At 74.5% G+C, this 225,696-nt stretch carries 223 protein-coding genes and 2 tRNA genes (1 of these 225 only partly in view); 121 read left to right on the forward strand and 104 right to left on the reverse strand.

Translation table 11 applies throughout. The features are described 5' to 3' along the window. Positions 1-241: 241 nt before the first annotated feature. The gene (locus HLA93_RS13005; protein ID WP_222194838.1) at positions 242-418 is read right to left on the reverse strand and encodes a hypothetical protein; all 177 of its coding nucleotides are present in this window, start codon (positions 416-418) and stop codon (positions 242-244) included. A 1,094-nt stretch (positions 419-1,512) separates the two neighbouring features. On the opposite strand from HLA93_RS13005, the gene HLA93_RS13010 reads away from it, so the two are divergent. Both HLA93_RS13010 and HLA93_RS13015 read left to right on the forward strand, forming a co-directional pair. After that, positions 1,513-2,481 carry a hypothetical protein gene (locus HLA93_RS13010; protein WP_222194839.1) on the forward strand — a complete coding sequence of 323 codons (969 nt, stop codon included), beginning with the start codon at positions 1,513-1,515 and terminating at the stop codon, positions 2,479-2,481. Positions 2,482-2,566: 85 nt separating this feature from the next. After that, positions 2,567-2,926 (forward strand): single-stranded DNA-binding protein, encoded by a 360-nt coding sequence (locus tag HLA93_RS13015; RefSeq protein WP_222194840.1) that lies wholly within the window; start codon positions 2,567-2,569, stop codon positions 2,924-2,926. Between the two features lie 37 nt (positions 2,927-2,963). On the opposite strand, the gene HLA93_RS13020 is transcribed toward HLA93_RS13015, so the two are convergent. Beyond that, positions 2,964-4,271, reverse strand: a complete 1,308-nt coding sequence (locus HLA93_RS13020) for a DUF1015 domain-containing protein (RefSeq protein ID WP_222194841.1) — start codon at positions 4,269-4,271, stop codon at positions 2,964-2,966. A 97-nt stretch (positions 4,272-4,368) separates the two neighbouring features. Between HLA93_RS13020 and HLA93_RS13025 the strand changes: the two genes are divergently transcribed. Both HLA93_RS13025 and HLA93_RS13030 read left to right on the forward strand, forming a co-directional pair. Further along, positions 4,369-4,791, forward strand: coding sequence for a tetratricopeptide repeat protein (locus HLA93_RS13025; RefSeq protein WP_222194842.1), 423 nt, complete (start codon positions 4,369-4,371; stop codon positions 4,789-4,791). Positions 4,792-4,897: 106 nt separating this feature from the next. Further along, positions 4,898-5,971, forward strand: a complete 1,074-nt coding sequence (locus HLA93_RS13030) for an HAD-IIA family hydrolase (RefSeq protein WP_222194843.1) — start codon at positions 4,898-4,900, stop codon at positions 5,969-5,971. Positions 5,972-6,160: 189 nt separating this feature from the next. Here the strand turns inward: HLA93_RS13030 and HLA93_RS13035 are convergent, their stop codons facing one another. Continuing rightward, on the reverse strand, positions 6,161-6,499 hold the full coding sequence (locus HLA93_RS13035; RefSeq protein ID WP_222194844.1) for an SCP2 sterol-binding domain-containing protein: 339 nt from the start codon (positions 6,497-6,499) through the stop codon (positions 6,161-6,163). A 252-nt stretch (positions 6,500-6,751) separates the two neighbouring features. Between HLA93_RS13035 and HLA93_RS13040 the strand changes: the two genes are divergently transcribed. From HLA93_RS13040 to recN, 4 genes are all read left to right on the forward strand, one after another. Then, positions 6,752-6,994, forward strand: a complete 243-nt coding sequence (locus tag HLA93_RS13040) for a hypothetical protein (protein WP_222194845.1) — start codon at positions 6,752-6,754, stop codon at positions 6,992-6,994. Then, positions 6,994-7,791 (forward strand): TlyA family RNA methyltransferase, encoded by a 798-nt coding sequence (locus HLA93_RS13045; RefSeq protein WP_222194846.1) that lies wholly within the window; start codon positions 6,994-6,996, stop codon positions 7,789-7,791. Before HLA93_RS13040 ends, HLA93_RS13045 begins: the two co-directional genes overlap by 1 nt. A gap of 73 nt (positions 7,792-7,864) precedes the next feature. Then, positions 7,865-8,923, forward strand: coding sequence for an NAD kinase (locus HLA93_RS13050; protein WP_222194847.1), 1,059 nt, complete (start codon positions 7,865-7,867; stop codon positions 8,921-8,923). Then, complete coding sequence (gene recN, locus HLA93_RS13055) at positions 8,898-10,691, forward strand: DNA repair protein RecN (RefSeq protein ID WP_308128105.1); 1,794 nt, start codon at positions 8,898-8,900, stop codon at positions 10,689-10,691. The genes HLA93_RS13050 and recN overlap by 26 nt, the downstream gene beginning before the upstream one ends. 41 nt (positions 10,692-10,732) lie before the next feature. On the opposite strand, the gene HLA93_RS13060 is transcribed toward recN, so the two are convergent. Next, entirely contained in the window at positions 10,733-11,725 is a 993-nt protein-coding gene (locus tag HLA93_RS13060; protein WP_222194848.1) for a TetR family transcriptional regulator, read from the reverse strand. Between the two features lie 162 nt (positions 11,726-11,887). On the opposite strand from HLA93_RS13060, the gene steA reads away from it, so the two are divergent. From steA to HLA93_RS13105, 9 genes are all read left to right on the forward strand, one after another. Then, positions 11,888-13,072: a putative cytokinetic ring protein SteA gene (gene steA, locus HLA93_RS13065; protein ID WP_222194849.1), complete on the forward strand. Its 1,185-nt coding sequence runs from the start codon at positions 11,888-11,890 to the stop codon at positions 13,070-13,072. Then, positions 13,069-14,016 carry a copper transporter gene (locus HLA93_RS13070; protein ID WP_222194850.1) on the forward strand — a complete coding sequence of 316 codons (948 nt, stop codon included), beginning with the start codon at positions 13,069-13,071 and terminating at the stop codon, positions 14,014-14,016. Before steA ends, HLA93_RS13070 begins: the two co-directional genes overlap by 4 nt. Positions 14,017-14,039: 23 nt before the next feature. Further along, a complete protein-coding gene (locus tag HLA93_RS13075; protein ID WP_222194851.1) occupies positions 14,040-14,873 on the forward strand; it encodes a hypothetical protein in 834 nt (277 codons plus the stop codon). 28 nt (positions 14,874-14,901) lie between these two features. Beyond that, positions 14,902-16,536, forward strand: a complete 1,635-nt coding sequence (murJ, locus tag HLA93_RS13080; protein WP_222194852.1) for a murein biosynthesis integral membrane protein MurJ — start codon at positions 14,902-14,904, stop codon at positions 16,534-16,536. After that, complete coding sequence (locus HLA93_RS13085; protein WP_222194853.1) at positions 16,529-17,671, forward strand: glycosyltransferase family 4 protein; 1,143 nt, start codon at positions 16,529-16,531, stop codon at positions 17,669-17,671. Before murJ ends, HLA93_RS13085 begins: the two co-directional genes overlap by 8 nt. Then, positions 17,668-20,085, forward strand: a complete 2,418-nt coding sequence (locus HLA93_RS13090) for a hypothetical protein (protein WP_222194854.1) — start codon at positions 17,668-17,670, stop codon at positions 20,083-20,085. Before HLA93_RS13085 ends, HLA93_RS13090 begins: the two co-directional genes overlap by 4 nt. Then, complete coding sequence (locus tag HLA93_RS13095; RefSeq protein WP_308128106.1) at positions 20,060-21,781, forward strand: CTP synthase; 1,722 nt, start codon at positions 20,060-20,062, stop codon at positions 21,779-21,781. Before HLA93_RS13090 ends, HLA93_RS13095 begins: the two co-directional genes overlap by 26 nt. 82 nt (positions 21,782-21,863) lie before the next feature. Next, positions 21,864-22,448, forward strand: coding sequence for an NUDIX domain-containing protein (locus HLA93_RS13100; protein WP_222194855.1), 585 nt, complete (start codon positions 21,864-21,866; stop codon positions 22,446-22,448). A 95-nt stretch (positions 22,449-22,543) separates the two neighbouring features. Then, positions 22,544-22,957: a GlcG/HbpS family heme-binding protein gene (locus tag HLA93_RS13105; RefSeq protein ID WP_222194856.1), complete on the forward strand. Its 414-nt coding sequence runs from the start codon at positions 22,544-22,546 to the stop codon at positions 22,955-22,957. Here the strand turns inward: HLA93_RS13105 and HLA93_RS13110 are convergent. Then, complete coding sequence (locus HLA93_RS13110; protein WP_246626634.1) at positions 22,942-23,505, reverse strand: hypothetical protein; 564 nt, start codon at positions 23,503-23,505, stop codon at positions 22,942-22,944. The two genes, HLA93_RS13105 and HLA93_RS13110, sit on opposite strands and share 16 nt — an antisense overlap. Before the next feature lie 200 nt (positions 23,506-23,705). Here HLA93_RS13110 and HLA93_RS13115 point away from each other — a divergent pair, with 200 nt between their 5' ends. Both HLA93_RS13115 and HLA93_RS13120 read left to right on the forward strand, forming a co-directional pair. Then, positions 23,706-24,638 (forward strand): helix-turn-helix domain-containing protein, encoded by a 933-nt coding sequence (locus HLA93_RS13115; protein ID WP_308128107.1) that lies wholly within the window; start codon positions 23,706-23,708, stop codon positions 24,636-24,638. Continuing rightward, the gene (locus tag HLA93_RS13120) at positions 24,635-25,174 is read left to right on the forward strand and encodes a dihydrofolate reductase family protein (RefSeq protein WP_222194857.1); all 540 of its coding nucleotides are present in this window, start codon (positions 24,635-24,637) and stop codon (positions 25,172-25,174) included. Before HLA93_RS13115 ends, HLA93_RS13120 begins: the two co-directional genes overlap by 4 nt. Positions 25,175-25,206: 32 nt before the next feature. Here the strand turns inward: HLA93_RS13120 and HLA93_RS13125 are convergent, their stop codons facing one another. Continuing rightward, complete coding sequence (locus HLA93_RS13125) at positions 25,207-26,079, reverse strand: oxidoreductase (RefSeq protein WP_222194858.1); 873 nt, start codon at positions 26,077-26,079, stop codon at positions 25,207-25,209. Positions 26,080-26,205: 126 nt separating this feature from the next. Between HLA93_RS13125 and HLA93_RS13130 the strand changes: the two genes are divergently transcribed. The 3 genes from HLA93_RS13130 (at position 26,206) to xerD (ending at position 28,872) form a co-directional block, all read left to right on the forward strand. Further along, positions 26,206-26,649, forward strand: coding sequence for a winged helix-turn-helix transcriptional regulator (locus HLA93_RS13130; protein ID WP_222194859.1), 444 nt, complete (start codon positions 26,206-26,208; stop codon positions 26,647-26,649). A gap of 151 nt (positions 26,650-26,800) precedes the next feature. Next, positions 26,801-27,916 (forward strand): alanine dehydrogenase, encoded by a 1,116-nt coding sequence (gene ald, locus HLA93_RS13135; protein WP_222194860.1) that lies wholly within the window; start codon positions 26,801-26,803, stop codon positions 27,914-27,916. Continuing rightward, on the forward strand, positions 27,913-28,872 hold the full coding sequence (xerD, locus tag HLA93_RS13140) for a site-specific tyrosine recombinase XerD (RefSeq protein ID WP_222195201.1): 960 nt from the start codon (positions 27,913-27,915) through the stop codon (positions 28,870-28,872). The genes ald and xerD overlap by 4 nt, the downstream gene beginning before the upstream one ends. Positions 28,873-28,879: 7 nt before the next feature. On the opposite strand, the gene HLA93_RS13145 is transcribed toward xerD, so the two are convergent. After that, complete coding sequence (locus tag HLA93_RS13145; protein WP_222194861.1) at positions 28,880-29,617, reverse strand: arginase family protein; 738 nt, start codon at positions 29,615-29,617, stop codon at positions 28,880-28,882. Between the two features lie 162 nt (positions 29,618-29,779). Between HLA93_RS13145 and HLA93_RS13150 the strand changes: the two genes are divergently transcribed. From HLA93_RS13150 to HLA93_RS13175, 6 genes are all read left to right on the forward strand, one after another. After that, complete coding sequence (locus HLA93_RS13150; RefSeq protein ID WP_246626635.1) at positions 29,780-30,700, forward strand: ParA family protein; 921 nt, start codon at positions 29,780-29,782, stop codon at positions 30,698-30,700. A 58-nt stretch (positions 30,701-30,758) separates the two neighbouring features. Beyond that, the gene (locus HLA93_RS13155; RefSeq protein ID WP_222194862.1) at positions 30,759-31,280 is read left to right on the forward strand and encodes a hypothetical protein; all 522 of its coding nucleotides are present in this window, start codon (positions 30,759-30,761) and stop codon (positions 31,278-31,280) included. A 74-nt stretch (positions 31,281-31,354) separates the two neighbouring features. Beyond that, positions 31,355-31,681 carry a hypothetical protein gene (locus HLA93_RS13160; protein ID WP_222194863.1) on the forward strand — a complete coding sequence of 109 codons (327 nt, stop codon included), beginning with the start codon at positions 31,355-31,357 and terminating at the stop codon, positions 31,679-31,681. A 43-nt stretch (positions 31,682-31,724) separates the two neighbouring features. Continuing rightward, a complete protein-coding gene (locus tag HLA93_RS13165) occupies positions 31,725-32,564 on the forward strand; it encodes a segregation and condensation protein A (protein WP_308128108.1) in 840 nt (279 codons plus the stop codon). Next, the gene (scpB, locus tag HLA93_RS13170) at positions 32,561-33,466 is read left to right on the forward strand and encodes an SMC-Scp complex subunit ScpB (protein ID WP_222194864.1); all 906 of its coding nucleotides are present in this window, start codon (positions 32,561-32,563) and stop codon (positions 33,464-33,466) included. The genes HLA93_RS13165 and scpB overlap by 4 nt, the downstream gene beginning before the upstream one ends. Before the next feature lie 145 nt (positions 33,467-33,611). Beyond that, positions 33,612-34,451: a pseudouridine synthase gene (locus tag HLA93_RS13175; RefSeq protein ID WP_222194865.1), complete on the forward strand. Its 840-nt coding sequence runs from the start codon at positions 33,612-33,614 to the stop codon at positions 34,449-34,451. 77 nt (positions 34,452-34,528) lie between these two features. On the opposite strand, the gene HLA93_RS13180 is transcribed toward HLA93_RS13175, so the two are convergent. Continuing rightward, positions 34,529-36,913, reverse strand: coding sequence for a glycoside hydrolase family 3 N-terminal domain-containing protein (locus HLA93_RS13180; RefSeq protein WP_308128109.1), 2,385 nt, complete (start codon positions 36,911-36,913; stop codon positions 34,529-34,531). A gap of 103 nt (positions 36,914-37,016) precedes the next feature. Then, positions 37,017-38,015 carry a LacI family DNA-binding transcriptional regulator gene (locus HLA93_RS13185; RefSeq protein WP_222194866.1) on the reverse strand — a complete coding sequence of 333 codons (999 nt, stop codon included), beginning with the start codon at positions 38,013-38,015 and terminating at the stop codon, positions 37,017-37,019. A gap of 298 nt (positions 38,016-38,313) precedes the next feature. On the opposite strand from HLA93_RS13185, the gene HLA93_RS13190 reads away from it, so the two are divergent. The 22 genes from HLA93_RS13190 (at position 38,314) to gcvP (ending at position 59,277) form a co-directional block, all read left to right on the forward strand. After that, positions 38,314-39,624, forward strand: coding sequence for an ABC transporter substrate-binding protein (locus HLA93_RS13190; RefSeq protein WP_246626636.1), 1,311 nt, complete (start codon positions 38,314-38,316; stop codon positions 39,622-39,624). 24 nt (positions 39,625-39,648) lie between these two features. Further along, positions 39,649-40,545, forward strand: coding sequence for a carbohydrate ABC transporter permease (locus HLA93_RS13195; protein WP_222194867.1), 897 nt, complete (start codon positions 39,649-39,651; stop codon positions 40,543-40,545). 2 nt (positions 40,546-40,547) lie between these two features. Then, positions 40,548-41,453: a carbohydrate ABC transporter permease gene (locus HLA93_RS22055; RefSeq protein ID WP_308128110.1), complete on the forward strand. Its 906-nt coding sequence runs from the start codon at positions 40,548-40,550 to the stop codon at positions 41,451-41,453. 48 nt (positions 41,454-41,501) lie between these two features. Beyond that, entirely contained in the window at positions 41,502-42,692 is a 1,191-nt protein-coding gene (xylA, locus tag HLA93_RS13205; RefSeq protein ID WP_222194868.1) for a xylose isomerase, read from the forward strand. 18 nt (positions 42,693-42,710) lie between these two features. Next, entirely contained in the window at positions 42,711-44,129 is a 1,419-nt protein-coding gene (xylB, locus tag HLA93_RS13210; RefSeq protein ID WP_222194869.1) for a xylulokinase, read from the forward strand. Between the two features lie 115 nt (positions 44,130-44,244). Continuing rightward, on the forward strand, positions 44,245-45,318 hold the full coding sequence (locus HLA93_RS13215; protein ID WP_222194870.1) for an ABC transporter ATP-binding protein: 1,074 nt from the start codon (positions 44,245-44,247) through the stop codon (positions 45,316-45,318). Continuing rightward, positions 45,315-46,232, forward strand: coding sequence for an aldose 1-epimerase family protein (locus tag HLA93_RS13220; RefSeq protein ID WP_222194871.1), 918 nt, complete (start codon positions 45,315-45,317; stop codon positions 46,230-46,232). The genes HLA93_RS13215 and HLA93_RS13220 overlap by 4 nt, the downstream gene beginning before the upstream one ends. Positions 46,233-46,344: 112 nt before the next feature. Further along, complete coding sequence (aroH, locus tag HLA93_RS13225) at positions 46,345-46,707, forward strand: chorismate mutase (RefSeq protein ID WP_222194872.1); 363 nt, start codon at positions 46,345-46,347, stop codon at positions 46,705-46,707. Positions 46,708-46,739: 32 nt separating this feature from the next. Continuing rightward, on the forward strand, positions 46,740-47,432 hold the full coding sequence (cmk, locus tag HLA93_RS13230) for a (d)CMP kinase (RefSeq protein WP_222194873.1): 693 nt from the start codon (positions 46,740-46,742) through the stop codon (positions 47,430-47,432). Then, positions 47,429-48,793, forward strand: coding sequence for a ribosome biogenesis GTPase Der (der, locus tag HLA93_RS13235; RefSeq protein WP_222194874.1), 1,365 nt, complete (start codon positions 47,429-47,431; stop codon positions 48,791-48,793). The genes cmk and der overlap by 4 nt, the downstream gene beginning before the upstream one ends. A 113-nt stretch (positions 48,794-48,906) precedes the next feature. Then, positions 48,907-48,980 (forward strand) — tRNA-Pro (locus tag HLA93_RS13240). A gap of 412 nt (positions 48,981-49,392) precedes the next feature. Beyond that, positions 49,393-49,608 (forward strand): hypothetical protein, encoded by a 216-nt coding sequence (locus tag HLA93_RS13245; RefSeq protein WP_222195252.1) that lies wholly within the window; start codon positions 49,393-49,395, stop codon positions 49,606-49,608. 139 nt (positions 49,609-49,747) lie between these two features. Continuing rightward, the gene (locus tag HLA93_RS13250; RefSeq protein ID WP_222194875.1) at positions 49,748-50,416 is read left to right on the forward strand and encodes a CDP-alcohol phosphatidyltransferase family protein; all 669 of its coding nucleotides are present in this window, start codon (positions 49,748-49,750) and stop codon (positions 50,414-50,416) included. Beyond that, a complete protein-coding gene (locus HLA93_RS13255; RefSeq protein ID WP_222194876.1) occupies positions 50,413-51,348 on the forward strand; it encodes a DUF881 domain-containing protein in 936 nt (311 codons plus the stop codon). Before HLA93_RS13250 ends, HLA93_RS13255 begins: the two co-directional genes overlap by 4 nt. Before the next feature lie 3 nt (positions 51,349-51,351). After that, the gene (locus tag HLA93_RS13260; RefSeq protein WP_222194877.1) at positions 51,352-51,684 is read left to right on the forward strand and encodes a small basic family protein; all 333 of its coding nucleotides are present in this window, start codon (positions 51,352-51,354) and stop codon (positions 51,682-51,684) included. Then, positions 51,681-52,655: a DUF881 domain-containing protein gene (locus HLA93_RS13265; RefSeq protein WP_222194878.1), complete on the forward strand. Its 975-nt coding sequence runs from the start codon at positions 51,681-51,683 to the stop codon at positions 52,653-52,655. The genes HLA93_RS13260 and HLA93_RS13265 overlap by 4 nt, the downstream gene beginning before the upstream one ends. Before the next feature lie 100 nt (positions 52,656-52,755). Next, positions 52,756-53,157, forward strand: coding sequence for a glycine cleavage system protein GcvH (gene gcvH, locus HLA93_RS13270; protein ID WP_222194879.1), 402 nt, complete (start codon positions 52,756-52,758; stop codon positions 53,155-53,157). A 295-nt stretch (positions 53,158-53,452) separates the two neighbouring features. Continuing rightward, positions 53,453-53,998: an oxoglutarate dehydrogenase inhibitor Odhl gene (odhI, locus tag HLA93_RS13275; protein ID WP_164702279.1), complete on the forward strand. Its 546-nt coding sequence runs from the start codon at positions 53,453-53,455 to the stop codon at positions 53,996-53,998. Further along, the gene (gene ftsR, locus HLA93_RS13280; RefSeq protein WP_222194880.1) at positions 53,995-54,717 is read left to right on the forward strand and encodes a transcriptional regulator FtsR; all 723 of its coding nucleotides are present in this window, start codon (positions 53,995-53,997) and stop codon (positions 54,715-54,717) included. Before odhI ends, ftsR begins: the two co-directional genes overlap by 4 nt. Before the next feature lie 106 nt (positions 54,718-54,823). Beyond that, on the forward strand, positions 54,824-55,315 hold the full coding sequence (locus tag HLA93_RS13285) for a bifunctional nuclease family protein (RefSeq protein ID WP_222194881.1): 492 nt from the start codon (positions 54,824-54,826) through the stop codon (positions 55,313-55,315). 254 nt (positions 55,316-55,569) lie between these two features. Beyond that, complete coding sequence (locus HLA93_RS13290; RefSeq protein WP_222194882.1) at positions 55,570-56,142, forward strand: MerR family transcriptional regulator; 573 nt, start codon at positions 55,570-55,572, stop codon at positions 56,140-56,142. A gap of 126 nt (positions 56,143-56,268) precedes the next feature. Continuing rightward, positions 56,269-59,277 (forward strand): aminomethyl-transferring glycine dehydrogenase, encoded by a 3,009-nt coding sequence (gene gcvP, locus HLA93_RS13295; RefSeq protein WP_308128111.1) that lies wholly within the window; start codon positions 56,269-56,271, stop codon positions 59,275-59,277. 18 nt (positions 59,278-59,295) lie between these two features. On the opposite strand, the gene HLA93_RS13300 is transcribed toward gcvP, so the two are convergent. From HLA93_RS13300 to coaA, 3 genes are all read right to left on the reverse strand, one after another. Beyond that, positions 59,296-60,228, reverse strand: a complete 933-nt coding sequence (locus HLA93_RS13300) for a serine hydrolase (RefSeq protein WP_222194883.1) — start codon at positions 60,226-60,228, stop codon at positions 59,296-59,298. 95 nt (positions 60,229-60,323) lie between these two features. Beyond that, positions 60,324-60,518: a DUF5999 family protein gene (locus tag HLA93_RS13305; RefSeq protein ID WP_222194884.1), complete on the reverse strand. Its 195-nt coding sequence runs from the start codon at positions 60,516-60,518 to the stop codon at positions 60,324-60,326. Positions 60,519-60,655: 137 nt separating this feature from the next. Then, on the reverse strand, positions 60,656-61,618 hold the full coding sequence (gene coaA, locus HLA93_RS13310) for a type I pantothenate kinase (protein ID WP_222194885.1): 963 nt from the start codon (positions 61,616-61,618) through the stop codon (positions 60,656-60,658). A 91-nt stretch (positions 61,619-61,709) separates the two neighbouring features. On the opposite strand from coaA, the gene HLA93_RS13315 reads away from it, so the two are divergent. Beyond that, complete coding sequence (locus HLA93_RS13315; protein ID WP_222194886.1) at positions 61,710-62,540, forward strand: GNAT family N-acetyltransferase; 831 nt, start codon at positions 61,710-61,712, stop codon at positions 62,538-62,540. A gap of 86 nt (positions 62,541-62,626) precedes the next feature. Here the strand turns inward: HLA93_RS13315 and HLA93_RS13320 are convergent, their stop codons facing one another. Beyond that, complete coding sequence (locus HLA93_RS13320; RefSeq protein ID WP_222194887.1) at positions 62,627-63,166, reverse strand: YbhB/YbcL family Raf kinase inhibitor-like protein; 540 nt, start codon at positions 63,164-63,166, stop codon at positions 62,627-62,629. A 320-nt stretch (positions 63,167-63,486) separates the two neighbouring features. On the opposite strand from HLA93_RS13320, the gene HLA93_RS13325 reads away from it, so the two are divergent. After that, a complete protein-coding gene (locus HLA93_RS13325) occupies positions 63,487-64,218 on the forward strand; it encodes an HAD family hydrolase (protein ID WP_222194888.1) in 732 nt (243 codons plus the stop codon). After that, complete coding sequence (locus HLA93_RS13330) at positions 64,215-66,587, forward strand: glycoside hydrolase family 65 protein (protein ID WP_222194889.1); 2,373 nt, start codon at positions 64,215-64,217, stop codon at positions 66,585-66,587. Before HLA93_RS13325 ends, HLA93_RS13330 begins: the two co-directional genes overlap by 4 nt. 115 nt (positions 66,588-66,702) lie before the next feature. Here the strand turns inward: HLA93_RS13330 and HLA93_RS13335 are convergent, their stop codons facing one another. Further along, on the reverse strand, positions 66,703-67,425 hold the full coding sequence (locus HLA93_RS13335) for a M50 family metallopeptidase (protein WP_222194890.1): 723 nt from the start codon (positions 67,423-67,425) through the stop codon (positions 66,703-66,705). A gap of 108 nt (positions 67,426-67,533) precedes the next feature. On the opposite strand from HLA93_RS13335, the gene HLA93_RS13340 reads away from it, so the two are divergent. Continuing rightward, a complete protein-coding gene (locus HLA93_RS13340; RefSeq protein ID WP_222194891.1) occupies positions 67,534-68,151 on the forward strand; it encodes an antibiotic biosynthesis monooxygenase in 618 nt (205 codons plus the stop codon). Between the two features lie 113 nt (positions 68,152-68,264). Here the strand turns inward: HLA93_RS13340 and HLA93_RS13345 are convergent, their stop codons facing one another. Both HLA93_RS13345 and HLA93_RS13350 read right to left on the reverse strand, forming a co-directional pair. Continuing rightward, positions 68,265-68,936, reverse strand: a complete 672-nt coding sequence (locus HLA93_RS13345) for a response regulator (RefSeq protein WP_222194892.1) — start codon at positions 68,934-68,936, stop codon at positions 68,265-68,267. Further along, complete coding sequence (locus HLA93_RS13350; protein WP_308128112.1) at positions 68,933-70,258, reverse strand: sensor histidine kinase; 1,326 nt, start codon at positions 70,256-70,258, stop codon at positions 68,933-68,935. Before HLA93_RS13350 ends, HLA93_RS13345 begins: the two co-directional genes overlap by 4 nt. A gap of 140 nt (positions 70,259-70,398) precedes the next feature. Here HLA93_RS13350 and HLA93_RS13355 point away from each other — a divergent pair, with 140 nt between their 5' ends. Both HLA93_RS13355 and HLA93_RS13360 read left to right on the forward strand, forming a co-directional pair. Further along, a complete protein-coding gene (locus tag HLA93_RS13355) occupies positions 70,399-71,310 on the forward strand; it encodes an ABC transporter ATP-binding protein (RefSeq protein ID WP_222194893.1) in 912 nt (303 codons plus the stop codon). Beyond that, positions 71,307-72,092 (forward strand): hypothetical protein, encoded by a 786-nt coding sequence (locus HLA93_RS13360; RefSeq protein ID WP_222194894.1) that lies wholly within the window; start codon positions 71,307-71,309, stop codon positions 72,090-72,092. The genes HLA93_RS13355 and HLA93_RS13360 overlap by 4 nt, the downstream gene beginning before the upstream one ends. Before the next feature lie 86 nt (positions 72,093-72,178). Here HLA93_RS13360 and HLA93_RS13365 read toward each other — a convergent pair whose 3' ends face one another. After that, a complete protein-coding gene (locus HLA93_RS13365; protein ID WP_222194895.1) occupies positions 72,179-72,937 on the reverse strand; it encodes an SDR family NAD(P)-dependent oxidoreductase in 759 nt (252 codons plus the stop codon). A 170-nt stretch (positions 72,938-73,107) separates the two neighbouring features. On the opposite strand from HLA93_RS13365, the gene HLA93_RS13370 reads away from it, so the two are divergent. Next, a complete protein-coding gene (locus HLA93_RS13370; RefSeq protein WP_222194896.1) occupies positions 73,108-73,998 on the forward strand; it encodes an AraC family transcriptional regulator in 891 nt (296 codons plus the stop codon). Between the two features lie 40 nt (positions 73,999-74,038). Here the strand turns inward: HLA93_RS13370 and HLA93_RS13375 are convergent, their stop codons facing one another. The 6 genes from HLA93_RS13375 to HLA93_RS13400 all read right to left on the reverse strand — a co-directional run bounded on the left by HLA93_RS13375 (position 74,039) and on the right by HLA93_RS13400 (position 81,160). Further along, positions 74,039-75,829, reverse strand: coding sequence for a glycoside hydrolase family 15 protein (locus HLA93_RS13375; RefSeq protein ID WP_222194897.1), 1,791 nt, complete (start codon positions 75,827-75,829; stop codon positions 74,039-74,041). 143 nt (positions 75,830-75,972) lie between these two features. Then, positions 75,973-76,695 (reverse strand): ABC transporter ATP-binding protein, encoded by a 723-nt coding sequence (locus HLA93_RS13380; RefSeq protein ID WP_222194898.1) that lies wholly within the window; start codon positions 76,693-76,695, stop codon positions 75,973-75,975. Continuing rightward, positions 76,689-77,672, reverse strand: a complete 984-nt coding sequence (locus HLA93_RS13385) for an ABC transporter ATP-binding protein (RefSeq protein ID WP_222194899.1) — start codon at positions 77,670-77,672, stop codon at positions 76,689-76,691. The genes HLA93_RS13380 and HLA93_RS13385 overlap by 7 nt, the downstream gene beginning before the upstream one ends. Continuing rightward, positions 77,669-78,490, reverse strand: a complete 822-nt coding sequence (locus HLA93_RS13390; RefSeq protein WP_222194900.1) for an ABC transporter permease — start codon at positions 78,488-78,490, stop codon at positions 77,669-77,671. The genes HLA93_RS13385 and HLA93_RS13390 overlap by 4 nt, the downstream gene beginning before the upstream one ends. Next, the gene (locus tag HLA93_RS13395) at positions 78,483-79,436 is read right to left on the reverse strand and encodes an ABC transporter permease (protein WP_222194901.1); all 954 of its coding nucleotides are present in this window, start codon (positions 79,434-79,436) and stop codon (positions 78,483-78,485) included. The genes HLA93_RS13390 and HLA93_RS13395 overlap by 8 nt, the downstream gene beginning before the upstream one ends. A gap of 98 nt (positions 79,437-79,534) precedes the next feature. Then, on the reverse strand, positions 79,535-81,160 hold the full coding sequence (locus tag HLA93_RS13400; RefSeq protein ID WP_222194902.1) for an ABC transporter substrate-binding protein: 1,626 nt from the start codon (positions 81,158-81,160) through the stop codon (positions 79,535-79,537). Positions 81,161-81,394: 234 nt separating this feature from the next. On the opposite strand from HLA93_RS13400, the gene HLA93_RS13405 reads away from it, so the two are divergent. From HLA93_RS13405 to HLA93_RS13415, 3 genes are all read left to right on the forward strand, one after another. Continuing rightward, complete coding sequence (locus HLA93_RS13405; protein WP_308128113.1) at positions 81,395-81,793, forward strand: type II toxin-antitoxin system prevent-host-death family antitoxin; 399 nt, start codon at positions 81,395-81,397, stop codon at positions 81,791-81,793. Between the two features lie 83 nt (positions 81,794-81,876). Further along, positions 81,877-82,431: an isochorismatase family protein gene (locus tag HLA93_RS13410; RefSeq protein ID WP_222194904.1), complete on the forward strand. Its 555-nt coding sequence runs from the start codon at positions 81,877-81,879 to the stop codon at positions 82,429-82,431. A 567-nt stretch (positions 82,432-82,998) separates the two neighbouring features. Then, on the forward strand, positions 82,999-83,247 hold the full coding sequence (locus HLA93_RS13415; protein ID WP_222194905.1) for a hypothetical protein: 249 nt from the start codon (positions 82,999-83,001) through the stop codon (positions 83,245-83,247). Between the two features lie 107 nt (positions 83,248-83,354). Here HLA93_RS13415 and HLA93_RS13420 read toward each other — a convergent pair whose 3' ends face one another. Then, positions 83,355-83,753, reverse strand: coding sequence for a hypothetical protein (locus HLA93_RS13420; protein WP_246626637.1), 399 nt, complete (start codon positions 83,751-83,753; stop codon positions 83,355-83,357). A gap of 118 nt (positions 83,754-83,871) precedes the next feature. Here HLA93_RS13420 and HLA93_RS13425 point away from each other — a divergent pair, with 118 nt between their 5' ends. From HLA93_RS13425 to HLA93_RS13440, 4 genes are all read left to right on the forward strand, one after another. Continuing rightward, complete coding sequence (locus HLA93_RS13425) at positions 83,872-84,648, forward strand: glycerophosphodiester phosphodiesterase (protein WP_222194906.1); 777 nt, start codon at positions 83,872-83,874, stop codon at positions 84,646-84,648. A gap of 147 nt (positions 84,649-84,795) precedes the next feature. Beyond that, entirely contained in the window at positions 84,796-86,217 is a 1,422-nt protein-coding gene (locus HLA93_RS13430; RefSeq protein WP_308128114.1) for an MFS transporter, read from the forward strand. Continuing rightward, entirely contained in the window at positions 86,214-86,990 is a 777-nt protein-coding gene (locus HLA93_RS13435) for a thymidine kinase (protein WP_222194907.1), read from the forward strand. The genes HLA93_RS13430 and HLA93_RS13435 overlap by 4 nt, the downstream gene beginning before the upstream one ends. A 194-nt stretch (positions 86,991-87,184) precedes the next feature. Further along, a complete protein-coding gene (locus HLA93_RS13440) occupies positions 87,185-87,529 on the forward strand; it encodes an RNA polymerase-binding protein RbpA (protein ID WP_222194908.1) in 345 nt (114 codons plus the stop codon). Positions 87,530-87,614: 85 nt separating this feature from the next. On the opposite strand, the gene HLA93_RS13445 is transcribed toward HLA93_RS13440, so the two are convergent. The 8 genes from HLA93_RS13445 to HLA93_RS13480 all read right to left on the reverse strand — a co-directional run bounded on the left by HLA93_RS13445 (position 87,615) and on the right by HLA93_RS13480 (position 96,239). Continuing rightward, positions 87,615-88,214, reverse strand: a complete 600-nt coding sequence (locus HLA93_RS13445) for an FxsA family protein (protein WP_246626638.1) — start codon at positions 88,212-88,214, stop codon at positions 87,615-87,617. 37 nt (positions 88,215-88,251) lie between these two features. After that, positions 88,252-89,058 carry a polyprenol monophosphomannose synthase gene (locus HLA93_RS13450; protein WP_222194909.1) on the reverse strand — a complete coding sequence of 269 codons (807 nt, stop codon included), beginning with the start codon at positions 89,056-89,058 and terminating at the stop codon, positions 88,252-88,254. Then, positions 89,055-90,650 carry an apolipoprotein N-acyltransferase gene (lnt, locus tag HLA93_RS13455; RefSeq protein ID WP_222194910.1) on the reverse strand — a complete coding sequence of 532 codons (1,596 nt, stop codon included), beginning with the start codon at positions 90,648-90,650 and terminating at the stop codon, positions 89,055-89,057. Before lnt ends, HLA93_RS13450 begins: the two co-directional genes overlap by 4 nt. Before the next feature lie 183 nt (positions 90,651-90,833). Continuing rightward, positions 90,834-91,229: a hotdog fold domain-containing protein gene (locus tag HLA93_RS13460; protein ID WP_222194911.1), complete on the reverse strand. Its 396-nt coding sequence runs from the start codon at positions 91,227-91,229 to the stop codon at positions 90,834-90,836. Beyond that, positions 91,226-92,002, reverse strand: a complete 777-nt coding sequence (locus HLA93_RS13465) for an OAM dimerization domain-containing protein (RefSeq protein WP_308128115.1) — start codon at positions 92,000-92,002, stop codon at positions 91,226-91,228. Before HLA93_RS13465 ends, HLA93_RS13460 begins: the two co-directional genes overlap by 4 nt. Continuing rightward, the gene (locus HLA93_RS13470; RefSeq protein ID WP_222194912.1) at positions 91,995-93,572 is read right to left on the reverse strand and encodes a lysine 5,6-aminomutase subunit alpha; all 1,578 of its coding nucleotides are present in this window, start codon (positions 93,570-93,572) and stop codon (positions 91,995-91,997) included. Before HLA93_RS13470 ends, HLA93_RS13465 begins: the two co-directional genes overlap by 8 nt. A gap of 115 nt (positions 93,573-93,687) precedes the next feature. After that, positions 93,688-95,205, reverse strand: a complete 1,518-nt coding sequence (locus HLA93_RS13475) for an amidohydrolase (protein ID WP_222194913.1) — start codon at positions 95,203-95,205, stop codon at positions 93,688-93,690. After that, on the reverse strand, positions 95,202-96,239 hold the full coding sequence (locus tag HLA93_RS13480; RefSeq protein WP_222194914.1) for an L-erythro-3,5-diaminohexanoate dehydrogenase: 1,038 nt from the start codon (positions 96,237-96,239) through the stop codon (positions 95,202-95,204). Before HLA93_RS13480 ends, HLA93_RS13475 begins: the two co-directional genes overlap by 4 nt. Positions 96,240-96,364: 125 nt before the next feature. Between HLA93_RS13480 and HLA93_RS13485 the strand changes: the two genes are divergently transcribed. The 3 genes from HLA93_RS13485 to HLA93_RS13495 are packed head-to-tail and all read left to right on the forward strand — an operon-like array spanning position 96,365 to position 99,736. After that, positions 96,365-97,729: a KamA family radical SAM protein gene (locus HLA93_RS13485; protein WP_222194915.1), complete on the forward strand. Its 1,365-nt coding sequence runs from the start codon at positions 96,365-96,367 to the stop codon at positions 97,727-97,729. Positions 97,730-97,777: 48 nt separating this feature from the next. Continuing rightward, positions 97,778-98,290, forward strand: coding sequence for a GNAT family N-acetyltransferase (locus HLA93_RS13490; RefSeq protein ID WP_222194916.1), 513 nt, complete (start codon positions 97,778-97,780; stop codon positions 98,288-98,290). A 12-nt stretch (positions 98,291-98,302) separates the two neighbouring features. Beyond that, positions 98,303-99,736, forward strand: coding sequence for a lipase maturation factor family protein (locus HLA93_RS13495; RefSeq protein ID WP_222194917.1), 1,434 nt, complete (start codon positions 98,303-98,305; stop codon positions 99,734-99,736). A 4-nt stretch (positions 99,737-99,740) separates the two neighbouring features. Here the strand turns inward: HLA93_RS13495 and HLA93_RS13500 are convergent, their stop codons facing one another. Both HLA93_RS13500 and HLA93_RS13505 read right to left on the reverse strand, forming a co-directional pair. Beyond that, positions 99,741-100,607, reverse strand: coding sequence for a lysophospholipid acyltransferase family protein (locus tag HLA93_RS13500; protein WP_222194918.1), 867 nt, complete (start codon positions 100,605-100,607; stop codon positions 99,741-99,743). A 50-nt stretch (positions 100,608-100,657) separates the two neighbouring features. Next, positions 100,658-101,821, reverse strand: coding sequence for a carboxylate-amine ligase (locus HLA93_RS13505; RefSeq protein ID WP_222194919.1), 1,164 nt, complete (start codon positions 101,819-101,821; stop codon positions 100,658-100,660). A 212-nt stretch (positions 101,822-102,033) separates the two neighbouring features. On the opposite strand from HLA93_RS13505, the gene HLA93_RS13510 reads away from it, so the two are divergent. After that, positions 102,034-102,879 carry a hypothetical protein gene (locus HLA93_RS13510; protein ID WP_222194920.1) on the forward strand — a complete coding sequence of 282 codons (846 nt, stop codon included), beginning with the start codon at positions 102,034-102,036 and terminating at the stop codon, positions 102,877-102,879. 6 nt (positions 102,880-102,885) lie between these two features. Here HLA93_RS13510 and HLA93_RS13515 read toward each other — a convergent pair whose 3' ends face one another. The 3 genes from HLA93_RS13515 to HLA93_RS13525 all read right to left on the reverse strand — a co-directional run bounded on the left by HLA93_RS13515 (position 102,886) and on the right by HLA93_RS13525 (position 105,697). Further along, positions 102,886-103,998, reverse strand: coding sequence for an Rv2578c family radical SAM protein (locus HLA93_RS13515; RefSeq protein ID WP_222194921.1), 1,113 nt, complete (start codon positions 103,996-103,998; stop codon positions 102,886-102,888). 96 nt (positions 103,999-104,094) lie between these two features. After that, positions 104,095-104,574, reverse strand: a complete 480-nt coding sequence (locus tag HLA93_RS21815) for an Lrp/AsnC family transcriptional regulator (RefSeq protein WP_222194922.1) — start codon at positions 104,572-104,574, stop codon at positions 104,095-104,097. Continuing rightward, the gene (locus HLA93_RS13525) at positions 104,549-105,697 is read right to left on the reverse strand and encodes a M24 family metallopeptidase (RefSeq protein ID WP_308128116.1); all 1,149 of its coding nucleotides are present in this window, start codon (positions 105,695-105,697) and stop codon (positions 104,549-104,551) included. The genes HLA93_RS21815 and HLA93_RS13525 overlap by 26 nt, the downstream gene beginning before the upstream one ends. Before the next feature lie 75 nt (positions 105,698-105,772). Between HLA93_RS13525 and HLA93_RS13530 the strand changes: the two genes are divergently transcribed. Next, positions 105,773-106,690, forward strand: coding sequence for a 5'-3' exonuclease (locus tag HLA93_RS13530; protein WP_222195214.1), 918 nt, complete (start codon positions 105,773-105,775; stop codon positions 106,688-106,690). A gap of 10 nt (positions 106,691-106,700) precedes the next feature. Here HLA93_RS13530 and HLA93_RS13535 read toward each other — a convergent pair whose 3' ends face one another. The 7 genes from HLA93_RS13535 to HLA93_RS13565 all read right to left on the reverse strand — a co-directional run bounded on the left by HLA93_RS13535 (position 106,701) and on the right by HLA93_RS13565 (position 114,262). Next, the gene (locus HLA93_RS13535) at positions 106,701-107,567 is read right to left on the reverse strand and encodes a DUF4333 domain-containing protein (protein ID WP_222194923.1); all 867 of its coding nucleotides are present in this window, start codon (positions 107,565-107,567) and stop codon (positions 106,701-106,703) included. A 70-nt stretch (positions 107,568-107,637) separates the two neighbouring features. After that, the gene (locus tag HLA93_RS13540; protein ID WP_222194924.1) at positions 107,638-110,490 is read right to left on the reverse strand and encodes a DEAD/DEAH box helicase; all 2,853 of its coding nucleotides are present in this window, start codon (positions 110,488-110,490) and stop codon (positions 107,638-107,640) included. A gap of 179 nt (positions 110,491-110,669) precedes the next feature. After that, positions 110,670-111,602 carry a twin-arginine translocase subunit TatC gene (tatC, locus tag HLA93_RS13545; protein ID WP_308128117.1) on the reverse strand — a complete coding sequence of 311 codons (933 nt, stop codon included), beginning with the start codon at positions 111,600-111,602 and terminating at the stop codon, positions 110,670-110,672. Positions 111,603-111,645: 43 nt separating this feature from the next. Continuing rightward, a complete protein-coding gene (tatA, locus tag HLA93_RS13550) occupies positions 111,646-111,972 on the reverse strand; it encodes a Sec-independent protein translocase subunit TatA (RefSeq protein ID WP_222194925.1) in 327 nt (108 codons plus the stop codon). A gap of 104 nt (positions 111,973-112,076) precedes the next feature. Beyond that, complete coding sequence (locus HLA93_RS13555; RefSeq protein WP_222194926.1) at positions 112,077-112,283, reverse strand: hypothetical protein; 207 nt, start codon at positions 112,281-112,283, stop codon at positions 112,077-112,079. Positions 112,284-112,322: 39 nt separating this feature from the next. Then, positions 112,323-113,288, reverse strand: coding sequence for a helix-turn-helix transcriptional regulator (locus HLA93_RS13560; protein ID WP_222194927.1), 966 nt, complete (start codon positions 113,286-113,288; stop codon positions 112,323-112,325). After that, positions 113,285-114,262, reverse strand: coding sequence for a helix-turn-helix transcriptional regulator (locus tag HLA93_RS13565; RefSeq protein ID WP_222194928.1), 978 nt, complete (start codon positions 114,260-114,262; stop codon positions 113,285-113,287). The genes HLA93_RS13560 and HLA93_RS13565 overlap by 4 nt, the downstream gene beginning before the upstream one ends. 52 nt (positions 114,263-114,314) lie before the next feature. Here HLA93_RS13565 and HLA93_RS13570 point away from each other — a divergent pair, with 52 nt between their 5' ends. Next, the gene (locus HLA93_RS13570; RefSeq protein WP_308128118.1) at positions 114,315-115,433 is read left to right on the forward strand and encodes a DUF3866 family protein; all 1,119 of its coding nucleotides are present in this window, start codon (positions 114,315-114,317) and stop codon (positions 115,431-115,433) included. Between the two features lie 13 nt (positions 115,434-115,446). Here the strand turns inward: HLA93_RS13570 and HLA93_RS13575 are convergent, their stop codons facing one another. The 7 genes from HLA93_RS13575 to HLA93_RS13605 all read right to left on the reverse strand — a co-directional run bounded on the left by HLA93_RS13575 (position 115,447) and on the right by HLA93_RS13605 (position 121,015). Next, on the reverse strand, positions 115,447-116,190 hold the full coding sequence (locus HLA93_RS13575) for an SDR family oxidoreductase (RefSeq protein ID WP_222194929.1): 744 nt from the start codon (positions 116,188-116,190) through the stop codon (positions 115,447-115,449). Positions 116,191-116,240: 50 nt separating this feature from the next. Then, the gene (locus HLA93_RS13580; protein WP_222194930.1) at positions 116,241-116,849 is read right to left on the reverse strand and encodes a GNAT family N-acetyltransferase; all 609 of its coding nucleotides are present in this window, start codon (positions 116,847-116,849) and stop codon (positions 116,241-116,243) included. Positions 116,850-116,871: 22 nt separating this feature from the next. Then, complete coding sequence (pafA, locus tag HLA93_RS13585) at positions 116,872-118,230, reverse strand: Pup--protein ligase (protein WP_222194931.1); 1,359 nt, start codon at positions 118,228-118,230, stop codon at positions 116,872-116,874. 59 nt (positions 118,231-118,289) lie between these two features. Then, positions 118,290-119,204, reverse strand: a complete 915-nt coding sequence (prcA, locus tag HLA93_RS13590; protein WP_222194932.1) for a proteasome subunit alpha — start codon at positions 119,202-119,204, stop codon at positions 118,290-118,292. Between the two features lie 3 nt (positions 119,205-119,207). Then, entirely contained in the window at positions 119,208-120,050 is an 843-nt protein-coding gene (gene prcB, locus HLA93_RS13595; protein WP_222194933.1) for a proteasome subunit beta, read from the reverse strand. A 98-nt stretch (positions 120,051-120,148) separates the two neighbouring features. After that, positions 120,149-120,550 carry an endonuclease VII domain-containing protein gene (locus tag HLA93_RS22060; protein WP_308128119.1) on the reverse strand — a complete coding sequence of 134 codons (402 nt, stop codon included), beginning with the start codon at positions 120,548-120,550 and terminating at the stop codon, positions 120,149-120,151. 255 nt (positions 120,551-120,805) lie between these two features. Further along, on the reverse strand, positions 120,806-121,015 hold the full coding sequence (locus HLA93_RS13605) for a ubiquitin-like protein Pup (protein WP_222194935.1): 210 nt from the start codon (positions 121,013-121,015) through the stop codon (positions 120,806-120,808). 171 nt (positions 121,016-121,186) lie between these two features. Between HLA93_RS13605 and HLA93_RS13610 the strand changes: the two genes are divergently transcribed. Continuing rightward, positions 121,187-121,411: a hypothetical protein gene (locus tag HLA93_RS13610; protein ID WP_222194936.1), complete on the forward strand. Its 225-nt coding sequence runs from the start codon at positions 121,187-121,189 to the stop codon at positions 121,409-121,411. A 6-nt stretch (positions 121,412-121,417) separates the two neighbouring features. On the opposite strand, the gene dop is transcribed toward HLA93_RS13610, so the two are convergent. Further along, positions 121,418-122,923, reverse strand: a complete 1,506-nt coding sequence (gene dop / locus HLA93_RS13615) for a depupylase/deamidase Dop (RefSeq protein ID WP_222194937.1) — start codon at positions 122,921-122,923, stop codon at positions 121,418-121,420. Positions 122,924-122,966: 43 nt separating this feature from the next. Here dop and HLA93_RS13620 point away from each other — a divergent pair, with 43 nt between their 5' ends. Further along, positions 122,967-123,815 carry a hypothetical protein gene (locus HLA93_RS13620; protein ID WP_222194938.1) on the forward strand — a complete coding sequence of 283 codons (849 nt, stop codon included), beginning with the start codon at positions 122,967-122,969 and terminating at the stop codon, positions 123,813-123,815. A 48-nt stretch (positions 123,816-123,863) separates the two neighbouring features. Here the strand turns inward: HLA93_RS13620 and arc are convergent, their stop codons facing one another. Together arc and HLA93_RS13630 are read right to left on the reverse strand one after the other, a co-directional pair. Further along, positions 123,864-125,585, reverse strand: a complete 1,722-nt coding sequence (gene arc, locus HLA93_RS13625; RefSeq protein ID WP_308128120.1) for a proteasome ATPase — start codon at positions 125,583-125,585, stop codon at positions 123,864-123,866. Positions 125,586-125,775: 190 nt separating this feature from the next. Beyond that, entirely contained in the window at positions 125,776-126,756 is a 981-nt protein-coding gene (locus tag HLA93_RS13630) for a tRNA (adenine-N1)-methyltransferase (RefSeq protein ID WP_439957982.1), read from the reverse strand. A gap of 98 nt (positions 126,757-126,854) precedes the next feature. Between HLA93_RS13630 and HLA93_RS13635 the strand changes: the two genes are divergently transcribed. Then, positions 126,855-127,844: a RecB family exonuclease gene (locus tag HLA93_RS13635; protein WP_222194940.1), complete on the forward strand. Its 990-nt coding sequence runs from the start codon at positions 126,855-126,857 to the stop codon at positions 127,842-127,844. Positions 127,845-127,900: 56 nt separating this feature from the next. On the opposite strand, the gene HLA93_RS13640 is transcribed toward HLA93_RS13635, so the two are convergent. The 4 genes from HLA93_RS13640 to HLA93_RS13655 form a co-directional block, all read right to left on the reverse strand. After that, on the reverse strand, positions 127,901-128,665 hold the full coding sequence (locus HLA93_RS13640) for an SAM-dependent methyltransferase (RefSeq protein ID WP_222194941.1): 765 nt from the start codon (positions 128,663-128,665) through the stop codon (positions 127,901-127,903). A 149-nt stretch (positions 128,666-128,814) separates the two neighbouring features. Beyond that, positions 128,815-129,552: an HAD family hydrolase gene (locus HLA93_RS13645; protein ID WP_308128121.1), complete on the reverse strand. Its 738-nt coding sequence runs from the start codon at positions 129,550-129,552 to the stop codon at positions 128,815-128,817. Positions 129,553-129,587: 35 nt separating this feature from the next. Further along, positions 129,588-130,286 (reverse strand): class F sortase, encoded by a 699-nt coding sequence (locus HLA93_RS21605; RefSeq protein WP_222194942.1) that lies wholly within the window; start codon positions 130,284-130,286, stop codon positions 129,588-129,590. 76 nt (positions 130,287-130,362) lie between these two features. Beyond that, the gene (locus tag HLA93_RS13655; RefSeq protein WP_222194943.1) at positions 130,363-131,136 is read right to left on the reverse strand and encodes a hypothetical protein; all 774 of its coding nucleotides are present in this window, start codon (positions 131,134-131,136) and stop codon (positions 130,363-130,365) included. Between the two features lie 345 nt (positions 131,137-131,481). On the opposite strand from HLA93_RS13655, the gene HLA93_RS13660 reads away from it, so the two are divergent. Beyond that, a complete protein-coding gene (locus HLA93_RS13660) occupies positions 131,482-132,135 on the forward strand; it encodes a copper resistance CopC family protein (protein WP_222194944.1) in 654 nt (217 codons plus the stop codon). Then, positions 132,132-133,514, forward strand: a complete 1,383-nt coding sequence (locus HLA93_RS13665; RefSeq protein WP_222194945.1) for a CopD family protein — start codon at positions 132,132-132,134, stop codon at positions 133,512-133,514. The genes HLA93_RS13660 and HLA93_RS13665 overlap by 4 nt, the downstream gene beginning before the upstream one ends. Before the next feature lie 93 nt (positions 133,515-133,607). Here the strand turns inward: HLA93_RS13665 and metH are convergent, their stop codons facing one another. Beyond that, complete coding sequence (gene metH / locus HLA93_RS13670; RefSeq protein WP_222194946.1) at positions 133,608-137,402, reverse strand: methionine synthase; 3,795 nt, start codon at positions 137,400-137,402, stop codon at positions 133,608-133,610. Positions 137,403-137,650: 248 nt separating this feature from the next. On the opposite strand from metH, the gene HLA93_RS13675 reads away from it, so the two are divergent. Continuing rightward, positions 137,651-138,511 (forward strand): PAC2 family protein, encoded by an 861-nt coding sequence (locus HLA93_RS13675; RefSeq protein ID WP_222194947.1) that lies wholly within the window; start codon positions 137,651-137,653, stop codon positions 138,509-138,511. A 105-nt stretch (positions 138,512-138,616) separates the two neighbouring features. Here the strand turns inward: HLA93_RS13675 and HLA93_RS13680 are convergent, their stop codons facing one another. Then, on the reverse strand, positions 138,617-139,357 hold the full coding sequence (locus tag HLA93_RS13680; RefSeq protein WP_222194948.1) for an SDR family oxidoreductase: 741 nt from the start codon (positions 139,355-139,357) through the stop codon (positions 138,617-138,619). Positions 139,358-139,501: 144 nt separating this feature from the next. Here HLA93_RS13680 and HLA93_RS13685 point away from each other — a divergent pair, with 144 nt between their 5' ends. Further along, positions 139,502-140,359, forward strand: coding sequence for a helix-turn-helix domain-containing protein (locus tag HLA93_RS13685; RefSeq protein ID WP_222194949.1), 858 nt, complete (start codon positions 139,502-139,504; stop codon positions 140,357-140,359). Positions 140,360-140,378: 19 nt separating this feature from the next. On the opposite strand, the gene HLA93_RS13690 is transcribed toward HLA93_RS13685, so the two are convergent. The 7 genes from HLA93_RS13690 to HLA93_RS13720 form a co-directional block, all read right to left on the reverse strand. Then, the gene (locus tag HLA93_RS13690; protein WP_308128122.1) at positions 140,379-141,488 is read right to left on the reverse strand and encodes an HD domain-containing protein; all 1,110 of its coding nucleotides are present in this window, start codon (positions 141,486-141,488) and stop codon (positions 140,379-140,381) included. Beyond that, positions 141,485-142,768 (reverse strand): cysteine--1-D-myo-inosityl 2-amino-2-deoxy-alpha-D-glucopyranoside ligase, encoded by a 1,284-nt coding sequence (gene mshC / locus HLA93_RS13695; protein WP_222194950.1) that lies wholly within the window; start codon positions 142,766-142,768, stop codon positions 141,485-141,487. Before mshC ends, HLA93_RS13690 begins: the two co-directional genes overlap by 4 nt. 72 nt (positions 142,769-142,840) lie before the next feature. Beyond that, entirely contained in the window at positions 142,841-143,227 is a 387-nt protein-coding gene (locus tag HLA93_RS13700; protein WP_222194951.1) for a VOC family protein, read from the reverse strand. A gap of 235 nt (positions 143,228-143,462) precedes the next feature. Continuing rightward, positions 143,463-144,317: an SCO1664 family protein gene (locus HLA93_RS13705; protein ID WP_222194952.1), complete on the reverse strand. Its 855-nt coding sequence runs from the start codon at positions 144,315-144,317 to the stop codon at positions 143,463-143,465. 16 nt (positions 144,318-144,333) lie between these two features. Then, positions 144,334-144,885: a DUF3090 family protein gene (locus tag HLA93_RS13710; protein ID WP_222194953.1), complete on the reverse strand. Its 552-nt coding sequence runs from the start codon at positions 144,883-144,885 to the stop codon at positions 144,334-144,336. 10 nt (positions 144,886-144,895) lie between these two features. Next, on the reverse strand, positions 144,896-145,612 hold the full coding sequence (locus tag HLA93_RS13715) for a histidine phosphatase family protein (protein ID WP_222194954.1): 717 nt from the start codon (positions 145,610-145,612) through the stop codon (positions 144,896-144,898). 93 nt (positions 145,613-145,705) lie between these two features. Next, on the reverse strand, positions 145,706-146,539 hold the full coding sequence (locus tag HLA93_RS13720; RefSeq protein ID WP_222194955.1) for an undecaprenyl-diphosphate phosphatase: 834 nt from the start codon (positions 146,537-146,539) through the stop codon (positions 145,706-145,708). Between the two features lie 161 nt (positions 146,540-146,700). Between HLA93_RS13720 and HLA93_RS13725 the strand changes: the two genes are divergently transcribed. Genes HLA93_RS13725 through HLA93_RS13735 form a run of 3 tightly spaced genes read left to right on the forward strand, consistent with a single transcriptional unit; the run spans position 146,701 to position 149,975 of the window. Further along, positions 146,701-147,681, forward strand: coding sequence for an aldo/keto reductase (locus HLA93_RS13725; RefSeq protein ID WP_222194956.1), 981 nt, complete (start codon positions 146,701-146,703; stop codon positions 147,679-147,681). Between the two features lie 17 nt (positions 147,682-147,698). Beyond that, entirely contained in the window at positions 147,699-149,645 is a 1,947-nt protein-coding gene (locus HLA93_RS13730) for an AAA family ATPase (protein ID WP_222194957.1), read from the forward strand. Between the two features lie 57 nt (positions 149,646-149,702). Continuing rightward, positions 149,703-149,975 (forward strand): GlsB/YeaQ/YmgE family stress response membrane protein, encoded by a 273-nt coding sequence (locus HLA93_RS13735; protein ID WP_222194958.1) that lies wholly within the window; start codon positions 149,703-149,705, stop codon positions 149,973-149,975. Positions 149,976-150,068: 93 nt separating this feature from the next. Here the strand turns inward: HLA93_RS13735 and HLA93_RS13740 are convergent, their stop codons facing one another. Continuing rightward, a complete protein-coding gene (locus tag HLA93_RS13740; protein ID WP_222194959.1) occupies positions 150,069-150,869 on the reverse strand; it encodes a DUF2470 domain-containing protein in 801 nt (266 codons plus the stop codon). A gap of 68 nt (positions 150,870-150,937) precedes the next feature. Here HLA93_RS13740 and rpsD point away from each other — a divergent pair, with 68 nt between their 5' ends. Next, positions 150,938-151,543: a 30S ribosomal protein S4 gene (gene rpsD, locus HLA93_RS13745; RefSeq protein WP_222194960.1), complete on the forward strand. Its 606-nt coding sequence runs from the start codon at positions 150,938-150,940 to the stop codon at positions 151,541-151,543. Here the strand turns inward: rpsD and HLA93_RS13750 are convergent. The 3 genes from HLA93_RS13750 to HLA93_RS13760 all read right to left on the reverse strand — a co-directional run bounded on the left by HLA93_RS13750 (position 151,531) and on the right by HLA93_RS13760 (position 152,916). After that, positions 151,531-152,031, reverse strand: coding sequence for a hypothetical protein (locus HLA93_RS13750; protein WP_222194961.1), 501 nt, complete (start codon positions 152,029-152,031; stop codon positions 151,531-151,533). The two genes, rpsD and HLA93_RS13750, sit on opposite strands and share 13 nt — an antisense overlap. Next, entirely contained in the window at positions 152,028-152,516 is a 489-nt protein-coding gene (locus HLA93_RS13755; protein WP_222194962.1) for a hypothetical protein, read from the reverse strand. Before HLA93_RS13755 ends, HLA93_RS13750 begins: the two co-directional genes overlap by 4 nt. Positions 152,517-152,706: 190 nt before the next feature. Then, a complete protein-coding gene (locus HLA93_RS13760; protein ID WP_222194963.1) occupies positions 152,707-152,916 on the reverse strand; it encodes a hypothetical protein in 210 nt (69 codons plus the stop codon). 34 nt (positions 152,917-152,950) lie between these two features. On the opposite strand from HLA93_RS13760, the gene HLA93_RS13765 reads away from it, so the two are divergent. Both HLA93_RS13765 and HLA93_RS13770 read left to right on the forward strand, forming a co-directional pair. Next, on the forward strand, positions 152,951-153,577 hold the full coding sequence (locus HLA93_RS13765; RefSeq protein ID WP_222194964.1) for a YncE family protein: 627 nt from the start codon (positions 152,951-152,953) through the stop codon (positions 153,575-153,577). Positions 153,578-153,657: 80 nt separating this feature from the next. After that, positions 153,658-153,861, forward strand: a complete 204-nt coding sequence (locus tag HLA93_RS13770; protein WP_222194965.1) for a DUF5703 family protein — start codon at positions 153,658-153,660, stop codon at positions 153,859-153,861. Positions 153,862-153,901: 40 nt separating this feature from the next. On the opposite strand, the gene HLA93_RS13775 is transcribed toward HLA93_RS13770, so the two are convergent. Then, positions 153,902-154,858 (reverse strand): NADPH:quinone oxidoreductase family protein, encoded by a 957-nt coding sequence (locus HLA93_RS13775; RefSeq protein WP_222194966.1) that lies wholly within the window; start codon positions 154,856-154,858, stop codon positions 153,902-153,904. Positions 154,859-155,005: 147 nt separating this feature from the next. On the opposite strand from HLA93_RS13775, the gene HLA93_RS13780 reads away from it, so the two are divergent. Then, positions 155,006-156,085, forward strand: coding sequence for a PP2C family protein-serine/threonine phosphatase (locus HLA93_RS13780; protein WP_308128123.1), 1,080 nt, complete (start codon positions 155,006-155,008; stop codon positions 156,083-156,085). A 4-nt stretch (positions 156,086-156,089) separates the two neighbouring features. Here HLA93_RS13780 and HLA93_RS13785 read toward each other — a convergent pair whose 3' ends face one another. Together HLA93_RS13785 and HLA93_RS13790 are read right to left on the reverse strand one after the other, a co-directional pair. After that, complete coding sequence (locus HLA93_RS13785; protein ID WP_222194967.1) at positions 156,090-156,905, reverse strand: SDR family oxidoreductase; 816 nt, start codon at positions 156,903-156,905, stop codon at positions 156,090-156,092. A gap of 12 nt (positions 156,906-156,917) precedes the next feature. Next, positions 156,918-158,246, reverse strand: coding sequence for a M20/M25/M40 family metallo-hydrolase (locus tag HLA93_RS13790; protein WP_222194968.1), 1,329 nt, complete (start codon positions 158,244-158,246; stop codon positions 156,918-156,920). A gap of 86 nt (positions 158,247-158,332) precedes the next feature. Between HLA93_RS13790 and HLA93_RS13795 the strand changes: the two genes are divergently transcribed. Next, a tRNA-Leu gene (locus tag HLA93_RS13795) sits at positions 158,333-158,420 on the forward strand. A gap of 103 nt (positions 158,421-158,523) precedes the next feature. On the opposite strand, the gene HLA93_RS13800 is transcribed toward HLA93_RS13795, so the two are convergent. The 3 genes from HLA93_RS13800 to HLA93_RS13810 form a co-directional block, all read right to left on the reverse strand. Beyond that, entirely contained in the window at positions 158,524-159,021 is a 498-nt protein-coding gene (locus HLA93_RS13800) for a WapI family immunity protein (RefSeq protein WP_222194969.1), read from the reverse strand. 353 nt (positions 159,022-159,374) lie between these two features. Then, on the reverse strand, positions 159,375-159,938 hold the full coding sequence (locus HLA93_RS13805; RefSeq protein WP_222194970.1) for a dihydrofolate reductase family protein: 564 nt from the start codon (positions 159,936-159,938) through the stop codon (positions 159,375-159,377). A gap of 375 nt (positions 159,939-160,313) precedes the next feature. Continuing rightward, the gene (locus tag HLA93_RS13810) at positions 160,314-160,718 is read right to left on the reverse strand and encodes a DUF1428 domain-containing protein (protein ID WP_222194971.1); all 405 of its coding nucleotides are present in this window, start codon (positions 160,716-160,718) and stop codon (positions 160,314-160,316) included. Between the two features lie 317 nt (positions 160,719-161,035). Between HLA93_RS13810 and HLA93_RS13815 the strand changes: the two genes are divergently transcribed. The 3 genes from HLA93_RS13815 to HLA93_RS13825 all read left to right on the forward strand — a co-directional run bounded on the left by HLA93_RS13815 (position 161,036) and on the right by HLA93_RS13825 (position 163,173). Beyond that, on the forward strand, positions 161,036-162,325 hold the full coding sequence (locus HLA93_RS13815) for a glycerophosphodiester phosphodiesterase (RefSeq protein WP_222194972.1): 1,290 nt from the start codon (positions 161,036-161,038) through the stop codon (positions 162,323-162,325). Continuing rightward, positions 162,322-162,495, forward strand: a complete 174-nt coding sequence (locus tag HLA93_RS13820) for a hypothetical protein (protein WP_222194973.1) — start codon at positions 162,322-162,324, stop codon at positions 162,493-162,495. Before HLA93_RS13815 ends, HLA93_RS13820 begins: the two co-directional genes overlap by 4 nt. Positions 162,496-162,675: 180 nt before the next feature. Next, positions 162,676-163,173 (forward strand): hypothetical protein, encoded by a 498-nt coding sequence (locus HLA93_RS13825; RefSeq protein ID WP_222194974.1) that lies wholly within the window; start codon positions 162,676-162,678, stop codon positions 163,171-163,173. 190 nt (positions 163,174-163,363) lie between these two features. Here the strand turns inward: HLA93_RS13825 and HLA93_RS13830 are convergent, their stop codons facing one another. The 6 genes from HLA93_RS13830 to HLA93_RS13855 form a co-directional block, all read right to left on the reverse strand. Then, a complete protein-coding gene (locus HLA93_RS13830; protein WP_222194975.1) occupies positions 163,364-163,666 on the reverse strand; it encodes an MGMT family protein in 303 nt (100 codons plus the stop codon). 115 nt (positions 163,667-163,781) lie between these two features. Beyond that, the gene (locus tag HLA93_RS13835; protein ID WP_222194976.1) at positions 163,782-164,924 is read right to left on the reverse strand and encodes a hypothetical protein; all 1,143 of its coding nucleotides are present in this window, start codon (positions 164,922-164,924) and stop codon (positions 163,782-163,784) included. A 47-nt stretch (positions 164,925-164,971) separates the two neighbouring features. Further along, the gene (locus tag HLA93_RS13840; protein ID WP_222194977.1) at positions 164,972-165,781 is read right to left on the reverse strand and encodes an SDR family oxidoreductase; all 810 of its coding nucleotides are present in this window, start codon (positions 165,779-165,781) and stop codon (positions 164,972-164,974) included. Positions 165,782-165,790: 9 nt separating this feature from the next. Continuing rightward, a complete protein-coding gene (locus tag HLA93_RS13845) occupies positions 165,791-166,765 on the reverse strand; it encodes an NAD(P)/FAD-dependent oxidoreductase (protein ID WP_246626641.1) in 975 nt (324 codons plus the stop codon). Between the two features lie 37 nt (positions 166,766-166,802). Then, a complete protein-coding gene (locus HLA93_RS13850) occupies positions 166,803-167,438 on the reverse strand; it encodes a trimeric intracellular cation channel family protein (protein WP_222194978.1) in 636 nt (211 codons plus the stop codon). A 105-nt stretch (positions 167,439-167,543) separates the two neighbouring features. Continuing rightward, positions 167,544-168,293, reverse strand: coding sequence for an alpha/beta fold hydrolase (locus HLA93_RS13855; RefSeq protein WP_222194979.1), 750 nt, complete (start codon positions 168,291-168,293; stop codon positions 167,544-167,546). 214 nt (positions 168,294-168,507) lie between these two features. Between HLA93_RS13855 and HLA93_RS13860 the strand changes: the two genes are divergently transcribed. Then, the gene (locus HLA93_RS13860; RefSeq protein ID WP_308128124.1) at positions 168,508-169,188 is read left to right on the forward strand and encodes a GntR family transcriptional regulator; all 681 of its coding nucleotides are present in this window, start codon (positions 168,508-168,510) and stop codon (positions 169,186-169,188) included. A 232-nt stretch (positions 169,189-169,420) separates the two neighbouring features. On the opposite strand, the gene HLA93_RS13865 is transcribed toward HLA93_RS13860, so the two are convergent. Together HLA93_RS13865 and HLA93_RS13870 are read right to left on the reverse strand one after the other, a co-directional pair. Further along, positions 169,421-172,162 (reverse strand): ATP-binding protein, encoded by a 2,742-nt coding sequence (locus HLA93_RS13865; RefSeq protein WP_222194980.1) that lies wholly within the window; start codon positions 172,160-172,162, stop codon positions 169,421-169,423. 254 nt (positions 172,163-172,416) lie between these two features. Further along, a complete protein-coding gene (locus HLA93_RS13870; RefSeq protein WP_222194981.1) occupies positions 172,417-172,605 on the reverse strand; it encodes a hypothetical protein in 189 nt (62 codons plus the stop codon). A 351-nt stretch (positions 172,606-172,956) separates the two neighbouring features. Between HLA93_RS13870 and HLA93_RS13875 the strand changes: the two genes are divergently transcribed. Next, complete coding sequence (locus tag HLA93_RS13875; RefSeq protein ID WP_222194982.1) at positions 172,957-174,054, forward strand: alkene reductase; 1,098 nt, start codon at positions 172,957-172,959, stop codon at positions 174,052-174,054. 270 nt (positions 174,055-174,324) lie between these two features. On the opposite strand, the gene HLA93_RS13880 is transcribed toward HLA93_RS13875, so the two are convergent. The 5 genes from HLA93_RS13880 to HLA93_RS13900 all read right to left on the reverse strand — a co-directional run bounded on the left by HLA93_RS13880 (position 174,325) and on the right by HLA93_RS13900 (position 179,445). Further along, positions 174,325-174,678, reverse strand: a complete 354-nt coding sequence (locus tag HLA93_RS13880) for a nuclear transport factor 2 family protein (RefSeq protein ID WP_222194983.1) — start codon at positions 174,676-174,678, stop codon at positions 174,325-174,327. A gap of 160 nt (positions 174,679-174,838) precedes the next feature. After that, the gene (locus HLA93_RS13885) at positions 174,839-175,357 is read right to left on the reverse strand and encodes an ATP-binding protein (RefSeq protein WP_222194984.1); all 519 of its coding nucleotides are present in this window, start codon (positions 175,355-175,357) and stop codon (positions 174,839-174,841) included. Beyond that, on the reverse strand, positions 175,354-177,450 hold the full coding sequence (locus HLA93_RS13890; protein ID WP_222194985.1) for a SpoIIE family protein phosphatase: 2,097 nt from the start codon (positions 177,448-177,450) through the stop codon (positions 175,354-175,356). Before HLA93_RS13890 ends, HLA93_RS13885 begins: the two co-directional genes overlap by 4 nt. After that, positions 177,447-178,577: an acyl-CoA dehydrogenase family protein gene (locus HLA93_RS13895; RefSeq protein WP_308128125.1), complete on the reverse strand. Its 1,131-nt coding sequence runs from the start codon at positions 178,575-178,577 to the stop codon at positions 177,447-177,449. The genes HLA93_RS13890 and HLA93_RS13895 overlap by 4 nt, the downstream gene beginning before the upstream one ends. 136 nt (positions 178,578-178,713) lie before the next feature. Further along, positions 178,714-179,445 (reverse strand): M15 family metallopeptidase, encoded by a 732-nt coding sequence (locus HLA93_RS13900; RefSeq protein WP_222194987.1) that lies wholly within the window; start codon positions 179,443-179,445, stop codon positions 178,714-178,716. A gap of 86 nt (positions 179,446-179,531) precedes the next feature. On the opposite strand from HLA93_RS13900, the gene HLA93_RS13905 reads away from it, so the two are divergent. Then, a complete protein-coding gene (locus HLA93_RS13905; RefSeq protein WP_222194988.1) occupies positions 179,532-180,206 on the forward strand; it encodes a response regulator transcription factor in 675 nt (224 codons plus the stop codon). Continuing rightward, entirely contained in the window at positions 180,199-181,329 is a 1,131-nt protein-coding gene (locus HLA93_RS13910) for a sensor histidine kinase (RefSeq protein WP_308128126.1), read from the forward strand. The genes HLA93_RS13905 and HLA93_RS13910 overlap by 8 nt, the downstream gene beginning before the upstream one ends. Positions 181,330-181,363: 34 nt before the next feature. Here HLA93_RS13910 and HLA93_RS13915 read toward each other — a convergent pair whose 3' ends face one another. After that, positions 181,364-181,783, reverse strand: coding sequence for a MarR family winged helix-turn-helix transcriptional regulator (locus HLA93_RS13915; RefSeq protein ID WP_222194989.1), 420 nt, complete (start codon positions 181,781-181,783; stop codon positions 181,364-181,366). An 85-nt stretch (positions 181,784-181,868) separates the two neighbouring features. Here HLA93_RS13915 and HLA93_RS13920 point away from each other — a divergent pair, with 85 nt between their 5' ends. Continuing rightward, positions 181,869-182,738, forward strand: a complete 870-nt coding sequence (locus HLA93_RS13920) for an NAD(P)H-binding protein (protein ID WP_308128127.1) — start codon at positions 181,869-181,871, stop codon at positions 182,736-182,738. Between the two features lie 12 nt (positions 182,739-182,750). Here HLA93_RS13920 and HLA93_RS13925 read toward each other — a convergent pair whose 3' ends face one another. After that, positions 182,751-183,335, reverse strand: coding sequence for a helix-turn-helix domain-containing protein (locus HLA93_RS13925; RefSeq protein WP_222194991.1), 585 nt, complete (start codon positions 183,333-183,335; stop codon positions 182,751-182,753). Positions 183,336-183,423: 88 nt separating this feature from the next. On the opposite strand from HLA93_RS13925, the gene HLA93_RS13930 reads away from it, so the two are divergent. From HLA93_RS13930 to HLA93_RS13995, 14 genes are all read left to right on the forward strand, one after another. After that, positions 183,424-184,119 (forward strand): class I SAM-dependent methyltransferase, encoded by a 696-nt coding sequence (locus HLA93_RS13930; RefSeq protein ID WP_222194992.1) that lies wholly within the window; start codon positions 183,424-183,426, stop codon positions 184,117-184,119. Positions 184,120-184,429: 310 nt separating this feature from the next. Further along, complete coding sequence (locus tag HLA93_RS13935; RefSeq protein ID WP_222194993.1) at positions 184,430-185,500, forward strand: acetamidase/formamidase family protein; 1,071 nt, start codon at positions 184,430-184,432, stop codon at positions 185,498-185,500. Then, entirely contained in the window at positions 185,497-187,041 is a 1,545-nt protein-coding gene (locus HLA93_RS13940; RefSeq protein WP_308128128.1) for an AtzH-like domain-containing protein, read from the forward strand. The genes HLA93_RS13935 and HLA93_RS13940 overlap by 4 nt, the downstream gene beginning before the upstream one ends. A gap of 209 nt (positions 187,042-187,250) precedes the next feature. Beyond that, positions 187,251-187,748 (forward strand): 2-oxo-4-hydroxy-4-carboxy-5-ureidoimidazoline decarboxylase, encoded by a 498-nt coding sequence (gene uraD / locus HLA93_RS13945; protein WP_222194994.1) that lies wholly within the window; start codon positions 187,251-187,253, stop codon positions 187,746-187,748. Beyond that, a complete protein-coding gene (gene uraH, locus HLA93_RS13950) occupies positions 187,745-188,059 on the forward strand; it encodes a hydroxyisourate hydrolase (RefSeq protein ID WP_222194995.1) in 315 nt (104 codons plus the stop codon). Before uraD ends, uraH begins: the two co-directional genes overlap by 4 nt. Next, positions 188,059-188,955 carry a factor-independent urate hydroxylase gene (gene pucL, locus HLA93_RS13955; protein ID WP_222194996.1) on the forward strand — a complete coding sequence of 299 codons (897 nt, stop codon included), beginning with the start codon at positions 188,059-188,061 and terminating at the stop codon, positions 188,953-188,955. The genes uraH and pucL overlap by 1 nt, the downstream gene beginning before the upstream one ends. Then, entirely contained in the window at positions 188,952-190,298 is a 1,347-nt protein-coding gene (gene allB / locus HLA93_RS13960) for an allantoinase AllB (protein ID WP_308128129.1), read from the forward strand. The genes pucL and allB overlap by 4 nt, the downstream gene beginning before the upstream one ends. After that, entirely contained in the window at positions 190,298-191,518 is a 1,221-nt protein-coding gene (locus HLA93_RS13965; RefSeq protein ID WP_222194997.1) for a pyridoxal-phosphate-dependent aminotransferase family protein, read from the forward strand. Before allB ends, HLA93_RS13965 begins: the two co-directional genes overlap by 1 nt. Continuing rightward, positions 191,515-192,768, forward strand: coding sequence for an allantoate amidohydrolase (locus HLA93_RS13970; protein WP_222194998.1), 1,254 nt, complete (start codon positions 191,515-191,517; stop codon positions 192,766-192,768). The genes HLA93_RS13965 and HLA93_RS13970 overlap by 4 nt, the downstream gene beginning before the upstream one ends. Next, the gene (locus HLA93_RS13975; RefSeq protein ID WP_222194999.1) at positions 192,765-193,580 is read left to right on the forward strand and encodes a MurR/RpiR family transcriptional regulator; all 816 of its coding nucleotides are present in this window, start codon (positions 192,765-192,767) and stop codon (positions 193,578-193,580) included. The genes HLA93_RS13970 and HLA93_RS13975 overlap by 4 nt, the downstream gene beginning before the upstream one ends. Beyond that, on the forward strand, positions 193,580-194,389 hold the full coding sequence (locus tag HLA93_RS13980) for an FAD binding domain-containing protein (protein WP_222195000.1): 810 nt from the start codon (positions 193,580-193,582) through the stop codon (positions 194,387-194,389). Before HLA93_RS13975 ends, HLA93_RS13980 begins: the two co-directional genes overlap by 1 nt. Further along, a complete protein-coding gene (locus tag HLA93_RS13985) occupies positions 194,386-197,049 on the forward strand; it encodes a molybdopterin-dependent oxidoreductase (protein WP_222195001.1) in 2,664 nt (887 codons plus the stop codon). Before HLA93_RS13980 ends, HLA93_RS13985 begins: the two co-directional genes overlap by 4 nt. Continuing rightward, complete coding sequence (locus HLA93_RS13990) at positions 197,046-198,095, forward strand: isopenicillin N synthase family dioxygenase (protein ID WP_222195002.1); 1,050 nt, start codon at positions 197,046-197,048, stop codon at positions 198,093-198,095. The genes HLA93_RS13985 and HLA93_RS13990 overlap by 4 nt, the downstream gene beginning before the upstream one ends. 141 nt (positions 198,096-198,236) lie before the next feature. Continuing rightward, entirely contained in the window at positions 198,237-199,631 is a 1,395-nt protein-coding gene (locus tag HLA93_RS13995) for an FAD-binding oxidoreductase (RefSeq protein ID WP_222195003.1), read from the forward strand. Between the two features lie 232 nt (positions 199,632-199,863). On the opposite strand, the gene HLA93_RS14000 is transcribed toward HLA93_RS13995, so the two are convergent. Further along, entirely contained in the window at positions 199,864-200,643 is a 780-nt protein-coding gene (locus HLA93_RS14000) for a creatininase family protein (RefSeq protein ID WP_222195004.1), read from the reverse strand. Between the two features lie 93 nt (positions 200,644-200,736). On the opposite strand from HLA93_RS14000, the gene HLA93_RS14005 reads away from it, so the two are divergent. Genes HLA93_RS14005 through HLA93_RS14015 form a run of 3 tightly spaced genes read left to right on the forward strand, consistent with a single transcriptional unit; the run spans position 200,737 to position 203,889 of the window. Then, positions 200,737-202,065 (forward strand): amidohydrolase family protein, encoded by a 1,329-nt coding sequence (locus tag HLA93_RS14005; RefSeq protein ID WP_222195005.1) that lies wholly within the window; start codon positions 200,737-200,739, stop codon positions 202,063-202,065. Next, on the forward strand, positions 202,062-202,469 hold the full coding sequence (locus HLA93_RS14010; protein WP_222195006.1) for a VOC family protein: 408 nt from the start codon (positions 202,062-202,064) through the stop codon (positions 202,467-202,469). Before HLA93_RS14005 ends, HLA93_RS14010 begins: the two co-directional genes overlap by 4 nt. A gap of 40 nt (positions 202,470-202,509) precedes the next feature. After that, a complete protein-coding gene (locus tag HLA93_RS14015) occupies positions 202,510-203,889 on the forward strand; it encodes an amidohydrolase family protein (RefSeq protein WP_222195007.1) in 1,380 nt (459 codons plus the stop codon). A gap of 56 nt (positions 203,890-203,945) precedes the next feature. On the opposite strand, the gene HLA93_RS14020 is transcribed toward HLA93_RS14015, so the two are convergent. The 5 genes from HLA93_RS14020 to HLA93_RS14040 form a co-directional block, all read right to left on the reverse strand. Further along, complete coding sequence (locus HLA93_RS14020) at positions 203,946-205,112, reverse strand: ABC transporter substrate-binding protein (RefSeq protein ID WP_222195008.1); 1,167 nt, start codon at positions 205,110-205,112, stop codon at positions 203,946-203,948. 118 nt (positions 205,113-205,230) lie between these two features. After that, positions 205,231-206,154, reverse strand: a complete 924-nt coding sequence (locus HLA93_RS21020) for an ABC transporter permease (protein WP_308128130.1) — start codon at positions 206,152-206,154, stop codon at positions 205,231-205,233. Further along, entirely contained in the window at positions 206,151-206,957 is an 807-nt protein-coding gene (locus HLA93_RS14030) for an ABC transporter ATP-binding protein (protein ID WP_308128131.1), read from the reverse strand. The genes HLA93_RS21020 and HLA93_RS14030 overlap by 4 nt, the downstream gene beginning before the upstream one ends. Positions 206,958-207,075: 118 nt before the next feature. Beyond that, positions 207,076-208,320, reverse strand: coding sequence for an amidohydrolase family protein (locus HLA93_RS14035; protein WP_222195009.1), 1,245 nt, complete (start codon positions 208,318-208,320; stop codon positions 207,076-207,078). A gap of 60 nt (positions 208,321-208,380) precedes the next feature. After that, positions 208,381-209,346 (reverse strand): PDR/VanB family oxidoreductase, encoded by a 966-nt coding sequence (locus tag HLA93_RS14040; protein ID WP_222195010.1) that lies wholly within the window; start codon positions 209,344-209,346, stop codon positions 208,381-208,383. A gap of 110 nt (positions 209,347-209,456) precedes the next feature. Between HLA93_RS14040 and HLA93_RS14045 the strand changes: the two genes are divergently transcribed. The 3 genes from HLA93_RS14045 (at position 209,457) to HLA93_RS14055 (ending at position 212,692) form a co-directional block, all read left to right on the forward strand. Continuing rightward, positions 209,457-210,797, forward strand: a complete 1,341-nt coding sequence (locus tag HLA93_RS14045; protein ID WP_222195011.1) for an FAD-binding oxidoreductase — start codon at positions 209,457-209,459, stop codon at positions 210,795-210,797. Beyond that, positions 210,794-211,417, forward strand: coding sequence for a pyridoxamine 5'-phosphate oxidase family protein (locus tag HLA93_RS14050; RefSeq protein WP_222195012.1), 624 nt, complete (start codon positions 210,794-210,796; stop codon positions 211,415-211,417). The genes HLA93_RS14045 and HLA93_RS14050 overlap by 4 nt, the downstream gene beginning before the upstream one ends. Before the next feature lie 102 nt (positions 211,418-211,519). After that, positions 211,520-212,692, forward strand: a complete 1,173-nt coding sequence (locus HLA93_RS14055) for an MFS transporter (protein ID WP_222195013.1) — start codon at positions 211,520-211,522, stop codon at positions 212,690-212,692. 10 nt (positions 212,693-212,702) lie between these two features. Here HLA93_RS14055 and HLA93_RS14060 read toward each other — a convergent pair whose 3' ends face one another. The 5 genes from HLA93_RS14060 to HLA93_RS14080 form a co-directional block, all read right to left on the reverse strand. Next, positions 212,703-213,512, reverse strand: a complete 810-nt coding sequence (locus HLA93_RS14060) for a TSUP family transporter (protein WP_222195014.1) — start codon at positions 213,510-213,512, stop codon at positions 212,703-212,705. Positions 213,513-213,600: 88 nt separating this feature from the next. Next, on the reverse strand, positions 213,601-214,725 hold the full coding sequence (locus HLA93_RS14065) for an NAD(P)/FAD-dependent oxidoreductase (RefSeq protein ID WP_222195015.1): 1,125 nt from the start codon (positions 214,723-214,725) through the stop codon (positions 213,601-213,603). Next, on the reverse strand, positions 214,722-214,973 hold the full coding sequence (locus tag HLA93_RS14070; protein ID WP_222195016.1) for a helix-turn-helix domain-containing protein: 252 nt from the start codon (positions 214,971-214,973) through the stop codon (positions 214,722-214,724). Before HLA93_RS14070 ends, HLA93_RS14065 begins: the two co-directional genes overlap by 4 nt. Next, on the reverse strand, positions 214,973-215,452 hold the full coding sequence (locus HLA93_RS14075) for a DUF2975 domain-containing protein (protein ID WP_222195017.1): 480 nt from the start codon (positions 215,450-215,452) through the stop codon (positions 214,973-214,975). The genes HLA93_RS14070 and HLA93_RS14075 overlap by 1 nt, the downstream gene beginning before the upstream one ends. A 359-nt stretch (positions 215,453-215,811) precedes the next feature. After that, on the reverse strand, positions 215,812-216,708 hold the full coding sequence (locus HLA93_RS14080) for a hypothetical protein (protein ID WP_222195018.1): 897 nt from the start codon (positions 216,706-216,708) through the stop codon (positions 215,812-215,814). A gap of 445 nt (positions 216,709-217,153) precedes the next feature. Between HLA93_RS14080 and HLA93_RS14085 the strand changes: the two genes are divergently transcribed. After that, on the forward strand, positions 217,154-217,741 hold the full coding sequence (locus HLA93_RS14085; RefSeq protein ID WP_222195019.1) for an O-methyltransferase: 588 nt from the start codon (positions 217,154-217,156) through the stop codon (positions 217,739-217,741). 12 nt (positions 217,742-217,753) lie between these two features. Here the strand turns inward: HLA93_RS14085 and HLA93_RS14090 are convergent, their stop codons facing one another. Beyond that, positions 217,754-218,587, reverse strand: coding sequence for an alpha/beta fold hydrolase (locus HLA93_RS14090; RefSeq protein WP_222195020.1), 834 nt, complete (start codon positions 218,585-218,587; stop codon positions 217,754-217,756). 160 nt (positions 218,588-218,747) lie between these two features. Between HLA93_RS14090 and HLA93_RS14095 the strand changes: the two genes are divergently transcribed. From HLA93_RS14095 to HLA93_RS14125, 7 genes are all read left to right on the forward strand, one after another. Then, positions 218,748-219,953, forward strand: a complete 1,206-nt coding sequence (locus tag HLA93_RS14095; protein ID WP_222195021.1) for a cation:proton antiporter domain-containing protein — start codon at positions 218,748-218,750, stop codon at positions 219,951-219,953. A 191-nt stretch (positions 219,954-220,144) separates the two neighbouring features. Then, entirely contained in the window at positions 220,145-221,092 is a 948-nt protein-coding gene (locus HLA93_RS14100) for a YhjD/YihY/BrkB family envelope integrity protein (RefSeq protein WP_222195022.1), read from the forward strand. Then, positions 221,089-221,967: an alpha/beta fold hydrolase gene (locus HLA93_RS14105; protein WP_222195023.1), complete on the forward strand. Its 879-nt coding sequence runs from the start codon at positions 221,089-221,091 to the stop codon at positions 221,965-221,967. Before HLA93_RS14100 ends, HLA93_RS14105 begins: the two co-directional genes overlap by 4 nt. 73 nt (positions 221,968-222,040) lie before the next feature. Beyond that, entirely contained in the window at positions 222,041-222,718 is a 678-nt protein-coding gene (locus tag HLA93_RS14110; RefSeq protein WP_308128132.1) for a response regulator transcription factor, read from the forward strand. Beyond that, positions 222,715-224,157, forward strand: a complete 1,443-nt coding sequence (locus HLA93_RS22070) for a HAMP domain-containing sensor histidine kinase (protein WP_222195025.1) — start codon at positions 222,715-222,717, stop codon at positions 224,155-224,157. The genes HLA93_RS14110 and HLA93_RS22070 overlap by 4 nt, the downstream gene beginning before the upstream one ends. Then, on the forward strand, positions 224,154-224,726 hold the full coding sequence (locus HLA93_RS22075; RefSeq protein WP_222195026.1) for a GerMN domain-containing protein: 573 nt from the start codon (positions 224,154-224,156) through the stop codon (positions 224,724-224,726). The genes HLA93_RS22070 and HLA93_RS22075 overlap by 4 nt, the downstream gene beginning before the upstream one ends. Before the next feature lie 183 nt (positions 224,727-224,909). Continuing rightward, positions 224,910-225,696 carry the 5' portion of a metallophosphoesterase gene (locus HLA93_RS14125; protein ID WP_222195027.1) on the forward strand. 95 nt of this gene lie beyond the right edge of the window, so only the first 787 of its 882 coding nucleotides appear in the window; it begins with the start codon at positions 224,910-224,912; its stop codon lies beyond the right edge, outside the window.

Here is a 225,696-nt window from a genome sequence, read left to right on the forward strand (position 1 = left end):
TAAGCCTTTCAGCGCCGATGGTACTGCCCGGGGGACCGGGTGGGAGAGTAGGACGCCGCCGGACATAACTCAACGAAACGGGGGTCGGAGCTTCGCGCTCCGGCCCCCGTTTTGTGTGTTTGTCCGTTCTTCGTCGACCTGCCGGACGTCGCCGCCAGCGCGGGGCGTCGCTGGTGCGACGCCGTTACAGGTGCCCCCTCGGGCGTGCGCCGTTCATCAGTGAGGTACGCACACACCATGACTACTCCGCGACGCGGGTCCGACGGATCCGATCGACGCAGCGGCAGCGGCGGCGCCCGAGGTGGTGCCGGCGGTTCCCGGCAGGGCGCGAGCGGGCGGCCGGCTCGGCCGGCGGGGCACCGTGGGTCTCGTCCAGCTGAGGGAGGTCGCGGGGCGGCCGGCGGTTCGGGGTCGTCACGTGACGATGCGTACCGGGCCAGGGGCGGAGCCGCTGGTGGCGAGTGGGGACGCCCCGCGTCCGGTGGAAGAGCCTCGGGTGACCGCCCGGGGTGGCAGGACCGTCGTCCGTCGGGTGACCGGTCGCAGGGGGGCCGGCCCCAAGGTGGTCGCCCGTCGGGTGACCGTCCGCAGGGTGGTCGTCCCTCCGGTGAGCGGGACGAAGGCGGTCGTCCCTCTGGCGACCGTCCGGCGTGGCAGGATCGTCGGCCCTCTGGTGACCGTCCGCAGGGTGGTCGTCCCTCCGGTGCGCGAGGCCAGGGCGGTCGTCCCTCGGGAGATCGGCCGGCGTGGCAAGACCGTCGTCCCTCCGGTGACCGTCCGCAGGGTGGTCGCCCGTCGGCTGATCGTCCGGCGTGGCAGGACCGTCGCCCGTCTGGTGATCGGCCGCAGGGTGGTCGCCCGTCGGCTGATCGTCCGGCGTGGCAGGACCGTCGCCCGTCTGGTGATCGGCCGCAGGGTGGTCGCCCGTCGGCTGATCGTCCGGCGTGGCAGGACCGTCGCCCGTCTGGTGATCGGCCGCAGGGTGGTCGCCCGTCGGGTGATCGTGGCCAGGGTGGGCGTTCCTCTGGCGACCGTCCGGCGTGGCAGGACCGTCGACCGTCTGGTGACCGTCCGCAGGGTGGTCGCCCGTCGGGTGACCGTCCTCAGGGTGGGCGTTCCTCTGGCGACCGTCCGGCGTGGCAGGACCGTCGTCCCTCTGGTGACCGTCCGCAGGGTGGTCGACCGTCTGGTGACCGTCCTCAGGGTGGGCGTTCCTCTGGCGACCGTCCGGCGTGGCAGGACCGTCGTCCCTCTGGTGACCGTCCGCAGGGTGGTCGACCGTCTGGTGACCGTCCTCAGGGTGGGCGTTCCTCTGGCGACCGTCCGGCGTGGCAGGACCGTCGTCCCTCTGGTGATCGGCCGCAGGGTGGTCGCCCGTCGGGTGATCGTGGCCAGGGTGGTCGTCCCTCGGGGGATCGGCCGGCGTGGCAGGACCGGCGGCCGAGCAGCGCTCGGGGTGACGGTGACGACATGGGACTACGCCGTCCCGCTGGCCCGGAGGTGCCGGAGTGGGTGGACCCTCGAGATCTCGACCAGTCGGTGCGGTCGGCCCTCCGTGGGCTGGACCCGCGCAACGCCGACACCGTCGCCCGCCACTTGGTCGCTGCCGGCGGGCTGCTCGACGAGGAGCCGGAGCTCGCGCTCGAGCACGCCCGGGCGGCGCGCGACCGGGCGTCCCGGATCGCAGCGGTCCGTGAAGCGGTCGGCGTCGCGGCCTACCTCGCGGGCGACTTCGCGGAGGCAGCCCGTGAGCTGCGCGCCTATGCCCGGATAAGCGGCGACGAGAGCTACCGGGCGGTGCTGGCCGACTGTGAGCGTGGGCTCGGCCGACCGGAGAACGCGATCAGGTTGGTCAACGAGGCGCTCGCGGCGGGACCGGAGGAGGAAGAGCTCGTCGAGCTGCGTCTGGTCGAGGCCGGCGCGCGCCAGGACCTCGGCGAGCTGCCGGCGGCCGCTCTGGTGCTGGAGGCCGCCCTCGGTGGCCGTCCGACGCCCGCTGGCCTGGGCCACCCGGACCTGGGGCAGCTGCGCCTGGCGATGGCCTACGCCGACCTGCTGGCCGATCGTGGCGAGGAGGAGTTGGCGATGGAGTGGTACGTGGCCATCGCAGCCGCCGACCCGGACGACCTGACCGGCGTCTCCGAGGTCTTCAGCGAGGACGAGGACCTGGGCGACGACCTGGTCGAGGAAGACCTCGCGGCCGCCGAGCTCGCCGACGAGGAGCCGGTCGGGGACGACCCCGAGTCGCAGCAGCCGGGCACCAGTGCCGCCGCGGGCACGGCCGTCTCTGACTCCGACGAATCCGACGACGACTTCGCCGACGTCACCGACGAGCAGCTCGGGGACGTCACCGACGACGACATCGAGGCAGAGGTCGCCGAACTGCTGGGGGAGACCCCACCGCCGGTCGAGCGGGACCATGCCCGGCTGTTCCAGGAGGCAACCGACGCGACGCCGGAGCAGCAGCCACCGACGCACTGACCTGCTCCGTCCACACCGGCCGGGGTCGTCCACAACAGCTGGACGGCCCTGGCCGGTGGCCCCTCCGGCCCAGCAGGCTCTCCGCATGAGCCTCGCCGTCATCGACCGGAACGACGTCGTCCTGCGGGGGCGGCTGTCCGCACCTCCGGAGTTCCGCCCACTGCCCAGCGGAGACACGCTGCTGGTGTTCAAGCTGATCGTGCGCCGGGAGCACCCGCGACCCCGCGGCCCACGGTCGGACGTCCTGACCTGCGTGAGCTACCTGCCGGCGCTGCACCGGTACGCCGCCGCCTGGACCCCGGAGGACGTGGTCGAGGTGGAGGGAACGCTGCAGCGCCGGTTCTGGCGCACCCCCACCGGCACCGCGGTCGCCTGTGAGGTGGTGTGCCGGCGGGGCCGAAAGGTCACCCGGGCGTCTCCCCGCACTGCGTCTGCGTCGGTCTGAGCGGTGCTGCAGCCGTCGGCCGATGACTGTCCGGTGGTCACTCCTGGTGCGGCCGGAGGACCAGCCCGGTCCGCGGCTTGGGCACGAAGAGGGTCGACTTGCGGGGCATCCGCGCGCCGGCGCGGGCCACGGCCGCCACGTCGGCCGGCGACGGGGAGCGCAGCAGCAACGCCACACCGGTCCGGTCCTCGGCCAGTGCTAGGGCCTCGGTGACGTCATGGGCCACCAGCACCGACGCAGGGTCGTCGGGTCGCTGCCACAGTCGGCCGAGCAGAGCGGCGTGGGCCAGCACCACGTCCAGCCGCCGCCATGCCGCCGGCGCCTCGTGGGGGACGGCCGTGAGCATCGCGGGGGAGGGAGCGGAGAGCTCGACCACCCGTTCGCCGTCGCTGAGCAGGAAGGTCTCCGGTCCGTCCTGCAGCGTCCAGCGCCGCACGGTCCCGTCGACGTCGCCGTCCTGCGGAGTCAGCTCGCTCGTCCGGAACCCGCCGGCCGCAGCCTGCACCGCGGCGTCCAGGGGCAGGTCCGGGACCACCCGGTGGATGGCGCGCACCCGGAGACCCCCGGCGCCCATCGGGGTGAGCAGGGCGAGCACGGTGCCGTGCGCACCCCCTCCGGCCTGGTGGTCGCAGGCGGCGGCGAAACGGTGGTGACCATCGGCGATGACGGCACGGGTACGCGCCAGGGCGCGGGCCAACCGGGCCAGTGTCCCCGGGTCGGTCACCCGCCACAGCCGGTGCACGACCCCGTCCGGGTCGGCCACCTCCAGTGTCGGTGGCCCTCCGGCAGTCGTCCGGGTGAGCTCGGCGACCTCCGGGTCGGGGTCGTGGGCCAGGACGATCGGCTCGAGGTCGGTGTCGGTCGCGGCCAGCAGGGCGGTCCGCCCGGCGACGGCCGGGGCGAAGGTGTCCTCGTGCGGGAGGACCGCCGACGAGCCGGCCGCGGGCAGCGCCACGGCGCCCAGCCAGCCCGTCGTCGCCTCCGCACCGGGGCCGGCCATCTCGTAGCGCCACATCGCCGGCATGTCGTCGCGGACCAGCACCCCGGCGAGCGACCACGCGTGCAGCGTCGCAGCGGCGGCAGATGCCGAGCGTCGGTCCCGGGCTGCCCGGCTGTCGTCCTGGCCCTCGACCGGGTCGACGTGGGGCAGGATCAGGCGGACGATGTTGTACGGATCGGCCGCGGCCAGACGGTCGCGGCCCGCGGCGTTCACCAGGTCGTAGGCCGGCGAGGTCACCCTCGCCAGGTGCGCTGCGTCGTGGTCGCGGTAGGTCAGGGCACGGAACGGCCGGACGTCGAGGCCCGTCACGTCAGGAGGCGGGGCGTCCGCCGACGTCGAGGGCACGGAGTCGATCGTAGGAGCGCGCCGCCTGGGGCCGGGAGCGGCGTCCGCGGGCCCGGGCACCACGCGGTGCCGAGGGCGGTGCGCGAGAGGAGCTGCGGTGGGGGAACAAGGACCAGGACAGCCCGACGGCGGGGTGTACGAGTGGTACCAGCGCGGCCTGCAGCTGCTCGGGGACGGCAACCCTGCTGCCGCCGCGATGCTGCTGGAGCGAGTCGTCGCCGCGGAGCCGGCCTCGCGGAGTGTGCGCGAGGCGCTGGCCCGGGCGCAGTACGACGCCGGGCGCTACCGTGCGGCCATCGACAGCTTCCAAGCGCTGATCGAGGTCAACCCGACCGACGACTATGCCCAGTTCGGGCTGGGGCTGGCGGCCAGCCGCGCCGGCGAGCTGGAGCTCGCCGCCGAACACCTGGCGCTGGCCGTGGCCATGCGCCCCGACCAGACCCACTACGCCCGCGCGCTGCGCGGGGTGCGCGCCCGACGGGGCACCGTCGGGGACCTGCCTGCCGAGGAGCTGCCATGAGCACCGCCCCACGCCGCCGGCCGCCGGCCGGCCGGTCGAGCGCCGACCGGCACGAGCACCTGCCCGTCGTCCGTTCGATCGGCCGGCACGACACCGGCGACGCCGCGTGACCGCGCCCGGGCCGTCCCTGGCCCACGGAGCGGACACCCCGCCGAGCCACACCCACGACGTCGCCCTGCTCGACCTCGACGGCGTGGTCTACGTGGGCCAGGCCGCAGTGCCCGGCGTGCCGGCGGCGCTCGCGTCCGCCCGGGCCGAGGGGATGCAGTTGGGCTTCGTCACCAACAACGCGGCCCGGACCCCCGAGCAGGTCGCCGCGCACCTGACCGAGCTCGACGTGCCGGCCGCCCCCGACGACGTCATCACCAGCTCCCAGGCGGCCGCCTCCGTCGTCGCCCACCTGGTCGGCGACGGTGCCCGGGTGCTGGCCGTCGGCGGGCCCGGTGTCGCCGCGGCGCTGACCGCGGCCGGGCTCACCGTCGTCGAGACCGCCGAGGAGGGGCCTGCCGCCGTCGTCCAGGGGTACGGGCCGGCGGTGGGGTGGGCACAGCTGGCGGAGGCGGTGGTCGCCGTCCGTGGCGGTGCCCGGCACGTGGCCACCAACACCGACGCCACCATCCCCTCACCGCGCGGTGTGCTGCCCGGCAACGGGGCGCTGGTCGGCGTGGTCAGCGCGGTGACCGGGCAGCAGCCGCTCGTGACCGGCAAGCCGGACCCCGCGATGCACGCCGAGTGCGTCCGTCGCACCGGTGCCCGCCAGCCGCTCGTGGTCGGCGACCGGCTCGACACCGACATCGAGGGCGCCCGGCGCGCCGGTTCGGCGAGCCTGCTGGTGTTCTCCGGGGTCGCCACCCCGGCCGACCTGCTGGCCGCCGGGCCGCTGCACCGGCCGGACCTGATCGCGCCGGACGCCGGTGGCCTGCTCGTCCGGCACCCAGGGGTCACCGCGGTCGAGAGAGCCTGGCGGTGCGGGGGCTGGCAGGCAGACTGGGCCGATGGGGTGCTGACCCTGCGCCTGTCCGGGCCGAATCGCCAGGACGGCGACGGGCTGGACGGTCTGCGGGTGCTCGCCGTGGCGCACTGGGCCGGCCAGCCCGACGACGGGCACCCGGCGACCGTCCGCCCCGGAGACGACGACGCTGCCGCGGTTCTGCGCAGCTGGGGCCTGCTGCCGGGGTGACGCCTGGCAGTCCCGCCCCCGGCAGCGCATCGGGCACACCCGGTCCGCCGCCCGCGTCCGGCCCGGGTGAGCGGGTCGCCGGGCCAGGTGCTCGGGGCGAGCTGCCTGGGGCCGGGCCGAGGGCCAGGTGTCCGATCGTCCGGGTGTCCACGGGCCAGTGCCGCACGCCTGGCGCCCGGCGTCCGGGTCCTAGAGCAGGGAGCGGAGCCGGAGCATGTCGCGCAGCCCGGCCTCCAGCTTGACCCTGCCGCTGGCCCAGGCCGGGCCGAAGGACAGCTCGCCGGCAGTCAGCGCCAGCAGGTCGTCGCTGCTCATGGTCAGCCGGATGTCGGCCTTGGGCACCGTCGGGCCGTCGGGCAGCGCGGTCACGTCCCGCACCGAGCCGCGGGCCAGCCGCCCCTGCACCACCTGCTGCAGGTCGGTCAGCCGGCAGGAGACGCTCCGGTCCAGGTCCCGGGCGGCATCGGCGGCGGCCAGCCGGCCGACGAAGCCGTCCAGGGCGGTCATGCACTGCTCGAGCGTCGCCATGTGGCGGGTGCCTCCTCCGACGGGGACCGGGATCGTCCCGGCCGGGCGGTCCGCCGGGACGCTACCGGCGGTTCGTCGGGGCGGTCGCGGCGGTCCCGGCCGACCCGCGACGGGCCGCGGACTCCGTCCACCGTCGGGTCCGCTGCCCGTCGCCGGTCACACCGGGCCGGTAACCTCCGACCTGGACGTCCCGACCGGTGGCGATCCCGGTACGGCCGGCTGCCCAGGGAGCCCCAGCGTGGAGGAGGACCAGTGAGCGAGCAGCACCAGCCACGCCCGGTCCCCGGCCCGCCGCGTGCCCCGGCCGGAGCGGACCGGCCGGTCCCTGCGGCGGGGACCTCCACCGGACGTGTCGACGCGCCGGGGACGACCGCGGTCGACGGGGCGTCCCCGTTCGCCGACCTGGCCGCCCGGCCGGTGGCCGAGCACGTCGCGGTGTTCGAGGCCGAGCACGACCGGCTGCAGCGCGAACTGTCCACCGTCGACCAGCTCTGATGGCCCGTCGCAGCCGGCTCGACGCCGAGCTCGTGCGCCGCGGGCTCGCCCGCTCCCGCGAGCACGCCGTCACCCTGATCTCCGAGGGGCGGGTCACCGTCGGCGGGCAGGCCGCCACCAAGGCCGCCACCGGCGTGGAGGCCGGCGCCCCCCTCGTCGTCCGCACCGACCCGGACGAGCCCAGCTGGGTCTCCCGGGGCGCGCACAAGCTGCTCGGTGCGCTGACCGCCTTCCCCGTGGACGTCGAGGGTCGTCGTGCCCTGGACGCCGGGGCCTCCACCGGCGGCTTCACCGAGGTGCTGCTCGGTCGCGGCGCCCGTGAGGTCGTCGCCGTGGACGTCGGCTACGGCGAGCTGGCCTGGTCCCTGCGCACCGACGACCGGGTCGCGGTGCACGAGCGGACCAACGTCCGGGAGCTGACGCCGGAGGCCATCGGTGGACAGGTCGACCTGGTGGTGGCCGACCTGTCCTTCATCTCGCTGCGGCTGGTGCTGCCCGCGCTGACCCGCTGCGCGCAGCCCGGCGCCGACCTGCTGCCGATGGTCAAGCCGCAGTTCGAGGTGGGGCGGGAGCGGCTGGGGGCCGGCGGCGTCGTGCGGGACCTGGCCCACCGGGCCGACGCGGTGCACACCGTCGCGCTGGCCGCGGCCGAGCTGGGCTGGGGCACCGCGGGCGTGGTGGCCAGCCCGCTGCCCGGGCCCGCGGGCAACGTGGAGTTCTTCCTCTGGCTGCGCCGGGACGCACCACCCCCGGACGCCGCCGACATCGACCGAGCAGTGCAGGAAGGACCCCAGTGACCGAGCGTGCGAGGTCGCCGCGAGCGACCGTGCCGGACACCGCCGGACCCATGACCTCCACCGAGGGAGACCAGTGAGCCAGCCAGGCACCGCGACCACCGCCGCGGGGACCGACCGGACCCGCCGGGCCCTGCTGGCCGTGCACACCGGGCGGGCCGACATCGTGCAGCTGGCCCGCTCGGCCGCGGCACGGCTGACCGAGGCCGGGATCGTCGTCCGCCTGCTCGAGGACGAGGCCGAGGACATGGCCGTGCCGGGTGCGGAGGTCTGCCCGTTCGGGCCGGGCGCAGCCGACGACGTGGAGATCGTGCTGGTCTTCGGCGGCGACGGCACCTTCCTGCGGGCCGCCGAGCTCGCCCGCAGCACCGACGCCGCCATCACCGGGGTCAACCTCGGGCGGGTCGGCTTCCTCGCCGAGACCGAGCCCGAGGCCGTGGTGGAGATGCTCACGGCGGTGGAGCACCGCCAGTACCAGGTGGAGGAACGGCTCACCCTGGACGCCACGGTCCTCGACGCGGAGGGCCGGCCCACCGGTGAGAGCACCTGGGCGCTCAACGAGGTGTCGGTGGAGAAGGTCGAGCGGTCGCGGGTGCTCGACGTCGTGCTGGAGGTCGACGGCCGCCCGCTGACCAGCTTCGGCTGCGACGGCATCCTGTGCGCCACGCCGACGGGCTCCACCGCCTACGCGTTCTCCGCCGGCGGTCCGGTGGTCTGGCCCGACGTCGAGGCGCTGCTGCTGGTGCCGACCAACGCGCACGCGCTGTTCGCCCGGCCGCTGGTCACCTCGCCCAGCTCGGTGCTCACCGTCGCGGTTCCGCCCGACGGCACCCGGGCCCGGATCTCCGCCGACGGCCGGCGGATCGTCGAGGTGCCCGACGGCGGCCGGGTCGAGGTGCGGCGGTCGGACCGCCCGGTGCGCATCGCCCGGGTCAACCCGACGTCCTTCGGTGACCGGCTGGTCGCCAAGTTCGGGCTGCCGGTGCGCGGCTTCCGCGACGCCCGCTCGCACGGCCCCGGGTTGGAGGCCCCGATCGGGCGGACCAACGTGCTCACCGGCGACGTCAACACCAGCGACGGCGTGCTGCGGACACCGGGGGAGGTGAGCGGTGGCCACCCGGACGGCGCGGCGTGAGCAGCCCCCGGCCCCGGTGACCCCCGCGCGCCCGCACGGCGGGGCGCTGTCGGAGCTGCACCTGCACGGACTCGGCTCGATCGACGACGTCACCCTGGAGCTGGGTCCCGGGCTGACCGTGGTCACCGGGGAGACCGGTGCCGGCAAGACCATGGTGGTGACCGGACTGACCCTGCTCTTCGGGGGACGCGCGGACCAGGGCCGGGTGCGGGCCGGCGCGCGCGCCGGCGTCGAGGGCCGGCTGGTGCTGCCGCCGGAGTCCCCGGTGTGGGCCCGGGCCGCCGACGCGGGAGCCGAGCCGGACGAGGACGGCAGCCTGATCCTGGCCCGGACGTTCAGCGCGGAGGGGCGGTCCCGCGCGCACCTGGGCGGTCGCAGCGTCCCGGTCGGCGTCGTCGCCGAGCTGGCCGAGGACCTGCTGGCGGTGCACGGGCAGACCGACCAGCTGCGGCTGACCCGCCCGGCCGAGCAGCGCCGCGCCCTGGACCGGTACGCCGGCCCGGCCCACCTGGCGCTGGTCGAGGAGCACCGCGCGGCGTACGCCGCGTGGCGGGAGCTGGCCGAGGACCTGGACCGCCGGCGGGGCCAGGCCCGGGAGCTGGCGCAGACCGCCGACGTGCTGCGGCACGGTCTGGAGGAGATCGCCGCGGTCGCCCCCGAGCCGGGGGAGGACGAGGAGCTCGACACCTTGGCCAAGCGGCTGGGTGACGCCGACGCGCTGCGTTCGGTGGCCGACACCGCCCGGCTCGCCCTGGTGGGCGACGTGACCGGCGACCTCGGCGGTGAGGGCGGGCTGCCGCAGGACGCCACCAGTGCGCTGGCCACCGCCGAGCGGGCGCTGGCCGGATCCGACGACCCCACCCTCGTGCTGCTGGCCCAGGACCTCGCCGACGCCGTCGCGGTGGTCTCCGACGTCGGAGTGCAGCTGGCCGGCTACGTCGCCGACCTGGACGCCGACCCGGCCCGGCTGGCCGAGGTGCTCGACCGGCGGGCGGCGATCACCGCGCTGGTGCGCAAGTACGCCGACGTGGGTGACGGGCTGGCCGGGGTGCTGGCCTGGGCCGCGGACGCGGAGTCCCGGCTGGCGCAGCTGGACGTCTCCGACGAGGCGCTCGAGGCGCTCGAGGCTGCCCGCGACGCGGCGCGCGCCGAGCTGGCCGCGCTGTCGGCGCGGGTCACCGAGGGGCGCCGGGCCGCCGCCGAGGGCTTCGCCGCCGCGGTGGGCGAGGAGCTCGCCGGGCTGGCGATGAAGAACGCGCAGGTGGCCTTCCGGATCGACAGCGACCCCGACGAGCCCGGCCCGGACGGCGTCGACGAGGTCGTGCTGCTGCTCACCCCGCACCCCGGCGCCCCGGCCCGCCCGGTGCACAAGGGTGCCTCCGGCGGTGAGCTGTCCCGGGTGATGCTGGCCATCGAGGTGGTCTTCGCCGGCGCGGATCCGGTGCCGGTGATGGTGTTCGACGAGGTGGACGCCGGTGTCGGCGGTCAGGCAGCGGGGGAGATCGGGCGGCGGCTGGCCCGGCTGGCCCGGGAGCACCAGGTCGTCGTGGTCACCCACCTGGCCCAGGTCGCGGCCTTCGCCGACACCCACCTGGTGGTGGACAAGTCACCGGACTCGGCGGCGGGCGTGACAGCCACCGACATCCGCGCGGTCGCCGGGGAGGACCGGGTGCGCGAGCTGGCCCGGATGCTGTCCGGCCTGGCCGACAGCGACACCGGCCAGGCCCACGCCCGTGAGCTGCTCGCCGTGGCCGCCGAGCGCCAGTAGGCGAAGGCCGCCACCCCTCGCGGGCTCGGGGAGGTGGCCGTTCAGCGGCGCTTGGCGTACCCGGCGAGCCCGAACTGCATCAGGGCCAGCCCGCGCCGGCCGCGGGTGCGGAGCTCCTCGACCAGCTCGGGGCCGGACGCGCCCTCGAGCACCCGGTCGCGCGCCAGCTCCAGCAGCGCGGAGTACAGGCCCAGCACCGCGTTGGCCGCGAGCCAGGGCTCCAGCTCGTCGGGCCCGGCGTGGGTCTCCAGCACGATCTGCTCGGCGAGGGTGTCGGCGAGGGTGCCGAGGATCTCCCGCTCCCGCACCTGCAGCGTGCGGCTGCCCCGGATGACCCGGGCCATCTCCGCCACGCCCTCGGCGGCGGCCGGGGAGCCCAGCTGGCTGATCGCGGCGACCACGAAACCGCCGGCCGCGGCCGCGACCGACTCACCGGCCGGGCGTCGCCGGACGGCGTCGAGCAGGGCCGCCCGGATCGGCGGGTCGGCCTCGAAGACCAGGCCCTCCTTGACCGGGAAGTGGTTGAAGACCGTCTTCTCGACGACGCCGGCCCGCTGGGCGATCTCCATGACGCTGACGTGGTCGAAGCCGCGCTCGACGAACAGCTCGGCCGCCGCGTCGACGATCGCCTCGCGGGTCCGCTGACGGCGCTGCTCCCGCAGGTTCGGCCCACGCCGTTCACGGCGGCGTGCACGGCGCCCCGGGCCGGGGGCGTCGGCCGGCTCGTCGGCCGTCGAGCCGCCCGTGCCCGCGTCGGCGGTCACCGAGGCGGCGTCGTCCGGGGTCTGCGCCGGTGGGGTGGTCGAGGTGCCGGGGCGCTCGGCCGGGGTGGGCACCGGCGGCCGCATGGGCAGGGCCACCACCGAGGCGGTGACCTCGGGGGCGGTGGCCTCGCGGGCGGTGCCCGGGTCCTCGGCGGCTGCGGTGGGGCCCTCGGCGGACCCGGGTGACGACGCGTCGACGGTGGCGTCCTCGGCCGTGTCGTCGAGCAGGACGGTCGCTGTGCTCCGGCGAGCGGAGGCCCCTGCAGTCACACCAGTCACGGTAGTGACGGGCCGGTCCCGTCCCCGGGGAGCGACACCCCCTGCGTTCCTCGGCGTGTCCGGTCCAACCCGGTGTCGCTCACGGACTGTGACTGATCGGTCGCTGTCGCGCGTCGGATAGGGCCGGTCGGCGCATCGTGGGAGCATCGCGGGATGCGCATCGGCACCCTGCGGCGCGGACGAGCGTCCGAGACGGCACCCGGCGTGACCGCCACGGCGCGCCTGGACCGTCGGACCAAGAACCTGACCAAGCGGCTGCGGCCCGGCGAGATCGCCGTGATCGACCACGTGGACATCGACCGGGTGAGCGCCGACTCCCTGGTGGCTGGCAAGGTCGGTGCCGTCGTCAACGCGGCGCCCAGCACCTCGGGCCGGTACCCGAACCTCGGCCCCGGCATCCTGGTCGAGGCCGGGATCCCGCTGGTCGACGGCGTCGGCAAGGAGGTGTTCACCAAGCTCAAGGAGGGGGTCACCCTCCGGGTCGAGGGCAACAAGGTGTACGCCGGCGACGAGGTGGTCGCCGAGGGCGTCGAGCAGACGGCGGAGACGGTCGCCGAGGCGATGGCCGAGGCGCGCGCCGGGCTCTCCACCCAGTTGGAGGCCTTCGCCGCCAACACCATGGAGTACATGAAGCGCGAGCGGGCGCTGCTCCTCGACGGCGTGGGCGTGCCCGACGTCGCCACCCGGATCGAGGGCCGGCACGTGCTGGTCGTCGTCCGCGGGTACGACTACAAGGAGGACCTCCAGGCGCTGCGTCCCTACATCCGGGACTACCGCCCGGTGCTCATCGGCGTCGACGGCGGCGCGGATGCGCTGATCGAGGCCGGCTACCAGCCGGACATGATCATCGGCGACATGGACTCGGTGAGCGACAGCGTGCTCAAGTGCGGCGCCGAGGTGGTCGTGCACGCCTACGCCGACGGCCGGGCCCCGGGCCTGCAGCGCGTCCAGGACCTCGGCGTCGACGCGATCACCTTCCCGGCCTCGGCCACCAGCGAGGACATCGCGATGCTGCTGGCCGACGAGAAGGGCGCCTCGCTGATCGTCGCCGTCGGCACCCACGCCACCCTGATCGAGTTCCTCGACAAGGGCCGCGGCGGCATGGCCTCCACCTTCCTGACCCGGCTGCGGCTGGGCGGCAAGCTGGTCGACGCCAAGGGCGTGAGCCGGCTCTACCGCAGCCGCATCTCCACCCTGGCGCTGGTCCTGCTGGTGCTGGCCGCGCTGGTCGCGATCACCGCGGCGCTGGCGGTGTCCACCGCCGGCCACATCTACCTCGACCTGCTGGTCGACCAATGGGACAGCTTCGTGTTCTGGCTGGAGAACCTCTTCTCGTGATCGACTTCCGTTACCACCTCGTCTCGCTGATCGCCGTCTTCCTGGCCGTCGCGCTCGGGATCATCATCGGCACGACTCAGCTCAACGGGCCGCTGACGGACAACCTGCAGAACCAGGTCAGTGCCCTGCAGACCGACAAGCGCGAGCTGGAGGACCAGACCCAGCAGCTGCAGGCCCAGCTCGACGACGTGGGCAGCTTCGAGGAGGCCGTCGGCCCGACCCTGGTCGAGGACGCCCTCACCGACCGCAGCGTCGTGCTGGTCCTCGACGGCACCGACGTCGCCCCGGAGGTGGTCGAGGGGGTCACCGCGCTGCTCGGCAGCGCCGGGGCCACGGTCACCGGCACCGTCCGGCTGACCGACGCCTTCGGCACCGCGGACGCCGAGAGCAGCCTGTCCAGCTACCTCAGCGGACCGGGGCTGCCGGCCAGCTGGACGCCGCCGGAGACCGACGACACCGGCGAGCAGGCCGCCTCGCTGCTCGCGCAGGTGCTGATGGTCCCGCCGGCCACCGCGGAGGGCCCGGGGGTCGTCCCGGACGCAGCCGCCACCTCGACCGTGCTGGCCGGGCTCGAGCAGCTCGAGGTGCTGAGCCGGGACACCTCCTCGGTCAGCCCGGCGGACTTCGCCGTCGTGCTGACCACCGGCGAGGCGGAGGGCGAGGACGCCGCCGAGCGGCAGGAGGCGCTGGTGCAGCTGGTCGGCGCGCTCGACGCGCAGGGCGCCGGCGCGGTCGTCGCCGGCGACCAGGACGCCGCCCGAGAGGGTGGCCTGGTCGCCGCCGTCCGCACCGACCCCACGGTCGCCGTCTCCACGGTCGACAACGTCGCCACCGCGGCCGGGCGGATCAGCACGGTCCTCGCGCTGGCCGCCGAGGGCCGCGGCACGACCGGCGCCTACGGGACCGGCGAGGACACCCAGCCGGTCCCGCCCGCGGCCCCGTGACCGGCACGGGGACGACCGGTCCGGTGACCGGCCGGCGGACGGCGCTGGCGGTCACCGGTGCCCTCGCGGCCCGCGCCGGCCTGGCCGGTGCCGCTGCACTGACCGCGCGCCCGGCCGGTGCGCCGTGGCGCCGGACCAACTACGCCGGCCGGCCGGTGAGCCTGCTCGGTGGCCCCGCCCTGGCCGTGGCGGCCACCGCGTCGGCCGCGCTGGGCGCCCCGGCCGGGCAGCGGGCCGCCGCGGCCGTGGTCGGCACGGTGGCCGGCGTGGTCGGCGGCTACGACGACCTGGCCGGCGCGCGACCGGAGCAGGCCCGGGACAAGGGACTGGCCGGGCACCTGGCGGCCCTCCGGGCCGGGCGGGTCTCCGCCGGTGCGGTCAAGGTCGCCGGCATCGGCGCCGCCGCGGCCGTGGCCGCGGTGCTCACCCGCCGGGGCGGCGGCCGGACCGCCCTCGTCGACGGCGTGCTGACCACCGGCCTGGTGGCCGGCACGGCCAACCTGGTCAACCTGCTCGACCTGCGTCCGGGACGGGCCGGCAAGGTCGCGGCGCTGGTCGCGGCCGGCACGCTCGGCGGCCCCGGCGGTGGCCTGGTCGCCGGCCCGCTGGGCGCGACCCTCGGTGTGCTCCCGGCCGACCTGGGAGAGCGGGTCATGCTCGGTGACTGCGGGGCGAACGCCGTCGGCGCACTGCTGGGGCTGCGGCTGGCCGGGATCGAGGCCCGCGGGACGCGCGCGGCCCTGCTCGGCACGGTCACCGCGCTGACCCTGGCCAGCGAGAAGGTCAGCTTCACCCGGGTCATCGAGTCGACGCCGGGCCTGCGCGAGCTCGACCGGCTCGGCCGCCGCGGCGCGTGAGCGCACCGCAGCACCGGCGGGCACGGCGGTGACCGCCGGCACCCGCCGCCGGGTCGTCCAGGGCGTGGCCGGGGCGGCCGCGCTCATCTCGGCGCTGACACTGCTGTCCCGGCTGGCCGGCTTCGGCCGCACCGTCGTCTTCACCAACGCGGTGGGCGCCGACAGCACCGCCGACACCTACGTGGCGGCCAACAGCGTGCCCAACATCGTCTTCGAGGTGGTCGCCGGCGGTGCGCTGGCCAGCCTCGTCGTCCCGATGCTCGCCGGTGGCATCGCCGCCGGCGACCGGGAGCAGGTGCGCCGCACCGCCGGCGCGCTGCTGGGCTGGTCGCTGCTGGTCCTGGTGCCGCTGGCCGCGCTGCTGGCGCTGCTGGCCCGGCCGATCGCCGGTGCGCTGCTCGGCGACGATCCCGCCCAGGTCGACCTGGCCGCCCGCTTCCTGCTCGTCTTCGCCCCCCAGGTGGTGCTGTACGGGATCGCGGTGGTGCTCACCGGCGTCCTGCAGGCGCACCGGCGGTTCGCCGGGCCGGCGCTGGCGCCGCTGCTGTCCACCCTGGTGGTCGCCTCCGCCTACCTCCTCTTCGCCGGCCTGGACGGCGACCGGGACGTCACCGGGCTGTCCACCACCGCCGAGCTGGTGCTCGGCGTGGGGACGACGCTGGGCGTGCTGGCGCTGGCGGCGTCCCTGCTGGTGCCGCTGCGCGGCCTGCGGCTGGGGCTGCGGCCCACGCTGCGCTTCCCGGTGGGTGCGGCACCGCGGGTGCGCCGGCTGGCCCTGGCCGGGGTGCTCACCCTCGCCGGGCAGCAGCTGGTGGCCGTGGTGGCGATCCGGCTGGCCAACGCCGGCGCGCCCGACGGCACCCAGGTCGCCTACCTCGCCGGGATGACGGTCTTCCTGTTGCCGTGGGCCGCGCTGGCCGTCCCGCTGGCCACCTCGGTGTACCCGGGGCTCACCGAGCGGGCCGCGGTCGGCGACGAGGACGGGTACCGGCGGACGCTGGCCCCGGCCGTCGTCCTCACCCTGGTGGCCAGCGCGGTGGCCGCCGCCGGTCTGGTCGCGGTCTCCGGGCCGATGGCGCGGGTGTTCCTCACCGCACCGGACGACGCCGACGCCGCGGTCGCGCTGCAGGCGACGATCGCGGCCTTCGCGCCCGGCCTGCTGGGCTACGGACTGGTCGCGCTGCTGACCCGGGCGCTGTACGCCCGTGGCCTGTGGCGGGAGCCCACCGCCTGCGTGGTGGCGGGGTGGCTGGTCGCCGTCGTCGCCGACCTGGTGCTGGCCGCCACGTTGCCGGCGGAGGACCGGGCGCTGGCGCTCGGCGCCGGGCACAGCGCCGGGGTCACCGTCGCCGGGCTGGCGCTGCTGGTCGTGCTGCGCCGGGTCGCCGGCGGCGGGGCGCTGACCGGGGTGGCGCGCACCGGCGGGCCGGCGGTGCTGGCCGGGCTGGCCGGCGGCGCGGGCGGGTGGCTGACCGCCCGGGCGCTGGGCGCCGACCCGGTGCCCGACGGCGGGCTGCCGGCCGCGATCGGCACCGGCGTGGTGGCCGGTGGGGTGGTGCTGGTGATCGCCGCGGCGGTCATGATGGGGACCGCCCGGCGGCCGCTGCTCGCGGCCGTGCACGGACTGCGGAGCCGGGGCGCTGAGGAGGTGTCGGATGACTGAGCAGCGTCCGCTGGCCGACCGCCGGATCGCCGAGGTGCTGGCCACCAGCACCGGGGGGGTCGGCACCCACCTGCGGTCGGTGCTGCCCGCCCTGGGCCGGGCCGGAGCCGCGGTGCGGGTGTGCGGCCCGCAGGCCACCGAGGAGCTGTTCGGGTTCACCGCCACCGGCGCCGACTTCCGGGCGGTGGGCATCTCCGCCGGGCTCGCCCCCGCCGCCGACCTGCGCGCGGTGCTCGCGCTGCGCCGGGCCACCCGCGGCGCCGACCTGGTGCACGCCCACGGCCTGCGCGCCGGACTGGTCGCCGCCATGGCCCGCCGGCTGGCCGGGCAGCGCCGCCGTCCGCTGGTGCTGACCCTGCACAACGCGCTGCCCGAGGGCGGCGGGCTGCGCCGCCGGGTGCTGCAGGCGGCCGAGCGGGCCACGATCCGCGGCGCGGACGTGGTGCTGGCCGCCTCCGGTGACCTGGCCGGCAACGCCCGCCGGCTGGGCGCCTCCGACGTGCGGGTCGCCCCCGTCTCCGCCCCGCCACTGCGCCCGGCCGAGCGGGCCCGCCCCGACGTCCGCCGCGAGATCGGCCTCGACGACGACGTCCGGCCGCTGGTGGTGGCCGTCGGCCGGCTGCACCCGCAGAAGGGCTACTCCCTGCTGCTGGACGCCGTCTCCCGCTGGGCCGACGACCCGCGGCTGCGCCCCACCCCGCTGGTGGCCATCGCCGGGGACGGTCCGTTGCACGACGAGCTCGCCGGCCGGATCGCCGCCGAGCGGCTGCCCGTCGTCCTGCTCGGGCGGCGCACCGACGTCGCCGACCTGCTGGGCGCGGCGGACGTGTGCGTGCTGCCCTCGGTCTGGGAGGCGCGGTCGCTGACCGCGCAGGAGGCGCTGCGCGCCGGGGTGCCGCTGGTCGCCACCGCCGTCGGCGGGATCCCCGAGCTGGTCGGGGACGCCGCCGAGCTCGTCCCGTACGGGGACGCCGCGGCGCTGGCCGACGCCGTCGCCGACGTGCTCACCGACCCCGCGCGGATCGCCCGGCTCGGTGCGGCCGGCCCCCGCCGGGCGGCCACCTGGCCCGACGAGGCGGCCACCGCCGCCCAGCTGGTCGAGCTGTACCGGGAGCTGCTCGGGCCGCGGCGATGAGGCCGTTCCGCCCGCTGCTGGTAGTGCTGTTGACCCTGGTCACCCTGCTGGCCGGCGGTGCCGGCGCGGCGGCCGCGGCCGACGCGGCGGACCGGTGGCGGGCCGACCGGGTGCTGACGATCGGCGTGCCCGGGCTGACCTGGGCCGACCTGGACCCCGAGCGCACGCCCCAGCTGTGGTCGCTGGCCGAGGAGTCCGCGATCGGCGCGCTGTCGGTCCGGGCCGCCCGGCCGACCACCTGCCTGCTCGACGGCTGGGCGACCCTGGGTGCGGGCAACCGCGCGCGGTTCCCCGGGCCGGTCGAGCCCATCCCGCCGGTGCCGCTGCCCAGCGCACCGCTGCCGGAGGACCAGCTGGACGACGGGTCCACGGCCGAGGAGGGCGTGACCCCGCCGGTCAACGGCGTCGAGCAGCCTCCGACGCCGCCGGTGGACGCGCGGCTGTCCTACTGCGGCCTGGAGGAGCAGGTCGCCGAGGTCGGGCTGGCCGAGCCGCAGCGCACGGTCGCCCGGATCGCCGGAGACGAGGCCACCGCCCGGTTCGGTGCGCAGCCGGGTGCGCTGGGCGAGGCGGTGACCTGCAGCACCGCGGTCGGGCGGGCGGCGTCGCTGGCGGTGGCGGGGGAGACCGCCCGGTTCAGCGTCCAGGACACGGTGCCCGTCGGGCAGCCGGCGCTCGTCGAGCTGATGGCGGAGTGCCCGCTGACGCTGGTCTCCCTGGACCACCTCACCGACGCCGGCATCCCGCTGCCCGACGAGACCGACACCGGCACCCAGCCCTCCGCCCGCGAGGCCGCGCTGGCCCGGATCGACGACGTCGTCGGCCGGCTGCGGACGGCGGCCGACGAGCTGCCGGGGGAGACCCTGCTGCTCCTGCAGGGCATCTCCGAGGTCAACGGGGGCCGCCCGCAGCTGCACGTCGGGCTGGCCAACGGGCCCGGCGTGACGCCGGGCTGGCTCAGCTCGGCCAGCACCGGCCGGGCGCCGTACGTCCAGCTGATCGACGTGGCGCCGACCGTGCTGCGCGCGCTGGGCCTGGACCGCCCGGCGACGGTGAACGGCCAGCCGTTCACCGTCGCCGCCGACCGCCCCGACCTCCCGACGGCGCTCGACGAGCTGGCGCGGGCCAACACCGGCGCGGTCGTGCACTACCGGAGCACGGCCACCACGTTCTGGTCGCTGGTGGTCCTGGGAGCGGTGGTCGTGGCACTGGGCGTGCTCGGCCTCGGTGGCTGGGACCGCGGCCGGCTGCCGGGCCGGCGGGGCGGGCAGGGCCGGGTGCAGGCCTGGCTGCGCACGCGTCCCCGGGGGCTGCGGACCGCGGCCGTGGTGCGGGTGCTCGCCCTGGCCGTGGCCGGTCTGCCGGTCGCCACCTACCTGGCGAACCTGGTGCCCTGGGAGCTGGCGGACCGGCCCCGGGTGGCGCTGGCCGGGTCGGTGGTCGCCGCCGACCTGCTGCTGACCGCCGTCGCGGTGCTCGGCCCGTGGCGCCGCCGCCGGCTGGGCCCGGGCGTCGTGGTGCTCGTGGTCACCTTCGCCACCCTGGCCGGGGACGTGCTCACCGGCTCGCACCTGGAGCTCAACGGGCTGCTGGGCTACGACGCCATCGTGGCCGGGCGGTTCACCGGGTACGGCAACCTGACCTTCGGGCTGCTGTCGGTCAGCGCGCTGCTGCTCACCGCGGCCGCCGCCGCCGCGATCGCCCGCCGCGGCCCAACGCCGGGCCGCCGGCACTGGCTGCTGCCGGTGCTGGGCGCCGGGGCGGTGTGCGTGGTGCTGATCGGCGCGCCGTCGCTGGGGCGGGACTTCGGTGGCGTGCTGGCCGCCGTCCCGGGCTTCCTGGTGCTCGGCATGCTGCTGGCCAGGATCCGGGTGACGGTGACCCGGCTGGTGGTCGTGCTGGCCGTCGCCGTGCTGGCCGTCGGCACGGTCGCGGTGCTGGACTGGCTCGGCCCGGCCGACGACCGCAGCCACCTGGGCCGCTTCGTCGGGCAGGTGATCGACGGGCAGGCGTGGACCGTCGTGAGCCGCAAGGCGCAGGCCAACCTCTCGATCCTGCTCGGCAGCCCGCTGGCCTGGATGCTGCTGGTCGCCCTGGTGGCTGCGCTGTGGCTGCTGCGGCCCGGCGGGCTGTTGCGCAGCACCCCCGGCCGGCTCGCGGCGGGGCTGCCGGCGGCCGACGTCCGGGTGCTGCGCGCCGGGCTGACCGCCGTCGCGCTGAGCCTCACCGTCGGGGCCGCGGTGAACGACAGCGGCGTGGCGCTGCCGGCGACGGCCGCGACGCTGCTGGTGCCGCTGCTGGTGTGGCTGGTGGCCTCGGCGCCGGCCCCGCCGCCGGACGAGGAACCGACCGCGGGGGAGCCGGTGGACCGTGTTAGCGTGGTCGTCCGTGGGTCGACTGGCAGAACCTCGTGACCGCGGACCTCTTCTCCCCAACTCCCAGCCGACGAAGTTCGTCTTCGTCACCGGCGGCGTCGTGTCGTCACTGGGCAAGGGCCTGACCGCAAGTTCCCTGGGGGCGTTGCTCTCCAGCAGGGGCCTGCGGGTCACCATGCAGAAGCTGGACCCCTACCTCAACGTGGACCCGGGGACGATGAACCCCTTCCAGCACGGGGAGGTGTTCGTCACCGAGGACGGCGCCGAGACCGACCTGGACATCGGGCACTACGAGCGGTTCCTGGACACCGACCTCACCGGCCGGGCCAACGTGACCACCGGCCAGGTGTACTCCGACGTGATCGCCAAGGAGCGGCGCGGGGAGTACCTGGGCGACACGGTGCAGGTGATCCCGCACATCACCAACGAGATCAAGGCCCGGATCCTGGCCGGGGCCGACTCCGCCGAGCGGGTGGACGTGGTGATCACCGAGATCGGCGGCACCGTCGGTGACATCGAGTCGCTGCCCTTCCTCGAGGCGGCCCGCCAGGTGCGCCACGAGATCGGCCGGGACAACTGCTTCTTCCTGCACATCTCGCTGATCCCCTACATCGCCCCCTCCGGTGAGCTGAAGACCAAGCCCACCCAGCACTCGGTGGCGCAGCTGCGCAGCATCGGCATCCAGCCCGACGCGCTGGTCTGCCGGTCGGACCGGGAGATCTCCGAGGGCATCAAGCGCAAGATCGGCCTGATGTGCGACGTGGACGCCGAGGGGGTCACCTCCTGCCCGGACGCCCCGTCGATCTACGACATCCCCAAGGTGCTGCACCGCGAGGGCCTGGACGCCTACGTCGTCCGCCGGCTCGGGCTGCCGTTCCGGGACGTCGACTGGACCGTGTGGGGCGACCTGCTGGACCGGGTGCACGACCCGAAGCAGACGGTGACCGTGGCCCTGGTCGGCAAGTACATCGACCTGCCCGACGCCTACCTGTCGGTCACCGAGGCGCTGCGGGCCGGCGGCTTCGCGCACCGCTCCCGGGTGCAGATCCGCTGGGTGCCCTCCGACGACTGCGAGACCCCCGAGGGCGCGGCGGCGGCGCTGGCCGGCGTCGACGGCGTCTGCGTCCCCGGCGGGTTCGGCGTCCGCGGGATCGAGGGCAAGCTCGGGGCGATCAGGCACTCCCGGGAGAACGGCATCCCGACGCTCGGCCTGTGCCTGGGCCTGCAGTGCATGGTGATCGAGGTGGCCCGCGACCTGGCCGGCATCACCGGCGCCAACTCCACCGAGTTCGACCCGGAGACCCCCGACCCGGTCATCTCCACGATGGCCACCCAGCTCGACGTGGTGGCCGGCCGCGGCGACATGGGCGGCACGATGCGGCTGGGCAGCTACCCCGCGGCGCTGCAGCCGGGCTCGGTGGTGGCCGGCGCCTACGGGTCCACCGAGATCACCGAGCGCCACCGGCACCGCTACGAGGTGGCCAACGCCTACCGCGACCGGCTGACCGAGGCCGGCCTGGTCTTCTCCGGCACCTCGCCCGACGGCACGCTGGTGGAGTTCGCCGAGCTGCCCGCCGACGTCCACCCGTTCTTCGTCGGCACCCAGGCCCACCCGGAGCTCAAGAGCCGGCCCACCCGGCCGCACCCGCTGTTCGCCGCCTTCGTGGCCGCCGCGGCCACCTTCCAGGACGCCGCCCGGCTGCCGGTGCCCACCGACGAGCCGATCGGCATCTGATGAGCGACGCGAGGACGACGGGCGAGCGAGCACCGCAGGGAGCGCCGGTGACCGAGGAGCGGGACGAGTCCGGAGTCGAGCAGTGAGTCACGCCTACGAGGTGCTGGCCTCCGAGGAGGTCTACGCCGGCCGGGTCATCTCGCTGCGCAAGGACACCGTGGCCATGCCCGGTGGCGGGGACAGCGTGCGCGAGGTCGTGCACCACGGCGGTGCCGTCGGCATCGTCGCCCTCGACGACGAGGACCGCGTGGTCATGCTCCGGCAGTACCGCCACCCGATCGGGGAGCACCTGTGGGAGGTGCCGGCCGGGCTGCTCGACGTCGAGGGCGAGGCGCCGGTGGACGCCGCCCGGCGCGAGCTGGCCGAGGAGGTGCAGCTGCACGCCGACCGGTGGTCGCTGCTGACCACCCACCACCCCTCGCCGGGCTTCTGCGACGAGAAGGTGCTGCTCTACCTGGCCGAGGGGCTCAGCGAGGTCGCCCGCCCCGAGGGCTTCGTGGTGGAGCACGAGGAGCTGGACATGACCGTGCAGCGGGTGCCGCTGGCCGAGGCCGTGCAGTGGGTCTTCGACGGCACGATCCGCAACTCGCTGGCCGCGATCGGGGTGCTCGCCGCCGCGCAGGTGCGCGCCACGGCGCCGCAGCTGCGCCCGCTCGACGCGGTCTGAGCGCGGAGACCCCTCCGCCGCACGCCACCGCAGGCCCGGCGGCCGGGTGGCGTTCCGGCTTGCCCCCGGTGCGCCCCGCGGGCGAAGGTGGCCCGGTGCTGACACATGACCAGGCCCTGTCCCTGCTGCAGTCCGCCCGCGAGGAGTCGACGAAGCTCGGCGTCCCGATGTCCTTCGCCGTGATGGACCCCAGCGGCCACCTCGTCGCCTTCGTCCGGATGGACGGCGCCCCGTGGATCTCCGCCGAGGTCGCCCAGGGCAAGGCGTGGACGGCGGCTGCCTACGGGGCACCCAGCGCGGCGCAGAAGGCGAAGATGGAACCGATGCCGAACTTCGCCTCGGCGATCACCGCGATGACCCACGGGAAGTTCACCCCGCAGACCGGGGCGGTGCCGGTGTACTCCGACGGCACGCTGGTCGGGGCGCTGGGTGGCAGCGGCGGCACCGGTCAGCAGGACGAGGACGTCTGCGCCGCGGCCGTCACCGCCTGCGGCTACAGCACCGCCTGACCCGGGCCCGGCCGGCCGGGTGACCGCAGCCCGAGCCGGTCGAGCTCCAGTGCGGCGAGCGCACGCAGCGCGGCCGGGTCGCCCGCCCGCCACCCGGCCCCGGTGCCGGCGGGCAGGCGGGCCAGCTGGGGGAGGGGGGCGGTCGCCATCGCCCTCGCGGCCAGCAGCTCCAGGTCCGTGACCCCGTCCGCGCCCCGGCCGGTGAGCCGGTCGGCGGCGGCGGCCTCCCGCAGCCAGCGCAGCCGCCAGGGGAGCCAGCGCAGCAGCAGCCAGCCCACCGGGAGGACCACCAGGACGACGGCGAGCACGGCGGCCAGCGTCCGGGCGGCGTCCTCGGCGTCCTGACCGGCCCCGGTGACCGCGCCGCCTGCCTCGCCGAGGGCGTCGAACGGTGCGGCCAGCTCGTCGCCGACCAGCGGACGCCGTCGGCCGCGCCGGCCGCCGAGCCCATCGTGTCCGAGATCGACCGGCCGAGGTCGGCCAGCGACCGGCCCGGCTCGGCGAGCACGAGCACCGCGCCGTGCACCGCCCGGGCGGCCAGCACCCACAGCACCGCCCACACCAGCAGCCCCAGGTCGGCGGCGAGCTGGCGGGTGCGGCGGTCGGGACGGTCCGCGTAGAGGCGCATCGGTCGGCTCCGTGGGTGGGGGACGGTCGGTCCCCGGCATGCTCCGGCACCGGACCGGGGACGGCGATCCGAGCAAGAACGGTCGGGCGCCGTGGCCCCGCCGGACGACAGACTCCCCGTGTGACCGAGCACCAGTCGACCGCCGGGCGAGACCGGCTGCGGGAACTGCTGGACGCCGTCCTGGCCGAGGACAACCGCACGCTCACCGCGATGGCCGGGGACGCGTACGCCTCGCCCTGGCACTTCACCCGCCAGGTGAGCCGGGGCGCCGGGGAGTCACCGGTGGCGCTGCGCCGCCGGGTGGAGCTGGAGCGCGCGGCCTGGCAGCTGCGCCAGGGGGCCGGCGTCACCGACGTCGCCTTCGCCGCCGGCTACGAGTCGGTGGAGGGCTTCAGCCGCGCGTTCACCCGGGCCTTCGGTCGCACCCCGGGCCGGCCGGCCCCGGCACGGTCCCGCACCGACCACTGGCTGCCCGCGCCGAACGGCATCCACTTCCACCCGCCCACCTCGCTGTGGGTCGCCGACCCACCGCAGGGCCGGGGCGGTGACGAGGTGACGGCGCTGCTGGTGCACCACGACCTCGAGGACACCCGCGCGCTGCTGGTCACCGCCGCGGAGCTGCCCGAGGAGGAGTACCGGCGGGTGCGCGACCGCGAGCTGCAGGTGCTGCCCTGGGACGGGCCGGAGGGGACGCTGGCCACGCTGCTGGAGCACCAGGTCTGGACCACCGAGGTGTGGCTGGCCTCGGTGGAGGGCGCCGACCACCCGCACCGTGGCGCCGACGACCCGGCGGCGCTGCTGGCCCGGCACGACGAGGCGGCGCCCCGCTGGCTGGCGTTCGTGCGCGACGTGTCCCGCCGCGGCGCGTGGGGTGACCGGCTGGTCGACGCGCTGTGCGACCCGCCGGAGAGCTTCGTGCTCAGCAGCGTCGTCGCCCACGTGCTGACCTACGGCGCGCACCGGCGGCAGCTGGCCCGGCACTGGCTCCGCACCACCGGCGTCGCCGTCGACGCCGGTGACCCGATCGAGTGGCTGAGCAGGAGGAACCCGTGACCCGCACCGTCTACTACACCGCCACCTCGCTGGACGGCTTCATCGCCACCGCCGAGCACTCGCTGGACTGGCTGCTGAGCCGGGAGAACGACCCCGGCGGGCCGATGGGGTACGACGGCTTCATCACCGGGATCGGTGCCGCGGCCATGGGGGCGACGACCTACCTGTGGGTCCGCGAGCACGACCCCGACTGGCTGCCGGACCGGCCCACCTGGGTGTTCACCCACCGCGACCTCACGCCACCGCCGGGGGCCGACGTCCGGTTCACCGCCGACGACCCGGCCCGGGTGCACGCGGCGATGGTCGAGGCCGCGGCGGGCAAGGACGTCTGGGTGATGGGCGGCGGTGACCTGGCCGGCCAGTTCGCCGACCGCGGGCTGCTGGACGAGGTGGTGGTCGCCATCGCCCCGGTGACCCTGGGCGGTGGCGCGCCGCTGCTGCCCCGCCACGTCGAGCTGGAGGTCCGGGAGACCGCGCGCAACGGCGAGTTCGTCTGCGTGCGCCTCGCCGTCCGGCGGACGCCGGCCGCGGCCTGACGCCGGGTGGGCCCACCGCACGGCGACCGGGGTCAGCGGCCGATCCGGTCGAGCTCGGCGAGGTCGTCGTCGGACAGCTGGAGCCCCGCGCCGGCCACGTTCTCCCGCAGGTGCGCCACCGACGAGGTGCCGGGGATCAGCAGCACGTTCGGCGACCGCTGCAGCAGCCAGGCGAGGGCGACCGACATCGGCGACGAGCCGGTCCGGTCGGCGACCGCGGAGAGCGCCGCGGACTGCAGGGGGCTGAACCCGCCGAGCGGGAAGAACGGCACGTAGGCGATGCCGGCGGCCGCGAGGTCGTCGATCAGCTCGTCATCGGTGCGGTGGGCGAGGTTGTACACGTTCTGCACGGCGACGACGGGCGCGATGGACCGGGCCTCGGCGACCTGCTCGGCCGTCGCGTTGCTCACGCCGAGGTGCCGGACCAGGCCCTGTCGCTGCAGCTCGACCAGCGTCTCGAACGGCTCGGCGAGCGAGCCAGGCTGGGGTCCGGAGGCATCGCCCAGCCTCAGGTACACCAGGTCGAGCACCTCCAGCCCGAGCGTGTCCAGGTCGTCCTGCACCTGACGCCGGACGTCGGCGGGCCGCCTGGCGACGGGCCAGCCACCGGCGGCGTCCCGGGTCGCACCGACCTTGGTCCCGATGTGCAGCTGCCCGGGGTACGGGTGCAGGGCCTCGCGGATCAGCTCGTTGGTGACCTTCGGCCCGTAGGCGCCACTGGTGTCGATGTGGGTGATGCCGAGGTCGACCGCCTCGCGGAGGACGGCGAGCGCGCCGTCGCGGTCGGCCGGCGGGCCCATGACGCCGGGGCCGGCGAGCTGCATGACGCCGAAGCCGAACCGGGTGAGGACCAGGTCGCCCATGGTCCAGCTGCCGCCGGGGAGGGACGTGGAGAGCGTGGTCATGTCCTGCCTTCTCGGGTGAGGTGGTGGTGCCGGGTGACTCCCAGGGAGAGAGTGGTGGCCGGACTCCCCATCAGGAAGCAGGCACCTGGAAGTGCGTAGGTCACCCAGGAGGAAGAGGGGCGCGGGATGGCCACGATGACGGCGGCCCAGCAGCGGGCGCAGAGCAAGGCGGAGTACGACGCGTTCCTCGCGGGGTGTCCGAGCCGCCAGCTGCTCGACCGGATCTCCGACAAGTGGGTCACCCTGGTCCTGGCCGCGCTCGGCACCGGCGGCCCACACTCCGACGGCGGCCCGTGCAGCGGTGAGCCCCGGGCGATGCGGTACTCCGAGCTCTCCCGCCAGCTGGCCGGCGTGAGCCAGAAGATGCTCACCCAGACGCTCCGCTCGCTGGAACGGGACGGCCTGCTCACCCGCACCGTGACGCCGACCGTGCCGGTCACCGTCTCCTACGAGCTCACCGACCTGGGGCTGTCGCTGTACGAGACGATCCGCGGGGTCAAGGCCTGGGCGCAGTTGCACATGGACGAGGTGCTCGCCCGGCGGGCGGAGTACGACGACCGGCTCGCCTGACGCCGGCGACCGGCCGGACGTGGCCGTTGACACACCCCGGACGCCGTCCGTGCCTAGACTCCGCCCGAGGCTGGCCCTGACCGGGCCGCCCAGACGCGGTGGCGCCACCGACACCCCGGTGGGTGCCCGCCGAGACCGGGGGTCGGTGGAGATGCGGGTCGGAGTCGCCCGAGAGGTCAAGAACCGGGAGTACCGGGTCGCGCTCACCCCGTCCGGGGTGACCGAGCTGGTCGCCGCCGGGCACGAGGTGCTCGTCGAGCACGACGCGGGCGTCGGGTCGTCCATCCCGGACGCCGACTTCACCGCCGCCGGGGCGCGGATCGTGCCCACCGCCGACGACGTCTGGGGCGAGGCGGACCTGCTGCTGAAGGTCAAGGAGCCGATCGCCGAGGAGTTCGGCCGCATGCGGGCCGGGCAGACGCTCTTCACCTACCTGCACCTGGCCGCGTCCCGGGAGTGCACCGACGCCCTCCTCGCCTCGGGCACCACCGCGATCGCCTACGAGACGGTGCAGCTGGACAACGGGGCGCTGCCGCTGCTGGCCCCGATGAGCGAGGTCGCCGGCCGGATGGCGCCGCAGGTCGGCGCGCACACCCTGGAGCGGGCCTCCGGCGGCCGCGGGGTGCTGCTCGGTGGGGTCTCCGGCGTGCACGCGGCGAAGGTCGTCGTCCTGGGCGCCGGGGTGTCGGGGATGAACGCGGCCACCATCGCCCTGGGCATGCAGGCCCAGGTCACCGTGCTGGACCGGGACCTGGAGAAGCTGCGTGCCGCCGACCGGCTCTACCGCGGGCACCTGCAGACCGTGGCCTCCAACGCGCTGGAGGTGGAGCGGGCGGTGCTGGACGCCGACCTGGTCATCGGCGCCGTCCTGGTGCCCGGAGCGAAGGCCCCGACGCTGGTGAGCAACGAGCTGGTGTCGCGGATGAAGCCGGGCTCGGTGCTCGTCGACATCGCCGTCGACCAGGGCGGCTGCTTCGAGGCAACCCGGCCCACCACCCACGACGACCCGACGTTCGGCGTGCACGAGTCGGTCTTCTACTGCGTGGCCAACATGCCCGGCGCCGTGCCGCACACCTCGACCTACGCCCTCACCAACGTCACGCTGCCCTACGTGCTGGCGCTGGCCAACTCGGGGACGGCGGCCGCGCTGACCGCCGACCCGGCGCTGGCCCGGGGGGCGAACGTGGCCGGCGGGCAGCTGGTGCACGCCGGCGTCGCCGACGCGCACGCGCTGCCGTCGGTGCCCTGGCAGGAGGTGCTCTCCTGACGGCCGCGACGACCAGTGCCGGGCCCGACGTCGAGCGCACCGTCACCGGCTACCTGGACCACCTGACCGTCGAGCGCGGGCTGGCAGCCAACACCATCGCCTCCTACCGCCGTGACCTGCGCCGGTACGCCGAGTTCCTCGCCGCCGGCGGGGTGCGCGGGCTGGGCGAGGTGGGGGAGTCCGACGTCGCGGCGTTCCTGACCGCGCTCCGGTCCGGCGACGAGGACCACCCACCGCTGTCGGCCACCTCGGCCGCGCGTGCCGTGGTCGCCGTCCGTGGCCTGCACCGGTTCGCCCTGCTCGACGGGCTGGTGACCGACGACGTGGCGGCCGAGGTGCGGCCACCGGCCCCGGCGCGGCGGCTGCCCAAGGCCATCCCGGTCGCCGACATCGAGGCGCTGCTGTCCGCCGCCGGCTCGGTCGAGGGGCCCCGCGGGCTGCGCGACCGCGCGCTGCTGGAGCTGCTCTACGGCACCGGCGCGCGGATCTCCGAGGCGGTCGGGCTGGCCGTCGACGACCTGGACCTCGGCTCGGCGGCCGTACGGCTGGCCGGCAAGGGCGGCAAGGAGCGCGTCGTCCCGGTCGGCAGCTACGCGGTCAAGGCCGTCGAGGACTACCTCGTGCGGGCCCGCCCGGCGCTGGCCGCGGCCTCCCCGCGCGGCGGCCGGAGCGGGGGAGCGCTGTTCCTCAACACCCGCGGCGGGCCGCTGTCCCGGCAGAGCGCCTGGTCGATCCTGCGCTCGGCCGCCGAGCGGGCCGGCATCTCCGCCGAGCTGTCGCCGCACACGCTGCGGCACTCCTTCGCCACCCACCTGCTCGACGGCGGCGCCGACGTCCGGGTCGTGCAGGAGCTGCTCGGCCACGCCTCGGTGACCACGACGCAGGTCTACACGCTGGTCACCGTGGAGCGGCTGCGCGAGGTCTACGCCACCAGCCACCCCCGCGCGCTGCGCTGAGCTCGGCTCAGCCCGCGAGGACGGCGAGCAGGTCGCGCACCAGGTCCCGGTGCGCCGGGGCGGCGGCCGCCCGGTGGTGCCAGGTCGCGGCCAGCCCGACGGCGGCGACCCGGCCGGTGTCCACCAGCGCGCGCACCGCGGCCAGCACCTCGTCGACGGTCACCCCACCGGGAGCCGGGTACAGCAGGTCCGGCAGTCCGGCAGGGTCGACCACGTCGACGTCCAGGTGCACGTAGAGGTCTCCGTCCGGGACGACGCCGGGCAGGTCGGCGACGGTGCTGCGGGTGACGGCCGAGCCGGCGAGGAGCAGCTGCTCCCCGGGGTCGGTGTCCCGCGCGTCGACCAGCACCACGCGCGACTCCGGTACCGGCCGCAGCCCCAGCGCCCGGGGCAGCGTCAGGTCGCCGCGGCCGACCGCCAGGGCCAGCGGCATCCCGCCCAGGTAGCCGGAGGTGGTGGTGGCGTCGGTGTGGAAGTCCGCGTGCGCGTCGAACCAGACGACGCCGACGTCCCTTCCGGCGCGCTGCAGCCCGGCCAGCACCCCCAGGCTGGTGGTGCAGTCGCCGGAGGCGACCACGGCCGGCCCGTCGCCGACCGCCGCCGCCACCTGCTCGTAGAGCACCGCCATCCGCGTCCACGGGCTGCCCGGTGGGAGGTCGGCGGTGACCTGTGCGTCGGCCGGCACCCCGAGCTCGAAGGGGTGCAGCCGCTCGTCGAGGTGGAACGGGACGCTCAGCAGGAACATGTCGACATGGTGACCCGAGGTGGTCACGGTCGCGCCGGGCGCTGCCGAGAGAGGGAGCGGGAGAACGGACCAGCGGCTTCCCCCCGCCGGGCCGGCACGTCCTCCCGCCGTCGTCACCGGCCGGTGACCACGGTCCGGCGACCCAGGGAAGAGGCAGAAGCGATGTCGACACGAGCCGAGGCGGCGGGATCCGCCGTCGGGCTCCCGTACGTCGGGGACCCGGCCGGAGGCGCCGAGATGGGTGCCCCGGCGAGCCGGGTCGACCCTGCCCGTGCGCGGCAACGCCGACTGCCCGACCCGAAGCCGATCAGCTCGCACGGCCCGGCCCAGGTCATCGCCATGTGCAACCAGAAGGGCGGCGTCGGCAAGACGACGTCCACGATCAACCTGGGTGCCGCACTGGTCGAGCAGGGCCGCAAGGTGCTGCTGGTCGACCTCGACCCCCAGGGCGCGCTCTCGGTCGGCCTCGGCGTCCCCTCGCAGGGCCTGGACCGCACCATCTACAACGCGCTGATGGAGCCGGCCACCTCGCTGGCCGACGTCCGTGTCGCCACCGGCATCCCCGGCCTGGACCTGGTGCCCAGCAACATCGACCTGTCCGCCGCCGAGGTGCAGCTGGTCAGCGAGGTCGCCCGCGAGCAGACGCTGCTGCGCGTGCTGGCCCCCATCCGGGCCGACTACGACTACGTGCTGATCGACTGCCAGCCCTCCCTCGGGCTGCTCACGGTCAACGCGCTCACCGCCGCCCAGGGCGTGATCATCCCGCTGGAGTGCGAGTTCTTCTCCCTCCGCGGCGTCGCCCTGCTGGTGGACACGATCGACAAGGTCAAGGAGCGGCTCAACCCGTCCCTGGAGATCTCCGGGATCCTGGCCACCATGTACGACACGCGGACCGTGCACTGCCGCGAGGTGTTCAGCCGGGTCGTCGAGGCCTTCGGCGACACCGTGTTCCAGACCGTCATCACCCGCACGGTGCGCTTCCCGGAGACCACCGTCGCCGGGCAGCCGATCACCCAGTGGGCCCCGTCGTCGACGGGCGCCGCGGCGTACCGCGACCTGGCCAAGGAGGTCCTCGCTCTGTGACCGCGTCCCCGAGGTCACCCCTCACCGCACGCTCGACGACCGTCGCCGAGGTGACCGCGTGACCCGCCGCCCCGTGCTGCCCGGTGCCGCCGAGCTGTTCCGCCGCACCGACACCCCGGCGACCCCGCCGGCGGCGCCGGTCACCGAGCTGCCGACGCTGGCCGCCGCCCAGGCCTCACCCGCGCTGCGCACCAGCCGGGACGCCGACACCGCGCCGACCGCCGGTGGCACCCCCGCCCCGGCCGCGCCGCTGGCGCTGGTGCCCGACGTGGACGGCGGCGCGCCGCGGATCGTCGTCGACGAGCTGGCCGCGCACCGCGCCACCCTGCCGGCCGCCGCCCCCAAGGCGCCCCGGCAGCGCGCGGAGAAGAGCCGCACCCGGCACGAGGAGAAGATCACCGTCTACTGCTCCGCCGAGGAGCTGCTGGCCCTGGAGACCGCCCGGCTGACCCTGCGCGGCCAGCACGGCGTGGCCGCCGACCGGGGCCGGATCGTCCGCGAGGCGATCGCCGTGCTGCTGGCCGACCTCGAGGTGCACGGCGAGGACTCGGTGCTCGTCCGCCGGCTGCGCAAGAACTGAGCCGCGGCCGGCCGCGGGTCGGGGGGCCCGTCGCCGGAGATCAACGGGACAGCCTCCGCGGCTAGGCTCGCGGCGTGCTGCCGTTCGTCGAGGAGCTGGTGCGCCGGCTCCGGATGGACGGGTCCGCGGTCGACGTCCGGTACGGCGGCAACCGTTCGGTGCAGATCCGCCTCGGCGCCCCGCGGGTCGACCACGACGTGACGCTGTGGACCCGGGAGCCCGACCTCGAGGCGGCGGTGACCGCCCTGGGCGAGGACTGCCGGGACGTGCTGTGGCCGGACCACACGGTCGAGTCGGCCGGCTTCAACCTGTTGCTGGTGCACCTGGACGAGGTGATCGCCACCTGCGGCACGACCGCTCCGCTGCGCATCACGGCCGCGGGGCTGCAGTGGCCGGAGTGATCAGCAGGCTGACCAGCGCTGCGTGCCCGTCTAGGGTCGGAGCGTGACGACGGCGCAGGCGGTGGAGGCCCCGCCGTCCGACGGGCGGTTCACCGTCCGGCTGACCAACTTCGAGGGACCGTTCGACCTGCTGCTGCAGCTGATCGGCAAGCACAAGCTCGACGTCACCGAGATCGCGCTCTCGGTGGTCACCGACGAGTTCATCGCCCACCTGCGGGCCCTCGGCGACCAGCTGGACCTCGACCAGGCCAGCGAGTTCCTGGTGGTCGCCTCCACGCTGCTGGACCTCAAGGCCGCCCGGCTGCTGCCCGCGGCCGAGGTGGAGGACGAGGAGGACCTCGCCGTCCTGGAGGCCCGCGACCTGCTGTTCGCCCGGCTGCTGCAGTACCGGGCCTACAAGCAGGCCGCGGAGTTCCTGCGCCGCCGGGAGGCCGAGGCGTCCCGGCGCTTCCCGCGGTCGGTCGGCCTCGAGCAGCGGTTCGCCGACCTGCTGCCCGAGGTGCTGCTCGGGGTCACCCCCGAGCAGTTCGCCGCCATGGCACACCAGGCGCTGGTGCCCAAGCCGCCGCCCACGGTCAGCGTCACCCACCTGCACGCCCCCGCGGTCAGCGTCACCGAGCAGCTGCTGCTGGTCCGCGCCCGGATCGCCACCGCCGGGACGGCGACGTTCCGGGCGCTGAGCGGCGACTGCGCGCACACCCTGGAGGTCGTCGCCCGGTTCCTCGCGCTGCTGGAGCTCTACCGCCAGCAGCTGGTGACCTTCGACCAGGTGTCGCCGCTGGGTGAGCTGCACGTGCGCTGGACCGGCCCCGAGCTGGTGGGCGGCCGGCTGCCCGACGAGGTCGACGACGAGGCAGCCGAGCACCTGGAGGAGTACACGTGAGCGACCGGCCGGACGAGCCGCGTCCCTTCTCCTGGGACGCCGTCGCCGCCGAGGTGGCCGCCGGGCTGGAGGAGGACGACACCCCAGCGGAGGACTGGGGCGCGGTCGCCGCCCGGCTGGCGGCCGACCTCGGCACGTCCGGCCCGGAGCCGGTGGGCACGGCCGACCGGGAGCCGCCGGGCATCGCCGACCCGGCCGCGGCGGAGGAGGCGGCGACCGTCGAGGAGGCCCCGGCGCCCCCGCGGCCCCGGGCCCCCGCCGCGCCGCCGGTGGAGCTGGTCGTCGTCCCCGAGCCCGAGGCCCGCGTGGAGGAGGCCGCCGCGCCGGACCCCGAGCAGGACGACCCGGAGCTGGACCCGCGGGCGCTGCGCGGCGGGCTGGAGGCGCTGCTGTTCGTCGCCGACACCCCGATCGACGAGGCGTCCCTGGCCGCGGCGCTGCGCTGCCCGGTGCCCCGGCTGCGGCGCGAGCTCGCCGCGCTGGCCGCCGACTACGACGCGCGCCGGGCGGGGATCACGCTGCGCCGGGTGGGGGAGGGGTGGCGGCTCTACACCCGGGAGGAGCACGCCGCCGTCGTCGAGCGGCACCTGCTGGAGGGCCAGCGCAGCCGGCTCACCCAGGCGGCGCTGGAGACCCTCGCGGTCATCGCCTACCGGCAGCCGGTCACCCGGGCCCGGGTGTCGGCGATCCGCGGGGTGGGCGTGGACGCCGTCGTCCGGACGCTGGTCTCCCGAGGGCTGGTCCGCGAGGCCGGCTCGGACCCCGACACCGGCGGCGGGCTGTACGTGACCACCCCGCTGTTCCTGGAGCGGCTGGGCCTCACCGGCCTGGACGAGCTGCCCGAGCTCGCGCCGCTGCTCCCCGACACCGGCACGGTGCTCGACGAGCACCCCGACGCCTGACCCCTCGCGGCCATGTTGGCCAACATGGCCGCCCTCCCCGGCCATGTTGGCCAACATGGCCGCGGGACGGCGGGGTGGGCGGTGCCCACCCAGGACGGGCGAGCGCTGGTCGAGGGGAGCGCGCCGGGGTGGGAGACTGGGGGCGATGAACACCGCACCTGACGACGAGTCGACGACCTCCGGCGGCGAGGGCTGGTCCGAGGACATGGAGCTCGCCCCGGTCCACCCCGGCGACACCGAGGACACCGCGGCCGAGGCCGGTGAGGGCGAGCGGCTGCAGAAGGTGCTGGCCCGCGCCGGCGTCGGGTCCCGCCGGGTGTGCGAGGACATGATCGACCAGGGACGCATCTCGGTGGACGGTCAGGTCGTCCGCGTCCAGGGCATGCGGGTCGACCCCGACACGGCGGTGATCGCGGTCGACGGCCGGCGGATCGACATCCGCAACGACAAGGTCAGCTACGCGATGAACAAGCCGTTCGGCGTGATCACCTCGATGAGCGACGACCGCGGCCGGCCCACCGTCGGGGAGATGATGGGCGACCTGGCCGCCGGCCTGGTGCACGTCGGCCGGCTGGACCAGGACACCGAGGGCCTGCTGCTGCTCACCACCGACGGCGAGCTGGCCCACCGGCTGGCCCACCCCTCCTACGAGGTGAAGAAGACCTACCTGGCCCAGGTCAGCGGCTCGGTGCCGCGGGACATGGCCAAGCGGCTGCGCAAGGGGATCGAGCTGGAGGACGGCCCGGTCAAGGTCGACTCCTTCCAGGTCATGGACACCCACGCCGGCCAGTCGGTGGTCGAGGTCGTGCTGCACGAGGGCCGCAAGCACATCGTCCGGCGGCTGCTGGCCGAGGTCGGCCTGCCGGTCAACCGGCTCACCCGCACCGCGGTCGGCCCGATCGAGCTGGCCCGGATGCGCAGCGGCACGATCCGCAAGCTCACCCGCACCGAGGTCGGCGCCTTGCACGAGCTCGTCGGGCTGTGACGCCGAGGACCTCCTGACACGACACACGACAGCGGCCGCCGACCCGATGGGTCGGCGGCCGCTGTCGTGTCCAGGCCCTAGAGCGCGGTGATCTCGACCGGGGTGCTGAGCACCCGGTCGGCGCCGACCACGCGGTCGGGCCCGGTGAGCCGCAGCGGCGCGGTCAGCCGCAGGTCCTCGCTGGAGGCGCCCAGCGCCAGGACGACGTCCCCGGACTCCACGACGCGGCGCAGGTCCCGCCCGGTGAACGAGGTGCGGTCGGCGTGCAGCGTGAACGACACCCGCGCGGCGGCGCCCGCGGCCAGCTCGACCCGGGCGAACCCGACCAGCTGACGCACCGGGCGCACGACGCTGGCCACCGGGTCGGACAGGTACAGCTGGACGACGTCGGCGCCGGCCCGCCCGCCGGTGTTGCGCACCGTGCAGGAGACGGTGACCGCCCCGTCGGTGGCCCAGGCGCCGTCCGGTGCGCCGTCGACCTGCAGGTCTTCCCAGGCGAACGTCGTGTAGGACAGCCCGTGCCCGAACGGGAACAGCGGCGTCGGGTCCGCGGCGCTGATCCCGCTCTTGGCGCCCAGCGCCCCGTGCAGGTACGTCGCCGGGGAGCCACCCGGCGTCCGGGCCACCTGGACCGGCAGCCGGCCGGAGGGGTTGACCCGGCCGCTGAGCACGCCGGCGACAGCGCCGGCGCCCTCCTCGCCCGGGAAGAACGCCTGCACGATCGCGGCCGCCCGGTCGACGAAGGCACCCAGGGCGTAGGGGCGGCCGGTCAGCAGCACGACGACGACCGGCTTGCCGGTGTCCAGCAGCGCGTCGAGCAGCTCGGCCTGGGCCCCGGGCAGCTGCAGGTCGTCGGCGTCGCAGCCCTCGCCGGAGGTGCCCCGGCCGAACAGGCCGGCGACGTCGCCGAGGACGGCCAGGACCACGTCGGCCCCGGCGGCGGTGCGCACCGCCTCGGGGATGCCGCTGCGGTCCACCTCCTGCACGGGGACGCCGCGGGCGGAGCTGACCTGCGCGCCCGGGAACTCGCTGCGGACGGCGTCGAGCAGCGTCGGCAGCTCGATGCCCAGGTCCATGTCGGGGTGGGCGACACCGACGTGGTTGGGGAAGGCGTAACAGCCCATCAGCGAGAGCACCTCGTCGGCGGCGGGGCCGACGACGGCGACCTTCCCGGGCTCCTGCAGCGGCAGCACGCGCGCCCGGTCGGCGAGCAGCACCACCGAGCGCTCGGCGATGGTGCGGGCCAGCGCGCGCATGTGCGGCGGGTCGAAGTCCAGCTCGGCGCCGTTCCGCAGCGCCGCGGGCTCGGGGTCCCAGCCGGCGTCCAGCAGGCCCAGCTCGCCCTTCTGCAGCAGCACCCGCTCCAGCGCACGGTCGACCAGCTCCAGGGGCACCGCGCCGGTGCGCAGCAGCTCCAGCAGCGGCTCGCCGTAGCAGCGGACCGTGGGCAGCTCGACGTCGATGCCGGCGGCCAGCGCCAGCGCCGCTGCCTCGCCCGGGTCCCCGGCCACGCCCTGCGTGGTCTCCAGGAAGGAGACGGCGAAGTAGTCGGCGACCACGGTGCCGTCGAAGCCGAGCTCGCCGCGCAGCAGGTCGGTCATCAGCGCCGGGTCGGCGGCCGGCGGCACGCCGTCGACGGCGGCGTAGCTGTTCATCACCGAGCGGGCCCCGCCCTCGCGCAGCGCCGTCTCGAACGGCGGCAGGACGACGTCGCGGAACTCCCGCTGGCCCATCCGCACCGGGGCGTGGTTGCGCCCGGCGCCGGAGCCGGAGTAGCCGGCGAAGTGTTTGAGGGTGGCGACGATCCCGGCGCTCTCCAGGCCGCGGACGTAGGCGCTGCCCAGGGCGGCGACCAGGTACGGGTCCTCGCCGATGGTCTCCTCGGTACGGCCCCAGCGGTGGTCGAAGCTGACGTCGAGCACGGGGGAGAGCCCCTGGTGCACGCCGACCGAGCGCATCAGCTCGCCGATCCCGCGGGCCATCGTCTCCACCGACTCCGGGTCGAACGCGGCGCCCCACGCCAGCGGGGTGGGGAAGACGGTCGCCTGCCAGGCGGTGAACCCGGTCAGGCACTCCTCGTGGGCGATCGCCGGGATGCCCAGCCGGGAACCGGAGACGATGCCCCGCTGGGTCTGGGCGAGCACCCGGGCGCCGGTCCCCGGCTCGACCGGTCCGGTGCCGAAGACGCGGGTCAGCTGGCCCAGCCCCGGCTTCGTCAGCTCCTCCCACGGCGGCAGCGGCTCGGCGAACTCGTGCTGGTTCGGGGAGACCTCCTCGCCCTCGGAGATGGCGGTCCAGACCCCGTAGAGCTGGGCGACCTTCTCCTCGAGGGTCATCGCCTCCATGAGCAGGCGGACCCGCTCGGGCAGCGGGCGGGAGGGGTCCCGCCAGGCGTCCTGCTGCTGGGCGTCCATGGCCTGCTGCTGGGCTTCGAGGTCGGGCAGGGACTGGGGCTCGGTCACGAGACGGGCTCCTGGTTCGGTTCGGGCGCCGGCGGAGGGCGGCGGCGGAGGGCGGTGGGCCGTCCGCCGGGGAGGTCGGGTGGAGGTCAGCGCCAGGGCGGGGTCAACGTCGTGGTGCGGCCGTGGACGCGCGGGGGACGAGGTGGGTGGCCAGCTCCACCCGCTGGCTGGCGAGCGCACCGCCGTCGATCAGCTCGTGCAGCATCCGGCCGGCCATCCGGCCCATGTCGGCCAGCGGCTGGCACACGGTGGTCAGCGGCGGGGAGGACCAGCGGGCCATCGGCAGGTCGTCGAAGCCGACGACGCTCAGGTCGCAGGGGACCGACAGGCCCGCCTGGCGGGCGGCCTCCATGACCCCGAAGGCCTGCTCGTCGCTGCCGGCGAAGATCGCGGTGGGCGGGTCGGGCAGCTCGAGCAGGGCCTGCGCCTGGTCGTAGCCGCCCTGGTGGCGGAAGGTGCCGTGCCGCAGCAGCTGGGGGTCGACGGTGATGCCGGCCCGCTCCAGCGCGGCGCGGTAGCCGTCGATGCGCGCGCGGCTGCACAGGTAGTCCTGCGGCCCGCCGATCACCGCGATCCGGCGGTGCCCGAGGTCGACGAGGTGCTCGGTGGCGGCCAGCCCACCGGCCCAGTTGGTGGCGCCGACGCTGGGCACGTCCTGCCCAGGCATGTCCACCGGGTCGATGACGACCACCGGCAGCTTGGACCGGCCCAGCCGGCGCTGGTCGGCGGCGGTCAGCCGGGAGGTGACGACCAGCGCGCCCCGGCGGCCGCCGTTGATCAGCGCCTGGACCCAGTCGGTGTCGGCGGTGCGGTCCTGGGAGGAGACGACGACCTCCAGCCCGCTCTCGGTGACCCCGCGCAGGATCTCCACGGCCCAGGGGCTGTCCAGGGCGGTGAAGACGACGTCGACCAGCAGGTCCTCCGGTGCCCGCCGGGTGACCGGCACGTACTTGTGCAGGTCCAGCAGCTGCTGGACGTGGGCGCGGGTGGCCGGGGCGACGTCCTGCTTGCCGTTGACGACCTTCGACACGGTGGGCAGCGAGACACCGGCCGCCGCGGCGATGCTCGCCAGCGTCGGTCGGCCCAGCTCGTTCGGTGGCACTTCCGGCCCTCCCGGTCCTCGATCGGTGCCGGTGCAGCTCCGCGGGGAGCCTGGCCACCTCGACGGGCGCGGTCAGGCCGGCGTCGCTGTCGGCGTGCCCGGAACGTTATCGAAACTTTCGGTCGCTGCATAGTCAGCAGGCCAGCCGCGCGTCGTTCCGGAGCCGGCGCGGGGTGCGCACGTGACACGCCGGGACACGGCGGACCAGCGGCGTTGACACCCGGCGGTGACGTGGCTTACGTTCTCGCAACTGCCCGAAACTTTCGGTTTTCAACGACGAAACAGGAAGGTGCGTGGGATGACATCCCGGCGTCTGACCCGTGTGGCCGTCTCGGCCACGTCCCTCGTCCTCATCGGCTCCATGGCCGCCTGCGGGTCCTCCGGCCCCGCGGGCGGTGGCGGTGGCGGTGGCGGCGACACCGCCCAGGTCTGGGCCCTCCAGGACGCGGCCCTCGCGCCGATCCTCGAGGGCTCCATCGAGCGCTTCAACGAGCAGTCGGAGGCCGGCGACGCCGAGCTCACGACGTTCGGCAACGACCCCTACAAGCAGCGGCTCCGCATCGCGATCGGCACCCCGACCGCGCCGGACCTGTTCTTCAACTGGGGTGGCGGCAACCTCAAGGAGTACGTCGACGCCGGTGAGGTCGAGGACCTGACCGGGATGCTCGACGAGAACCCCGAGCTGCGCGAGGCCTTCCTGCCGAGCGTCCTCGCGGGCGCCGAGCTGGACGGCGCGAACTACGGCCTGCCGATGCGCGGCATGCAGCCGGTCGTCCTGTACTACAACCAGGCGGTCCTCGACGAGGCCGGCGCCACCGTCCCGACCACCTGGGCCGAGATGCTGACCGCCGTCGACCAGCTGAAGGCCGCGGGCAAGACCCCGGTGGCCCTGGCCGGCAACCAGCCGTGGACCGAGCTGATGTGGGCCGAGTACCTGCTCGACCGCGTCGGCGGCCCGCAGGTGTTCCAGAACATCCGGGACGGCGTCGAGGGTGGCTGGCAGCAGCCGGAGGTCCTCGAGGCGATGACGCTGCTGCAGGAGTTCATCGAGCGGGGTGCCTTCGGCAGCGACTTCGCCTCCGTCGGCTATGACGTCGGCGGTGCCTCCACGATCCTGGCGCAGGGTGACGCGGGGTTCCACCTGATGGGCTCGTGGGAGTACACCAACCAGCTGGACCAGAGCCCGGACTTCGTCGCCGCCGGTGACCTCGGCTGGACGGAGTTCCCGGCGGTCGAGGGTGGCGCGGGCGACCCGTCGAACCTGGTCGGCAACGTGTCGAACTTCTACTCGCTGACCGCCGACTCCGGCAACAAGGACGCGGCCCGTGAGTACCTGGAGACGCAGCTCACCAGCGACGAGTACATCACCGACCTGATCGAGGCCGGGGACGTGCCGCCGGTCGAGGGCATCCGCGACCAGCTCGCGGCCACCGACAACGGCGACCACGCGACCTTCGTGTACGACTCGGCCGTGGCCGCCGACAACTTCCAGCTGTCCTGGGACCAGGACCTGACCTCGGACGAGGCCAACGAGATGCTGGAGCAGCTGTCGCGCTTCTTCCTCGGCGAGATCGACGCCCAGGGCTTCGTCGACGCGCTGGCCGGCTGAGAGATCGAACGAGAACGGTAGATCATGAGTTCACGAGGGTCCTCGGTGCAGACGGGTCTGCAGCGGCCGTCTGCCTGGTACGCCACACCGGCACTGCTCTTCTTCGGGCTGTTCGCGCTGGTGCCCATGGTGCTGGTCGTGTACCTCAGCTTCACCGACTGGAGGGGCTTCGGTTTCCCGGGCCTGTCCGGGACGGAGAACTGGACGCGGCTGGTCCAGGACGGCGAGGCACTCGACTCGCTGGGGCTGACCCTCTTGTTCATGGTCTTGTCCTGGCTCGTCCAGACCCCGATCGCGATCATGATCGGGGTCTGGGCGGCCGGCAAGCAGCGGAACCGCGCCGTGCTCAGCACGCTGTTCTTCCTCCCGCTGCTGCTGTCCACCGCCGCCATCGCCCTGCTGTGGCGCTCGGTGCTCGACACCAACTTCGGCGTCACCCAGGCGCTGCCGGTCCTGGACCGCTTCAACTTCCTCGGTGACACCTCGATCGTCGTCTACACCGTCGTCTTCGTGGTGAGCTGGCAGTACATCCCGTTCCACACGCTGCTCTACCAAGCGGCGACCCGCGGGATCCCGGCCAGCCTGTACGAGGCGGCGACCATCGACGGCGCCGGGCGGTTCAAGCAGTTCTTCCAGATCACCCTGCCGCTGCTGCGCTACACGATCGTCACCTCGAGCGTGCTGATGCTGGTGGGCTCGTTCACCACCTTCGACACGATCCTGATCCTCACCGGCGGCGGACCGGGCACGGCGACCCGCGTGGCGCCGCTGTACATGTACATCACCGGCTTCAGCGCCTACGAGCTCGGTTACGCGAGCGCCATCGCGGTGCTGCTGCTCCTGCTCGGTGGCGTGCTGTCCCTGGTCGTGACCAGGGCGACCGGGTTCCGCAACATGCAGAGCGAGCAGGAAGGGGTCTGACCGTGACCCAGACCGCCATCCACCCGGAGACCATCAAGGCGGGCTCGACGTCCTCCCGGCCGCCCCGCCGCCGCGGCAGCGCCGGCGGCCGTCGGGAGAAGCCCAACCACCTGGCCGGCGTGCTCGCCACCGTCTGGCTGCTGATCGTCGCCGTCCCGCTGTACTACCTCGTGGCGGCGAGCTTCCGGACCCGGCAGGACTACCTGTCGACCAACCCGCTGAACCCCCCGGCGGACCCGACCGCCGAGAACTACGGGACGGTCTTCGAGGGCGGCTTCCCCACCTACCTGGTCAACACCGCCGTCGTCACGGTGGCCACGGTCGCGATCGTGGTGGGGCTGTGCGTCCCGGCGGCCTACGCCATCGCCCGGAACACCGGCCGGCTGGTGCAGCGGGGCTTCTCGATCATGCTGATCGGCCTGGCCATCCCGGCCCAGGCGACGATCATCCCGGTGTACCTGCTCATCACCCAGATGCGGCTCTACGACACCCTGCTGGCCATCATCCTGCCGACGGCTGCCTACGCCATGCCGGTGGCCCTGCTGGTGATGACCAACAGCCTGCGGGACATCCCCAAGGAGCTCTACGAGGCCCAGACCCTCGACGGGGCGGGGCCGTTCGCGGTGCTGCGCAGCCTGGTGCTGCCGCTGGCCAAGCCGGCGATCACCACCATCTCGGTGTTCACCGCGCTGAACGCCTGGAACGGCTTCCTCTTCCCCCTGGTCCTCACCCAGTCCAAGGACACCCGCGTGCTCACCCTGGGCCTGTGGGACTTCCAGGGGCAGTTCGGCACCAACGTGCCGGGCCTGCTGGCAGCCGTCACGCTGTCGGTCGTCCCGATCTTCCTGCTGTACCTGTTCGGTCGGCGCTACCTGCTGGGTGGCCTGACGGCCGGCTTCGGCAAGTGACCGCCCGGTCGACCTCCTGATCCACCTGCACTCGAGAGGAACCAACTGATGACCGACCTGAAGCCCACGCGCGAGGACAAGTTCACCTTCGGTCTCTGGACCGTGGGCTGGCCGGCCGCCGACCCGTTCGGCACCGCGACCCGCGAGCCGGTGGACGTGGTCGAGTCGGTGCACCGGCTCGCCGAGATGGGCGCCTACGGCGTCACCTTCCACGACGACGACGTGATCCCGTTCGGCAGTGACACCAGCGCCCGGGACGCGCACATCAAGCGCTTCCGCGCCGCGATCGACGAGACCGGCCTGGTCGTGCCGATGGTGACCACCAACCTGTTCACCCACCCGGTGTTCAAGGAGGGCGGCCTGACCGCCAACGACCGCGAGGTGCGTCGCTACGCGATGCGCAAGGTCATGCGGAACATGGACCTGGCCGCCGAGCTGGGCGCGCAGACCTACGTGCTGTGGGGCGGCCGCGAGGGCGCGGAGGTCGACATGGCCAAGGACCTCATCGCCGCCCTCGACCGCTACGCCGAGGCGATCGACACCCTGGCCGCCTACTCCGAGGCCCGCGGCTACGGCCTGCGCTTCGCGCTGGAGCCGAAGCCCAACGAGCCCCGCGGCGACATCTTCCTGCCCACCATCGGGCACGCGCTGGGCTTCATCGCCAAGCTCGAGCACTCGCACCTGGTCGGCCTCAACCCCGAGACCGGCCACGAGCAGATGGCGAACCTGAACTTCACCCACGGCATCGCCGAGGCGCTGTGGGCGGGCAAGCTCTTCCACATCGACCTCAACGGCCAGCACGGCCCGAAGTTCGACCAGGACCTGGTCTTCGGCCACGGCGACCTGCTGCAGGCCTTCTCCACCGTCGACCTGCTGGAGAACGGCGGCGTCGACGGCGCCCCGGCCTACGACGGCCCGCGGCACTTCGACTACAAGCCGCTGCGCACCGAGGACATGGACGGCGTGTGGCGCTCGGCCGCGGCCAACATGCGCACCTACCTGCTGCTCAAGGAGCGGGCCGCGGCGTTCCGCGCCGACCCGGAGGTGCAGGAGGCGCTCGCCGCCGCCCGCGTGCCCGAGCTGCGCCAGCCCACCCTCGGTGCGGGGGAGTCCTTCGAGGACCTGCTCGCCGACCGGTCCTCCTTCGAGGAGTTCGACGCCGAGGCCGTGGCCAAGCGTGGCGCCGGTGTCGTCCGGGTCGACCAGCTGATGATCGAGCACCTGCTCGGCGCCCGCTGACCTGGGCCGGTTCCTGACATGACACTGGTGGCGGGGGTCGACTCGTCGACCCAGTCCTGCAAGGTCGTGGTGCGCGACGCCGGGAGCGGCGCCCTGGTCCGGGAGGGCCGGGCGTCGCACCCCGACGGCACCGAGGTCGACCCCGCCGCCTGGGCCGCGGCGCTGCGGACGGCGATCGAGCAGGCCGGTGGCCTGGCCGACGTCGCCGCGGTGGCCGTCGGCGGGCAGCAGCACGGGATGGTCTGCCTGGACGACGCGGGTCAGGTCGTCCGTCCCGCCCTGCTGTGGAACGACACCCGGTCGGCTCAGGCGGCCACCGACCTGACCGCCGAGCTGGGCGGTGGGCAGGCCTGGGCCGACGCGGTGGGCCTGGTGCCGGTGGCGTCGTTCACCGTCACCAAGTTGCGCTGGCTGGCCGAGCACGAGCCGGAGAACGCGGCCCGGACGGCGGCGGTCTGCCTGCCGCACGACTGGCTGACCTGGCAGCTGGCCGGGACCCCGTCGCTGGAGGCCCTGGTCACCGACCGGGGCGATGCCAGCGGCACCGGCTACTGGTCGCCGTTCACCGGGGAGTACCGGACCGACCTGCTGGAGCGCGCGTTCGGTCGCACCCCGGTGCTGCCGCGGGTGCTCGGGCCGGCCGAGCGGGCCGGGCAGGTGGCCGCCGGGACGCTGGCCGCCGACGGTGGCGCGGTGCTCGGTCCGGGCACCGGCGACAACGCCGCGGCCGCGCTGGGCATCAACGCCGAGCCCGGTGACGTGGTGCTGTCGATCGGCACCTCCGGCGTGGTCTCCACCGTCTCCACCACGCCCTCGGCCGACCCCAGCGGCACCGTGGCCGGGTTCGCCGACGCCACGGGCAACTACCTGCCGCTGGTCGTGACGCTGAACGCCGCCCGGGTGCTGGACGCCACCGCCCGGCTGCTCGGGGTGGACCACGAGGAGCTCTCCCGGTTGGCGCTGACGGCGCCGGCCGGCTCCGGCGGGCTGGTCATGGTGCCCTACCTGGAGGGGGAGCGGACGCCGGACCGGCCCCGTTCCACCGGGGCGCTGCACGGTCTCACGCTGGCCACGAGCGACCCGGCGCACCTGGCCCGGGCCGCGGTCGAGGGGCTGCTGTGCGGCCTGGCCGACGGCCTGGAGGCGATCTCCGCCCTGGGCAACCCGGTCCGCCGGGTGCTCCTGGTCGGCGGCGGTGCCCGCTCGGAGGCGGTGCGCCGGCTGGCCCCCGCCGTCCTGGGGGTGCCGGTGCTCGTCCCGCCGCCGGGGGAGTACGTCGCCGACGGCGCCGCCCGGCAGGCTGCCTGGGTGCTCGCCGGCGGAAACACCCCGCCGGTCTGGCCGGCCACCAGCACCGAGACCTACGAGGCCGACCCGGTCCCGCACGTGCGGGAGCGGTACGCCGAGGTCCGCGAGCTGACGGCCGACCGCAACTGATCCACTACGGTGCCGTCGTCTCCGCGACCGCACCGCCGCACGCACCCGACCCGCGCCAGCGGGCGGCCATCACCTCCCCGCGGAGCGGCGGAGGAGGAGCACGAGAGGGAACACCATGGCGTCTGTCACCTACGACTCCGCGACCCGCCTGTACGCCGGGGCCCAGCGCCCCGCGGTGGACGCGCTGGACCTCGAGATCGAGGACGGCGAGTTCCTCGTGCTGGTCGGTCCGTCCGGCTGCGGCAAGTCGACCTCGCTGCGGATGCTCGCCGGTCTGGAGGACATCGACGGCGGGCGCATCCTGATCGGCGGCAAGGACGTCACCGACACGGCGGCCAAGGACCGGGACATCGCGATGGTGTTCCAGAACTACGCCCTCTACCCGCACATGACGGTGGCGGACAACATGGGCTTCGCGCTCAAGATGGCCGGCATCGGCAAGGAGGAGCGCCGCTCCCGGGTGGAGGAGGCGGCCAAGCTGCTCGACCTGGAGCCCTACCTGGACCGCAAGCCCAAGGCCCTGTCCGGTGGTCAGCGCCAGCGCGTGGCGATGGGGCGGGCGATCGTCCGCTCTCCGCAGGTGTTCCTGATGGACGAGCCGCTGTCCAACCTGGACGCCAAGCTGCGCGTGCAGACCCGCACCCAGATCGCCTCGCTGCAGCGCCGGCTGGGCGTCACCACGGTCTACGTCACCCACGACCAGACCGAGGCGATGACCATGGGCGACCGCGTCGCGGTGCTCAAGGACGGTCTGCTCATGCAGGTCGGCCGGCCCCGGGACCTGTACGACAACCCGGCCAACGTGTTCGTCGCCGGCTTCATCGGCTCCCCGGCGATGAACCTGTTCGAGCTGCCGCACACCGACGGCGGGGTCGCCTTCGGGAACACCGTCCACCCGGTCGCCCGGGACGTGCTGGGTCGGGCCGCCGGCAGCACGGTGACCGTCGGCATCCGCCCGGAGGACCTCGAGCTCGCCGACTCCGGGCTGACCGTGGAGGTCGACGTCGTCGAGGAGCTCGGCGCCGACGCCTACGTCTACGGCCGCACCACGGTCGGCGACGGCGAGCACGAGATCATCGCCCGCGTCGACGGCCGGACGCCGCCGCGCAAGGGCGAGGTGCTGCACGTGCTGCCGCGCGGCGGGCACGTCCACCTGTTCGACACCGCCAGCGGCGAGCGCCTCGGATGACGGTCCTCCCCACCGGAGAGCAGTACCGCCTCACCTCCGCCGGGGCGGAGGCCGTCGTCGTCCAGGTCGGCGGTGGCCTGCGCGCCTACCGGGACGGCGGTCGCGACCTGGTCGACGGCTTCGGCGAGCGGGAGATGGCCGGCAACGCCCGGGGTCACGTGCTGGCCCCGTGGCCGAACCGGCTGGACGGGGGGCGCTACACCTGGGACGGCGCCGAGCACGTCACCCCGCTGTCGGAGGCCGAGACCGGCAACGCGATCCACGGGCTGGTCCGCTTCGCCGCCTGGCAGCTGGTCGACCGGTCCAGCGACGCGGTCACGCTGGAGCACCTGCTGCACCCGCAGCCGGGCTACCCGTTCACCCTGCTGCTGCGGATCCGCTACGAGCTGTCCGCCTCGGGGCTGCGGGTGGAGACCACCGCGACCAACTGCGGGGACGTCCCGCTGCCCTACGGCGAGGGTCACCACCCCTACCTGGCCGCCGGCGCCGGGCTGCACGTCGACGACTGCACGCTGACCGCGCCGGGGGCCACCCGGCTGGAGACCGACCAGCGTGCCCTGCCCGTCGGCGCGGTCCCGGTCGCCGGCACGCCCTACGACCTGCGCGACGGCCGGGTGATCGGGGACCTGCTGATCGACCACTGCTTCACCGACCTGGCCCGGGACGACGACGGGCTGGCCCGGGTGCACCTCGCCGGCCCGGACGGCCGGGGGGCCACCGTCTGGATGGACGGCGCCTACGAGTACCTGCAGCTGTTCACCGGCGACGTGGTGCCCGAGCCGCGGCGCCGCCGTGGCCTGGCGGTCGAGCCGATGACCTGCCCGCCGAACGCGCTGGCCTCCGGCGAGGGCGTCCGCCGGCTGGAGCCGGGGGAGTCGACCACCGCCGTCTGGGGCATCGCCCCGCTCGGCTGAGCTGCCGCTCCGCCCTGCCGTCCTGCGGTGGGGCGGAGCGGGTGGCGCGGCCTCCGTAGACTCGACCGAGGTGCCTGGCGACCCGGGTGCTGCATCGATCGAGGAGAGTGCCGTGGCCGTCCGAGCCATCCGGGGTGCGACGCAGGTGGCCGCCGACGACCGGGACGAGGTCCTCGAGGCCACCCGCGAGCTGGTCAGCACCGTGCTGGCGCGCAACGAGCTGGACCCCGCCGACCTGATCAGCATCCTGTTCACCGCGACCCCCGACCTGGTGTCTGAGTTCCCGGCGCTGGCGGCGCGGGAGCTGGGCCTGGGTGACGTGCCGCTGATGTGCGCCACCGAGATCGCCGTCCCGCACGCCCTGCCGAGGGTGCTGCGGTTGATGGCGCACGTGGAGACCGACCGCACCCGCGCCGAGGTGCAGCACGTCTACCTGCGGGGCGCGGTCGCCCTCCGCCGGGACATCGCGCAGTGAGTGCGGCGAACGCAGTGAGTGGAGAGAACGTCGTGAGTGCAGAGCAGTTCCGCGGGCAGGTCACCCTGGACGGGCCCTCGGGCACGGGGAAGTCCAGCGTCGCCCGTGACGTCGCCACCCGGCTGGGCGCGGCCTACCTGGACACCGGCGCGATGTACCGGGCGGCCACCGTCGCCGTGCTGGACGCCGGGGTCGACCTGACCGACGCCGAGGCGGTCGCCCGCGCGGTCTCCGCCGCCGTCATCCAGGTCGGGACGACGGCCGACGCCGAGCTCGTGCGGGTCGACGGGGTGGACGTGGCCGAGCGGATCCGCGGCGCCGAGGTCACCCGCACGGTGTCGCCGGTCTCCGCCGTCCCGGCCGTGCGCCGGTTGCTGGTCGACCGGCAGCGGGCGCTGGTCGCCGAGGCGACGGCGGTCGTCGTCGAGGGCCGGGACATCGGCACCGTCGTGCTGCCGGAGGCGACGCTGAAGGTCTACCTGACCGCCGCGCCCGAGGCGCGCGCGCAGCGGCGGGCCGGGCAGCTGGGTGTGACCGACCCCGCGCGGATCGCGGAGATCGCGGCGGACCTGCGCCGCCGCGACGAGTACGACAGCAGCCGGGCCGACAGCCCGCTGCGCCCCGCTGCCGACGCGATCGTCGTCGACAGCACCGGGCTGGACCGCGAGGCCGTCGTCGAGCGCGTGCTCGACCTGGCCCGCACTGCAGTAGGAGAGCCCGCATGAGCACCGACACCGACGTCCCCGGCGGTGACCAGCCCACCGGACCGCTGCCGGTGGTGGCCATCGTGGGACGCCCCAACGTCGGCAAGTCCACCCTGGTGAACCGGTTCCTGGGCCGCCGGGCCGCGGTGGTGCAGGACGTCCCCGGGGTGACCCGGGACCGCATCCCGTACCAGGCGCTGTGGAACGGCAAGAACTTCACCGTCGTCGACACCGGCGGCTGGGAGCCGAAGGCGACCGGCATGGCCGCCTCGATCGCCCGCCAGGCCGAGTACGCGATGAAGACCGCCGACGTGATCGTGCTGGTCGTCGACGCCTCGGTCGGGGTCACCGAGACCGACCTGGCCGCCGCCCGGGTGCTGCGCCGCAGCGACCGCCCGGTGATCCTGGTGGCCAACAAGGTCGACGACGAGCGGGGCGAGTCGAACGCCGCCGAGCTGTGGTCGCTGGGCCTGGGGGAGCCGTACTCGGTCAGCGCGCTGCACGGGCGCGGCAGCGGCGACCTGCTGGACCTGGTGCTCGACGCGCTGCCGGAGGCGCCGCGGGAGACCGAGGAGGTCGGTGGCCCGCGCCGGGTGGCGCTGGTCGGGCGGCCCAACGTGGGCAAGTCCAGCCTGATCAACCGGCTGTCCAAGGAGGAGCGCTCGGTCGTCGACTCGGTCGCGGGCACCACCGTCGACCCGGTCGACTCGTTGGTGACCCTGGGCGGGGAGCAGTGGCGCTTCGTCGACACCGCCGGGCTGCGCCGCAAGGTGAACACCGCCAGCGGCACGGAGTACTACGCCAGCCTGCGCACCGAGGCCGCGATCGAGGCCGCCGAGGTGGCCGTGGTGCTGCTCGCCGCCGACGAGGTGATCAGCGAGCAGGACCAGCGGGTGATCACCCAGGTGATCGAGGCCGGGCGTGCCCTGGTCATCGCCTTCAACAAGTGGGACGCCGTCGACGAGGACCGGCACGCCCAGCTGGAGAAGGAGATCGACCGCGACCTGGCCCGGATCAAGTGGGCCAGCCGGGTGAACATCTCGGCGAGCACCGGTCGCGGGGTGAACAAGCTGGCCGGCCACCTGAAGATGGCGCTGGCCGGCTGGGAGACCCGGGTGCCGACGGCGGAGCTGAACACCTTCATCCGGGCGCTGGTCCAGGAGACCCCGCCGCCGGCCCGCGGCGGTCGCGCCCCGAAGATCAAGTACGTCACCCAGGCCGACATCCGGCCGCCCCGGTTCGTGGTCTTCTCCACCGGCTTCCTGGAGGCCGGCTACCGCCGGTTCCTGGAGCGCAAGCTGCGCGAGCAGTTCGGCTTCCACGGCACCCCGATCGACGTCTCGGTCAAGGTGCGCGACGCCCGGGCGGACAAGAAGAAGTAGCCGCCGGCGACCGGGGTGGGTGCAGGCCCCGGTCGCAGGGGCGGTGCGGCCGGTGGGGTAACCTGCTCCGGCAGCGATCGAGTGCCCGGCGGGTCCGCCGGAGGCTCGGAGCTCGGGCTGTAGCGCAGCTTGGTAGCGCACTTGACTGGGGGTCAAGGGGTCGCAGGTTCAAATCCTGTCAGCCCGACAGAGCAGTTCAGAGGCCCGGACGCCACGGCGTCCGGGCCTCTGTCGTTCCCGAGCCACGTCGTCACCAGCGTCCCTTCCCGCCGGCCGTCGTGACTCCCGGCCCGTGCGGACCCCTGTTCCCCGGGTCCGCTGCTCCCCGGGTCCGCTGCTCCCCGGGGCCCCAGCTCTCGTGGTCCGCGGCCGGGGTGGAGGCCGGTGCTGTCGTGCACGGTCGGCGCGGTGGCCGGTACCGGGGAGCTGCCGCTCCCGCGAACCGCCCGGCAGAGCCGCGCGTGGGACGCGGGCCTACGGTGCCGGTGACACGGTGGTCCGACCCGGGTGCCGTCCGCGCGGACGGGCGGTCCGGGCCGGCCCGTCGACGAGGGTCCCGGCCACGTCGTGGTCCGGTGCCGGACGGAGAGGACAGTGCGATGCCCGAGGTGACCACCCGGCTGCTCCAGCCGGGAGTCGAGCCCGACCCGCAGTACCCCCCGCTCGACCCGACCGAGCCCGCGCCGGCCGACCCCGGGCCGCTCCTGCCGGACACGCCCGAGGACCTGCCCCCGGCCCCGGCCGAGCCGGCGCTGCCGCCGGCGCCGATCGTGCCCCCGGACGACCCCGAGGACCCACAGCCGGTCCCGGCCTGACCGGGCGGCCGGTCCGTGCGCGGCTGACCGCGGTCCGTGCCGACCGGGGGAGAACCGGTGGTCGGCGGGCCGGTCGCGGGCCGGGTGGTGGACACCGGGCACTAACCTGGCCCGCGGTGGACAGCGAGGTGGAGCGGCGATGACGACGGCGGACGATCGGGCGACCGACGTCCCGGCGGACGGACCCCGGGTTCGCCGGGACCCCGTCCTCCCGGCGAACCGGGACGACCTGGGTGACCAGGTGCTGACCGTGCCCAACCTGCTGTCGGTGGTGCGGCTGCTCGGCGTCCCGCTGTTCCTCTGGCTGCTGCTGGGGCCGCACGCGGACGGCTGGGCGATCGTCGTGCTGGCCCTGTCCGGCGTCACCGACTGGGCCGACGGCAAGCTCGCCCGTGCGCTGGGGCAGTCCAGCCGGCTGGGTGCGCTGCTGGACCCGGCGGCCGACCGGCTCTACATCGTGGCGACGCTGGTCGCCTTCGTCATCCGCGACGTGGTGCCGCTGTGGGTGGTCGCGGTGCTGCTCGGGCGGGAGTTGGTGCTGGGGGTGACCCTGCTGGTGCTGCGCCGCGCCGGCTGGCCGCCGCTGCAGGTGCACTACCTGGGCAAGGCGGCGACCTTCCTGCTGCTGTACGCCTTCCCGCTGCTGCTGCTGGCCGACGGTGACGGCACCGCTGCGGCCATCGCCGCGCCGATCGCCTACGCGCTGACCGTGTGGGGCGCCGCGCTGTACGTGCTCGCGGGGGCCTTCTACGTGGTCCAGGCGGCCCGGCTGCTGGCCGGCGGCGACCGGGTCGGGGCCGGCCGGTGAGCGGCCCGCCGCCGGGTCGGCAGCGCTCGCTGGGCGCGTCGCTGCTGGACCAGGTGCTCGCCGAGACCGTCGACCCGGCCTACCGCCAGGCGACGGAGGCCCGGGCGGCCCGCCGAGCGCACGCCGCGGCCTCGGGCGAGCCGCCTGCCCCGCGCCCCTGGCTGCGCCGGAACCGTGGCCAGCTGCTGGTCGCGTTCACGCTGCTGCTCACCGGCCTCCTCGCGGCGATCACCTACCGCGAGGCCGCCGCCGGGGCCCAGGGGCGGGAGGAGGCACGTCAGGCGCTCCGCGAGGACGTCGTGGAGGAGACCGAGGCCAACGCGGAGCTGGTCGCCCAGCTAGAGGACCTCACCGCCCGGGTGGCCAGCACCCGGCAGGACGCGCTGGCCCGCAGCGTCGTCGGCCAGCGCGCGCTCGAGCAGCTGGCCGCCGCCGAGCAGGGGGCCGCCGTGCAGCCCGTCTCCGGACCCGGCGTCCGCGTCACCCTGGGCAACGCGCCCCCGGCAGCCGACAGCGACCCGGTCGGCGGGTCCGACCAGGTCGCCCTCGCCGGGATCGTCCAGGACGGCGACCTGCAGCTCGCGGTCAACGCGCTGTGGGCGGCCGGGGCCGAGGCGATCAGCATCGACGGCCAGCGGATCGGTGCCACCACCGCGATCCGCCAGGCCGGTGACGCGATCCTGGTCGACTTCCGGCCGGTGCTCAGCCCGTACGAGATCGAGGCGATCGGTGACTCCGAGGACCTGGCTCGGCGCTTCGTGACCAGCCCGGAGTCGACCACCCTGGGCGGGCTGACCAAGAACTTCGGCGTCGTGTTCGACTACGCCCGGGTCGACGACCTCGACCTGCCGGCCGGCACCAGCGCGGAGCTGGGCCATGCCGAGCCGCTGGCCGAGGACCCCACCACCGACCCGCCCACCGACGGAGGCTGACGCGTGATCCCGATCCTCGGACTCGCGGTCGGTGTGGTGCTGGGGCTCCTGCTCGACCCCAGCGTGCCGCTCTGGCTGCAGCCGTACCTGCCGATCGCGGTGGTCGCCGCCCTCGACGCGGTCTTCGGTGGTGTGCGTGCCCGGTTCGACGGCATCTTCGACGCCAAGGTCTTCGTCGTGTCCTTCGTGTCGAACGTCGTGGTCGCCGGGCTCATCGTGTTCCTCGGCGACCAGCTCGGCGTCGGTGCCCAGCTGTCCACCGCGGTCGTCGTCGTCCTCGGGATCCGGATCTTCGGCAACGCCGCCGCGATCCGCCGGCACCTGTTCCGCGCATGAGCAGCGGGCAGCAGCCCGGCCGCTGGGCCGGCCAGGGCCCGGGCCGCCGGCCGGGACGGGCCGACGACGCAGGCACGCCCGGTCCGGCTGCCGACCAGCCGGCGGGGACAGAGCCCGTCCTCGATCAGCCGGACGCTGACCGACCGGCCGCCCACGAGCCGGACGGCGATGCGCCGGTCGCCGGGTGGTGGGCGCCCGACGGAGCGGCGGAGGAGCGGTCGGCCGGCAGCGAACCCCCGGACGAGCCGTCCGGGTCCGACGGCACCGCCACCGCACCGCGCCGCCGGCGGGACCCACTGGCGGCCCTGCTCATCGGCGTCCTCACCCTCCTGCTGGGCTTCGCCTTCGCGGTGCAGGTGCGCAACACCGACACCGACCAGGCCCTGGTGGGTGCCCGCGAGGAGGACCTGGTCCGCATCCTGGACGACCTGACCGCGCAGCAGGACCGGCTCCGCCAGGAGATCTTCGACCAGCGGACGGCGCTGGAGCAGCTCGGCAACTCCGACAGCGCCGCCGCGGCGGCGCTGGCCGAGGCCCAGCAGCGAGCGGAGACGCTGGGCATCCTCAACGGCACGGTCCCGGCGCAGGGGGAGGGGCTGATCATGACCATCCGCGACCCTCAGGACGCGGTCACCGTCGCCGACGTGCTCAACGCCATCCAGGAGCTCCGTGGGGCCGGCGCGGAGACGATGCAGATCAATGACGTCCGGATCGGGGTCAGCAGCGCGGTCACCGGCAAGCCCGGCGACCTGGCCATCGACGGCATCCCGATCGAGTCGCCCTACGTCTTCGAGGTCATCGGCTCACCGCAGGACATGGCCACCGCGATGAACATCCCCGGCGGGGTCTCCTCGTCAGTCGTCAACCGGCGCCAGGGGAGCGTCGACATCGTCCAGTCCGAGCAGGTCGTGGTGGACGCGTTGCGGCCGCTGGACGAGCCTCAATACGCTGAGCCCCGCGCCGGGGACTGATGAAGGACCTCGGTGCCCCCCACCTCTCGCTCCGCTCGATGCGGGCCCCTGCACCGAGGCCGACACACCCCTCTGCACACCGAACACTGGAGATGCCCGCATGGCCACGCCCGATGACCGCCGTTACACCGACCAGCACGAGTGGGCGCTGGTCCAGGGCACCGAGGGTGCCGACACGGTGGTCCGGGTCGGGATCACCGACCACGCCCAGGACGCGCTGGGCGACATCGTGTTCGTGCAGCTGCCCGAGGTCGGCGCCGAGGTCGCGCCGGGCGCGGCGATCGGCGAGGTCGAGTCGACCAAGTCGGTCTCCGACGTCTATTCCCCGGTGACCGGTGTGGTGACCGCGGTCAACGACGTGCTCACCGACGCCCCGGAGACCGTCAACAGCGACCCCTACGGCGCCGGCTGGCTGGTCGAGGTCCGGGTGAGCGGGTCCGAGGACCCCACGGCCGACCTGCTCGACGCGGCGGCGTACGAGGCCGTCGTCGCCGGCTCCTGACCCCCTCGCCGGTGCCGGTCCCGCGTCGCAGCGCCCGGCGCCCCGGCGTGCGGACGGTCGGACACCCCGCCGGTCGGGCGGCTGCAGCGGCGATCACTATCATCACCGCAGACGGTCGAGCCGTGAGTCCAGCGGCAGCACCCGACCCTCACCCTGTACGTGCGGTTGACCCTCGGGTCGGCCGCTGGTTCCATGATCCCCGGCCCGCCCGCGACCATGCGGCGGCCGACCTGCGGCGGGCCGACCGGCTCGTCGTCCGCCGGCCGACCGCGGCCGTACCACCAGGCCCGCGGCGGTGCCCCCTGCACCGGAGGAGACCGACGTGCTCTGCACTCGATGTGGCCACCAGAACCCCGAGGGCAGCCGCTTCTGCGCGCAGTGCGGCGCCGCGCTGAGCCCCGAGCGGGTCGGTGAGTCGACCAGCATCATCCCCAAGGTCGGCGGTGAGGACTCCGGCGAGCAGGCCGAGGTCGCCGAGTCGACCGCGGACGCGCACGCTGGCGCCGTCGAGTCCCTGCCGGCCGGGTCCGCCCTGCTGGTGGTCAAGCGTGGCCCGAACGCCGGCAGCCGCTTCCTCCTCGACCAGGAGGTGACCACCGCCGGTCGGCACCCCGACAGCGACATCTTCCTGGACGACGTGACGGTCAGCCGCCGGCACGTGGAGTTCCACCGCGAGGGCGGCGGCTTCACCGTGCACGACGTCGGCAGCCTCAACGGCACCTACGTCAACCGCGAGCCGGTCGACGTGGCCTCCCTCGCCGGCGGCGACGAGGTGCAGATCGGCAAGTTCCGCCTGGTCTACCTGACCGGGCCGCGGACGGGCGAGCCGGCCGGCGCATGACCGCGGTGCCCCAGCCCAGCGGCAGCGCTGACCGGGACACCGACGACACGACGCCCCGGTTCACCATCGGCGAGGTCCTCTCGCTGCTGCGTGCGGACTTCCCCGAGGTGACGATCAGCAAGATTCGTTACCTGGAGTCCGAGGAGCTGGTCCACCCCCAGCGGACCCCGTCGGGCTACCGGAAGTTCTCCGGTGCCGACGTCGGCCGGCTGCGGTACGTGCTGGCCGCCCAGCGGGACCAGTACCTGCCGCTGCGGGTGATCAAAGAGCAGCTGGACGCGCTGGACCGAGGCGAGTCCGTGTCTGCCGCCGGCGACGGCCCGGGTGGTGCCGGCGAGGTCGTCGGCGCCGCCCCCGTCCCGGCGGCCGAGTTCGCCCGGGCTGCCGGCCTGACGGATGAGCAGCTGGCCGACTGCGTGCAGTTCGGGCTGGTCAACCAGGACGCCCAGGGTCGGCTGCGCACCGGTGACCTGCCGGTGGCCCGAGCCGCGGCGGGCCTGGCCCGGCACGGCATCGAACCGCGCCACCTGCGGGTCTACCGCACCGCCGTGGAGCGGGAGGCGGCGCTGCTGGAGCAGCTGGTCGCCCCGGTGCTGCGGGCACGGTCGGAGGAGGCGCACTCCCGCGCGGGGGAGCAGCTGCAGGAGCTCGCCGGGCTCTCCGCCCAGCTGCACTCGGCTCTGCTGGCCGCCCGGCTCCGCGAGGTCCTCGGCGGCTGATCACTGGCGTACCGTTGGTGTGGCAGGGGCACGCTCCGACGCAGACCGGCCGGCGCCGGGAGCGGACGTGCGGCCGACGGGGGAAGTCAGCGGAGGGGAGTCAGCCGTGCAGGAGCTCAGGGTCGTCGGCGTCCGGGTCGAGCTGCCGGGCAACCAGCCCATCCTGCTGCTCAAGGAGACGCAGGGGGAGCGCTACCTCCCGATCTGGATCGGTGCGGTCGAGGCGGCGGCGATCGCCTTCGAGCAGCAGGGCGTCCGCCCGGCCAGGCCGATGACGCACGACCTGCTGCGCGAGGTGGTCACCGCGCTGGGCGCCAGCCTCGAGGCCGTGCACATCACCGAGATGCGCGACGGGATCTACCTCGCCGAGCTGCTGTTCGGCGACGAGCGGACCGTCAGCGCCCGTCCGTCCGACGCGGTCGCGCTCGCCGTCCGCACCGGCGCCCCGATCTACGGGGCGGAGTCGCTGCTCGACGAGGTGGGGATCGAGATCCCCGACGAGCAGGAGGACGAGGTGGAGAAGTTCCGCGAGTTCCTCGACAACATCAGCCCCGAGGACTTCGGCGCCGGCTCCGGGTCCGGCGGCGGCCCGGCCTGAGGAAGGACCCCGCTGCCCCCACCGCTCGCAGGCTCGCGGCGGGCTCCTGCAGCGGGGCCGATGGATCGCGAACTGTCACCCCTCGGGGGTGACCACGGCGACACGCCGCCGCCTTCGGTTGACCGGTCATCCGAGCGCGCCTACGGTCAGCGAATCACGTGTGTGGAACTCCCTGAGCCCCGCCTCGTGACCGTCCCGGCGACAGCGCGGGCGCGGCCCAGGTGCTGGGTGCAGAACTCGAGGAGGCGCTGCCCATGAGCGATCAGGACAACGGATCGCAGGGTCAGCTGTTCAGCGACGCGGCCGTGGGTGCTCCCTCCTACGACGAGGTCGACACCGACGTCGTCGGCTATCGGGGCCCGACGGCCTGCGCCGCCGCCGGCATCACGTACCGGCAGCTGGACTACTGGGCCCGCACCGGTCTGGTCGCCCCCTCGGTGCGCACCGCCACCGGTTCGGGCACCCAGCGGCTCTACTCCTTCCGCGACATCCTGGTGCTCAAGGTCGTCAAGCGACTGCTGGACACCGGCGTCTCGCTGCAGAACATCCGCAAGGCCGTCGACCACCTGCGCACCCGCGGGGTCAAGGACCTGGCCAACATCACCCTGCTGTCCGACGGCGCCACGGTCTACGAGTGCACCTCCGCGGAGGAGGTCGTCGACCTGCTCGCCGGGGGCCAGGGCGTCTTCGGCATTGCGGTCTCCGGCGCGCTCCGCGAGCTGTCCGGTGAGCTGGCCGAGCTGCCCGCCGAGCGGCTGGACGGCAGTGGTCCGGCCGCCGACGACGAGCTGTCCGCCCGGCGCCGTCGCCGCGCCGCCAGCGCCTGACGAAGGAACTCCTCACCCCACCGCTCGACGCCCGCGGTGGGCCCCTGAGCGGGGGCCGGTCCGCATCACCGTCGGGCCTCGGCGGACGCGCCGGTGGGGCGCTGCGCCGCTGGTAGCGTCGTTGCAGTGGGTGACCTGAACTCTGGCTCTGACGGACTCCGCACCGGGGCGCTGCCCTCGCTCGCCGAGCTGACCACGCAGGGGTCGTTCGCGGCCCGGCACATCGGTCCGCGACCGGACGACACGGCGGCGATGCTCGAGGTCGTCGGCCACGACTCGCTCGCCGCGCTGGCCGACGCCTGCGTCCCCGAGGGGGTCCGCGACCGGACGCCGCTGGACCTGCCGGCCGCGGCCGACGAGGCCACCGTGCTGGCCGAGCTGCGGGAGCGGGCCGCGGCGAACGAGGTGTTCACCTCGATGATCGGCCTGGGGTACAGCGGCACGATCACCCCGACGGTCATCCAGCGGAACATCCTGGAGAACCCGGCCTGGTACACCGCCTACACGCCGTACCAGCCCGAGATCAGCCAGGGCCGCCTCGAGGCACTGATCAACTTCCAGACGATGGTCGCCGACCTCACCGGCCTGCCGGTCGCCGGGGCCTCGATGCTCGACGAGGCGACCGCCGCGGCCGAGGCGATGACCCTGGTGCGCCGGGCCGGCCGGGCGAAGGCCGACGCGGTGTTCGTCGTCGACGCCGACACGCTGCCGCAGACCCTCGCCGTGCTCCGCACCCGGGCCGAGCCGCTGGGCATCGGTCTGCACGTCACCGACCTGTCCGGTGGCTGGCCCACCGACCTGCCCGAGGCCGGTGCCTTCGGCGTCCTGCTGGCCCACCCCGGCGCCAGCGGTGCGGTCCGGGACCACCGGGCGCTGGCCGAGGCCGCGCACCAGGCCGGTGCCGCCGTCGTCGTCGCCGCAGACCTGCTCGCCCTCACGCTGCTCGAGGCGCCGGGGGAGTGGGGCGCCGACGTCGCCTGTGGCACCACCCAGCGCTTCGGCGTCCCGATGGGCTACGGCGGCCCGCACGCCGGTTACCTGGCGGTCCGGGAGGGCCTGGCCCGCCAGCTGCCCGGCCGGCTGGTCGGGGTGTCGGTGGACGCAGACGGCGACGTCGCCTACCGGCTCGCGCTGCAGACCCGTGAGCAGCACATCCGCCGGGAGAAGGCGACCAGCAACATCTGCACCGCGCAGGTGCTGCTGGCCATCATGGCCGGCGCCTACGCCGTCTACCACGGTCCCGAGGGGCTCACCGCGATCGCGGCCCGTGTGCACCGGACCGCCTTGGCGCTGGCCACCTGGCTGCGCGCCGGCGGGCTGTCGCTGGTGCACGAGGAGTTCTTCGACACCCTCAGCGTCTCCGTGCCCGGCCGGGCCGACGAGGTCATCGCCGCGGCGGCCGCGCGCCGGGTCAACCTGCGCCGGGTGGACGCCGACACCGTCGCGGTCGCCGTCGACGAGACCACCACGCTGCCGACGCTGGAGCTGGTGGCCGAGGCGTTCGGGGTGACCCCGGACCACGCGGTGGCCGACGACGGCGGCGCCGACGCCCTGCCGGCCGCGCTGCGCCGCCGCACCCCGTTCCTGACCCACCCGGTGTTCAGCGAGCACCGGTCGGAGACGGCGATGCTGCGCTACCTGCGCCGGCTGTCGGACAAGGACCTGGCGCTGGACCGCACGATGATCCCGCTGGGCTCGTGCACGATGAAGCTCAACGCCGCCACCGAGATGGCCGCGATCACCTGGCCGGAGTTCGCCGGGCTGCACCCGTTCGCCCCGGTCGAGCAGGCGCGTGGCTACGCCCAGCTGATCGGTGAGCTCTGCGACGGGCTGGCCGAGGTCACCGGGTACGCCGCCGTCAGCGTGCAGCCCAACGCCGGCTCGCAGGGCGAGTTCGCCGGCCTGATGGCCATCCGCGCCTACCACCACAGCCGCGGGGACGCGCACCGCGACGTCTGCCTCATCCCGTCCTCGGCGCACGGCACGAACGCGGCCAGCGCGGTCATGGCCGGCATGCGGGTCGTCGTCGTCGCCTGCGACGAGGCCGGCAACGTCGACCTCGCCGACCTGCGGGGCAAGGTCGACGCCCACGCCGAGCGGCTGGCCGCGATCATGATCACCTACCCGTCGACGCACGGGGTGTTCGAGACCGAGGTGCAGCAGATCTGCGCCGCGGTGCACGACGCCGGCGGGCAGGTCTACGTCGACGGCGCCAACCTCAACGCCCTGGTCGGGCTGGCCAAGCCGGGCCGGTTCGGCTCCGACGTGAGCCACCTGAACCTGCACAAGACCTTCTGCATCCCGCACGGCGGCGGCGGCCCCGGCGTCGGGCCGATCGGCGTCCGGGAGCACCTGGTGCCCTTCCTGCCCGGCCACCCGCTGGTGGAGACCGGCGGCACCGGCGCCCCGATCTCGGGTGCGCCCTGGGGGTCGGCGGGGATCCTGCCGATCTCCTGGGCCTACCTGCGGCTGATGGGCCCCGACGGGCTGCTCAAGGCCACCGAGCACGCGATCCTCGCCGCCAACTACGTCGCCGAGCGGCTGCGGCCGCACTACCCGGTGCTCTACACCGGGGCCACCGGCCTGGTGGCGCACGAGTGCATCCTGGACATCCGGCCGCTGACCAAGGCCACCGGCGTCACCAACGACGACATCGCCAAGCGGCTGATCGACTTCGGTTTCCACGCGCCGACGATGAGCTTCCCGGTGGCCGGGACGCTGATGGTCGAGCCGACCGAGAGCGAGGACAAGGCCGAGCTCGACCGGTTCGTCGAGGCGATGGTGCACATCCGCGGGGAGATCGAGAAGGTCGCGACCGGGGAGTACGACCGCACCGACAACCCGCTGCGCAACGCCCCGCACACGCTGAAGATGCTCGCGGGGGAGTGGGAGCGGCCGTACCCGCGCGAGGTGGCCGTGTACCCGGTGCGGCAGCTGGTGGGCCGCGGCTACCTGTCGCCGGTGCGCCGGATCGACGGTGCCTACGGTGACCGCAACCTGGTGTGCTCCTGCCCGGCACCGGAGGCGTTCGAGGAGCCGCACGAGGCGCACCCGCCGGTGGCCAGCGAGCCCTCCCGCGCGCAGGGCGCCCCGGACGACCTGGGTACCACGCTGGACGTCGTCGGCCAGCGCTGAGCCCGGCGCGGGCCGGGGTCAGGTGCCGCTGACCACCGCGGTGGCAGCGGCGTCGAGCGCCTCGCGCGCGGCTGCCCAGGTGGTGCTGGTCGGGAAGTCACCGAGCAGCACCACCACGCGGCCGTCGGCCAGGACGGCGGCCGAGTGCAGCTGCCGGTGGCCGTCCACGCAGCACATCCAGCCCTGCTTGGCGGCGACCGCGCCGGTGGCCCGGGCGTCGGTGGAGAGCAACCCGAACTGCTGGTCGAAGCCGTCGGCGGCGGTGGCCGTGGTGGCCTGCATCCATCCGATGAGCGTGGCCAGGTCCGCAGGCGACAGCGCGTCCTGCAGGCCGGCCAGGAAGGTCGCGTAGTCGGCCGCCGTGGTCGTCGACTCGCCCCACTGCCCGGCCGTCTCCGGCGGGGCGGTGCCGGTCAGGCCGAACTCCGCCGCGGCGGCGGTGACCAGGTCCGCGCCGTCGAACCGGGTCCACAGCGTGCTCATCGCGTCGTCGTCGGAGGCGGTGACCGCGCGGCGCATCAGCGCAAGGTCGTCGTCGTCCAGGCTCAGCTCACCGGCCTCGTCCCGGGCCAGCAGCTGCTGCACGACCAGCAGCTTGACCAGCGAGGCGGTCGGCAGGGGGTCGTCGGCCCCGCTGCCGGCCACCAGCTCGGCGCCGTCGCCGTCCAGCACGACCACCGCGATCGACCCGCCGGCGGCCGAGGCCGCGGCGTCCACTGCCCCCAGGACGGCCGAGACGTCCACCGCCACCGGGTCGGCCGCGGCCGGCACGGTGGCCGACGCCGTGGCTGGCGCGGTGTCCGGCTGCGGGCTCGCCGCGCTCGCCACCGCGGCGACCGGCGGGTCACTCGCGGTCAGCGCGAGCACCCCGCCGGCGGCCAGCGCCGGCGTGAGCAGCGCCGCGGCCAGCCAGTGCCGGACTCGGCGGCGGGGCACCCGGTGGTGGACCATGCCCGGCAGCCTCGGCGGCCGGGCTGTGCCGGTGCTGTGGTCGCTCCCAGGGGAGCCCCAGCGTCTGCAGCCCGGGGGTCAGCAGGACCCGGAGGTCAGGAGACCGCGGACAGCGTCCACCGGCGGTCGAGCACGACCCGGCCGTCGGGGAGCAGCTCGCCGTCGTCGTCGAAGAGCACCACCCCGTTGCACAGCAGGGTCCAGCCCTGCTCGGGGTGCCGGCTCACCGGGACGGCGAGGACGCGGTCGTCGGCGGTGGGGGCAGGGCAGCGGGCGGCGTGGGTGCACATGCGGGTGTCCAGTCCTGGAGCTGCGGAGGCGGTGGCGCCGCGACGCCGCGGCGGACCGAGTGTGCGCGTGGTCACGGTGGCCCGGGGCGGGCGACACCTGACCAGGTCGCCGGCCGGCCTCGTCAACTCCCGGCGGCTCAGAGCTTGCGCAGCAGCACCCGGCGCACCGAGTGGTCGGCCGCCTTCTGCAGCACGAGCCGGGCACGGGAGCGGGTGGGGGCGATGTTCAGCCGCAGGTTCGGCTCGTTGACCGCTGTCCAGATGCCGCGCGCGGTGGTGGTCGCCTCCTCGTCGGTCAGGTCGGCGAAGCGGTGGAAGTAGGCGCTGGTGTCCTGGAACGCGGTGCGGCGCAGGGCCAGGAAGCGCTCGACGTACCACTGGGAGATGTCGTGCTCGGTGGCGTCGACGTAGACCGAGAAGTCGAAGAAGTCGGAGAGGAAGACCTCCGGTACCCGCCCGTCGGCGCGCCCGCCGGCCTGCAGCACGTTGAGCCCCTCGAGGACCAGGACGTCGGGGGAGTCGACCACCTGCCGCTCCCCGGGCAGGACGTCGTAGGAGGAGTGCGAGTACAGCGGGGCGCTGACCGCCGGCTTGCCGGACTTCACGTCGGCCATGAACCGCAGCAGGGCCCGCCGGTCGTAGCTCTCCGGGAACCCCTTGCGGCCCAGCAGCCCACGGGACTCCAGGACGGCGTTGGGCAGCAGGAAGCCGTCGGTGGTGACCAGGTCGACCCGCGGGGTGTCGGGAGCCGCGGCGAGCAGCGCCTGCAGCAGCCGGGCGGTGGTGCTCTTGCCGACGGCGACGCTGCCGGCGACGGCGATCACGAAGGGGACCTTCTCGGTGCGCGCCCCCAGGAACTGGGTCTGCGCCGCCCACAGGCGCCGGCTCGCGGTGACGTGCAGGTGCAGCAGCCGGGCCAGCGGCAGGTAGACGGTGGCGACCTCGTCCAGGTCGATGCGGTCGCCGAGCGTGGCCAGCGCGCGCACGTCGGCGTCGTCCAGCGGCAGCTCGCCGCCCGCCGCCAGCGCCCGCCACGACGCGCGGTCGAAGGCGGTGAAGGGCGAGACCTGGGCTCGCGTTCCGGCCGTCACGGCGCCCATGGTGCCGCCTGCCCGCCCGGAGCCCCCCGACCGGGTGGTCAGGGGCCGGTGGGTGGGCGGTCCGGCGCGTCAGGGCGTCTAGGGTCTGAGCGTGTCGTCGACCGGCTTGCTGGACCGGATCGAGCGCTACTTCGCGCTCGCTCCGCTGTCGGACGCCCAGGTGCACACCATCGGTGCGCTCCAGGTGCCGATCGGGTCGCCGGAGTGGCCCTACCCGGCCCGGCCGGAGCCGGGCCACGAGGCCGAGGTCACCGAGGCGGACGTGCGGGCCGCCGTTGAGCTGCAGGAGCGGTCCGGGCTGCCGGCGTCGCTGGAGTGGCTGGGCGACCGCTGCCGCGGCCTGGCCTCGGTGGCGCGCGCGGCCGGTCTCCGGGTCGACGAGCTGCCCCTGCTGGTGGCCGCCGACCCGGTGTCGGTGCTGCTGCCCAGTGAGGTGCGGCTCTTCTTGGTCGGCGCCGACGACCCCCGGCTGGGCCTCTACCAGCGCCTGATCGCGCTGGCGTTCGCCGCCACTCCCGGCCAGCCGACCGAGCCGGTGCGCGACGGTGTCCCCGAGGTCGCGCAGCACGACCCGGGCCCGGCCGAGGTGCCGCCCACGGAGGTGCTCCGGGAGCGGGTGGCGTCGGGACGCACGGTGATGATGGTCGCCGTCGACGACGGCCAGCCGGTGGCGATCGGCTCGCACCAGCCGGTGGACGTCGACGGCACCGAGGTCAGCGAGGTGGTCGGTGTGGTCACCCTGCCGCGCTACCGGGGGCGGGGGCTGGGCGCGGGGCTCACCTCCGCGCTGGTCGAGCACGCGCAGCAGACCGCGGACCTGGTGTTCCTCTCCGCCGGGGACGACGACGTCGCCCGGGTGTACGAACGGGCGGGGTTCGCCCGGATCGCCACCAGCTGCGTCGCGGAGCGCCCCACCGACTGAACCCGTCCGGGCGAGCGGCTCCGAGCCGGGCCGGCCGGGCTCGAGGTCGGCCGGGACGGAGCGCTGCCCGTCCCGGCCGTTCGGGCTCACTCGATGTCGAACGTGGCCACGATCGTGCCGCGGGCCAGGGTGTGGCTGAACAGGTTGAAGCCCAGGTACGCCGGGGTGGCCTCGGCCGGCACCCCGAGGTCCGCGGTGTCCAGCGCGTGCACCACGACGTGGTAGTGGTGCGTGCCGTGGCCGGCCGGGGGAGCGGCGCCGACGAAGCCGGCGAACCCGGCGTCGTTGCGCAGCTGTACCGCTCCCGCGGGGAGGCCGCCATCGGCAGCGCCGCGGGGCAGCTCGGTCACCGAGGCAGGGATCCCGGCCACCGCCCAGTGCCAGAAGCCGCTGGCGGTGGGGGCGTCCGGGTCGTAGACGGTGACCGCGAAGCCCTGCGTCTGCTCGGGGAAGCCGGACCAGCTCAGCTGGGGGGAGACGTCCTCGCCACCGGGCACGCCCATCTTGCCGCTGGCGTGCGGTGCGGGGAGGCGTTCGCCGTGGCTGATGTCGGTGCTGGTCACGGTGAAGCTCGGGACCTGGGGGAGGAAGTCGTACGGGTTGGGCGGGGTCGGTCGACCGGCCATGCCGGGGTCCTCCTCGGGAACGGGGTGGGCTGGCCCGCGGGCCAGGGCGGCAGGGCGCCGCGCTCGCTCCCGACCCTAGGCAGCACCGCCGCGACGTGCCCGGTCACCGTCCCGAGGCCACGACCTCGCATCTGGTTCGACCGTTATCCCCAACAACGCGTCGAAATCGAGACCCGCCGTCCCCGAACGGGAGCAGCACCTCGCCGCCCACGGGAGGGACGCCCTACGGGCGGGCACCGACGGCGACGGGACCCCGGCCGGGACGGCGGGAGCGGGGGCTCGACGGGTCGAGGCGACCGCGCCGCCGTAGCGTGTCGGGCGTGCTGGGACTACCCGAAGACATCCGGGCCTGCTTGTTCGACCTCGACGGGGTCCTGACCCAGACGGCGAAGGTGCACCAGGCTGCCTGGAAACGCACCTTCGACGAGTTCCTCCGGGCGCAGGACCCGTCGGCGGCCGAGTTCAGCGCCGAGGACTACAACCGCTTCGTCGACGGCAAGCCCCGCAAGGACGGCGTCCGCGACTTCCTCGCCAGCCGCGGCATCACCCTGCCCGAGGGCAGCGACGACGACCCGGCCGACGCCGCCACGGTCGCCGGTGTGGCCACCCGCAAGAACCAGCTGATCCTCGCCGAGCTCGACGAGCACGGCGTCCAGGTCTACGAGGGCTCGATGCGCTACCTCCGCGCCGCCCGGGCAGCGGGGCTGGCCACGGCCGTGGTCACCGCCTCGGCCAACGGCGAGAGCGTGGTCGCCGCCGGTGGCTTCGCCGACCTGATCGACACCCGGGTGGACGGCGTCGTCGCAGCCGAGCAGGGGCTGCGCGGCAAGCCGTCCCCGGACACCTTCCTCGCCGCAGCGCGCGCCCTGGGCGTCGAGCCGGCGCAGGCCGCCGTGTTCGAGGACGCCCTCTCCGGGGTGGCCGCCGGCCGGGCCGGGGAGTTCGGCTTCGTCGTCGGCGTGGACCGGGTCGGGCAGGCCGCGGGGCTGCGCGAGCAGGGCGCCGACGTCGTCGTCGCCGACCTCGACGAGCTGCTGACGGACCTCGCGTGACCGAGGGGCGCGCGCACTTCGTCGTCGAGCCCTGGTCGCTCACCGAGGTGGGGCTCGACCTGGCCTCGCTGGGTGTGAACGAGTCGGTGTTCGCACTGGCCAACGGGCACATCGGGATGCGGGGGACGCTGGACGAGGGGGAGCCGACCGTCGTCCCGGGCACGTACCTCAACGGCTTCTTCGAGGAGCGGCCGCTGCCCTACGCCGAGGCCGGCTACGGCTTCCCCGAGCAGGGGCAGACCGTCGTCAACGTGACCGACGGCAAGCTGATCCGGCTGCTGGTCGGGGACACCCCGCTGGACCTGCAGTACGGCGACGTGGTCGAGCACCGGCGGACGCTGGACCTGCGCAACGGGGTGCTCCGCCGGGTGACCGAGTGGCGCGGGCCCAGCGGCCGCCAGGTGCGGGTGACGAGCACCCGCCTGGTGTCGCTGACCCGCCGGTCGATCGCCGCGATCGAGTACGAGGTCGAGTGCACCGACGACCAGGGCGACCTCTACATCGCGCTGCAGTCGGACCTGCTGGCCAACGAGCAGGTCACCACCACCGAGTCCGACGACCCGCGGGCCGCCGCGGCGATGACCCGCCCGCTGCAGTCCGAGCTGCACGTGGGCCGCGGCCGGCACGCCGTCCTGGTGCACCGGACCCGGCGCAGCAAGCTGCGCATGGCCGCCGGCATGGACCACGAGGTCGACGTCCCCGACTCGGCCACCGAGGAGCTGGAGACCTCACCGGACCTGGCGCGCTACACCCTCGCCGCCCGGCTGCCGGCCGGCTCCAAGCTGCGGCTGGTCAAGTACCTGGCCTACGGCTGGTCCAGCCGCCGGTCGTCGGCCGCCGTCCGGGACCAGGTGGAGGGGGCGCTGGCCACCGCGAAGCTCGCCGGCTGGGACCGGCTGGTGCGCGAGCAGCGCGAGCTGCTCGACCGGCACTGGGACGAGGCCGACGTCGAGATCGAGGGCGACGACGAGCTGCAGCAGGCGGTGCGGGTCGGCATGTTCCACGTCCTGCAGGCCGGGCTGCGCGCCGAGCGTCAGCCCATCCCGGCGAAGGGGCTCACCGGCGACGGCTACGACGGGCACACCTTCTGGGACACCGAGACCTACGTGCTACCGGTGCTCACCTACACCGCGCCCGGCGCCGTCCGGGACGCCCTGCTGTGGCGGCACTCGATCCTGGACGCTGCCCGTGAGCGCGCCCGGCAGCTGGGCCACGACGGAGCCGCCTTCCCGTGGCGGACCATCCGCGGGGAGGAGACGTCGGGCTACTGGCCGGCCGGGACGGCGGCGTTCCACATCAACGCCGACATCGCCGACGCCGTCGCCCGGTACACCGCGGCCACCCAGGACTGGGTGTTCGACCGCGACTACGGCACCGAGCTGCTGGTGGAGACCGCCCGGCTGTGGGCCTCGCTCGGCCACTTCGACGACGGGCGCGGTTTCCGGATCGACGGGGTGACCGGCCCGGACGAGTACACCGCGGTGGTGGACAACAACGTCTACACGAACCTGATGGCGCAGCGGAACCTGCGCGAGGCCGTGGCCGCCGTGGCCCGCCAGCCGGACACCGCCGCCCGGCTGCAGGTGGGGGAGGACGAGGTCGCGCTGTGGACCCGGGCCGCGGACGCGATGCGGGTGCCCTACAACGAGGCGCTCGGGGTGCACGAGCAGTCCGAGGGGTTCACCCACCACCAGGAGTGGGACTTCGAGGGCACGCTGCCCGACCAGTACCCGCTGCTCCTGCACTTCCCCTACTTCGACATCTACCGCAAGCAGGTCGTCAAGCAGGCCGACCTGGTCATGGCGCTGCACCTGCGCGGGGACGCGTTCACCCTCGAGGAGAAGACCGCCGACTTCGCCTACTACGAGGCGCGGACGGTGCGCGACTCCTCGCTCTCCGCCGCGGTGCAGGCGGTGATCGCCGCGGAGACCGGCCACCTCTCGCTGGCCTACGACTACTGGGGCGAGGCGGCGCTGACCGACCTGCAGAACCTGCACGGCAACAGTGGCCACGGCCTGCACATCGCCTCGCTGGCCGGGGGCTGGATGGTCGCCGTCGGCGGCTTCGGCGGGATGCGCGACCACGGTGGCCGGCTGACCTTCGCCCCCCGGCTGCCGCCGCGGCTGAGCCGGCTGCGGTTCCGGGTGGCGTTCCAGGGGCGCTGCGTCTCGGTGACGATCACCCCGGAGAAGGCCACCTACCGGCTGGTGCACGGCGACGAGCCGCTGGAGATCGCCCACCACGGGGAGCCGTTCCTGGTCACCGCCGAGGGCCAGGAGCGGGAGGTCCCACCGGCACCGGAGGTCGCCCCGGTGCACCAGCCGCCGCACGCCGCCCCTCGCCGTCGGCACCGCCCCACCAGCGACTGAAGAAGTCGAAGGACTCCGTCGCCCCCCACGCCTCGCAAGCTCGGCGCGGGGCCCTGCGACGGTGCCGGAACAGCACGTGCCCCGGCACCGCAATGACCAGCGTGCGGGAGAGAGGTCAGCTCAGGACGGCGGAGGCGTGGAGGAGCCACCAGGCGCCCAGGAGGAGGGCACCGACGTCGACCAGCAGGAAGACGCCCACCCAGGCCAGGCCCGGCAGGCCGGTCAGGCGGGCCAGCTGGTCGGCGTCGGAGTCGCGGGCCGACCCCGAGCGGCGCTTGGCCTGCAGCTCCAGCACCGTCTTGGGTGCCGCCAGCAGCAGGAACCAGGTGACGACGTGCGCGAAGGCCGCCTGGCCCGTGGCGGGCAACCACCAGGTCGCGGCGAAGACCAGGGCGCCGGTGACCAGCACCGACCACAGGCCGTACCAGTTGCGGATCTGCACCAGCAACAGCGCGAGCAGCGCCAGCAGCGCCCACAGGAGGCCGATGGCGTGGCCGGCCGCCAGCAGCGCCGCGGCGCCCAGCCCGAACAGCCCGGGCCCGGTGTAGCCCGCGGCCGCGGTCAGCACCATGCCCGGCCCGGTCGGGCGCCCGGCCGAGACGGTGACGCCGGAGGTGTCCGAGTGCAGCCGGATGCCGGCCAGCCGCCGACCGGTGACCAGCGCGGCCAGGCCGTGCGCGCCCTCGTGGGCGATGGTCACCGAGTGCCGGGCCCGCGACCACAGCGCCCGCGAGGTCACCAGGACGGCGGCCAGCGCCGCGGTGAGCGCGAGCAGCCAGCCCGGCAGCGGGGGAGAGGACGCGGTGACCTGGTCCCAGAACGAGCTGACGGCGTCCATCCGTTGATCGTGACCAGCGCAGCTGTGCACCCGCCCAGCGCCACGCCGCAGCGCGGGTGGTGAGGGACCCGACATCCAGCCGTCATCCGGGGCAGCGATCCTGATGGCATGGAGAGCACTGCCCCGGCACCGGCGCGCGCGGAGACCCCGCAGCTGCCGGTGACCGTCTCGTTCACCCGGCGGGCCGACCCGGCCCACACGGTGGAGATGACCGCCTGGATCCAGGCGGGACTGACGATGGCCGAGGACTTCCCCGGGTTCCTCGGCGGTGGCTGGGTCCGCCCACGCCACGACGCCGACGAGTGGCACATGCTGTGCCGCTTCGACTCCCCGGCCAGCCTGGCCGCCTGGGAGGCCAGCCCGCAACGCCGCTGGTGGCTCGGCTCGGCCCAGGGGCTGGCCGAGATGACCCGCACCGAGCGGCGCACCGGCATCGAGGGCTGGTTCGACCCGCCGGTGGACGCGGCCACCGAGCTGGCGCCGGCGGTGAGCCCGCCGGCCGCCCCGCCACGCTGGAAGCAGGCCACGACGATCTGGCTGGTCTTCTTCCCGCTGAACCTGCTGGCCACGGTGACCCTCGGCGCGCTGCTGGCCGACCTGCACGTCGTGCTGCGGGTCGCGGCGATGACGCTGACGCTCACCCCGGTGATGACCTACCTGCTGCTGCCGTGGGTGACCCGGCGGCTGGAGTGGTGGCTGCACGGACGGCGCTGGCGCGACCGCTGAGACCCGGCCTGGGCGTCACTCGTCCCCGGACGGGCGCTGCCACCAGGTCCCGACGACGAGGACGCGGACGCCCAGGGCGTGGGACCAGCCGAACGTGCCGCCGGCCGCCAGCATCAGATCAGGTCCGCGTCGTGGGTGAGCAGGGCTATCTGCACCCGGTTGGTCAGCTCCAGCTTCACCAGCAGCCGGGAGACGTGCGCCTTGACGGTGGCGACGCTGAGGTACAGCTCGCTGCCGATCTGGGCGTTGGACAGCCCCCGGCCGATGGCGAGGGCGACCTCCCGCTCGCGTTCGCTGAGCAGGTCCAGCCGGGTACGGGCCAGGGTCCGCCGGTCGCTGTCCGCGGTGGCCGGCTCGGCCGTGGCCACGTGCGCCATCAGCCGGCGGGTGACGGTGGGGGAGAGCATCGGCTCGCCGGCGGCGACCCGGCGGACGGCGTCGACGATCGCGGCCGGCGGGGTGTCCTTGAGCAGGAACCCGCTGGCCCCGGCCCGCAGGGCGCGCAGCACCTGGTCGTCGGCGTCGAAGGTGGTCAGCACGATCACCTCCGGCGCGCCCCGCTGCTGCTTCAGCTGCTCGGTGGCGGTGAGCCCGTCGGTGCGCGGCATCCGGATGTCCATCAGGACGACGTCGGGGGACGTGCGGGCCACGGCTGCCGGGACCTCCGCCCCGTCGGCGGCCTCACCGACCAGCGTCAGGTCGTCGGCGCCGCCGAGCACCATCGCCAGCGCCGCGCGGACGAGCGGGTCGTCGTCCACGACGAGCACCCGGACGGGGTCGGTCACGCCGGCTGCCCGGCCGGCCAGGGCAGCTCGGCGCGCAGCCGGAACTCCCCGTCGGGGGTCCAGCCGTGCGCCAGGTGCCCGCCGGCCAGGCTGACCCGCTCCAGCAGCCCGACCAGGCCCGTGCCACCCCCGGGCAGTGGGGCGGCGTTCTCCCCGCCGGCGGGCGCCGGATTGCGCAGCTCCACGACCAGGCCGGCGCCCGGGCCGCCCTCGACCAGCACCGTCGCCACCGTGCCCGGCGCGTGCTTGCGCACGTTGGTCAGCCCCTCCTGCAGGACCCGGTAGGCGCTGCGCCCCACCCCGCAGGGGACGGTGGCGAGCTCGGGCACCCGGTACTCCGCCCGCACCCGGACCCCGGCCCGGCGGCTCTCCTCGACCAGCACCGGCACATCGGCGAGCGTGGGCTGCGGCCGGGTGCCCGGGTCGCCGTCCCCGCCGCTGCGGAGCACGCCGATCACCTCGCGCAGGTCCTCCAGGGCATGCCGGGCGCTGGCCCGCACCACGCCGGCGGCCTGCGCGACCTCCGCCGCCGGGGCGTCGGGGCGGAACTCCAGCGCGCCGGCGTGCATGCTCAGCAACGAGAGCCGGTGGGCCAGCACGTCGTGCATCTCGCGGGCGATCCGGGTGCGCTCGGTGTCGCGGGCCTGCTCCACCCGCAGCTGCTGCTCGTTCTCGGCGCGCACCGCGCGCTCCTGCAGCGAGAGCACGAGCTGGCGACTGGCCCGGACGAACATCCCCCAGGCGACGACGGCGGCGGTCACCACCAGCCCGAACCCGGCCACCACCGGCACCGGGACGTCGTCGACGGGACGCAGCGCGCAGTACACCGCGAATCCGGCGAGCTGCACCGCAGCGACGACGAGCACCGTCGGCAGCCGCCGGTGCACGGCGACGGTGAACAGCGCGATCATCACCGCGACGCTGCCCATGTCGGAGAAGCAGCCGATCGCGGCCAGCAGGAGGGCCACCGCGACCGGCCACCGGCGCCGCCACCACAGCAGCAGGCAGCCCACGGACCCCGCGGCGACGTCGGCGAACACCAGCAGGTCAGAGGGCGGGGAGGCCTCCTCGAGCGCGACGCCCACGAACACCAGCCCGCCGGCGACCGACAGGAGGAAGCACGCCAGGTCGACGGCCCAGTCTCGCAGCGAGCGGCGGATCCGGCGCCGGCCGGCCGTGGCGGTCGCGGAGTCCGGGCCGCGTTCGGGCTCGCCGCGGTGCCCGAGCAGCTGCCCCGGCACCAGCGCCGGGTGATCGACACCGGCACCGACGTCCGGCCCGGATCGTCCGGCGTCCGGTCCTGGCCGGATGGCGACGCTCACCCGGATGAGGCTACGGACGGGAGTCGTCCTCCGGAACCGACCAAGGTCTCTCCTCCGGCGGTCCGTCACCCGGGCCGGTGCGGAGATCAGCGACCAAAGGCGGATGCGCCGGGCCGGGGGAGTGGAGCAGGGTCTGCGCCATGATCACGATCGAGCACCTGACGAAGAGGTACGGCGCGCAGGTCGCCGTCTCCGACGTCTCCTTCACCTGTCAGCCGGGCACGGTCACCGGCTTCCTCGGACCCAACGGCGCGGGCAAGTCCACCACGATGCGGGCGCTGGTCGGCCTGGCCGACCCGACGAGCGGTACCGCGACGTTCAACGGCAAGCACTACCGCGAGCTGCCCAACGCCGGGCGGCAGGTCGGGGTCCTGCTCGACGCGGGCGCCCAGCACGCCGGCCGCACCGGGCGAGAGGTGCTCACCCTGTCGGCGATGGTCCTGGGCGTCGGCAGGGAGCGGGTCGACGAGGTGCTCGGCCGGGTGGGCCTGGCCGGCCGCCCGGCGGGCAAGCGGCTCGGCAACTACTCCCTCGGCATGCGCCAGCGGCTCGGCCTGGCGACGGCGCTGCTGGGCGACCCCCAGGTGCTGGTGCTCGACGAGCCGGCCAACGGGCTGGACCCCGAGGGCATCTTCTGGATGCGCGGCCTGCTGCGCGGCTTCGCCGACCGCGGCGGCACGGTGCTGCTCTCCTCCCACCTGCTGCACGAGGTGGAGGCGGTCGCCGACCAGCTGGTGGTCATCGCCGGCGGGCGGATCGTCGCCCAGGGCAGCAAGACCGAGCTGCTCGCCGGCACCGGCGGCACCCTGGTCCGCGGACCCGACCGGGCCCTGCTGGCAAAGGCACTGGAGGCGGCCGGCATCGGCGTCTCACCCGGCCCGGACGACGCGCTGGTGGCCGCGGCCGAGGCCCTGGCCGTCGGCCAGGCAGTGGCGGCGGCCGGCGTCGTCCTCACCGAGCTGCGGCCCGCCGGGGGAGGCGGGCTGGAGGACCTCTTCCGCTCCCTCACCGGTTCCGGCGGCGGCCAGCAGGTGCAGGAGGTGCTGGCATGAGCACCGCGACCCTGGAGGCCGACCGTCCCCGTACCGGCGCCGCGCCGAGCGGGCCGTCCATGCTCACGCTCACCCGGGTGGAGCTGCGCAAGTCCCACGACACCCGGGCCGGGCGCTGGCTGCTGATCGTGATCGCTCTGGCCGTGCTCGCCGTCGTGGCGATCTCCCTCTTCGTCGAGGACGCGCCGAAGAGGTTCACCGACCACTTCGGGATCACCCAGCTGCCGATCAGCATCCTGCTGCCGGTGCTGGGCATCCTGCTGGTGACCAGCGAGTGGTCGCAGCGCACCGCGATGACGACGTTCACCCTGGTGCCCCGTAGATCCCGGGTGCTCGTTGCCAAGGTGCTGGCCGCCACGGTGCTCGCCGTGCTCGGCGTGGCCGTCGCGGCGCTGGCCGCGGTGGTCGCGACGGGGCTCACCCCGGTCTTCTCCGACTCGGAGCGGGACTGGGGCATCAGCGCCGCGCTGGTGGGTCAGGTGCTCGTCGTCCAGGTGGTGAGCGTGCTGGCCGGGGTCGCGTTCGGCATGCTGCTGCTCAGCTCGCCGCTGGCGATCGTCCTATACTTCGTGCTGCCGACGGTGTTCACCATCCTGGTCAGCCTGGTCTCGGCCCTGGACTGGGTGCGCGACTGGCTGGACCTGTCGACCACCTCGATGCCGCTGTTCGAGGACGGTCTCGACGGGCAGGGCTGGCTGCAGTTCGGCACCTCGGTGGCGCTGTGGGTCCTGCTGCCGATGGTGCTCGGCTGGCTGCGGATCCACCGATCCGAGATCGCCTGATCCCTGCCACGGTGACCCGCCGCCCGCGTCAGCGGGCGGCGGGTCACCGCTGCTGGGCCGGGCCCGTGGTCAGGGGCAGACGGCGGTCAGAGGCCGAACCCGCCGGACGCTGTGACGTCCTGCCCGGTGATCCAGCCGCCGCCCTCGGACAGCAGGAAGGCGATGACCCGGCCGACGTCGGCGCCCTCGCCGATCCGGCCCAGCGCGGTGTTCGCCGCCAGCGGTGCGATGAGCTCCGGGTACCGGGCGAAGCCGTCGTCCCCGAGCCGGGTGCGGGTGGGGCCGGGGGCGACCGAGTTGACCCGGATCCCGCGCGGGCCGAGCTCCTTGGCCAGGTAGCGGGTCCACACCTCGACCGCACCCTTGACCGAGCCGTAGGCCGAGAAGCCGGGGGAGATGCCGCCGGGGTGGGCGGCGGTGCTGCCGACGTTGACGATCGCCCCTCCGTCGGTCAGCCGGGGGAGCAGTGCCTGGGTCAGGAAGTACGGGCCCTTGAAGAGCGCGTCGAGCAGCTCGTCGAACACCGCCTCGGTGGTCTCGGTGACCGGTGCGCTGCGGGAGAGGCCGGCGTTGTTGACCAGGCCGTTGAGGCGGTCGGTCTGCCAGGTGTCCCGCAGCACCCGGTCGACCTGGTCGACGAAGGCCGGGAACGCCTCCAGCCGGCCGGTGTCCAGGGGGAGGGCGACCGCGGTGCCGCCGAGCGCCTCGACCTGCGCGACGGTCTCCTCCGCCCCCTCCGGGTTGCCGCGGTAGGTCAGCAGCACCCCCGTGCCCTGGCGGGCGACCTCGACGGCGGTGCTCTGGCCGATGCCGGAACTGGCGCCGGTGATCAGGACGACGGACATGGGGTGCTCCTCTGGTGGGCGGTGGTGGCGGCTGCCCATCCCGGGCGGCGCACGACCAGTCCACTCGCCGGACGCCCGCCGTCCTAGGCCAGAGCTGTCCGATGAGTGCACGATCCTGCTCGACATCGCGACCTCGCCCCCGGACGGTGCGAGCTGGTTGACTCCCCGGCATGACGCTCGGCGAGCTCCGGCAGCTGGTCACCCGGCACGCCGACCGGGGCACGACGGACCTGTTCGACGGCGTCCAGGTCGCCCGCGTCACGACGCCGGGGTCACCGGACGCCACGATGACCGGGGTGGTGTTCGCGCTCATCGCCGCCGGTGAGAAGACACTCGTGCTCGGGGACCGGGAGCTGCGCTACGGAGCGGGGCAGTACCTGCTGGCCTCGCTGGACCTGCCGGTCACCGGCCGGTTCACCCGGGCGAGCAGGGCCGAGCCAGCCCTCGGGTTCGGGCTGCACCTGCGGTCCTCGGTGGTGGCCGAGCTGCTGCTGCACCCAGCAGCGGCGGCGTTCCCCCGGCACCGGCGCGGTGTCTCAGCGCCCTCTGCGCTGGCGGTGAGCGACGCCTCGCCCGAGCTGGTCGACGCCGTCGTCCGGATGGTGCGACTGGCCGACCGGCCGCGTGACCAGGCGGTCCTCCAGCCGATGCTGGAGCGGGAGGTGCTCTGGCTGCTGATGACCGGACCGCAGGGCGAGACCGTCCGCCAGCTCGGACTCTCGGACAGCAGCCTGTCCAGCGTCGGGCGGGCGGTCCGCTGGCTCAGGGAGCACTACGCGCAGCCGCTGCGCGTCGACGACCTCGCCCAGATCGCCGCGATGAGCCCCTCGGCGTTCCACCGCAGTTTCGCCGCGGTCACCGCGATGAGCCCGATCCAGTTCCAGAAACGGATCAGGCTGCAGGAGGCGCGGTTGCGGCTGCTCACCGGTCCCGGTGACGTAGCCGGGATCGGCCACGCCGTCGGGTACGGGAGCGCCTCCCAGTTCAGCCGCGACTACCGGCGGCAGTTCGGCCTGCCGCCGGGCCGCGACGCACTGCGGATGCGCGCCGCGGCCGGCTGAGCCCGGGACGACGCGTCGACCGGGCGGGCTGCCGATCGGCTCAGGCGTGCTCGCCGGGCATCCGCGCCCCGCCGCTGAGGTGCCGGGCGGTGTTCACCAGGCCGACGTGGCTGAAGGCCTGCGGGGTGTTGCCCAGGTGCCGGCCGGTCCGCGGGTCGTACTCCTCGCTCATCAGCCCCAGGTCGTTGCCCAGCCCCAGCAGCCGCTCGAACAGCTCGCGGGCCTCGGCAGTGCGGCCGATGCCGTTGAGCGCGTCGGCCAGCCAGAAGCTGCACAGCAGGAACGGCGCCTCCTCACCGGGCAGTCCGTCGACCCGGCCGTCGGCGTGGGTGTGGTACCTCAGCAGGAAGCCGTCGGAGGTCAGCTCGCGCTGTACCGCCTCCACGGTGCCGATGACCCGCTCGTCGTCCCAGGGCAGGAAGCCGACCTGGGGGATGAGCAGCAGCGCGGCGTCCAGCCCCTCCGAGCCGTAGAACTGGGTGAAGGTCCGGCGCTCGGCGTCGTAGCCCTTGGCACAGACGTCGTCGTGGATGCGCTGGCGCAGCTCCCGCCAGCGGTCGACCGGCCCGTCCAGGCCGTGCCGCTCCACCGCCTCGATCGCGCCGTTCACCCCGGCCCACGCCAGCACCTTGGAGTGCACGAAGTGGCGGGGCTCGCCGCGGACCTCCCACAGACTGCTGTCCGGGGTGTCCCACACGCCCTCCAGGAAGTCCAGCAGCTCCTTCTGCACCGCCCAGGCGTCGGCGGTGGGGGAGAGGCCGGACTCCCGGGCCAGGTGCAGCCCGTCGAGCAGCTCGCCCCAGACGTCGAGCTGGAACTGCCCGGCGGCGGCGTTGCCCACCCGAACGGGCGCCGAGCCCTCGTAGCCGGGCAGCCACGGCAGCTCGTACTCCGGGATCCGCCGGGAGCCGTCGAGTGCGTACATGATCCGCAGGTCGGCGGGGTCGCCGGCGACGGCGCGCAGCAGCCACTCCCGCCAGGCCCGCGCCTCCTCCAGGTAGCCGGTGCCCAGCAGCGCCTGCAGGGTGAACGCGGCGTCGCGCAGCCAGCAGTACCGGTAGTCCCAGTTGCGGCTGCCGCCCAGCTCCTCGGGCAGGGAAGTGGTCGCGGCGGCGACGATCCCGCCGGTGGGGCGGTAGGTCAGGGCCTTGAGGGTGATCAGCGAGCGGCGGACCGCCGGCCCCCACTCGCCGTCGTAGGTGCACTGGCCGATCCACTCGGCCCAGAACGTCTCGGTGCCGGCCAGCGCCTCCTCGGCGTCCACCGGCTCGGGCCGCGGCAGGTGCGAGGCGTGGTGGGTGAGCACGAACGGGATGCGCTGCCCGGCGGCGACCTCGAACTCGGCGGTGGTGGTGTGGTCCTGCCCGTGCAGCTCCACCGGCGTGGCCAGCGAGACCGCGTCCGGGCCGGCGACGGCGACCAGGTCGCCGTCCACCGTGCGCACCCAGGGCACCAGGTGGCCGTAGTCGAAGCGGAGGACGAGGTCCAGCCGCATCGGCACCCGGCCCGAGACGCCCTCCACGATCCGGACGACGTCGGGGCTCTCCCCGCGCGGCGGCATCAGGTCGATCACCCGCACCGTGCCGGTCGGGGTCTCCCACTCGGTCTCCAGGACCAGCGAGTCGCCCCGGTACCGCCGCGAGGTGCAGGGGCCGCCACCGGCCGGGGCGAGCAGCCAGCGCCCGTTGCGCTCGTCGCCCAGCAGAGCGGCGAAGCAGGCCGCCGAGTCGAAGGAGGGCAGGCACAGCCAGTCGATCGAGCCGTCCTTGCCGACCAGCGCCGCGGTCTGCAGGTCCCCGATCAGTCCGTAGTCCTCGATCCGGCTGGGCATGGGGCAGGTCCTCTCGGTCGGGGATGGCGCGGAGTCGGTGCGGCGTCGTCCCGGCGCCTGCTGGCGGCGGCACCCGTGGGTGCCGCCCGGCACGGCGGGGAGGTGGCCCGGCGGCGCAGGGCCACCGGGCGTGCCGTCCCTGACTACCAGTGCTCGGGGGCGAGCGCACCCGCGGCGCGGTGGGCGGCACCGCCGGCCGCCGCCGTCAGCCGCACGGTGCGGTCGGCCCAGGCGGCCAGCAGGTCCTCGTCGTGGCTGATCGCCAGCACGCCGAGCCGCCCGGTCGCGACGTCGTCCCGCAGGGCCGCGACCAGCCCGGCGGCGCTGGAGGCGTCCAGCATCGCGGTCATCTCGTCGCAGACCAGGTAGCGCGGCTGCTGGGCCAGCGCACGGGCCAGGCAGGCACGCTGCAGCTGCCCGTCGCTGACCTCGTGCGGACGGCGGGGGAGCAGGTCGGCGGTGAGGCCCACCCGCTCGGCCAGCTCGGCCACCCGCCGGTCCCGGAGCGCGGCGCCCCGCCGGCCGGCGGTCGGCGTCCCGGGGACCCGCAGCGGCTCGGCGATCACCGCCGCCAGCGGCAGCCGGGGGTCGACCGAGAGGCGCGGTGACTGGAACACCATGCCGACGGTGCCGCGCAGCTCCCGGGGCACCCGGTACCGCACGCCGGTGACCGGCACCCCGTCCACGGCCACCTCCCCGGACCACGGGGCCAGCAGCATGCCCAGCACCCGGGCCATCGTCGACTTGCCGCTCCCGCTGGGCCCGGCCAGCCCGACCACCTCGCCAGGGGACACCGACAGGTCCGCCCCGTCGAGCACCGGCACGCCCGGGCGGTGGCCGACGACGATCCCGCGGCCGGTCAGCACAGTGCCACCGCCAGCGGGCGGCAGCGGGCCGAGCGGACGCCCCCGGTGTGCAGAGCCGCGGTGTGCAGGGCTCCGCCGTCGCAGCGGCCCGCGTCCGGCCGGCGGGCGTGGTAGGCGCAGCCGGCGGGGAGGTCGGTCAGCTCCGGTGGGTGGCCCGGGATCGGCACCAGACCGCCGGCGGGCAGTGCGCCGAGCAGGTCGCGGGTGTAGTCGTGCGCCGGTGCGGCCAGCACCGCGGCGGCCGGACCGGTCTCCATCAGGCGGCTGGCGTACATCACCGCCAGGTCGTCGGCGACCTCCGGCGCGCGCAGCAGCCCGCCGAGGTCGTGGGTGATCAGCAGCACCGCGCACCCTGCGTCGGCCACCTCGCGCAGCAGCTGCAGCGTGCGGTTGGCCAGCGGGCGGTCCAGCCCGGCGGTCGGCTCGTCGGCGAGCACCACCGCGGGACCACCGGCCAGTGCAAGGGCCACCACCACCCGCTGGGCCATCCCCCCGGACAGCTCGTGCGGGAAGAGGTCCAGGTCGCGCGGGGCCAGCCCCACGCGTTCGGCCAGCTCGTCGGCGCGGGCGCGCGGATCGGTGCCGGGGGCGAGCTCGCACACCGCCTCCTCCAGCTGGCTGCGGGCGGTCCGCACCGGGGTGAGCGAGGTGGCCGCCGACTGCGGCACCAGGGCCAGCCGGCGGCCGCGCACCTGCCGGCCGACGACCCGCTCGTCCGCGGTCAGGACGTCGACCGGCGGGCTGCCGGCCAGCACCGCGGAACCGGTGACGACCGCGTTGCCGGGCAGCAGCCGGAGCAGGGCCGAGGCCAGCACCGACTTGCCGCAGCCGCTCTCGCCGACCAGCGCCAGCACCCGGCCGGCGTGCAGGTCGAAGGAGACGTCGGTGGCCGCGTGCACCACCCGGCGGGGTGCGCGCCGGCGCGCGGCCAGCGGGAAGCGCACGGTCAGGTCGCGGACCGACAGGGCCGGGGTCACAGCGTCGCCTCCGCCCGGCGGGGGAGGGCCACCCGGTCGCGCAGCCCCGAGCCGACCGCGGCCACGGCCAGCGTGGCCAGCACCAGGCCGAGGGCGGGGAAGACCAGCGTCCACCAGCCGCCAAGCAGCAGTGAGCTGCGCGCCTCCTCCAGCAGGGTGCCCAGGCTGGCCCGGTGCGGCGGCAGCCCCAGGCCCAGGAAGCTCAGCGTCGACTCGTGCCAGACCGCGTGCGGCAGCAGCAGAACCGCGGCGACCAGCGCCTGGGGGAGCGCGGCGGGCAGCAGGTGGCGGTGCACCACCCGCCAGCGGGTCGCCCCGCCGAGCACCGCGGCGTCCACGTGCGGCCGGTCGCGCAACGACAGCACCTCCGACCGGACGATCCGGGCCACCTGCGTCCAGTGCGTCAGCGCGATCGAGGCGATGATCGCCACCAGGCTGCCGCGGAACAGCGCCACCAGGACGATGCCCAGCAGCAGGTGCGGCACCGCGTTCACCCCGTCGACCACCCGCATCGTCAGCCGGTCGACCCAGCCGCCGGCGACCGCGGACAGCGCGCCGACCAGCGCACCGATCACCGTGGACAACACCGCGCACACCGCCGCGATCAGCAGGGACACCCGCAGCCCGGCGGCGGTGCGCACGAACAGGTCGCGGCCGGCGGAGTCGGTGCCGAACAGGTGCGCCCAGGACGGCGCCTGCCGGGCCGCCGCGAAGTCGGTCACCCGGTCGTCCACCCCGGCCACCCACGGCACCAGCACCGCGTAGGCGGCCAGCCCGGCCAGCACCGTCACGCCCACCACCAGCCGTCGGTCACCCATCTGCGGCCACCCGGGGGTCCAGCAGCACGTAGGCGACGTCGGCGATCAGCGAACCGACCAGCACGGCGACCGTGGTGAGCAGGGTCAGGAAGGCCAGCAGCGGGAAGTCCAGCTCGGTCGCCGAGGTGACCACCGCCTGGGCCAGCCCCGGCCAGCTGAACACCTCCTCGACCAGCACCGCCCCGACCACGAGCTCCGGCAGCCGGGCGCCCAGCAGCGTCACGAACGGCAGCAGGGCGGTGGGCAGCGCGTGCCGGGCCACCACGGTCCGCTCGGCCAGCCCCCGGGACCGGGCGCCGGTGACGTGGTCCTCGGTGAGCGCGCGCAGCAGCGACTGCCGCACGTTGAGCAGCAGCCAGGGCAGCTGGCTCAGCGCCAGCACCAGCGCCGGGAGCACCAGGTGGCGGGCGACCTGGCCCACGGAGAGGTCGGCGCCGGCGTCGGTCAGCCCGGCGACCGGCAGCCAGGCCAAGCCGATGCCGAACAGCGCCACCGCGCCCAGCGCGACCACGAACGGCGGCAGGCCCTGCAGCAGCAGGCAGCCCGGGGTCACCAGCCGGTCGACCCAGCCGCCGCGGCGCGCCGCAGTCCAGGTGCCCAGCCCCAGCGCCAGCACGACGGCGATCACCAGCGACACCGCGACCAGCAGCAGCGTCCACGGCAGCCGCTCGGCCAGCACGTCGGCGACCGGCTGCCCGAACGACCGCGACGTCCCGAGGTCACCGGTGACCAGGTGGCCCAGCCAGGACAGGTACTGCTCGAACCAGGGGCGGTCGGTGCCCAGCTGCTCGGCCAGCTTGGCCTGCGCCTCCTGGCTGGCGGTCAGGTAGCGGTCGCCGAGGTAGCCGGCCAGCGGGTCGAACGGGGAGGCCGCGGCGGCGGCGAAGACGCCGACCGAGACGGCCAGGACCACCGGGACGGCGAACAGCAGCCGCCGCCGGGCCATCCGGGCCGCCGCCGACCGCCGGGACCGAGTCCGCTGGGCCGCTGGAGCCGGGGCAGGGGGAGCCTCCGATGCGGGGCGCAGGAGCGGGGGAGCGGCCGTCACCCGGCCGCCCGCCACTCGCGCAGGTTCCACCACGGACCCCAGCTGACCCCGTGCGAGTGCGGCTCGAGCACCGGCTCGGTGCCGGTCCAGTCGCCGTCCGCCATCACGTACACGTGCTCGAGGAAGACCAGCATCACCGCCGGGGGCGCGGCGACGAACTCCCGCTGCACCTGCTGGTAGGCCGCCGTCCGGACCGCGGGGTCGGTGCTGCGGCGGCCCTCGTCGAGCGCGGCGTCCACGACCGGGTTGGCGTAGTCGCTGGGGTTGTCGAACGGGCCGCCCACGCCGTCCTGGGTGTAGACCGAGTGCAGTGCGGCGTACAGCTGGGTGTCCGGGTCGTAGGGCACGTCACCGCCGCCGAGCAGGCCGGCGTCCACCGGGATCCGCGGGCGGAACTGCGGCCGGTCCACCGCCTCCAGGTCGACCTCCACGCCGACCGCCAGGGCGTCGGAGGCGAAGGCCTGCGCCAGGTCGCGGCGCAGTGTCTCCTCCGGGAAGTACATCAGCGTGAACTCCGCCCGGACGCCGTCCCGCACCCGGACGCCGTCCTCGCCGGGCACCCAGCCGGCCTCGTCGAGCAGCTGCCGGGCCAGGTCGGGGTCGTGGGTGAAGGTGGCGTCGGCGGCGTACGCGTCGCCCAGCACCTCGGGCACCGGGGTGTACGCGGGCACGCCGTGGCCACCGAGGATCGACTCGACCATCGCGTCCCGGTCGACGGCGTGGTTCAGCGCCAGCCGCACCGCCGGGTCGGCGGTCACCGGGTCGCCGGCGGGGAGCGACACCGAACGGGTGTCGGCGCTGGGATGGCCGACCACCGTGAGCCCGTCGGTCTCGGCGAGGGTGTCGGCCAGCAGCGGCGGCAGCGTCGTCCCGTCGAACTCGCCGCTGGCCATCCGCTGCGCGCGGGTGTTGTCGTCGGGCACGTAGACGACGACCAGCTCCGCGACCTCCGGCTCGCCGTCCCAGTACCGCGGGTTGGCGGCGTAGACCGTGCGGTCGCCGCGGCGCTCGGTGAGCACGTAGGGGCCGGTGCCGACCGGCTCGGTGTTCAGCGCCGACTCCTCGGCGGGCCCCGGGACGGCGAGCGCCTCGGCGGGGGCGATGCCCAGCAGCAGCTTGCTCGGGAACGCGGCGTAGGGGTAGGCCAGCCGGAACTGCACGGTCTGCTCGTCGACGGCGGTGACCTCGCTGACCATCGCGTAGTTCGTGGCGATGGGGGAGGCCGATGCCGGGTCGAGCACCGCCTCGTAGGTGGCCACGACGTCCTCGGCGCCGAAGCTCGTCCCGTCGGAGAACTCCACGCCGGTGCGCAGCGGCACCGTCCAGGTGGTGCCCGCGTCGTCGGCCGTGGGCAGCTCGGCGGCGAGCGCCGGCTCCAGCTCGGGCAGACCGGAGCCGCCCTGCAGCCGGACGAGGCCGTCGTAGACCCTGGAGTACCCGGTCTCCCCGTGCCCGGCGACCGGGTTGAGGGCCTCGGGCTCGTAGGCGTCGGCCAGCACCAGGCGGCGGGACTGCTCAGCCCCGCCTTCGCCGACGGAGCCGGGGGCGCTGCAGCCGGCCAGGGCGGTGAGGACGGCCAGGCCCAGGCCCAGGACGGCGGGGCGGGCGTGCGGCGGGGTCAACGAGGGGCTCCGATCAGGTGGTCCGCGGACGAGCTTGTTGCAAGCTGTTCGCAGAACCTAGTTGTTGCTCGTGTCTCGCAACAAGCCGCCCGGGTGACGCCGGGGTGAACGATCGACGCCCGAACGCCTGCCCGGCGCGGAACGACCGCGTCTGGCTGAGCCGGTGCGGTCGATGTCGACTCCTGGGCTGGAGCACGCCGTCTCGCCGGTGGAACAGTGGGTTCCATGGACTCGGTGTCCGTTCGCGAACTGCGCGACCACGGGGGAGAGGTGCTCGACCGGGTCGCCCGGGGCACGGCCGTGGTCGTGACGCGTGACGGAGCGGAGGTCGCCGAGCTGCGGCCCCGCGCCCGGCGCAGCCCGTCGTCGGCGGACCTGATCGCCCGGCGGCGGCAACTGCCGGCGATGGACCCCGACGCGCTGGCCTTCGACGCCGGTGCGGCTCGGCCCTTCGGCCGGGTGGCAGCCTCGCTGCGGTCCGCCGGCCGGAAGCCGGCTGTCCGCGCCTACGACGCGCTGACCGCCGCGGCTGCCATCGCAGAAGGTGTGCCGCTGTACACGTGCGACCCGCACGACTTCGCTGGGATCGACGACCTCGACGTGCGCGCCGTCCCGCACCCGGACCGGACGTAGGCGCGGGTCTGGCGGTCCCGTCGGTGGCCGGGGCTAGCGTGCGCGGTGTCGCACCAGGAGCTGACCCCGCAGGGGAGACCGCCATGACCACGCTGCCCGATCGACCGAACACCGCCCTGGTCGTCATCGACGTCCAGCAGGGCGTGGTCGCAGAGGCGCCCCGGAGGGACGAGGTGGTCGGCAGCATCGGCTCGCTGGTCGACCGGGCGCGCGACGAGGGCGTGCCGGTGGTCTGGGTCCAGCACTCCGACGAGGAGCTGGTGCGGGGGAGCGACGACTGGCAGTACGTCCCCGAGCTCGTCCGCGCGGAGTCCGAGCCGCTGGTGCACAAGTCCTACGGCGACTCGTTCGAGGGCACCGACCTGGAGGACGTCCTCGCCGCTGCCTGCGTCGGCCGGCTGGTCGTGGCCGGCGCCGAGTCCGACGCCTGCATCCGGTCCACCATCCACGGGGCCTTCACCCGCGGCTACGACGTGACACTGGTGGGGGATGCGCACACCGCCGGCGACAAGACGGCCTGGGGTGCTCCGCCGGTCGAGCAGGTCATCGCGCACACCAACCTGTACTGGCAGTTCCAGGCAGCCCCTGGCCGCACAGCGGCAGTCGTCGGAGCCGAGGACGTCACCTTCGGCGGCTGAGAACGCCAGTCGGCGCCTGCACGGTCGCGGGCACGGTCACGTCGGCGGAGAGGGACCTGCGGGACGTCGTCCCGGCGCCTCGATCCGTACTACTTGACATAATGTCGATTATCGGCGCACGAGATGCGCGGTCAGAAGGGGTGCCGATTCTTTCCTGACCGGGTTCTCGACACCGGGTTCTCGACGACACTCAGGGTCGCGCGTGCCAGGACGTCGCCTGACGACGGTCACGACGGCTCTGGTCCGAGTCCAGTCCTGCTTGGTCCGGTGCGACGCTCGGCCTGGTCCGTCCGGCCGCGGGCTCCGGCGGGTGATCGCCGCCTGTCGCCGGCGGCGTCGGCCCGGCGAAGAGATGATCATGTCCTGGTTACTGAGATGATCATGACTCCCCCAATGAGTTGATCTTGCGGTTCGGTGCGCAGTCGGCGACATCGCCCCCGTCAACCGTCCGGCGACTCCCCTGTCGGGTCCACCTCTGCAGACCGAGTTGCGTCACTCTGACGAAATGACCACCGCGTGACCCCGGCTCGAGGGGCGGCTGACTCGATCCCTTCGTAGGGTCGAGCCATGAACATCCGACGCCCGGTGGCCGCCCTGTTCCTCACCCTCGCCGTGGCCGGCGGATCGGCCTCGCTGACCGCCTGTGGCGACCCGAGCGGCCTCGACCGCAACGACGGCGACGTCAGCGACAACGACACCGAGAACACCGACGGGGCTGACCCTGGCGATGAGTCGCAGGGCAACCTGCCGGACGTGGACGACGACCCCGACTCGGACGAGGGCAACGAGTCCCGGGACGAGGACTCCGACGGGTGAACGAACGCCGGGGGTGTGGAGTGCTCGACACCCCTCCCCCGGCACCCACTCACCCGCAGTGACTTGCGTCACAGTGACGGATCAACCAGCGACATGGGGAACGACGTTCAGCCGGCTGCCTTGCCGTTCAGCCACAGCCGGTCGAGCCTCCCGGTCGACCGGACCAGGTCGGCCAGCGACCGCTCCAGCTCCGCCTTGGTCGGCTTCTCGGTGAGCAGGGTCTGCACGTCCTCGATGGCGCAGCGCAGCTGGTACAGGCGGTCCTGCAGGCCGTCGAGCTCTGCTCGCGTCACCAGCACCACGTCGTCGGACAGGCCGGCCTTCGCCGTCGCCGACCGCTGTTCGTAGGCGCGCTGCCGACAGGCCTGGCCGCAGTACAGCCGCGGACGACCGACCGACTCCTGCGCAGGCAGCACGTTGCGGCACCAGCCGCAACGTCGCTCCTCGCCCTCCGCACGCCGGGTCCGAGACGTCGGACGGGCGTGGGCACCGTGCTCTCCCGCCACGCCAGCGACGGTAGACGTCACCTCCGACAGTCCGGGCCGGACACGCCCGCACCCGGGGTCGCAGGTGCGCCGGGACACCCTCCGCCGGGCCCGATCGGCGCCGCACTAGCGTGGTGGTGTGCCGGGGTCCCGTTACGCCTTCCTCGACGGCCCCACCCCCGTGGCGATGGCCCACCGTGGCGGCGCGATCGAACACCTGGAGAACACCCAGCCCGCGTTCGAGGCCTGCGTCGCGATGGGCTACCGCTACCTGGAGACCGACGTCCGGGTCACCTACGACGGTGAGCTCGTCGTCTTCCACGACCCCACGCTCGACCGGGTCACCGACCGCACCGGCCGGGTGGAGAGCCTGCCCTGGCGGGAGATGCGCACCGCGCTGATCGGCGGGCGCGAGCCGATCATGCGCTTGGAGGACCTGCTGGGTGCCTGGCCCGACGTCCGGTTCAACCTCGACATCAAGGCGGCCGGCGTGCTGGCGCCGCTGGTCCACACCGTCCGCCGGCTCAAGGTCGAGGACCGGATCTGCCTCGGCTCCTTCTCCGACGCCCGGATCGCAGCCGCACGCCGGCTGTTCGGCCCGGAGGTCTGCACCTCGCTGGGCCCGAAGGGAGTGGCCGCCCTCCGGCTCTCGTCCTACTCGCCGCGGGCCGCCGGGCTGGTCCGGATCCAGGCCGGCTGCGCACAGGTGCCGCTGGCGCTCGGTGGGCGACCGCTGGTGGACGAGCGGTTCATCGCCGCAGCGCACGCCCGCAGCCTCCAGGTGCACGTGTGGACCGTCGACACCGAGGCCGAGGCCACCGAGATGCTGGACCTGGGCGTCGACGGGGTCATGACCGACCGGCCGGCGATGCTGCGTGGCCTGCTCGTCTCCAGGGGCGAGTGGACCGGCACGTGATCGGGCTGGTCGATCGGGTCGCCTTCGACGACCGCAGCCGGCCTACGCCGGAGGTCGCGGCCTTCCCCGGTGGCTTCACCGGTGGCGTCGTGCCGCCCGACGTCCCGTGAGCCGCCGTCCCGGGAGCGAGGGCGCGGACGCCGTCCGGTGCAGGTGCTGGACCGCCGTCCCGGCGACTGGCACCCTGCGCCGGTGAGCGCCGTCCCGCAGGCCGACCAGCCCGCCGCCCCGACACCCGACCGCGCACTGCGGCGCGAGCGTGCCGGCTGGTACTCCTACGACTGGGCGATGTCGGTGTTCAACACCTCCGTCACCTCGGTCTTCCTCGCCCCGTACCTCACCTCGATCGCCGAGGCCGCCGCCGACGACGCCGGGCGGATCCACCCCCTGGGGATCAGCATCCCGCCGGGCAGCTGGTTCGGGTACGTGCTCTCGCTGTCGGTGCTGCTCCAGGTGTTCGTGCTGCCGCTCACCGGGGCGGTCGCCGACCGCAGCGGCGCCAAGCGGCAGCTGCTGGCCGCCTTCGCCGCGCTGGGCTCCCTGTGCACGATGGGGCTGTTCTTCGTCGCCGACGAGCGGTACCTGCTGGGCGCCGTCCTGTTCATCGTCGCCAACCTCTCCTTCGGCGCGGCCACCGTCGTCTACTACTCGTGGCTGCCCGACCTGGCCGGCCCCGACGAGCGGGACGCCGTCTCCAGCCGGGGCTGGGCCTGCGGCTACCTGGGCGGCGCGCTGCTGCTGGCCGGGAACCTGGTGCTGTTCACCCAGTACGAGTCGCTCGGGCTCACCGAGGGCGAGGCGGTGCGCATCTGCCTGGCCTCGGCCGGCGTCTGGTGGGCCGGGTTCACCCTGGTCAGCGTCTCCCTGCTGCGCAACCGGCGGCCGCGGGAGTCCGCCGTGGTCGGTGTGTCCGGCGCCGGTGCGTTGACCGGGGGCTTCCGCCAGCTCGCCGCCACGCTGCGCGACCTGCGCAACTACCGGCTGACGTTGTGGTTCCTCGCCGCCTACCTGCTGTTCAACGACGGGGTGCAGACGATCATCGGCGTCTCGGCGCAGTACGGCGCCGAGGAGCTGGACCTGTCCCAGACCACGCTGGTCTCCACGATCCTGCTGGTCCAGGTGGTGGCCTTCTTCGGCGCGATCGGGCTGGGCCGGGTCGCCGCCGTGGTCGGTGCCAAGCGCACCGTGCTGGCCAGCCTGGTGGTCTGGGTCGGGGTGCTGGTCGCCGCCTACTTCGTCCAGGCCGGCGCGGCCGTGCAGTTCTACCTGCTCGCCGTGGTCATCGGCTTCGTCCTCGGCGGGACGCAGGCGCTGTCCCGGTCGCTGTTCAGCCAGTTGATCCCGCCGGGCAAGGAGGCCGAGTACTTCGGCTTCTACGAGATCAGCGACCGGGGCACCAGCTGGCTGGGCCCCTTCCTGTTCGCCCTCACCTACCAGCTGACCGAGTCCTACCGGTACGCCATCTTCAGCCTGGTGCTGTTCTTCGTCCTGGGCGGCTGGCTGCTGCTCCGGTTGGACATGCGCCAGGCCATCGTGGCGGCCGGCAACACCCCGCCGGAGCGTCTGTGACCCTCTCCCCCGCCCTCTCGCCGCTGGGCCAGCCCGCTGTCGTCCCGTCCGCCGGTGACCGGCGACGGCACCCTGCACCGGCACACCTGGTGTTCTTCCACGGCCCGATGGACTGCGGGAAGTCGACCCTCGCGCTGCAGGTCGACCACAACCAGAGCCGGCAGGGCCGGCACGGGCTGTTGCTGACCCAGGGCGACCGGTCCGGGAGCCCGCAGATCAGCTCCCGGGTCGGGCTGCGCCGGGAGGCGCTGGAGCTGGACGGCGACGTCGACGTCCGACTGCTGGTCCGGGACCGCTGGGCGGCCGGGCAGCGCGTGGACTACCTGATCGTGGACGAGGCGCAGTTCCTGACCGGTGCCCAGGTGGAGCAGCTGGCCGAGCTGGTCGACGAGTCGCACGTGGACGTCTACGCGTTCGGCCTGACGACCGACTTCCGCACCCGGCTGTTCCCGGGCACCCAGCGGCTGTTCGAGCTGGCCGACGACGTGCAGCGGGTGCAGGTGGAGGTGCTGTGCTGGTGCGGGCTGCGCGGGCTGCTCAACGCCCGGGTGGTCGGCGGGGCGATGGTCCGGGAGGGGGCGACCGTGGTGGTGGCCGACACCGCGCCGGCCGCCGCCCCGGTGACCGCCGGGCCGGACGAGGGCGAGCAGGGCGAGGACGAGCAGGGCGAGGGTGAGCAGGCGGTCCGCTACCAGGTGCTCTGCCGTCGGCACTACACCCGCGGGCAGCTCGGGCCGACGCAGACCGGTCCGGGACAGCTGGCGTTGCGCTGAGTGAGCTCACCCTCACCCTTCGGGGGTGGTGCGGCGTCGATACCTCACCCCGTGCGATGATGTTGCGCTGACGACACGGAATCCATTTCCTTCATCTGTCGTTGACCCCTGCGACACCCCGCACCGGATGCGTGAGCATGCGGCTGCCCGGGCAGTCCAGAACTGACCACCACAGCACGAGAGGACGGTGTGCCATGGGCGAGCGATCCCTGCGCGGGAGCCGACTGGGCAGCGTGAGCTACGAGACCGAGCGCAACACCGCGCCCATCGAGCGGCAGTACGCCGAGTACCGGTGCGCCCAGGGGCACCTCGTCACGGTGCCCTTCGCCGATGACGCGGAGCTCCCCGACACCTGGGAGTGCAAGTACGACGGTTCGGCCGCCAAGCTCGTCGGTGGCTCGGAGCCAGCTCCCAAGAAGGTGAAGCCCCCGCGCACGCACTGGGACATGCTCCTGGAGCGTCGTTCGGTCGACGACCTCGAGGAGGTCCTCGCCGAGCGCCTCGAGGTGCTCCGCGGTCGCCGCACCCGCGCCAGCTGACGTCCGGCCCTCCTGACGGAGGGCCGCACCTGCACCACACAGAGCCCCAGCGGGACCACCCGCTGGGGCTCTCGTGCGTCCGGGGTCAGCGGCGGTCGTCCGGCGACACGTCCCCGTCGACGACCTGCCCGTCGATGACCTGCCCGTCGAACACCGGACCCCCGCCCATCCGGGACGCCGGACCGGCGCGGAACGGCTCGTCCGGCGCGCCGACCGGCTCGGTGCGCACCGAGCGCACCCGCACCGGGCCGCGCAGGTGGGCCGGCACCCGACGGGCCACGAACCGGGCGATCACGGCCCGCGGCAGCGCGCGGGTGGCCGGGAGCAGGCACAACAGCCCCAGCAGGTCCCCGAGGAAGCCGGGCAGCACCATCAGCAGGCCGCCGGCGGCGACCAGCCCCGCGTCACCCAGCGCCCGACCGGGAGCCCGGTGCTCCTGGGCCCGCAGCCGCAGCTCGCCCAGCGCCTTGGTGCCCTGGCGGGCCAGCAGCAGCCAGCCCAGCGCGCTGGTCACCAGTGTGGCGATGATCGTCCAGCCCAGTCCGATCTGGGCGGCCACCAGCACGTAGACGGCGACCTCGGCCAGCGCGGCCAGCCCGATCGACGTGCGCAGCCCCTGCCCCCGTCGGCGCGCCGCGGGGTGGCCGATCGCCCGGTCGCCGATCGCCCTGTCACCCATCGCCATCTACGCTCCTCCTCCGCCCGTCGGTGGCGGGCCCTCCCTACCGGAGGACCGTCGATCGCCGCCCGTCACGGGCCCGTGCCGGCACGGGACGGCGGACCCGGCCCGGCAGCCGGTCGGCCAGCCGGTCCGCGATGCCCCACCAGGTCACCCGTGCCAGTGCCTCTCCAACGATCGAGCCGCTCATCTTGCTCCGGCCGGCTGTGCGTTCGCTGAAGGCGATCGGCACCTCGACCACCCGGGCGCCGCTGCGCACCGCCCGCCACGCCCAGTCGACCTGGAAGCAGTAGCCCTGGCTGGCCACCTCGTCGAAGGGCAGTGCGGCGACCAGCTCCATCCGGGCGGCCCGGAACCCGCCGGTGGCGTCGGCCAGTGGCAGTCGCAGCGCCCAGCGGGTGTACAGGTTGCCCAGCCGGGACAGCGCCAGCCGGTGGGGTGGCCAGTCGAGCACCGAGCCGCCGGGCACGTACCGCGAACCGAGCACCAGGTCGGCCTCGGCCAGCGCGGTCAGCATCGCGGGCAGCCGGTCCGGGGGATGCGACCCGTCGGCGTCCATCTCGACCACGACCCCGTAGCCGTGCTCCTGGGCCCACCGGAAGCCGGCCACGTACGCGGGGCCCAGCCCGGCCTTGGCCGCCCGGTGGAGCACGTGCACCCGTTCGTCGGCGGCGGCGCGGGCGTCGGCCAGCTCGCCGGTGCCGTCGGGTGAGCCGTCGTCCACCACCAGGGCGTGCGCGGTGGGCACCGCGGCGTGCAGCCGGTCCAGGACGGCGCCCAGGTTGTCGACCTCGTCGTAGGTGGGGATGACGACGAGCACCGGCCCGGGGACGGCCGGGCGCCCCGTCACCGGGCGGCCAGCCGGCGCCGGACGGCGACCGCGAGGACGGCGCCCACGCCCAGGGCGGTGAGCAGCCACTCGGGCGCGGCGTCCAGCCGCTCGGCGACGGTGCGGGAGTCCCGCTGGGCGATCTCCTCGACGAAGGTGTCCGCGGTGAACAGCTCCGAGCGCTGGACCAGGGTGCCGTCCGGAGCCACCACGGCGCTGATGCCGCTGGTGGCCGCCACGACCACGGTGCGGCCGAACTCCACCGCGCGCACTCGGCTCATCGCCAGCTGCTGCTCGGTCTCGTCGGTGTAGCCGAAGGTGGCGTTGTTGGTCTGGACGACGATCATCCCCGCGCCGCCGTCCACGACGTCGGACACCAGCCCGTCGTAGGCGACCTCGAAGCAGATGACGTCGCCCACGTTGGCGCCGCCGATGGTCAGGTTGCCGTCCTGGGTGCCGTGCGCGAAGTCGGTGACCCGGTCGACCAGCGGGCTGAAGAAACGGAAGAACGGCCGCGCCGGCACGTACTCGGCCAGCGGCACCGGGTGCCGCTTGACGTAGGTCTCCCCCGGCCCGGTCACCGGGTCCCAGACGATCCCGGTGTTGGAGATCTGCTCCCCCGGCCCGTCGACGACCGCGCCGACCAGGATCGGGGCGCCGACGGCGGTGGCCGCGCGGCTGATCACCCGGGCGGCGTCGGCGTTGGTGTAGGGGTCGATGTCGGAGCTGTTCTCCGGCCAGATGACCAGGTCCGGCTGCGCGGCCTCACCCCGGGACACCGCCTCGGCGAGCTCCGTCGTCTGGGCGGCGTGGTTGTCCAGCACCGCTCGGCGCTGCGCGTTGAAGTCCAGCCCGGCCCGGGGCACGTTGCCCTGGATGACCGCCACGGTGCGAGTCGGGCCGCCCTCGGTCAGTGAAGAGCCGGCCAGTGGGAGGGCGGCCGCGGTGCCGAGCAGCGGGAGCGCCAGCGCCGCGACCACGGCGAGCGCGGCGGGCCGGCGACCGCGGTGACCATCGCGCCGGCTCCGGGCCAGGACGATCGCGGCGGCGGCCAGCAGCGTGCCGGTCAGCGCGACCGCGAAGCTCACCAGCGGCACCCCGCCGTAGGCGGCGAAGGCGGTGAACGGCCCCTCCGCCTGGCTGAACCCCAGCCGGCCCCAGGGGAAGCCGCCCAGCGGCCAGCGGCCACGCAGCGCCTCCTGGGCCACCCACAGGGCCGCCGTCCACACCGGCCAGCCCGGCAGCCGGGACACGGCGGCGGCAGCGCCGCCGAGCAGCGCGAGGTACAGCGCCTCGGTCACCGCCAGGGCAAGCCAGGGGAAGGCGCCGACGTAGATGCCGCTCCAGGACAGCAGGGGGACGAAGAAGACCAGGCCGAGCACCAGCCCCAGCCACAGCCCGCCGCGGACCCGCCGGCCGTGCACGGCCACGGTCAGCGCGGCCGGGCCCAGCACGGCCAGCGCCCAGACGTCGTGGCCGGGGAACGCCAGGAACATCGCCAGGCCGCCGGCCGCGGCCAGCGCGGTGCGCCAGGGCAGCCGGGGTCGTGGCCGTGCGGGCGGGGCGCTCGGGCGCTCCGCGTCGACCGTGCCGGTCGCCACCACTGCCGGCACGCCCCACCTCCGCCTCGTCCCGGGTCAGCCCCGGTCGTCGGGTGCGACGCGCGGCGCCGACCCGGTCGCGCACCCGTCGTCGCGACCGCCGTCCAGCATCCCACCCCGGCCGAGTGACCCGGTGGACGCCAGCCGGTGCCGAGCCCGGCCGGGACGTCGACGTGTCGACTCCCGGCCGCCCGGTCAGTCCTGGTCGGCCGGGACCACGAGCGTGGCCACCGCCTCGACCACCCGGACCGGCGGGTCGAGCACCCGTGCCGCCGACGCGCCCCGGGCGGGTTCGGCGCGGGCCACCACCTCGGCCCAGCAGCGCAGCTCCCGGCTGCGGCGGCCCACCCGGACCACCTCGCAGGAGGCCTCCAGCACGTCGCCGGCCTGGACGGGGGCCAGGAACCGGACCTCCGAGTAGCCGGCCAGCAGCCCCTCGTCGCCGTCGGTGCGGATGGCCACCTCGGTGGCGACGTCGCCGAACAGGCCGAGGGTGTACGCGCCGTCGACCAGGTCGCCGCCGTAGTGGGCGTGCGCGTAGGGCACGTAGCGGCGGTGGGTGACGGTCAGTCCGACCCGGGCGTCGGTCATGCGGTTGCCTCCTCGGGGACGAGTGCGTGCACCAGGTAGCTGGCGACCTCGCCGGGCGTCGTCCCCCGGCCGAAGACCTTGTCCACGCCCAGCTCGGCGGCCATCGCGGGGTCGAAGCGGGGCCCGCCGACCACCAGCAGCGGCCGGGACTCCCCCATCGCCTCGCGGAACGCCCCGGCCAGCTCGCGGGTGTTGCGCAGGTGGGCGTCCTTCTGGGTGACCACCTGGGAGACCAGGACGGCGTCGGCCTTCCGGGCGCGGGCGGCGTGCACCAGCTCGGGCACGCTGACCTGGGCGCCGAGGTTGGCGACCTGCAGCTCCCGGTAGTACTCCAGGCCCTTCTCCCCCGCGAAGCCCTTGAGGTTGAGGATCGCGTCGATGCCCACGGTGTGCGCGTCGGTGCCGATGCAGGCCCCCAGGACGACGAGACTGCGCCGCAGCCGGGTCTTCACCGCCGCGTTGACCTCGCCGGGCGACAGCAGCGGGTAGGCCCGCTCCTCGACCTGGACGGCGTCCAGGTCGACCAGGTGCCGCACGCTGCCGTAGACGATGAAGAAGGTGAACCCCTCCCCGATGGGCGTGCTGTGCACGACCATGGCCGGCTCGATGCCCATCTTCTGCGCCAGCTGCAGCGCTGCGCCCTCGGCCTTGGGCCCGGGCGGCACGGGGAGCGTGAACGACGTCTGCACCATCCCGTCACCGGTGGTGTCCCCGTAGGGCCGCACGACACTCCCGGCGCGGCCATGTTGGCCAACATGGCCGGTCTCAGGCACGGGCCACCTCCCGGGTGAGCAGCTCGGTGGCCGGGTCGTAGTGGTCGGCGGCCTTGGCGACGACGCCGTCGAGGCCCTTGCCGCCGTCCGGGGAGCGCTTGGTGATGCCGAAGGTGCCGTCGGCGATCGCCTGGATCAGCCCCTGTGGGTGCGCGGCGATCCGTTCCAGCAGGTCGACGGCCTCGGTGAGCACGGTGTGGGCGCGGCGGTCGATGAACCCGCCCGGCTGCGGGGCGAAGTCCTCGTGCAGGTTGCCCGCGGCCTCCAGCACGTACCGGACGTTGCGCAGCGCCAGGTCGCGGTCGCTCAGCCACGGGGTGACCACGGCCTCGGTCATCATCCCGACCAGCAGGATGCCCTGGCCGGTGAGCGCTCCGGCCAGGTTGAAGAAGCCGTCGAGCAGGTAGCCGCGGAAGACGTCGCCGGTCATGTGCTTGGTCGGCGGCATCCACTTCAGCGGCGCGTCCGGGAACAGGCCGCGGGCCAGCAGCGCGTGCGCCAGCTCGAGCCGGAACGACTCGGGCACCGCCGGGTCGATCTCGAAGGCGTGCCCCAGGCCCAGCTGCCAGTCCGCCAGCCCCGCCTCGTGCGCCAGGTGCTCGTTGAGCAGCTGGCTGACCGTGACGGTGTGCGCCTCGTCGACGGCGTCGGCGGTGGTGAGGTAGTTGTCCTCGCCGGTGTTGATGATGATCCCGGCCCGGGCGTGCACCATCCGGCTGAACCGCTGGTCGACGAAGGTGCGACGCGGGTTGATGTCGCGGAAGAGGATCCCGTACATCGCGTCGTTGAGCATCATGTCCAGCCGTTCCAGCCCGGCCAGGACGGCGATCTCGGGCATGCACAGCCCGGACGCGTAGTTGGTCAACCGCACGTACCGGCCCAGCTCTGCGCTGACGTCGTCCAGTGCGGCGCGCATCAGCCGGAAGTTCTCCTGGGTGGCGTACGTGCCGGCGTAGCCGGTGCGGGTGGCGCCCTCGGGCACGTAGTCCAGCAGCGACTGCCCGGTGGACCGGATGACCGCGATGACGTCGGCCCCGGCCCGGGCTGCGGCCTGAGCCTGCGGGATGTCCTCGTGGATGTCGCCGGTGGCCACGATCAGGTAGATCCACGGACGGCGGGGCGGGTCGCCGTGGGTGGCCACCAGTTCCGCCCGGCGGGCCCGGTTCGCGTCGATCCGGGCGATCCCGGCGCCGACCGCGGCGAGGGCGGCCTCCCGGGCCCGCTCGGCGGCGGCCCCCTCGGGCACGGTGAACCGCGCGGTGCCGGCGCCCACCTGCTCGGCCAGGCCCTGCAGCGTGCCGCCGCCGGCGAGGGCGTGCCAGACCGGCAGGGCGACCCCGTGCTCCAGCCCGACCTGGTCGCGGACGGCGTCGACGACCCGGTTGACCCAGGGCACCTCGCCCTCGCCGTCCAGGGGGTCGGTGCCGGTGAGGCCGGCCAGCCGCAGCTGGGCGCGTTCCACCGAGACCGTCGTGTACGTCGACGCCAGGTCGACCACCGGCGCGGCGGCCCGCGCGGCCAGCTCCCGCGCCCGCGCCACCAGCACCGGGTCCAGCGCGAGCCGGCTCATCGCCGTCCCCCACACGCGCTTGATCGCGCGAAAGCGCGCGGGCTTGGTCGCGCGAAAGCGCGCGGGCTTGATCGCGCGAAAGCGCGCGGGCTTGATCGCGCGAAAGCGCGGTGGGTCATCGGGGGGCTCCGATCGGTTCGCCGGCCACCAGAAGATGTCGGCAGGCGGGGCGGGCGCGGGCGGTCAGGACGGCGGAGAGCGTCAGCTCGGTGGCCCACAGGGCGAGGTCCGCCGGGGCGCCCACCGCCAGCGGGCCTTCCGCGTGCTCGGCCCGCGCGGCCACCCAGCCGCCGTGCGTCGCGGCGTCGAAGGCGTCGAAGGGGCGCATCCCCGATCCGGGCGTGGTGTGGTCGATCGCGGCGAACACCCCGCCCCACGGGTCCAGCGTCGTGACCGGGGCGTCGCTGCCGAGCGCCACCGTCACCCCGGCGTCCACGAAGTCGGCCAGCGGGTTGCAGTCGGCGGCCCGCTCGACGCCCAGCCGCTCGGCGTACATGCCGGTGGGCCCGCCCCAGGCAGCGTCGAACGCCGGCTGCACGCTGGCCACCATCCCCCAGGCGCGCAGCTGGTCGATCGCGTCGGGGCTGACCATCTCCACGTGCTCCAGCCGGTGCCGGCAGGCCCGGACCGCGTCCCGGCCGAGCTCCGCGACGACGGTGCCGACCGCGGTGAGCACCTGGTCGACGGCGGCGTCCCCGATGCAGTGGAAGCCCGCCTGCACGCCGGCGACGGTGCAGGCGCGGACGTGCTCGACCAGGACGGCGGTGTCGAAGCGCAGCGCGCCGGTGGTCTCCGGCCGGTCGGCGTAGGGGGTCGACAGCGCGGCGGTGTGCGAGCCGAACGCACCGTCGCAGAACAGGTCGCCGCCGGCGCCGGCCAGGCCCAGCTCCCGGACGACGTCCAGGCCGCCGCGGTCGGACAGCTCGCCCCACCACCCCAGCACCCGTGGGCCGGGAGCGTCCGCGGCCAGCGCCAGCAGTGCGGCGAGGTCCTCGGCGCTGGAGACCTCCGGGCCGGCCATCTCGTGCACGGTGCCGATGCCCAGCGCGACCGCGGCGTCCAGGGCGGCCCGTTGTGCGGTGCGGCGCTGGTCGGGTGGCACCGACCCGTAGGCGGCCCGCCGGGCGGCGGAGTGGGCGTCGAGCCGGAGCCGGCCGTCGGGGCTGTACCCGGGCAGCTCGGTGATCCCGGGGACCCGGTCCAGCAGCGCCGTGGAGACGGTGGCCGAGTGCACGTCGACCCGGGCCAGGTAGGCCGGCCGCTCCCCCACCACGGCGTCCAGGTCGTGCCGGGTCAGGCCGCGGCCCTCGGGCCAGTCGGTCTCGTCCCAGCCGGTGCCCAGCACCGTGCCGGTGGGTGCGGCGGCGGCCTGCTCGGCGAGCCGGACGACGGCGGCGCGGAGGCTGTCGGCGCCGTGCAGGTCCAGCCCGGTGAGCGCCAGCCCGGTGGCGGTGGCGTGCACGTGGGCATCGACGAACGCCGGGGTCAGCAGCGCTCCCCCACCGTCCAGCACCCGGCCGGACGACGGCGCGTCGGCGGCCGCCCCCAGCCAGGCGATCCGTCCGGCCACGACGTGCACCGCCTGCCCGGGCCGGTCGCCGACCGTCACGTCCCGCACGAGCAGCTCGCTCATGAGGTGTGGACCCGCGGCTCGATCAGGGCCCGCACGCCCGGCGAGCGCCGGTAGAGGTCCATCGCCAGGGCCGCGTGCCCCGGCGTGTAGCCGTTGCCCACCAGCATCGTCACGTCCGCCGCCATCCCCTCAGCTCCCAGGGCCGCCGCCGAGAAGGACGTGGCCATGGAGAAGAAGACCACGGTGCCGCCGTCGGCCGTCGCGAGGACCGCCCCGTGCTCGGCACCGGGGACGTCGACGCAGACCACGGTGACGTCGACCGGGTCGCCGACGGCCGCGGCGACGGCGAGCGGGTCGGTGGCGTCGGCCACCACGACCTGGTCGGCGAGCCCGGCGGCGCGCAGTGCGGTGGCCTCGCGCTCGTCGCGGACGACGCCGACCAGCCGGCCGGCGCGGGCGTCGCGCGCGGCGGCCAGGCTCAGCGACCCGGACTTCCCGGCGGCACCCAGGACGGCGACCGAGGGGCGGTGGCCGGAGCGGTGCACGACCCGCTCGGTGGCCGCCGGCGCCCCGCACACGTCCAGGACGGCGAGGGCCACCTCCTGCGGCAGGTCGTCGGGCAGCACGGCGGCGATCGAGCGGGCGAAGAGCACGGCGGTGCCGGCGGTGGGCACCTGCTCGCTGCGGCCGTCCCAGTGCGCCAGGGCGTCGGTGATCCGCAGCGGGGTGAGGGTGAGCGAGACGAGGGTGGCGACCCGCTGCCCCGGTTCCAGCCCCAGCGGTGAGGAGTCGCCCACCTCGTCGACGACGCCGATCAGCATCCCGCCGGAGCCGGTGACCGGGTTGTGCATCTTGCCCCGGCTCTCGATGATCCCGAGCACCGCGGCCCGCACCCGGTCGCCGTCCCCGTCGTGCTGCTCGGCCAGCTGCCGGTAGGAGGCCGCGTCGAGGTTCAGCCGGTGGACGGCGATCCGCACCTCGTCGGGACCGATGCGCGGGTCGGCGTCCAGCCGGTGGGCGGCCTGGGGCAGCACGCCGAGCGGCTCGAGCACCCGGTGCACCCCGAGGCTGCGGTGCAGTGCGTTGACGGCCACCGTCGTCCCTTCGTCATCTCCCGCCCGACACGGGAGAACCTAGCGTGATGTCGGCTCTGAGCCGTATTTCTTCCCGTAGGGTCGCCGTGTCGAGGCCCGACTTCCCGGTCCAACAGGAGTGCCCAGTGCTGGAGCAGCCCTACGAGTACACCGCGCGCGAGCTCGTCGAGCCCGACTGGCGCCGCCTGCCCGGCTTCGCCGGCGTCACCGACGAGGAGTGGCGCAGCGCCCAGTGGCAGCGCGCGCACTGCGTGAAGAACGTGCGCCAGCTGCGTGGCGTCTACGGCGACCTGCTCGACGAGGCGTTCTACGCCGACCTGGAGGCCGACCAGACCGGCGCCGCGACGATGTCGCTGCTGCTGCCGCCGCAGATGCTCAACACGATGGTGCCCACCGGGACGCCGACGACCGCGGCGATGCTGGCCGACCCGGTGCGCCGCTACATGCTCCCGGTCGCCTCCGACCGGCTCGCCGGCGACTACGCCAGCCACCCCTACGCCTCCCGCGACTCGCTGCACGAGCACGAGATGTGGGCCGTCGAGGGGCTCACCCACCGCTACCCGACCAAGGTGCTGGCCGAGCTGCTGTCGACCTGTCCGCAGTACTGCGGGCACTGCACCCGGATGGACCTGGTGGGCAACTCGACCCCCGCCGTCCCGAAGCTCAAGTTCGAGCTCAAGCCGGTCGACCGGCAGGGCGCGATGCTGCAGTACCTGCGCGACACCCCCGGCGTCCGGGACGTCGTCGTCTCCGGCGGCGACGTGGCCAACCTGCCGTTCAAGAACCTGGAGGCGTTCGTCGCCGGGCTGCTGGAGATCGACTCGATCCGCGACATCCGGCTGGCGTCCAAGGCGCTGATGGGCCTGCCGCAGCACTGGCTGCAGGGCGAGGTGCTCGACGGGATGGGCCGGCTGGCCGCGACCGCCCGGGCCCGCGGCGTCTCGCTCGCGGTGCACACCCACGTCAACGCCGCCCAGTCGGTGACCCCGCTGGTCGCCGAGGCCGCCCGGGCGCTGCTGGCCGTCGGCGTGCGGGACGTGCGCAACCAGGGGGTGCTGCTCGAGGGGGTCAACGCCACCGCCGGCCAGCTGCTCGACCTCTGCTTCGCCCTGCTCGACGGCGCCTCGATCACGCCCTACTACTTCTACATGTGCGACATGATCCCCAGCGCCGAGCACTGGCGGGTCTCGCTCGCGACGGCGCAGACGCTGCAGCACGACGTGATGGGCTACCTGCCCGGCTTCGCCACGCCGCGGATCGTCTGCGACGTGCCCTACGTCGGCAAGCGCTGGGTGCACCAGGTCGCCGAGTACGACCGTGAGCTCGGCATCTCGTACTGGACGAAGAACTACCGCACCGGCATCGAGCGCACCGACGAGGCGGCCCTGGACCGGCGGCACACCTACTACGACCCGATCCACACCCTCGGGCCCGAGGGCCGCGCCTGGTGGGCCGCCCACCGCACCCCGCAGCTCACCCCGGTCGGCTGATGGACGGCCCGGGTTTCCGGGCTCGTGGACGGCGGTAGCTCCCCCGGGGTGGAACTGCTGTGCACCGACCGGCTGCGGCTGCGCGCCTGGACGACGTCCGACGCCGACCTGACCCGCCTGGCCGACCTGTACAGCCGCGATGAGGTGACCCGCTGGCTCGGTGGTGGGCCGACGGTGCCCCCGGCGGAGCTGGTCGAGCGCTGGCGGCTGGTGCACGAGCTGGACCCGGTGCACGGCTGCTGGGCGATCGACCCGCAGGACGGCGGACCGCCGGCGGGCACCGTGCTGCTCAAGCCGCTGCCGCAGGGGGTCGGTGAGGTGGAGGTCGGCTGGCACCTGCACCCGGACAGCTGGGGCCGCGGCTACGCCACCGAGGCGGCGCGGGCCGTGGTCGACCGGGCCTTCGACGACGGGCTGCTGGAGGTCTACGCCGTCGTCCGGCCGGGCAACGAGCCCTCGCTCGCGGTGTGCCGGAAGCTCGGCATGCAGCCGCTGGGCCGCACCACCCGCTGGTACGACACCGAGCTGGTGGCCTTCCGGCTCGAGTCGCCGGCGGCCTGAGGGCGACCGGCCGTGGACTGGTTCGCCGATCCGGGCGCCTGGGAGGGGCGGCTGGTGCTCACCCGCGGGGTGGCGCTGGTCTACCTGATCGCGTTCGTCGCCGCGCTGCGCCAGGGCCCGGCGCTGATCGGCACGTCCGGGCTCACCCCGGTGCCGCGGTACCTGCAGTGGGCCTCGTGGCGGAGGGCCCCGAGCCTGTTCCACCTGTACTGGTCCGACCGGTTCTTCGCCGGTTGCTGCTGGACCGGCATCGCGCTCGCCGTCGCCGCCCTGGTCGGGCTGGCCGACCGGTTGCCGCTGGCCGGCTGGATGGCGCTGTGGCTGGTGCTGTGGGGGCTGTACCTGTCGATCGTGCACGTCGGCCAGATCTGGTACGGCTTCGGCTGGGAGTCGCTGCTGCTCGAGGTCGGCTTCCTGGTGGTGTTCCTCGGTCCGGCGCACGTCGCACCACCCACCCTGGGCATGTGGCTGGTGCGCTGGCTGCTGTTCCGGCTGGAGTTCGGGGCCGGGCTGATCAAGATGCGCGGCGACCGGTGCTGGCGGGACCTGACCTGCCTGGCGTACCACCACGAGACCCAGCCGATGCCCAACCCGCTCAGCTGGTGGTTCCACCGGCTCAGCCCGCGGCTGCACCGGGTGGAGACGCTGGCCAACCACGTCACCCAGCTGGTCGTGGTGTTCGGGCTGCTCGCGCCCCAGCCGATCGCCGGGGTGGCCGCAGCGGTCATCGTGGTCACCCAGGGCTACCTGCTGATCAGTGGCAACTTCGCCTGGCTGAACGCGCTGACCCTGGTGCTCGGGCTCTCCCTGCTGGACGGCCGGTGGCTGGCCGCGGTGCTGCCCGACCGCCCGGCCGACCTCGCCACCCCGACCTGGCATGCCGTCGTGGTCGTCGTCCTGGCCCTGCTGGTCGCGGCGCTGAGCATCGCGCCGGTGCGCAACCTGCTGTCGGCCTCCCAGCGGATGAACACCAGCTTCGACCCGCTGCGACTGGTGAACAGCTACGGCGCCTTCGGCTCGGTCACCAAGGTGCGCCGGGAGCTGGTGGTGCAGGCGACCGACAGCCCCGGGCCGGACGCGGTGTGGCGGGAGTACGAGTTCCGCGGCAAGCCCGGGGACGTGCACCGCCGGCCCCCGCAGTGGGCGCCGTACCACCTGCGACTGGACTGGCTGATGTGGTTCGTCGCCCTCTCCCCCGCCTACGGCCGCTCGTGGCTGGTGCCGTTCGTGGGCAAGCTGCTGGACGCCGACCCGGCCACCCTGCGGTTGCTGCGATCGGCGCCCTTCGGCACGCAGCGCCCGGCCGCCGTCCGGGTGCTGCTGTACCGCTACCGGTTCACCACCCGCGCCGAGCGGCGGGAGACCGGCGCCTGGTGGCACCGGACGTACGAGCGGGAGCTCGTGGCGCCGGTGACGGCGGAGGACCTGGCTGCCCGGACACGGTGACGGGTCAGCGGCGGGCGCGGCCCAGCAGCTGCATCACGCGGGCCAGCGGGTGCGGGGCCTTGACCTTCGTCCGGTTGCCGGCGGCGTAGTCGGCGTCGACGGCGGCGGCCTGCTCCGGGGTCGGTGCGCTGCCGCCCAGGTGTGCCGGCTGCCACCAGCGGTCGTCGTCCCCGGCAGGCTGGTCGGGGTAGTTGCGCTGTGCCTCGTCCAGCAGCTGCTCCATCGCGGCCTTGATCCGGCGCAGCAGGGCCTGCGGCTTCTCCCCTGGCTCCGGGACCAGCGGCTCGCCGATGAGGACCGTGACCGGCACGTCCCGGCGAAGTGCCACCTTGTGCCCCTTCGTGGCGACGCGGTGCCCGCCCCAGACGGCAGCCGGGACGACCGGCACCCCCGCCTGGACCGCCATCCGGGCGGCCCCGGCCTTGACGTCCTTGACGGTGAACGAACTGCTGATCGTGGCCTCGGGGAAGATCCCGACGACGTGGCCGTCCTTCAGCGCCCGGACGGCGGCGTCGAACGCCGCGGCCCCGGCCTTGCGGTCGACCGGGATGTGCTGCATGGCGCGCATCAGCGGACCGGCGAACCAGTGCCCGAAGATGGCGGCCTTGGCCATGAACCGCACCAGCCGGTGCTGCGGCAGTGCGATGAGCCCCAGGTAGGTGAAGTCGAAGTAGGAGACGTGGTTGCTGCAGATGATCGCGCCACCGGTGGCGGGCACGTGCTCCTGACCGCGCAGGTCGAAGCGGAAGCGGAACAGCCGGAAGACGACCAGGACCGCGCGGATGACCAACCGGTAGGGGCGGTCCCGAGGGTCCGGATTCGGCCCGAACAGGTCCCGGCGGACGACGTCGCCCCAGCTGGCCGTGTACATGAGCGGACCCTAACCAACGCGGCTGGGAGCGGCGCTCCGGCGTCCTGGGCTCAGTCGCCGTGGGTGGCCGCGACCGCGGCCCGGACGACGGCGGCCAGGTCACCGGTCTCCCCGGCGACCGCTCGCTGCAGCGTCGCCCCGCTCCCCCGGCGCAGCAGCTCGGCCAGCCCGGCGACGACCCGCTCGGCGTCCCCGGTGTCGGTCAGCGCCGGCCGCACGTGCTCGACCAGGGCCCGCACCACCTGGGCAGCCGGTGCCGGGTGCCCGGTCCGCGGGTCGACCAGGTCGCCGGTCAGGCCGGAGCGGCCCGCCCGCCAGCCGGCCACCCGGACCAGCTCGGCCCGCACCTCGGGTGCTGGGACCCCGGCCTGCCACTCCCGCGCGGCGGTCTCGACCAGGGCGCGGACCAGACCGGCGAGGACGACGGCGTCCTCCACCCGGAGGGCGACGTCGGAGACCCGCACCTCCACCGTCGGCCAGGTCGCCGAGAGGCGGGCGTCGAAGTAGACCATCCCCTCGTCCAGCACGGTGCCGGTGGCGACGAGGTCGGTGACGAGCCGGTGGTATGCGGCCGGCGTCCGGAAGACGTCGTTCGGCCCGGCCGACGGCCAGCGGTTCCACACCTGAGACCGGAAGCTGGCGTAGCCGGTGTCCTGGCCGGCCCAGAACGGTGAGTTGGCGGTCAGGGCGGTGAGCACCGGGAGCCAGACGCGGATCCGGTCGAGGACCGCGACCCCCTCCTCGTCGTCGGCGACCGAGACGTGCACGTGGCAGCCGCAGGTGAGCACCTCGGCGGCGGTCAGCCCGAACGCGTCGACCATCTGCTCGTAGCGCCGTCCGTCGGTGGGGACCGGCTCGACCGGCACCGGCGAACTGGCCAGGGCCGCCACCCGGGCGCCCACCGTCGCGGCGGCGGCGTCTGCGCGGGACCGCCAGTGCCGGAGCTCGGCGGCGACCTCGTGGAGGGTGCTGCAGACGCGGGTGCCCAGCTCGATCTGCTGCTGCTTCAGCTCGGGGACCAGGCGCGGCCCGGCGGGCGCTCCCCCGGCGTCGGTGTCGGGCTCCTCGCCGGACTGCTCGGCCCGGTCGTGCTCGGCGACCGTCTCCCCCTCGCCGCGTCGCGCGGCGACCTCGAGGGCGTCCGGCCCGAGCGGCACCGGCACCCCGGCCGGGTCGACGACCAGCAGCTCTTCTTCGACCCCCACGGTGCGCACCCCGACATGATCAGCTCAGCGACGAGCGGTGCGCACCACGAGGGCGAGTCGGTCCACCCGAAGTCGTCATGGACGGACACCCGCCCCGCGACGTGTGCGTGGTGGGTGGGCGTTGGCGCGTTCTTCTCGTTCGGGCAGTGACGATCTCGCTCGTGGCGAGAACCGACGAAAGAGAATTCGCGCATTGTTGGGGATAACGGTAGAAATGGGTCATGACTGGTGGGTGGCAGCCGCCGCTGCCGGAGATGCCGGCCCCACCGCCGGTGCGCGCCTGGGCGCGGATGACGGCCCCTCGGGGGTACGAGCCGCAGTGGCGGCGACTCGTCGAGGCCGCGCTGGAGCAGGGGCTGGGCCCCGATGCGCTGTCCGAGACCGGGCTGGAACCGCTGGCCGCGGCCCGCGGCTGGAAACCGGCGACGGTCGCCCTCTACAGCAAGGTCGCCCGGTACGGCGGTCTGGGCGTGGCCCAGCCCCGGACCCCCGAGCCCGATCCGCCGACGCTGGACCTGCGCGAGCTCACCCGGGTGCGCGGCGAGGCCCCGGAGCACCTGCGGGCGGTCGCCTGGTGCGCGATCGCCCTCGGCTGGCCGGGGACCGTGGGTCAGTTCCGGGCACTTCGCCGGGACCAGGTGCACGCCACGAACCGGCGACTGCTGGTCAGCACCGAGGACGGCGAGTGGTCGGTGCCCGGAGCGCTGACCGCGTGGCACGCCTGGGAGTCGGTGCGCAACCGGTTCCCCGCGCTCGCGACCAGCCCGTGGGTGCTGCCGGCGCTGCGTCGCGGCCCCGGCGTCACCTCGCACGTGGGTGGGCAGCTCTCCACCCAGGCGCTCCAGGTGACCTTCGCCAAGCACGCGGTGCGCACCGCCACCGCGATGCGCGCCACCGCCGCACCCTCGCACCGGACCGCGGTCGAGGAACTGGCCGCTGACTACCTCACGCTGTCCTACGACTCCTACCGGCGCCTGGCGCTGGCGGCCGGCGCTCCGCCGGTGGCCCCGCGGGGTGCGATCAGGGCGCTGCGCAGCATCAGCCGGGCCGCCCGGCAGGCTGGCTGAACCCGGTCAGCACAGGGCCAGCTGCTCGGGCTGGTCGCCGTCGGCCCTCGCGTCCGGCGCCCGGCCGGGCAGGCTGCCGGCCGGGAACCCGGCCGACTCGTCGCCTGGCAGCCCGAGGCTGCTGCCGGTGTCCGCAGGCCCGTCCGTGCCGCGCGCCGCTCCCCCGCTCTGCCGGTCCAGACCGTGCCGCGCCAGGACCGGTGCCACCCGGGCGGCCAGCCAGCTGCGGTACTCCGCAGGCACGTAGGCGCCCCGCCCGTAGAGCTGGCGGTACCGGCCGACCAGCCCGGGGTGTTCCCGGGTCAGCCAGGCGGTGAACCACTCGCGTGCCCCGGGGCGCAGGTGCAGGGGCAGCACGGTCACCCCGGTGGCACCGGCCGCGGCGATGGCCCCGATCGCTGCCTCCAGGTGCTCCCGCTGGTCGGTGAGCCCGGGCAGCACCGGGGCCAGGAACACCCCGCACGGCAGCCCGGCGTCAGTGATCGCCCTGACCAGGTCCAGCCGGGCCCGGGGCGTCGGCGCCCCCGGCTCCAGGGCGTGGTGGAGGTCGTCGTCCCAGATGGCCATCGACACCCCCATCCCGATCGGCACGTCCCGGGCCGCGGCGGCCAGCCGGGGGACGTCGCGGCGGGCCAGCGTGCCCTTGGTCAGGATCGAGAAGGGGGTGCCCGAGCGGGCCAGGGCGTCGATGATCCCGGGCATCAGCCGATACCGGCCCTCGGCCCGTTGGTAGGGGTCGGTGTTGGTGCCCAGGGCCACGTGCTCCTGCTGCCAGGACGGGCGGGCCAGCTCGCGGCGCAGCACGTCGACCACGTTGGTCTTGACCACGATCTGCTGGTCGAAGTCCTGCCCGCTGTCCAGGTCCAGCCATTCGTGCGTGCCCCGGGCAAAGCAGTAGACGCACGCATGGGAGCAGCCCCGGTAGGGGTTGATCGTGTGGCCGAACGGCATCGCCGAGCCCTTCGGCACGGCGTTGAGCGCGCTCTTGGCCCGCACCTCGTGGAAGGTGAGCCCGGGGAACTCCGGCACCTGCACACTGCGCAGCAGGCCACGGACGTCGGGCAGCCCGGGCAGGGTGCTGGGCTCGTCGAGATCCAGCCGCTGGGCGTCCCATCGCATGACGCCATCCGAACACACGTTCGACGGAACGTCCACCGGCCCCCTCGCAGGGGCCCGCCGCGAGCCTGCGAGGGGCGGGGGCGAGGGGGTCCTTCGTCAGACCGGCGGGCGGTCCTCGTAGAAGGTCGACAGGACGACGGTGGTGCGGGTGCTGACGTTCGCTGCCGCACGGATCTCGTGCAGCAGGCCTTCCAGCGCGTCGGGTGAGGCCACCCGCACCTTGAGGATGTAGCTCTCCACGCCGGCCACCGAGTGGCAGGCCTCGATCGCCGACAGGTGCGCCAGCCGGGCCGGGGCGTCGTCGGGCTGCCCCACGTCGATCGGGGTGATCGACACGAAGGCCGTCAGTGGCAGCCCCAGCCCCTTGGCGTCCAGCTGGGCGGCGTAGCCGGTGATCAGCCCACGCTGCTCCAGCCGGCGCACCCGCTGGTGCACCGCCGAGACCGACAGCCCGACCCGCTCGGCCAGCTCGGTGAAGCTGGCCCGGCCGTCGCGGGCCAGCGCGCTCAGCAGCGCCCGGTCGACGTCGGGAGCCCCGGCGGCGCCGGGGTCAGCCGGGGAGTTCGACGAGCTCACGGGGACCGTTGTTCAGGTTGCGGACGCCGTCGTCGGTGCAGACCACGATGTCCTCGATCCGGGCTCCGTACCGGTCGGGCAGGTAGATGCCGGGCTCGATGGAGAAGGCCATCCCCGGCTCCAGCGGGAGGTCGTTGCCGGCGACGATGTAGGGGGCCTCGTGGCTGTCGAGGCCGATGCCGTGCCCGGTGCGGTGGATGAAGTACTCCCCCAGCCCGGCCTGGGTGATCACGTCGCGGGCGACGGCGTCGATCTGCGCGCAGGTGACCCCCGGCCGCACCGCGGCCACGGCCGCCGCCTGCGCCCGCTGCAGCACGCTGTACCAGTCGCGCAGGCCGCGGGCGGCGAACCCGCCGACGAGGTAGGTGCGGGTGCAGTCGGAGCGGTAGCCGGTGGCGGTCTCGCCGCCGATGTCGACGACCACGAGGTCACCGGCCCCGATCACCCGGTCGGAGAGCTCGTGGTGCGGGCTGGCGCCGTTCGGGCCGGAGCCGACGATGGTGAAGTCGACGCCCACGTGGCCCTCGGCGAGGATCGCGGCGGCGATGTCGGAGCCGACCTCCGCCTCGGTGCGCCCCACCCGCAGCCACTCCCCCATCCGGGCGTGCACGCGGTCGATGGCGGCGCCGGCCAGCGCCAGCTCCTCGACCTCGGCCGGGGTCTTGACCATGCGCAGCCGGTCGATGACCGGACTGGCCAGCTCCAGCACCGAGCCGGGCAGGGCCCGCTGGAGGCCCAGCGCGTGCTCGGCCCAGGTGCGGGAGCCGACCGCCACCCGGGTGGGGGCGCTGCCCAGCCGCTCGGTGACCGCCTCGGCCAGCCGGGCGAAGGCGTCGTCCGTCTCGTCCCAGGCCAGCACCTCCAGGCCCAGCGCGCCGGCCGGCGAGGCGCCGATCATCGGCGCCTCGAGCCGGGGCACGACCAGGAGCGGCTCGCCTCGGCGGGGCACGGCCAGCGCGGTCAGCCGCTCCATCGCGTGCGCGTCGTACCCGCAGAGGTAGCGCAGGTCGGACCCGGGAGTGACGACGAGGACGTCGACCCCCAGCTCGTCGGCGACCGCCCGGGCGGCGTGCACCCGGTCGATCGACACCAGCGGGGAAGAGCTCGGAGACACGGCGACCACGTCCGCAGACTAACCACGGACCCCGACAGGTCCGCCCGTCGTCATCTCACCGTTACCGTGCCCCGCGTGACCACGATGCTGCTGGACGCGGCGAGCCTGTACTTCCGCGCCTTCTACGGCGTGCCCACCAGCGTCACCGCGCCCGACGGCCGGCCGATCAACGCGGTCCGCGGCTTCCTGGACATGAGCGCGCGGCTGATCGTCGCCCACCGCCCCGAGCGGTTCGTGGCCTGCTGGGACGACGACTGGCGGCCGGCGTTCCGCGTGGCGGCGCTGCCCAGCTACAAGGCCCACCGGGTGGCCGCCGAGGGCGGCGAGGAGGTGCCCGACGAGCTCGGTCCGCAGGTGCCGGTGCTGGTCGAGGTGCTCGCCGCCGCCGGCCTGACCCGGCTCGGGGCCCCCGGCTACGAGGCCGACGACGTGATCGGCACCCTGGCCACCCGCGCCCGCGGGCCGGTCGACGTCGTCACCGGCGACCGCGACCTGTTCCAACTGGTGGACGACGCCCGGGGCGTGCGGGTGCTCTACACCAACCGCGGCATCAACGACCTCGAGTTCGTCGACGAGGCGGCGGTCGCGGCCAAGTACGGCATCCCCGGTCGCGCCTACGCCGACTTCGCCGTGCTGCGCGGTGACCCCAGCGACGGGCTGCCCGGGGTCTCCGGGGTCGGCGCGAAGACGGCGGCCGCGCTGATCAACGAGTTCGGCTCGCTGGACGGCATCCGGGCGGCGGCCGCCCGCACCGTCGTGCCGAAGCCGCCGTTGACCGCCGCGGTGCTCAAGAAGCTGGCCGCGGCCGGCGACTACCTCGACGCCGCGCCCGAGGTGGTCGCCGTGGTCACCTCGATCGACCTGCCGCCGGTGGACGGCGAGCTGCCCCGCCGGCCGGCGGACCCGGGGGCGCTGGCCGACCTCGCCGAGGCGCACGGGCTGCAGAGCTCGGTGCGCCGGCTGGGGGCCGCCCTGGGCTGGCCGGACGACGCCCTGGGCTGAGCGGTGCGGCTCAGCCGGCCTGCCAGGTGAAGTCGCCGTCCTCGCTGGTGACGGAGATGGTCACCGGCACGGCCTCCCCGTCGGCGGTCGTCCCCGAGCACTGGTAGCTGGCGCCGGCCCGCACGTCCATCTCCTGGTCGCAGGACAGGTCCAGCGCCACCCCCTCGCGCTGCTCGAACTGCTCGCTCACCTGCTGCTCCACCGAGCCGGGATCGAGCCGGGTCGGCCCGGTGACCAGCACGAACACCAGCACCGCGGCCACGATGACCAGCAGGGACAGCAGCGACCCGTTCCGGCCCCGCCGGCTCCGGCGGGGTGGCTGCGCCGGCGCCCACCCCGGCTGACCCCAGCCGGGCGGCGGTGCCCCGTACTGGTCGGGCTGCGGGTACTGGCCGCCGTACTGACCGTGCTGCGGATACTGGCCGGCGTACTGCGGGGGTGGCCCGTACTGCCCGGGCTGCCCGTACTGCGAGGGCTGCCCGTACGGACTGCCGTGCCCAGGCGGGCGGTACTGGCCGGACTCGCTGGGCTGCCCGTGCTGGTCCCCCGGGTACGGGCCTGGGCGCGGCGGCGGACCCCAGCCCGACGGCGCGGACGCACCCTGCGGCGGACCCCAGCCCGACGGCGCGGACGCACCCTGCGGCGGACCCCAGCCCGACGGCGCGGACGCACCCTGCGGCGGACCCCAGCCCGACGGCGCGGACGCACCCTGCGGCGGACCCCAGCCCGACGGCGCGGACGCACCCTGCGGCGGACCCCAGCCCGACGGCGCGGACGCACCCTGCGGCGGACCCCAGCCGCCGGCGGACGGCGGCCCCCAGCCCGGCGCGGCCGGCCGGTCGTCCGGTGCCTCGTCGTCCCGTGGTGGCTGGCTCATCGTGACTCCTCGCTCCGGTGACCGGCCCGGCGCCGCCCGGTACCGCGATCCTCGTCCACCCGGGACAGGGTCATCCGCTCACCGCCACGGCCACCACGCCACGGCGGACCCGGCCCACCGCGGACCGGGCGACGCCGGCGAGCGGCTCGTCGGCCACCTTCGCCAGCTGGTCGAGCAGGTCGACCAGCTGGCGGGCCCACCGGACGAAGTCCCCGCCGGACAGCTCGGTGCCGGCCTGCTGGGCGCCGTCCAGCACCCGGTCCAGCGTCTGCCCGTCGGCCCACCGGTAGGCGGCCCAGACGAAGCCGAGGTCGAGGTCGCGGGTGACCGGCACCCCGTGCTCCCGCTCGGTCTCGGCCAGCCGGGTGTGCACCCGGCGCATCTCGGCCAGTGCCCCGGCCACCTTGCCGGCCGGCACCGACGGCTGGGCGGCGCTCTCCCGCCGGGCCTCGAACACCAGCGCGGAGACGACGGCGGCCAGCTCGGCGGGGGTGAGGCCGCGGAAGGCGCCGGCCCGCAGGGACTCAGCGGTCAGCAGGTCGGTCTCCGACCAGATCCGGGCGAGTCGCCGTCCGGCGTCCGAGACCACCGGCGACTCGTCCGGGGGCGTGCCGCCCTCGGCGGGCACCGGGCGGACGGCGGGCTCGGGCAGCAGGTAGCCCAGCTCCTGCAGCACGTCGCAGGTGCGGTCGAACTGTTCGGTCAGCGAGCCGGTGCGCTGGGCGATCTCCCGCCGCAGCCGCTCCGCGTCCCGCACCTCCCGCAGCCACCGGTCCGCGGCCCGGACCCGCTCCTCACGGTCGGGCAGCGAGTGCACCGGGTGGGCGCGCAGCGCGTGCCGCAGGTCGGCCAGCACCGGGTCGTCGGTGGCGGCCGAGCTGCCCCGGGTCCGTCGGGCGCCGAGGTCGTTCTCCGCCCGGGCGTTGCGCAGGGTGGAGGCGAGGTCGCGGCGGGCGTGCGGGCTGCGGTGGTTGAAGTTCTTGGGCACCTTGACCCGGGCCAGTGCGGTCACCGGCGTCGGGAAGTCCACCGAGCCCAGCCGGCCGGCCCACTTGTCCTCGGTGAGCACCAACGGCCGGGGGTCGGTGAGCTCGGTGATCCCCGGGTCGAGCACCACGGCGAGCCCCTGCCGGCGCCCGGTGGGCACCCGGATGACGTCGCCGGCCCGCAGCGCGGCGAGTGACTCGGCGGCCTCCATCCGCCGCTTGGCCTGCGAGTCGCGGGACAGCGCCTTCTCCCGCTCGGAGATCTCCATCCGCAGCTTCGCGTAGCCGGCGACGTCCAGCACCGCGGCGCTGAGCCCGTCGTTCATCTCCTTGAGCAGCCGGGCGGCGTCCTCCTCGTGCCGGGCCGCCGACCGCGCCAGGCCGACCACCGAGCGGTCGGCCTGGAACTGCGCGAAGGACGAGGCGAGCAGCTCCCGGGCGCGGTCGCGGCCGAAGGCGCCGACCAGGTTGACGGCCATGTTGTAGCTGGGCCGGAAGGAGGACCGCAGCGGGTAGGTGCGCGTGCTGGCCAGCCCGGCCACCACCGCCGGGTCGACGCCGGGCGCCCAGACGACGACGGCGTGGCCCTCGATGTCGATGCCGCGGCGCCCGGCCCGGCCGGTGAGCTGGGTGTACTCCCCCGGCGTGACGTCGGTGTGCGCCTCGCCGTTCCACTTCACCAGCCGCTCGAGCACCACGGTGCGGGCCGGCATGTTGATGCCCAGCGCCAGGGTCTCGGTGGCGAACACGGCCTTGACCAGGCCGCGGACGAAGCACTCCTCGACGGTCTCCTTGAACACCGGCACCAGCCCGGCGTGGTGCGCGGCGAACCCGGCCAGCAGCCCCTCCCGCCACTCCCAGAAACCCAGGACGTGCAGGTCCTCCTCCGGCAGGGAGCCGGTGCGCCGGTCGATGACCTCGGCGATCGCGGCCCGCTCGGTCTCGTCGGTCAGCCGCATCCCCGAGCCCAGGCACTGGTGCACCGCGGCGTCGCAGCCGTTGCGGCTGAACACGAAGGTGATCGCCGGCAGCAGCCCGGCGCGGTCCAGCCGCTCGATCACCTCGGGCCGGGACGGCGGGCGGTAGCGCGGCTTGTGGCTGAACCCGCCCCGGGTGCCGCCCCCGCCGCCGGACCAGCTGTCGAAGCGCCGCTCCTGCTCGTGTACGTACCGCACCAGCTCGGGGTCCACGACCGCCCGGCCGCGTTCCCGGGTGGACAGCCCGCGGGGGGTCTGCTCCCACTCCCCCGCGTGCGCGGCCGGACGCAGCGCGAAGAGGTCGAACACCCGCCCGCCCACCAGCATGTGCTGCCACAGCGGGATCGGCCGCACCTCGCTGACCACGACCCGGGTGTCCCCGCGGACGGTGACCAGCCAGTCGGCGAACTCCTCGGCGTTGCTCACCGTGGCCGACAGCGAGACCAGCCGGACGTGCTCGGGGAGGTGGATGATCACCTCCTCCCACACCGCGCCGCGGAACCGGTCGGCCAGGTAGTGCACCTCGTCCATGACGACGTAGCCGAGGTCGGTGAGCGCCGGGGAGTCGACGTAGAGCATGTTGCGCAGCACCTCGGTGGTCATCACCACCACCGGGGCGTCGCCGTTGATCGCGTTGTCACCGGTGAGCAGCCCGACCTTGTCCGCCCCGTACCGGTCGCAGAGGTCGCTGTACTTCTGGTTGGACAGCGCCTTGATCGGCGTCGTGTAGAAGGCCTTCCGGCCCTCCTGCAGCGCCTTGTGGACAGCGAACTCCCCGACCACGGTCTTGCCGGCGCCGGTTGGCGCGCAGACCAGCACCCCCGAGCCCTCCTCCAGCGCCTCGCAGGCCTCGACCTGGAAGGGGTCCAGGGAGAACCCGAGCTCGGCGGTGAAGTCCGACAGGGTGGGGTGTGCGTTACGCCGGCGGGCAGCCGCGTACCGCTCAGCCGGGCTGGACATGCCCCCACCGTATGCGCGCTCGCTCGGCTCGGCTCGGACGCCGTCCGCCCGCCCCACCCGGCCATGTCGGCGAACATGGCCGCCTCGCCCGGCCGGGCCCGCCCCCGCCCGGCCATGTTGGCGAACATGGCCGGGCGGGTGGGACGTCGGCGGTGTCCGCCGGCGTCGGCGGGTGAGGCTCAGCGCTGGGTGTGGGTCGGCTCGTCGAGGCGGCTGGGCGTGGTGTCCAGCGGGCTGGGGGTGGTGTCGAGCGCGCTCGGGCCGTCGATCAGCGGGGATGCCTCGTCGTCGTCCAGACCGGTGAGGCCCTGTTCGGCCTCCCGCTTGGCCCGCCGCTTGTCGACGATCCGCGCGAACTGGATGGCGATCTCGAACAGGACGCACATCGGGGCCGCCATCGCCAGCATGGTGAACGGGTCCTGGGTGGGCGTGATGAAGGCGGCGAAGACGATGGTGAGGAAGTAGATCCACCGGCGGCTCTTGGCCAGCGCGCCATGCGACAGGACACCGATCAGGTTCAGTGCAACCGCGATCAGCGGCAGCTCGAAGCTGACGCCGAAGGCGACCAGCAGCGAGATGACGAAGCCGATGTACTCCTCCGCCGTCAGCAAGGCGGTCACGCCGTCACCGGCCAGGCCGAGCAGCAGTGCCAGGCCCTTGTCCAGCGAGACGTAGGCCAGGGCCGCACCGAGGGCGAACAGGGTGGTGGAGGCGGCGACGAACCCGACGCCGTAGCGCTTCTCGTTCTTCTTCAGCCCCGGGGTGAGGAACGCCCACAGCTGGTAGAGCCAGAACGGCGCGGACACCACGACGCCGACGATGAAGCTGATCTTCAGACGGATCAGCGCACCACCGAGGACGTTGGTGATCACCAGGTCGCAGTCACCGTCGGACTGGCCGGGCAGCCCACGCAGGTCAGGGTCGAGACCGCAGTACGGCGCCCGGATGAACTCACCCAGGCCGTGCTCGTACCACCAGAACGCCACCGCGGTGCCGATCAGCACGAAGAACAGTGCGATGCCGATCCGGTTGCGCAGCTCGCGGAGGTGGCTGATGAGGCTCATCGTCGCCGCGGCGTCCCGTTCGGGACGCCGCGGTCGACGGTCACGCACTCGCCCTGCCAGGGTCATGGGCGGCAGCAGTCGGTGCTGGGGGTCAGCGGTTGCTGTCGGCGGCAGCCGACGCGCGGGCCTGCTCCGCACGCGTCCGGGCGTCCGCGGCGCGGGCCTCGGCGGCGGCGGCCTCGGCCTCGTAGTCCACGGCGGTCGGGGTGACCGACGGGGCGACGATCTGGCCGGTGACCGGCGAGGTGCGCGCCTCGTCCTTGGCGCGGACGTCGTCGTCCTTCATGCCCTTCATCTCGCTCTTGAAGATGCGCATCGAGCGACCCATCGAGCGGGAGGCATCGGGCAGCTTCTTGTAACCGAAGAGCAGCAGGACGGCCAGGATGATGAGGCCGATCTCCATCGGGCCGAGGTTCATCGGACTCCTCCGAGTCGTGGTGGGGCGTGCCCGGCCGACTCTACGCGTGGAGAGTGGGCGGTCCAGGGTCGCGGACGGCTGTACGCGCGCCGTCCACCTGCGGTTCAGTCGGTCGTCGCCGAGCGCTCGGCGCGCTGGGCGGCGGCCCGCTCGGCTGTGGCCTGGGCCTCGGTGAGCACGGGGCGGACGTCCCGCTCCAGGGCACGCAGCTCCCGGTTCAGCCGCCCGGCGGCGCCGAGCAGGCCGTAGCCGAGGACGCCCAGCACCAGCACCGCGAGCACGGCCACCACGATCCACACGGTCAGCAACACGGGACGACCCTAACTGCCCGGGCTGTGCCCCGGCCGGGGTCAGTCGGCGTAGCGGGCCAGCGCCGCCCGGGCCTCGGCCGCCACCTGCTCGGCCAGCTCGGCCGGCTCGTCCACGGTGGCCGCGCCGCCGAGGGAGGCGACCAGCCGGCGGGCCCAGGCCAGGTCCGAGGTGCGCACCGCCACGGCCAGCCCGCCGGGCGGGTCGCTGACCTCGGTCGGCTCCTCGACCGGGTAGTAGTCGGCGACCCAGCGGGCGGTGCGGGCCAGCCGCAGCCGCACCACCGGTGCCTCCGCCCCGGGCTGGTACAGCCCGTCGTCGAGGTCGCGCTCGTGGGCCTGCGGCGGCGGCGCGGCGGCCTCGTCGAGCACGGCCACCTCGTCGATCCGGTCCAGCCGGAACAGCCGCACCCCCTCCGCACCCCGGCACCAGGCCTCCAGGTACCAGTGCCCGTCGACCAGCAGCAGCCGCATCGGGTCGACGGTGCGCTCGGTGCGCTCGTCCCGGCTGGGCACGTAGTAGTGCAGGTGCAGTGCGCGCTGCCGCTCCAGGCCGTCCCGGACGACGGAGAGGGACTGCTCGCGGGCGCCGACGCTGACCGCCACCGGCGCCCGGACCTCCGCCGCGTGCCCGGCGGCCGCGGAGACCTTGGCCAGCGCCCGGCTGACCGCCTCGCCCTCGGCCAGCCCGGGCAGCTCCAACAGGGTGCGCAGCGCGACGATCAGCGCGACCGCCTCGTCGGTGGTCAGCCGCAGCGGCCGCACCATGCCGGCGGTGAAGGTGACCCGCACCCGGTCGCCCTCGAACGCCAGGTCGATCAGGTCACCGGGGCCGTGCCCGGGCAGGCCGCAGACCCACAGCAGGTCGAGGTCGCGGCGCAGCTGGGCTTCGGCGACCCCGAAGTCCGCGGCCGCGTCGGCCAGCCGGACGCCGTCCGGGCGGGCCTGCAGGTAGGGCACCAGCGCCAGCAGGCGGGTCATCCGCTCGGCGGTGCTGGGGGCGGTCATGCCGCACCGTCCAGCGCGGCGAGCCGGGTGAGCCGCTCCACGACGGCCTCCCGCATCTGCTGCGGGGCCTCGACCAGCACGTCGGGCCCGTAGGCGGCGAGCTGGTCGGCCAGCGACCAGGGCTCGGTGGTGCGCAGCTCCAGCCGGTCGTCACCGTCCTCGGCGGGGCCGAGCGGGACGGCGTGCCGGCGCAGGCCGATCGCGGTGCCCGGCCGGGCCCGGACGACGACGAGCTGCTCCTCCCGGCGCTCGGACCCGGCCACCACCGAGGCGAGGTCGAGGTCGGCCGGGGGCTCGAAGGCGCCGGCCGGGCCGCTGGCCTTCGGGGTGCCGGTCACCCGGGACAGCCGGAAGACCCGGGGCGCCTGCCGGTCCAGGTCGTGCCCGACCAGGTACCAGCGGCCGTGCCAGGCGACCACGCCCCAGGGCTGTACCCGGCGGCGGCTGGCCTGGTCGGCGTCGGGACGCCGGTAGTCGAAGGTCAGCTCGCGGCGGTCACGGGCCGCGGCGTAGCAGGGCTCGAAGGCGGGCTCGCCGGCGTCCAGCCGCGGCTGGATCGGGATGCCCCGGGTCTGGTCGACGTCCACCCCGGCCGCCCGGAGCTTGACCAGCGCGCTCTGCGCCGCGCCGGCGAGCTGGGCGGACTGCCACAGGCGCAGGGCCAGGCCGACGGCGGCGGCCTCCTCGCCGGTGAGGGTGATCTCGGGCAGTTCGTAGTCGGTGCGGGCGATCCGGTAGCCGTCCTCGGTGTCGAAGACGCTGGTGCGGCCGGTCTCCAGCGGGACACCGATCTCCCGGAGCTCGGCCTTGTCCCGCTCGAACATCCGCTTGAACGCCTCGTCGGCCCGCTCGGTGCCGTCGTCCGGCTCGTACCCGGGGACGGTGGCCCTGATCTTGGCCGCGGAGACGTACTGCCGGGTGCCGAGCAGGGCGATGACCAGGTTGACCAGTCGTTCTGCCCGCTTGGCTGCCACGCGGACAGGTTAGTGCGCGGCGGCAACCCGGCCCGCTGGCTAGCCTGCCCAGGTGAGCACTCCCCCCTCCCCCGCCCCCGGTCCGCGGATCCGCTGGCGTCGTGGCCGGGTGACCGAGCTCGGCCGGTCCTGGCGGGACGCCCAGGAGATGACCGTCGAGGTCGACGGCGACGGCACCTTGACGGCGCTGGCGCACCCCTCGATCGTCGGGACGCCGGAGGTCGGCGACGAGGTGCTGCTCAACACCACCGCCTGGGCTCAGCGGCTGGGCACCGGCGGGTACGCGCTGGTCGTCGCCGTCCCCGACCGGCTGCCCCCCGACCCCGCGGGCCCCGGGCACCTGGTCAAGGGCCGGTACACCCCGCTGCAGGTGACCGTGCAGGGCGTGGACGAACAGGACACCCCGCACCACGAGACGATCGCCGCCGCCGAGGACCTGGACGGCATGCCGGTGGTGGTCGCCGACCTGCACTCGGCGCTGCCCGCCGTGCTCGCCGGTGTGCAGGCCACCGACCCGGCGCTGCGGGTGGCCTACGTGATGACCGACGGCGGCGCGCTGCCGGCCGCCTTCTCCCGGACGCTGGACGCGCTCGCCGGGTCGCTGGCCGGCGTGGTCACCGTCGGGCAGGCCTTCGGCGGTGACCTGGAGGCGGTCACCGTGCACACCGGGCTGCTGGCCGCCCGGCACGTGCTGGGTGCCGACATCACGATCGTCACCCAGGGGCCGGGCAACCTGGGCACCGGGACGCCGTGGGGGTTCTCCGGGGTCGCCGCCGGTGAGGCCTGCAACGCCGTCCACGTGCTCGGTGGGCGGACGGTGGGTGCGCTGCGCATCTCCGAGGCCGACCCGCGGCCCCGGCACCGCGGGGTGTCGCACCACTCGCTGACCGCGTTCGGCCGGGTCGCGCTCGGCGGGGTCGCCCTGGTCGCGCCCCGCGGGCTGGGCTCGGACCTGGGCAGCCAGGTCGAGGAGGACCTCGCCGGTCAGCCGGAGCGGAACACCGTGGAGTGGGTGGACACCGTCGGCCTGGACGACGCCCTCGCGGCGCTGCCGGTGCGGCTGTCGACGATGGGCCGCGGGCTGGCCGAGGACCACGCCTACTTCCTCGCCGCCGCGGCGGCCGGCCGGTTCGCCGCCCAGCTGACCCTGTTCGGCCCGCCTCCGGCCTGATCCGCCGCCCGGCTCAGCGGCGGAAGCCGCCCTCGGCGTCGATGGTCTGGCCGGTGACCGAGCGGGCGTCCGGTCCGGTCAGCCAGGCGACGACCGCGGCGGCCTCCGCCGGGGTGTTCCACCGGCCGCGTGGCATCGACCGCTGGACGAGGTCGGTCTGCGTCGGGTCGGCCCAGCCGGTGTCGGTCGGTCCGGGGTTCAGGCAGTTGACGGTGACGTCCCGTTCGATCAGCTCGTCGGCCAGTGACAGCGTCATCGCCTGGATGGCGCCCTTGCTGATCGCGTAGGGCAGCTCGCTCGCCATCGGGCCGCGGTGCTGCCCGGAGGTGAACAGCACGACCGCACCCGGCCCGGCGGCCGGCTGGTACTGGGCGGCGAACGCCTGGGTGAGCAGCAGGCTGCCGCGGGCGTTGACCGCGAAGCACAGGTCGACCTCCGCGGTGGTGACGTCGGCGAGCCGGCCCGCTGCGCTGCGGGCGTGCGCGGCGACGAGGCTGGTGAGCGGCCCGACGGCGTCCCGGGCGGACGCGACCAGCCGGGCCGGCGCCGTGGGGTCGGCCAGGTCGACGCTCAGGTGTGGCGGGTCGCCCAGCTCGGCCAGGACGGCGTCGAGGTCATCGGGGCCCCAGGGCTGCCCCGCGTCGTGCGGTGCCCAGGACTGGACGACGACCCGGTCGCCGCGGTCGAGCAGCCGCCGGGCGACCGCGAAGCCGATGGAGCTGCGCCGGCTGACGCCGGTGACCAGTGCGGTGCGCATCCGGGCGAGTCTGGCCCCTCCGGTGGCCGCCCGCGACCGACTTCCAACAGTCAGGCCGGGTCGACGACGCGGCTGACGATCCAGGCGTGCTTGCCCACCTGCCGGACGCGGCTGAAGCCGTGCTCCTCGAACAGCTCGACCGTGGCGCTGTACAGGAACCGGCCGTGCGCCGTGCGGCCGGCGGTCACCTCGGGGATGGCCTCGACCAGTCCGCCGCCGCGGGCAGCGATCTGTTCCAGCGCGCCGGCCAGGCCCACCCGCGCGATCCCCTGGCCGCGGTGCCGGGTGTCGACGTAGAAGCAGGTGATCCGCCAGTCCGGGCGCGGCGGTGGGTCCTGCTCGTAGACCCGCCGGTGCTTGATGGTCGGGAGCTCGTCAGGGTCACCGAACTGGCACCAGCCCTGCGCGACGCCGTCCGGGCCGAGGACGAGCGCGGCATGGGCACGGTCGCTGAGGACCCGGTCCCGCTTGACCTCCCGGTGGTCGATCCCCGGCTGCCCCCGCTCCGGGTGCCAGCCGATGCACCAGCACCCGCCGAAGACGCCGTTGTTGCGTTCCACCAGCTCGGCGAAGGCGTCCCAGGTGTCCGGCCCGAGCGGCCGGCTGGTGTACGTCGCGGCGGGGACGCTGCCGGCCGACCCATCGGCCCGAGTGGTCACCGCGGGATCATGCCCCTCCCGCCTACATGCTGGCGATGAGCTTCTCCACGCGCTCGTCGACGGACTTGAACGGGTCCTTGCACAGCACGGTGCGCTGGGCCTGGTCGTTGAGCTTGAGGTGCACCCAGTCGACGGTGAAGTCACGCCGCTTCTCCTGCGCCCGGCGGATGAACTCCCCGCGCAGCTTGGCCCGGGTGGTCTGCGGCGGCACGTTCTTGGCCTCGAAGATCCGCGGGTCGTGCACCACGCGGTCGACCTGGCCTGCCTTCTCCAGCAGGTAGTACAGCCCACGGGTGCGGCGGATGTCGTGGTAGGCGAGGTCCAGCTGGGCGACCCGGGCGCTGGACAGCGGCAGGTCGTGCTTGGCGCGGTAGCGCTCGATGAGCCGGTGCTTGATCGCCCAGTCGACCTCGCGGTCGATCAGCGACAGGTCGCCGGAGTCGACGGCCTTGAGCGTGCGGCCCCACAGTTCGAGCATCTGCCGGTGCACCGGGCCGTAGCCCTCGCGGTCGACGAACTCGGCGGCGCGGTCGTGGTACTCCTGCTGGATCTCCAGGGCCGACATCTCCCGGCCGTTGGCCAGCCGGACCTTGCGCCGTCCGGTGATGTCGTGGCTGATCTCCCGGATCGCCCGGATCGGGTTCTCCAGCGTCATGTCCCGCATGACCACGCCCTGCTCGATCATCCGCAGCACCAGGTCGGTGATGGTGACCTTGAGCAGTGTCGTCGTCTCGCTCATGTTCGAGTCGCCGACGATGACGTGCAGCCGGCGGTACTTCTCCGCGTCGGCGTGCGGCTCGTCGCGGGTGTTGATGATCGGCCGGGACCGGGTGGTGGCGCTGGAGACGCCCTCCCAGATGTGCTCGGCGCGCTGGCTGACGCAGTAGACCGCCCCGCGGGGGGTCTGCAGCACCTTGCCGGCACCGACCACCGTCTGCCGGCTGACCAGGAACGGGATCAGGACGTCGGCCATCCGGGAGAACTCACCGTGCCGGCCGACCAGGTAGTTCTCGTGGCAGCCGTAGCTGTTGCCGGCCGAGTCGGTGTTGTTCTTGAACAGGTAGATGTCGCCGGTGACGCCCTCCTCGTTCAGCCGCTGCTCGGCGTCGACCAGCAGGCCCTCGAGGATCCGCTCCCCGGCCTTGTCGTGGACGACGAGCTCGGTGACGTCGTCGCACTCGGCGGTGGCGTACTCGGGGTGGCTGCCCACGTCGAGGTAGAGCCGGGAGCCGTTGCGCAGGAAGACGTTGGAGCTGCGCCCCCAGGAGACGACGCGGCGGAACAGGTAGCGGGCCACCTCGTCCGGGGAGAGCCGGCGCTGGCCCTTGAAGGTGCACGTGACGCCGTACTCGGTCTCGATGCCGAAGATCCGTCGTTCCACCTCGCCGAGCGTAGGCGTCCGCGGCGCACTCGGCTCGTGTCCCGAGTGCGCCGCGCCGCTCACTGCTCGGGGTCCGGTGTGCCGCCGTCGGTGCCGCCGCCGACGCCGTCCTGGGTGTCGGGCTGGGCGGATGCCTGCTCGGTGCCACCGGCGGTGTCGACCGCGCTCGGATCGCCCAGGCCCGCGGGGGTGCCCGGTGCCGGGGCGCTGGGCGTGTGGGCGGCCGCCGCCGGGGCCGGCGCCGCCTCGGCCCCCGTCGGCTGCTCGTCCGACAGCAGCGCGGCCAGCGCGGCGCCGACGACCCGGCGGAAGGTCCGCTTGGGGCGCCGCCGGTCGAGCACGGCGACCTCGAGCTGGGTGGCCGGCAGCTGGTCGTGCGCGCCGCCGTTGGCCGCGGTGACCGGGCTGACCGCGGACAGCGCCTGGACGCCGACCCGCAGCGCGTCGGCCAGCGGCATGCCGGCGGTGAAGTGCTGGCGCAGGTGGCTGGTGACCGCCTCGGCCTGCCCGCCCATCACCACGAAGTCGGACTCGTCGACGATCGAGCCGTCGAAGGTCAGCCGGTACAGCTGGTCGCTGTCCGGGCCGTCCCCGACCTCGGCGACGCAGAGCTCGACCTCGAAGGGCTTCATCTGCTCGGTGAAGACCGCACCGAGGGTCTGCGCGTAGGCGTTGGCGATGATCCGGCCGGTGACGTCGCGCCGGTTGTAGGAGTAGCCGCGCACGTCGGCGAGGCGGACCCCGGCCACGCGCAGGCTCTCGAACTCCGAGTAGCGGCCGACGGCGGCGAAGCCGATCCGGTCGTAGAGCTCGCTGACCTTGTGCAGCGTGGCGCTGGGGTTCTCGGCGATGAACAGGACGCCGTCGGCGTAGGTGAGGACGGCGACGCTGCGGCCGCGGGAGATGCCCTTGCGGGCGTACTCCGAGCGGTCGCGCATGACCTGCTCGGCCGAGGCGTAGTACGGCATGGTCATGGCTCAGCCCTGCCCGTCCGCGGCGGACCGCTCCGCGACGATGGTGGTGGCGACGGCGGCGACCTCGTCGTCCGGCAGCCGGACGGCGCCCTCGGCGTCGACGCGGTAGACGATCGGGTACAGCCGGCGCACGGTGTCGGGTCCGCCGGTGGCGGAGTCGTCGTCGGCGGCGTCGTAGAGCGCCTCGACGAGGGTCCGGGTGGCGGCGTCGGCCGACAGCCCCGGGCGCCAGGTCTTCTTCAGGGAGTTGCGGGCGAACAGCGAGCCGGAGCCCACCGAGGCGTATCCGCGCTCCTCGTAGTTCCCGCCGGTGACGTCGTAGCTGAAGATGCGCCCCGGGCTGGCGCCCTCGGCGGCGTCCAGGTCGTAGCCGGCGAACAACGGGACGACGGCCAGGCCCTGCATCGCGGCGCCTAGGTTGCCGCGGATCATCGCGGCGAGGCGGTTGGCCTTGCCGTCGAGGGACATCGTCAGCCCCTCGATCTTCTCGTAGTGCTCCAGCTCCACCTGGTAGAGCCGGACCATCTCGATCGCGATCCCCGCCGCGCCGGCGATCCCGATGACCGACCAGGAGTCGGCTGCGTAGACCTTCTCGATGTCCCGGCTGGAGATCAGGTTGCCCATGGTGGCCCGCCGGTCGCCGCCCATCAGGACTCCGCCGTCGAAGGTGGCGGCGACGATGGTGGTGGCGTGTGGGGCGAGCTCACCCACCGGCAGGGCCGGCAGCGTGCGCCGGCCGGGCAGCAGGTCGGGGGCGGTGGTGCCCAGGAAGTCGGTGAACGAGGAGCCCACCCGGTCCAGGTAGGCGGGTGGGAACCCGCTCCGGCCAGCTGACGTCTCGGTCACCCATCCACCTCTCTCGCCGCCCGTAGGCGCGGCACCGACTGCACGAGCTCGTCCGACGGCTGCCGCCGGACGTCGTTGCGACCCTACCGGCGGGCCGGTCAGCCGGTAGGCCACCGCTGCTGACCTGGGAACGGCCCGGCGAGCTGGCCGGCCCGATGGGCCTCCACGTACCGAGCGGCCGCCCGCAGCAACGCCGGGTCGTCCTTGAACTGCCCCAGGCCGCCGTTGCAGTTGAAGCACAGCAGTTCACGGACGCCGCCGGTGGCGTGGTCATGGTCGACGTGGGCTGCGGGTGCTGACCTGCAGATCGCGCAGACCCCGCCCTGGTCGGCCAGCATTGCATCGGCCTCGGCAGCGGTGATCCCATAGCGCCGCTTGAGGTGGTAGGTCCGGGACCCGCCGACCTTCTCCTTCGACGCCTTCCCGCGCGCGTTGTGACACGGCTTGCAGTAGCTGGCCAGCCCAGAAGGCTGGCTGGCGTTGCGGCCGAAGTCCGTCACCGGCTTCACCGTCTGGCATTCCGGACACCATCTGTGGCCGTTCGGTACGACCGTCTCGCGCCGATGCCTCGTGCGGGGCGGACCTTGCCGGGCGTCTTTGGCCGCCAACAGACGACGACGCGCGTGGACCTTGCAGTAGAAGCTCAGCCCGTCCGTTCTCCGGCGGTCGGACGTGAACTCCGCAGCTGGACGGATCTCACCACAGTCTCTGCAGAACTTGGCTTCGACCATTCCTCGAGCCATTCCACAGAATGGCTATTGGCCGCCCTTCTGTATATAGCTCTTAACAAATTCCTCGGCGTTCTCCTCGAGCACGCCGTCGATCTCGTCGAGGAGTGAGTCGACGTCGTCGCTCACCTCCTTGGTGCGCTCGGAGGCGGTCGTGTCGACCGACGCCTCGACCTCCTCGGTCTCCTCGCGCGATCGCGTGGAGCGCTGCTGCCCGCCGGTGTCCCTCGTGGCCATCTGACCCTCCGTACCGAGTCGAAGCTGTCGCCAGCTGAGCTGGTGCGGCGAACGCTACCCGCGGGATGTGACAGTCCGCCGTACACGGATCCCGTTCGGAGGCAACTGGGTGAGACCGGTCCTCGCCCGGCTACCTTGCACAGGACCGGTGGGACGGCGAAGGGACTCCTGGTGCACGAGCTGGCGGCACGCCACCCACAGGCCTGGGCGCTGGCGGTCGACCTGGCCTTCAACGCCGCGCTGCTGCTGGTCGGCGAGGTCGTCGTCCAGCTGTCCGGCTGGCCGCGGTTGTGGGTGTTCGCGGGCGCGCTCGTCCTCGGGTGGTCCACCCGGGCGCTCGTCCAGCACCGCCGGGCTCGGCGCACCGCCGACCCCGGGAGGCCGGACCGACGCTGAGCGGCGTCAGCCGCCGGTGATCCTGTCGACCAGCTCGGCAGCGGTCGAGGTCGACTCGAACAGGGCACCCACGTGCTCCCGGGTGCCGCGCAACGGCTCCATGGTCGGGATGCGCACCAGGTTGTCCCGGCCGACGTCGAACACCACCGAGTCCCACGACGCCGCGGCCACCTGGGCCGGGTAGCGCCGCAGGCACTCGCCGCGGAAGTAGGCCCGGGTGTCGGCCGGCGGTGCGGTCATCGCCCGGGTCACCTCCTCGTCGGTGAGCAGCCGCTGCATGGCGCCGCGGGCCACCAGCCGGTGGTAGAGCCCCTTCTCCGGCCGGACGTCGGAGTACTGCAGGTCGACCAGCTTCAGGCGGGCGTCGCCCCAGGAGAGCCCGTCGCGCTGCCGGTAGCCCTCCAGCAGTCGCAGCTTGGCCGGCCAGTCGAGCCGGTCGGCCAGCTGCATCGGGTCCACGGCGAGCTGGTCGAGCACCTCCGACCAGCGCCGGAGCACGTCGGCGGTCTGCTCGTCGTCGTCCCCGTTGTCGGCGACGAACTTCTGCGCCTGGGCCAGGTACTCCCGCTGCACCTCGATCGCGGTCAGCCGCCGCCCGTCGCGCAGCCGGACGGTGTGGGTCAGCGACGGGTCGTGGCTGATCGCCTGCAGTGCCTCGACCGGCTCCTCGATGGTCAGGTCCTGGGTCAGGGCGCGGGCCTCGATCATCGCCAGCACCAGCGACGTCGTCCCGACCTTGAGGTAGGTGGACAGCTCGGCCAGGTTCGCGTCGCCGATGATGACGTGCAGCCGGCGGTAGTCGTCGGGGTTGGCGTGCGGTTCGTCCCGGGTGTTGATGATCGGCCGCTTCAGCGTGGTCTCCAGGCCCACCTCGACCTCGAAGAAGTCGGCGCGCTGGGAGAGCTGGAAGCCCTCCCGGCGACCCTCGGTGCCGATGCCCACCCGGCCCGCGCCGGCGAACACCTGACGGGTCACGAAGAACGGGATGAGCCCGCGGATGATCTCGATGAACGGCGTCGAGCGGCTCATCAGGTAGTTCTCGTGCGCGCCGTAGGAGGCGCCCTTGCCGTCGGTGTTGTTCTTGTAGAGCTGGATGGGCTGGGTTCCGGGCACCTGGGCGGCCCGGCGGGCGGCCTCGGCCATCACCTGCTCCCCCGCCTTGTCCCAGAGGACGACGTCGCGCGGGTTGGTGACCTCCGGTGTCGCGTACTCCGGGTGCGCGTGGTCGACGTAGAGCCGGGCCCCGTTGGTGAGGATGACGTTGGCCATCCCGGCGTCCTCGTCGAGGTCGGCGTGGTCCAGCGCGGTCGCCGGCGACAGGTCGAACCCGCGGGCGTCACGCAGCGGCGACTCCTCCTCGAAGTCCCACCGCGGCCGGCGCGGCGTCGGGGCACCCGCGAAGGCCCAGGCGTTGACCACCTGGCTGGACAGCGTCGTCGGGTTCGCCCCTGGCTGCCCCGGCACGGAGATCCCGTACTCGAGTTCGGTGCCCATGACCCGGCGGACGCTCATGACCCAACCCTAGGCCGCGGCCGGCCGACGGCAGGATGAGCCGGTGAGCACTCCACCCCTGGGCCTCCTCCTGGACGTCGACGGTCCCGTGGCCAGCCCGGAGACCCGCACCGTCGCGCCCGCGCTGCTCGAGGACCTGCGCCGGTTGCTGGGTGCCGGCATCCCGGTCGTGCTCAACACCGGCCGATCGGTCGACTTCGTCGAGGGACAGGTGCTCGGCCCGCTGGTCGACCGAGGCCTGCCCGCCGGCGCCCGACTGCACGCCGTCTGCGAGAAGGGCGGCCTCTGGACGACGGCCGGTGCCGGGGAGGTCCACCTGGACGCCGAGCTGGCCGTGCCCGCCGTCTGCCACGCCGTCCTCGGCGAACTGCTGGACGGTGGCTACCAGGACGCGATGTTCGTCGACACCGGCAAGCGGACGATGGCCACCGTCGAGGCGCGGACCGACGTGCCGGCCTCCCACTACGCCGAGCGGCAGCGGGCGTTCGATGCGGACCTGGCCGAGCGGCTGTCGGCCGCCGGGGTGGGCGTGGTACTGGGCGGCCGGTCGTTCCCGGATGCGGCCGGCCGGAGACCGTGGCGCATCGACCCCTCGGTGATCGCCACCGACGTCGAGTCGGTACGGGCGGGCAAGGCGCTCGGCGCTCGCCGTGCCCTGGAGCTGTTGCGGGCGGACGGCCCGCTCCCCCGCGTCTGGCACACCGTCGGTGACTCGCGTTCGGACTATGCAATGGCCGACCACCTGCACGGTTCGGGGTTCGACGTGACGCACGTGGACGTCGGCCCGCAGCCGCCGCTGAGCCGGCCGTTCCCGGTGCGCACGGTCCCCGGGGCGGACTACGACGCCGCGGGCCGGGCGCACCTGCGCGAGCTCGCCGACCGCCTCACCTGAGCACGCCGGTGGCCGGCCCCCGCACGGGGACCGGCCACTAGGCAGTGCCTACAGGTACTGGCCGGTGTTGGTCGCGGTGTCGATCGCGCGACCGCTGTCGGCGCCCTTGCCGCTGATCAGCGTGCGGATGTAGACGATCCGCTCGCCCTTCTTGCCCGAGATCCGCGCCCAGTCGTCGGGGTTGGTCGTGTTGGGCAGGTCCTCGTTCTCCTTGAACTCGTCCACGCACGCCGCCATCAGGTGACCGACCCGCAGGCCGCCGACGCCGGTCTCCAGGCGGTCCTTGATCGCCATCTTCTTCGCGCGGTCGACGATGTTCTGCAGCATGGCCCCGGAGTTGAAGTCCTTGAAGTAGAGGACCTCCTTGTCACCGTTGGCGTAGGTGACCTCCAGGAAGCGGTTCTCCTCCGTCTCGGTGTACATCCGCTCGACGGTGCTCTGGATCATCCCGGCGATGGTCGCCTCGCGGCTGCCGCCGTGCTCGGCCAGGTCGTCGGCGTGGATCGGCAGGGTCGTGGTCAGGTACTTGCTGAAGATGTCCCGCGCCGCCTCGGCGTCCGGACGCTCGATCTTGATCTTCACGTCGAGCCGGCCGGGCCGCAGGATCGCCGGGTCGATCATGTCCTCGCGGTTGGAGGCGCCGATGACGATGACGTTCTCCAGGCCCTCGACGCCGTCGATCTCGCTGAGCAGCTGCGGGACGATCGTGCTCTCCACGTCGGAGGACACCCCCGACCCGCGGGTGCGGAAGATCGAGTCCATCTCGTCGAAGAAGACGATGACCGGCGTGCCCTCGCTGGCCTTCTCCCGGGCCCGCTGGAACACCAGCCGGATGTGCCGCTCGGTCTCCCCGACGTACTTGTTGAGCAACTCCGGGCCCTTGATGTTGAGGAAGTACGACTTCCCCTGGTTGGTGTCGGAGTCACCGCGCACCGCCGCCACCTTCTTGGCCAGCGAGTTGGCCACCGCCTTGGCGATGAGCGTCTTCCCGCAGCCGGGCGGGCCGTACAGCAGGATGCCCTTGGGCGGGCGCAGCTCGTACTCCCGGAACAGGTCGGCGTGCAGGAACGGCAGCTCCACGGCGTCCCGGATCTGCTCGATCTGCCGGGAGAGCCCACCGATGTCCTCGTAGTCGATGTCGGGGACCTCTTCGAGGACGAGCTCCTCGACCTCGCTCTTGGGGATCCGCTCGTACACGTACCCCGAGCGGGACTCCAGCAGCAGCGAGTCGCCGCTGCGCAGTGGCTGGCCCGCCAGGGAGTCGGCGAGGCGGACCACCCGCTCCTCGTCGGTGTGCCCGATGACCAGCGCGCGGCGCGGCTCGCCGTCAACCGGTTCGAGCAGCTCCTTGAGCATGACCACGTCGCCGGCGCGCTCGAAGCCCCGCGCGGCGACCACGTTCATCGCCTCGTTGAGCATGACCTCCTGGCCCTGGCGGAGGTCGGTCACCTCCAGCGCCGGGGAGACGGTCACCCGGAGCTTGCGGCCGCCGGTGAACACGTCGACCGTGCCGTCCTCGAAGGCCTCCAGGAAGACGCCGTAGCCGGACGGCGGCTGGCCCAGCCGCTCGATCTCCTCCTTCAGCGTGACCAGCTGCTCGCGCGCCTCGCGGAGCGTGCCGGCCAGCTTGTCGTTGCGCTCGGAGAGGAAGGCCGCCCGGCCCTCCGCCTCGGCCAGTCGCTCCTCGAGCGCGCGCACCTGGCGCGGGCTGTCGGAGACCTTGCGTCGCAGCAGCCCGATCTCCTCCTCGAGGTAGGAGATCTGGCTCACCAGGGAGGCGACGTCACGTTCACGCCGCGCTCGGAACTCATCAGGACCAATGCCGCCCATCGCGCACCTCCGCACACATCGGGGGGAGCCAGGAGGCCAATCTATACACGCGCGGACCGACGGCGCCGCTGGATCGTGAACGCGTGCGGACGCTGGGTCAGGACGTCACCGGACCGACACGCGGGCCCGCTCAGGCGAGCTTCTTGCGCCGCTGCCGCAGCGGCGCGACGGCCCCCTCGGCCAGCCGCCGCGCGGTCACCAGGAACGCCGTGTGCGCCACCATCCGGTGCTCGGGACGTACGGCCAGGCCCTCCGCGTGCCAGGGCCGCAGCATGGTCTCCCAGGCGTAGGGCTCGGTCCACACGCCCTGCGCCCGTACAGCCTCCACGTAGGTGGACAGCTGGGTCGTGGTGGCGACGTAGCCGATCAGCACACCACCGGGGCGCAGCGCCGCGGCGACCGTGGGGAGCACCGCCCAGGGCTCGAGCATGTCCAGGACGACGCGGTCGACGGTCTCGGTGGCCGGGTGCTGGTCCAGGTCGCCGAGCCGCAGCGACCAGTTCGCCGGCACCTCGCCGAAGAAGGCGCCCACGTTGCCCCGGGCGACGTCGGCGAAGTCCTCCCGCCGCTCGTAGCTGGTCAGCGTGCCGTGCTCCCCGACCGCGCGCAGCAGCGAGCAGCTCAGCGCGCCCGAGCCGGCGCCGGCCTCCAGCACCCGCATCCCCGGCCCGATGTCACCGAAGCCGACGATCTGGGCGGCGTCCTTGGGGTAGATGACCTGGGCACCGCGGGGCATGGAGAGGACGAAGTCGGCGAGCAGCGGGCGCAGCGCCAGGTAGCCGGTGTTCGCCGTCGAGTGGACGACGGAGCCCTCCGGCGCGCCGATCAGCTCGTCGTGGCTGATCGCGCCGCGGTGGGTGTGGAACTCCTTGCCGGGCTCCAGGACGACGGTGTGGTGCCGGCCCTTGGGGTCGGTGAGCTGCACCCGGTCGCCGACCCGGAACGCGCCGTCCACCGGCTCGGCCGCCACCGGCGGGGTGGGGTCGCCGTCGACGACCACCGGCTCCAGGGGGACGTCGGCGAGCAGCTCGCCGGCGGTGGGGCCCGCGGCCGGGAGCACCGCCGTGGTGTCGACGGTGTCGTCCTGCGGGTGCTCCTGCTGTTCGCTCACGTACCGGGAGGGTACGGACGGCGGATCGACGGGCCGTCGGCGCACACGCGCGGACCGGCTGCCCGGGAATGTCGGTGGCCCGACCTAACCTCGGGGCCATGACGGTGACGCTGGACGCCGGCCGGTCCTCCGGGGCCGAGCCGGGCACGACTGCCCCGGAGACGACCACCCCCGCGGAGGCCGCCGCCGAGCGGACGACGGCTGCCGACAGCACCCCGCGCCGTCCGTCGCTGTCCCCGTCCCGGGCCGCGGACTTCAAGACCTGCCCGCTGCTGTACCGCTTCCGCACCATCGACCGGCTGCCGGAGAAGAAGTCGCGGGCGGCCGTCCGCGGCACCCTCGTGCACGCGGTGCTGGAGAAGCTCTACGACCTGCCGCCCGCGCAGCGCACCGTCGAGGCCGCCCGCACCCTGGTCGACCCCGCCTGGGCCGAGCTGCGCGAGGAGCCGGGCATCACCGAGCTGTTCGAGGCGCCCGAGGGCGCTCCGGGAGACGGACCGGCGCCGAAGGCGGAGAGCCTGGAGGCGTGGCTTGCCTCGGCCGGTGAGCTGGTGGAGACCTACTTCCGGCTGGAGGACCCGACCCGCATCCAGCCCGAGGGCCGGGAGGAGCTGGTCGAGGTCACGCTCCCCGACGGGCTGCTGCTGCGCGGGTACGTCGACCGGCTGGACGTCGCCCCGACCGGTGCGCTGCGGGTGGTCGACTACAAGACCGGGGGCATGCCCCGGGAGGCCTTCGAGGGCAAGGCCCTGTTCCAGATGAAGTTCTACGCACTCGTGCTGTGGCGCACCCGCGGCGTGGTCGCCGCCCAGCTCAAGCTGCTGTACCTCAAGGACGGCGACGCCCTCACCTACTCCCCCGACGAGGCCGAGCTGCTGCGCTTCGAGCGCACGCTGCAGGCGATCTGGGCGGCGATCGAGCGGGCCGTGGAGACCGGCGACTTCCGGGCCAACAAGAGCCGGCTGTGCAGCTGGTGCGACCACCAGGCGCTCTGCCCGGCCTTCGGTGGCACTCCCCCGCCGTTCCCGGCCGAGGCCGCGGCCGCCGCCGGCTGGCGCACCACGCTGCCCCTGACCACCGTCGGCTGACGGCCGCACCGAGCCGCCGCGGCGACCAGCCCCCGGCCCTTCGCTCGCGAGACCTTTCAGTCAGCGGGCGGCTGCTCGCCGAGGTCGTGCAGCACGAGCGTCACGAACCCCAGATGGCGGCGCCAGCCCCGCAGCCACGCCGAACGGTGCGCCCGGGCGATGGTCAGCGCCTCGGTCCGCTCCTCCTCGGTCGGCGCGTCGTGCAGGGCCCAGCTCGCCAGCGAGCCGGTCCAGGAGAACTCGTACGCATCCCACTCGGCCAGCGAGCTCACGTGCCCGTACCCGGGTTCCCAGCCTGCAGCCTGCACCCGCTCGACCAACCCGGCGAGGTCGAGGAAGTCCTCCACGCCGGCGTCCAGCGCTGCCAGGGCGGCCGGGGACGGCGGGGCGTCCCAGATCCCGTCGCCCAGCAACAGCCGACCGCCGGGTCGGAGGAGCCGGCGGACCGCCTCCAGCGTGCCGTTCAGCCCACCGAACGCGTGCGTGGCACCCACGCACAGGACCACGTCGAACAGCCCGTCCGCATCCCAGTCCCGGGCGTCCGCCTCCACCCAGCGCACCCGGTCGGTGAGCCCCCGCGCAGCAGCCGCCTCGGTCAGGCCCGGGGGCAGGGTTCGGTCGACACCGGTGCCGGTCGTGCCTGGATGGGTGGCGAGCGCCTCCAGCAGCCACCGGCCGTACCCGCAGCCGAGGTCGAGGAGGGCAGCCTCGGGTCCGACCGGTTCCAGCCGCTGTACCAACTCGCTCAGGGCGGCCGGGGAGACCGGGGCGGCGATCGGGTGGTGGGTGTGCGCGATGTCGCTGGCCCGGAGGAAGTCCATCCGGCGGATGCTCCCAGGGGCTCACGCGCCCGGCCACCGAGTTCCGCGTCGGCTGGCCCGGTCGCCGCCCACCTGCAGCTGAGGCCGTCGGCGCCGGGCAGGCGGGGCTACCACCGACGGTCCGCCGGGGGGCCAGCGGGTCGCTCGGTTCAGGCGCGCCGCAGCGGTGCCGTCCGGGAGCTCAGCAGGTCGCCGAGGTCGTCGACGGTCAGTCCCGCCAGCGTCTCCCGCAGGACCAGGCCGGCAGCCGGTTCCAGTGACTGTAATGACGGGACGCCGAGCACCGCCGCCCCGGCGGCCAGGCCGGCGGCCACGCCGACCTGGGAGTCCTCGATCACCAGGCAGCCACCTGGCTCGACCCCCAGCGCCGCCATGGCCTGCAGGTAGGGCGCCGGGTCGGGCTTGCGGGCCGGGACCTCGTCCCCGCAGACGGTCACGGCGAACGGCATCCGGCCCAGGTCGGCGGTGATCGAGTCGATCACCAGGGCGGCGATCCGCCGCGGGGTGGTGGTCACCAGCGCGGTCGCCAGCCGAGCTTCGCCCACCGCGAGGAGCAGCTCACGGGCGCCGGGCCGCCAGGGCATGCCCCGGCTCGACATCAGCGCCGCCGTCCGCTCCTCGACCCACCGTGCGTCCGAGAGCAGCTGCTCCTCGTCCCGGCTCAGCCCCAGGTCGGTGTAGAGCACCTGCATCGCGACCCGCATGGACGCGCCGACGGTCTGCTGCCGGCCGGCCGCCGAGAAGACCCCGCCGAGCTGGGCGGCGAGCTCGTCCATCGCCTCGCCCCAGAGCTCCTCGGTCTCCACCAGGGTGCCGTCCATGTCGAACAGCACCGCCTGCAGTGGCTGTACCGAGCCGGGCACGCTGTTCACCGGGGTCGCCGACACCCGAGCAGTCTAGGGAGCCGGCGGCGGGCGGCCGATCACGCCGGTTCGGTGCGCACCAGCGTTGCGAAGGCGATCACGTTGTCCAGGTAGCTGCGGGCGGCCGAGTCGAAGTCGCCGCCGCAGGTGATCAGTCGCAGCTGCGCGTCGGGGGTGTCGCCGTAGGCGGCGATGGTCGGGAAGTCGTCCTTGGGGTGGCGTTCCACCCGGTCGACGGCGAAGACCGCCGTCGTGCCGTCGGCGCGAGAGACGCGCACCTCGTCCTGGGGCCGCAGCGCGCCGAGGTCGAAGAAGACCCCTGGTCCGTGCTCGGCGGAGTCGACGTGGCCGAGCAGCACCGCCGGACCGACGGCACCCGGGGCCGGGCCACGCTCGTACCAGCCGGCCTGGTCGTCCGGGCCCAGCGGCGGCACCTCGACGGTGCCGTCGTCGTTGAGGCCCAGGCGCAGCAGGTCGCTGCTGACGTCGATGGCCGGGATGCTGACCGCCACCGGGGCGGCGACCGGCTGGTCGGGCGTCGCGGCGGCCGTGGAGGGCGCACCGGAGGACGGCGCGGGTGGCGCGACCGTGGTGGCCGGTGCCGAGCTCTGCGCCCGGTCACCCGTGGCGGCCGGCTGCGGGGCCTGCTGCTGACCGGTCACCACCACCACCACGGCGACGAGGGCCACGATCGCGAGGGCGACGGCCAGCGCCGTCCAGGTGCGGGTGCTCGGCCGACGGCCGCGGGGCTCGGTCACGGGGGGTCCTTCCGGAGGGCGGGTGGGGGCCGTGCCGCGCGGGGAGGTCGCCCTCCCCGCGCGGCACGGAGCCGGATCAGGCCTGGTCGGCCTGACGACGGCGGTAGGCGACCGCACCAGCGGCAGCGGCACCGACGGCGGCGAGGGCGCCGACGCCCATGGCCGTGGTGTTCTCCGTGCCGGCCGTGCTGCCCGCACCGGTCTCGGCGCCACCGGCCGGGGCGGCGCCCATCTGCGCGGCGTCCAGCGCGCCACAGGCGGCCGGGGCGGTGGCCTCCATGGGCAGCGACGGGTCGAGATCGCTCATGACGTCACCGTCGTAGGCGCCCGACCCGTCCTTGTCGATCCCGTGCACGACCAGGACGGCGGTGCCGGCCTCGAAGGCCGCGTGGACGTCGTCGGAGACCTCGAAGGTCCGCTCGTAGCTGATCGAGCCGCCCTCGGCGGTCGGGAACCGGTCGATCGCCAGGCCGCTGTCCGGGCTGGTGTCGCCCGTGGTGGTCAGCGACGTGCCGATGGCCCCGTAGTACTTGGCGGCCTCGGTGACGCTCACGAAGCCGTCACCGTCCGCGTCGTCGGCCAGGTCGTTGGTGGGGCAGGTGCCCATGGCGCCGATGTGGAAGTGCTGCGCGTGCGGCGAGCCGGCGAGCAGCCCGGACGCCTCGATCATCACCGTGGCCGTGTTGCCGTCCAGCGTGACCATGCCGGTGCCGCTGACGCCGGACTGGTTCACCGCGCCGAGGTCGGCCTGGTAGCTGTGCGTCCCCTCGTGCGCCGAGGCGGCGGTCATGGTCAGCAGCGGGAACGCCGCTGCGACGGCGACGGCCGGGAGTGCGAGTGCCTTGCGCATGGTGTGCTCCTCGTTGTCGGGATGCGGTCGCCTCTGCAGAGGTGGTGGCCGCAGGACGGCGGTTGAGAACCACTCGCCCGTCGTGCCGGCAGACGCGTCGGTGCGCCCGCCGTCGAACAGGTCCGCGAAGACCGGGACCGGCTGTGGATCCGCAGCCGGGTCGTTCCCCCGCTGCCGTGCCGATCGCCTGGGGTTCGGGCCGGGGGGCGGGATCGGTTCACCTCGGCCTGCGATCGGTCCGGTGGCCGGCTGTGCAGCCCATGGGACTCCTGGCTCGGACGGGCCGGTCCGCCGCTGCGCGAGGGCCAGGACAACCGGATCGGACGTCGCCCACGAAGGCCGGGCATGACTGCTGCGCCGCGAGCCGTGCCGTCCACTCCCCTGGTCGCCGCCATCCGAGCGCGGGCTGTGGCGCTGCTGGCCGTGCTCACGGTCCTGCTGCTCGCGGCGGGCACCGGTCCGGCCCGGGCGCACGACGGTCTCGTCGCCACCAGCCCGGGCGCGGACGCCGCGGTGGCCGCACCCCGGGAGGTCGAGCTGGAGTTCACCGGGACACCGCTGCCGCTGGGCACGCAGGTGGTGGTGACCGGACCGGACAGTGCGTCGGTCTCCGCCGGGGACGCCGAGATCCGCGGGACGTCGGTGGTCCAGGCGCTGGCGGACGAGCTCGCCGCCGGTTCCTACACGGTGCAGTGGCGCAGCACCTCCTCCGACGGGCACGCGCTCTCCGGGACCTTCGGCTTCACCGTCGCGCCGGGCCCGGCTGCCGACGCGGGGACCGGCTCGGCCGCTGCCGCGCCGAGCGACGCCGCTGCCGCGGGGGACGACGCCGTCGCGGGAGCCGACCCGGCGGGCGTGGGGAGCGACCCGGCGCAGCCGCAGGCGGCAGCCGACCGGGCGGCTGGTGACGGACTCGCGGTGGGGTGGCTGGGCGCCGGTGCCCTCCTGGTCGGCGCGGTCGCCCTGCTCGTCCGGGGCCGGCTCCGGCGGCGGGCATGAGCAGCACGGTCGCTCCGGCGCCGGCGGAGCAACGGGGGCCGGGCCCGACGTCCGTGGGCCGGCGGGTGGTGCACGCGGTCGTCGCGGCAGTCGTCGGACTGGTCGCCGTCCTCATCGGGGCGTCGACCGTCGGTGGCGCCGTCACCGCAGCCGCGCCCACGGCCCTGCCGGAGGCGGGGCTGCTCGTCCAGGCGGGTGCGCCGGTGGTCACCCTGGTCGGCCGGGTCGGCGCGGTGGGCACCGTGGGCGCGTTGCTGCTCGCCGCCGTGCTGCTCCCCGGACGATCCGGTGACCTCACCCCGCCTGCGCGGCGGGCGGTGGCCGCGGCGTCGGTCGGGGCCTCGGTCTGGGCGGCGGCGACGGCGCTGGGTGGGCTGCTGACCGTGAGCCGGCTGGTGGGCGTGGCACCGACGGCGCTGGACCGGTCGTCGCTGCGGGTGTTCCTCGGCGACACCGGGGCGGGGCGAGCGGTGGTGCTGGTGGTGGCCCTCACCGGCGTCGTCGCGGTGGCGGCCCGGCGCGGTCCCGGCGTCGCGAGCGCGCGGTTGCTGCTGGGTCTGGCGCTGGCCGCGCTCGTCGTCCCGGTCGTGCTCAGCGGTCACTCCTCCGCGGCCGAGGACCACGTGGTCGCGGTGACCACCCTCGGGGTGCACGTCGTCGCGGCGAGCCTGTGGGTCGGCGGCCTGGGCGCCCTGCTGTGGTGGGGCCGCGGCTCGGTCGACGCCGTGGGCCGGTTCAGCGCCCTGGCCCTGCTCTGCTGCCTGGCCACCGCGGTGTCGGGTGTACTGGCCGCGGTGCTGGTGCTGGGCGGCACCGGGGCGGTGGTCGACGCGCTGGGCAGCGGTTACGGCGCGCTGCTGGTCGCCAAGACCCTGGGGCTCACGGCGGCCGGGGTGCTGGGCTGGCAGCACCGGCGCCGCACCCTGCCCCGGCTGCGGGCGGGCCAGCCCGGCGCCTTCCGGCGGCTGGCCGTCGTCGAGCTGGCCGTGCTGCTGACCACCGTCGCCCTGGCCGTCGCGCTGGCGGCCTCCCCTCCCCCGTTCCCCACGGCGGTCGCGGCGACGTCCGCGTCGGCTCCTGCCGGGTCGCCCGCAGCGGCGGCGGACCCGATGGCCGGGCACGACCACGGCGAGCTCTCGGTCGGCGTCCTGGTCGACGACAGCCGCTTCCACGTCGCCGGCCCGGTCGCGGCCGGCCAGCGGGTGACCGTGCACAACGGCACCGATCAGCGGGTGACGATCACCGCGGACGACGGGTCGTTCGACGTCGAGGTCCCCGGCCGGACCCTGCTGACCTTCCTGGCCCCGGAGCAGCCCGGCGAGTACCGCTTCACCAGCCGTCACTCGGCGACGTACACCGACGTCCTCGTCGTCCAGTGACTCAGGCCCCCGTGTGACTCAGGCCCCCGTGCAGGGGCCCGCGCCGAGCGGAGCGAGGCGTGGGGGGCGCGGGGGTCCTTCGAGGGGGTCCTCTCACTCGTCCTCGGTGCGGTAGCCCAGGTTGGGCGAGAGCCACTTCTCGGCCTCGGCGACCGTCCAGCCCTTGCGCCGGGCGTAGTCCTCGACCTGGTCGCGGCCGACCCGGCCCAGCACGAAGTACTGCGACTGCGGGTGGGAGAAGTACAGCCCGCTCACCGCCGCGCCCGGCCACATCGCCATCGACTCGGTCAGCTCGATGCCGGTGTTCGCCTGCACGTCGAGCAGCTCCCAGATCGTCTGCTTCTCGGTGTGCTCCGGGCAGGCCGGGTAGCCCGGCGCCGGCCGGATGCCCCGGTACCGCTCGGCGATCAGCCCGTCGGCGTCCAGCTGCTCGTCGGGGGCGTAGCCCCAGAACTCGGTGCGCACCCGCTCGTGCAGCCGCTCGGCGAAGGCCTCGGCCAGCCGGTCGGCCAGCGACTCCAGCAGGATCGCGCTGTAGTCGTCGTTCTCCTTCTTGAACTGCGCCACCCGCTCGGCCGAGCCCAGCCCGGCGGTGACGGCGAAGGCGCCGACGTGGTCGCGCAGCCCGGTCTCCTTCGGTGCGACGAAGTCGGCCAGCGACTTGCGCGGCGACCCGTCCCGGCCCTCGGTCTGCTGCCGCAGCTGGTGCAGCGTCGCCCGGACGGAGCTCCGTGACTCGTCGGTGTAGACCTCGATGTCCTCGCCGTCGACCCGGGCGGCCGGGAAGAGCCCGAGGACGCCGTTGGCCTGCAGCCAGCGCTCCTCGACGACCCGGTCCAGCATCGCCTGGGCGTCGTCGAAGAGCCGGCGGGCGGCCTCACCGCTGGCCGGGTTGTGCAGGATGTCGGGGAACCGGCCGCGCATCTCCCAGGCGTTGAAGAACGGCTGCCAGTCGATGTAGTCGCGCAGCTCCGCCAGCGGGTAGTCGGTGAAGGTGCGCACGAACTGGGTGGCGTGCCCCTGCGGGTGGTCGCAGACCGGCCCGGCGCAGACGTCGCGGGTCTGCTGGAGCAGCATCCGTGGCCGCGGCGGGGTGTAGCCGGTCCAGTCGACCGGGGTGGCGTTGGCTCGCGCGGTGGCCAGCGGCAGCAGCGCCCGGGTGTCGGTCCGGGCCGCGTGCCGCTCGCGCAGCGCGGCGTACTCGGTGTCGGTCTCGGCCAGCAGGGCGGGCCGCTGCTCGTCGGACAGCAGCGCGGCGACGACCGGCACGGAGCGGGAGGCGTCCTTCACCCAGATCACCGGCCCGGAGTACTTCTGCGCCACCTTCACCGCGGTGTGCGCCCGGGAGGTGGTCGCTCCCCCGATGAGCAGCGGGATGGTGAACCCCTGCCGCTCCATCTCGGTGGCCAGGTTGACCATCTCGTCCAGCGACGGGGTGATCAGCCCGGACAGGCCGATGACGTCGGCGCCCTCGGCCTTGGCGGCGTCCAGGATCTTCTGCGCGGGGACCATCACGCCCAGGTCGACCACGTCGTAGTTGTTGCACTGCAGGACGACGCCGACGATGTTCTTGCCGATGTCGTGCACGTCGCCCTTCACGGTGGCCATGACGACCTTGCCGTTGCTGCGCTCGGCATCGCCGGGCTGCTTCTCCGCCTCGATGAACGGGATCAGGTGCGCGACGGCCTTCTTCATCACCCGGGCGGACTTCACCACCTGCGGCAGGAACATCTTCCCGGCGCCGAACAGGTCACCGACGACGTTCATGCCGTCCATCAGCGGGCCCTCGATGACCTCGATCGGCCGGCCGCCGCGGGCGCTGATCTCCAGCCGCAGCTCCTCGGTGTCGGACTCGACGAACTCGTCGATCCCCTTCACCAGGGCGTGGGTGATCCGCTCACCGACCGGCAGCGCCCGCCACTCCTCCGAGGCGACCTCCTTGGCGGCGCCGTCGCCGGCGAAGTCCGCGGCGATCTCCAGCAGCCGCTCGGTGGAGTCCGGGCGCCGGTTCAGGACGACGTCCTCGATCCGCTCGCGCAGCAGCTCGGGGACCTCGTCGTAGACCTCCAGCGCCCCGGCGTTGACGATGCCCATGTCCATCCCGGCGGCGATGGCGTGGAAGAGGAAGACGGCGTGGATCGCCTCGCGCACCGGGTTGTTGCCGCGGAAGGAGAAGGAGACGTTGGAGACACCGCCGGAGACCAGGGCCCCGGGCAGGTTCTGCTTGATCCAGCGGGTGGCCTCGATGAAGTCGACGCCGTAGGTGGCGTGCTCCTCGATGCCGGTGGCCACGGCGAAGACGTTCGGGTCGAAGATGATGTCCTCGGCCGGGAACCCCACCTGCTCGGTCAGGACGTCGTAGGCCCGCCGGCAGATCTCCTTGCGGCGCTGCAGGCTGTCGGCCTGACCGTCCTCGTCGAAGGCCATCACCACCACGGCCGCGCCGTGCTTGCGGCACAGCCGGGCCTGGCTGACGAACTCCTCCTCGCCGTTCTTCAGCGAGATCGAGTTGACGATCGCCTTGCCCTGCACGCACTTGAGCCCGGCCTCGATGACCTCCCACTTGGAGGAGTCGATCATCGTGGGCACCCGGCAGATGTCCGGCTCGGTGGCGACCAGCTTGAGGAAGCGGTCCATCGCCGCGACCCCGTCGATCATGCCCTCGTCCATGTTGACGTCGATGACCTGCGCGCCGGCCTCGACCTGCTGGCGGGCCACGGCCAGCGCCGCCGGGTAGTCACCGGCCTTGATCAGGTTCCGGAAGCGGGCCGAGCCGGTGATGTTCGTCCGCTCGCCGACGTTGACGAACAGGCTGTCCTCGGTGACGGTCAGCGGCTCCAGCCCGGACAGCCGCAGCGCCGGCGACGTCTCGACCGGGGTGCGCGGTGCCGTGCCGGCGACGGAGCGGGCGATCGCGGCGATGTGCGCCGGCGTGGTGCCGCAGCAGCCGCCGACCAGGTTGACGAAGCCGCTCTCGGCGAACTCCGCGACGACCGCCGCGGTCTCCTCCGGCGACTCGTCGTACTCCCCGAAGGCGTTGGGCAGCCCGGCGTTGGGATAGCAGGAGACGAAGGTGTCCGCGATCCGCGAGATCTCGGCGATGTAGGGCCGCATCTCCTTGGCGCCCAGCGCGCAGTTCAGCCCCACCAGCAGCGGCTTGACGTGCCGCACCGAGTGCCAGAAGGCCTCGGTCACCTGCCCGGAGAGCGTGCGGCCGGAGGCGTCGGTGATGGTGCCGGAGATCATCACCGGCCAGCGGCGGCCACGCTCCTCGAACAGCGTCTCGAGGGCGAAGATCGCCGCCTTCGCGTTGAGGGTGTCGAAGATCGTCTCGATCAGCAGGACGTCGCTGCCGCCGTCGACCAGCCCGTTGGCCTGCTCCAAATAGGCCTCGACCAGCTCGTCGAAGCTGACGTTGCGGGCGCCCGGGTCGTTGACGTCGGGCGAGATGGACGCCGTCCGGCTGGTCGGGCCGAGCGCGCCCACGACGTACCGCGGCTTCTCCGGTGTGCTGACCGCGTCGCAGGCGGCGCGGGCCAGCCGCGCGGAGGCGACGTTCAACTCGTACGCCAGCTCCTGCATCCCGTAGTCGAGCAGCGAGATGCGGGTGGCGTTGAAGGTGTTGGTCTCGATGAGGTCGGCGCCGGCCTCGAGGTACTCGCGGTGGATGCCGGAGATGACGTCGGGCGCGGTGATGCTGAGCAGGTCGTTGTTGCCCTGGACGTCGGTGGGCCAGTCGGCGAACCGCTCACCCCGGTAGCCGGCCTCGTCCGGGCGGTCCCGCTGGATCGCCGTCCCCATCGCGCCGTCGAGCACCAGGATCCGCTGCCGGAGCAGGTCGGTGAGCTGCTCGGTGGCATCGGGACGGAGCTGGGCGTTCTCGGGCACAGGGCGGTCCTCGGGATCGATCGGACACGGTCACGGAGGCGTCCGGCGCCAGGGCCCTGGCAACTCCGACGGGCAGCGCGGCGCCTCGTCGTCCTCGAACAGCTCGTCCATCGTCTCACTTCCTGCCCCGGGCACGCTCGAACCAGGCGCCCTGCCCGTCCGGGCACCCCCACCGCCCTCAGCAGGCCCCCGCGCCGCGGCCTCGGCGGCGTCCGGGCCGGCTGGCGAGATCGACGTAGGCTCGAAGGGTGATCGATCCGAAGTCCACCGCAGACGACCTGCCCGAGCTGGACGACCCCGTGGTCGTGGTCGCGTTCGAGGGGTGGAACGACGCCGGGGACGCAGCGACCGGGGCCCTGGAGCACCTGGAGCTGATCTGGGACGCCACCCCGCTGGCCGCGTTGGACCCCGAGGACTACTACGACTTCCAGGTCAACCGCCCCACCGTCTCCCTCATCGACGGGGTCAGCCGCCGCATCGAGTGGCCCACCACCCGCCTGTCGGTGGCCAAGCCCCCCGGCAGCGACCGGCACGTGGTGCTCATCCGGGGCATCGAGCCGAACATGCGCTGGCGCACCTTCTGCGACGAGCTGATCGAGCTGGTCCAGGAGCTGGGTGCCACGACCGTCGTCGCGCTCGGCGCGCTGCTCGCCGACACCCCGCACACCCGGCCGACGCCGGTCACCGGCTCGGCCTACGACGCCGACTCGGCGGCGGCCTGGGGCCTGGAGACCTCCCGCTACGAGGGCCCCACCGGCATCCTCGGCGTCTTCGCCGACGCCTGCGTCCAGTCCGGGCTGCCGGCGGTGAGCTTCTGGGCGGCGGTGCCGCACTACGTGTCCCAGCCGCCCTCGCCCCGGGCCACCGTCGCGCTGCTGCAGCGGGTCGAGGAGGTCCTGGAGATCACCGTCCCGCTGGGCACCCTGCCGCAGCAGGCCGACGACTGGGTGAAGACGGTCGACGAGATGGCCCAGGAGGACGAGGAGGTCGTGGAGTACGTCCGCTCGCTGGAGGAGCGGCAGACCGCGACCGACCTGTCCCAGGCCAACGGCGACCAGATCGCCCGCGAGTTCGAGCGTTACCTGCGCCGCCGCGGCGGCGCCAGCTGACCTGGTGCCCCGCCGTCGCCGGCGAGGCACCGACATCGGGCTGGTGGTCGTCTCCCTGCGCGGGTGACGACCACCAGCCCGATGTCGTGTGTCGGGGACCGGGCCTCAGCGCCCGGGCAGCGTGCTCAGCGACTGCGAGCGCCGCGCCACGAGCTCGGCATAGGTGCCGTCGCGCTCGGCCCAGCGGTGCATGCGCACCCCCTCGACGAGCACTTCGTGCGGCGTGGGGTCTGCGGCCAGCAGCGCCATCACCTCGTCGAGGTAGCCCTCCAGCGGCAGCGCGGCCGGGTTCACCCGCTCCTGGCCCGCGGTCGCCACGGCCGGTGGCACGAGCTCGGCGACCTCCACCCCGGTCCCGGCCAGCTGCGCGCGGAGCGCCTCGGTGTAGGCGTGCACCCCTGCCTTGGACGCCGCGTAGCTCGGCATGAGCGGGAACGGCAGGAACGCGATGCCGGAGCTGACGGTGAGCACCGTGCCCGAGCCGCGGGCGAGCAGGTGCGGGGTGAAGGCGTCCACGACCCGGATGGTGCCGAGGAGGTTCGTGTCGATCGTGGTCTCGGCTGCGGCCCCGTGCGCGGGGTCGCGCAGGTCCTCGACGAGCATCACGCCGGACATCGTGACGACGACGTCCAGGCCCGGATGGGCGGCGAGCACCTCGTCCCTGGCGCGCAGGACCGACGCGGGGTCGGTGACGTCGATCCGCACGGTGTCCATGCCGTCCTGTGGCTGGGGGTCCCGGCCCCCGACGACGACCGTGCTGCCGGCGTCGGCGAACCGCTGGGCGAGCCCGCGCCCGATCCCGGACGTGCCGCCGACGACGAGGACGGTGCGCTGGGTGATCTGCACGGGAACCTCCTCCTGGTCCCCCGGTGGGGTCCGGGGCGACTCCGGCCAGCCTGGTGCGCGGACCATCGGCCAGGAGAGACCTCGCTGGTCCAGGGAGTGGCAGGGCCCCCTCTCCGACGTCCACGCCGGGCTACCGTCGAGCCGATGGACGGCGACCAGGACACCAACCGGCTGGGCGCCTACCTACGGGCACGGCGTGCGCTGATCACCCCGGAGCAGGCCGGCATCCCGCCCGGGCTGCAGCGCCGGGTCGCCGGGCTGCGGCGCGAGGAGGTCGCCCTGCTGGCCGGGATCAGCGCCGACTACTACCTGCGGCTGGAACGTGGACGCGACCGGAACCCCTCCGAGCAGGTGCTGACCGCGCTCGCCCGTGTCCTGCAGCTGGACGACGTCGAGCACCGCTACCTGGTCGAGCTCGCCGGACCCCGGCGCCGGGCCCGTCCCAGCCGGCGGGCGGAGACGGTGCCCGCACGGCTGGCCCACCTGCTCGCCGCCGTCGACGTCCCGGCGTTCGTCGAGGGTCGGGCGTTCGACGTGCTGGCCGCAAACCCGCTCGCGGCAGCGCTCAACCCGCGGTTGCGCCCCGGTGAGAACCGGCTGCGCTCCCTGCTCCTCGATCCCGGCGAGCGGGGCTTCCACGCCGACTGGGAAGCGGCCACGGCGGAGTTCGTCGGGTCGTTCCGCCGGTCGATCGACGGGGCCGTCGACGACCCGCGCATCGTGGACCTTGTCGGGGAGCTGTCACTGGCCAGCGGCCGGTTCCGGGAGCTCTGGGCACGGCACGACGTCCGCCGGCTGCGCGGTGGCAGGACCAGCGTCCACCACCCTCTGGTCGGGGAGCTGCACCTGCACCGCGACAAGCTCCCCGTGGACGAGGTGACCCTGGTCCTCTACTACGCCGACGTGGGCAGCGGGTCCGCGGAGAAGCTGCAGGTGCTGGCCTCGCTGGCCGGCGAGGCCGCGGAGCGCCCGGCGGAGGCCAGCAGGACGCCCACGGTCTGATCGCGCCGGGCCGGCGGGCCTAGGGCGTGACGAGCAGCGGGCGCATCCGAACGGTGGCGGTGTCGTCGAAGAGCCGGTCGTGGGTGGCCAGGGCGAACCGGTCGGTCATGCCGGTGACGTAGTCGACGACCTGGGTGAGCACGTCGGCCTCGGTGTCCCGGTAGCTGGCCGGGATCAGCTCGGGGTGGGCCAGGTGGTGGTCGACCAGCCGCCGGATGACGTCGATCGCGACGTGCTTCTGCCCCGCGGCGACCTCGGACCCGTAGACCCGTTCGAACATGAACGCCCGCAGCTCGTGCATCGCGTCCAGGGCGTCGGGGTCCATCCGCACCGCAGGCGCCGGTGGCCCGCCGGGGACCGCGTGGCGGGCGTCGTCCATCGCCCGGCGGAAGGTGCCGTCGACGACCGCCTCGATCATCGCGCCGACCATGGCGCCGCCGGGCGGACCGAAGGTGGCCAGCGTGCGGGCCGGCAGGTCACCGGGGCGCAGCACCCCGGCCCGGACGGCGTCGAGCGCGTCGTGGGACAGGTAGCCGATCCGGTCGGCGAATCGCACGCACTCGGCCTCGCGGGTCGCCGGGGGCGGGTCGATCTTCCAGCTGTGCGCCCGGACGCCGTCGCGCACCTCCCAGGTGAGGTTGAGGTCCTCGAGCACCTCGACGATGCGCACGCCCTGGGCGGCGTGGTGCCAGCCGCCCGCCACGTAGGGCTCCAGCGCGTCCTCACCGATGTGCCCGAACGGCGAGTGGCCGACGTCGTGGGCCAGCGCGATCGACTCGGCCAGCGTCTCGTGCAGGCCCAGGGCCCGCGCCAGGGACCGGGCGACCTGGGTGACCTGCAGGGTGTGGGTGAGCCGGGTGACGAAGTGGTCGCCGTCGGGGTGCAGGAAGACCTGGGTCTTGTGCTTGAGCCGGCGGAAGGCCTTGGCGTGCAGGATCCGGTCGCGGTCGAGCTCCCAGCAGGTGCGCAGCTCGTCCTCGGGCTCGGGGCGTGCCCGGCCCCGGGACCGGGCCGACCGGGCCGCGGCCGGGGCCAGCTGCGCCTCGGCGTCCTCCCGTGCCTGCCGGTCGATCCGGGAGAAGGCAGGCGGGTGCGCCAGCCACTCGGAGCCCGTCCCGCCCCCGCTCACGGCGTCAGTGCGATCCCGAGCAGCGCGTCGACCAGGTCGGCGACGACGGTGGGCGACTGCTCGTCCCAGTCGTCGCCGGCCTGCGCGGCCGGGATGCCGCCTCCCGACGCTGCCTCGGCGAGGCTGGCGGCGGCCCAGGCGTCGACCACGGCGAGGGCGCCGGGGGTGTCCAGGTCGTCGGCGAGGCGTTCACGCACCGCGGACAGCACCGGGCCGGCCGGCGCGCCCAGCGGCAGGGCCGCTGCCCGCCGCCAGGTGTCCAGCCGGCGCAGGGCCCGGTCGAGCAGGTCCGGCGTCCAGGCCCGGTCGGTGCGGTAGTGGCCGGCGAGCAGGGCCAGCCGGATCGCCATCGGGTCGACGCCGTCACCGCGGAGCCGGGAGACGAACACCAGGTTGCCCCGGCTCTTGCTCATCTTCTCGCCGTCCAGGCCGATCATCGCCGCGTGCACGTAGGCCTGCGCGAAGGGCTTGGTGCCGGTGAGGGCCTCGGCGTGCACCGCGGAGTACTCGTGGTGCGGGAAGACCAGGTCGCTGCCACCGCCCTGCACGTCGAAGCCCATGCCGATGGTGTCCAGGGCGATCGCGGCGCACTCGATGTGCCAGCCCGGGCGGCCGGCGACGCCCCGCGGGCCGGGCCAGGACGGCTCGCCGTCCCGGGCGCCACGCCACAGCAGCGGGTCGAGCCGGTTGCGCTTGCCCGCCCGGTCGGGGTCACCGCCGCGCTCGGCGGACAGCTGCAGCATGGTCGCCTCGTCGTAGCCGGACTCGCCGCCGAAACCGGGCGCCTGGGCCACGTCGTGGTAGACGTCACCGGTGCCGTCGTCGAGCTGGTAGGCCAGGCCCGCGGCCCAGAGCGACTCGACGTGCGCGACGATCCGCGGGATCGACTCGACCGCACCCACGTAGTCGTCCGGGGGCAGCACCCGCAGCGCCGTCATGTCCTCGCGGAACAGTGCCGTCTCGCGCATGCCCAGGACGATCCAGTCCTCGCCGTCGCGGTTCGCCCGCTCGAACAGCGGGTCGTCGACGTCGGTGACGTTCTGCACGAAGTGCACCGCGTGCCGCGCGTCCCGCCAGACCCGGTTGACCAGGTCGAAGGCCAGGTAGGTGGCGGCGTGCCCGAGGTGGGTGGCGTCGTAGGGCGTGATGCCGCAGACGTACATCCGGGCGGTGCGGCCCGGCTGCGTCTGGACGACCTCGCCGCGCGCGGTGTCGTACAGCCGCAGGGCGGGGCCGGACCCGGGCAGGGTCGGGAGCAGTGGAGCGGGCCAGGAGAGCACGTCGGAAGGGTAAGACCGGCCACCGACAGCGCGGCAGGCCACCCGCAGCCGGGGGTCCTCGGGGCGGTGTGCTCAGGGCCAGGTGGTGGCGTGCCGCTCGAACTCGTCGCCGGTCTGGACGCCGACCACGCAGAACAGCAGGCCCGCCGGGTCCTTCATCTGCCAGAAGCCGCCCATGTCGGCGATCCGCACCGCACCCAGCCGTTCCAGCCGGGCCACCTCGGCGTGCACGTCGTCGGTCTCGATGTCGACGTGCCAGCGGGGTGGGGTGCCCTCACCGGTGCGCTGCACCTCCAGGTGGAACCCGTCGGCGAAGGACCCGAGCGAGGACCAGTGGTCGTCGATCCCGTCGGGCTCGACCGGGTGCCCGGTGGCCCGGGACCAGAACTGCTGCCCCCGGTCGTGCAACTGCGGCGGCAGGTCGATGAGCAGGACAGCCAGTCGGCTCCGGTGCGGCACCCCGCAGACCCTGCCAGCCCGCCCCGCAGAAGTCAGCAGGTCAGACGACGCAGGTCCCTGCAGCCGCTGGCAGCGGACCGGTGAGCCGATGTCGGATCTGACCGCGGCCGCCGCGACAGCGGCTCGGCGGGAGGAGTGGGGGCCGGAGGCTCCCGCGACCGACCGGCGGCAAGGGCTCAACGTCCGCCGGGGACGGCACCTGTCCGCGGTGTCGTCCGTCAGGACGACGATGTGCTCAGAACGGCGGCCAGGGCAGCGCCGGCCAGTCGCCGCTGGGCTGCGGGTGCAGCTTGGTGCGCAGCAGCTCGGCGACCCGCTGCTGGGTGCGGCGGACCTCGCGCCGGGTGAGGTGCTCGTGCAGCTGCTCCCCCAGCTCCCCGCGCAGCTGCTCGTCCAGCCGCTCCAGGACCGCCAGGTGCTCCAGCAGCAGCGGCTTGCCGGCCCAGCGCCACAGCAGGGTGCGCAACTTGGGGTCGGCGGAGAAGCAGATGCCGTGGTCGACGCCGTAGACGTGTCCGTCGGGCATCGGGATGATGTGGCCGCCCTTGCGGTCGGCGTTGTTGACCACCGCGTCGAAGACGGCCATCCGGCGCAGCCCGGGGTCGTCGCGGCGGACGAACTCGGCGAGGTCGATGGTCGGGTCGGCGTCCATCCAGAGCTGGACCATGCCGGTGCCGAACGGGCCGTCGCGGAGCAGCGTCGGCGGGACGACCGACCAGCCGGTCGCCTCCGACACCAGGTGCGCGCTGATCTCCCGGCCGGCGAGGGTGCCGTCGGGGAAGTCCCAGAGCGGCCGCTCCCCCGCCACCGGCTTGTACACGCACGCGCCGGCCAGGGTGTCGGTGCGGATGGCCCCGATCAGCGTCACGTTGCTGGCGTCGAGCAGCCGGCCCTCCAGGTCCAGCTCGCCCTCGCGCAGCAGGGTGGCGACCTCCTCGGCCGCGGACGGCGCGCGGCGGTCCCCGTGGTCGAAGGCGGTGAGGTCCAGGGTGCGGACGTCGCCGTCCTCCTCCTCGCCGTCCTCGTAGACGTACTCGTACTCGTCGGCGTCCTCGACCGGCTCGTCGCCCGGGCTCACGGGGGCGGTCATCGTGGTGGCCCGGCGATCAGCGCCGGTAGCCGTTCTGCCGGGGGCACACGTGCCCGGCCGGGTCCAGCGGCAGGGAGCACAGCGGGCAGGACGGGCGGCCGGCGGCGATGACCCGGCGGGCGCGGGCGACGAAGGCGCGGGCCGCGGCCGGGGTGATGGTCACCCGCAGCGCGTCGGGGCCCTCGTCGCTGTCGGAGAGGATCACGTCCTCCTCGATCGGCTCCTCGCCGGCGGCCACGGCCTCGACGACGACGGCGTCGGCCTCGCCGTCCCAGGCCAGGCCCATGGCGGCGACCCGGAACTCCTCGTCCACCGGAGCGGTGAGCGGGTCGAGGTCGTCGACGTCGGCATCGGGCGGGACGACGACGGAGGCACGGCCGGCCACCTCGTCGAGCAGCTCGCTCATCCGGTCGGCCAGCACCTGGACCTGCGTCTTCTCCAGCGCCACGCTGATCGTGCGGCCGGCCTCGTCGGAGGCCTGCAGGTAGAAGGTGCGGTCGCCGGGCTGGCCCACCGTGCCGGCGACGAACCGGGTGGGACGGTCGAAGAGGAAGACCTGACGAGGCACGGCGATCAGGTTACGCGGCGCCGGAGCCCGCGCCGCCGCCGACGACCGCGTCGGAGGAGGCCTTCCGCCGGCCGCGCTTCTTCTTCGGCGGGATGAGGGCGGCCACGTCCCCGCCGGTGTCGTTGACCCGGACGACGAAGGGCCGGGTGTCGGTGTAGGTGACCACCGAGATCGACGCCGGGTCGACGACGATGCGCTGGAAGGAGTCCAGGTGCATGCCGAAAGCGTCGGCCAGGATCGCCTTGATCACGTCGCCGTGGCTACAGGCCACCCAGACGGCGTCCGGGCCGAGCTGGGCGTTCCACTCCCGGACGGCGGCGACCGCGCGGGCCTGGGTCTGGGCGAGCCCCTCCCCCTCGTCCCCGGGGAACACCGCGGCCGAGGGGTGCTGCTGCACGACCTTCCAGAGCGGCTCCTTGGCCAGCTCCTTGATCGGCCGGCCGGTCCAGTCGCCGTAGCGGGCCTCGCCGAGCCGGTCGTCGGTGCGCAGCTCCAGCTCCCGGCCGGCCGCGCCCTGGGCCTCGCAGACGACCCCGGCGGTCTGCTGGCAGCGCTCCAGCGGGCTGCTGACCACCGCGGCGAGCGGCACGGCGGCCAGCCGCTGGGCCACCGCCTGCACCTGCCCCTGGCCGGTCTCGTCGAGCTGGACGCCGGGGGTCCAGCCGGCGAGCACGCCGGCGGTGTTGGCCGTCGTCCGGCCGTGCCTGAGCAGGATGACCGTCGTCATGGGGCGTGCCTCCTCGATCGGCCGCGGGCGGGGGCCCGGTGCCGCAGCGAGCTTATGGTCGCTGTTCCCGGGCCCGGCAGCGCCGGCCCACCGTCAGGTGGGGTCGAGCACGCCCGCGCCGACGAGCGCCAGGAGCAGCAGCCCCAGCGCGATCCGGTAGACGACGAACGGGGTGAAGCTGCGCCGGGAGACGTACCGGAGCAGCCAGGCGATGACCGCCAGCCCCACGCCGAAGGCGATGACGGTGGCCAGGATCGTCGGCCCCCACGCGACGCCGGCGCCCTCGGTGTCCCCGGTCAGCGCCTCGTAGCTCTGGAAGAACCCAGCGCCCAGCACCGCCGGGACGGCGAGCAGGAAGGAGTAGCGGGTGGCGGCCACCCGCGAGTAGCCCAGCAGCCGGCCCGCGGTGATCGTGCCGCCGGACCGGGAGACGCCGGGGATCAGCGCCATCGCCTGGGCCAGCCCGTACGCCAGGCCGTGCTTGACGGTGAGGTCGGTCAGCTCCCGGTCGGTGCGGCCGATCCGGTCGGCGACGTAGAGCACCAGGGAGAAGGCGACCAGCGCGATCGCCACGATCCGCAGGTCACGGAAGGTGGTTTCGATCCGGTCCTGGAAGAGCAGGCCCAGGACGACGATCGGCAGGCTGCCGATGATGATCAGCCAGCCCATCCGGGCATCGTGGTCGCCGCGGGCCTCGCGGTCGTACAGGGCCCGCACCCAGGCCTTGATGATCCGCCAGATGTCGTGCCGGAAGTACAGCAGGACGGCGATCTCGGTGCCGATCTGGGTGATCGCGGTGAAGGCGGCACCCGGGTCGCCCCAGCCGAACGCCTCCCCGACCACCCGCAGGTGGGCGCTGGAGGAGATCGGCAGGAACTCGGTCAGGCCCTGCACGAGACCCAGGACGGCGGCTTCGATCCACCCCATGGTCAGCCTCCCCGCTGGTCGGTCAGCGGATGGGCGGGGCAGGTCGAGGGCTGTCGCACGACAGGCACCCTAGGTGGCGGGCCCGACGGGGCCCGCCAGACGGCTCCGAGAGGTTCGTCGCTGCCGGGGGACGTCGGTGGGCAACGGTAGGTTGACCCGTCGTGGAACAGCGGGCGCTCGGGCGCAGCGGGCTCGTGGTCTCCCGGCTCGGTCTGGGCACCATGAACTGGGGCCGGGACACCGACGAGGACGAGGCCGCGATGCAGCTCACGGCGTTCGTCGACGCCGGCGGGACGCTGGTCGACACCGCCGACGTCTACGCCGACGGGGAGAGCGAGCGCACCCTCGGCCGGCTGCTGGCCGACGTCGTCCCGCGCTCCGACGTCCTGGTCGCCACCAAGGCGGTGGGCCGCACCGCGCCGGGGCCCATGGGCCGCGGCGCGTCCCGAGGGCACCTGCTGGCCGCGCTGGACGCCTCGCTGGAGCGGATGGGCCTGGACCACGTCGACCTGTGGCAGCTGCACGCCTGGGACGACGCGACGCCGATCGAGGAGACGCTGGCCGCCTGCGACACCGCGGTCGCCTCCGGCCGGGCCCGCTACGTCGGGATCAGCAACTTCACCGGCTGGCAGACCGCCCAGGCGGTCACCTGGCAGCGGGCCTGGCCCGGCCGCACCCCGATCGTCAGCACCCAGGTCGAGTACTCGCTGCTGCAGCGCGGCATCGAGCGGGAGGTCGCCCCCGCGGCCGAGGCGCTCGGGCTGGGCATCCTGCCCTGGTCACCGCTGGGCCGCGGGCTGCTCACCGGCAAGTACCGGCACAGCACGCCCACCGACTCACGGGGCGCCTCCGCGCAGTGGCAGGGGTTCATCGACGGGCTGCGCTCGGCCACCGCCGACCGGGTCGTGGAGGCGGTGATCACCGCAGCGCAGGGGCTGGGCACCACGCCGCTGGGCGTGGCGCTGGCCTGGCTGCGCGACCGCCCGTGCGTGGTCGCCCCGATCGTCGGGGCGCGGACCGCCCAGCAGCTGCAGGCCGCGCTGGACGCCGAGGGCGTCCGGCTGCCGCCGGCGATCACCACCGCGCTGGACGACGTGTCCGCACCGCACTTCTCCTATCCCGAGCAGCGCCGAGAGCACTGAGACACGAGCACCGACCCATGAGCACCCCTGCACCCACCAGCGACCCCGTCTTCGCCGCCTTCTGCGCCGCCGGCCTGTGGCCCGGGCTGGGCAAGCGCACCGCGGCCGACCTGCCGGCCGCCGGCATCACCAGCCCGGACGACGTCACCGCCGACCGGCTGCTGAAGCTGCCCCGGGTGGGCCGCCAGCGCGCCGAGCGGCTGTTCAGCTCCTTCCTGGCCGCCGCCCCCACCTACGAGGTGGTCGAGCTGCTGGTCGGTGCCGGGCTCAACGCCCGGCTGGCGGTGAACTCCGCCGACGCGCTCGGTCAGGACGCCGCCCGCCGGCTGCGCGACGACCCGTGGGCGCTGCTGAGCCTCTCCGGTGTGACGCTGGCCGATGCCGACCGGCTGGCGATCACCGTGCTGTCCGGTGCCGACCGGCAGGACACCCGCCGCGGCCGGGCCATCGTCGGCCTCACGCTGCGCACCGCGACCCGGGACGGGCACACCGTGCTGCCGGCCGACCTGGTCGTCGCGGCGTTGCGGGCGGAGGGCATCGCCGACCCCGCGGCCGCGGTCGTGGCCGCCGTGGAGTCCGGTGAGGTGCTCGAGCACGAGCCGCCGTTCGTCGAGCCGGACGAGGACGCCGACGAGCTCCCCGAGCCCGACCCCGCGCTGCGCACCTTGTCGCTGGCCCGCTACGGCATGGCCGAGGAGGCGGTGGCGGAGAACGTGCACCGGCTGGCGGCGACCAGCGGCCGGATCGCCGACCCGGCGTCGGTGCGCTCGGTGGCCAAGGGCCTGGACCCCGCCCAGCAGGCAGCAGTGGCCCAGGTGCTCGGGGCCGGCGTCTCGCTGCTGACCGGTGGCCCGGGCACCGGCAAGAGCCGCACGGTCGCCTCGCTGGTGAAGCTGCTGGAGACCAAGGGCACCGAGGTGGCCCTGGCCGCGCCGACCGGCCGGGCGGCCAAGCGGCTGGAGGAGCTCACCGACCACCCCGCGGTCACCGTCCACCGCCTGCTCGGCGCCCAGGGCATGACCGGCGGCTTCGCCCGCAACGAGGAGTGGCCGCTGGACGCCGACGTCGTGGTCGTCGACGAGGCGTCGATGCTGGACGTCGAGCTGACCGCCGCGCTGCTGGAGGCCTGCCCCGACGGCACCCACCTGCTCCTGGTCGGCGACCCGGCGCAGCTGCCCTCGATCGGCCCGGGCCACGTGCTCGGCGACCTGATCGACTCCGGCGCGGTGCCGGTCACCGAGCTGACCACACTGCACCGGCAGGCCGCCGGTGGCGCGATCGCCCGGCTGGCCACCGGCGTCCGAGGTGGGGAGCTCGTGCAGGTCGACTCCCCCGACCGCGAGGTGGTCATCGTGCCGGCGGTCGGCAGCGCCGAGGCGGCCAAGCGGGTGGTGCAGCTGGTCACCGACTCCATCCCCCGGGCGCTGGGCATCGACCCCTCCACGGTGCAGGTGGTCACCCCGGTGCACCGCGGGCCGGCCGGCACGATCGAGCTGAACAAGGCGCTGAAGGCGCAGCTGAACCCCGGGGACGGCACGGTGTTCGGGTTCGACGTCGGCGACCGGGTCGTGGCCACGGCCAACCACCTGGACCTGGAGCCGATCGGGTTCGCCAACGGCGAGGTCGGCGTGGTCACCGGCACCGGCGAGGGGTCGCTGACCGTCGACTTCAGCTCCGGGCCGGTCACGGTGACCGGCAACGCGCTGCCCGACCTGCGGCACGGCTGGGCGATCACGGTGCACCGCGCGCAGGGGTCGGAGTGGCCCGGCGTGGTCGTCGTCCTCCCGCCGGAGGCCGGTGGGATGCTCTCCCGGCCGCTGGTCTACACCGCGCTCACCCGGGCGCAGAAGCACCTGTCGATCGTGCACGCGAGCGGTGCGGCCCTCGCCCGCGCCGTGCGCGAGGTCGACGTCCGGCCGCGGCGGACCAGGCTCGCCACGTTGCTCGCCGAGCTGGCGGAGTGACCACCCGATCGGGTGATCCGGGTTTGACCCAGTGATCTTGAGGGCACTGAACGGACCATGATCACTGGCATCATCGGTTTCCTCGTCTTCGGCCTGATCGTCGGCGCCCTCGCGCGGCTGATCAAGCCGGGCAAGCAGAACCTCAGCATCCTCGCCACCCTGGCGCTCGGCGTCGTCGGCGCCCTCATCGGTGGCCTCGTGGCCAGCGCCCTCGGCACCGGTGACTTCGGCGAGCTGAACATCATCGGTGGCATCGTCGCCGTCGTCGCGGCCGTGCTGCTCATCGGCGTCGCCGAGGGCATGAGCGGCGGTCGCCGCAAGGTCCACTGACCTCGCTGCCCCACCCGCACCACCCGCGCCCGCTCCGGGTGCCGACACAGTCGGCGCCCGGGGCGGGCGCGTCCTCGTTCCGGGCGGGTCGCGTCAGCGGCCGGGACAGGCCTGCCGTGCGGCGCACATCAGCCGGCTGATCGCACCCGCCAGTTCCTCGGGGCCGGTGACCGGCGCGGAGAACGGCATCCGGACGTCGCGGTGCCCGGAGCGCTGCTCGATCCGGAGACGGAACCCCCAGCGGTCCAGCCCGAGCGGGCGGACGACGTCCCCGTCCCCCAGCCACGCGGTCGGCACCCGGGAGGCCAGCAGCGCGAGCTCCTCGGGGTGCGCGTGGTCCAGGTGCTGCAGCGCGTGCGCCTCCACATCGGCCAGTGGGTCGGGTGCGGCGGCCAGGTAGTCCTCGGGGGTCAGCTCGGTGACCGTGCCGCACTCCCCCAGCACCACCTCTGCCAGGTCCAGCCGCAGCAGTGTGGCGCCGCGGCCGACGTCGAGCAGGGCGCCCACCGGGGCCACGTCGGCGAAGGCGAGAGCCGCGGGGCGCACGTCGGCGGGGAGGATGGGCGTCAGCCATCCGGAGAGCCACACCTGGGCGCGCACCGGCTCGCGCAGCTCGACCGGGGCGTGGTCGGTGACCAGCAGGAGCGCGGCCAGGTCGCCGTCGGCGGCGTGCCGGACCGCCGTGGCGACGTCCCCGTCGGTGGGGACGACGACGAACACCTGCCCGTCGGCCGTGGTGGCGTGGGCGAGCACCCGGCTGCCGTCGATGCCGGCGGCGCAGACCGCGGCGCCGGCGCGGCCGGCCACGGTGCGAGCGCGCTCGGCGGGCGTCGGGCCCTGCCGCTGGGGCGAGCGTCCGGGCTGCCCGGGTGCGGGGCGGGTCGATCGCGTCATGCGTCACTCCGTCGTCAGGCCGACTCCTCATCGGGGTAAGGTGAGCCTAACCGAACCCGGAGGCCCGTGTGAACCAGTCCCGTCCCAAGGTCCGGCGCTCCCGCGCGCTGGGCATCCCGCTCACCCCCAAGGACGTCCGCTACTTCGAGCGGCGCCCCTACCCGCCGGGTGAGCACGGCCGCAAGCGCAAGAACACCAGCGACTACAAGACCCGGTTGATGGAGAAGCAGCGGCTGCGCGCGCAGTACGACATCAGCGAGACGCAGCTGCGCTCGGCGTTCGACCGAGCCCGGCGCGCCGGCGGCAAGACCGGTGAGGAGCTGATCACCCACCAGCTGGAGGCACGGCTCGACGCCACGGTGCTGCGCGCCGGTTTCGCCCGGACCATCTACCAGGCGCGGCAGACCGTCAGCCACCAGCACGTCACCGTCAACGGCAAGCGCGTCGACCGGCCCAGCTACCAGGTGCAGCCCTACGACGTCATCGAGATCGCCGAGAAGAGCAAGAGCAAGCTGCCCTTCCAGGTGGCCGCCTCGGGCGCGCACGCGGCGGCACCGGGCTACCTGGAGGTCCAGCTCGCCGAGCTGCGCTGCACGGTGCTCCGGCGGCCCCGGCGCGACGAGGTCCCGGTGATCTGTGAGGAGCAGCTGGTCGTGGAGCACTACTCCCGCTGACCCACCGGGCTCGGTTCCTCACCGCGGCGTCGCACCCGTTCCAGGTGCGACGCCGCGGTGTCATCCGGGGGGCACTCGCTGTTGCGCCGGATCGCGCGCTCCGGCCCACCGAGCCGGCGCAACACCAGAACGACCCAGGGCGTCCAGGCCAGCACGGTGATCCAGGGGGCGCCCGCCCACTCGCCGGTCAGGGCGGAGACGACGACGAGGCCACCCAGGCCGACCGCCCAGACCAGCAGCCCGGCCAGCGCCCACCGCGGCAGCCGACCGCGGGTGCCGGTGCGCTCGGTCCCGGCCGCGACGTGGCGCTGGGCCCAGTCGACGACGGCCGCCCGCAACCTCGGGTCGTCGAGTTCGTGGCCGGAGACCACCGCCCGCTCGACCCGGCCGATCTCGAGCGGGGCGAGCTCGTACCGCTGCTTCAGCTCGCGCGGCAGGTGGGGCGACCCGGCCGGTGCCCGCCGCCGCCAGAACGGCAGCTCGGTCACTCCCCCACCGGCCCGCTGTTCAGCTCGATGGCCTGCCGCATCCTGCGCCGCGCCCAGATCTGCGTCCCCCCGGTCACCACTGCGGGCGCGAGCGCGAACCACGGCACGTCGGAGAGACCGCCGAAGGCGACGGCGAAGACCAGCCCGGCGACGAACACGAGCGACCACAGCAGGAACACCGCAGCCAGGACCCGCTGCGCCGTGGTGCCGTTCTGCGGCCACGAGCCGAGCTGGCCGAGTGTCTCCTCGGCCAGGTCCACGGCCGCCCGGCGCAGCTTCTCGTCGTCCAGTGCTGCACCCTTGGTCACGGCGGACTGCACCGCCGTCGCCTCGCTGGGGCTCAGCCGGTGGGAGCGCACGAAGTCGCCCCACGGATCGGGCCCGCGCCCCGGCTTCAGCCGGTTCCAGAAGCGGCGGCCGCCGACCCACCAGGCCAGCAGCGGCAGGCCGACGAGGATCAGCACGATGATCACTGCGGCGGTCACGATGGATGATCATGGGCAGCGCCGCCGACCGCGCACGAGAGGCGATGAGCAGAGCCGCACCGCGGCGACCTGCAGCTCCTCCTCCGGGTGCACGAGCTCCCCGGGTCACCCGCGGCCCGATCGGGCCGAACACCGTGTCGACGTCCTCAACCGTCGACGGGGTGCGACCTGGAGCTCGGCGGACCATCGGTCAATGTGACGCCGCCACGCCACCGCCTTTCTGCTGGTCGAGCTGCTGGCGGTCGCCGTCCGCGCCCCCGATCGCCTGCTGCTCGTCGACCGGGACGGGAGGACGGTGCGCGAGGTGCCGCTGCCCGGCAACGCCCGACACCTGCAGCTGGTCGCCCCGGGCGGTCTGGTGCTCGTGCCCGCCGACGTGGTGGACGCCGGCAGGCCCCACGCACCCGGTCGCCGACGGCCAGGGCCGGTTCCTGGTGGCCGACACCCGCGGGGACGCCGTGCTCACCTCCAGCGACGACCCGCTGCGCCAGATCGGGACGTCCCCACTGGACGACACGCCCTACGGCCTCGCCGTCGACCCCACCGCCCAGGTGCTGTGGGTGGCCCTCACCGCCACCAACGAGGTCGTCGGCCTGTCCACCGCGGGCCCGGAGCCGGCCGAGGTCGCCCGCTCCCCCACCGTCCGACAGCCCGACACGGTCGTCGTCGACCCGATCACCGGCCGGGTGTTCGTCGGCAGCCGGGCCACCGGCGAGCTGCAGCTCATCGACCCGCGACGGTCAGCTGCGAACCTCGTCCTCGTCGTCGGGGACGGCGGCCTGCTGCTCGAGCACGTCGTACTCGTCAGCCTCGGGGGCGCTGCGCCACCCGCTGGTGCCGCCGGGGGTCGCAGCGAGCTGCTGCTCGATGGCGTCGGCCTCCGGGACGTCGTCGGCCGGCGTGGTCACGTCATCGGCGAGCTCGGGGCCGGTCGGGGACGCGGTCGTCCGCTGTTCCTGGCGGTCCGCGTCGGTGGCCTCCGGGTCGGTCACGGCACGCTCCTCTCGGTCGATGGGCCGGGCGGGGGGCCCGGCGTCGGTCGTCCTCCCCTGCCCCGGTGACCAGGCGACGACACCCGGCCCGGCGAGCAGGTGGTGACCACCACATGACCGGGAGACGTCCAGCGGGCACAATCGGGCGCGTGTCAGCAGCCGGCGAGTACGAGTACGCCCCGCTGCGCATCCCGGCGGGCACTTCGCGCTCGGCGGCCGCGCAGCTGATGAGCATGCAGTCCGACACCGGGGGCTGGGAGCTGGCCCGCCTGCAGCTGCACGCCGACGGCACCCGGAAGATCATCATGCGCCGACGGATGCGGCTGTCCTACCTCCCCCGCCCCATGGTCTGAGGAAGGACCCGTCAGGGGTCCTGGACGGCGGAACACCTCGTCAGGGCGTGAGGACGACCTTCCCCACGGTGCTGCGGTCGGCGATCGCGGCCATCGCCCGCGGCAGCTCGGTGAGCGGCATCGAGGCGCCGACCAGTGGGTCGATCGCGCCGGCGGCGAACAGCCGGCACAGCTCCTCGTGCACCATGCCGATCCGCGCGGGGTCGTGCTTGCGGTAGAGCCCCCAGTGCAGGCCGACGATGCTGTAGTTCTTGACCAGCGCGTGGTTGACCGGTGCCTGCGGGATGGTGCCGCTGGTGAAGCCGACCACCACCAGCCGCCCCTCGAAGGCGATGCACCTGCGGGACTTGTCGAACACCTCGCCGCCGACCGGGTCGTAGACGACGTCGGCGCCGTGCCCACCGGTGATCTCCTTGACCAGCGGCACGAAGTCCTCGGCGGTGTAGTCGATGACGTGGTCGGCGCCGAGCTGGCGACAGACCTCGGTCTTGCGTGCCCCGCCGGCGGTGGCGATCACCTTCGCCCCGGCTGCCTTGCCCAACTGGATCGCCGCCGTCCCGACCCCGCCCGCGCCGGCGTGCACCAGCAGCCACTCCCCCGGCTGCAACGCCGCCCGTCGGTGCAGCCCGACGTAGCCGGTCTGGTAGGTCAGGTACAGCGAGGCGGCCTGTTCGTCGGACATCGCATCGGGCACCGGCCAGGCCGCGGCGGCGTCCATCAGCGCGTACTCGGCAAAGGCGCCGGGCCCGCCGGCCGGTGACCCGAGCACCCGCTGGCCGGTGCCGACCACCTCGCCGCACAGCTCCACCCCCGGGGTGAACGGCAGTGGCGGCTTCTCCTGGTACATGCCCATGGTCATCAGCACGTCCGGGAAGTTGAGCCCGGCGGCGCGCACCCGCACCAGCAGCTGCCCCTCCCCGGGTGTCGGCTGGTCGACCTCGTCCAGGGACATGACCTCGGCCGGGTCGCCGAGGGAGTGGACTCGCCATGCACGCATGCCCGCGACAGTGCCAGAACCGGGGTGACGCCAGTCACCCGGGTGTGGCGGATGCACGATGGCGCGCTCGCCGGCGGATAGGCTGCGCCGGATCAGCGTTGATCATGGGCGTGCGGCGCGGGGCCGCACGGACGAGAAGGGCGCTCGGTGAACCGGCGGCTGCGCACGCGGCACCTACTGCCCCTCGGGGTGCTGCTGTTCTGCAGCCTGGTCAACCTGGCCAGTGAACCCGGGCAGGTCGTCGTCGGCCTGCTGGCCATGGCACCCCTGGTGGCCGCCACGGTGCTGGGCCGGCGGGCCACCGCCGTCTACGGGCTGGTGGCCTTCACCCTTGCGGCACTGTTCGGCATCTACGGCGACCAGTACACCGAGGGAACGGTGGTGGCCCAGTCGATCCGGCTGCTGGGCGTGGCGCTGGGCGGCGTGCTGGCCCTGTTCGCCTGCACCCTGCGGCTGCGCCGGGAAGCCGCCCTCACGCGGCTCAGCGCCGAGGCAGCGATGGCCCGCGGCGCGGTGCAGGTCGCCGAGACCCTGCAGCGGAGCCTGCTGACCGACCCACCGACCGTGCCCGGCCTGGCGATCGCCGCGCGCTACCTGCCCGCCGTCCAGCACGCCCAGGTCGGCGGCGACTGGTACGACGCCTTCCCGGTCCCCGGCGGTTCGACCATGCTGGTGATCGGTGACGTCGCCGGCCACGACGTCACCGCCGCCGCGACGATGGCACAGGCCCGTGGTGTGCTGCGCGGGATCGGTACGACGGTGGCCGGATCGCCGGCGCTGGTGCTCGGTGCGCTGGACCGGGCGATGGCCCAGTTGCAGGTCGACACCCTGATCACCGCGGCGGTGGCCACCGTCCACCCCGCCGGCCCCGACAGCGGCCCCCGGCTGGACTGGTCGAACGCCGGTCACCCGCCGCCGGTGCTGATGTCCGCCGACGGCCGGGTGACGGTCCTCGACCGCGCCCCCGACCTGCTGCTGGGGGTCGCCGCCGGGGTCGAACGGGCCGAGCACCACCTGGCACTGACTCCCGGCGACACCCTGCTGCTCTACACCGACGGGCTGGTGGAGCGCCGCGGCGTGCCGCTGGACGCCGGGACCAGCTGGCTCACCCAGCGGCTGGCCGAGCTGGCCGGCCTGCCGCTGGAGGAGCTGTGCGACGAGCTGATCGCCGGGATGTCCGGCCGGCTGGACGACGACGTCGCGGTGCTCGCCGTCCGGATCTGCTGACCCCTCAGCGCAGCGACGGCGGGATCAGCGCCTCCGGGACCACGGCGGTCTGCCCGCTCGCGGTCCGGGCCGCCGGCACGCCCTTGAACTTGTACGGGATCGCCCCGACGCCGGGCTGGACGACGTAGGCGGCACCCGGCTCGGCACTGCCCCACGCGGCCTCCATCGCCTGCGCCACCTCGTCGGCGGAGAGCACGGGGAAGTCGGCGGCGGCGAACTCGTCGCGCAGCGGGTCGATGATCGCCGTGTCGGCGAACCCGGGGCAGATGGCGGAGATGGTGATCCGCTCGCCCACCAGACGGGGCGCCATCGACCGGACGAAGGCGATCGCCCCGCCCTTGGCCACGCTGTAGCCGGGGTCGGTGGCCACCGGGGCGAGGCCGGCGAGGGAGGCGGTGACCACGATCGAGCCCCCGCCGGCCCGGCGCAGTGCCGGCAGGGCGGCCTCCGCGCCGTAGACCACGCCGAACAGGTCGACGTCCACGACGTGCAGGAACTCGTCGACGTCCAGGGCGTCGCGGCTCTTTCCGGCGATGCCGGCGTTGAGGAAGGTGGCGTCCAGCCGGCCGTGCTCGGCCTCGACCTGGGCGACCACGGCCGCGTTGGCGGCGCGGTCGGTCACGTCGAGCGGCACGAAGTGCGCACCGAGGTCGGCGGCGGTCTGCCGGGCGCGCTCGCCGTCCAGGTCGGCCAGGACGACGGTCACCTCCCGGGCGCGGAGCCGGGCGGCCAGCGCGCGGCCGAAGCCGCCGGTGCCCCCGGTGATCAGGGCGACGTCGCCGGGGCGGGGGGATCCGGGAGCAGCAGTGGTCTCGGTCACCCGCTGATCACATCACGCCTGCCGGAGGAACCGGTCGAGCACCCGGATGCCGAACTGCATCGAGTCGACCGAGATGCGCTCGTCGATGCCGTGGAAGAGCGAGGCGAAGTCCAGCTCGGCGGGGAGCTTGAGCGGGGAGAACCCGAAGCAGCGCATGCCCAGGGTCTCGAAGCTCTTGGCGTCGGTGCCGCCGCTCATGGTGAACGGGACGGCGCGGGCGCCCGGGTCCTCGGCGGTGAGCGCCTGCACCATCAGGTCGACCGACGGGCCGTCGAAGGTGGTCTCCACGGCCTGGTCGTAGGTGATCCACTCGCGGGTGACGCCCTCGCCGATCAGCTCGTCCAACTGCTTCTCGAACTCCGCCTCCTGCCCGTACAGGAAGCGGCCGTCGATGGTGGCGCTGGCGGTGCCGGGGATGACGTTGGTCTTGTACCCGGCGTCGAGCATCGTGGGGTTGGCGGTGTTGCGCAGCGCGGCACCGATCATCCGGCTGATGCTGCCCAGCCGGGCCAGCGCCACCTCGGGCTCGTTCGGGTCGATCTCGATGCTGTAGGCGTCGCTGACCGCGTCGAGGAACTCCCGCATCGGCGGGGTGAGCACGGTGGGCAGCCGGCTCGAGCCGATCCGCGCGACCGCGGCGGCCAGCCGGGTGACGGCGTTGTCGTCGTGCACGAAGGAGCCGTGCCCGGGCCGCCCGCCGGCGGTCAGCCGCATCCAGGCCAGGCCCTTCTCCGCGGTCTGCACCAGGTAGAGGCGCAGGTCGTCGCGGACGGTGATGCTGAACCCGCCGACCTCGCTGATCGCCTCGGTGCAGCCCTCGAACAGGTCGGCGTGGTGGTCGACCATGAAATGGGCGCCCTTCCGGCCGCCGGCCTCCTCGTCGGCGACGAAGGCCAGCACGATGTCGCGGTCGGGCTTCACGCCGGTGCGGGCCCAGTCACGCACCAGCGCGAGGGTCATGGCGTCCATGTCCTTCATGTCGACCGCGCCGCGGCCCCACACGTAGCCGTCGCGCTGCTCCCCGCTGAACGGGTGGACGCTCCACTCGGCCGGGTCGGCCGGGACGACGTCCAGGTGGCCGTGCACCAGCAGGGCGGGGCGGTCGCGGTTCGTGCCCTCGATCCGGGCGACCAGGTTGGCCCGGCCGGGCTCGGACTCGTGGACGACCGAGCTGATGCCCACCTCGTCGAGCTTGGCGGCGACCCACTCGGCGGCCTGCCGCTCCCCCGCGCTGGTCGCCGAGTCCCCGGTGTTGGTGGTGTCGATCCGGATCAGCTCGGAGAGCAGGTCGGCGACCTCGGACTGGGCGCCGGCCAGGGGCGTGGGCGTGGGCTGCGACATGCCGTCGATCGTGCCACCGGCCCCCGTCCCGGGCCTGGGGTGGCCTCGGTTATGCTCGTCGAGGCGCTCCGCGGAGCGCCTCACCTGTCCGGGTGGCGGAATGGCAGACGCGCTAGCTTGAGGTGCTAGTGCCCTTTATCGGGCGTGGGGGTTCAAGTCCCCCCTCGGACACCAGAACACTGGCTCAGGCCAGTGCCGAACGTACAGGGCGCCCACGTCGTGGGCGCCCTGTCGTCGTTCATGGGTCGTCCCGCCGGACCTGCCTGGCGTCGGACGCCTACCGCTCGGGGAACGGCCTGTTGTCCTCGTCCCACGCCTGTGCGGCGGCGAGCAACTCCTCGCGCCCGACCCGGAGCGGCACGCTGTAGCCGTAGAAGTCGTAGGGCGCCTCCTCCCCCGCGCCAGGTCGATCCGCCACTGATTCGAGGGAGAGGTGGACACGCACGACGAGGGAGTCGCCCTCTCGGGCGCCGACGCTGAACCCGAGGTCGGGCTCCGTGAAGGTGAGCAGCTCCTCCGAGTCCTCGGTGGGCGCTTCGATCACCGGGACGCGTCCGTCTGCAGCCGCCCGGAGCCAGTCCCCGATCTCCCGCGCCTCCCACGTGGTGAGGCATGGGTCGTCGAACTTCCAGGACTCCCCCGCCTCCGTCCGCACCCGCCCGTGGATCTCCAGCCAGTTCGCGTCCCAGTCGCCCGGCTCACTCGGTGCAGCTGTGTACTGGTAGCGGGTCGGTCGGAGCTCGACGCTTGCGCCGTCGGAAGAGGTCAGCAGCACGGCGGGAGCATCTCAGGACGCGCCAGCATCGGTCGTTCACCGACTACGGACCACGGGACTTGACCCCTGATCGTGGACACGCTGAACCCAGGCCGGGCCTGGAGGAAGCGAGAAGATCAGACGGTGGCGAGGAAGACGTACTCCGAGGGGTTCCGCCGCGACGCGGTCGAGTGGCACCGCTCAACGCTGGGGGCGACGGAGCTCGGGATCGCCGGGTACCTGGGGATCATGGACGCGACGCTGTCGGGATGGCTGGAGGACGCTGGGGTGCCGCTGCACTCGCGGCCGGCCGGTCGGACCGGTCCAGCACCGGGCGGTCGACTGGGACGGGCAAGCGGGGTGAGCCCCTTGGCCTACGTGGCTGCGGGCGGCGTCGGTCCGCCTATGACGCGGTAGGTGGTCTGGACCATCCCGCCGTCGAGAACCGCAGTGCGGACATGCTCGAGGTGCACGTCTCCGCCGAGCGGCCCGAACAGTGAGGGCCCGTCGCCGATGAGCACGGGCACATGGGAGAGCGTGAGCTCGTCGACAAGTCCGGAGGCGAGGAACCAACGGATGGTCTCGCCACCGTCGACGTAGACGCGCCGGTGGCCGTCCCGCTGCAGCGCGTCGATGGCCGCCTCGGCGGAGCGGTGCACCGTGATCCGGGGATCTCCCTCTGCTGCGAGGGTCGTGCTGATCACATGCATCGGCCGACCGAGGTAGGGCCAGTGCTCGTCGGGAGCGATGGCCTCGTAGGTCCGCCGGCCCATCACCACCGCGTCAACTGACTTCACGAAGGGCGTGAAGCCCGCGTCGCCGGCGGCCGCGCCGCGGCTGGTCAGCCACTCGAGGTCGCCATCGGGCCGCGCGATGCGGCCGTCGACGCTCAGCCCGAGGAAGACGGTGGCACGGAGGGACTGCTGCGATGCGGCCACGGAACCGATCCTCTCAGCACCCAACGACAGACCTCGAGCCGCAGCCAACAGCCGCCGCTCCAGCTGCGCGTGCGAATCGCGGTCCCGGTGCCCGATCGGCCAGTGGCACCTCGAGCTCAGCTCCGCCGCTCGTCAGGGTGAGCGGTAGCCGCCGGCGATCGCCTCGCTACCCAGGGGCTCTCACGCCGGGCGGTGATCGTTGGCTCCAGACGTCGGAAGGGTGCCCCTGAGCTGGGAAGATGTGGCTTGTCCAGGGGCACGACGTCGCAGGAACCAGGCACACACCTCCCGGACCACCTCCAGGCGTGTGCGGAAGTACCGTGTCGCCCCTCGGACACCGAGTTGAACCCCCCGTGGGTCGAAGACGCGTCCGTGTCAGCGCCGGAGGCTCATGGCGATCTCGAAACTCGAAGCGATGACGCGGCTGCCGTCGAAGACAGGGTCCTCTTCCAGTGTGGCGAGCACACGGGGGTCGCTGGTTGCGGCCGCGGCGCCCCGGTCGCGCGCCTCGCGCGAAGGCCACTCTGTGAGCGTCACGACGATCGCTTCGGACGCAGCCGCACCGATGACGTCCGCGAAGTCAGGCAACTCGCCCTCGCCGTACACCAAGCCGTCGGCATGAAAATCCTCCTGACCACCTGCATCCGCCACCTGCCAGTAGTCGGTGATCCGGACCGCTCCGTGATCGCGGTAGACCTCAGCCATCCGCCGAGAGAAGGCGATGTAGTCGTCCTTGCGGCCGACAGGCACCGGAACGATGGTGATGTCGGTGATGGTCATTCGTCCGTACTAGCGCCGAACGACACGCCGGCGCAAGCGCTGCTCGCTCCGATCGAACGACCGCTCCGGCTCGTCGCCCTGCCAACGACTCGGCCATGCCGCGACCCCCGGCACCCCAGACGCGGACCAGGACGGCGGAACTCTCGCGGTGCACGCGACACCGCGAACGGCGACCTGGCTCGACCCGGGATCACTCGTGTGCGCATGTACCGCGTCGCCCCTCGGACACAAGACCACTGACTCACGCCAGTGCCGAATGCGCAGGTCCCGCTGACCACGGCGGTGCGCGGGCCTGACGGGAGGTCCTAAGGTCGCGTGTGGACTTCGCCGACCTGAGCCGGCCGTTCGTCATCGCCCACCGCGGCGGGTCCCTGCAGGTGCCCGAGCACACGATGGAGGGCTACCGGTTCGCGGTGGGCCAGGGTCTGGCAGTCATCGAGCAGGACGTGTCGACGCTCGCCGACGGAGGTCTCGGCGTCATGCACGACGGCACCGTGGACCGCATGACCACCTCGACCGGCAACGTCGCCGATCACACGTCGGCGTGCTGGAAGCGACTCGACATCGACGCCTCGGCCACCCTCGGCGGAGGCTGGCCCGACGGGCTGCGCCCTCCGCTGTTCGAGGAGGTGCTCACCGAGTTCGGCAACCGCGTCCTCCTCTGCGCCGAGGCCAAGAGCGGCGACGCGATGGGCCCGATGATCGACGCGCTCGAGCGCCACGGGGTCAGCCCGGCGTCCGTGCTGCTCCAGTCCTTCGCCCTCGCCGACTGCCGACTGGCCCGCTCGCGGGGGTGGGACGTCATCTGGCTCGGCAGCACCGACGTCGCCCGCGCCTCCGCCGAGGACATCGGCTGGATCGGCCCGCCGGCGAGCCGCGTCACCTCCTCGCTCTGCACGGCGGCACATGCGGCGGGGATCGAGGTGGCCTGCTACACGGTGAACCGCCGGCACCAGCGGGATGCCGTCATCACCCATGGCGTGGACGCGATCTTCTCCGATGACCCCCTCTACGTCACGGGGGACGCGGGCCGCCGCACCTCGGACCTGTTCGCCCGTCAGGTCTGGCAGCCCGGGATGCTGCCGGACACCAGCCGCGGCCGGTTCCACCCGGACGACTCGTCCTGGGGCCTCGACGTCTCCGACACCGTCCACTCCACGCTCTTGGGCTTCCTCGCACCGCCGGACCCCCAGACCTTCACGCTGCAGCTCGACGTCCGGCTGGACCAGCTGTGGGGCGACGGCTGCACGAGCGGTGGGTTCGTGTTCCTGAGCACCGACGACCACCCGTACCGACCGTCGTCCGGGGCGTCGCCCGGCGCCGACGGCTACCTCTTCCTGCTGCGGGGAGACGGCAACCTGGACGTCCGTCGGGTCGATGAGGGTGTACCCACCACGCTGGCGTCCTCGACGGGGGGAACAGCGCCGAGGCCGGGCACCTACGTCCGGTTGCGGATCATCGTCACCGCATCGGGACTCTCCTTCGCCCGCACCGACACCCGCACCGGGACCCTGACCGTGGCGGACGCCACCCACCGATCCGTGCCCACCGTCCACCTCGGCAGCGCGTCCGCCGGCGTCCGCTTCAAGAACGTGGTGTTCACATGACCGACCCGTACGAACGCCCGGGCCACGGCCCCGCCGACCCCGACGGCTACCTCATCGAACTGGCCCCGGATGGCTACCGGTGGACCTGCCGCGCTGATGGCCGCACCGGAGGGCCGTTCACCAGTCGCTTGGAAGCCGTCGTCTCTGCTGAGGCGGACCGCACCGCCTGACGAGTCGGGGAGGCTGGTGCCGCGCACGAGGCTGGCGGACCCGCGTCACAGGAGGCCTGCCCGTGTACCGCTGGTGCTCCACCCGTGATGACACCGCAGCGGGGCCGAGATGACATGGCCATGCGCAAGCCGTGACATCAGGCACTGAGCAGGAACCCGCTGGCCCGGTCGGATGGGTGCATGAACTCCTCGTTCGTCGAAGACCTCATCGCCCAGCTCACCGAGTTCGCCGCCGGGCTGGAGCAGTGGCAGCAGCTCGGCGCGCTCCTGCTCTTCGGGATGATCCCGTTCGTCGAGTCCTATCTGGGCAGCTTCATCGGCATCGTCGTCGGCGTCGACCCGCTGCTGGCCGTGCCCGCCGCCGTCATCGGCAACATCGTGGCCACGTTCCTGATGATCGCCCTGGCGGGAGGTGTCCGTGATGCCGCCACCCGGGGTCGATCGGGCGAACCGACGTCCAAGCGCAAGCGGAGGGTCGCCACGTACTTCCAGCGTTTGGGTGTTCCCGGTGTCTCGCTGCTCGGAGCGCTCCTCCTGCCCACGCAGATCACCGCGCCGACCCTGATCGCGCTCGGCGCGCGCAGGGGTGCCGTCTACGTGTGGATGGGCATCGCGATCATCGTGTGGGGCATCGCCTTCGGTTTCTTCGGGGAGCGCGTTGTCGCCTGGTACGGATGAGCCCCGGTCCACCGTCGCCCTGGGCCGACCGCGATCGGGCCCCCGGCACAGAGTCCCCGGCGGATGTGGCCGTCGACGAACGGGATGCCCGCCCCCGGCGCCAGCGCACGACTCGACTCTGCGACGGGATGTCTGCGCGGAGACGGCGGATGACGATGCTCGCGTTCGCCGGGCCTGGGTCACGTGTCGCTCACGGCACGTGGGCGCTCCACGCTGCTCGCGCGAGGTCCACTCGCACGTCGTCGCCGCGGTGCAGCAAGGGAGTCGACTCCTCGAGGAACCGGGCCAGTGCCTCCTGGGCCGCGGCTTCGACCGGCCGCCCCATGGCGTCCACCACCCGCCACCACGGCACGTCGTGACCGTCTCGGCGCAGGACCTGACCGACGGCGCGCGGGCCTGTGCCGGCCGCCTCGGCGACATCGCCATAGGTCATCACGTGCCCGCTGGGGATCGAGGACACCGTGCTCAGGACCCGCTCGGCCACGTCGTTCATGATCTCGCCCCTCACTGCCGTCGTCGATCGTGTGTCCCGTGGAGCTCGCGTCGACCATCCCGGCCGACGCGGGTCACCCTCCACAGGGTCGGCGGCCACTCCCGGCGGCCGGACCTCACGCGCCCCGCCGTCCGTCATCGCCACCCTTCTCCGCCCTGTCCGGCGTCCCCAGGACGAACCCCTCGGGTGGAGAGAGGACCCCGTTCGCCTGCACGGTGACGTGGTGCGGCCCCGGGTGGTAGGTCCGGGTGGTGATGGGGCGGAAGGAGTGGGTCTTCGTGACGACGGTGCTGCCGCCGGCGGCGATGCGTCGTGACGCGAGCTTGAAGGTCTTCGCACTCACGGAGCCGTTGGCGCGTCGGAACCCGATGGAGTAGTCGATCGCCACGGTCGCGTCCGTCTCCCCGTCGTTGGTGACGACGGCCGTGAACGTGAGATCCCCTCCCCAGGGGACGCCCTCACCGGAGATGCGCGGCCGGGCCACGTGCAGGTCGTCCCCGGTGAACCCCACGAGAGCCAGCGCGGTGGGATCGGCCCGCTTGATCAGCGTCCGCAGGCCGTGCCGGAGCACCCAGGGGGTGTTGGCGTCCGGCTCGCCGGCCCACGCGGCGGCGACGTCCGTGACGACAGAGGGCTCGACGCGACTCAGGTCGTTGAGGTGGTTCGCGACCGAGCGCCGCACGTACTCGGCCGGATCGCGGTAGGTGGCGTCCAGGATGCCTCGTGTCGCCTGCGGATGGGCGAGCAGCCATGGCACCCGTCTCGCCCAGGGCAGGTAGGCGCGAGAGCCTTCGGTGGCGAGCCGCCGCACGTGCTCGCTGTCGTGCCCCGTCCAGGTCTGCATGATGCGGAGGCCGCGCTCGGGTCGCGCGTTCAGCAGGTCGCGAACGGCGAACTCGCCCGTCAGCCCGACGGTCAGCCGGGCCAGGAGGGCCATGGCGGCGTCGAAGTCCCGCGTCGACCCGGTCTCGACTGCTCTCGAGGCGATGAACTCCGTGGTGGGCCAGATCATCCACCCCTCGAAACGCGGCCCGTCCAGCACGTCGAGCACCACGCGCTCGGCGGCGTGGAACCCCGCCGGGACGTCGCTGAGGAGAGCATCGCGGACGACGTCCACCCGCTGCCGGAGGCGGAGACCCCGCACGGCGCCCTCCGCCTGGAGCAGGGCGGAGAAGTCCGCGGTGGGGGCGACCACCTCCAAGGCAGCCCGCAGCCGTGCGACGACGACGGGGCTGATCAGTTCGTCCATCGTGCCCACAGCGCCTCCTCTCCAGCAGGAGGCCACCTCCCGCAACCGGTCTCGTACTAGACCGTCGGGACGGTCCCGCCGTCGATCACGTACTCCGCACCGACGATCGCCGACGCCTGGTCGGACACCAGGAAGCCCACGAGATCGGCGATCTCCTCCGTCCTGGCGAAACGGCCGAGCGGCACTCCGCCGAGGGAGTCGAGGATCTTCTCCTTCGCCCCCTCCCGGCTCAGGCCGTTCCCCTCCGCGATCCGGTCCACGAACTTCTCATAGGCCTCGGTCACGATCCCGCCAGGACTGATCGCGTTGACCCGCACACCGTGCGGCGCGAGCTCGTTCGCCAGCCCCTTGTTGTACGTGCGCAACGCGGCCTTCGCCGCCGCGTACGCGAGAGACGCGTCGTACTGCGGCATCTGCCGCTGGATGGACGTGAAGTGGAGCACCACACCACGCCCGGACCGGATCATCGACGGCAGCAGCGCTCGATCGAGCCGCACGGCGCCGAGGAAGTTGAGCTGGAGCTCGACCATCCACTGCTCGTCCGTGATCGCCGCGAACCCCCCGGACGGCGTGGACGCGCCTCCCACGACGTGCACGAGGACGTCGACGCCACCGGCCTCCCCGATCCGCGACGCGACGAGCGCCGTGCCCTCGACGGTCGAGGTGTCGGCCGCGATGAAGCGGTCCGGGTGCTCGTACCCGTCGGGCATCGTCCGAGCCGTCACGTACACATCGGCGCCGAGCTCGCGCAGCCGTTCGGCAACGGCCCTCCCCGATCCCTTCGACCCGCCGGTGACGAGCGCTCGGCGCCCGTCCAGGCGCCCGCGATCCACGTTCCCCATCTCTGCTCCTCCGTCGTCGTCCATCGCCGCGCTCTACGACGCCTCTCTGGTGTCATCCCGCAGTTGCTCGACCGCGATCCGGGCGTCCTCGAAGACCAGGTCGACGTTGATCGCGGTGGCGGCGGCCATCCCCTGCGCCGCCGAGGCCATGACCTGCGCCGTCACGTCGGCGGCGTTCCCGGCGACCCAGACCCCGGGCACCTCGGTCAGGCCGGTCGGGTCGGCGGGCACGCGGGTGCCCCGGACGGCGCCGTGCACCACCTGGTCGACCGGCTCGATGCCCAGGCCGGCCAGCAGCCCGGCGTTGGCCCTGAACCGCGGTGCCACGACCAGCGCTTCGCGGGCGACCACCTCCCCTGAGGCCAGCCGGACGCCGGTCAGCGCACCGTCGGCGACGTCGAGCGCGGCGACCGCCCCCTCGACCACGCGCACCCCCCGGGCGGCGAGCTGCTCCCGCTGCTCCGGGGTGGGCGCAGCCCCCGTGTGCGGGAAGAGGACGACGTCGTCGCTCCACTGCCGCCACAGCAGCGCCTGCACGGTGCTCTGCGGTCCCGAACCGAGCACGCCGATCGCCCGGTCGCGGACCTCCCAGCCATGGCAGTAGGGGCAGTGCAGGGCGCTCCTCCCCCACAGCTCCGCCACGCCGGGGACGTCGGGCAGCTCGTCGGTCAGCCCGGTCGCCACCAGCAGCCGGCGCGCCCGCACCGACCGCCCGTCGGCCAGGTCGACACCGAACCCGCCGTCCTCCCGGCTCAGCGCGGAGACCCGGCCCTCCGTCACGGTGCCCCCGTAGCCCTGGACCTCCCGGCGGCCGATCGCCACCAGCTCCCCGGGCGGCGTCCCCTCGCGGCCGAGCACGTTGTGCACGTGCTCCGCCGGTGCGTTGCGCGGGTCGCCGGCGTCCACCACCAGCACCCTGCGCCGCGCCCGGGACAGGGCGAGCGCCCCGCTCAGGCCGGCGGCGCCACCGCCGACCACCACCACGTCGTACCGCTCGTCCAGAGTCATCTCGTTCCGTTCTCTCGTTGCGTCAGGGAGGTGGCGGTCAGCCCACCGGGGACGGGCCGACCGGAGATCGCCGCCCGCGCGCCCTCGGACCGCGCCAGTGGCGGTGCAGGGCGAGCACGCGGACGACGAAGATCGCGGCGGCGACTCCCGCGCCCAGCGCCGGGCCGTCGGCGTCGAAGGTCGAGGCGATCCCGACGACGAGGGCTCCGGCCACCGCCGGCACCGCGTAGAGCTCCGAGTCCGCCCGGAACAGCGCCGGGGTCTCGCGGGCGAGCACATCGCGGAGGACGCCGCCGCCCACGGCGGTCGTGACACCGAGCAGGGCGGCCGCCACCGGCAGGAGGCCGTGGTCGAGTGCCTTCTCGGTCCCCGCGACGCAGAAGAGCCCCAGGCCGGCCGCGTCGAAGACGAGCAGAGGTCTGCTCAGCCGCCCGAGCCAGGGGTGGGCGACGCACGTGACCCCGGCCGCCGTCAGGGCCACGACCAGGTACTCCCACCTGGTGAAGGCCGGAGGCGGCGTGTCGCCGAGCACGAGGTCGCGGACGATGCCGCCGCCCAGCGCGGTGACCACCGCCAGGATCGCGATCCCGACCACGTCGTGGTCGCGGCTGATCGCCATCAGGGCTCCCGACACCGCGAAGGAGAAGATGCCGATCAGCTCGAGGACCTGCATGTCGTCACGCACCTCCTGGCGGGTGGCTGGCGGCGATGCCCCGACCGTCCCACCCGCTCCGTCGGCTGGATGCCGCCGCGGGTGGGACGGTCCTGGTGGGGCGTCTCAGCCGACTGTCGCGCGGGCGGCCTGGACGATCAGGTCGGCAACCGCGCCGGGCCGGGACACGGCGACGGCGTGGGAGGCGTCGACCTCCACGACCGTGGACTGCGCGCGCTGGGCCATGAAGACCTGCGCCTCGGCCGGGACCGCGAGGTCCTGTCGGGTGACCAGGGTCCAGGACGGGATCGTCCGCCAGGCCGCCGCCGTCGCCTTCTCCTCCAGCGCGTCGCTGGTGATGGGCCGCTGCGTCGCGAGCATCAGCTCGGCGACCTCCGGCGGGACGTCGGCGGCGAACACCTGCCGGAACCTGTCCGGCAGGATGTACAGGTCGGTCACCGTGCCCCCGTTCCCGTCAGAGACGGGGACCTGGGCCAGCGCGGACCCCAGCTCGTTGCCGGGGAACTTCCCGGCCAGCTCACCGGTGCTCTCCCCCTCCTCCAGCAGGAAGCTGCCCACGTAGACGAGCGCCCGGACGCCGGGGTGCCCGTCGGCGGCCACGCTCATCACCGAGCCGCCGTAGGAGTGACCGACCAGCACGATCGGGCCGCTCAGCCGGTCCAGGAGGCTGCGCAACTGCAGCGCGTCGTAGCGCAGGCTCCGGAGCGGGTTGGCCGCGGCGAGGACCTTGTAGCCGTCGCTCTTGAGCTGCTCGATCACCCCGTTCCAGCTCGCGGACTCGGCGAAGGCGCCGTGCACGAGCACCACGGTGGGCTTCTCCTGTGCCGTCGTGCCCGTGTCGGTGTCGATGGTCATGACCGTTCCTCTCGGACCGCAGCGACCCGGACGACCGGATCGGTCGCGTCAGCGCTGATATATCGACCGTAGAGAGCGGGTGTGGCCTTCGCGTACGTCAGATGACGGTCCATCCGACCACCCGTCGGCCAGGCGACGGGCTCGGCCGGGTCATCAGGGTCGCGCTCTCGGCCGCGCGGTTGCCGAGGGGTGACGGAGCGTCGCAATATACTGCGTGGCCACTCCGAGGACTGCCCCGAGTTCCGATCGCAGCCTGCTGCGCGACGACGTGTACCGCCGACTCCGCGATGCCATCGAGAACGGCACCTTCGAGCCGGGCGAGCAGCTGAAGGACAAGGAGCTCGCCGCATGGCTCGGCGTCAGCCGGACCCCCGTCCGGGAGGCGCTGCTGCGCCTGGCACAGAGCGGGCTCGTCCTGGCCCAGCCCGGCCGTTCGACCATCGTCAGCCCGCTCGACGTCCGGGAGGTCCGCGACGCCCGGGACGTCGTCGCCGCGATGCACCAGGTTGCCGTCCGCGAGGCCGTCCCCGCCCTCACCGAGGCGGACGTGACCACCATGCGCGACGCCAACCGCCGGTTCGCCGCCGCTCTCGAGAGCGGCGACGTCGAGTCGGCCGTCCGGGCCGACGACGAACTGCACGGGGTGCCCGTGACCATCTGCGGCAACCGCGCTCTGGCCACGGTCCTCGAGCAGTTCACCCCCACGCTGCGCCGGGCGGAGCGGCTCCGGTTCGGCTCCCCCCTGGGTCACGCATCCGTCGCGCAGCACGACGAGCTCATCAGGCTCTGCGCCGCCGGCGACGTGGAGGGCGCGGCCTCCGTCGCCTACGGCACCTGGCAGAGCCTGCAGACCGATGCGGGGCCGACCGCCGGCCCCCCGGAGGCGGCCGGTTGACCGCCGGGCGGCGGGGGTCCACCCGTCGAGCCCCGAGGAGCACGGGAGATCGCGTCTGCGAGCGGCTCAGCGTCGGAGCGACGACCCCCGGCAGCTCCACAACAGCTCGCCGAGTGCCCACCCGACGTCGGTCTGGGTGAGCTGCTCGCTCTGCGGCGCAGGGCCGGAGTCACCTGGGCCATGGAGATCTGCGCCGCGGCCGGACCGCGAGGTCCTACGGCCGCCGCGGACGTCAGACGACCGTCGCGCCGACGCTGGATCGGGTCGGTTCCGGACCGATCGCGCCCCGCAGGGCCACGCGGGAGGTGATCCCCAGTTTCGGGAAGATCCGGTGCAGGTGGGTGCCGACCGTCCGGTGCGACAGGTACAGCCGCGAGCCGATCTCCCGGTTGGTCAGGCCCTGCGCCGCCAGCTGCGCGATCAGCAGCTCCTGCGGGCTCAGCTGCTCGCGTGCCTCCGGGGTGCGCGGCCTGCTCTGCTCCCCTGAGGCGCGCAGTTCCTGCCGCGCCCGTTCGCCCCAGGCGGCGGTGCCCAGGGCGTCGAAGGTGTCCCGCGCGGCCCGCAGCGGGGCACGGGAGTCCGCCGCCCGGCGACACCGCCGCAGCCAGGCCCCGTGGGCCAGCTGCAGGCGGGCACGGGGGAAGGGCCAGGCACCCAGGTCAGCCGCCAGGGCCGCATCGAAGAGCTTCTCGGCCTCGTCCTCGGGGGCCAGGAGCGCTCGGCCGTGGCGCAGCCCGATGTGCAGCAGTGGTGACGGCGTCCGCGCCGCGATCACCTCGATGTCGGACAGGACCGGCTCGACCTCCGCCCGGTGCCCGCTGTGGACGGCGGCCTCGACCAGGTCGCCGACGGCGAAGGTGCGCACCACGGGGTGGTGGGCAGGGTCGGCGGGGTCGAAGAGGCGGACCAGGTGGTCCCAGGCGGCCTGGTGCAGTCCCAGGTCGAGCGCGACCATGCCCCGGGCGAACTGCACACCCGCCAGGATCGCGTTCGAGTCCACCTGCAGGCCCAGCCGGGCCGCCTCGGCGAAGCGGGCCTCGACGTCCTCGGCGCCGCAGACCGCTGAGACCACCGACTGGACCACCAGGGCGACGGCTCCCATGAGCGGCTGGGCGGAGTCCGCGGCGAGCCGGGCGGCCTCGTCGGCAGCCGTGGCGGCCAGGTCGAACCGTCCGACGTTGAGCGCGCTCCACGCCTGGACGGCCAGGGCCCGGCCCAGCAGTCCGAGCCGGCCGTCGCCCCGGAGGCCGGCCACCGCCGACGTCAGGAACTCCACGGCCAGCGGGAAGTCGCCCACGACGCTCGCCGCCTCGCCGGCCGCCTGGGCCCGCGCCGTGTCGAGCGGGCCGTCGGACACGGCGCGCAGCCGTCGATGGAGCATCGCCCCCCGTTCGAACGGCGCCACGTAGGAGAGCACCTCGAGCACGAGGACGTCGTCCGGGTCGAGTGCCTGCTCGACGACCTGCAGCAGGTGGGCACGCGCCTCGGCGCCCGGCTCGGCCCACCAGCACCGCAGCCCCGCGGCCCGGAGGAACCCCAGCGCCTGGTCGGCCCGGCCGTCGGCCGCGGCCGCGGCCGCGACGTCGGTCAGCCTCCGGGTGCCCGCGCGGACGTCGCGGATGCCCTCCTCGAACCCCTCCCGGATCACCGTCATGCGGGCCCGCTCACGATCCGGCACGTCGAGGACCGAGGTCTGACGCAGGAGGCGGTCGACGACGTCGGGCCGCCCCCATTCGAAGGCCAGCTCGGCTGCTCGCAGGTAGCGCCGGGTCCGCTCCGCCGGGTCAGCGGTCAGCGTGGCGGCGCGCTCGATCGCCGCCTGCGCCGCGGCCACGCCACCTCGGCGCTGGGCGCGGGCCGCGGCGTCCTCCAGTTCGGCGGCGACGGCGTCGTCCGGCGCATCAGCGGCCGCCGCCCGGTGCCAGATCTGCCGGTCGGTGCCGCGCAGCGTCCCGGCCAGCGCGAGGTGCGCGCGCTGGCGCTCGGCGAGGGTGGCCCGCTGGCGGATCGCGTGGCGGACCAACGGATGACGGAAGGTCAGCTCCCCGCCGTCGACGACGACCAGCCCGACCTCGACGGCCGAGGTGAGGGCCTCGGCGGTGACCTCGGCGCCGCGGAGGGCGGACGCCGCGACCAGGGCCTCGGCCAGGTCGCCTTCGTCCTCCAGCGCCGCGACGAGCAGCAGGTCCCGGGTCGCGTCGGCCAACCCGGGGAGTCGGGCTGCGAACGCGTCCTCCAGTCGGGCGGTCAGCGTCAGGGGTGCGTGGTCGTCCCGCGTGCCCTGCAGGGGCAGCTCCGCGAGCGCGAGCGGGTTGCCCGCGGCCTCGGCCAGCACGCGCTGGCGGTCGGTCGGGCCGAGCTGCGGCGCCCGGCGCGCGAGCACGGCCTCGGCGGATCGGGGGTCCAGGCGCTCCAGGCGGTGCTCGTCCAGTGCCGGACCGGAGAGGACGGGCGGGTAGCCGTCGCGCTGGGCGGCGACCATCACCACCGCCTCGGACTCCAGCCGCCGGGCCACGAAGCCGAGGACGTCGGCGCTGGGCCGGTCGAGCCAGTGCGCGTCGTCGATGACCAGCGCGAGGGGCTGGTCCGCGGCGCTGTCGCTGATCAGCGTCAGGGCCGCCAGACCGATCAGGAAGAGCTCCGGTGCGGCGTCGTCGGTCATGCCGAACGCCGCCTTCAGCGCCCGCCGCTGCGGCGCGGGCAAGGCGGGAAGGCGATCGAACAGCGACCGGAGGAGCTGGTGGAGGCCGGCGAACGGGAGGGTCGTCTCGGACTCGGCGCCGGTCGTGCTCAGCACCCGCAGCCCGCACTCGGCCGCGTCGTCGCGCACGTGACGCAGGAGAGCGGACTTGCCGATCCCGGGCTCGCCACGGATCAGGACGGCTGCTCCGCGGTGCCGTACGCCGCGGAGCAGCCGACCGAGCGCGTCGATCTCGGTGTCCCGGCCCACCAGGCCGGCCGCGATCCCGTCCACGCCCATCAGCGCCCACCACCGTCCGGCTGCTGCGCGGATCCCGCTCGGGCGATCCGCGACGCCCTCGACACGGCAGCAATATATTGGGGGTCGGGCGCTGGAGTAAAGGCTCGATGCGACCTCTCCGTCTCCGAGACCACGAGGTCCTCGCGGCCCCACTGCCCCGTCCGGAGGAGCGCACGACCGCGCCGAGCGCCGCACGCCGTCCCAGCCTCTCCATGCGGCCGAGTGCCGGGCGCTCCCCAGCGCGTGGGTCACTGCCCGGCGTCGTCCTGCCCGAGCGCGTCGCGCCGTCGGGCGGCCCTGATCCGCGCGGCCGAGACGAGGCGGTCGTCGGAGCCGCGGAACTGCCGTCGTTCCGCAGCCAGCTGGCGGACGGCGATCAGCGAGGCCGGTTCACTGCTCGGCGACGTCGTGGCGGGGTGGTACTCGGGCGGGGTCATGTCGCGGATGCTCGGCGGGCGGACGGGCACGCACATCCGTCAGATGACCGGTCGCCGACGCCTCCCCCGAGCACGACGGCGCCCTGCCGACGACCGGTTCCGGTGGCCCGGCGGGCGTCGGCGGCAGGGCCTCCCCTCCCGGTCAGTGCGAGGTCCCCTCGTGACCAGGAACGACACCGGGCTCGGTCACATGACGGATGCGGTGCTGCCCGCCGTCGTCGAGCGTCCTACCCCGCACCCCGTCGCCGGAGTCAGCCCGGTGCACGGTCCGTGCGATGGCCCCCCAGGTCGACGGCGACCGGATGAGGATCAGACGCGACTTCGCCACCGAAGCCACCGAGGAGCAGCAACATGTCCACCCTGCACGACCCACTGTCCCTGCCGGCCTTCACGGCCCCCAACCGGGTCTTCATGGCACCGATGACCCGGATGCGTGCCGACCAGCCCGGCGACACCGCCACGGAGCTCATGGCCGAGTACTACGCCCAGCGCGCAGGCGCGGGGCTCATCGTCACCGAGGGCACCCAGATCAGCCCTGAGGGGAAGGGCTACTTCGCCACGCCGGGGATCTACTCCGCCGAGCAGGTCGTCGCCTGGCACCGCGTCACCGACGCCGTGCACGGCGCGGGCGGCAAGATCGCTGCCCAGCTGTGGCACGTCGGGCGGGTCACCCACCCCGACCTGCAGAACGGCGGCCCAGGGGTCTCGGCCAGCGCGCTGCCGTTCGACGGCTCCACGACCATCGCCGACATCGACGGCAACCTCGTCAGTGCCCCCTGCCCGACGCCCCGCGAGCTCCGCACCGAGGAGCTCCCCCGCATCGTCGAGGACTACCGCCGAGCAACACGCAACGCCCGCGACGCCGCGTTCGACATGGTGGAGATCCACGGCGCCAACGGCTACCTCCTCCAACAGTTCATGTCGTCCAGCAGCAACCTGCGAACCGACGAGTACGGCGGCTCGCTGGAGAACCGGGCCCGCTTCCCTCTGGAGGTCGTCGACGCCGTCGTCGACGCCTGGGACGCCGCACACGTCGGCGTGCGCATCTCACCGCTCATCAAGTTCGGCGGCCTCGACGACGCCGACGGGCTCGAGATGGGCCTCTACATCGCAGAACGGCTCAACGAGCGCAACATCGGCTACCTCCACCTGAGCGAACCCGACTGGGCCGAGGGACCCGTCCTCGACGACGACTTCCGCGTCAAGCTCCGCGAGGCCTTCAGCGGCGTCATCATCGCCGCCGGCGGCTACGACGCCGCCAAGGCCGAGCGGGTGCTCGGGAGCGGCTGGGCCGACGCCATCGCGTTCGGCAAGTCCTTCATCGCCAATCCCGACCTGCCCACCCGGCTCGCCATCGGCGCCGGCCTCAACCCGCTGCGACCCGAGCTGATCTACGGCGGCGGCCGCGCCGGCTACACCGACTACCCCACCCTCGAGAGGGCTGCCTGACCGTGCTCCGCCACGGGCTCGCCCCACCGTGGGTGGCTGAACGCGTCCCGGAGGCCCCGGGACGCGTTCAGCGGACAGTCCGATTGGGTGCGCCGAGGGGCAGGTGGCCGGTGGCATCGAGCTCCGTCCGTCGGAGTCCGGTGCCTGCCCCGCGGCTCGGAGCCGAGGATCTGGACCCATGGCTCAGATCGACGAACTCCGGGATCACCGCCGAGCGGGTCCGCTTCCGGCACGCACCACCGCGGGCGCGGCGCGTGCCGGGCGCGGACGTCACGGCGCGATGACGAGCTCGGCGATGGAGTCGCCGTCCATCACGAAGCGGTAGTGCAGGTCCACGACGCCACCGGGGAAGTCGCCCTCCAGGTGCTTGGTGGCGACCCACTGCGCGTCGCCGGTGCGCTGGGCACCGATGAGCGTGCTGGTGTACGTGAACTCGGCGCCTGCCTTGGCCAGGAACCGGCGGACCTCCTCGGTCCCCCGGTAGGTGGTGCCGTCGTCGACGACCACGGCGGTGGGCGTGAAGGCCCGCAGCGCGGTCCCCGTGTCGAGGGCGTCGTGCGCGGCGAGGTAGCCGCGGATCGTGGCCGGGAGCTGATCGGGCTGGATGGTGGTCGATTCGGTCATGCACCGACCGTGCGGCCTCCCGGAGCGGGAGGGTCAAGCACGGGTCTCTCCCGCGGGGAGAGACTGCGTCCCCGCGATCGGTCCGCAGGGCCCGGCGGGAGCGGTCCGCGTTCGCGTCCCGGTCCCCCGCCGGCGCGGTGACCAGTCGCCGCCGGCGAGGTCAGGAGGGCGGTCGCCGGTGCTTGGCGAGCAGCGCCCACACGCGTTTGCGGTCGTGGTCGATCTCGACACCGTGGGCGGAGGTCAGGTCGGCGATGACGTAGAGCCCGTACCCGCCCTGGCCCGCCGGGCGGTCCACCGCGGGTGTGGGCAGCACGTCGCGAGCCGAGTCGGTGGCGACGACGACCCAGTGGTCGCCGGCCTCTCTCAGGTCGAGGCTGGCCGGCTGGGCGCCGTGACGCAGTGCGTTGGACGCCAGCTCGTCGATGACCAGGATCGACCTCTCGACGACCTCGTCGACCTCGTCCTCGGCCACGACGCCGTCGGCCTGCAGCGAGGTGGTGAGGAAGGCCCGGACGTGGCGCCGGACGGCCCCCAGCTGCCGCAGCGACGTCAGCTGCACGACCTCGGCGGGTGGGATGCCCGGAACGGGGACGACCTGCCGCCAGGAGGCCCGGACGGCGTCCAGCGCGGCGGAGGCCTGCCCGTCGGGGCGGCCGCCCGAGTGGTCGCTGGTCATGATGGGACCACCTCGTCGCAGGAGATCGGTCGGGGACGGACCGCCACCATGGCGACGTCGTCCTCCGGAGCGCGCGGGACCATCGCCCCGAGGACGGCGTCGCAGAGCGCGTCGAGGTCCTCGGCTGCGTGCGCCTCGACCGCGGACAGCAGCCGCTGCAGGCCCTGGTCGAGGTCCTGGTCTCGGCGCTCGACCAGCCCGTCGGTGTAGAAGAGCAGCGTCGCCCCGGCAGCCAGCGTCGTCTCCTCGGTGGTCCGCCGGGCCATCTCGTCGACGCCCAGCAGGAGGTCGGCCCGGCCGCTGCCGGGCCCGAGCAGTCGGGCGCGGCCGGACGTGTCGAGCAGCACCGGCGGCGGGTGGCCCGCGTTCGACCACCGCATCCGGACGCCGTCCCTGGTGGGGGGCGAGAGCTGGGCCAGGACCGCGGTGGCCATCGTGGTCAGCTCCAGCCCGACGATCGCCTCGTCCAGGGAGGACAGCAGTTGGCTCGGCGGGTCCCCGGAGGTGAAGCAGATGCCCCGGACCAGCCCGCGGATCTGGCCCATCGCGGCCGCGGCGCGGGTGTCGTGCCCGACGACGTCACCGATCACGAGCACGAGGTCGCCGCTGCGCTGCCGGAACGCGTCGTACCAGTCCCCCCCGACCTGTGCCTGCTGGGCCGCGGCGACGTAGCGGACGGCGATGTCGGTGAACGAGACCACCGGTGGGGCCGTGAGCAGGCTCTGCTGCAGCTCCGTGGCCAGGTGACGCTGCCCGGAGTAGAGGCGCGCGTTGTCCAGCGCGATGCCCGCCCGCCGGCCGATCTCGACGGCGAGCCCCAGGTCGCTGTCGGTGAAGCGGGTCCTGTCCGGCCCCCTGGCCAGGAGCAGGGAGCCCAGGACACCGGCCCGGCCGGGGACGGGGACGGCGATCACGCTGCTCAGCCCCAGCTGCTGCACGAGTGAGCGCAGACCGGCGTCGGGGACCTCGGCGACGAGCCCCTGGGCGTCCACCTCCCGGAGGTACACCTCCTGGCCGCTGGCTGCCCGACGACTGGGCTCGGTGATCACCCCGCTCCGGGACTTCAGGCGCTCGATCCTGCTCGCCACCGCGGCGCGGGCCGGGTCGCGGTGCCGGACCAGGACCCCGGCCGGCTGGTCCCGCTCGTCCCAGAGCTGGATGCTGACCCAGTCGGCGAGCGCCGGCACCAGGGTGCCGGCCAGCCGGGACTGTGACTCGGCGAGGTCCAGGGACACCATCAGCGAGTCGGACACCCGCCCCAGCAGCTCGACCTGGGCCGCCAGCCGGTCGCGTTCCCGTTCGACCCGCCGTTGGTCGGTCACGTCCACGACGAGCAGCAGCACGACCGGGCGGCCCAGGTCGGTCTGGCTGGTCACCGCGCTGACCTCCACGTCGACCCGGTCGGCGACCCGCAGCCGCAGCGGCGGGTGGACGTCGACCGGGGGCCCGCCCGCGCCGCCCGGCGGGGTCGTCTTGTCGACCATCGCGAGTGCGCCGGGGACGACGTCGTCCACCGACTGCCCGGTGCTCCCCGGCTGCAGGTCGAACAGGACCTCGGCCCGGCGGTTCCACCCCAGCAGCCCACCGCCGTCATCGGCGACGAGCACCGCCAGCGGCGCGTGCTCCAGCAGCGCCCCCACGGCGGTGACCGGCGACGGTGCGGTCGTCTCGGCCCGGTTCGCGCCGTGCACGACCGCGTCGAGCACGGCGCTGTGCCGACGCCGCCCGATGCTGGACGAGCGCAGCAGCTGGAGCCGGAACGGCAGGTCACTGTCGTCCGCCCCGGCGATCACCAGGTCCAGCGGGACACCCGGCGCGTAGGACGCCCGCCGCCGGACGGCGTCGGGATCGGGGTGGATGACGGCGATGCTCGCCCCGGGCCACTGCCGGTGGGCGCGCTGCACCACCGACACCGCGGAGGTGGCCCGGGTCCCGATCACCACTAGGTCGACCGGGGCGCCGGCCGTGGTCCGTTGACCGGCCAGCTCCGAGGAGGAGATCCGCTCCGCACCTGCCAGGCCCTGCAGGTGCCGGTCGTCGGTCACCGCGCCGTCCACGACGACGACGCGGCCCTGGTCACCGTGGCCGCTCAATCGCCCAGCAGCGGCAGGCCCAGCGCCGCCCGCCCCGTCCAGGTCCGCAGGATGTCCGTGGTGGGGCTCATCACGTCGGCGGCCCGGGCATCGCGCAGGTGCCGTTCCAGGGGCGAGCGGTCCCGGTAGCCGATGCCGCCGACCAGCGTCATCGCCTCGTTGGTGACCTCCACGGCACACCGGGCCACCTCCGCCTTGGCCGCGGTGAGGCCGGGCAGGGCCTTCGGCCCACCTACGTCGCCCTCCTCGGCGGCCCAGTGGACGAGCCGTCGGGTCCGCTCGACCTGCGCCCACAGCTCCCCCAGACGGTGCTGGAGGATCGGCTCGGTCGCCAGCCGGCGGCCGGTGTGCGCGTGTGCCCGCCGTCCCAGGTGCGCCGTCGCCTCGTCCAGCGAGGCCTGCGCGACCCCCAGGTAGGCGCCGGCCATCGCCATCAGGAAGTAGGGCGCGACGACCTCGAACACGTACCAGATCTGGTCGCCCTCGGCCCCGAGCAGGTGGTCCGGGTCGACCCGGACGCCGTCCAGGCGTGCCCGCATCGACGAGTTGCCGCGCATGCCGATGCCCTGCCAGGAGTCGTGCCACGTCAGCCCCTCGGCGTCGCCGGGGACGAGGACGCAGGAGAACTCCCCCACGGGTGCGTCGGGGTCGGCGGCCACGGTGCTGACGACGTAGGAGTCGGCGTGCGAGCCGTTGGTGACGAAGGACTTCTCCCCGTCGATCCGCATCCCGGCGCCGGTCTGCGTCATGCGGGACTGCGGCAGCCAGAAGGCCGCGCCGGTGCCCGGTTCGGACAGCGCCAGCGTCGTGAGGTGCTCTCCGGCCACGATGGCGTCCAGGAACTGGGTGCGCTGCCGGTCGGTCGGTTTCGCAGCGATGACCGCGGTGCCCACGCTGTGCATGCCGAAGCACAGGGCGGTGGAGGCGCAGACCCGGCCCAGCGCCTCGCCCACCGCCGCGACGCCGCTCAGGCCGAGCCCCGCACCGCCCATGGGGCGCGGGGCGGCCAGGCCGCCGAGCCCGGCTGCCTGGAGGGCGCGCAGCGGCTCGACCGGCCAGACACCGGAGTCCGTGCGGTCGACCAGTGGTCGGGCGACGTCCTCGGCCACCGCCGTCGCACGCGACACGGCCTCCGCGACACTCACCGGGGGCGCAGTCACAAGGGGCGACCCTAGGCGATCACCGGCAGGACTGCGGCGCGCCGGCCCGCCTGTCGTCGATCGCCCGGCGCTCAGGACAGCGTGCCGACGCCGATCGTGCCGGTCACCCGTGCATCCGTGGGTCGTGCGTGGGGTCGGCGTACGGCTGTGGACAGCCCTGGTCGACCGCGGCGGGGCGGAGCTCGAAGTGCCAGGGCTCGTTGCCGTAGACCCGGCACAGCCCGTGCTCGGCGCCGTGCTCGGCCAGCCACTGGGCGGCGGCGGGCGGGCCGACGTCCACCGCCTCCCCCGACACGTGCGCCGACGTCTCCGCGGTGGCGACCCAGCGGGCGGCCTCCTCCTCCGACCCGTGTTCACCGACCGCCTCGCGGAGCAGCTGCTCCTGGTACGCCGGGGACCGCCAGCCGCTGTTGACCTCGAGCTGGACGCCGTCGGCCGCGGCGTCGGCCGCCGCCTGGCGCAGCGCGGCGAGGAGCTCCGGGTCCAGCCGGGCCACGCCCGCGAGCTCGTCGTCGTCGATGGTCGCCCCCGTGGGGAGGACGCCGTCCGCCGGGCCGACGGCGTCCGGCGGGCCGACGGCGTCCGGCGGGCCGACGGCGTCCGGCGGGCCGACGGCGTCACGGCCCGGGCGGGCGAGGGCGCCGGGGTGCGCATCGACCACCGCGGGCTCGGGGGCTGCCGATCCCGCCGCCGGCGGTTCCGAGTGCACGGGCCTGGTCGACGGCGCCAGGTGGACCATCGCGACGACCGCGCCCGCGACCGCCACGAGCAGAGCGGCGGTGGAGACGCGGCCGCCGCGATGGGGCGTCGTCCGTGCTGGTGCGTTCCGGGTCATGCCCGGAGTCAAGGCAGCGTGGTGTTGCCGACGCGTCAGCGTTTCTGCATACCCCGGCGATACGTGCCCGCTCCTAGCATCGGCGCGTGCGTGTGCTGATCGTGGAGGACGAGCCCTACCTGGCCGAGGCGATCCGCGACGGGTTGCGGCTGGCTGCCATCGCAGCCGACATCGCCGGGGACGGCGACACCGCGCTGGAACTGCTGAGCCTGAACACCTACGACATCGCCGTGCTGGACCGGGACGTTCCCGGCCCCTCCGGCGACGAGATCGCGGCGAGGATCGTCGCCTCCGGCAGCGGCACGCCGATCCTGATGCTCACCGCCGCCGACCGGCTCGACGACAAGGCGTCGGGGTTCGAGCTGGGCGCCGACGACTACCTCACCAAGCCCTTCGAGCTGCGCGAGCTCGTGCTGCGGCTCCGGGCGCTGGACCGCCGGCGGGCGCACAGCCGGCCACCGGTGCGGGAGATCGCCGGTCTGCGGCTCGACCCGTTCCGCCGCGAGGTCTACCGGGACGGCCGCTACGTCGCACTGACCCGCAAGCAGTTCGCCGTCCTGGAGGTGCTCGTGGCTGCCGACGGCGGTGTGGTCAGCGCCGAGGACCTGCTGGCCCGCGCGTGGGACGAGAACGCCGACCCGTTCACCAACGCCGTGCGCATCACCGTCTCCGCACTGCGCAAGCGGCTCGGGGAGCCGTGGGTGATCGCGACCGTGCCCGGCGTCGGCTACCGCATCGACACCGGCCCCGCGCGTGACTGAGGCGGTGCACCGCCAGCCGGGGATGAGCGTCCGTGCCCGGCTCACCCTCAGCTACGCCGGCTTCCTCATGCTCGCCGGCGTCCTGCTGCTCGCCGTGGTGTGGGTGTTCCTGCTGCGCTACGTGCCCGAGGACGTCCGGGACGTCCAGGCGACGGTGCCGGGGGGCGGCGGGTTCCAGCCGTCGGTGTTCGTCCCCAACCGCGGCGACCTGCAGCGCGCGTTCGTCCCGAAGGCGGCCGCGGTGCTGGCCGTGCTGCTCGTCGTCGGTCTCCTGGGCGGGTGGCTGCTCGCCGGCCGGATGCTCGCGCCGCTGACCCGGATCAGCCAGGCCACCCGGCTGGCCGCCGGCGGCTCGCTCTCCCACCGGATCCGGTTGCCGGGGCGCAACGACGAGTTCCGCGAGCTGGCCGACAGCTTCGACGCGATGCTCGCCCGGATCGAGGGGCACGTCGCCGAACAGCGCCGGTTCGCCGCCAACGCCTCGCACGAGCTGCGCACCCCGCTGGCCATCACGCAGACCCTCCTGGACGTGGCCCGCACCGATCCGACGCTCGACACCGGCGAGCTCGTCGAACGTCTGCACGCGGTCAACGCCCGGGCGATCGCCCTCACCGAGGCGCTGTTGTTGCTCAGCCGGGCCGAGCACGGTGCCCTGGCTCGTGAGGACGTCGACCTGTCGCTCCTGGCCGAGGAGGCCGCCGAGACGCTGCTCCCGCTGGCGGAGCAGCGCGGCGTGACCATCGAGACCTCCGGCGACGTCAGCCCCGCGGTCGGCTCACCGGCGCTGCTGCTGCAGATGACGACGAACCTCCTGCACAACGCCGTCGTGCACAACCTCCCCTCCGGCGGCGCCGTGTGGGTCACCACGTCCGGCGCCGCCGACCACGCGACGCTCACCGTCGAGAACACCGGCGAGCAGGTCGCCCCGCAGCTGGTCGCGACCCTCACCGAGCCGTTCCAGCGCGCCACCACGCGCATCCGCACCGACGACGCGGGTGTCGGTCTGGGTCTGGCGATCGTCGCGAGCATCGTCGCCGTGCACGGCGGGTCGCTGACGCTCACCCCGCGCCCGGCAGGCGGGCTCACGGTCGTCGTCGAGCTGCCCACCTCTCCCGCGCGGTAGACGGCGCGCCGGTGAGCGCGGTGACCGCCGTCGGTCAGGAAGTGCTGGGTGCCCGCATCTTGGCCAGCAGCCGGGACAGCTGCTGCTGCTCCTCGGCGCTCAGCCGGTCCAGCATCTCGGCCGGGAGGTCGAACGCCTGCCGGACGGCGCGGTGCTCGTGGCGGCCGGCCGGCGTGATCGACACCCGCTTGACCCGCCGGTCGGCCGCGTCGGGCTCCCGGGTCACCAGGCCCCGCGCCTCGAGCCGGGCCACCAGCTGGGTGACGTTCGAGGCGTCGCACAGCAGCGCGGTGGCCAGCTCCCCCATCGAGCTGGTGCCGGCGGTGAGCCGGTCGAGCAGGCAGGCCTGGGCCGCGCTCAGCCCGGCCGTCTGCGCGGCCCGGTCGTAGGCCGCGTCGTAGCCGTACACGAAGTCCCACAGCTGCTGGTCGAGTGGGGTCGACGGCTCGGTCACGCACCCAGGTTACTTGAGTGGCTCATGGATCTGTGCTTGCATGGGTGAAGTACTTCAGTCACTCAACCATCTGGAGGAGATCACCGTGACAGCCCCCGGTGCAGCGACCGACCCGACCCGCGTCCTGGTGACCGGGGTTCGCGGCAAGACCGGCGCCCCGCTGGCGCAGCTGCTCGCCGCCCGGCCGGGCGTGCAGGTGCTCGGCGGCAGCAGCGACCCGGCCACGGTCACCGCCGAGGGCGTCCGGCCGACCGCCTTCTCCTGGGACGACCCGGCCGGCTGGCCCGCCGCGGTCGAGGGCATCGACGCCGTCTACGTCGTCCGCCCCGACCGGCCCGACGCCCCCGAGCTGATCGCCGCCCTGCTCGACCAGGTGCCGCACCGGGCGCACGTCGTCCTGCTGTCCGAGCAGAGCGCGGGCGACGTCGACCCCCAGGGCTGGGCGGTACGGGCCGAGCAGGTGGTGCACGACAGCGGCCACAGCTGGACGGTGCTGCGGCCCAGCTGGTTCATGCAGGTGTTCACCGACCCGCGCTTCTACCTGGACCTGCTCATCAGTGGCGGGGACCTGCCGTTCCCCGACGGGGGTGCGCACATCGCCTGGATCGACGCCCGGGACATCGCGGCCGTGGCCGAGCGCGCTCTGCTGGAGCCGGGGCACGCCGGCCTGCGGTACGAGCTCACCGGCCCGGAGGCGCTGACCCTGCCGCGCACCGCGGAGCTGCTCTCCCGGGCCACCGGACGCCCGGTGGTGCACCAGGACGTGACCGTCGAGGAGGCCGTGGCCGGCACGGCCGGCTTCGACCGCGAGCTCCTCGCCCTGACCTACCACCGGGTGCGGGGCGGCAGCTTCGCCACCGTCACCGGCACCGTCGAGCAGGTGACCGGGCGGCCGGCCCGCACGCTGGGGGCCTTCCTCGACGACATCGGACCGGCCCTGCGACCCGCCGCCTGACGCCCTGGAGCGCTAGGACCCACTGGTCGCGCGGACGTGCACCCGTTCGCCCTGTCGGCCGATCAGGCTGAGGAACTCGACGGGCCCGGCACTGGTGGCGCCGAACCAGTGCGGCGTCCGGGTGTCGAACTCGGCGGCCTCCCCCGGCGCGAGGCGGATGTCGTGCTCACCCAGCAGCAGGCGCAGCGTGCCGTTGAGGACGTAGGCCCAGTCGTGGCCCTCGTGGGTGCGCAGCTCCGGCACGGCGTCGTCGTCCCCGGCCGGCAGCACGAACTTGTAGGCCTGGATGCCCCCGGGCCGGCGGGTCAACGGGATGACGACCGACCCGCCACCGCCGGCGATGGGCCGCAGGTTGATCCGCGGGTTCCCGGTGGGGGGTGCGTCGACGAGCTCGTCGAGGGTCACCCCGTGCGCCTGGGCCAGCGGCAGCAGCTGCTCCAGCGTCGGACGCCGCAGCCCCGCCTCCAACCGGGACAGGGTGCTGGTGGAGATGCCGGTCTCCGCCGCGAGGTCGACCAACGTGACGTCGCGCTGCTGCCGCAGCTGCCTGAGCCGCGGCCCCACCGCGTCGAGAGTCCTGCTCCAAGGGGCGTCCATCGTGCGATTTTCCATTCGGCAAAGAACTTTGCACAATGGCCAGCTGCGGTCCACCGTCCAGGTGCACACCGATGGGGAGGACCTGGACATGAGCGAGCAGGCACCGATGACGCCCGGCCACGGGCACGGCCACGACTTCGACCGGGCGTACTGGGAACGGCACTGGCGCCAGGACCGGACCAGCGACCGCGGGTCGATGAGCGGCAACCCGCCCAACCCGCACCTGGCCCGGGAGATCGGCCACCTGGTGCCCGGTACGGCGCTGGACGCCGGGTGCGGAGCGGGTGCCGAGGCGATCTGGCTGGCCGAGCACGGTTGGCAGGTCACCGCGGCGGACATCTCGACCGAGGCGCTGGCCCGGGCCGCCGACCGCGCCGCGGCGAGCGGGGTCGGCGACAGCGTGCAGTGGGTGGCGGCGGACCTGTGCGACTGGGCACCGGCCGCCCCGTTCGACCTCGTGACCACCGCCTACGCCCACCCGGCGGTGCCGCAGCTGGCGTTCTACGAGCGGATCGCCCGGTGGGTGGCCCCCGGCGGCACCTTGCTGGTCGTCGGTCACCTGCACGGACACTCCCACGGTGATGCCGAGGACGTCGACGGGCAGCCGCCCGCCGAGGCGACGGCGACCGCCGCCTCGGTGACCGCGCTGCTGGAGGACACCGAGTGGGACGACGCGGGGTGGGACGTCGTCACCGCGGCGGAGCTGCACCGCACCATCACCGCCCCCGACGGACGCCTGGTCGAACTCCACGACGTCGTCGTGCGCGCGACCCGGCGCAGGTGACCCACTCCCCCAGCGGCACCAGCGCCCGGGCCCTGCTCCGGCGCGTCCAGCAGCCGCAGCGGGTCGGTGGCCAGGTCCTCGGCGGTGTTGCCCGGCCGCCCGCCGGCGAGCTGGTCGACCGGCCGGTGTCCCGGTGGTCGTACCGCAGCACGTACCGGCCACCGGTGGCCAGCCGATCGCAGACCTCCTCCCACCAGGCCATCGACTGGGCGCCCCGGCGATCAGCAGCGCGGCCGGCGAGTCGCGGCACGGGACACGGGTGTCCTGCGTCGGAACACCGCAGAAACACGCGTCGCCTAGCCTCCCGCGGATGACCGACCCCGTCCTGCAGCCCGGGCGCGGCCCGATCCCGGCGGCCACCTACCTGCCCTCGATCCCGGACAACGTGCTGTGGGGGCGGTTGCCCTGCGCGGCGGACGCACCCGTGCTCACCGTCGACCCCGGTACCGAGGTCACCCTCGACACGGTGAGCCACGAGGGGATCCTGGAGGACCAGGGGCGTGATCCGGCGGCGTACTTCGGCGGGCACGGGGCCGCCGACGTGCTCGAGGACGCGGTCGCCCTGGCGGCCGGCGAGGTGCCGCACCGGTTCGGCGTCGACGGCCCGCACGTGGTCAGCCGGCCGATCGCCGTGGACGGCGCCCGGGTCGGGGACCTGCTGGCGGTCACGGTCCTCGACGCCACGCCGCGGGTGCCCTACGGCGTCATCTCCAACCGGCACGGTCGGGGCGCCCTCGCCGGGGAGTACCCCCGGGACGCCGAGGCCTGCTACAGCGCCTTCGCCACGGTGAGCGCCGACGGCGCCGACGGCCTGCTGCCGCTGACCGAGGGCGGGGAGCGGTCGGTGCGGTTCCCGTTGCGCCCGTTCCTGGGGATCATGGGCGTCGCCGTGCCGGGCAGCGAGCGGCCGAACTCGGTGCCGCCGGGTCCGCACGGGGGCAACATCGACATCGCCCTGCTGACGGCGGGCAGCACGCTCTACCTGCCGGTCCAGGTCGACGGCGCGCTCGCCTACGTCGGTGACCCGCACTTCGCCCAGGGCGACGGCGAGGTGAGCCTGACCGCCATGGAGGGCAGCCTGCGCGCCACGCTCCGGTTCGACGTGGTCGCCCGCGAGGACGCCCTCCAGCGGTTCGGCGAGCTGGCCGGCCCGCTCGCGGAGACCACCGAGTTCCTGGTGCCCACCGGCATGGACGAGGACCTCGACGTCGCCGTGCAGCACTGTGTGCGCGCGGCGATCGCCCTGCTGCAGGCCCGGTTCGGGATGGACCCTCGGCTGGCCTACGCCTACCTCTCCGCCGCCACCGACTTCCGGATCAGCCAGGTGGTCGACGTGGTCAAGGGCGTGCACGCCACCATCCGCAAGGCCGACTTCGGGTGACCGCCCCGGTGCCCGCCGGCCTGCTGGAGGCGGTCGCTGCCTACGAGGCCGCGCTCATGGCCGACGACGTGGCGACGCTGGACCGGCTGTTCGCCCCGGGCCCGGCGACGCTGCGCGCCGACGCCGAGGGGGTCCTGATCGGGCACGACCGGATCGCCGCCTTCCGCACGGCCCGCGGCGGTGCTCCGCAGCGCACGGTGGTGCAGACCCACGTCCAGGTGATCGACGAGGACCACGCCGTGGTCGTGGCCGTCACCGAGCCGTCCCGCGGCGGCCGGGGGCTGATGACCCAGGTCTGGGCGCGCGCCGCGAGCGTGCCCGAGCACGGGGGCTGGCAGGTGACCGCGGCGCACGTCTCGGCGCCGGCCCCTGCCCTGGACACCCGCGTGTGGCGCGTGGTCGGGGACCCGCTCGTCCCGGCTCGGGTCGAGGGCCCGCTGACCGGCCAGACCGTCGCGGTCAAGGACCTGTACGCCGTCGCCGGTCACGCCGTCGGGGCCGGCAACCCGGCCTGGCTGGCGCAGGCCCCACCCGAGCAGGCGCACGCGGACGCCGTCGCCCGGCTGCTCGACGCCGGCGCCGCGGTCCGGGGCATCGCCCGCACCGACGAGTTCGCCTACTCGCTGGCCGGTGCCAACGCCCACTCCGGCACGCCGCCGAACCCGGCGGCCCCGCACCGGCTGCCCGGCGGCTCCTCCAGCGGCAGCGCCTCCGCCGTCGCACTGGGGCACGCCACCATCGGCCTGGGCACCGACACCGGCGGCTCGATCCGCGTTCCGGCCGCCTACCAGGGGCTGCACGGCATCCGCACCACCCACGGCGCCGTCGACCGAACCGGCCTGCTGCCCCTGGCGCCGGACTTCGACGCGGTGGGGTGGCTGACCCGGTCGGCGGACCTGCTGCAGGCGGTCGGCGACGTGCTGCTGCCCCCCGGGTCGCCCGGCGGCAGCGACGAGCTGGTGTTCGCCCCCGGGCTGCTCGGCCTCGCCGAGCCGGACGTCGGCGGGGCCGTGCTCGGCTGGCTGGCCGCGGCGGGGGCCACTCGACTGGACCCGACGCCGGACGAGCCGACGCCGGCGGAGCTGGACGAGTGGCGCACCGCCTTCCAGACCTGGCAGGCCGCCCAGGCCTGGGCGGCCCACGGCGGCTGGCTCGACGGCCGGCTGGACGTGCTCGGCCCCGACGTGCGGTCCCGGTTCGCGCACGCCGCGACCATCGACGCCGACGCCGCCGGCCGAGCCGGCGCGGTGCTGGACGGAGCGCGCGCACGGGTGCGCGGGCTGGTCGGTGACCGGGTGCTGGTGCTGCCCAGCGCGCCCTCGGTGGCGCCGTTGACGGCGACCGGCGCCACCCCCGCGAACCGCAACGCGACCATGCGGCTCACCTGCCTGGCCGGGATCGCCGGCCTCCCTGCGGTCAGCCTCCCCACCCGCAGCGCGCAGGGGCTCCCCGTCGGGGTGTGCCTGGTGGCCGCCGCCGGGCGGGACCGGGACCTGCTCGCCCTGGGGACGGCGTTGGCCGGAGGGCACGCACTGGCCTGAGCCGTGCCGGGGAGAGTGGCGCCGCGGGCGCCCGCGGCTCCGGCCTGCTCTGCGCGGGTCGACCCGCGCCTGCCCTCGGCAGCCGCGGCCGGCGACGGTGATCCGGCACCTGGTCGCCCAGCCGGCCACGCCACGCAGCGCCGACTCAGGACACACAACGCTGAGACGATCGAAACGCGGGTGAAACTCCGGTTTCCTACCGTCGCCGGGTGCGCATCGCGGAGTTCGACGCCCTGCCGGCCGACGCGGCGGCGGAGCTGGTCCGGCAGTGCGCCGGCATCCCCTCGTTCGTGTCCACGCTGGTCGCGGGCCGGCCGCACGGGAGCGTCGACCAGCTCCTCGCCGCCGCCCGGTCGCAGGCGGCCGCCTGGACCGACGCCGAGGTCGCAGCGGCGCTGGCCGACCACCCGCGGATCGGCGAACGGCCGACCGGCGACGGAGCGGGCGCCGCCCTGTCCAGCCGCGAGCAGGCCGGCGTGGACCCGGCCGACGCGGACCTGCGAGGACGTCTGGCCGAGGGCAACCGGCGCTACGAGGAGCGGTTCGGCCGGATCTACCTGGTCCGCGCCGCCGGACGCACCGGGCCGGAGCTGCTCGAGCTCCTGGAGCAACGGCTCACCCACGACCCCGCCACGGAGCTCGAGGTCACCCGGGCCCAGCTGGCGGAGATCGCACTGCTGCGACTGGAGGGGCTGGTCACGTCATGAGCACCGTCAGCACCCACGTCCTGGACGCCGTCCTGGGCCGGCCCGCGGCCGGCCTGGACCTCGTGCTGACCCGGCCCGGCGGCGGCACCACCGCCGGGCGGACCGACGACGACGGCCGCTGGCGCCACGACGGCGACCTGCCGGCCGGGGTGCACACCGTGCGGTTCGCCACCGGCGCGTGGTTCGCCGCCCAGCAGCGCGAGACGTTCCACCCCGAGGTCACCGTGGCCTTCACGGTGACCGAGGGCGAGCACCACCACGTCGCCCTGCTGCTGAGCCCGTTCGCCTACACCACTTACCGGGGGTCCTGATGAGCAACACCTACGTGCTGGGCCCGCACCAGTACGGCAAGGCCGAGTGCCGGCTGGTCCGGATCGAGCGGGACACCGCGGTGCACGCGATCGCCGACCTCAACGTGACCACCCAGCTGCGCGGGGACTTCGGAGCGGCCTACACCGACGGGGACAACGCGCACGTCCACGCCACCGACACGCAGAAGAACACCGTCTACGCCCTCGCCGAGGAGCACGGCGTCACCTCCCCCGAGGCGTTCCTGCTCGCGCTCGCCGGCCACTGGCGGGCCCAGCCGTGGGTGACGGGCACGCAGATGTCCGCCGAGCAGTACGCCTGGGAGCGCATCGGTGCCGGCACCGGCGGCGAGGGGCACTCCTTCGCCCGGTCCGGCCGGGAGACCCGCACCGCGGTGGTGCAGACCGACGGGGACGAGACGTTCGTCCTCGGCGGGCTCACCGACCTGACCGTGCTGAAGAGCACCGGCAGCGAGTTCTCCGGCTTCCCGCGCGACCGGTTCACCACCCTGGCCGAGACCACCGACCGGATCCTGGCCACCAGCGTCACCGCCTGGTGGCGGTACACCACCACTGCGCTGGACTGGGACACCGCCTGGTCCGCCGTCCGCGCCGCGATGGTCGATGCCTTCGCCGGCACGCACAGCCTCGCCCTGCAGCAGACCATCCACGCGATGGGCACCGCGGCGATGGACGCCGTCCCGGAGATCGCCGAAATCCGGATCAGCTGCCCGAACAAGCACCACTTCGAGGTCGACCTCGGCCCGTTCGGGACGGCCAACGGCGGCAAGGTGTTCGTCGCGGCGGACCGGCCCTACGGGCTGATCCAGGCCACCCTCCAGCGCGCCGGCGTCCCCGCCGAACCCCGCGCGTGGGCCAGCGTGCCGGCGTTCGCGTGACCATCGTCCCCGCGGAGGTCACCGCCGTGCGCGCCCGACGGGTGCTCGTCGGCGACACGGTCCGGCCGGCCACGGTGCGCGTCTCCGGCGGCCGGATCACCGCGATCGACCCCTACGACGACCCGGTCGACGGCGCGCTCGAGGTGCCCGACACCGCGCACCTGCTGCCCGGCGTGGTCGACACCCACGTGCACGTCAACGAACCGGGCCGCACCCACTGGGAGGGGTTCGCCACCGCGACCAGGGCGGCCGCGCTCGGCGGCGTCACCACGCTGGTCGACATGCCGCTCAACGCGATCCCGCCCACCACCACGGTCGACCACCTCCGCCGCAAGCAGGAGGCGGCGCGCGACCGGCTCGCCGTCGACGTCGGCTTCTGGGGTGGCGCGGTGCCGGGCAACGAGGGTGATCTCGAGGCGCTGTGGGCAGCTGGGGTGTTCGGCTTCAAGTGCTTCCTCTCCCCCAGCGGCGTCGACGAGTTCCCGCCCCTGGACCCCACCGGCTTCTCGCGCGTCCTCCGGCGCGTCGCCGGCTTCGGCGGGCTGGTCATCGTGCACGCCGAGGACGCCGCCGTGCTCGAGGCGGCCCCGGCCCGGCCGAGCCGGGCGTACGCGGACTTCCTGCTCAGCCGGCCGGACGACGCCGAGACCGCGGCGATCCGGCAGGTGGTCGACGGCGCACGCGAGACCGGCGCCCGGGTCCACGTGCTGCACCTGTCCAGCGCCCGGGCGCTGCCGCTGCTCCACGCCGCCCGGGACGAGGGGCTGCCCGTGACGGTGGAGACCTGCCCGCACTACCTGACGTTCAGCGCCGAGCAGATCCCCGACGCCGCGCCGCAGTTCAAGTGCTGCCCGCCGATCCGGGACGCCGGCAACCGCGACGAGCTGTGGGCGGCGCTGACCGCGGGCGTCATCGACTGCGTGGTCAGCGACCACTCCCCCGCCACCGCGGCGGAGAAGTCACGGGGCGACGGTGACCTGCAGCAGGCCTGGGGCGGCGTGTCCGGCCTGCAGGTCGGGTTCACCGCCGTCGCCGCCGAGGCCGCCCGGCGCGGCGTCGACGTGGCCACGGTGAGCCGCTGGACGTCCCGCAACACCGCCGACCTCGTCGGGCTGTCCGGCAAGGGCCGGATCGAGGTCGGCGCCGACGCCGACCTGGTCGTGCACGACACCGCCGCGGACACCGTGGTGGTGGCCGAGCAGCTGGCCCACCGCAACCCGATCTCCGCCTACGACGGCCTCACCCTCCCCGGCCGGGTGACGCACACGCTCGTGCGCGGGCGCGCCGTGGACCCCGACCGCCCCGACCGCACCTGGGGCACCCAGCTCGAGAGGAGCGCCTGATGGTCCCCACCGGCGAGCTGCACGTCCCGCCCCGGCTGCTGATGGGCCCTGGCCCGATCACCGTCGACCCGCGCGTGCTGCGGGCCATGTCGGCCCAGCTGGTCGGCCAGTTCGACCCGTTCATGACCGGCACCATGAGCGAGACGATGGCGCTGTACCGGCAGGTCTTCCACACGGCCAACGACCAGACGTTCCTCGTCGACGGCACCTCACGGGCCGGCATCGAGGCGGCCCTGGTGTCGCTGCTGGAACCGGGCGACCGCGTGCTGGTCCCGGTGTTCGGCCGGTTCGGTCACCTGCTCGCCGAGATCGCGGCGCGCTGCGGTGCCGAGGTGCACACCGTCGAGGCGCCGTGGGGCGAGGTGGTCCCGCCGGAGGTCGTCGAGGAGGCCGTCGTCCGGGTCCGGCCCAGGCTGCTCGCCGTCGTCCACGGCGACACCTCCACCACCATGTGCCAGCCGCTGGCCGAGATCGGTGAGATCTGCCGCCGGCACGACGTGCTGCTGTACTGCGACGCCACCGCCTCCCTCGGCGGCAACCCCTTCGAGACCGACGCCTGGGGGATCGACGTCGCCACCGCGGGCCTGCAGAAGTGCCTCGGCGGACCGTCCGGCAGCGCCCCGATCACCCTCTCGCCGCGCGCGGCCGGGCTGATCGAGGGCCGCACGCACGTGGAGGCCGGCATCCGCGCCGACGACGACACCGACCGCGGCACCCGGATCGCCTCCAACTACCTCGATCTCGCCCAGGTGATGGCCTACTGGGGCCCGCGCCGGCTCAACCACCACACGGAGGCCGCGACCATGCTCTACGCGGCCCGCGAGTGCGCGCGGCTGCTGGTCGAGGAGGGCCTCGACGCCGCGGTCGCCCGGCACGAACTGCACGGCCGGGCGATGCTCGCCGGGGTCCGTGGCCTCGGCCTGCAGGTCTTCGGCGACACCGCGCACAAGATGACCAACGTCGTCGCGGTGCTCATCCCCGAGGGCGTGGACGGCGAGGCGGTGCGGACGGCGCTGCTCGAGGACTTCGGCATCGAGATCGGCACCTCCTTCGGGCCCCTGCACGGCCGGGTCTGGCGCATCGGCACGATGGGCTACAACGCCCGCCGGGACGCCGTGCTGACCACCCTGGCCGCCCTGGAACAGGTGCTCCGCGGCTGCGGCGGGGCCGTGACCGCCGGGGGCGCGGTCGGCGCCGCGCGGGAGGTGTACGCCGGATGAGCGCACCCCCGACCTCCGCCGCCGGCGTGCTGGCCCGCTGCGCCGAGCTCGACCAGCTCTCCGCCCACCCGCAGCACCTCGAGCGCCTGCACCTCACCGCAGAGCACGCGGCGGCCAACCGGCTCACGGCCGGGTGGATGGAGCTGGCCGGCCTGCGCACCTGGCAGGACGCGGCCGGCAACCAGTGGGGCCGCCGCGAGGGCGCCGCCCCCGGGCAGCCCGCGCTGGTGCTCGGCTCGCACCTGGACACCGTCCCCGACGCCGGCAGCTTCGACGGGATGCTCGGCGTCGTCATGGCCGTGGCGGTGGCCGAGCGGCTGCGCGGTGCCGACCTGCCCTTCGCCCTCGAGGTCGTCGGGTTCAGCGACGAGGAGGGCGCCCGGTTCGGCAAGGCGCTGCTGGGCAGCCAGGCGGTCGCCGGCACCTGGGACCCCGCCTGGTGGGACCTGCGGGACGACGACGGGGTGACCCTGCACCGGGCGTTCGGCGACTTCGGCCTCGACCCGGACCGGGTCGGCGACGCGGCCCGGCGGCCGGCCGAGCTGGTCGGCTACCTGGAGGCGCACATCGAGCAGGGGCCGTACCTGGAGGCCGCCGACCGGTCGCTGGGGTACGTCACCGCCATCGCCGGGGCCCGGCGCTTCCGGCTCTCGGTGCTCGGCGAGGCCCGGCACGCCGGTGGCACCCCCTACCCCCGGCGACGCGACGCGCTGGTCGGGGCCAGCGAGGCAGTCGTCGCCGTCGAGCGGCTGGCCCGGGCCGGCGACGCCATCGCCACGGTCGGCCGGCTCGAGGTGCTGCCCGGTGCCGTCAACGTCATCCCCGGGCGGGCCGACCTCACCCTGGACCTGCGCGCCGCCACCGACGAGGAGCGGGACGCGATGTGGGACGTGATGCGCGCCGAGATCGCGGGGATCTGCGACCGGCGGGGGCTCGGTCTGGAGGTCGTGGAGACCCACCGGGCGCCCGCCGCGCCGTGCGCGGGGTGGCTGCAGCAGGCGGTCGCCCACGGGATCCGGGCCACCGACGACCTCGGCGCCGCCGAGCCGATGGGGTTGTGGAGCCGCGCCGGCCACGACGCGATGGCGCTGGCCGCGGTGACCGATGTCGGCATGCTCTTCCTGCGCTGCGCCGACGGGATCAGCCACTCCCCCGACGAGGACGTCCGCGAGGTCGACGTCGCCCGTGGGCTGGACGCCTTCGAGGCCGCCGTGCGCTCGGTCGCGGCAGCGGTGCGGAGCCGGCCGTGACCGGACCGCGGATCGACGAGCGGATCGCCCGGCGCCACCCGCAGCTCACCGCCCAGGAGCGCCGGGCCGCCGAGACGCTGCTGGAGCACCTGGACGACCTCGCGATCTACCGCGCGGCCGAGCTCGCTGCCCTGGCCGGGGTGTCGAAGGCGACGATGAGCCGGTTGTTCCGCTCCCTGGGGTTCGCCTCCTTCGACGAGGTCCGGGCGCACCTGCGCGCCCTGCGCACCGAGGGCGAGCCGGGCCGGCCGGCCGGCCCGCCGGACCTCTCCGGTCACGCCGCGGCCGAGGCGGACGCCGTCGCCACCGCGGTGCACCAGCCGGGCCTGGCCGACGCCGTCACCCTGCTGGCCGAGGCCCGCTCGGTGCTGGTCGTCGGCTGGCGGAACAGCCACCCCGTGGCGCTGCACCTGCGCGAGCAGCTGGTCCAGGCCCGTCCCCGGGTCACGCTGGCGCCGCTCCCGGGACAGGTGGTCGGTGAGGAGCTGGCCGACCTGGGCCCCGGCGACGCGGTGGTGGCCGTCGGCTTCCGGCGGCGGCCGGCCGGGTTCGCGGCGTTCCTGGCCACGGCCGCGGCCACCGGTGCCGACGTGGTGCTGCTCGGCGACCCGACCGCCGCCGGGCACGCCGACGCGGCCCGGGTCTGGCTGCCGTGCCCGGTGCAGGGGGCGCTGGCCTACGACTCGTACGCCGCCGCGATGAGCCTGGTCGCCGTGCTCGCCGACGGCGTCCTGACCCGGGTGGGGCGCACCGGTCGCGACCGCGTCTCGGCGATCAGCGTCACCTACGACCGGCTCGTGGAGGTGGAGTGATGGACCTGGCCTGGGTGGAGAGCCACCGGGAGGTCGCGGACCGGGCCGGCCTCGCGCTGGCACCGGGTGAGCGGCTGCTGGCCGGTGGCACCTGGCTGTTCTCGGCACCGCAACCGGGGGTCACCGGGCTGGTCGACCTCACCACCACGGGGTGGTCGCCGTGGGAGCCACGGCCGGACGGCGGCCTGCGGCTGGCCGCCACCTGCACCGTCGCGCAGGTCCGGCAGGCCCCCTGGCCCGCCTCCCGGCTGGCCCGGCAGTGCGCCGACGCGTTGCTCATGTCGTTCAAGGTGCAGGCCGCGGCGACCGTCGGCGGGAACCTCTGCCTCGGGCTGCCGGCCGGCGCGATGATCGCGCTCACCGCTTCCCTCGGTGGCGAGGCGGTCGTCTGGACCCCCGACGGCGCGGAGCGCCGCACCCCGGTCGCCGCGTTCGTGACCGGCGCCGGGACCGTCGACCTGCGGCCCGGTGAGGTGCTCCGCGCGGTCGACCTCCCCGGGCCGGCGCTGCGGGCCCCGACCGCCTTCGGCCGGGCCTCGCTGACCACCTACGGCCGCAGCGCGGCCCTGGTCATCGGCCGGCGCGACCCGGACGCCGTGGTGCTCACGCTGACCGCCTCGGTCCCCCGTCCGGTGGTCCTCACCCTGCCCCCGGCCCCGGACGAGCAGGTCGTACGGGCGGCGGTGGCCGACGCCGGCGCCGCGGTCGGCTGGTACGCCGACGTCCACGGCGCCCCGGACTGGCGGGCCGCGCAGACCGCGCGCCTGGCGGTCGGGGTGTGCGCGGAGCTCGCCGGGGCGGCGTCGTGAAGCTCGACGGAGCCGACGTCCCCGGCACGCCGAGGCCGGGCCAGTGTCTGCGCACCTGGATCCGGGAGTGCGGTGGGACGGCGGTCAAGAAGGGCTGCGACACCGGGGACTGCGGGGCCTGCACGGTGCTCCTGGACGGTTCGCCGGTGCACTCCTGCATCACCCCGGCCCTGCGCGCAGCTGGCCGGTCGGTCACCACCGCCGCCGGGCTCGGCACCCCGGAGGAGCCCTCGGCGGTGCAGCGCCGGTTCGTCGCGGCGGCCGGGTTCCAGTGCGGCTTCTGCACGCCGGGCTGGGTGGTCACCGCGACGGCGCTGGCCGACGCGGACGGGACGGTCTCCGTCGAGGAGCCGGAGCGGGCCTTCAAGGGCAACCTCTGCCGGTGCACCGGCTACCGGTCCGTCCGGGACGCGCTCGCCGGCCGGGACAACGTGACCGCAGCCCGCACCGGCCCGGGCTGCGGGGCGGTCGGCACCTCGGTCGCGGCCCCCGCCGGACCGCGGGTGGTCACCGGCCGCGAGCCCTACGCCCTGGACCTGCCCGACACCGGGGTGCTGCACGTGCGGCTGGTCCGCGCCGAGCAGGCCCACGCCCGGATCGTCTCGATCGACGCCTCGCGGGCGGAAGCACTCCCCGGCGTCGAGCTGGTGCTCACCTCCGCCGACGCACCCGACGTCCTGTACTCCACCGGCCGGCACGAGAACCGGCTCGACGACCCCGACGACACCCGGCTGTTCGACGAGGTGGTGCGCTTCCGCGGGCAGCGGGTCGCCGCCGTGGTGGCGACCTCGGCCGCCCTCGCCGAACGCGCCGCCGCACTGGTCGAGGTCGGGTACGCGCCGCTGCCGGCGGTCTTCGACCCCGAGGCGGCCCGGTCCCCCGGCGCGCCGCTGGTGCACGGTGACAAGGACGCCGCGGCGTCCCGGATCGCCGAGCCCTGCCGCAACGTGGTCGCCGCGTCGCACGGGGAGGTCGGCGACGTGACCGCCGCGCTGGCCACGGCGGCGCACACCGTCCGCGGTACCTGGACCAGCGCCCGGGTCACCCACGCCGCGCTGGAGACCCACGGGGCCCGGGCCTGGGTCGACGAGGACGGGACGCTGGTGGTGCGGACGAGCACCCAGGTGCCCTTCCTGGTCCGCGACGAGCTCGCCCGGGTGCTCGGCCGCGATCCGCAGCGGGTGCGGGTCGTCGCCGCCCGGGTCGGCGGCGGCTTCGGCGGCAAGCAGGAGCTGCTGGTCGAGGACGTGGTCGCGCTGGCCGCGCTGCGGCTGGCCGGGCGCGGCGACCGCCGTGCGGTGCAGCTGGAGCTGACCCGCGAGGAGCAGTTCACCGCCGTGCCGATGCGGCATCCGATGCGGGTGACGGTGGCCGTGGGCGCGGACCCGGACGGCCGGCTCACCGCGTTGCACGTCGACGTGCTCAGCGACACCGGCGCGTACGGCAACCACGGGCCCGGGGTGATGTACCACGGCGTGCACGAGTCGGTGGCTGCCTATCGCGTCCCGAACAAGCGGGTGGACGCCGAGGCCGTCTACACGAACAACCCGCCGAGCGGCGCCTTCCGCGGGTACGGCCTGGGCCAGGTGGTGTTCGCCATCGAGTCCGCGCTCGACGAGCTGGCCCGCCGGGTGGGTCTCTCCCCGTTCGACCTGCGCCGCCGCAACGTGGTCGTGCCGGGTGACCCGTTCGTGGTCGACGGGTACCCGAACACCGACCTGGCGTTCGGCAGCTACGGGCTCGACCAGTGCCTGGACCTCGCCGAGCAGGCGCTCGCCGACACGGCGGCGACCCCGGCGCCCCCCGGCGGGGGCTGGACGCTCGGCGAGGGGATGGCGCTGGCGATGATCGCGACCATCCCGCCGCGCGGCCACCACTCGCACGCCCGCGTCGTCCTCGACCCCGACGGCACCGCCACCGTCGAGGTCGGGACGGCGGAGTTCGGCAACGGCACCGCGACGGTGCACACCCAGCTCGTCGCCGACGTCCTCGGCCTCTCCCCCGACCGCGTCCGCCTGGTCACCTCCGACACCGCGACCTCCGGCTACGACTCCGGGGCGTTCGGGTCGACCGGATCGGTGGTCGCCGGTCAGGCGGTACAGCACGCCGCCGAGGAGGTGCGCCGCCAGCTCGACGCGCTGGGCGGCCCGGACGCCGTCCGCCGGCTGGCCGGCCCGCTGTCGGGGACCGGCGTGAACACCGGCACCGGCCGGTCGGTGGCGTTCAACGTGCACGCCGTACGGGTCGCGGTGCACGCCGGGACCGGTGAGGTGCGCCTGCTCGACTCCGTGCAGGCCGTCGACGCCGGGGTGGTGCTCAACCCCGAGCAGCTGCGCGGCCAGGTCGAGGGCGGGGTCGCGCAGGCGATCGGTTCGGCGCTGCAGGAGGAGCTGGTGCTGGCCGAGGGGCGGGTGCTCACCCGCGGCTTCCGGGACTACCGGACCCCGCAGCTGGGCGACGTGCCGGCCACCCGCGTGCTGTTCGCCGACACCCACGACGCGCTGGGCCCGCGCGGCGCCAAGTCGATGAGCGAGGCCCCCTACAACCCGGTGGCCCCGGCCATCGCGAACGCGGTGCGCGACGCCATCGGCGTCCGGCCGCACGAGCTGCCGATGAGCCGCGACCGCATCTGGCGCCTGACCCGAGGAGAGGACCGATGACCGACTTCACCGTGCCCACCGTGGACGTCTCCGCCTACGTCGACCCGGACGGGTCGACCGCCGGGAGGCAGGCCGCCGCCCGGGCCTTCGACGACGCGGCCCGCACCGTCGGCTTCGTGCAGGTCGTCGGCCACGGCGTGCCCGCGGACGTCTCGGCCGCCCTCGCCGCGGCGCTCGACGAGTTCTTCGCCCTGCCGGCGGAGGTGAAGAGCGCGTACCGGACGCCGCCGGAGGTCAACCGCGGCTACACCGCGCCCAGGACCGAGTCGTTGAGCCTGAGCCTGGGGCTGGCGCCGTCGAACCGGATGCACGACTTCTTCGAGGCGTTCAACGTCGGTGCCGCGGCCTCCGACCACCCCGGCCTCGAGCTGCCGGCGACGGACTACGCGGAGAACGTGTGGCCGGCCGAGGCCCCAGGGTTCCAGCCGGCGGTGTCGGCCTGGTTCACCGAGGCCGGCCGGGTGGCGCGCACGCTCACCACGCTCTTCGCCGACGCGCTCGGCCTGCCCCCGGGCTTCTTCGACCGGTACACCGGCCACAGCCTCGACGTGCTCCGGATGAACAACTACGCGCTGCCCCCCGGAGAGGTGACGCTGGACGGCGACCTCACGGGCATGGGCGAGCACACCGACTACGGCATCGTCACCGTGCTCTGGGCCGACCAGGTCCGCGGCCTGCAGGTGCTCGGCCGCGACGGGGGCTGGCACGACGTCCAGCCCGCCGACGACGCGCTGCTGGTCAACCTCGGGGACCTGATGGCCCGCTGGACCAACGAGCGCTGGCTGTCCACCCTGCACCGGGTCAAGCCGCCCATCGTCGCCGGCCGGATCGAGCGCCGGCGGTCGGCGGCCTACTTCCACGACGGCGACGTCGACGCGGTCATCGAGACGCTGCCCACCTGCCGGGACGCCGACGGAGGCTCGGCGTTCCCACCGGTCACGGTCGGCGACCACATCCGGGCCAAGCTGGCCGGCTCCCGCGCCGGTGTCGCCAACCCCGCGGCCGGGCGCGAGGCCGAGCGGGTGCTCGCCGCCCGGGAGCCCTGACCCGGAGACCCGACCCGAGCACGTGACCCGAGAACGTGATCGGCGCGTTCTCCTCCCGAGACGGGCCCGGACGAGGCTGCGCAGGACGCAGCCGGGCCGGGCCGCCCACCGCAACCCACCATCCCGTACCGAGGAGCCGCCATGACCGTCACCGACCTGAACCCGGACACCCCCGCGCAGGTGTTCGCCGGCCTCCTGGGCGAGGACCGGGTCGTCCCCGGCGGTGCGGAGGCCAGCGCCTACCTCCGCGACTTCTCCTGGTACTCCCCCGTGCTGGAGAACGCGCTGGCCGACACCACCGTCGACGCGGTGCTGCGCCCCGGGACCGTCGAGGAGCTGCAGGCCTGCGTCGCGACCGCGGCCCGGCTGGGCGTGCCGGTCACCCTGCGCGGCGCCGGCACCGGCAACTACGGCCAGTCGCTGCCCCTGCAGAGCGGCGTGGTCATCGACGTCCGCGGCGTCGCCGGGGTGCTCGACGTGCAGCCCGGCCGCATCTCGGTGCTGCCCGGCACCGTCATGAAGGACGCCGAGGAGGCTGCGCTGGCCGGCGGCCAGGAGTTGGCGGTCATGCCCAGCACCTACCGGATCTCCACCGCGTCGGGCTTCATCTCCGGCGGTTCGGGCGGGATCGGCGCCGCCGCGAACGGGGACCTGTGGGACGACAACATCCTCGCCGTCGAGCTGCTCACCGTGGAGGAGGAGCCGCGCACCGTGCGGCTGGAGGGCGACGACGTCCGGCCCGTGCTGCACACCTACGGCACCATCGGCGTGCTCACCCGCGTCGAGCTGCGGCTGGTCCCGGCGCACGACTACACCCCGCTGATCATCGCGTTCCGCGACTTCCCCACCCTGGCCGCGTTCGCCTTCGACCTGGTCGCCGGCGACCTGCACGTCCGACTGTGCTCGGTGCACGAGGCAGCCGGTGCGGCCATGCTGACCCCGATCGTCTCGCTCTACGAGGCGGGCGAGGACGTCGCCCTGCTGTGGGTGGACAGCAGCGACGTGGCGGCCCTGCGCGAGCGGGTCGAGGCGGCCGGCGGGCGGACCATCGACTGGACGGCGAAGCCGCACATCAGCCAGTTCCCGTTCAGCCACACCATCCTCTGGGCCCGCAAGGCCGAGCCGACGTCGTCCTGGCTGCAGTGCGAGTACGCCAGCGACCGCAGCGAGTTCCTGACGCAGGTCGCCGCGCTCCGCGACCGCTACCCGGGGGTGTTCCTGCAGCACGTGGAGTTCGCGTCGTCCTCGGGCCGCACCCGCCCGCTGGGCATCACCCCGCTGGTCGGGCTGGGCGACCACGAGGAGGCGCTGGAGGAGCTGATCGCCTTCTGCCGCGAGCTGGGCCTGATCGTGATGAACCCGCACAGCTACGTCGTCGAGGAGGGCGGCTTCGTCGGGGACACCGCGCAGGTCGTGGCGCTCAAGGACTCCTGCGACCCGCTCGGCCTGCTCAACCCGGGCAAGCTCGGGGACAGCTTCTTCACCTCCCGCGGGCTCACCCCGCCCAGCGCACGGGCCGCCACCGCCCGCCGGTGACCGCCCCTGTCGCCGCCCGCCGCTGACGCCGGCGGCGCCTGCGGGTCGACCCGGATCGGGGAGGGTGGAGCCGCAGGCGCACGCGGCTCCCCCCTCCATCACCCGGCTCGACCCGCGGGAGGCCGGTCGGCGGCCGCCGGACGTGCGGTGGCCGGGCCGGTCAGGCGGGCGGGGTCGGTCAGGCGGGCGGGGTCGGTCAGGCGGGCGGGGCCGGTCAGGCGGGCGGGGTCGGTCAGGCGGGCGGGGCCGGGTCGAAGCGGGCCACCTCGGCCAGCGCCTCGCCGAGGTAGGCGACCATGCCCGCCACCCGCTGCTCCCCGGCCTCGGCGGTGGCCGTGCTGGCGTCGCCGATCACCCCGGCGGGCCCGAAGTCGTCCGAGGACCAGCCGAAGGACACCGACCCCCCGAACCGCACGTGCCGGTAGCCGGCCAGGTGCTCGGGCACCCAGCGGCGGGCCTGGGACATGTCCACCAGGTCTGGGCGCAGGTGCAGCATCACCGAGGTCTCGTCGTGGCCACCGTGCACCCCCATGCCGAGCTCGCCGGCCGGGCTCTGGCCGCCCTGGTCGGCCGGCAGCCGCGGGTGCAGGGTGAAGGTCCGCAGACCGGTCTCCAGCCGGATGTCCCGCGCCACCACCTGCAGCAGCGCCGAGTTGCCGCCGTGCCCGTTGACGAACGCCAGCCGCCGGGCCGGCGTCCGCGCCACGCTGCGCCCCAGATCGTGCAGCACCGCGGTGAGGGTGGCGGCCGACAGCCAGAAGGTGCCGGCGGACCAGGCGTGCTCGTTGGACTTGGTGTAGGCCAGCGGCGGCAGCAGCCACAGGTCGAGTTCGTCGCCGAACTGCGCGACGGCCCGCTCGGCCAGGGCGTGGGCGGTGATCAGGTCGGTGGCGACCGGCAGGTGGGGGCCGTGCTGCTCGATCGCCCCCACCGGCAGCACCAGGACGCTGTCCGGGCCGAGGCGGTCGGCGATGACGGGGGCGGAGAGCTCGGTGAGCAGTCGGACGGTCACAGCCGCGCACGCTAGGGACCCTGCGTTGCACCGGTGTGACGCCCGGGCGTCGCCTGGAACCTGTTCGGAACACCGGGCTGCCAGGGTCTGCGCGTGCTGAAGGTGACTGGTGCCCGGGTCGTCTGGACCGGCAGCGGCGAGGAGCTCGCCGGGATCGACGTGGCGTGCGGGGACGACGGCCGGGTCACGGCGCTCGGCCCGGCCGTGGCCGGGGACGGCGGGGTGCTGGACGGCGGGGTGCTGGACGCCACCGGCTGCGTCGTCACGCCGGGGCTGGTCAACGCCCACCACCACCTGCTGCAGACCGCCTTCCGCACCCTGCCCGGCACCCGCGGCGTGCCGATGGCGCAGTGGCTGCCCACCATGGCCGCCGCCTACGCCGCGGTCGGGGTGGACGACGAGCTGGCCCACGCGGCGGCGTCGGCCGGGCTGGCGGAGGCGCTGCTGAGCGGGGTGACCACGGTCGCCGACCACCACCTCACCTGGCCGGCCCTGACCGACGGTGGGGTGGCCATCGCCTCGGCGGCCGCCACCGCGGCCCGCGAGCTGGGGGGCCGGGTGGCGTTCGTGCGCGGCAGCGCCCGGGACGACCCGGAGACCGCCGCCGCCTCGGCGGACGCCATCGCCGGCGCGCTGGTGCCGCACGGCGGGGTGACCGCCGACGGGGTGGTCCAGGTCGCCGTCGGCCCGGCCGGGGTGCACAGCGACTCCGCCGGCACGTTCCGGCTGATGGCCGAGGTCGCCGCCGCGCACGGGCTGCGCCGCCGTACCCAGGCCAACGAGCAGGTCGACGTGGCGGTCGCGGAGGCCCGCTACGGCCGCCGCCCGCTCCAGCTGCTCGAGGAGTGGGGCTGGGTGGCGCCGGACGTGACCCTCGCCCACCTGTGCGGCGTCACCGACGCCGAGGTGGCCGTGCTGGCCGGTGCGGGGGTCACCGCCACCCACGCGCCGGGCTGCGACCTGCCGATGGGCTGGGGCGTGGCGCCGATGGCGGCGCTGGCCGACGCCGGGGTGACCGTGGGCCTGGGCACCAGTGGCGGCGGGTCCAACGACGCCGGGCACCTGCTCGCCGACGCACGCCTCGCGCTGCAGGTCGCACCGCTGGTCGGCCGGCCGGTGAGCGCCCGGGAGGTGCTGGGCTGGGCCACCCGCGGCTCCGCCGACGGGCTGGGCCGCCCCGATCTGGGACGGCTGGCCGTCGGCGCGCGCGCTGACCTGGTGTGCTGGGACGTCACCGGGGTGGCCGACGCCGGGGTGGCCGACCCGGTTGCCGGGCTGCTGTGGGCCTCCCCCGGCCGGCGACCGCGGCACGTCGTCGTCGGCGGCCGGGTGGTGGTGCGCGACGGGGTGCTGCAGACCGTGTCCGAGGACGTCGTCGTCGCCCGGCTGCACGCCCTGCTCGCCGAGCGGCGGGACCGGTGACCGGCCCGCTGGCCGGCGCGGTCCTCGACCACGTCGGCACCGAGGAGACCGACATCGACGCCCGGGTGGGCTTCCTGGTCGAGATGCTCGGCTTCCGGGTGCTGCGCTGGGGGACGCACGTGGTCACCGGCCGGCGCATCGCCATGCTCGCCGACCCGGCCGGCACGAAGCTGGAGCTGATGGAGGTGGCCGAGCGGACCGGCGCACTGGCGCACGTCGCCTACCGGGTGGCCGACGTGGACGCCGCGCACGCGACGCTGCTGGCGGCGGGGTGCACCGAGGAGCGGGCGCCGTTCGACATCCCGCCCGCCGCTGCCCGCTCGTCGCTGCTGCTGGAGGCCGCCGGCCACCGCCTGCAGCTCATCGCCTACCGGCCCGGCTCACCGGACCTGGTGGTGACCTGACCGCAACGGCCCCGCAACGTGCCCCGGGGATCGTCCCCGCGTGACCCGTCTCCTCGTGCGCAACGCACTGCTGCTCACCCTCGACCCCGACCGCTCCGACCCCTTCCGCGGCTGGTTCACCGTCGGCGACGACGGCCGGCTCACCGCCGTCGAGCCCGGCGAGCCCCCAGCGGGCCTCCTCGCCGGAGTCCCCGCGGACCGGGTGCTCGACGTCGGCGGTGCGCTGGTCGGCCCGGGCTTCGTCTCCGCGCACAGCCACCTGTTCACCTCCGGCTCCCGGGGGCTGGGCATGGACCAGTCGCTGTACGGCTGGATCGAGGCGATGACCCGGTACACCGAGGTCGCCGACGGCGAGGACATCTACTGGACCACCCGGCACGGCGCGCAGGACTTCCTGCGCAACGGCATCACCACCGCCTACGACTTCACCGACGCGGGGCTGGTCTTCGAGCGGGAGTCCGACGGCGTGGCGCGCTACACCGCGACGCTGCCCGACCCGCTGTACCAGCACGCCCAGGCCCGGGCGAAGGTCGACGCCGGGCTGCGCTCGGTGCACAGCGTGATGCTGGGCCAGGGTGCGGTCGAGACCGACCCGGCGCTGGCGCACCTGGACGAGGTGGTCCGGCTGGCCGGCACGCTGGACCCCGACCTGCTGCTGCGGGTCGCGATCAGCGGCACCGTGCAGTGGGCGGAGTCCCGCGACGCCGCCGTCCTGGAGGTCGCTGCCATGCGCCGGCACGGGTTGCTCAACCAGCCGCACTTCCTGGAGACGCCGCACGAGGTGGCGCTGCAGCAGTCGAAGTTCGCCTGGTACCGGGATGCCGGGGCGCTCGGGCCGGACCTGGTGTTCGGGCACTTCATCCAGACCAGCGACGAGATCATCGCCGAGGCGGCCGCGGCCGGCTGCGGGATGAGCTGGCAGCCGATGAGCAACGGCCGGCTCGCCTCGGGCGTGGCGCGGATCCCGGAGATGCGGGCGGCGGGCATGCGGGTCGGCATCGGGCTGGACGACCAGTCCTGCACCGACGTCAGCGACCCGTTCGGCAACATGCGCACGGCGCTGTCGCTGGTCCGCGCCACCTATCACGACCCCGCGGCGCTGCCGGTCCGGGACGTGCTGGAGCTGCACACCCGCGGGTCGGCGGAGGTGCTGGGCATCGACGAGCACGTGGGCTCCCTGCGGGTCGGCCGGTTCGCCGACTTCCTCGTCGTCGACCCCCGCCGTCCGGACACCGGCCCGGTCTGGGACGCCCACGGCACGTACGTGCTGGCCTGCTCGCTGCGCAACCTCCGCCAGGTGTGGTCCGGAGGCCGGCTGGTCGCCGAGGGCGCCACGCTGTGCGATCCGCAGGCCGACGAGGTGGAGGACCAGGTGCACGAGCGGATGGCCCGCCTCCGCCGCGAGGTGGACGGCGCCTGACGCACCATGGCGCCGGTGACCTCGCGGTCACCGGCGCCATGGTCGGCGATCGGTGGTCAGGCGCCGATCGACATGTCGATGAACTCGTTGGTGGCGATGTCCTCAGGGGTGAGCCCGTCGGCGGGCGGGGTGCCCTGCTCGGTGAAGATCGGCGTGGTCTGCTCGATCAGCGTCTGCAGCCGCTCGGTGTCGAAGTTGCCGTGCGTGTCGTCCGGCCCGTTGCCGGCCAGCTCCAGCTCGTCCATCGTCTGCACCGCGTACTCGGCCACCTCCAGGGAGTACTGCCAGCCGGTGTCGTACTGCTCGACCAGCTCGACGATCAGGTCGTTGGCCTGCGCCGGGTCGGCGACGTAGTCCAGGTCGGCCTGCTGCATGACGGGGATGAGCTCGGACAGGCAGCCCGACAGGTCCTCCAGCTGGTCGGCCCGCACTGACAGCGACGAGGCGTAGACCTCGAACCCGGCATCATGGATCAGCTGGTACTCCACCGGCTTGCCCCAGGCGTCGACCTCGTTCTCGTAGATGAACGGCTCGGCGCTGGCGTAGCCCTGCTGGGCGTCCTCCCCGGCCGCGGCGACGAACGCCGCCGGCGTGCCGTCGTAGCTGCCGTCCAGCTGGTCCTCGCGGAGGATGCCGGCGCCGGTCAGGTAGTCCATGTACGCCGAGCCCTCGAAGTACCGCACGGTCGCGCCGGCCTCCCCGAGGTCGGCGATGCTGGTCACGTCCGGGTACGTCTCCGGGTCCCACATGATCATCTGCGGGGAGATGTCCAGCTGGGCCAGGACGCCCACCGTCGGCTGGCTGTCCGAGAGCTGGATCGCCTCGTCGGTGTCGACGTAGCCGAGGGTGATGGCGTCGTCGGAGTACATCTGCGCGCTGACCGCCTGGAAGCCGATCGCGGGCCCGCCGGCGCGGATCTCGACCATCACCCCGGTGCTGTCGCCGTTGCTGTCGACCAGCGTGCCGCTGACCGACTTGGCACCGGCGTCGATCTCCGGGTCCTCGCCGATCAGCTGGTAGATGCCGCCGTGCTCGGCCTCGGGGTTCCAGTCGGTCTGGATGACGACCGTGTCGGGGCAGCCGGCCGCGGCCAGGTCGGTGCCGCCGATCTCACCGGTCGGCGCGGCGCTGGCGGAATCGTCGCTGTCACCGCCGCAGGCGGTCAGTCCGAGGGCTGCGATGCTGATGGCCGCGAGGCCGATCGTGGTGCGGGTCCTGCGCACGCGTTCTCCTTGGTCAGAGCGGACGACGCCCCGGGGCAGGGCGTCGCAGAGCACGGCGCCGCCGGTGGGCGGCGTCGACAGATGTGCTGGACGGGGTGAAGGTCTCCGGGGGGCCGGCTCAGCCGGCGTCGCGGGACTGGTCGTACCAGCGGCCGACGGCGAGCTTCCCCAGCCAGCCGAACAGCAGGAACACCGCGATGCCCAGTGCGGCGGCCACGAGGATCGCGGCGAACAGCTCGGCGCCCTGCAGGCGGGACCGGAAGTTGTCCAGCACGATGCCGAGCCCCGGCGTGCCCTGCTTGAAGAAGATGTCGCCGACGATGGCGCCGACCACCGACAGCCCGGCAGAGATCCGGAACCCGGCGAACACCGCCGGCATCGCGGCCGGGAACTGCAGCTTGACCAGCCGGGTGACCCGGCCGGCGCCGTGCAGGTCGAACAGCTCGTGCATGCCCCGGTCGACCGACTGCAGGCCGAAGAGCGTGTTGGACACGATCGGGAACAGCGCGATGAGCACGCAGACGATCACCCGGGAGAGGAAGCCGAAGCCGAACCAGAAGCCGATCAGCGGCACCAGGGCGAGGATCGGGATGCACTGCAGAGCCACCGCGTAGGGGAACAGCGAGCGCTCCGCTGCCTTGGCCTGGCTCATCAGCACGGCCCAGCTCATGCCGATGACGATGGCGATCGCCAGCCCGGTGAAGGAGACCACCACCGTGTTCCAGAGGGCGGTGCCGATCCGTTCCATGGTGGGCCCGTCGAGGAGGGCATCGGTCACCACGTCCTGCGGCGGAGGCATGAGGAAGCGTCGACCGGGGTCGAGCACCAGGTAGGTGATCGCGTACCAGATGCCCAGCAGCACCGCGAGCACGCCGAGCGGGAGCAGCGCGTTGGCCATGGTCTTCCGCCGCCGGCGGACCAGTGGCGCCGCGCCGCCCCCGGAGAGCACCCCGTCGGACGACGACGGCGCCGGGGACGTCTGCACGGTGCTGGCCACGCGGGACTCCTCGGTGCTGGTCGGGCGGTGCTGGACGGCGGTCACGAGTGGCCCGCCCGCAGCGCGTGCGAGACCTGGCCGGCCAGCGCGGCGAACTCGGCGGTGAACCGCAGCTCCGGGGTGCGGTCGGGCCCGAACGGCACGTCGAAGGAGTCGACGATGCGGCCGGGGCGGCCGCTCATCACCAGCACCCGGGTGGACAGGTACACCGCCTCGCTCACCGAGTGGGTGATGAACAGCGCGCCGAAGCCCTTGCTGGTGAACAGCCGGATCAGCTCGTCGTTCAGCCGCTCCCGGGTGATCTCGTCCAGCGCGCCGAACGGCTCGTCGAAGAGGAACAGGTCTGGGTCGAGGGTGAGCGACCGGGCCAGCGAGGCGCGCATCTTCATCCCGCCGGACAGCGCCCGGGGCAGCTTCTTCTCGTGGCCCTTGAGGCCGACCAGTTCCAGCGCGTCACGGGAGGCCTGGTTGGTGGCGGTCTTGCTCATGCCGTGCAGCTCGGCGAGCAGCTGCACGTTCTTCAGCACCGACCGCCAGGGCAGCAGCGTGGCGTCCTGGAACACGTAGCCGATCCGCTCGGCGTCCATCTGCACCGTGCCCGCCGTCGCCGGGGACAGCCCCGAGGCGATCCGCAGCAGGGTGCTCTTCCCGCAGCCCGAGGGGCCGACGACGGTGACGAACTCACCGCGCCGGACGTCGAGGTCGACGCCCTCGAGGGCGACCGTGCCGTCGGGGAACGCCTTGGCGACGTCGCGGAAGTGCAGCACCCGGGTGCCGGCGGCCGGGGGTGCCGATCCGGCGAGAGGGACGCTGGTGGTGGCCGGGGCGCTGGCCGACAAGGTGCTCACGAGGCAGCTCCGGGGGTCTCGGGGGCGGCCGTGCGGCCGGCCCGTGGTGCGACCAGGCCACCTTCCGTGAGGTGTGTTTCGGTCGCGTGTGCCGGTCGTGAACGGCGCGCGCCGCCGGTCACGAATGGGCCACACCGGCGCCCACCGGACCCCGCACGTCCCGGACGACCTGCGTGCGGGCGAGCACCCGGTCCCCGGAGAGGACCACCCGGGCGGTGCCGGCGCCGGCCACGGCGGCGTCCAGGCTCTCCGCTTCGACGGCGAGGAACTCCGCGGCGGCGCCGGGCGCCACGGCGGGCACCGGGAGGCCGAGGCAGGCCCGCGCGCCGGCGCTGACCGCGTGCCAGGCCTGGCGGGTGGACAGGTGCCCGGCGGTCACCAGCAGCGAGGCCGCCTCGCAGGCGTCGGCCCGGCCCATCGGGTTGAACGGGTCGCGCAGGTTGTCCCCGCCCGCCCCCACGGTCACCCCGGCCGCCAGCAGCGTGGCGACGGCGGTGAGCCCCCGCGGTGGTCCGACGGCCACGTCGCGGCCCTGCAGGTAGAGGTTGGTCTGCGGCAGGGTCACCACGCCGACCCCGGCCCGGGCCACCGTCTCCGCCGTCGTCCGGGCGACCTCCGGCGGGTGGATCCCCAGGCTCACGCAGTGGCTGGCCGTCGCGCCGTGGTCGAAGCCGGTGGCCAGCACCCGCTCGGCCAGCCGGAGCAGTCCGTCGGCGGTGGGGTCCAGCGTCTCGTCGGTGTGCAGGTCCAGCGGCAGCCCGGCGTGCACAGCGGCGTCGAACGACAGCGCCAGCCCCGCCTCCCGGTCGGCCCACAGGTGCGGCACCCCGCCGACGACGTCCGTGCCCAGCTCGATCGCCTCGGCCAGCAGCCTCGGGGTCGCGGCCTCCTCCTCGGCCGTCCACGGCGCCGACAGCAGGGCGACCACCTGCACGTCGACCAGCCCGGCGAGGGCGTCGCGGACCTGGAGCAGCGCGCGCAGGTGCCGGGTGCCGGCGTGCACCCCGACGTCGGCGTGCGTGCGGATCGCCGTCGTCCCGTTGGCCAGGTACTCCAGTGCCGCCCGGGTGGCCCGTTCGACGAGGTCCTCGTGGGTGAAGTCGGCGGCGATCTGCCGGATCGCGGTGATCGCGCCGGCCAGGTCGCCGGTCGGGTTGGGCGCGCGGTGACTGGTCAGCGCCTTGTCCAGGTGGGCGTGCGGCTCGGCCGGGGCGGGCAGCAACAGGTGGCCGGTCAGGTCCAGGACGTCGTCGCCGGGGAGCGCGGGCAGCGACGGGGCGACGGCGGCGACGGTGCGCCCGTCGATCCGGACGTCGACCCGGCGCCCGTCGAGGTCGGTCACCGACTGCACCAGGAGCGTCATGCGCGCAGCCTCACCGGACCGTGTTCCCGGCCGGTTTCGCCGACGTGACGCGACCGGGCGTCAGAGGTCGAGCACGATGCGCGGACCGGCGGCGCGGGAGACGCAGACCATCATCACGGTGTCCTCGCACCTCTCGGCCGGGGTGAGGACGGAGTCGCGGTGCTCGACCGGCCCCTCCAGGACCGGCGTCTCGCAGGTACCGCAGGTGCCCACCCGGCAGGAGGACAGCACGACGGCGCCGGCTGCGGTGACGGCATCGAGCACGGACTCCCCCGGCTCCACGGTCACCGTCTCCCCGGACAGCGCGAGCTCGACCTCGAAGGGGCCGGGCCACACCGGCTCGCCGAACTCCTTGGCCTCGAACCGCTCGACGTGCAGCGCCGAGGGCGGCCAGCCGGCCAGCAGCTCCTCGACCGCGTCGACCAGCCCGGCGGGGCCGCAGACGTAGACCGCGGTGTCGTCCCGGGGCTCACCGAGCAGCTCGGCGAGGTCCAGCCGGGCGCCCTCGTCGGCAGCGTGCACCCGCACCCGGCTCGGGTGGGCTGCCGCCAGTTCCTCGGCGAACGCCATGGTCGCCCGGGACCGGCCGGCGTGGTCCAGCGTCCAGTCGGCGCCGGCGGCCTCCGCGGCGGCGACCATCGCGCGCAGCGGGGTGATGCCGATCCCGCCGGCGACGAACCGGTACCGAGTGCCGGGGGTGACGGTGAACTCGAAGTGGTTGCGCGGGCCGCGCACCCGCAGTCGCTGCCCGACCACCACCTCGTCGTGCATCGCCGCGGACCCGCCGCGCCCGGCCGGCTCGCGCAGGACGGCCACCCGCCAGCGGGACCGGTCGGCCGTGTCCCCGCAGAGCGAGTACTGCCGCTCCAGCCCTGGCCGGAGCACGACGTCGACGTGCGACCCGGGGGTCCAGGCGGGCAGGTCGCGGCCGTTGTGCGCGACCAGGTCCAGGGCCACGACCCCGGCGGCCAGCTCGGTGCGGGCGGCCACGACCAGGTCCCGTTCGACGTCGGAGAAGAAGCTCACGCGGCCGATCCTGCCCGGCGCCGGCGGGCCACCGGGGGCCGACCCGTCCAGGTCACACGCCCGTAACCGCAGGTCACACGGACGGAACCAGCGGCGGCTACCAAGGAGAAGTGACCGTCTCGCTCTCCCCGCCCCCCTCCGCCGTCGCCGCCCTGGAGGCCGAGCTCGTCGAGCTGCTCGGCGCCCGCAACGTCAGCAGCGAGCTGCGCACCCGTGAGCGGGCGTCGGTCGACGGCGCGCGGATGAGCCCGATCATCAGCGAGCTGCTGCCGCTGGGGCTGGCCGACCTGGTGGCCCTGCCGACCACCGCCGAGCAGATCGGCCTGGCCGTCGCCGCCGCCGTGCGGCACGGGGTGCCGGTCACCCCGCGCGGCAAGGGCACCGGCAACTACGGCCAGGGCATCCCGATGGCCGGAGGCCTGGTGCTGGACACCTCGCGGGCCCGGGCGGTGGTCGAGGTGGGCGACGGCTGGGTCACCGCCGAGGCCGGCACGCCGATGGTCACCATCGAGCGGGCCGCCGCGGCCACCGGCCAGCAGCTGTGGATGTACCCCTCGACCGCGCAGTCGTCGCTGGGCGGCTTCCTCGCCGGCGGCTCGGGGGGCACCGGCACCATCGCGCACGGCAGCAACGACATGGGCTTCGTGCTGGCCCTCGACGTCGTGCACGCCACCGGGTCCCCGGAGCTGGTGCACCTCGAGGGCGAGCAGGCGCAGCCCTTCGTGCACAACTACGGGACGGCGGGGGTCATCGCCCGGGCGACCGTGCGGCTGGAGCCGTTGCAGGAGTGGCGCGGGGTGTTCGCCAGCTTCCCCGACTTCCGCGGCGCGCTGTCGGTGCTGCGCGAGCTGGGCCGCCTCGAACCGCTCCCCCGGCTGGTGTCCGCGGACACCCCCGAGGTCACCGCCACCCTGCCGGCGGACCCGGCCTTCCCCGCCGGCCGGGCCAGCCTGCGGGTCATCGCCGACGAGCGCACCGTCGGCGCCGCCACCGCGCTGATCGAGGGCGCCGGCGGCCGGGTCGAGGACGTCCGGGAAGGGCCCCAGGTGGTGCTGGGCCTGAGCATGCTCAGCTACAACCACCCGATCGAGTGGCTGCAGAAGAGCGCGCCGGGCGTCTGGTTCCACGTCGAGGTCTCCGGCGATGCGCTGGTCGAGCGGATCGACGAGGTGCACGCCGTGTACGAGGGCGGGCTGCTGCACATCGAGGCCGGGCACACCGTGCCGATCGGCATGCTCGCCGGGGTGTACCGCAGCCCGGAGCAGGTGCGGGCGGGCATCGCGGCGCTGAACGCGATCGGCGTCGGCGTGCACGACCCGCACCAGTGGAACGTCGACTTCGAGCTGCACCGCACCGTCGAGACCGCGCGCCGCACCGATCCGCACGGGCTGCTCAACCCCGGGAAGCTCAACCCCGACTACGACGGACCGACCAAGGGCGCCATCCGGTGAGCGGCTCCGTCGTCGACCCAGGGATGCACCTCTTCGACCTGCACGCCGACGACGTGCCGCCGGCCGACCCGTTCGCCCTCGCGCGGCAGTGGCTGCCCGGTGACGACGAGCCGGACCGACCGCGCGTCACCCTGTCGACGATCGGCGAGGACGGGTACCCGGACGCGCGCACCGTGCTGCTGTCTGCCTTCGACGACACCGGTTTCGCGTTCCACACGGCCGCCACCAGCCGCAAGGTCGCCGAGCTGGCCGCCGCGCCCCGCGCCGCCCTCACCGTGCTGTGGCCGGACCACCAGCGGCAGCTCGTCGTGCGCGGCGACGTCGTCCCCGATGCGCCCGGGTCGGCCGTGACGGCCTGGCGGGCCCGGACGGCCTACCTGCGCCAGCTGGCCTGGCTGAACACCGACGAACTCGCCGGGCTGCCGCTCGACGAGCGGCGGGCGCGCTGGGCGGCCTTCACCACCCGGCCGGGTCTCCCCTCGCCGGCGGACTCCTGGACGGGCTACCGCCTGCAGCCCCGGGAACTCACCTTCTGGGCCGCGCACCCGGACACCGCCAGCCGTCGGCTGCAGTACGTGCGCGCGGACGACGGCTGGCGCACGGCCCACCTGGCCGGCTGAGGCACCCGACGCGCGGTCCGGCCCCGCGGACGCGGGCGCAACAGCCGCCACCGGCCGGCCGGGGCCCGAGCCGACCGCCGTCAGCGCGGTAACGTCCCGGCCGTGCCGGCGGCCAGCGTGCAGCGGGACCGGCCGCGCCGGCAGCTCGACGCCCTGACGTTCGGGCTGTTCACCGTCGCCCTGGGCACCAACGTGCCCACGCCGCTGCTGCTGGTCTACCGGCGCACCCTCGGGCTGTCCGACGCCGACATCACCGCCGTCTTCGGTTGTTATGCCCTGGGCCTGATCGCCGCGCTCACCGTCTCCGGCACTGCGTCGGACCGGTTCGGCCGGCGGGCGGTCGTGCTCCCCTTCGCCGTCCTGGCCGGGCTGGTCTCGCTGCTGTTCCTGCCCGCCGCCGAGCACCTGCCGCTGCTCTACCTGGGCCGGCTGCTGCAGGGCGCGGTCTCCGGCGTGGTCTTCTCCGTGGCCAACGCCTGGCTGCAGGAGCTGGCCGGCCCGGACGGTCAGCGGTCGGCGGCCACCCGCGGTGCGGTGTCCACCTCGCTGGGCTTCGCGATCGCCCCGGCGATGAGCGGGCTGCTCGCCCAGTACGGCCCGGCACCCACGACGCTGCCCTACCTGGTGCACGTCGCGGTCCTGCTCGTGGGGCTGGCCGCGCTGGCCGGCGTCCCGGAGACGGTGCAGGCCCGGGTTCCGGGCCAGGCGCCCGGCCTGGGCCTGCCGCCGGAGGCCCGGCGGCCGTTCTGGGCCGTGCTCGCCCCGACCGCCATCGGGGTGTTCGCCTTCCCCACGGTCGCGGCGACCCTGCTGCCGCTGCTGGTCGTCCCGGACGGGGTCGGCGTCGCCTACGCCGGCCTGATCGCCGGGCTCGCCCTGGGCGCCAGCGCGGTCGCCGCGCGGCTGGGCCGGCGGGCCGACCGGGGTGCGGCGCCGCTGGGCATGGCGCTGGCCGCGGTCGGGCACGCGGTCGGGGTGGGCGCCATCGTGGCCGGCTGGCAGGCGTTGCTGCTGCCCGCGGCCGCTCTGCTGGGGGCAGCGGGCGGGCTGTGCCTCACCGCCGGGCTCACCCTCACCGCCCGGCTCGCGCCGCCGCACACCCGCGGGGCGATGAACAGCGCCTTCTACGCCTTCGCCTACGCCGGCTTCGGCACCCCGCTGCTGCTCGCCGCACTCGGCTCTGCCTGGGGCACCGTCCCGGTGATGACCGGGTTCCTCGTCGTCCCGCTCGCCCTGGGCGGCTGGCTGACGCGTGAGCTGCGCCGCCGCGGCTGACCCGGGCCGGTCAGCTGTGCTCGGCCCACACGTCCCAGCCCAGCCGTGCGATGAGCACGGTCACCACCACCAGGAAGACCACCCGGATGAACCGGCTGCCCCGGCTGGTCGCGGTCCGGGCACCCAGGTAGGCCCCGACCGTGTTGGCCGCGCCGAGCAGCAGGCCCAGCCCCCAGAAGACCGACCCGTGCGGCACGAAGAACAGCAGAGCCCCGAGGTTGGTGGCGCAGTTGACGATCTTGGCCTTGGCACTGGCGGCGAGGAAGTCGTAGCCCAGCAGCGAGACCAGGGCGAAGACCAGGAACGAGCCGGTGCCCGGCCCGAGGATGCCGTCGTAGAAGCCGATGACCACCCCGACCACGGCCGCGATGCCGTGGTGCCGCCGGCCCACGTGCCGCAGCGCGGTCACCTCCCCCAGCGCCGGGCGCAGCACGGTGAACGCCCCGATGCCGACCAGCGCCACCACGATCACCGGCTTGAAGACGTCGGCCGGCAGCAGGGCCGCGACCGAGGCGCCCACGAAGCTGCTCACCAGCGCCACGCCGGCCATCGGCAGCGCCGTCCGCAGGTCCGGGCGCACCCGCCGGTAGAAGGTGACGGCGCTGGTGCTCGTGCCGAGGATCGAGCCGAGCTTGTTCGTGGCCAGCGCCTGCACCGGGGTGAGCCCGGGCACCAGCAGCAGGGCGGGCAGCTGCACCAGGCCACCGCCGCCGACGACGGCGTCGATGAAGCCGGCGGTGAGCGCGGCCAGCAGCACCAGCACCAGCACGGTCGGGGTGAGGCCCTCGGGGAGCAGGTCGAGCGCGAGGACGTCGGTCATCCGGCGGAGCGGGCGGTCGACGCCGCCGGGCGAGGGCGGGAGGGCACCGGCACACGGTAGGAGGCCGCCCGGCGGGCCCGACGGGCGGTCAGTGGGGCGTGGGGAACGACCGGTCGCCGAAGAGCACCCGGCGGGCGGCGGCCCGGCCGACCGGCGTCCGGAGCACGGCGAGGCCGGCCGCTGCCATCGCCGGCGTGCGCACCTGGGCCAGCCCCTGCCGCAGCAGCAGCCGACCGCGGAACGAGGTGCGCAGCGCGGCGCCGTCGTAGTGGTCCAGCGGATCGGGCCGCCCGGCCTGCAGCGCATCGGAGAGGACGTCGGCGGCGTGCTCGGACAGCCGCAGGCACGGGTCCAGGCCGCCGGCGGTGAGCGGGGAGACCGCGCCCGCCGCGTCGCCGACCAGCAGGCCCTCCGCGCAGCCGATCCGGCGCAGCAGCCCGCCGACCGGGATGGGGCCACCGCGCCGTTCGACCTCGCCGACCCGGTCGATTCGGTCGAGGCCGGGTGCGGCGGCCCGGAACCGCGTCAGCGCGGCGCGCATGCCCCCGGGGAAGCGGTCGGGGTAGCCGGCCACGCCCACGTGGGCGTGCTCGCCGTCGTCCACCACCCAGGCCAGGTAGCCCGGGGCGAGCGAGGGGTCGAGCACGCAGTGGAACGCCGGCGGCCCAGCACCCGGCGACACCGGGAACACCTCCTCGGCGCCGACCAGCAGCTGCCGGTTCCGGTCCAGGCCCAGGTCACGGGCGACCCGGGACCGGGCGCCGTCGGCACCCACCAGGAACCGGGCCCGCACCCGCACCGGCCCCTCCGGGCCGGCCAGCCGGACGCCGTCGTCCGCACGCCCGAGGTAGCGGGTGCCCAGCGCCAGCCGCACGCCGGCGTCCACCGCCGTCCGGGCCGCGGCGAGGTAGAGCCCCGCCATGTCGCCGACCCGGTACTCGTCGCGCGCGCTGTCCAGGGTCACCGGGCGCTGCAGCGAGGGCGGGTAGAGCACCACGCGGCGGATCGGCGGCCCGAGGCAGTCCTCCGGCAGCGGGAAGTCGTCGAGAGTCTTGCGGACGAAGATCCCGGTGGTGCGGATCGCGCCGGTGAGCGTGGTGCGCCGCTCGGCCACCAGCACCTGGTGGCCCCGCCGGGCCAGCAGCGTGGCGGTGTGCAAGCCGGCCAGACCGGCGCCGACGACCAGCACGTCGACGGCGTCGGGACCGGTCACCCCTCCCCCGCCGGGGCGCCGACCGCGACCTGCTCGTCGTCGGCGTCCGCCACCCACTCGAGCAGGTCACCGGGCTGGCAGTCGAGCACCCGGCACATCGCCTCCAGGGTGCTGAACCGCACCGCCTTGGCCCGGCCGTTCTTGAGCACCGCGACGTTGGCCGGGGTCAGCCCGACCCGCTCGGCGAACTCCCCCACGCTCATCTTGCGCCGGGCCAGCTGGACGTCGATCCGCACCACGATCGGCATCAGATGACGGCTTCCATGTCGGTCCGCAGGGTGGTGGCCTGGCGCAGCAGCGCCCGCAGCACGACCATCAGCAGCCCGAGCACGGTGACGCCGGACCAGGTGAGCACCAGCAGGATCGGGACCGCGGGGTCGTCGGCGCGGAAGCCCGACCACAGCGTGACGCCGGTCAGCACGACCCACGCGGCGGCGACCGCGCGCACGATCGCGTCCACCCACGCCGAGGAGGCGTCGCTGAAGATGCGGTCGTCCTCCACCAGGGTGAGCAGCTTCCACGTGGCGACGACGACCACCTGCACGCAGAGCACCAGGAAGACGGCGACGGCGGTCAGCGGCCACCGCAGGTGTGCGTCCTGCGGCGACTCCTGCGCCTGCTGCGCGAACTCCCCGGGGAGCGAGACCGTCTGCAGGACGACCAGCAGCACGAAGAGCACCACGAGGAAGACCCGGAGCGGGGCCACGGCCCGTTGTTCGATCGCCATGCATCGAATGTCGTTGACTGTCTATCGAAAGTCAATCGATGCAGCATGCGTGTCGCCCGATCAGGAAGCTGCCCGGGACGACGGGTCAGTCCCTCTCGGGCTCGGGGGACGTCGGCACGAGGGCGGCGGCTCAGGCGGCGAGGTCGGCCAGGAGCCGCGACCGTGCCACCGGTGACAGGGCGGCCGGCGTCGCGCTGTGGTTGGACGCCGAGGACGCGCAGGCGCTGCACGACGCCCTGGTCGATGCGGGCGTGCCCGTCCCGGGGGTGCCGGGGGCCCGTTCGGCCGGACGTCCACCTTCCTGGACCCCGACGGTCCCGCGATCACGGTGCACGACCGGGCCTGACCGGTCGCCGGGGTCAGCGGTAGTTGACGTGCACGTGGTCGAAGTGGTTCGCCGTCACGCCACCCCGGTCCTCCATCGGCTTCCAGGAGCCGCCCGGCGAGCTGAGCATCCGCTGCTCCCAGATCACGTACGCGACGCCGAGCTCGGCCCAGTGGTCGATGTGGTACTGGGCGATGGCGTCCCCGAGGGCCGCGTCGGACATGACCATGTAGTCCAGCGCCAGGCCGGACGGGTGCCCGCCGGGATCGGCCGCGCTGGCCCGCGTGCCGCCGAGCGTGATGCCGGCGGCACCCGGCACGTTGGAGACGACCTGGTCGGCAGCCCGCTGGACCTGCGGCTTGACGCTGCCGGCGTTGTTCGTGATCCGGGCGACGGCACCGGCGATCGCGGCCGAGACGGAACCGGCGGACGGCTTGGCGGCGGACGGGCGGCCGGCCGCCGCGTTGGCCCGCTGCTCGGCGGCCGCCTGCTCCTGGGCAGCGGCCTCGGCGGCAGCCTGGGCGGCGGCAGCGGCAGCCGCCTCCTCGGCGGCGCGGGCGGCGGCCTCCGCCTCGAGCCGCTGGCGGTCGAGCTCGGCCTGGTCGGCGGCCGCCTGCGCCTGCTGGGCGGCGGTCTCGGCGGCCTCACGGGTGCTGCGGCTGGCGGCCAGCTGCTCCAGCGACGCCAGGTCCCGCGCCGGGTCGACCGGTGCGGACAGCGCGCTCAGGCCGAGCTCCTCGGCCACGCTGACCGGCTCGGAGACGCCGACCGCCTGCGCGGCCGGCTCGGCGCCGACCAGGACGTTGACCAGGACCGCGCCGGCAGCGGCGGCCCCCAGGAAGACCCCGGGACGGCGGGCGGCGGCGAGCGTGCCGCGGCGCGGCTGGGTGCTCCGGCGACGCAGGCCGGACAGGGTGGCGCGGGGGTGCATGAGTCGTGGTGCTCCGAGGGGTGCGAGCGCAGCTCCGACGACCCGGCGGGTGTGGGCTACGGCGGGTGTACGGGCTCCCCTGCGGGGGCGAGACGACCGACCGGACCCGGCCACGCTAACCGTCGTTGCAGTTTCGTGACAATGCATCGGCGTGAATTCGTTCCGTGACGATGTGCGCGCCTCCGAGTGGGCCTCCGTCCGGCGGAGCGCCGCCGCGCCGACGTGACCTGCACTCCCTCCGCTGGGACCGCTCGCATCTCCGCGCCCGGTTGCGAGGCAGACCACACCCGAGGTCGGCGCACTGACCGGGCACGACCTGGGTGTCCCCTCCGGCCGCGTCGGTGACGTCGAGGGACCGTCGCCCAGGGCCTCGCGCCGGTGTGCCGCGCGCGTGCTCCGCGGGTGGACGGCGCGGCGGGTCGCACCGTCCGGTAGGACCGTCGGCATGACCGAGGACTTCGACGCCGTCGTTCGCGCGCTGCACGAGGAGGGCGTCCGGGCCGACGCGGTCCAGACCGACCGGTCGCGCCGCCGCCGCAACCTGGACCCGGACGAGGCAGCCCTGCTCGGGCTGGTCTGCGAGGCCATGGGCGCCCGCCGGGTGCTGGAGGTCGGCACCTCCAACGGGTTCTCCACCCTGTGGCTGGCCCGGGCCGTGCACGACCGCGGCGGCACGGTGCTCAGCGTCGACGTCGATGCCGTCGGCCAGCGCGCGGCGGCGGCGAACCTGGCCCGTGTGGGCCTGCACGAGGACGTCGAGCTGCGCTGCGCCGACGGTGGCCAGGTGCTCCGTGAGCTGCCCGACCGCAGCCAGGACGTCGTCTTCCTGGACGCCGACCGCTCCCACTACCTCGACTGGTGGCCGCACCCGGTGCGGGTGCTCCGCCCCGGCGGTCTGCTCGCCATCGACAACGTGCTCTCCCACCCCGACCAGGTCGCCGAGCTGCGCGGGCTGATCGACGCCGACCCCCGGCTGCGGGCCACCGTCTCCACCGCCGGGAAGGGCCTGCTGCTGGCGGTCACCCGCGCCTGACCCCCCCACGGGTCAGACCCGGGCGGCCAGCCGCAGCACCGCCTCGGCCACCACGTCGGGCCGGTCCGCGGGGACGAAGTGGCTGGCGTCGTCGACCCAGGTCAGCCGCGCACCGGGCAGGTCGTCGGCCAGCCGCTGGCCGTGCTCGGGCTTCATCTGGTGGTCCTTGCGCCCCCAGACCACCTCCGCGGGCAGGTCCAGCCGGGGCAGGAACGGCGCGACCGTCTGGGTGTAGACCGAGTCCAGCGACCGCAGGTGCCGGGCCAGCCGGCTCGGCCCCCCGGGTTCGGCCCACGGGGCGACGAAGTCGTCGATGAAGCTGCCGGCCCGTTCCTGGTGGGCGAAGAGCGTGCGCAGCGCCGGCCGGAGGGCGGCGGCCACGGCCGCCGGCGGGAGCCGGTCGATCACCGACCAGGCCGCCTTCATGGCGCGCACCAGCGGCACCGGCCAGGCGTCGTAGCAGACGCCGTCGACGACGCCGAGCCCGGCGACCCGCGAGGTGTTGGTGGTCGCCAGGATCTGCGCGACCCCGCCGCCCAGGTCGTGCCCGACCACCACCACCCGGTCCAGCTCCAGGACGTCGAGCAGGTCGACCAGCAGCGCAGCCTGCGTCGCCAGGTCCACCCGTGCGCCGTCCGGGGCCGGTGAGTCGCCGTAGCCGAGCATGTCGACGGCGAACACGCGGGCGTACCCGCACACCGCGGGCACCACGTCGGCCCACAGCCGGTGGTTGGTCGGGATGCCGTGCACCAACAGGACCGCCGGGCCGCTCTCCCCCGCCGTCCACACGTTCAGCCGGTGCTCGCCGACGTCGACCTGCTGGGTGGGGCCGAGCTGTGCTGCCATGCCGGTGACATGCCCGGCCGCCCGGCATCGATGCACGGACCAGGAGACCGAGCCGATCGGGACCGCGTCGCCCGGCCAGCACACCCGCGCGGCCGGCGGCATGATCGACAGCTGGCCCGCGCCCGGGCCCCCTCACCGTCCGCCCCGGAGGAACGACCCGATGGACCAGCTCCACCTGGCCTACGCCCTGGTCGGCAGCCTCGCCGTCGCGCTGGCCGCGCTGTCCAGCCGGATCCGCGACCTGCCGTTGAGCGAGCCGCTGCTGGCCCTGCTGCTCGGCGTGCTGGTCGGCCCGCAGCTGCTCGGCCTGATCGAGGTGTCGGAGGCCACCCGCCCGACCCTGCTCAGTGAGATGGGCCGGGTGCTGCTGGCCATCTCGCTGATCGGGGTCGCCCTGCGCTACCCGGTCCGCCGGCTGCGGCCGATCCTGACTCCCACCACGCTGCTGGTGACGGTCGGCATGGTGGGCATGGCGGCGCTGTCGGCCGGGCTGGCCTGGCTGCTGCTCGGTGTGCCGATGGCGCTCGCCGCCCTGCTGGGTGCCTGCATCGCACCCACCGACCCGGTGCTGGCCTCCAGCGTGGTGACCGGCAAGCCGGCCGAGGAGCACCTCCCGGCCCGGACCCGGCAGCTGCTCTCCGCCGAGTCCGGGACCAACGACGGGCTGGCGCTGCCGCTGGTGCTGCTGGGCATCGCCCTGGTGGTCGGCGAGTCCATGGGGCACGCCGCGCTGGACGGCGTCTACCAGGTGGTCGTGGGCACCGCGATCGGCGCCGCCGCCGGGTTCGTCGCCGGGCGGGCCGTGACGTTCGCCCTGCGCCGGTCCGACGTCTCCGAGGGAGCCTCGCTGATCTTCACCCTGGTGCTGGCCATCGCCGTCCTGGGCCTGGCCCGGGTGGCGAACACCGACGGCGTGCTGGCCGTCTTCGTGGCGGGGCTGGCCTACAACGCCGTCGTCGCGAACGACGAGGTCGGGCCGCAGAACACCATCGACGAGGGGGTCAACCGCTACGTCGTCCTGCCGCTGTTCCTGCTGCTGGGCATCGAGCTGCCCTGGTCGGAGTGGGTCGACCTGGGCTGGGGCGCGGTGGTGTTCCCGGTCGCGGTGCTGCTGCTGCGCCGGCTGCCGGTGGTGCTCGCGCTGATCCGGCCGCTGGGGCTGCGGCTGCGCGATGCGGTCTTCCTCGGCTGGTTCGGGCCGATCGGGGTGAGCGCGGTCTTCTACCTGACCTTCAGCGCCGAGGAGGGCGTCGCCGACCCCCGGCTGTGGGCGGCCGGCAGCCTGGTCGTGGCCGCGAGCACGCTGGCGCACGGGGTGAGCTCCGCCCCGGGCCGTCGCCTGTACCGGCGGGCCGCCGGGGACTGACCGCCGCGGCCGGTGTTGCAGTCGCCTTGCAGCTGCGTGGCGTTCCCGCGACATCCCGGCTGGGCAGGAGCCCGGCGGGCACCGGTCCTGTCCGGCCACCTGACGCGTGCGGCGACAGGACCGGACCAGCAGGACCCACGCCGGGCAGCCGGCCGGACCGCGACGAGTGCGGGGAGGACGGTGCCCGAGCGATGAGCGCCGTCGACGTGGTCCCCGAGCTCGCCGTCCACCGGACGCACCCGCTGACCGCCCCGGCCGTCTGGCGGGTCATCCGCCACGAGGGCCTGGGGTCGTTGACCGTCCGGTCGTTCGCCCGGCTGCGGCACGGTGACGGCTTCTCCCATGCCCGGGCGACCGGGTTCCAGGTCTCCCTCGCCGTGGTCCCGCTGGTCATCGCCGTCATCGGGTTGAGCCAGCTGCTCGGCGCCTCCTGGATGGGCCTGGTGCTGCGCCGGACGCTGCTGCAGCTGACGCCGGGGGCGTCGGACGCCCTGGTCCGGCAGACGCTCCCCGGGTCCGACGAGTCGGCGCTGCGCGTCTCGGCGTTCGTCTTGGTGGTCGCCGCCGCCCTGCTGGCGCTGACCACCGCCATGGCCCAGCTGGAACGCGGCGCCAACCGGGTCTACGGGATCGACACCGACCGCCCGACCCGAGGCAGGTACGGCCGTGCGCTGGTGCTCGCCGTGGCCGCCGGCCTGCCTGCGATGGCCGGGTCGCTGGTGCTCGTGGCCGGCAGCGCGTTCGCCGAGGCGGTCGAGCAGGTCCACGGCATCGACGACGACCTCGTGCTGCTGCTGACCTGGCCGGTCGGGGTGCTGCTGGTCGTCGGCCCGGTGACCGTGCTGCTCAGGTCGGCCCCCCACCGGCGGCAGCCGGGCTGGACCGTCCTGCTGTTCGGTGGCGGGCTGGCGCTGCTGGCGTGGACCGGACTCACCCTGCTGCTGGCCGGGGCGCTCCAGCTGTCCGCCGGCTTCGGCAGCGTCTACGGGCCGCTCACCGGCGTGGTCGTCCTCCTCCTGTGGTCGCAGATGGCCTCGGCGGCGATCCTCTTCGGGTTCGCCGTCTCCGCCGAGCTGGAGCTGGTCGCCGGCGCCACCCCCGATCCGTCCCGCCCGTCCCCTCCCGAGGAGCACCGATGACCGACGTCGTCTCGTTCGACGGCACCCACCTGGCCGTGACCACCTGGGGTGCCGACGACGCGCCGCTGGTCGTGCTCGTCCACGGGCTGGGCATGTCCACCAGCTCGTGGGGCGAGGTGCCCGACCGGCTGGCCGGCACCTGCCGGGTGGTCGCCTACGACCTGCGCGGGCACGCCCGGAGCGGGCCGGCGGGCACCGGCCGGTACCGGCTGGCCAGCCACGCCGCCGACCTCGCCGCGGTGCTGGCCCACGTCCGGCGGGACGGCGAGCAGGTGACGCTGGTCGGCCACAGCCTCGGCGGGGCGATCCTGCTGGAACACGTGGCCGCCGCGGGGGCCGAGCACGTCGCCGGCGCCGTGTTCGCCGGCTCGGGCGGCTCGGCGGTCACCGTGCCCGGACTGCCGGGCCGGGGCCTGCCCGCGCCGGTGGGCACCGTCGTCCGGACCGCCTGGCTGGGCCTGCTGCTGCTGGGCGTGCGCCTCGGGCGCCGGCTGCGCGGCTGGGACGCGGTCACCGACCGGGTGTCGCGGCGGTGGGCGTTCGCCCCGCACGAGCCGGCCGACCTGGTCTCCCGCGCCCGCGCGGACTTCCTGGCCACCCGTCCGCGTGCCCTCGCCGGCACCGTGCTGGCCAGCATCAGCCACGACGGGCAGCGGCTGGCCCCGGCGCTGACCGCGCCGGCGGTGGTGGTGCACGGCGGGCAGGACAGCGAGGTGCCCGACGACGACGCCCGGCGGCTGCTCGACGCCCTGCCCGACGGGGAGCTGGTGACCCTGCCGCGCAGCGGCCACATGCTGCCGCTGACCGACCCGGAGGTGGTCGCCGACCGGATCGCCGCGCTGGTCCGGCGGACGCAGGCGGAGCACACCGGCTGAGCGGCGCGGGGACCGCTGCCGGCGGCGGTCCAGGAGTTGGTGACCGGTGCGGCCGATGGGCAGACTGACCGACGTGTCACGGTCCGTGCTGGTCATCGAGGACGACCCCCGCATCCGCCGCATCGTCCAGCTGACCCTGGAGCGCGAGGGCCTGCAGGTCACCGAGGCCGAGAGCGGGGAGGCCGGGCTGGCTCGGCTCGCCGAGCAGGACTTCGACGTGATCCTGCTGGACCTGATGCTGCCCGGGCAGGACGGCTTCGAGGTGTGCCGGGCGATCCGGCGGACCTCCAACACCCCGGTGATCATGGTGACCGCCCGATCGGACAGCCACGACGTGGTCGCCGGGCTGGAGGCCGGGGCCGACGACTACGTCTCCAAGCCGTTCGTCCCCAAGGAGCTGTCCGCGCGGATCCGCGCGCTGGCCCGGCGCACCCGGGTGCCCGAGCCGCGCCGCGAGGTGCTCGTCGGCGACCTGGTGCTGACCCCCGCCGACGGCACGGTCACCCGGGACGGCGACCTGCTGGACCTGACCCGGACCGAGTTCAAGCTGCTGTGCGAGCTCGCCGCCGAGCCCGGCCGGGTGCTCTCCCGCGAGGAGCTGCTCGAGCGGGTGTGGGGCTACGACTACTTCGGCGACTCCCGGCTGGTGGACGTGCACGTCCGGCGGCTGCGCAAGAAGGTCGAGCGGGACCCGAGCTCCCCGGCCGTCGTGCTGACGGTGCGCGGGATGGGCTACCGCGTGCCTGCGTGAGCACGACTGCCGGACCAGCGCCCGCTCGGCGGCGACGGTCCCCGCTGGGGCGGGCCCCGGCGCCCCGCACCCTCCGCGGCCGCGCCACGCTGGCCTTCACCGCCATCACCCTGGTGCTGTCGACCGCGCTGGCGCTGACGGTGTGGGGGGCGGTGTCGCAGTACCTGCTGCTGCAGCGGGAACGCGCGACCCTGGCGCAGGCGAGTGCGAACGCCGCGCAGCTGCAGCGCGGGGCGTCCGCGGCAGGGCTGACCCTCCCCCAGCTGCTGGCCCAGCTGCCCCGGCAGACCGGGTCGACCTCGCTGTACGTCGACAGCGGTGAGTGGACGACGACGTCCCTGCTGGTGGGGCGGGACGACCTGCCGCGTGGTCTGCGGGACACCGTCGTCGAGGGCACCCCGGCCCGGCAGCGGATCACCGTGCAGGGCCAGACGGTGCTGGCCGTCGGCATCCCGCTGGCCGGGCTGGACGACGCCTACTTCGAGGTCTTCCCCCTGGACGAGCTGGACCGCACCTACCGGGTGCTGGGCACCGTGCTGCTGCTCGCGGTGCTGGCCTCGGTCCCGGTCGCGCTGGTCGTCGGCTGGTGGAGCACCCGTCCGACCCTGCGCCCGCTGGAGCGGATCTCCACGGTGGCCGGGGCGATCGCCGGCGGCGACCTGGGCGCCCGCCTCGATCCGCAGGGCGACCCGTCGCTGGCCCCGCTGGCGGCCTCGTTCAACCAGACCGCCGCCGCGCTGGAGGACCGGGTGCGCAGCGACGCCCGCTTCGCCGCAGACGTCAGCCACGAGCTGCGGACGCCGTTGACGGCGATGCTGGGCGCGATGTCGCTGGTCGAGGAGCACGTCGACCGGCTGCCCCCCGACGGGCAGGAGGGGCTGGCGCTGCTGCGGGCCGAGGTGCAGGGGTTCGAGCGGCTGGTCGCGGACCTGCTGGAGATCTCCCGGTCCGACGCCGGCAGCACCGACGTGGCGCTGGAGGACGTCCGGGTGGCCGACCTGCTGGGTGCGGTGCTCGCCCGGCGCGCGCTGGCCGGCCGGCCACCGGTGCCGGTCGACGCCCCCTCCGACGCCGGGCAGCTGGTCGTCCGGGCGGACAAGCGCCGGCTGGAACGGGTCCTGGGCAACCTGATGGACAACGCGGACACCCACGGCCAGGGGCTGCGCGCCGTCGTCCTGGAGCGGGCCGCGGACGGGCGGACCGTCCGGCTGTCGGTCGACGACGCCGGCCCGGGGGTGCCGGTCGAGGAGCGGGGCCGGGTGTTCGAGCGCTTCGCCCGGGGCGCGGGCAGCACCCGGACCCAGACCCCCGGCGCGGGGCTGGGGCTGGCGCTGGTCGCCCGGCACGTGCTGGCCATGCACGGCACCGTCACGGTCGGCGACAGCCCGCACGGCGGTGCCCGGTTCACCGTCGACCTGCCGCTGGGCGGCACCCCGTGAGGCGGCCGCTGGTCCTCCTGGTCGCGCTGGTGCTGCTGCTGGCCGGCTGCGGGGTCGGCACGCAGGACAGCCCGGAGCGGCTGACCCTGACCGAGGCGCCGACGGCGCGGCCCAGCAGCCCGGGCCCGGGGACGGTCGAGCTGGAGGTGTTCTTCGTCCGCGGCACCCGGCTGGAGCCGGTGAGCCGCTCGGCGCCGAGCCTGGACGCCGAGACCCTGCTCGAGGTGCTGGTCGCCGGGCCGACGCGCACCGAGGTGCTCGCCGGCCTGCGCACCGCGATCGCCCCGCAGACCCCGACCGTGCCCACCGGCCTGGCCGAGCGCCGGCTGGAGGTCGACCTGCCCCGCGAGCTCACCGACGTCACCGGCGGCAACCAGCTGCTGACGGTGGCCCAGCTGGTCTGGACCCTCACCACGCTGCCCACCGTCGACGAGGTGCGCTTCACCTCCGGCGGCGTCCCGGTGGAGGTGCCCACCGACGCCGGCCTCACCGGTGCGCCGGTGGACCGCGACGACTACCGCTCGGTGGCCCCGGCCGCGAGCAGCTCCCCCGCCGCACCGACGGGCTGACCCCGGCTGCCACCGGACCGTCATGCAGGGCCGGGCCGAGATGACGGTTCGCAGACGACCGCGGCGTCCGCACCGCGCCGTGGCCCCACGGCACCGACCCTGAGGGGCCAGGACTCCCCCACCGACCCGTCAGGAGCCGCCCGCCGTGCGCACCCCGCCCCTGCGCCCCGGGTCGCGGGCGCGATGAGGCGCTGGTGGGTCCGGGCGCTGCTCGGCCTGACGGCCGCGGTCGCGCTGCTGCTGGGCTGGGGGCTGCTGGTCGAACCGCGGCTGGTGCTCGACCGGGAGCGCCTCGAGGTCTCCCTGCCCCGGCTCAGCGGGGAGTGGACCGGAACGGAGCTCGCCGTCCTCTCCGACCTGCAGGTGGGCGCGCGGTGGGCGAACACCGGCATGGTGGAGCGCGCCGTCGCCACCGTGGTCGACGCCCGGCCCGACGCCGTCCTGGTGGCCGGTGACCTCGTCCACGACGCCGGCCCCGCCGCCGGCCGGCGGGCGGACGAGGTCCTCGACCTGCTGGCTCCGCTGGTGGAGGCCCGGCTGCCGACCTACGCGGTGCTGGGCGACCGCGACCACGCCGCCGGCGCGGTCGACGAGCTGACCCGTGCCCTGGGTGCGGTGGGGATCGCGGTGCTCCGCGACGAGGCCCGCCGGCTGGCCCCGCCGACCGGGGAGTCGCCGGTGGCCGACCTGTACGTGGTGGGCCTGGGAGCCGAGCGGGCGGCGCCCGACGCCGCCTTCGCCGGGGTCCCGGACGACGCGGCGCGGGTGGTGCTGATGCACGACCCGACCGCGTTCGCCGCGCTGCCGGCCGACAGCGCGCCGCTGGCCGTGGCCGGGCACACCCACTGCGGTCAGGTCGCCGTCCCCGGGATGCCGCGCTGGACCCGCCCCGGCCTCAGCGCCGAGGAGGAGGTGGTGGCCGGCGGCTGGGCACCCGCGGAGCACGGTGCCGCCGGCAACCAGCTGTTCG

Origin of the sequence: Modestobacter italicus, assembly GCF_019799965.1 — a bacterium.
GTDB classification, from domain to species: domain Bacteria; phylum Actinomycetota; class Actinomycetes; order Mycobacteriales; family Geodermatophilaceae; genus Modestobacter; species Modestobacter italicus_A.

What these genes read in the sequence shown, in the direction of transcription:
- HLA93_RS13810 (WP_222194971.1), bottom strand. Translation starts at nt 160,718, where the DNA reads ATGACCATCACCGACATCACCATCGTTCCGGTGCCTGTCGGCCGCAAG.
- HLA93_RS13685 (WP_222194949.1), top strand. Translation starts at nt 139,502, where the DNA reads ATGGACGGCGACCAGGACACCAACCGGCTGGGCGCCTACCTACGGGCA.
- HLA93_RS13660 (WP_222194944.1), top strand. Translation starts at nt 131,482, where the DNA reads ATGACTGCTGCGCCGCGAGCCGTGCCGTCCACTCCCCTGGTCGCCGCC.
- HLA93_RS13735 (WP_222194958.1), top strand. Translation starts at nt 149,703, where the DNA reads ATGATCACTGGCATCATCGGTTTCCTCGTCTTCGGCCTGATCGTCGGC.
- HLA93_RS13305 (WP_222194884.1), bottom strand. Translation starts at nt 60,518, where the DNA reads ATGTGCACCCACGCCGCCCGCTGCCCTGCCCCCACCGCCGACGACCGC.
- HLA93_RS13145 (WP_222194861.1), bottom strand. Translation starts at nt 29,617, where the DNA reads ATGTTCCTGCTGAGCGTCCCGTTCCACCTCGACGAGCGGCTGCACCCC.
- ald (WP_222194860.1), top strand. Translation starts at nt 26,801, where the DNA reads ATGCGGGTCGGAGTCGCCCGAGAGGTCAAGAACCGGGAGTACCGGGTC.
- HLA93_RS13340 (WP_222194891.1), top strand. Translation starts at nt 67,534, where the DNA reads ATGGAGAGCACTGCCCCGGCACCGGCGCGCGCGGAGACCCCGCAGCTG.
- HLA93_RS13665 (WP_222194945.1), top strand. Translation starts at nt 132,132, where the DNA reads ATGAGCAGCACGGTCGCTCCGGCGCCGGCGGAGCAACGGGGGCCGGGC.
- HLA93_RS13875 (WP_222194982.1), top strand. Translation starts at nt 172,957, where the DNA reads ATGTCCACCCTGCACGACCCACTGTCCCTGCCGGCCTTCACGGCCCCC.
- HLA93_RS13390 (WP_222194900.1), bottom strand. Translation starts at nt 78,490, where the DNA reads ATGGGTGACCGACGGCTGGTGGTGGGCGTGACGGTGCTGGCCGGGCTG.
- HLA93_RS13995 (WP_222195003.1), top strand. Translation starts at nt 198,237, where the DNA reads ATGACCGTCACCGACCTGAACCCGGACACCCCCGCGCAGGTGTTCGCC.
- HLA93_RS13090 (WP_222194854.1), top strand. Translation starts at nt 17,668, where the DNA reads ATGAGGCCGTTCCGCCCGCTGCTGGTAGTGCTGTTGACCCTGGTCACC.
- HLA93_RS13935 (WP_222194993.1), top strand. Translation starts at nt 184,430, where the DNA reads ATGACCGACCCCGTCCTGCAGCCCGGGCGCGGCCCGATCCCGGCGGCC.
- HLA93_RS13360 (WP_222194894.1), top strand. Translation starts at nt 71,307, where the DNA reads ATGAGCACCGCGACCCTGGAGGCCGACCGTCCCCGTACCGGCGCCGCG.
- HLA93_RS13825 (WP_222194974.1), top strand. Translation starts at nt 162,676, where the DNA reads ATGAACTCCTCGTTCGTCGAAGACCTCATCGCCCAGCTCACCGAGTTC.
- HLA93_RS13375 (WP_222194897.1), bottom strand. Translation starts at nt 75,829, where the DNA reads ATGCCCAGCCGGATCGAGGACTACGGACTGATCGGGGACCTGCAGACC.
- ftsR (WP_222194880.1), top strand. Translation starts at nt 53,995, where the DNA reads ATGACCGCGGTGCCCCAGCCCAGCGGCAGCGCTGACCGGGACACCGAC.
- HLA93_RS13965 (WP_222194997.1), top strand. Translation starts at nt 190,298, where the DNA reads ATGGTCCCCACCGGCGAGCTGCACGTCCCGCCCCGGCTGCTGATGGGC.
- HLA93_RS13605 (WP_222194935.1), bottom strand. Translation starts at nt 121,015, where the DNA reads ATGGCCACGAGGGACACCGGCGGGCAGCAGCGCTCCACGCGATCGCGC.
- HLA93_RS13215 (WP_222194870.1), top strand. Translation starts at nt 44,245, where the DNA reads ATGGCGTCTGTCACCTACGACTCCGCGACCCGCCTGTACGCCGGGGCC.
- uraH (WP_222194995.1), top strand. Translation starts at nt 187,745, where the DNA reads ATGAGCACCGTCAGCACCCACGTCCTGGACGCCGTCCTGGGCCGGCCC.
- HLA93_RS13575 (WP_222194929.1), bottom strand. Translation starts at nt 116,190, where the DNA reads ATGCGCACCGCACTGGTCACCGGCGTCAGCCGGCGCAGCTCCATCGGC.
- HLA93_RS14090 (WP_222195020.1), bottom strand. Translation starts at nt 218,587, where the DNA reads ATGGCAGCACAGCTCGGCCCCACCCAGCAGGTCGACGTCGGCGAGCAC.
- HLA93_RS13175 (WP_222194865.1), top strand. Translation starts at nt 33,612, where the DNA reads ATGAACACCGCACCTGACGACGAGTCGACGACCTCCGGCGGCGAGGGC.
- HLA93_RS13715 (WP_222194954.1), bottom strand. Translation starts at nt 145,612, where the DNA reads ATGACGACGGTCATCCTGCTCAGGCACGGCCGGACGACGGCCAACACC.
- HLA93_RS13125 (WP_222194858.1), bottom strand. Translation starts at nt 26,079, where the DNA reads ATGACCACGCTCTCCACGTCCCTCCCCGGCGGCAGCTGGACCATGGGC.
- HLA93_RS13395 (WP_222194901.1), bottom strand. Translation starts at nt 79,436, where the DNA reads ATGGCCCGGCGGCGGCTGCTGTTCGCCGTCCCGGTGGTCCTGGCCGTC.
- HLA93_RS13130 (WP_222194859.1), top strand. Translation starts at nt 26,206, where the DNA reads ATGGCCACGATGACGGCGGCCCAGCAGCGGGCGCAGAGCAAGGCGGAG.
- tatA (WP_222194925.1), bottom strand. Translation starts at nt 111,972, where the DNA reads ATGAACCTCGGCCCGATGGAGATCGGCCTCATCATCCTGGCCGTCCTG.
- HLA93_RS13540 (WP_222194924.1), bottom strand. Translation starts at nt 110,490, where the DNA reads ATGTCCAGCCCGGCTGAGCGGTACGCGGCTGCCCGCCGGCGTAACGCA.
- HLA93_RS13705 (WP_222194952.1), bottom strand. Translation starts at nt 144,317, where the DNA reads ATGACCGCCCCCGTGAGCCCGGGCGACGAGCCGGTCGAGGACGCCGAC.
- HLA93_RS13635 (WP_222194940.1), top strand. Translation starts at nt 126,855, where the DNA reads ATGACGGTGACGCTGGACGCCGGCCGGTCCTCCGGGGCCGAGCCGGGC.
- HLA93_RS13220 (WP_222194871.1), top strand. Translation starts at nt 45,315, where the DNA reads ATGACGGTCCTCCCCACCGGAGAGCAGTACCGCCTCACCTCCGCCGGG.
- HLA93_RS13515 (WP_222194921.1), bottom strand. Translation starts at nt 103,998, where the DNA reads ATGCGATGGGACGCCCAGCGGCTGGATCTCGACGAGCCCAGCACCCTG.
- HLA93_RS14035 (WP_222195009.1), bottom strand. Translation starts at nt 208,320, where the DNA reads ATGACGCTCCTGGTGCAGTCGGTGACCGACCTCGACGGGCGCCGGGTC.
- HLA93_RS13475 (WP_222194913.1), bottom strand. Translation starts at nt 95,205, where the DNA reads ATGAGCGAGCTGCTCGTGCGGGACGTGACGGTCGGCGACCGGCCCGGG.
- HLA93_RS13320 (WP_222194887.1), bottom strand. Translation starts at nt 63,166, where the DNA reads ATGGCCGGTCGACCGACCCCGCCCAACCCGTACGACTTCCTCCCCCAG.
- HLA93_RS13560 (WP_222194927.1), bottom strand. Translation starts at nt 113,288, where the DNA reads ATGACCGCCCCCAGCACCGCCGAGCGGATGACCCGCCTGCTGGCGCTG.
- HLA93_RS14060 (WP_222195014.1), bottom strand. Translation starts at nt 213,512, where the DNA reads ATGACCGACGTCCTCGCGCTCGACCTGCTCCCCGAGGGCCTCACCCCG.
- HLA93_RS13470 (WP_222194912.1), bottom strand. Translation starts at nt 93,572, where the DNA reads ATGAGCCGGCTCGCGCTGGACCCGGTGCTGGTGGCGCGGGCGCGGGAG.
- gcvH (WP_222194879.1), top strand. Translation starts at nt 52,756, where the DNA reads ATGGCCACGCCCGATGACCGCCGTTACACCGACCAGCACGAGTGGGCG.
- HLA93_RS14085 (WP_222195019.1), top strand. Translation starts at nt 217,154, where the DNA reads ATGACCGAGGACTTCGACGCCGTCGTTCGCGCGCTGCACGAGGAGGGC.
- der (WP_222194874.1), top strand. Translation starts at nt 47,429, where the DNA reads ATGAGCACCGACACCGACGTCCCCGGCGGTGACCAGCCCACCGGACCG.
- HLA93_RS13190 (WP_246626636.1), top strand. Translation starts at nt 38,314, where the DNA reads ATGACATCCCGGCGTCTGACCCGTGTGGCCGTCTCGGCCACGTCCCTC.
- HLA93_RS13930 (WP_222194992.1), top strand. Translation starts at nt 183,424, where the DNA reads ATGAGCGAGCAGGCACCGATGACGCCCGGCCACGGGCACGGCCACGAC.
- HLA93_RS13730 (WP_222194957.1), top strand. Translation starts at nt 147,699, where the DNA reads ATGAGCACCCCTGCACCCACCAGCGACCCCGTCTTCGCCGCCTTCTGC.
- HLA93_RS13530 (WP_222195214.1), top strand. Translation starts at nt 105,773, where the DNA reads ATGCTGCTGGACGCGGCGAGCCTGTACTTCCGCGCCTTCTACGGCGTG.
- HLA93_RS13410 (WP_222194904.1), top strand. Translation starts at nt 81,877, where the DNA reads ATGACCACGCTGCCCGATCGACCGAACACCGCCCTGGTCGTCATCGAC.
- HLA93_RS14070 (WP_222195016.1), bottom strand. Translation starts at nt 214,973, where the DNA reads ATGCCGATCGTGGTGCGGATCGACGTCCAGCTGGCCCGGCGCAAGATG.
- HLA93_RS13720 (WP_222194955.1), bottom strand. Translation starts at nt 146,539, where the DNA reads ATGGGGTGGATCGAAGCCGCCGTCCTGGGTCTCGTGCAGGGCCTGACC.
- HLA93_RS13855 (WP_222194979.1), bottom strand. Translation starts at nt 168,293, where the DNA reads ATGACCATCGACACCGACACGGGCACGACGGCACAGGAGAAGCCCACC.
- HLA93_RS14100 (WP_222195022.1), top strand. Translation starts at nt 220,145, where the DNA reads ATGAGCGCCGTCGACGTGGTCCCCGAGCTCGCCGTCCACCGGACGCAC.
- xylA (WP_222194868.1), top strand. Translation starts at nt 41,502, where the DNA reads ATGACCGACCTGAAGCCCACGCGCGAGGACAAGTTCACCTTCGGTCTC.
- steA (WP_222194849.1), top strand. Translation starts at nt 11,888, where the DNA reads ATGCGCATCGGCACCCTGCGGCGCGGACGAGCGTCCGAGACGGCACCC.
- HLA93_RS13535 (WP_222194923.1), bottom strand. Translation starts at nt 107,567, where the DNA reads ATGAGCCAGCCACCACGGGACGACGAGGCACCGGACGACCGGCCGGCC.
- HLA93_RS13510 (WP_222194920.1), top strand. Translation starts at nt 102,034, where the DNA reads ATGACTGGTGGGTGGCAGCCGCCGCTGCCGGAGATGCCGGCCCCACCG.
- HLA93_RS13290 (WP_222194882.1), top strand. Translation starts at nt 55,570, where the DNA reads ATGAGCGATCAGGACAACGGATCGCAGGGTCAGCTGTTCAGCGACGCG.
- HLA93_RS14075 (WP_222195017.1), bottom strand. Translation starts at nt 215,452, where the DNA reads ATGGCGATCGAACAACGGGCCGTGGCCCCGCTCCGGGTCTTCCTCGTG.
- HLA93_RS13925 (WP_222194991.1), bottom strand. Translation starts at nt 183,335, where the DNA reads ATGGACGCCCCTTGGAGCAGGACTCTCGACGCGGTGGGGCCGCGGCTC.
- HLA93_RS13015 (WP_222194840.1), top strand. Translation starts at nt 2,567, where the DNA reads ATGAGCCTCGCCGTCATCGACCGGAACGACGTCGTCCTGCGGGGGCGG.
- HLA93_RS13335 (WP_222194890.1), bottom strand. Translation starts at nt 67,425, where the DNA reads ATGGACGCCGTCAGCTCGTTCTGGGACCAGGTCACCGCGTCCTCTCCC.
- HLA93_RS13300 (WP_222194883.1), bottom strand. Translation starts at nt 60,228, where the DNA reads ATGGTCCACCACCGGGTGCCCCGCCGCCGAGTCCGGCACTGGCTGGCC.
- HLA93_RS13885 (WP_222194984.1), bottom strand. Translation starts at nt 175,357, where the DNA reads ATGACCAGCGACCACTCGGGCGGCCGCCCCGACGGGCAGGCCTCCGCC.
- HLA93_RS13500 (WP_222194918.1), bottom strand. Translation starts at nt 100,607, where the DNA reads ATGTACACGGCCAGCTGGGGCGACGTCGTCCGCCGGGACCTGTTCGGG.
- HLA93_RS13640 (WP_222194941.1), bottom strand. Translation starts at nt 128,665, where the DNA reads ATGGACTTCCTCCGGGCCAGCGACATCGCGCACACCCACCACCCGATC.
- HLA93_RS13980 (WP_222195000.1), top strand. Translation starts at nt 193,580, where the DNA reads ATGGACCTGGCCTGGGTGGAGAGCCACCGGGAGGTCGCGGACCGGGCC.
- coaA (WP_222194885.1), bottom strand. Translation starts at nt 61,618, where the DNA reads ATGGGCGCCGTGACGGCCGGAACGCGAGCCCAGGTCTCGCCCTTCACC.
- HLA93_RS13355 (WP_222194893.1), top strand. Translation starts at nt 70,399, where the DNA reads ATGATCACGATCGAGCACCTGACGAAGAGGTACGGCGCGCAGGTCGCC.
- HLA93_RS13265 (WP_222194878.1), top strand. Translation starts at nt 51,681, where the DNA reads ATGAGCAGCGGGCAGCAGCCCGGCCGCTGGGCCGGCCAGGGCCCGGGC.
- HLA93_RS14105 (WP_222195023.1), top strand. Translation starts at nt 221,089, where the DNA reads ATGACCGACGTCGTCTCGTTCGACGGCACCCACCTGGCCGTGACCACC.
- HLA93_RS13365 (WP_222194895.1), bottom strand. Translation starts at nt 72,937, where the DNA reads ATGTCCGTCGTCCTGATCACCGGCGCCAGTTCCGGCATCGGCCAGAGC.
- HLA93_RS13990 (WP_222195002.1), top strand. Translation starts at nt 197,046, where the DNA reads ATGACCGACTTCACCGTGCCCACCGTGGACGTCTCCGCCTACGTCGAC.
- xylB (WP_222194869.1), top strand. Translation starts at nt 42,711, where the DNA reads ATGACACTGGTGGCGGGGGTCGACTCGTCGACCCAGTCCTGCAAGGTC.
- HLA93_RS13870 (WP_222194981.1), bottom strand. Translation starts at nt 172,605, where the DNA reads ATGACCCCGCCCGAGTACCACCCCGCCACGACGTCGCCGAGCAGTGAA.
- HLA93_RS14080 (WP_222195018.1), bottom strand. Translation starts at nt 216,708, where the DNA reads ATGCACCCCCGCGCCACCCTGTCCGGCCTGCGTCGCCGGAGCACCCAG.
- HLA93_RS13245 (WP_222195252.1), top strand. Translation starts at nt 49,393, where the DNA reads ATGCCCGAGGTGACCACCCGGCTGCTCCAGCCGGGAGTCGAGCCCGAC.
- HLA93_RS13790 (WP_222194968.1), bottom strand. Translation starts at nt 158,246, where the DNA reads ATGTCGCAGCCCACGCCCACGCCCCTGGCCGGCGCCCAGTCCGAGGTC.
- HLA93_RS13440 (WP_222194908.1), top strand. Translation starts at nt 87,185, where the DNA reads ATGGGCGAGCGATCCCTGCGCGGGAGCCGACTGGGCAGCGTGAGCTAC.
- HLA93_RS13370 (WP_222194896.1), top strand. Translation starts at nt 73,108, where the DNA reads ATGACGCTCGGCGAGCTCCGGCAGCTGGTCACCCGGCACGCCGACCGG.
- HLA93_RS13415 (WP_222194905.1), top strand. Translation starts at nt 82,999, where the DNA reads ATGAACATCCGACGCCCGGTGGCCGCCCTGTTCCTCACCCTCGCCGTG.
- HLA93_RS13840 (WP_222194977.1), bottom strand. Translation starts at nt 165,781, where the DNA reads ATGGACGACGACGGAGGAGCAGAGATGGGGAACGTGGATCGCGGGCGC.
- HLA93_RS14095 (WP_222195021.1), top strand. Translation starts at nt 218,748, where the DNA reads ATGGACCAGCTCCACCTGGCCTACGCCCTGGTCGGCAGCCTCGCCGTC.
- HLA93_RS13460 (WP_222194911.1), bottom strand. Translation starts at nt 91,229, where the DNA reads ATGACCGACGCCCGGGTCGGACTGACCGTCACCCACCGCCGCTACGTG.
- HLA93_RS13035 (WP_222194844.1), bottom strand. Translation starts at nt 6,499, where the DNA reads ATGGCGACGCTCGAGCAGTGCATGACCGCCCTGGACGGCTTCGTCGGC.
- HLA93_RS13655 (WP_222194943.1), bottom strand. Translation starts at nt 131,136, where the DNA reads ATGCGCAAGGCACTCGCACTCCCGGCCGTCGCCGTCGCAGCGGCGTTC.
- HLA93_RS13195 (WP_222194867.1), top strand. Translation starts at nt 39,649, where the DNA reads ATGAGTTCACGAGGGTCCTCGGTGCAGACGGGTCTGCAGCGGCCGTCT.
- HLA93_RS13820 (WP_222194973.1), top strand. Translation starts at nt 162,322, where the DNA reads ATGACCGACCCGTACGAACGCCCGGGCCACGGCCCCGCCGACCCCGAC.
- HLA93_RS13900 (WP_222194987.1), bottom strand. Translation starts at nt 179,445, where the DNA reads ATGACCCGGAACGCACCAGCACGGACGACGCCCCATCGCGGCGGCCGC.
- HLA93_RS13445 (WP_246626638.1), bottom strand. Translation starts at nt 88,214, where the DNA reads ATGGCGATGGGTGACAGGGCGATCGGCGACCGGGCGATCGGCCACCCC.
- HLA93_RS13830 (WP_222194975.1), bottom strand. Translation starts at nt 163,666, where the DNA reads ATGAACGACGTGGCCGAGCGGGTCCTGAGCACGGTGTCCTCGATCCCC.
- HLA93_RS13775 (WP_222194966.1), bottom strand. Translation starts at nt 154,858, where the DNA reads ATGCGTGCATGGCGAGTCCACTCCCTCGGCGACCCGGCCGAGGTCATG.
- HLA93_RS13045 (WP_222194846.1), top strand. Translation starts at nt 6,994, where the DNA reads ATGGCCCGTCGCAGCCGGCTCGACGCCGAGCTCGTGCGCCGCGGGCTC.
- HLA93_RS13850 (WP_222194978.1), bottom strand. Translation starts at nt 167,438, where the DNA reads ATGCAGGTCCTCGAGCTGATCGGCATCTTCTCCTTCGCGGTGTCGGGA.
- HLA93_RS13150 (WP_246626635.1), top strand. Translation starts at nt 29,780, where the DNA reads ATGTCGACACGAGCCGAGGCGGCGGGATCCGCCGTCGGGCTCCCGTAC.
- pucL (WP_222194996.1), top strand. Translation starts at nt 188,059, where the DNA reads ATGAGCAACACCTACGTGCTGGGCCCGCACCAGTACGGCAAGGCCGAG.
- HLA93_RS13250 (WP_222194875.1), top strand. Translation starts at nt 49,748, where the DNA reads ATGACGACGGCGGACGATCGGGCGACCGACGTCCCGGCGGACGGACCC.
- dop (WP_222194937.1), bottom strand. Translation starts at nt 122,923, where the DNA reads ATGAGCGTCCGCCGGGTCATGGGCACCGAACTCGAGTACGGGATCTCC.
- HLA93_RS13740 (WP_222194959.1), bottom strand. Translation starts at nt 150,869, where the DNA reads ATGACGCGATCGACCCGCCCCGCACCCGGGCAGCCCGGACGCTCGCCC.
- HLA93_RS13845 (WP_246626641.1), bottom strand. Translation starts at nt 166,765, where the DNA reads ATGACTCTGGACGAGCGGTACGACGTGGTGGTGGTCGGCGGTGGCGCC.
- prcA (WP_222194932.1), bottom strand. Translation starts at nt 119,204, where the DNA reads ATGACCATGCCGTACTACGCCTCGGCCGAGCAGGTCATGCGCGACCGC.
- HLA93_RS13970 (WP_222194998.1), top strand. Translation starts at nt 191,515, where the DNA reads ATGAGCGCACCCCCGACCTCCGCCGCCGGCGTGCTGGCCCGCTGCGCC.
- HLA93_RS13880 (WP_222194983.1), bottom strand. Translation starts at nt 174,678, where the DNA reads ATGACCGAATCGACCACCATCCAGCCCGATCAGCTCCCGGCCACGATC.
- HLA93_RS13085 (WP_222194853.1), top strand. Translation starts at nt 16,529, where the DNA reads ATGACTGAGCAGCGTCCGCTGGCCGACCGCCGGATCGCCGAGGTGCTG.